The sequence below is a fragment of the Methylovorus mays genome, assembly GCF_020531915.1.
GTDB lineage: Bacteria > Pseudomonadota > Gammaproteobacteria > Burkholderiales > Methylophilaceae > Methylovorus > Methylovorus mays.
The window spans coordinates 57,672-288,357 of the sequence record NZ_JAJAVG010000004.1 but is presented as its reverse complement, the minus strand read 5'-3'; the positions used below and the strand labels follow the sequence as shown (position 1 = coordinate 288,357).

General features: G+C 53.5%; 229 protein-coding genes, 5 tRNA genes and 1 other RNA gene (2 of these 235 only partly in view). 69 read left to right on the top strand and 166 right to left on the bottom strand.

The features are described from left to right. From LG203_RS03700 to LG203_RS03630, 15 genes are all read right to left on the bottom strand, one after another. Nucleotides 1-405, bottom strand: the 5' portion of a protein-coding gene (locus tag LG203_RS03700) for an MBL fold metallo-hydrolase (RefSeq protein ID WP_230344537.1). It extends 360 nt beyond the left edge of the window; the window shows 405 of its 765 coding nt (coding positions 1-405); it begins with the start codon at nt 403-405; its stop codon lies off the left edge, out of view. After that, on the bottom strand, nt 396-1,172 hold the full coding sequence (locus LG203_RS03695; RefSeq protein ID WP_230344536.1) for a TatD family hydrolase: 777 nt from the start codon (nt 1,170-1,172) through the stop codon (nt 396-398). The genes LG203_RS03700 and LG203_RS03695 overlap by 10 nt, the downstream gene beginning before the upstream one ends. Nucleotides 1,173-1,305: 133 nt before the next feature. Then, nucleotides 1,306-1,686, bottom strand: coding sequence for a PilZ domain-containing protein (locus LG203_RS03690; RefSeq protein ID WP_230344535.1), 381 nt, complete (start codon nt 1,684-1,686; stop codon nt 1,306-1,308). After that, complete coding sequence (gene holB / locus LG203_RS03685; RefSeq protein ID WP_230344534.1) at nt 1,683-2,702, bottom strand: DNA polymerase III subunit delta'; 1,020 nt, start codon at nt 2,700-2,702, stop codon at nt 1,683-1,685. Before holB ends, LG203_RS03690 begins: the two co-directional genes overlap by 4 nt. Beyond that, nucleotides 2,699-3,304 carry a dTMP kinase gene (gene tmk / locus LG203_RS03680; protein ID WP_230344533.1) on the bottom strand — a complete coding sequence of 202 codons (606 nt, stop codon included), beginning with the start codon at nt 3,302-3,304 and terminating at the stop codon, nt 2,699-2,701. The genes holB and tmk overlap by 4 nt, the downstream gene beginning before the upstream one ends. Then, on the bottom strand, nt 3,294-4,298 hold the full coding sequence (gene mltG / locus LG203_RS03675) for an endolytic transglycosylase MltG (RefSeq protein ID WP_230344532.1): 1,005 nt from the start codon (nt 4,296-4,298) through the stop codon (nt 3,294-3,296). The genes tmk and mltG overlap by 11 nt, the downstream gene beginning before the upstream one ends. Then, nucleotides 4,285-5,118, bottom strand: a complete 834-nt coding sequence (gene pabC, locus LG203_RS03670) for an aminodeoxychorismate lyase (RefSeq protein WP_230344531.1) — start codon at nt 5,116-5,118, stop codon at nt 4,285-4,287. Before pabC ends, mltG begins: the two co-directional genes overlap by 14 nt. Before the next feature lie 321 nt (nt 5,119-5,439). Beyond that, nucleotides 5,440-6,672 carry a beta-ketoacyl-ACP synthase II gene (gene fabF, locus LG203_RS03665; protein WP_230345025.1) on the bottom strand — a complete coding sequence of 411 codons (1,233 nt, stop codon included), beginning with the start codon at nt 6,670-6,672 and terminating at the stop codon, nt 5,440-5,442. A gap of 50 nt (nt 6,673-6,722) precedes the next feature. Continuing rightward, complete coding sequence (acpP, locus tag LG203_RS03660; RefSeq protein ID WP_013442241.1) at nt 6,723-6,959, bottom strand: acyl carrier protein; 237 nt, start codon at nt 6,957-6,959, stop codon at nt 6,723-6,725. 102 nt (nt 6,960-7,061) lie between these two features. Then, complete coding sequence (fabG, locus tag LG203_RS03655) at nt 7,062-7,802, bottom strand: 3-oxoacyl-ACP reductase FabG (RefSeq protein WP_230344530.1); 741 nt, start codon at nt 7,800-7,802, stop codon at nt 7,062-7,064. A gap of 18 nt (nt 7,803-7,820) precedes the next feature. Then, nucleotides 7,821-8,750: an ACP S-malonyltransferase gene (gene fabD / locus LG203_RS03650; protein ID WP_230344529.1), complete on the bottom strand. Its 930-nt coding sequence runs from the start codon at nt 8,748-8,750 to the stop codon at nt 7,821-7,823. A 22-nt stretch (nt 8,751-8,772) separates the two neighbouring features. Then, nucleotides 8,773-9,726, bottom strand: coding sequence for a beta-ketoacyl-ACP synthase III (locus LG203_RS03645; RefSeq protein ID WP_230344528.1), 954 nt, complete (start codon nt 9,724-9,726; stop codon nt 8,773-8,775). Continuing rightward, on the bottom strand, nt 9,723-10,781 hold the full coding sequence (plsX, locus tag LG203_RS03640; protein ID WP_230344527.1) for a phosphate acyltransferase PlsX: 1,059 nt from the start codon (nt 10,779-10,781) through the stop codon (nt 9,723-9,725). The genes LG203_RS03645 and plsX overlap by 4 nt, the downstream gene beginning before the upstream one ends. A gap of 73 nt (nt 10,782-10,854) precedes the next feature. After that, nucleotides 10,855-11,034, bottom strand: a complete 180-nt coding sequence (gene rpmF / locus LG203_RS03635) for a 50S ribosomal protein L32 (RefSeq protein ID WP_015830096.1) — start codon at nt 11,032-11,034, stop codon at nt 10,855-10,857. A 20-nt stretch (nt 11,035-11,054) separates the two neighbouring features. After that, complete coding sequence (locus LG203_RS03630) at nt 11,055-11,558, bottom strand: YceD family protein (RefSeq protein ID WP_230344526.1); 504 nt, start codon at nt 11,556-11,558, stop codon at nt 11,055-11,057. A 55-nt stretch (nt 11,559-11,613) separates the two neighbouring features. Here LG203_RS03630 and LG203_RS03625 point away from each other — a divergent pair, with 55 nt between their 5' ends. The 5 genes from LG203_RS03625 (at nt 11,614) to LG203_RS03605 (ending at nt 17,793) form a co-directional block, all read left to right on the top strand. Further along, complete coding sequence (locus LG203_RS03625) at nt 11,614-13,032, top strand: acetyl-CoA carboxylase biotin carboxylase subunit (RefSeq protein ID WP_230344525.1); 1,419 nt, start codon at nt 11,614-11,616, stop codon at nt 13,030-13,032. 38 nt (nt 13,033-13,070) lie between these two features. Next, the gene (gene oadA / locus LG203_RS03620; protein WP_230344524.1) at nt 13,071-14,921 is read left to right on the top strand and encodes a sodium-extruding oxaloacetate decarboxylase subunit alpha; all 1,851 of its coding nucleotides are present in this window, start codon (nt 13,071-13,073) and stop codon (nt 14,919-14,921) included. A 67-nt stretch (nt 14,922-14,988) separates the two neighbouring features. Beyond that, a complete protein-coding gene (locus LG203_RS03615; RefSeq protein ID WP_230344523.1) occupies nt 14,989-15,570 on the top strand; it encodes a Maf family nucleotide pyrophosphatase in 582 nt (193 codons plus the stop codon). 26 nt (nt 15,571-15,596) lie between these two features. Next, nucleotides 15,597-17,033 carry a DUF4139 domain-containing protein gene (locus LG203_RS03610; protein ID WP_230344522.1) on the top strand — a complete coding sequence of 479 codons (1,437 nt, stop codon included), beginning with the start codon at nt 15,597-15,599 and terminating at the stop codon, nt 17,031-17,033. Between the two features lie 4 nt (nt 17,034-17,037). After that, a complete protein-coding gene (locus LG203_RS03605) occupies nt 17,038-17,793 on the top strand; it encodes an SAM-dependent methyltransferase (RefSeq protein ID WP_230344521.1) in 756 nt (251 codons plus the stop codon). Here LG203_RS03605 and rnhB read toward each other — a convergent pair. From rnhB to rpsB, 15 genes are all read right to left on the bottom strand, one after another. Further along, the gene (rnhB, locus tag LG203_RS03600; protein WP_230344520.1) at nt 17,790-18,356 is read right to left on the bottom strand and encodes a ribonuclease HII; all 567 of its coding nucleotides are present in this window, start codon (nt 18,354-18,356) and stop codon (nt 17,790-17,792) included. The genes LG203_RS03605 and rnhB overlap by 4 nt on opposite strands. Then, nucleotides 18,353-19,489, bottom strand: coding sequence for a lipid-A-disaccharide synthase (gene lpxB, locus LG203_RS03595; protein WP_230344519.1), 1,137 nt, complete (start codon nt 19,487-19,489; stop codon nt 18,353-18,355). The genes rnhB and lpxB overlap by 4 nt, the downstream gene beginning before the upstream one ends. Before the next feature lie 14 nt (nt 19,490-19,503). After that, the gene (lpxA, locus tag LG203_RS03590; protein ID WP_230344518.1) at nt 19,504-20,289 is read right to left on the bottom strand and encodes an acyl-ACP--UDP-N-acetylglucosamine O-acyltransferase; all 786 of its coding nucleotides are present in this window, start codon (nt 20,287-20,289) and stop codon (nt 19,504-19,506) included. A gap of 6 nt (nt 20,290-20,295) precedes the next feature. Further along, the gene (fabZ, locus tag LG203_RS03585; RefSeq protein ID WP_013442255.1) at nt 20,296-20,757 is read right to left on the bottom strand and encodes a 3-hydroxyacyl-ACP dehydratase FabZ; all 462 of its coding nucleotides are present in this window, start codon (nt 20,755-20,757) and stop codon (nt 20,296-20,298) included. Nucleotides 20,758-20,766: 9 nt separating this feature from the next. Continuing rightward, the gene (gene lpxD, locus LG203_RS03580; protein ID WP_230344517.1) at nt 20,767-21,822 is read right to left on the bottom strand and encodes a UDP-3-O-(3-hydroxymyristoyl)glucosamine N-acyltransferase; all 1,056 of its coding nucleotides are present in this window, start codon (nt 21,820-21,822) and stop codon (nt 20,767-20,769) included. 30 nt (nt 21,823-21,852) lie between these two features. Then, on the bottom strand, nt 21,853-22,356 hold the full coding sequence (locus LG203_RS03575) for an OmpH family outer membrane protein (RefSeq protein WP_015830106.1): 504 nt from the start codon (nt 22,354-22,356) through the stop codon (nt 21,853-21,855). 39 nt (nt 22,357-22,395) lie between these two features. Then, complete coding sequence (bamA, locus tag LG203_RS03570) at nt 22,396-24,744, bottom strand: outer membrane protein assembly factor BamA (RefSeq protein WP_230344516.1); 2,349 nt, start codon at nt 24,742-24,744, stop codon at nt 22,396-22,398. 5 nt (nt 24,745-24,749) lie between these two features. Further along, nucleotides 24,750-26,102, bottom strand: coding sequence for an RIP metalloprotease RseP (gene rseP, locus LG203_RS03565; RefSeq protein WP_230344515.1), 1,353 nt, complete (start codon nt 26,100-26,102; stop codon nt 24,750-24,752). Further along, entirely contained in the window at nt 26,099-27,292 is a 1,194-nt protein-coding gene (gene ispC, locus LG203_RS03560; RefSeq protein WP_230344514.1) for a 1-deoxy-D-xylulose-5-phosphate reductoisomerase, read from the bottom strand. The genes rseP and ispC overlap by 4 nt, the downstream gene beginning before the upstream one ends. Nucleotides 27,293-27,307: 15 nt before the next feature. Beyond that, nucleotides 27,308-28,144, bottom strand: coding sequence for a phosphatidate cytidylyltransferase (locus LG203_RS03555; RefSeq protein WP_230344513.1), 837 nt, complete (start codon nt 28,142-28,144; stop codon nt 27,308-27,310). A gap of 3 nt (nt 28,145-28,147) precedes the next feature. Continuing rightward, nucleotides 28,148-28,897 (bottom strand): isoprenyl transferase, encoded by a 750-nt coding sequence (locus LG203_RS03550; protein WP_230344512.1) that lies wholly within the window; start codon nt 28,895-28,897, stop codon nt 28,148-28,150. Nucleotides 28,898-28,936: 39 nt separating this feature from the next. After that, nucleotides 28,937-29,494, bottom strand: a complete 558-nt coding sequence (gene frr / locus LG203_RS03545) for a ribosome recycling factor (protein WP_013442263.1) — start codon at nt 29,492-29,494, stop codon at nt 28,937-28,939. Between the two features lie 27 nt (nt 29,495-29,521). Continuing rightward, on the bottom strand, nt 29,522-30,238 hold the full coding sequence (pyrH, locus tag LG203_RS03540) for a UMP kinase (RefSeq protein WP_013442264.1): 717 nt from the start codon (nt 30,236-30,238) through the stop codon (nt 29,522-29,524). A 127-nt stretch (nt 30,239-30,365) separates the two neighbouring features. After that, nucleotides 30,366-31,241 (bottom strand): translation elongation factor Ts, encoded by an 876-nt coding sequence (tsf, locus tag LG203_RS03535; protein ID WP_230344511.1) that lies wholly within the window; start codon nt 31,239-31,241, stop codon nt 30,366-30,368. Between the two features lie 87 nt (nt 31,242-31,328). Beyond that, entirely contained in the window at nt 31,329-32,078 is a 750-nt protein-coding gene (gene rpsB / locus LG203_RS03530; RefSeq protein WP_015830110.1) for a 30S ribosomal protein S2, read from the bottom strand. A 184-nt stretch (nt 32,079-32,262) separates the two neighbouring features. Here rpsB and map point away from each other — a divergent pair, with 184 nt between their 5' ends. From map to dinB, 3 genes are read left to right on the top strand one after another with little or no spacing between them, the layout of a single operon-like run. Further along, nucleotides 32,263-33,102, top strand: a complete 840-nt coding sequence (gene map / locus LG203_RS03525) for a type I methionyl aminopeptidase (RefSeq protein ID WP_268867344.1) — start codon at nt 32,263-32,265, stop codon at nt 33,100-33,102. A gap of 5 nt (nt 33,103-33,107) precedes the next feature. After that, entirely contained in the window at nt 33,108-35,696 is a 2,589-nt protein-coding gene (locus LG203_RS03520) for a [protein-PII] uridylyltransferase (protein ID WP_230344510.1), read from the top strand. 17 nt (nt 35,697-35,713) lie between these two features. Further along, nucleotides 35,714-36,889 carry a DNA polymerase IV gene (dinB, locus tag LG203_RS03515; RefSeq protein WP_328486430.1) on the top strand — a complete coding sequence of 392 codons (1,176 nt, stop codon included), beginning with the start codon at nt 35,714-35,716 and terminating at the stop codon, nt 36,887-36,889. Nucleotides 36,890-36,913: 24 nt separating this feature from the next. Here the strand turns inward: dinB and LG203_RS03510 are convergent, their stop codons facing one another. From LG203_RS03510 to LG203_RS03490, 5 genes are all read right to left on the bottom strand, one after another. After that, nucleotides 36,914-37,702 (bottom strand): SDR family NAD(P)-dependent oxidoreductase, encoded by a 789-nt coding sequence (locus tag LG203_RS03510; protein ID WP_230344509.1) that lies wholly within the window; start codon nt 37,700-37,702, stop codon nt 36,914-36,916. Nucleotides 37,703-37,879: 177 nt separating this feature from the next. Beyond that, nucleotides 37,880-38,155: a cupin domain-containing protein gene (locus LG203_RS03505; RefSeq protein ID WP_013442271.1), complete on the bottom strand. Its 276-nt coding sequence runs from the start codon at nt 38,153-38,155 to the stop codon at nt 37,880-37,882. 62 nt (nt 38,156-38,217) lie between these two features. Beyond that, nucleotides 38,218-38,307 (bottom strand) — tRNA-Ser (locus tag LG203_RS03500). Nucleotides 38,308-38,376: 69 nt separating this feature from the next. After that, nucleotides 38,377-38,910, bottom strand: coding sequence for a peptide deformylase (gene def / locus LG203_RS03495; protein WP_230344508.1), 534 nt, complete (start codon nt 38,908-38,910; stop codon nt 38,377-38,379). Next, on the bottom strand, nt 38,900-39,646 hold the full coding sequence (locus LG203_RS03490; RefSeq protein ID WP_230344507.1) for an S-methyl-5'-thioinosine phosphorylase: 747 nt from the start codon (nt 39,644-39,646) through the stop codon (nt 38,900-38,902). Before LG203_RS03490 ends, def begins: the two co-directional genes overlap by 11 nt. Before the next feature lie 130 nt (nt 39,647-39,776). Here LG203_RS03490 and hpnC point away from each other — a divergent pair, with 130 nt between their 5' ends. The 5 genes from hpnC to LG203_RS03465 are packed head-to-tail and all read left to right on the top strand — an operon-like array spanning nt 39,777 to nt 44,027. After that, entirely contained in the window at nt 39,777-40,628 is an 852-nt protein-coding gene (gene hpnC / locus LG203_RS03485; RefSeq protein ID WP_013442274.1) for a squalene synthase HpnC, read from the top strand. A 16-nt stretch (nt 40,629-40,644) separates the two neighbouring features. Then, entirely contained in the window at nt 40,645-41,481 is an 837-nt protein-coding gene (gene hpnD / locus LG203_RS03480; RefSeq protein WP_230344506.1) for a presqualene diphosphate synthase HpnD, read from the top strand. 46 nt (nt 41,482-41,527) lie between these two features. Continuing rightward, nucleotides 41,528-42,877, top strand: coding sequence for a hydroxysqualene dehydroxylase HpnE (gene hpnE, locus LG203_RS03475; RefSeq protein WP_230344505.1), 1,350 nt, complete (start codon nt 41,528-41,530; stop codon nt 42,875-42,877). Beyond that, a complete protein-coding gene (locus LG203_RS03470; protein ID WP_015830119.1) occupies nt 42,874-43,269 on the top strand; it encodes a phage holin family protein in 396 nt (131 codons plus the stop codon). Before hpnE ends, LG203_RS03470 begins: the two co-directional genes overlap by 4 nt. A gap of 11 nt (nt 43,270-43,280) precedes the next feature. Further along, complete coding sequence (locus LG203_RS03465; RefSeq protein ID WP_230344504.1) at nt 43,281-44,027, top strand: YciK family oxidoreductase; 747 nt, start codon at nt 43,281-43,283, stop codon at nt 44,025-44,027. A gap of 18 nt (nt 44,028-44,045) precedes the next feature. Here LG203_RS03465 and LG203_RS03460 read toward each other — a convergent pair whose 3' ends face one another. Then, a complete protein-coding gene (locus tag LG203_RS03460; RefSeq protein ID WP_230344503.1) occupies nt 44,046-44,288 on the bottom strand; it encodes a hypothetical protein in 243 nt (80 codons plus the stop codon). Between the two features lie 185 nt (nt 44,289-44,473). Between LG203_RS03460 and LG203_RS03455 the strand changes: the two genes are divergently transcribed. Beyond that, entirely contained in the window at nt 44,474-45,103 is a 630-nt protein-coding gene (locus LG203_RS03455) for a DUF2238 domain-containing protein (RefSeq protein WP_230344502.1), read from the top strand. A gap of 28 nt (nt 45,104-45,131) precedes the next feature. On the opposite strand, the gene LG203_RS03450 is transcribed toward LG203_RS03455, so the two are convergent. The 11 genes from LG203_RS03450 to ppc all read right to left on the bottom strand — a co-directional run bounded on the left by LG203_RS03450 (nt 45,132) and on the right by ppc (nt 56,309). Continuing rightward, nucleotides 45,132-45,776, bottom strand: coding sequence for an HAD family hydrolase (locus tag LG203_RS03450; protein ID WP_230344501.1), 645 nt, complete (start codon nt 45,774-45,776; stop codon nt 45,132-45,134). A gap of 21 nt (nt 45,777-45,797) precedes the next feature. Continuing rightward, entirely contained in the window at nt 45,798-47,156 is a 1,359-nt protein-coding gene (gene radA, locus LG203_RS03445; RefSeq protein WP_230344500.1) for a DNA repair protein RadA, read from the bottom strand. Beyond that, entirely contained in the window at nt 47,149-48,219 is a 1,071-nt protein-coding gene (gene alr / locus LG203_RS03440; protein WP_230344499.1) for an alanine racemase, read from the bottom strand. The genes radA and alr overlap by 8 nt, the downstream gene beginning before the upstream one ends. 12 nt (nt 48,220-48,231) lie before the next feature. Continuing rightward, entirely contained in the window at nt 48,232-49,614 is a 1,383-nt protein-coding gene (dnaB, locus tag LG203_RS03435) for a replicative DNA helicase (RefSeq protein WP_013442284.1), read from the bottom strand. 51 nt (nt 49,615-49,665) lie between these two features. After that, complete coding sequence (locus tag LG203_RS03430) at nt 49,666-50,823, bottom strand: cystathionine beta-lyase (RefSeq protein WP_230344498.1); 1,158 nt, start codon at nt 50,821-50,823, stop codon at nt 49,666-49,668. Nucleotides 50,824-50,982: 159 nt separating this feature from the next. Continuing rightward, entirely contained in the window at nt 50,983-52,035 is a 1,053-nt protein-coding gene (locus tag LG203_RS03425) for a hypothetical protein (protein ID WP_230344497.1), read from the bottom strand. Next, nucleotides 51,992-52,441, bottom strand: coding sequence for a 50S ribosomal protein L9 (gene rplI, locus LG203_RS03420; protein ID WP_230337132.1), 450 nt, complete (start codon nt 52,439-52,441; stop codon nt 51,992-51,994). Before rplI ends, LG203_RS03425 begins: the two co-directional genes overlap by 44 nt. 11 nt (nt 52,442-52,452) lie before the next feature. Next, nucleotides 52,453-52,680 (bottom strand): 30S ribosomal protein S18, encoded by a 228-nt coding sequence (gene rpsR, locus LG203_RS03415; RefSeq protein ID WP_013442287.1) that lies wholly within the window; start codon nt 52,678-52,680, stop codon nt 52,453-52,455. 19 nt (nt 52,681-52,699) lie between these two features. After that, nucleotides 52,700-53,011, bottom strand: coding sequence for a primosomal replication protein N (gene priB, locus LG203_RS03410; protein ID WP_230344496.1), 312 nt, complete (start codon nt 53,009-53,011; stop codon nt 52,700-52,702). Next, nucleotides 53,012-53,389, bottom strand: coding sequence for a 30S ribosomal protein S6 (gene rpsF / locus LG203_RS03405; RefSeq protein ID WP_013442289.1), 378 nt, complete (start codon nt 53,387-53,389; stop codon nt 53,012-53,014). It abuts the gene before it with no gap. 139 nt (nt 53,390-53,528) lie between these two features. After that, nucleotides 53,529-56,309, bottom strand: coding sequence for a phosphoenolpyruvate carboxylase (ppc, locus tag LG203_RS03400; protein WP_230344495.1), 2,781 nt, complete (start codon nt 56,307-56,309; stop codon nt 53,529-53,531). A gap of 162 nt (nt 56,310-56,471) precedes the next feature. On the opposite strand from ppc, the gene LG203_RS03395 reads away from it, so the two are divergent. Next, the gene (locus tag LG203_RS03395) at nt 56,472-57,728 is read left to right on the top strand and encodes a putative Na+/H+ antiporter (protein ID WP_230344494.1); all 1,257 of its coding nucleotides are present in this window, start codon (nt 56,472-56,474) and stop codon (nt 57,726-57,728) included. Between the two features lie 141 nt (nt 57,729-57,869). Then, nucleotides 57,870-59,351, top strand: a complete 1,482-nt coding sequence (gene glgA / locus LG203_RS03390) for a glycogen synthase GlgA (RefSeq protein ID WP_230344493.1) — start codon at nt 57,870-57,872, stop codon at nt 59,349-59,351. Nucleotides 59,352-59,595: 244 nt separating this feature from the next. On the opposite strand, the gene orn is transcribed toward glgA, so the two are convergent. Then, entirely contained in the window at nt 59,596-60,144 is a 549-nt protein-coding gene (gene orn / locus LG203_RS03385) for an oligoribonuclease (protein ID WP_015830130.1), read from the bottom strand. A gap of 108 nt (nt 60,145-60,252) precedes the next feature. Here orn and LG203_RS03380 point away from each other — a divergent pair, with 108 nt between their 5' ends. From LG203_RS03380 to queD, 5 genes are all read left to right on the top strand, one after another. Then, the gene (locus LG203_RS03380; protein ID WP_230344492.1) at nt 60,253-61,497 is read left to right on the top strand and encodes a M48 family metallopeptidase; all 1,245 of its coding nucleotides are present in this window, start codon (nt 60,253-60,255) and stop codon (nt 61,495-61,497) included. A gap of 16 nt (nt 61,498-61,513) precedes the next feature. Then, on the top strand, nt 61,514-61,822 hold the full coding sequence (locus tag LG203_RS03375) for a cytochrome c (RefSeq protein ID WP_230344491.1): 309 nt from the start codon (nt 61,514-61,516) through the stop codon (nt 61,820-61,822). 48 nt (nt 61,823-61,870) lie between these two features. Next, a complete protein-coding gene (rsgA, locus tag LG203_RS03370) occupies nt 61,871-62,749 on the top strand; it encodes a ribosome small subunit-dependent GTPase A (RefSeq protein WP_230344490.1) in 879 nt (292 codons plus the stop codon). Between the two features lie 136 nt (nt 62,750-62,885). Further along, a complete protein-coding gene (locus LG203_RS03365) occupies nt 62,886-63,803 on the top strand; it encodes a histone deacetylase family protein (protein WP_230344489.1) in 918 nt (305 codons plus the stop codon). A 95-nt stretch (nt 63,804-63,898) separates the two neighbouring features. Then, a complete protein-coding gene (queD, locus tag LG203_RS03360) occupies nt 63,899-64,339 on the top strand; it encodes a 6-carboxytetrahydropterin synthase QueD (protein WP_230344488.1) in 441 nt (146 codons plus the stop codon). Between the two features lie 45 nt (nt 64,340-64,384). On the opposite strand, the gene rfbD is transcribed toward queD, so the two are convergent. The 7 genes from rfbD to LG203_RS03325 are packed head-to-tail and all read right to left on the bottom strand — an operon-like array spanning nt 64,385 to nt 69,712. Next, on the bottom strand, nt 64,385-65,290 hold the full coding sequence (gene rfbD / locus LG203_RS03355; RefSeq protein ID WP_230344487.1) for a dTDP-4-dehydrorhamnose reductase: 906 nt from the start codon (nt 65,288-65,290) through the stop codon (nt 64,385-64,387). Between the two features lie 21 nt (nt 65,291-65,311). Continuing rightward, nucleotides 65,312-65,857 carry a dTDP-4-dehydrorhamnose 3,5-epimerase gene (gene rfbC / locus LG203_RS03350; protein WP_230344486.1) on the bottom strand — a complete coding sequence of 182 codons (546 nt, stop codon included), beginning with the start codon at nt 65,855-65,857 and terminating at the stop codon, nt 65,312-65,314. After that, a complete protein-coding gene (gene rfbA, locus LG203_RS03345) occupies nt 65,857-66,735 on the bottom strand; it encodes a glucose-1-phosphate thymidylyltransferase RfbA (protein ID WP_230344485.1) in 879 nt (292 codons plus the stop codon). The genes rfbC and rfbA overlap by 1 nt, the downstream gene beginning before the upstream one ends. Continuing rightward, the gene (gene rfbB / locus LG203_RS03340; RefSeq protein WP_230344484.1) at nt 66,732-67,808 is read right to left on the bottom strand and encodes a dTDP-glucose 4,6-dehydratase; all 1,077 of its coding nucleotides are present in this window, start codon (nt 67,806-67,808) and stop codon (nt 66,732-66,734) included. Before rfbB ends, rfbA begins: the two co-directional genes overlap by 4 nt. 16 nt (nt 67,809-67,824) lie before the next feature. Next, nucleotides 67,825-68,529: a DNA polymerase III subunit epsilon gene (gene dnaQ, locus LG203_RS03335; RefSeq protein ID WP_230344483.1), complete on the bottom strand. Its 705-nt coding sequence runs from the start codon at nt 68,527-68,529 to the stop codon at nt 67,825-67,827. Then, entirely contained in the window at nt 68,526-68,990 is a 465-nt protein-coding gene (gene rnhA, locus LG203_RS03330) for a ribonuclease HI (protein ID WP_230345023.1), read from the bottom strand. The genes dnaQ and rnhA overlap by 4 nt, the downstream gene beginning before the upstream one ends. Before the next feature lie 2 nt (nt 68,991-68,992). Next, nucleotides 68,993-69,712 (bottom strand): class I SAM-dependent methyltransferase, encoded by a 720-nt coding sequence (locus LG203_RS03325; protein WP_230344482.1) that lies wholly within the window; start codon nt 69,710-69,712, stop codon nt 68,993-68,995. Between the two features lie 28 nt (nt 69,713-69,740). On the opposite strand from LG203_RS03325, the gene gloB reads away from it, so the two are divergent. The 6 genes from gloB to LG203_RS03295 all read left to right on the top strand — a co-directional run bounded on the left by gloB (nt 69,741) and on the right by LG203_RS03295 (nt 76,717). Continuing rightward, nucleotides 69,741-70,493, top strand: a complete 753-nt coding sequence (gloB, locus tag LG203_RS03320; RefSeq protein WP_230344481.1) for a hydroxyacylglutathione hydrolase — start codon at nt 69,741-69,743, stop codon at nt 70,491-70,493. A gap of 72 nt (nt 70,494-70,565) precedes the next feature. Then, nucleotides 70,566-72,275: a lytic transglycosylase gene (locus tag LG203_RS03315; protein ID WP_407665347.1), complete on the top strand. Its 1,710-nt coding sequence runs from the start codon at nt 70,566-70,568 to the stop codon at nt 72,273-72,275. A 61-nt stretch (nt 72,276-72,336) separates the two neighbouring features. Next, on the top strand, nt 72,337-73,962 hold the full coding sequence (locus LG203_RS03310; RefSeq protein WP_407665363.1) for a peptide-binding protein: 1,626 nt from the start codon (nt 72,337-72,339) through the stop codon (nt 73,960-73,962). A gap of 9 nt (nt 73,963-73,971) precedes the next feature. Continuing rightward, complete coding sequence (locus tag LG203_RS03305) at nt 73,972-74,988, top strand: ABC transporter permease (RefSeq protein WP_230344478.1); 1,017 nt, start codon at nt 73,972-73,974, stop codon at nt 74,986-74,988. Between the two features lie 2 nt (nt 74,989-74,990). After that, nucleotides 74,991-75,827, top strand: coding sequence for an ABC transporter permease (locus LG203_RS03300; protein WP_230344477.1), 837 nt, complete (start codon nt 74,991-74,993; stop codon nt 75,825-75,827). Nucleotides 75,828-75,931: 104 nt separating this feature from the next. Then, nucleotides 75,932-76,717, top strand: coding sequence for an enoyl-ACP reductase FabI (locus LG203_RS03295; RefSeq protein WP_013442312.1), 786 nt, complete (start codon nt 75,932-75,934; stop codon nt 76,715-76,717). Between the two features lie 166 nt (nt 76,718-76,883). On the opposite strand, the gene LG203_RS03290 is transcribed toward LG203_RS03295, so the two are convergent. The 15 genes from LG203_RS03290 to LG203_RS03220 form a co-directional block, all read right to left on the bottom strand. Next, nucleotides 76,884-78,782, bottom strand: coding sequence for a SurA N-terminal domain-containing protein (locus LG203_RS03290; protein ID WP_230344476.1), 1,899 nt, complete (start codon nt 78,780-78,782; stop codon nt 76,884-76,886). A 209-nt stretch (nt 78,783-78,991) separates the two neighbouring features. Continuing rightward, nucleotides 78,992-79,068, bottom strand: a tRNA-Asp gene (locus tag LG203_RS03285). Nucleotides 79,069-79,124: 56 nt separating this feature from the next. Beyond that, nucleotides 79,125-79,200: transfer RNA gene (locus LG203_RS03280), tRNA-Val, on the bottom strand. Between the two features lie 25 nt (nt 79,201-79,225). Next, the gene (locus LG203_RS03275; protein WP_013442314.1) at nt 79,226-79,498 is read right to left on the bottom strand and encodes an HU family DNA-binding protein; all 273 of its coding nucleotides are present in this window, start codon (nt 79,496-79,498) and stop codon (nt 79,226-79,228) included. Nucleotides 79,499-79,601: 103 nt separating this feature from the next. Further along, nucleotides 79,602-82,037, bottom strand: a complete 2,436-nt coding sequence (gene lon, locus LG203_RS03270) for an endopeptidase La (RefSeq protein ID WP_230344475.1) — start codon at nt 82,035-82,037, stop codon at nt 79,602-79,604. A gap of 169 nt (nt 82,038-82,206) precedes the next feature. Further along, the gene (clpX, locus tag LG203_RS03265; RefSeq protein WP_015830147.1) at nt 82,207-83,478 is read right to left on the bottom strand and encodes an ATP-dependent Clp protease ATP-binding subunit ClpX; all 1,272 of its coding nucleotides are present in this window, start codon (nt 83,476-83,478) and stop codon (nt 82,207-82,209) included. Nucleotides 83,479-83,512: 34 nt separating this feature from the next. Further along, a complete protein-coding gene (gene clpP / locus LG203_RS03260) occupies nt 83,513-84,139 on the bottom strand; it encodes an ATP-dependent Clp endopeptidase proteolytic subunit ClpP (RefSeq protein ID WP_013442317.1) in 627 nt (208 codons plus the stop codon). After that, the gene (gene tig / locus LG203_RS03255; protein WP_230344474.1) at nt 84,139-85,440 is read right to left on the bottom strand and encodes a trigger factor; all 1,302 of its coding nucleotides are present in this window, start codon (nt 85,438-85,440) and stop codon (nt 84,139-84,141) included. Before tig ends, clpP begins: the two co-directional genes overlap by 1 nt. Nucleotides 85,441-85,471: 31 nt before the next feature. Continuing rightward, a tRNA-Leu gene (locus LG203_RS03250) sits at nt 85,472-85,556 on the bottom strand. Nucleotides 85,557-85,689: 133 nt separating this feature from the next. Next, nucleotides 85,690-86,706 (bottom strand): tyrosine-type recombinase/integrase, encoded by a 1,017-nt coding sequence (locus LG203_RS03245; protein ID WP_230344473.1) that lies wholly within the window; start codon nt 86,704-86,706, stop codon nt 85,690-85,692. Nucleotides 86,707-86,963: 257 nt separating this feature from the next. Next, the gene (locus LG203_RS03240) at nt 86,964-87,677 is read right to left on the bottom strand and encodes a hypothetical protein (protein WP_230344472.1); all 714 of its coding nucleotides are present in this window, start codon (nt 87,675-87,677) and stop codon (nt 86,964-86,966) included. 116 nt (nt 87,678-87,793) lie between these two features. Beyond that, a complete protein-coding gene (locus LG203_RS03235; protein WP_230344471.1) occupies nt 87,794-89,080 on the bottom strand; it encodes a hypothetical protein in 1,287 nt (428 codons plus the stop codon). A 376-nt stretch (nt 89,081-89,456) separates the two neighbouring features. Continuing rightward, entirely contained in the window at nt 89,457-90,041 is a 585-nt protein-coding gene (locus LG203_RS03230) for a recombinase family protein (protein ID WP_230344470.1), read from the bottom strand. Nucleotides 90,042-90,218: 177 nt separating this feature from the next. After that, nucleotides 90,219-90,590, bottom strand: a complete 372-nt coding sequence (locus tag LG203_RS03225) for a hypothetical protein (RefSeq protein WP_230344469.1) — start codon at nt 90,588-90,590, stop codon at nt 90,219-90,221. Between the two features lie 103 nt (nt 90,591-90,693). Then, nucleotides 90,694-91,236, bottom strand: a complete 543-nt coding sequence (locus LG203_RS03220) for a hypothetical protein (protein WP_230344468.1) — start codon at nt 91,234-91,236, stop codon at nt 90,694-90,696. 322 nt (nt 91,237-91,558) lie between these two features. Here LG203_RS03220 and LG203_RS03215 point away from each other — a divergent pair, with 322 nt between their 5' ends. Then, nucleotides 91,559-92,782: an IS256 family transposase gene (locus LG203_RS03215; RefSeq protein ID WP_230344467.1), complete on the top strand. Its 1,224-nt coding sequence runs from the start codon at nt 91,559-91,561 to the stop codon at nt 92,780-92,782. Nucleotides 92,783-92,811: 29 nt separating this feature from the next. On the opposite strand, the gene umuC is transcribed toward LG203_RS03215, so the two are convergent. Together umuC and LG203_RS03205 are read right to left on the bottom strand one after the other, a co-directional pair. Then, a complete protein-coding gene (umuC, locus tag LG203_RS03210) occupies nt 92,812-94,104 on the bottom strand; it encodes a translesion error-prone DNA polymerase V subunit UmuC (protein ID WP_230344466.1) in 1,293 nt (430 codons plus the stop codon). Beyond that, nucleotides 94,082-94,543: a LexA family protein gene (locus LG203_RS03205; RefSeq protein ID WP_230344465.1), complete on the bottom strand. Its 462-nt coding sequence runs from the start codon at nt 94,541-94,543 to the stop codon at nt 94,082-94,084. The genes umuC and LG203_RS03205 overlap by 23 nt, the downstream gene beginning before the upstream one ends. Before the next feature lie 583 nt (nt 94,544-95,126). Between LG203_RS03205 and LG203_RS03200 the strand changes: the two genes are divergently transcribed. The 5 genes from LG203_RS03200 to LG203_RS03180 all read left to right on the top strand — a co-directional run bounded on the left by LG203_RS03200 (nt 95,127) and on the right by LG203_RS03180 (nt 102,700). After that, nucleotides 95,127-95,375, top strand: coding sequence for a hypothetical protein (locus tag LG203_RS03200; RefSeq protein WP_230344464.1), 249 nt, complete (start codon nt 95,127-95,129; stop codon nt 95,373-95,375). Between the two features lie 122 nt (nt 95,376-95,497). Next, complete coding sequence (locus LG203_RS03195; protein WP_230344463.1) at nt 95,498-96,889, top strand: TolC family protein; 1,392 nt, start codon at nt 95,498-95,500, stop codon at nt 96,887-96,889. A 25-nt stretch (nt 96,890-96,914) separates the two neighbouring features. Then, nucleotides 96,915-97,973, top strand: coding sequence for an efflux RND transporter periplasmic adaptor subunit (locus LG203_RS03190; protein ID WP_230344462.1), 1,059 nt, complete (start codon nt 96,915-96,917; stop codon nt 97,971-97,973). Between the two features lie 82 nt (nt 97,974-98,055). Further along, on the top strand, nt 98,056-101,175 hold the full coding sequence (locus LG203_RS03185) for an efflux RND transporter permease subunit (protein ID WP_230344461.1): 3,120 nt from the start codon (nt 98,056-98,058) through the stop codon (nt 101,173-101,175). Nucleotides 101,176-101,203: 28 nt separating this feature from the next. Beyond that, a complete protein-coding gene (locus tag LG203_RS03180; protein ID WP_230344460.1) occupies nt 101,204-102,700 on the top strand; it encodes a diguanylate cyclase domain-containing protein in 1,497 nt (498 codons plus the stop codon). Between the two features lie 3 nt (nt 102,701-102,703). Here LG203_RS03180 and LG203_RS03175 read toward each other — a convergent pair whose 3' ends face one another. From LG203_RS03175 to LG203_RS03155, 5 genes are read right to left on the bottom strand one after another with little or no spacing between them, the layout of a single operon-like run. Further along, nucleotides 102,704-103,099, bottom strand: coding sequence for a 4a-hydroxytetrahydrobiopterin dehydratase (locus LG203_RS03175; RefSeq protein WP_013442330.1), 396 nt, complete (start codon nt 103,097-103,099; stop codon nt 102,704-102,706). A gap of 51 nt (nt 103,100-103,150) precedes the next feature. Continuing rightward, nucleotides 103,151-103,777 (bottom strand): amino acid kinase family protein, encoded by a 627-nt coding sequence (locus tag LG203_RS03170; RefSeq protein WP_230344459.1) that lies wholly within the window; start codon nt 103,775-103,777, stop codon nt 103,151-103,153. Between the two features lies 1 nt (nt 103,778). Further along, nucleotides 103,779-105,149: an aminodeoxychorismate synthase component I gene (gene pabB, locus LG203_RS03165; RefSeq protein ID WP_230344458.1), complete on the bottom strand. Its 1,371-nt coding sequence runs from the start codon at nt 105,147-105,149 to the stop codon at nt 103,779-103,781. Further along, entirely contained in the window at nt 105,142-106,200 is a 1,059-nt protein-coding gene (locus tag LG203_RS03160; RefSeq protein ID WP_230344457.1) for a hydantoinase/oxoprolinase family protein, read from the bottom strand. Before LG203_RS03160 ends, pabB begins: the two co-directional genes overlap by 8 nt. Then, on the bottom strand, nt 106,193-107,272 hold the full coding sequence (locus LG203_RS03155) for an ATP-grasp domain-containing protein (protein ID WP_230344456.1): 1,080 nt from the start codon (nt 107,270-107,272) through the stop codon (nt 106,193-106,195). The genes LG203_RS03160 and LG203_RS03155 overlap by 8 nt, the downstream gene beginning before the upstream one ends. Here LG203_RS03155 and LG203_RS03150 point away from each other — a divergent pair. Next, nucleotides 107,243-107,899, top strand: a complete 657-nt coding sequence (locus LG203_RS03150) for a HisA/HisF-related TIM barrel protein (protein WP_230344455.1) — start codon at nt 107,243-107,245, stop codon at nt 107,897-107,899. The genes LG203_RS03155 and LG203_RS03150 overlap by 30 nt on opposite strands. Before the next feature lie 70 nt (nt 107,900-107,969). Here LG203_RS03150 and fae (LG203_RS03145) read toward each other — a convergent pair whose 3' ends face one another. The 5 genes from fae (LG203_RS03145) to tal all read right to left on the bottom strand — a co-directional run bounded on the left by fae (LG203_RS03145) (nt 107,970) and on the right by tal (nt 111,870). Continuing rightward, nucleotides 107,970-108,551 (bottom strand): formaldehyde-activating enzyme, encoded by a 582-nt coding sequence (gene fae / locus LG203_RS03145; RefSeq protein ID WP_268867325.1) that lies wholly within the window; start codon nt 108,549-108,551, stop codon nt 107,970-107,972. Between the two features lie 100 nt (nt 108,552-108,651). Continuing rightward, nucleotides 108,652-109,188: a formaldehyde-activating enzyme gene (fae, locus tag LG203_RS03140; RefSeq protein WP_015830180.1), complete on the bottom strand. Its 537-nt coding sequence runs from the start codon at nt 109,186-109,188 to the stop codon at nt 108,652-108,654. Nucleotides 109,189-109,447: 259 nt separating this feature from the next. Further along, on the bottom strand, nt 109,448-109,984 hold the full coding sequence (gene hxlB / locus LG203_RS03135; protein ID WP_013442338.1) for a 6-phospho-3-hexuloisomerase: 537 nt from the start codon (nt 109,982-109,984) through the stop codon (nt 109,448-109,450). Between the two features lie 121 nt (nt 109,985-110,105). Continuing rightward, nucleotides 110,106-110,735, bottom strand: coding sequence for a 3-hexulose-6-phosphate synthase (hxlA, locus tag LG203_RS03130; RefSeq protein WP_013442339.1), 630 nt, complete (start codon nt 110,733-110,735; stop codon nt 110,106-110,108). Between the two features lie 181 nt (nt 110,736-110,916). Beyond that, a complete protein-coding gene (tal, locus tag LG203_RS03125) occupies nt 110,917-111,870 on the bottom strand; it encodes a transaldolase (RefSeq protein ID WP_015830182.1) in 954 nt (317 codons plus the stop codon). Between the two features lie 28 nt (nt 111,871-111,898). Here tal and LG203_RS03120 point away from each other — a divergent pair, with 28 nt between their 5' ends. Continuing rightward, the gene (locus LG203_RS03120; protein ID WP_230344454.1) at nt 111,899-112,078 is read left to right on the top strand and encodes a hypothetical protein; all 180 of its coding nucleotides are present in this window, start codon (nt 111,899-111,901) and stop codon (nt 112,076-112,078) included. 144 nt (nt 112,079-112,222) lie between these two features. Here the strand turns inward: LG203_RS03120 and LG203_RS03115 are convergent, their stop codons facing one another. The 6 genes from LG203_RS03115 to LG203_RS03090 form a co-directional block, all read right to left on the bottom strand. Further along, entirely contained in the window at nt 112,223-113,065 is an 843-nt protein-coding gene (locus LG203_RS03115) for a triphosphoribosyl-dephospho-CoA synthase (RefSeq protein WP_230344453.1), read from the bottom strand. After that, the gene (locus LG203_RS03110) at nt 113,065-113,985 is read right to left on the bottom strand and encodes an ATP-grasp domain-containing protein (protein WP_230344452.1); all 921 of its coding nucleotides are present in this window, start codon (nt 113,983-113,985) and stop codon (nt 113,065-113,067) included. The genes LG203_RS03115 and LG203_RS03110 overlap by 1 nt, the downstream gene beginning before the upstream one ends. A 21-nt stretch (nt 113,986-114,006) precedes the next feature. After that, on the bottom strand, nt 114,007-114,990 hold the full coding sequence (gene mch, locus LG203_RS03105; protein WP_230344451.1) for a methenyltetrahydromethanopterin cyclohydrolase: 984 nt from the start codon (nt 114,988-114,990) through the stop codon (nt 114,007-114,009). After that, nucleotides 114,953-116,119 carry an ATP-grasp domain-containing protein gene (locus LG203_RS03100; protein ID WP_230344450.1) on the bottom strand — a complete coding sequence of 389 codons (1,167 nt, stop codon included), beginning with the start codon at nt 116,117-116,119 and terminating at the stop codon, nt 114,953-114,955. Before LG203_RS03100 ends, mch begins: the two co-directional genes overlap by 38 nt. Before the next feature lie 27 nt (nt 116,120-116,146). Beyond that, nucleotides 116,147-117,058, bottom strand: coding sequence for an NAD(P)-dependent methylenetetrahydromethanopterin dehydrogenase (locus tag LG203_RS03095; protein ID WP_230344449.1), 912 nt, complete (start codon nt 117,056-117,058; stop codon nt 116,147-116,149). A 115-nt stretch (nt 117,059-117,173) separates the two neighbouring features. Continuing rightward, a complete protein-coding gene (locus LG203_RS03090; RefSeq protein ID WP_230344448.1) occupies nt 117,174-118,184 on the bottom strand; it encodes a beta-ribofuranosylaminobenzene 5'-phosphate synthase family protein in 1,011 nt (336 codons plus the stop codon). Nucleotides 118,185-118,535: 351 nt separating this feature from the next. On the opposite strand from LG203_RS03090, the gene LG203_RS03085 reads away from it, so the two are divergent. Genes LG203_RS03085 through LG203_RS03070 form a run of 4 tightly spaced genes read left to right on the top strand, consistent with a single transcriptional unit; the run spans nt 118,536 to nt 123,248 of the window. Beyond that, complete coding sequence (locus tag LG203_RS03085; RefSeq protein ID WP_230344447.1) at nt 118,536-119,834, top strand: formylmethanofuran dehydrogenase subunit B; 1,299 nt, start codon at nt 118,536-118,538, stop codon at nt 119,832-119,834. Between the two features lie 26 nt (nt 119,835-119,860). After that, the gene (locus LG203_RS03080) at nt 119,861-121,540 is read left to right on the top strand and encodes a formylmethanofuran dehydrogenase subunit A (protein ID WP_013442348.1); all 1,680 of its coding nucleotides are present in this window, start codon (nt 119,861-119,863) and stop codon (nt 121,538-121,540) included. Beyond that, a complete protein-coding gene (fhcD, locus tag LG203_RS03075) occupies nt 121,537-122,445 on the top strand; it encodes a formylmethanofuran--tetrahydromethanopterin N-formyltransferase (RefSeq protein WP_230344446.1) in 909 nt (302 codons plus the stop codon). The genes LG203_RS03080 and fhcD overlap by 4 nt, the downstream gene beginning before the upstream one ends. Next, nucleotides 122,442-123,248, top strand: coding sequence for a formylmethanofuran dehydrogenase subunit C (locus tag LG203_RS03070; protein ID WP_230344445.1), 807 nt, complete (start codon nt 122,442-122,444; stop codon nt 123,246-123,248). The genes fhcD and LG203_RS03070 overlap by 4 nt, the downstream gene beginning before the upstream one ends. Here the strand turns inward: LG203_RS03070 and LG203_RS03065 are convergent. After that, a complete protein-coding gene (locus LG203_RS03065; RefSeq protein ID WP_230344444.1) occupies nt 123,241-123,396 on the bottom strand; it encodes a hypothetical protein in 156 nt (51 codons plus the stop codon). The genes LG203_RS03070 and LG203_RS03065 overlap by 8 nt on opposite strands. Between LG203_RS03065 and LG203_RS03060 the strand changes: the two genes are divergently transcribed. Then, nucleotides 123,395-124,063, top strand: a complete 669-nt coding sequence (locus LG203_RS03060) for an OmpA family protein (RefSeq protein WP_230344443.1) — start codon at nt 123,395-123,397, stop codon at nt 124,061-124,063. The two genes, LG203_RS03065 and LG203_RS03060, sit on opposite strands and share 2 nt — an antisense overlap. A 60-nt stretch (nt 124,064-124,123) precedes the next feature. Here the strand turns inward: LG203_RS03060 and LG203_RS03055 are convergent, their stop codons facing one another. Next, complete coding sequence (locus tag LG203_RS03055) at nt 124,124-124,690, bottom strand: IMPACT family protein (protein WP_230344442.1); 567 nt, start codon at nt 124,688-124,690, stop codon at nt 124,124-124,126. A 103-nt stretch (nt 124,691-124,793) separates the two neighbouring features. Here LG203_RS03055 and LG203_RS03050 point away from each other — a divergent pair, with 103 nt between their 5' ends. Next, nucleotides 124,794-125,414 (top strand): DUF4124 domain-containing protein, encoded by a 621-nt coding sequence (locus LG203_RS03050; RefSeq protein WP_230344441.1) that lies wholly within the window; start codon nt 124,794-124,796, stop codon nt 125,412-125,414. Between the two features lie 10 nt (nt 125,415-125,424). On the opposite strand, the gene LG203_RS03045 is transcribed toward LG203_RS03050, so the two are convergent. The 3 genes from LG203_RS03045 to LG203_RS03035 are packed head-to-tail and all read right to left on the bottom strand — an operon-like array spanning nt 125,425 to nt 128,382. After that, on the bottom strand, nt 125,425-126,921 hold the full coding sequence (locus tag LG203_RS03045; RefSeq protein ID WP_230344440.1) for a helicase HerA-like domain-containing protein: 1,497 nt from the start codon (nt 126,919-126,921) through the stop codon (nt 125,425-125,427). An 11-nt stretch (nt 126,922-126,932) separates the two neighbouring features. After that, the gene (locus tag LG203_RS03040; RefSeq protein ID WP_230344439.1) at nt 126,933-127,433 is read right to left on the bottom strand and encodes a DUF302 domain-containing protein; all 501 of its coding nucleotides are present in this window, start codon (nt 127,431-127,433) and stop codon (nt 126,933-126,935) included. Nucleotides 127,434-127,446: 13 nt separating this feature from the next. Then, entirely contained in the window at nt 127,447-128,382 is a 936-nt protein-coding gene (locus LG203_RS03035; protein ID WP_230344438.1) for a CysB family HTH-type transcriptional regulator, read from the bottom strand. A 146-nt stretch (nt 128,383-128,528) separates the two neighbouring features. On the opposite strand from LG203_RS03035, the gene LG203_RS03030 reads away from it, so the two are divergent. The 8 genes from LG203_RS03030 (at nt 128,529) to recQ (ending at nt 137,154) form a co-directional block, all read left to right on the top strand. After that, a complete protein-coding gene (locus LG203_RS03030; RefSeq protein ID WP_230344437.1) occupies nt 128,529-129,323 on the top strand; it encodes a sulfite exporter TauE/SafE family protein in 795 nt (264 codons plus the stop codon). Nucleotides 129,324-129,339: 16 nt separating this feature from the next. Beyond that, the gene (locus LG203_RS03025) at nt 129,340-131,010 is read left to right on the top strand and encodes a nitrite/sulfite reductase (RefSeq protein WP_230344436.1); all 1,671 of its coding nucleotides are present in this window, start codon (nt 129,340-129,342) and stop codon (nt 131,008-131,010) included. Then, a complete protein-coding gene (locus tag LG203_RS03020) occupies nt 131,003-131,623 on the top strand; it encodes a DUF934 domain-containing protein (RefSeq protein WP_230344435.1) in 621 nt (206 codons plus the stop codon). Before LG203_RS03025 ends, LG203_RS03020 begins: the two co-directional genes overlap by 8 nt. Further along, nucleotides 131,620-132,390, top strand: a complete 771-nt coding sequence (locus tag LG203_RS03015; protein WP_230344434.1) for a phosphoadenylyl-sulfate reductase — start codon at nt 131,620-131,622, stop codon at nt 132,388-132,390. The genes LG203_RS03020 and LG203_RS03015 overlap by 4 nt, the downstream gene beginning before the upstream one ends. A gap of 17 nt (nt 132,391-132,407) precedes the next feature. Beyond that, nucleotides 132,408-133,343: a sulfate adenylyltransferase subunit CysD gene (gene cysD, locus LG203_RS03010; protein WP_230344433.1), complete on the top strand. Its 936-nt coding sequence runs from the start codon at nt 132,408-132,410 to the stop codon at nt 133,341-133,343. A gap of 72 nt (nt 133,344-133,415) precedes the next feature. Then, on the top strand, nt 133,416-134,714 hold the full coding sequence (cysN, locus tag LG203_RS03005) for a sulfate adenylyltransferase subunit CysN (protein WP_328486403.1): 1,299 nt from the start codon (nt 133,416-133,418) through the stop codon (nt 134,712-134,714). A 111-nt stretch (nt 134,715-134,825) separates the two neighbouring features. After that, complete coding sequence (gene fdxA, locus LG203_RS03000) at nt 134,826-135,149, top strand: ferredoxin FdxA (protein WP_230344431.1); 324 nt, start codon at nt 134,826-134,828, stop codon at nt 135,147-135,149. 175 nt (nt 135,150-135,324) lie between these two features. Continuing rightward, nucleotides 135,325-137,154 (top strand): DNA helicase RecQ, encoded by a 1,830-nt coding sequence (gene recQ, locus LG203_RS02995; RefSeq protein ID WP_230344430.1) that lies wholly within the window; start codon nt 135,325-135,327, stop codon nt 137,152-137,154. Nucleotides 137,155-137,247: 93 nt separating this feature from the next. Here recQ and LG203_RS02990 read toward each other — a convergent pair whose 3' ends face one another. From LG203_RS02990 to gyrA, 12 genes are all read right to left on the bottom strand, one after another. Then, nucleotides 137,248-138,456 (bottom strand): multidrug effflux MFS transporter, encoded by a 1,209-nt coding sequence (locus LG203_RS02990; protein ID WP_230344429.1) that lies wholly within the window; start codon nt 138,454-138,456, stop codon nt 137,248-137,250. Between the two features lie 121 nt (nt 138,457-138,577). Beyond that, nucleotides 138,578-139,765 carry a pyrroloquinoline quinone biosynthesis protein PqqE gene (pqqE, locus tag LG203_RS02985; RefSeq protein WP_015830203.1) on the bottom strand — a complete coding sequence of 396 codons (1,188 nt, stop codon included), beginning with the start codon at nt 139,763-139,765 and terminating at the stop codon, nt 138,578-138,580. 48 nt (nt 139,766-139,813) lie between these two features. Beyond that, nucleotides 139,814-140,098 carry a pyrroloquinoline quinone biosynthesis peptide chaperone PqqD gene (gene pqqD / locus LG203_RS02980; protein WP_230344428.1) on the bottom strand — a complete coding sequence of 95 codons (285 nt, stop codon included), beginning with the start codon at nt 140,096-140,098 and terminating at the stop codon, nt 139,814-139,816. Then, entirely contained in the window at nt 140,073-140,804 is a 732-nt protein-coding gene (gene pqqC, locus LG203_RS02975) for a pyrroloquinoline-quinone synthase PqqC (RefSeq protein ID WP_013442369.1), read from the bottom strand. Before pqqC ends, pqqD begins: the two co-directional genes overlap by 26 nt. A gap of 40 nt (nt 140,805-140,844) precedes the next feature. Continuing rightward, nucleotides 140,845-141,762, bottom strand: coding sequence for a pyrroloquinoline quinone biosynthesis protein PqqB (gene pqqB, locus LG203_RS02970; protein ID WP_230344427.1), 918 nt, complete (start codon nt 141,760-141,762; stop codon nt 140,845-140,847). Between the two features lie 162 nt (nt 141,763-141,924). Further along, nucleotides 141,925-141,996 carry a pyrroloquinoline quinone precursor peptide PqqA gene (gene pqqA / locus LG203_RS02965; RefSeq protein ID WP_013440845.1) on the bottom strand — a complete coding sequence of 24 codons (72 nt, stop codon included), beginning with the start codon at nt 141,994-141,996 and terminating at the stop codon, nt 141,925-141,927. A 187-nt stretch (nt 141,997-142,183) separates the two neighbouring features. Further along, nucleotides 142,184-143,203 (bottom strand): 3-deoxy-7-phosphoheptulonate synthase, encoded by a 1,020-nt coding sequence (aroF, locus tag LG203_RS02960; RefSeq protein ID WP_230344426.1) that lies wholly within the window; start codon nt 143,201-143,203, stop codon nt 142,184-142,186. A gap of 32 nt (nt 143,204-143,235) precedes the next feature. Then, complete coding sequence (gene hisC, locus LG203_RS02955) at nt 143,236-144,330, bottom strand: histidinol-phosphate transaminase (RefSeq protein ID WP_230345021.1); 1,095 nt, start codon at nt 144,328-144,330, stop codon at nt 143,236-143,238. A gap of 85 nt (nt 144,331-144,415) precedes the next feature. Next, nucleotides 144,416-145,582, bottom strand: coding sequence for a GGDEF domain-containing protein (locus LG203_RS02950; RefSeq protein ID WP_230344425.1), 1,167 nt, complete (start codon nt 145,580-145,582; stop codon nt 144,416-144,418). Between the two features lie 32 nt (nt 145,583-145,614). Beyond that, nucleotides 145,615-146,691: a prephenate dehydratase gene (gene pheA / locus LG203_RS02945; protein ID WP_230344424.1), complete on the bottom strand. Its 1,077-nt coding sequence runs from the start codon at nt 146,689-146,691 to the stop codon at nt 145,615-145,617. 9 nt (nt 146,692-146,700) lie between these two features. Next, on the bottom strand, nt 146,701-147,783 hold the full coding sequence (gene serC, locus LG203_RS02940) for a 3-phosphoserine/phosphohydroxythreonine transaminase (protein WP_230344423.1): 1,083 nt from the start codon (nt 147,781-147,783) through the stop codon (nt 146,701-146,703). A 21-nt stretch (nt 147,784-147,804) separates the two neighbouring features. Further along, nucleotides 147,805-150,351, bottom strand: coding sequence for a DNA gyrase subunit A (gene gyrA, locus LG203_RS02935; RefSeq protein WP_230344422.1), 2,547 nt, complete (start codon nt 150,349-150,351; stop codon nt 147,805-147,807). A gap of 199 nt (nt 150,352-150,550) precedes the next feature. On the opposite strand from gyrA, the gene LG203_RS02930 reads away from it, so the two are divergent. Beyond that, on the top strand, nt 150,551-151,153 hold the full coding sequence (locus LG203_RS02930; protein WP_013442378.1) for a peroxiredoxin: 603 nt from the start codon (nt 150,551-150,553) through the stop codon (nt 151,151-151,153). A gap of 103 nt (nt 151,154-151,256) precedes the next feature. Here the strand turns inward: LG203_RS02930 and LG203_RS02925 are convergent, their stop codons facing one another. The 27 genes from LG203_RS02925 to LG203_RS02795 all read right to left on the bottom strand — a co-directional run bounded on the left by LG203_RS02925 (nt 151,257) and on the right by LG203_RS02795 (nt 175,814). Continuing rightward, nucleotides 151,257-151,478 (bottom strand): hypothetical protein, encoded by a 222-nt coding sequence (locus tag LG203_RS02925; RefSeq protein ID WP_013442379.1) that lies wholly within the window; start codon nt 151,476-151,478, stop codon nt 151,257-151,259. Nucleotides 151,479-151,519: 41 nt separating this feature from the next. Further along, nucleotides 151,520-151,804 (bottom strand): sll1863 family stress response protein, encoded by a 285-nt coding sequence (locus tag LG203_RS02920; protein WP_015830211.1) that lies wholly within the window; start codon nt 151,802-151,804, stop codon nt 151,520-151,522. 109 nt (nt 151,805-151,913) lie between these two features. Then, nucleotides 151,914-153,083, bottom strand: coding sequence for an O-succinylhomoserine sulfhydrylase (locus LG203_RS02915; RefSeq protein WP_230344421.1), 1,170 nt, complete (start codon nt 153,081-153,083; stop codon nt 151,914-151,916). Between the two features lie 211 nt (nt 153,084-153,294). After that, nucleotides 153,295-154,833, bottom strand: coding sequence for an amidophosphoribosyltransferase (gene purF, locus LG203_RS02910; RefSeq protein ID WP_230344420.1), 1,539 nt, complete (start codon nt 154,831-154,833; stop codon nt 153,295-153,297). A gap of 70 nt (nt 154,834-154,903) precedes the next feature. Beyond that, nucleotides 154,904-155,395 carry a CvpA family protein gene (locus LG203_RS02905; RefSeq protein ID WP_230344419.1) on the bottom strand — a complete coding sequence of 164 codons (492 nt, stop codon included), beginning with the start codon at nt 155,393-155,395 and terminating at the stop codon, nt 154,904-154,906. A gap of 13 nt (nt 155,396-155,408) precedes the next feature. Continuing rightward, nucleotides 155,409-156,146, bottom strand: coding sequence for an SPOR domain-containing protein (locus tag LG203_RS02900; RefSeq protein ID WP_230344418.1), 738 nt, complete (start codon nt 156,144-156,146; stop codon nt 155,409-155,411). A gap of 12 nt (nt 156,147-156,158) precedes the next feature. Continuing rightward, complete coding sequence (folC, locus tag LG203_RS02895) at nt 156,159-157,451, bottom strand: bifunctional tetrahydrofolate synthase/dihydrofolate synthase (RefSeq protein ID WP_230345020.1); 1,293 nt, start codon at nt 157,449-157,451, stop codon at nt 156,159-156,161. A 13-nt stretch (nt 157,452-157,464) separates the two neighbouring features. Continuing rightward, complete coding sequence (accD, locus tag LG203_RS02890) at nt 157,465-158,331, bottom strand: acetyl-CoA carboxylase, carboxyltransferase subunit beta (protein ID WP_013442386.1); 867 nt, start codon at nt 158,329-158,331, stop codon at nt 157,465-157,467. 12 nt (nt 158,332-158,343) lie between these two features. Further along, complete coding sequence (trpA, locus tag LG203_RS02885; protein ID WP_230344417.1) at nt 158,344-159,144, bottom strand: tryptophan synthase subunit alpha; 801 nt, start codon at nt 159,142-159,144, stop codon at nt 158,344-158,346. A 26-nt stretch (nt 159,145-159,170) separates the two neighbouring features. After that, the gene (gene trpB / locus LG203_RS02880; protein ID WP_230344416.1) at nt 159,171-160,373 is read right to left on the bottom strand and encodes a tryptophan synthase subunit beta; all 1,203 of its coding nucleotides are present in this window, start codon (nt 160,371-160,373) and stop codon (nt 159,171-159,173) included. Then, nucleotides 160,360-160,983, bottom strand: coding sequence for a phosphoribosylanthranilate isomerase (locus LG203_RS02875; RefSeq protein ID WP_230345019.1), 624 nt, complete (start codon nt 160,981-160,983; stop codon nt 160,360-160,362). The genes trpB and LG203_RS02875 overlap by 14 nt, the downstream gene beginning before the upstream one ends. A gap of 95 nt (nt 160,984-161,078) precedes the next feature. Further along, nucleotides 161,079-161,864, bottom strand: coding sequence for a tRNA pseudouridine(38-40) synthase TruA (gene truA / locus LG203_RS02870; RefSeq protein ID WP_230344415.1), 786 nt, complete (start codon nt 161,862-161,864; stop codon nt 161,079-161,081). A gap of 108 nt (nt 161,865-161,972) precedes the next feature. Further along, nucleotides 161,973-165,152, bottom strand: a complete 3,180-nt coding sequence (locus tag LG203_RS02865) for a FimV/HubP family polar landmark protein (protein ID WP_230344414.1) — start codon at nt 165,150-165,152, stop codon at nt 161,973-161,975. A 143-nt stretch (nt 165,153-165,295) separates the two neighbouring features. Beyond that, nucleotides 165,296-166,408: an aspartate-semialdehyde dehydrogenase gene (asd, locus tag LG203_RS02860; protein ID WP_230344413.1), complete on the bottom strand. Its 1,113-nt coding sequence runs from the start codon at nt 166,406-166,408 to the stop codon at nt 165,296-165,298. Nucleotides 166,409-166,468: 60 nt separating this feature from the next. Beyond that, entirely contained in the window at nt 166,469-167,524 is a 1,056-nt protein-coding gene (gene leuB, locus LG203_RS02855; RefSeq protein WP_230344412.1) for a 3-isopropylmalate dehydrogenase, read from the bottom strand. 34 nt (nt 167,525-167,558) lie between these two features. Then, nucleotides 167,559-168,197, bottom strand: a complete 639-nt coding sequence (leuD, locus tag LG203_RS02850; protein WP_230344411.1) for a 3-isopropylmalate dehydratase small subunit — start codon at nt 168,195-168,197, stop codon at nt 167,559-167,561. Then, on the bottom strand, nt 168,197-168,319 hold the full coding sequence (locus tag LG203_RS02845) for an entericidin A/B family lipoprotein (RefSeq protein ID WP_013442395.1): 123 nt from the start codon (nt 168,317-168,319) through the stop codon (nt 168,197-168,199). The genes leuD and LG203_RS02845 overlap by 1 nt, the downstream gene beginning before the upstream one ends. Before the next feature lie 94 nt (nt 168,320-168,413). After that, nucleotides 168,414-169,814 carry a 3-isopropylmalate dehydratase large subunit gene (gene leuC, locus LG203_RS02840; RefSeq protein ID WP_230344410.1) on the bottom strand — a complete coding sequence of 467 codons (1,401 nt, stop codon included), beginning with the start codon at nt 169,812-169,814 and terminating at the stop codon, nt 168,414-168,416. A 78-nt stretch (nt 169,815-169,892) separates the two neighbouring features. Next, nucleotides 169,893-170,387: a YajQ family cyclic di-GMP-binding protein gene (locus LG203_RS02835; protein WP_230344409.1), complete on the bottom strand. Its 495-nt coding sequence runs from the start codon at nt 170,385-170,387 to the stop codon at nt 169,893-169,895. A gap of 18 nt (nt 170,388-170,405) precedes the next feature. Next, on the bottom strand, nt 170,406-170,900 hold the full coding sequence (locus LG203_RS02830) for a DinB family protein (protein WP_230344408.1): 495 nt from the start codon (nt 170,898-170,900) through the stop codon (nt 170,406-170,408). Between the two features lie 3 nt (nt 170,901-170,903). After that, nucleotides 170,904-171,215, bottom strand: coding sequence for a pyrimidine/purine nucleoside phosphorylase (ppnP, locus tag LG203_RS02825; RefSeq protein ID WP_013442399.1), 312 nt, complete (start codon nt 171,213-171,215; stop codon nt 170,904-170,906). Nucleotides 171,216-171,228: 13 nt separating this feature from the next. Next, nucleotides 171,229-172,452 (bottom strand): argininosuccinate synthase, encoded by a 1,224-nt coding sequence (locus LG203_RS02820; protein ID WP_230344407.1) that lies wholly within the window; start codon nt 172,450-172,452, stop codon nt 171,229-171,231. Nucleotides 172,453-172,496: 44 nt separating this feature from the next. Next, nucleotides 172,497-172,805 carry a hypothetical protein gene (locus LG203_RS02815; RefSeq protein ID WP_230344406.1) on the bottom strand — a complete coding sequence of 103 codons (309 nt, stop codon included), beginning with the start codon at nt 172,803-172,805 and terminating at the stop codon, nt 172,497-172,499. Between the two features lie 12 nt (nt 172,806-172,817). After that, nucleotides 172,818-173,735 carry an ornithine carbamoyltransferase gene (gene argF / locus LG203_RS02810; protein WP_013442402.1) on the bottom strand — a complete coding sequence of 306 codons (918 nt, stop codon included), beginning with the start codon at nt 173,733-173,735 and terminating at the stop codon, nt 172,818-172,820. A 19-nt stretch (nt 173,736-173,754) separates the two neighbouring features. After that, nucleotides 173,755-174,936: an aspartate aminotransferase family protein gene (locus LG203_RS02805; RefSeq protein WP_230344405.1), complete on the bottom strand. Its 1,182-nt coding sequence runs from the start codon at nt 174,934-174,936 to the stop codon at nt 173,755-173,757. 66 nt (nt 174,937-175,002) lie between these two features. Next, nucleotides 175,003-175,494, bottom strand: a complete 492-nt coding sequence (locus LG203_RS02800; RefSeq protein WP_230344404.1) for a urate hydroxylase PuuD — start codon at nt 175,492-175,494, stop codon at nt 175,003-175,005. Between the two features lie 2 nt (nt 175,495-175,496). Then, the gene (locus LG203_RS02795) at nt 175,497-175,814 is read right to left on the bottom strand and encodes a hypothetical protein (RefSeq protein ID WP_230344403.1); all 318 of its coding nucleotides are present in this window, start codon (nt 175,812-175,814) and stop codon (nt 175,497-175,499) included. 41 nt (nt 175,815-175,855) lie between these two features. Between LG203_RS02795 and LG203_RS02790 the strand changes: the two genes are divergently transcribed. From LG203_RS02790 to LG203_RS02780, 3 genes are all read left to right on the top strand, one after another. After that, complete coding sequence (locus LG203_RS02790) at nt 175,856-176,959, top strand: aromatic ring-hydroxylating oxygenase subunit alpha (RefSeq protein WP_230344402.1); 1,104 nt, start codon at nt 175,856-175,858, stop codon at nt 176,957-176,959. Further along, entirely contained in the window at nt 176,956-177,837 is an 882-nt protein-coding gene (locus LG203_RS02785) for a DMT family transporter (protein ID WP_230344401.1), read from the top strand. The genes LG203_RS02790 and LG203_RS02785 overlap by 4 nt, the downstream gene beginning before the upstream one ends. Nucleotides 177,838-178,039: 202 nt before the next feature. Then, entirely contained in the window at nt 178,040-178,591 is a 552-nt protein-coding gene (locus tag LG203_RS02780) for a hypothetical protein (RefSeq protein ID WP_230344400.1), read from the top strand. Between the two features lie 6 nt (nt 178,592-178,597). Here LG203_RS02780 and LG203_RS02775 read toward each other — a convergent pair whose 3' ends face one another. The 5 genes from LG203_RS02775 to LG203_RS02755 all read right to left on the bottom strand — a co-directional run bounded on the left by LG203_RS02775 (nt 178,598) and on the right by LG203_RS02755 (nt 182,555). After that, nucleotides 178,598-179,239: a response regulator gene (locus tag LG203_RS02775; protein ID WP_230344399.1), complete on the bottom strand. Its 642-nt coding sequence runs from the start codon at nt 179,237-179,239 to the stop codon at nt 178,598-178,600. Continuing rightward, nucleotides 179,236-180,954, bottom strand: a complete 1,719-nt coding sequence (locus tag LG203_RS02770) for a PAS domain S-box protein (protein WP_230344398.1) — start codon at nt 180,952-180,954, stop codon at nt 179,236-179,238. Before LG203_RS02770 ends, LG203_RS02775 begins: the two co-directional genes overlap by 4 nt. 399 nt (nt 180,955-181,353) lie before the next feature. Then, entirely contained in the window at nt 181,354-181,617 is a 264-nt protein-coding gene (locus LG203_RS02765) for a hypothetical protein (RefSeq protein ID WP_230344397.1), read from the bottom strand. 366 nt (nt 181,618-181,983) lie between these two features. Beyond that, nucleotides 181,984-182,280: a hypothetical protein gene (locus LG203_RS02760; protein ID WP_230344396.1), complete on the bottom strand. Its 297-nt coding sequence runs from the start codon at nt 182,278-182,280 to the stop codon at nt 181,984-181,986. Nucleotides 182,281-182,345: 65 nt separating this feature from the next. Further along, a complete protein-coding gene (locus tag LG203_RS02755; RefSeq protein WP_230344395.1) occupies nt 182,346-182,555 on the bottom strand; it encodes a hypothetical protein in 210 nt (69 codons plus the stop codon). 590 nt (nt 182,556-183,145) lie between these two features. Here LG203_RS02755 and LG203_RS14400 point away from each other — a divergent pair. From LG203_RS14400 to LG203_RS02730, 4 genes are all read left to right on the top strand, one after another. After that, nucleotides 183,146-186,181 carry a methyl-accepting chemotaxis protein gene (locus LG203_RS14400; protein ID WP_328486383.1) on the top strand — a complete coding sequence of 1,012 codons (3,036 nt, stop codon included), beginning with the start codon at nt 183,146-183,148 and terminating at the stop codon, nt 186,179-186,181. A 103-nt stretch (nt 186,182-186,284) separates the two neighbouring features. Continuing rightward, nucleotides 186,285-186,686 (top strand): hypothetical protein, encoded by a 402-nt coding sequence (locus LG203_RS02740; RefSeq protein ID WP_230344394.1) that lies wholly within the window; start codon nt 186,285-186,287, stop codon nt 186,684-186,686. Nucleotides 186,687-186,715: 29 nt separating this feature from the next. Further along, entirely contained in the window at nt 186,716-187,225 is a 510-nt protein-coding gene (locus tag LG203_RS02735) for an HPP family protein (protein WP_230344393.1), read from the top strand. 85 nt (nt 187,226-187,310) lie between these two features. Continuing rightward, entirely contained in the window at nt 187,311-188,057 is a 747-nt protein-coding gene (locus LG203_RS02730; RefSeq protein WP_230344392.1) for a TerC family protein, read from the top strand. A gap of 44 nt (nt 188,058-188,101) precedes the next feature. On the opposite strand, the gene glnE is transcribed toward LG203_RS02730, so the two are convergent. Further along, complete coding sequence (gene glnE / locus LG203_RS02725) at nt 188,102-190,837, bottom strand: bifunctional [glutamate--ammonia ligase]-adenylyl-L-tyrosine phosphorylase/[glutamate--ammonia-ligase] adenylyltransferase (RefSeq protein ID WP_230344391.1); 2,736 nt, start codon at nt 190,835-190,837, stop codon at nt 188,102-188,104. 174 nt (nt 190,838-191,011) lie between these two features. On the opposite strand from glnE, the gene acs reads away from it, so the two are divergent. After that, nucleotides 191,012-192,973 carry an acetate--CoA ligase gene (gene acs / locus LG203_RS02720; protein ID WP_230344390.1) on the top strand — a complete coding sequence of 654 codons (1,962 nt, stop codon included), beginning with the start codon at nt 191,012-191,014 and terminating at the stop codon, nt 192,971-192,973. Between the two features lie 139 nt (nt 192,974-193,112). Here acs and LG203_RS02715 read toward each other — a convergent pair whose 3' ends face one another. From LG203_RS02715 to LG203_RS02685, 7 genes are all read right to left on the bottom strand, one after another. Next, a complete protein-coding gene (locus tag LG203_RS02715) occupies nt 193,113-194,324 on the bottom strand; it encodes a PepSY-associated TM helix domain-containing protein (RefSeq protein ID WP_230344389.1) in 1,212 nt (403 codons plus the stop codon). Beyond that, nucleotides 194,324-196,804: a TonB-dependent siderophore receptor gene (locus LG203_RS02710; protein ID WP_230344388.1), complete on the bottom strand. Its 2,481-nt coding sequence runs from the start codon at nt 196,802-196,804 to the stop codon at nt 194,324-194,326. The genes LG203_RS02715 and LG203_RS02710 overlap by 1 nt, the downstream gene beginning before the upstream one ends. Nucleotides 196,805-196,916: 112 nt before the next feature. Beyond that, nucleotides 196,917-197,915: a FecR domain-containing protein gene (locus LG203_RS02705; RefSeq protein ID WP_230344387.1), complete on the bottom strand. Its 999-nt coding sequence runs from the start codon at nt 197,913-197,915 to the stop codon at nt 196,917-196,919. Next, complete coding sequence (locus tag LG203_RS02700) at nt 197,915-198,421, bottom strand: sigma-70 family RNA polymerase sigma factor (RefSeq protein WP_230344386.1); 507 nt, start codon at nt 198,419-198,421, stop codon at nt 197,915-197,917. The genes LG203_RS02705 and LG203_RS02700 overlap by 1 nt, the downstream gene beginning before the upstream one ends. A 118-nt stretch (nt 198,422-198,539) precedes the next feature. Beyond that, on the bottom strand, nt 198,540-199,331 hold the full coding sequence (locus tag LG203_RS02695; protein WP_230344385.1) for a sulfite exporter TauE/SafE family protein: 792 nt from the start codon (nt 199,329-199,331) through the stop codon (nt 198,540-198,542). Between the two features lie 9 nt (nt 199,332-199,340). Next, nucleotides 199,341-199,796: a TIGR01244 family sulfur transferase gene (locus tag LG203_RS02690; protein WP_230344384.1), complete on the bottom strand. Its 456-nt coding sequence runs from the start codon at nt 199,794-199,796 to the stop codon at nt 199,341-199,343. 49 nt (nt 199,797-199,845) lie between these two features. Next, complete coding sequence (locus LG203_RS02685) at nt 199,846-200,160, bottom strand: ArsR/SmtB family transcription factor (RefSeq protein WP_230344383.1); 315 nt, start codon at nt 200,158-200,160, stop codon at nt 199,846-199,848. 104 nt (nt 200,161-200,264) lie between these two features. Here LG203_RS02685 and LG203_RS02680 point away from each other — a divergent pair, with 104 nt between their 5' ends. The 3 genes from LG203_RS02680 (at nt 200,265) to LG203_RS02670 (ending at nt 203,391) form a co-directional block, all read left to right on the top strand. Further along, entirely contained in the window at nt 200,265-200,960 is a 696-nt protein-coding gene (locus LG203_RS02680; protein ID WP_230344382.1) for an MBL fold metallo-hydrolase, read from the top strand. A gap of 52 nt (nt 200,961-201,012) precedes the next feature. Then, the gene (locus LG203_RS02675) at nt 201,013-202,581 is read left to right on the top strand and encodes a peptide chain release factor 3 (RefSeq protein ID WP_230344381.1); all 1,569 of its coding nucleotides are present in this window, start codon (nt 201,013-201,015) and stop codon (nt 202,579-202,581) included. Nucleotides 202,582-202,671: 90 nt separating this feature from the next. Further along, nucleotides 202,672-203,391, top strand: coding sequence for a Crp/Fnr family transcriptional regulator (locus LG203_RS02670; RefSeq protein ID WP_230344380.1), 720 nt, complete (start codon nt 202,672-202,674; stop codon nt 203,389-203,391). 51 nt (nt 203,392-203,442) lie between these two features. On the opposite strand, the gene LG203_RS02665 is transcribed toward LG203_RS02670, so the two are convergent. From LG203_RS02665 to LG203_RS02635, 7 genes are all read right to left on the bottom strand, one after another. Then, nucleotides 203,443-204,120, bottom strand: a complete 678-nt coding sequence (locus LG203_RS02665; RefSeq protein ID WP_230344379.1) for a hypothetical protein — start codon at nt 204,118-204,120, stop codon at nt 203,443-203,445. A gap of 28 nt (nt 204,121-204,148) precedes the next feature. Then, nucleotides 204,149-204,511, bottom strand: coding sequence for a response regulator (locus LG203_RS02660; RefSeq protein WP_230344378.1), 363 nt, complete (start codon nt 204,509-204,511; stop codon nt 204,149-204,151). A 50-nt stretch (nt 204,512-204,561) separates the two neighbouring features. Next, complete coding sequence (locus LG203_RS02655; protein ID WP_230344377.1) at nt 204,562-206,757, bottom strand: ATP-binding protein; 2,196 nt, start codon at nt 206,755-206,757, stop codon at nt 204,562-204,564. Continuing rightward, complete coding sequence (locus tag LG203_RS02650; RefSeq protein ID WP_230344376.1) at nt 206,747-207,460, bottom strand: biliverdin-producing heme oxygenase; 714 nt, start codon at nt 207,458-207,460, stop codon at nt 206,747-206,749. Before LG203_RS02650 ends, LG203_RS02655 begins: the two co-directional genes overlap by 11 nt. 584 nt (nt 207,461-208,044) lie before the next feature. Beyond that, nucleotides 208,045-208,461 (bottom strand): hypothetical protein, encoded by a 417-nt coding sequence (locus LG203_RS02645; RefSeq protein WP_230344375.1) that lies wholly within the window; start codon nt 208,459-208,461, stop codon nt 208,045-208,047. A 255-nt stretch (nt 208,462-208,716) separates the two neighbouring features. Next, on the bottom strand, nt 208,717-208,860 hold the full coding sequence (locus LG203_RS02640) for a DUF3096 domain-containing protein (protein ID WP_230344374.1): 144 nt from the start codon (nt 208,858-208,860) through the stop codon (nt 208,717-208,719). Nucleotides 208,861-208,907: 47 nt separating this feature from the next. Beyond that, nucleotides 208,908-210,245, bottom strand: coding sequence for a PQQ-dependent sugar dehydrogenase (locus tag LG203_RS02635; protein WP_230344373.1), 1,338 nt, complete (start codon nt 210,243-210,245; stop codon nt 208,908-208,910). 611 nt (nt 210,246-210,856) lie between these two features. Here LG203_RS02635 and LG203_RS02630 point away from each other — a divergent pair. Next, on the top strand, nt 210,857-213,358 hold the full coding sequence (locus tag LG203_RS02630) for a bifunctional diguanylate cyclase/phosphodiesterase (protein ID WP_230344372.1): 2,502 nt from the start codon (nt 210,857-210,859) through the stop codon (nt 213,356-213,358). Nucleotides 213,359-213,377: 19 nt separating this feature from the next. Here the strand turns inward: LG203_RS02630 and LG203_RS02625 are convergent, their stop codons facing one another. From LG203_RS02625 to LG203_RS02605, 5 genes are all read right to left on the bottom strand, one after another. Beyond that, nucleotides 213,378-214,793: an aminotransferase-like domain-containing protein gene (locus LG203_RS02625; protein ID WP_230344371.1), complete on the bottom strand. Its 1,416-nt coding sequence runs from the start codon at nt 214,791-214,793 to the stop codon at nt 213,378-213,380. A 93-nt stretch (nt 214,794-214,886) separates the two neighbouring features. Then, nucleotides 214,887-215,159: a hypothetical protein gene (locus tag LG203_RS02620; protein WP_230344370.1), complete on the bottom strand. Its 273-nt coding sequence runs from the start codon at nt 215,157-215,159 to the stop codon at nt 214,887-214,889. Further along, nucleotides 215,146-217,449, bottom strand: coding sequence for an FdhF/YdeP family oxidoreductase (locus tag LG203_RS02615; protein ID WP_230344369.1), 2,304 nt, complete (start codon nt 217,447-217,449; stop codon nt 215,146-215,148). Before LG203_RS02615 ends, LG203_RS02620 begins: the two co-directional genes overlap by 14 nt. Before the next feature lie 179 nt (nt 217,450-217,628). After that, nucleotides 217,629-218,642 carry a serine/threonine protein kinase gene (locus LG203_RS02610; protein WP_230344368.1) on the bottom strand — a complete coding sequence of 338 codons (1,014 nt, stop codon included), beginning with the start codon at nt 218,640-218,642 and terminating at the stop codon, nt 217,629-217,631. Between the two features lie 150 nt (nt 218,643-218,792). Further along, on the bottom strand, nt 218,793-219,323 hold the full coding sequence (locus LG203_RS02605; protein ID WP_230344367.1) for a glutathione peroxidase: 531 nt from the start codon (nt 219,321-219,323) through the stop codon (nt 218,793-218,795). 501 nt (nt 219,324-219,824) lie between these two features. Between LG203_RS02605 and LG203_RS02600 the strand changes: the two genes are divergently transcribed. Beyond that, a complete protein-coding gene (locus LG203_RS02600; RefSeq protein WP_230344366.1) occupies nt 219,825-220,280 on the top strand; it encodes a hypothetical protein in 456 nt (151 codons plus the stop codon). A gap of 114 nt (nt 220,281-220,394) precedes the next feature. On the opposite strand, the gene LG203_RS02595 is transcribed toward LG203_RS02600, so the two are convergent. Beyond that, nucleotides 220,395-221,840, bottom strand: a complete 1,446-nt coding sequence (locus LG203_RS02595) for an LPD38 domain-containing protein (protein ID WP_230344365.1) — start codon at nt 221,838-221,840, stop codon at nt 220,395-220,397. 58 nt (nt 221,841-221,898) lie between these two features. Next, nucleotides 221,899-223,014, bottom strand: a complete 1,116-nt coding sequence (locus LG203_RS02590) for a N4-gp56 family major capsid protein (protein WP_230344364.1) — start codon at nt 223,012-223,014, stop codon at nt 221,899-221,901. Between the two features lie 192 nt (nt 223,015-223,206). On the opposite strand from LG203_RS02590, the gene LG203_RS02585 reads away from it, so the two are divergent. Beyond that, nucleotides 223,207-224,235: an acyltransferase family protein gene (locus LG203_RS02585; protein ID WP_230344363.1), complete on the top strand. Its 1,029-nt coding sequence runs from the start codon at nt 223,207-223,209 to the stop codon at nt 224,233-224,235. Nucleotides 224,236-224,254: 19 nt separating this feature from the next. Here the strand turns inward: LG203_RS02585 and LG203_RS02580 are convergent, their stop codons facing one another. Genes LG203_RS02580 through LG203_RS02560 form a run of 5 tightly spaced genes read right to left on the bottom strand, consistent with a single transcriptional unit; the run spans nt 224,255 to nt 226,303 of the window. Next, nucleotides 224,255-225,016: a hypothetical protein gene (locus LG203_RS02580; RefSeq protein WP_230344362.1), complete on the bottom strand. Its 762-nt coding sequence runs from the start codon at nt 225,014-225,016 to the stop codon at nt 224,255-224,257. Continuing rightward, nucleotides 224,970-225,380 (bottom strand): hypothetical protein, encoded by a 411-nt coding sequence (locus LG203_RS02575; RefSeq protein ID WP_230344361.1) that lies wholly within the window; start codon nt 225,378-225,380, stop codon nt 224,970-224,972. The genes LG203_RS02580 and LG203_RS02575 overlap by 47 nt, the downstream gene beginning before the upstream one ends. 34 nt (nt 225,381-225,414) lie before the next feature. Then, nucleotides 225,415-225,732 (bottom strand): hypothetical protein, encoded by a 318-nt coding sequence (locus LG203_RS02570; RefSeq protein WP_230344360.1) that lies wholly within the window; start codon nt 225,730-225,732, stop codon nt 225,415-225,417. Further along, on the bottom strand, nt 225,729-225,938 hold the full coding sequence (locus tag LG203_RS02565; protein WP_230344359.1) for a hypothetical protein: 210 nt from the start codon (nt 225,936-225,938) through the stop codon (nt 225,729-225,731). The genes LG203_RS02570 and LG203_RS02565 overlap by 4 nt, the downstream gene beginning before the upstream one ends. Further along, entirely contained in the window at nt 225,935-226,303 is a 369-nt protein-coding gene (locus LG203_RS02560; RefSeq protein WP_230344358.1) for a hypothetical protein, read from the bottom strand. Before LG203_RS02560 ends, LG203_RS02565 begins: the two co-directional genes overlap by 4 nt. A 152-nt stretch (nt 226,304-226,455) precedes the next feature. Here LG203_RS02560 and LG203_RS02555 point away from each other — a divergent pair, with 152 nt between their 5' ends. The 3 genes from LG203_RS02555 (at nt 226,456) to LG203_RS02545 (ending at nt 228,495) form a co-directional block, all read left to right on the top strand. Beyond that, nucleotides 226,456-226,782 carry a hypothetical protein gene (locus LG203_RS02555; RefSeq protein ID WP_230344357.1) on the top strand — a complete coding sequence of 109 codons (327 nt, stop codon included), beginning with the start codon at nt 226,456-226,458 and terminating at the stop codon, nt 226,780-226,782. Then, a complete protein-coding gene (locus LG203_RS02550) occupies nt 226,779-227,033 on the top strand; it encodes a hypothetical protein (protein WP_230344356.1) in 255 nt (84 codons plus the stop codon). The genes LG203_RS02555 and LG203_RS02550 overlap by 4 nt, the downstream gene beginning before the upstream one ends. 178 nt (nt 227,034-227,211) lie before the next feature. Further along, entirely contained in the window at nt 227,212-228,495 is a 1,284-nt protein-coding gene (locus LG203_RS02545; RefSeq protein WP_230344355.1) for a site-specific integrase, read from the top strand. A 61-nt stretch (nt 228,496-228,556) separates the two neighbouring features. Here LG203_RS02545 and LG203_RS02540 read toward each other — a convergent pair. Then, nucleotides 228,557-228,647: transfer RNA gene (locus LG203_RS02540), tRNA-Ser, on the bottom strand. Between the two features lie 46 nt (nt 228,648-228,693). After that, nucleotides 228,694-229,965, bottom strand: a complete 1,272-nt coding sequence (locus LG203_RS02535; protein ID WP_407665340.1) for an adenylate/guanylate cyclase domain-containing protein — start codon at nt 229,963-229,965, stop codon at nt 228,694-228,696. Between the two features lie 142 nt (nt 229,966-230,107). Between LG203_RS02535 and ffs the strand changes: the two genes are divergently transcribed. Both ffs and dnaX read left to right on the top strand, forming a co-directional pair. Further along, an RNA gene (gene ffs / locus LG203_RS02530) (signal recognition particle sRNA small type) lies at nt 230,108-230,205 on the top strand. 117 nt (nt 230,206-230,322) lie between these two features. Then, a protein-coding gene (gene dnaX, locus LG203_RS02525) for a DNA polymerase III subunit gamma/tau (RefSeq protein ID WP_230344353.1) crosses the window boundary here: on the top strand, nt 230,323-230,686 show its start. It continues 1,472 nt past the right edge of the window; the window shows 364 of its 1,836 coding nt (coding positions 1-364); it begins with the start codon at nt 230,323-230,325; the stop codon falls past the right edge of the window.

Below are 230,686 nucleotides of genomic sequence, written 5' to 3'. Positions count from 1 at the left end.
TATCTCATTCAGCCCCAGCACGGGTAAATCCCAGAAGTCGCTCGGCTCACGGATGGTATAGCCAAACTTGTCGGCAATATGGGCCAAGGCATCTGCCTTGCCATACAAGGGAATCTGCTGCCGTTGTATCTGGCAGAACGCCCGCAGATCATCAATACCGTGCAGGTGATCAGCATGCGTATGGGTATACAGTACCGCATCCACGCGATTCAGGCCTTCGCGTAGCGCTTGGAAACGCAGGTCCGGCCCTGTATCAATCAGCACCACTTCACCATCCGGAAAGGTAATGGCCGAAGAACAGCGTGTGCGCTTGTTGCGCGTATCACTCGAGCAGCAGGTTGCACACTGGCAGCCCACCACCGGCGTGCCGGCGCTGGAGCCTACGCCCAGCATGGTTAGCTGCATGGACGCGCCTGCCTGAATAATGTGAAAAAATTGCGGGTGGTGGCTTCGGATAACGCCTCCAGCGAGATGCCTCGCAGACGTGCCACCTCCTCTGCCACATGCTTTACATAGGCAGGTTGATTGGTTTTGCCACGAAACGGGATAGGCGCGAGGTAAGGGGAATCGGTCTCTACCAGCACACGATCAAGCGGAATCTGCCGCGCAACTTCTTTCAGCGCGCCAGCATTCTTGAACGTCACGATGCCGGAGAAGGAAATGTAAAAGCCCAGTGCCATGGCCTGCTCTGCCACTTCCAGGCTTTCCGTAAAGCAATGCATGACGCCGCCAATCCGCTCAGCGCCTTCTTCCCGCATGATGCGTATGGTGTCTTCAGCCGCAGACCGCGTATGAATGATCAACGGCCTGTCCGCTGCAATGGCCGCACGGATATGAGTACGGAAGCGTTCACGCTGCCAATCAAGATCGCCGGTGAGGCGAAAGTAATCCAGTCCGGTCTCGCCAATGGCAATCACCTTGGGATGTTGCGCCAGCCTGACAAGATCATCTGCCGTGAAAAACGGCTCGTCTTCATAGTCCGGGTGCACCCCCACCGAGGCGAAGATATTGTCATGGGCTTCGGCGACCGCCAGCACCGCGGGAAAATCTTTCAAGGTAACGGAAACGCACAGGGCATGGCCAACCGCATTTTCAGCCATGGCCGCACGCAATGCAGGCATATTGCTGGCAAGGTCAGGAAAATTGATATGGCAGTGGGAATCGACAAGCATGGAGAGTATTCACAATAACGGCAGCAAACCGGGTTAACGACAATATGTAGTAAAACAGTAACTTGAATAGCGACAACTTAACATCGAACGCATGGGAAGCAGCATTCGATACCCATTGGGATCTGGGGTATCGCTACATGGTGTAAGTCGGCCGCGGGGACTTCATGGCGCCACCCAGCAAGCCTTCGATCTTGTTCTTGACCTCGACCCCGCCATCTTTTTCACTGAAGCGGACACCAATACCCTGCGGGCGGCTGCCTTGCGTCACCGGCGTAATCCACACAACATGGCCCACGACTTTCAGCTTGACAGGATCATCCAGCAGGCTGAGCAGCATGAAAACTTCATCGCCTATGCGATAAGGTTTATTGGTAGGAATGAACAACCCGCCACCCTTGATGAACGGCATATACGAAGCGTAGAGCGCTGCCTTTTCCTTGATGGCCAGTGACAATACTCCCGGCTTGGCTGGGGGGCTTATCAAGGGTTCATTGGGAAGCGCGCTAGTACTCATGTTCTGGTTTTGACGGAAAATAACTGCACATACTGCAACATCAGGCTTTCCAGTTGCAGTTCGTTGTTCAATGGATGCGTCGCACTGCGGTAAGCATCGTCAAGTTTACGCTGTAATTCAAGCATTTGAGCCAAGTCTACGCTTTTGGCCAAGGCTTGCAAAGCGGCATTGTGCAAGAGGTGGTATCGGGCCTGCACGGCAAACCGGCAGGCAAGCAAGTCATAAAGCCACTTTTGCAGCACACGCATGGCTTCCGCCATCCCGAGGGCATTGAGCATGGTCGCCAGCGAATGAGCATCGGCACCAGCCCCGCGAGCCAGTTGCCCTAGTATCAGCTCCAGCGGCTTGCTTTCCGCCTGGTCGCGTGCGGCCATGGGGGAACCACCGGCATAGGCCAGCCTGAGCTCCGCCTGCTCCACGCCCTGCTCGCTGAGCCAGGCTAATGCCCCTTGCATGTCCGGCACCGGCATATCCACTTTGCGGCAACGGCTGGTGATGGTCGGTAACAAGCGTTGCGGCTGATGGGCCACCAACAGGAAAATCACGCCGGGTGGCGGCTCTTCCAGCATTTTAAGTAGGGCATTGGCAGAAGCCACATTCAGGCCCTCCGCCGGACATATCAGCGCGATGCGCACACCATCGTTATGATGGCTGGATAACTCGAGGAATCCACCCAGCTCGCGCACCTGAGCAACAGATATCTGTGTTTTTTTGGCGGTGGTCTTGGCAGGTGCTGGCGCATCCTCATCGGTTTGATCCTGCTCAGGCGCCAGCAGGCGAAAATCAGGGTGACTGCCTTGGGCAAACCAACCGCAACTGGCACAAACGCCACAGGCATGCCCATCCGCTTTTGGCTGTTGACACAACAAGGCCTTGCTCAGCGCTTGCGCGAACTGAAGTTTGCCTATGCCTGCAGGACCTCTCAGCAGCATGGCATGTGGCAAGGTTTTCTTCTGGGCGATCAAGCCTGCCCATACAGCGTGCTGCCAAGGAAAAATCATGGACTCCTGGCTCATAGTTCACGCAGTGCAGCACTGACAGCCAGTTTTACCTGATCCAGCGGCTGATTGGAATCAATAATGCGGAAACGCGCAGGAAACTGCTGCGCACGCGCCAGATAGGCAGTACGAATGCGCCGAAAAAAATCAGCAGATTCGCGTTCAAACTTATCCGGCGTACGAGCAGCAGCCAGCCTTTGCACACTGACCTCTACCGGCACATCAAACAGCAAGGTCAAGTCAGGCTGTAGCCCTTGTTGCACCCATTGCTCAAGCTGGGCAATGCGTTCGGCGGCCAGCCCTCTGCCACCATGCTGATAAGCAAACGAGGCATCGGTAAAGCGATCGGACAAGACATAAGCGCCGCGTTCCAGCGCTGGTAGAATCACCGTGGATAGATGCTCCTGACGCGCTGCAAACATGAGCAGACTTTCGGTTTCGGCCGCCATGGGGGTATGTAGCAGCACTTCACGAAGCTGCTCGCCAAGAACTGTACCGCCCGGCTCGCGAGTGGACACCACCTCCACGCCACGCGCCTGCAATTGCGCCAGGATATCCGGAATGTGTGTGCTCTTTCCCGCACCATCCATGCCTTCGAGTGTGATGAATTTACCGCGCACGATTAGGCCTCAATTGATACTGCACGACTGCACGGTTGTGTTCCGCCAAGGTGGAGGAAAAGGCATGGCTGCCATCCCCCTTGCCGACGAAATACAACGCGCGCGTTTTCATGGGGTGTAACGCGGCTTCAATCGCGCCCAGCCCAGGCATGGCAATAGGCGTTGGTGGCAGACCTGCACGTGTATAGGTGTTGTATGGGGTATCCATGAGCAGGTCTTTTTTGCGCAGATTGCCGTCAAACCGTTCTCCTACCCCATAAATCACGGTCGGGTCGGTTTGCAATCGCATGCCAAGGCGCAGGCGGTTGAGAAACACGCCCGCGATCTGCGGCCGCTCACTGGCGCGTCCGGTTTCTTTTTCAATAATGGAAGCCATGATCAAGGCCTGATATGGGCTTGCGTAAGGCAAACCAGCATCTCGTCCAACCCAGGCTGCTGCAAGCTTTTGCTGCATGGTAGTGTAAGCACGCTTCAGGATATCCTTATCACTTGATTGCGGCGTGAAGTAATAGGTATCCGGAAAGAATAAACCTTCAGCCATTTCTTCGGTGGCTCCGACCTCGGCCAATATCTGCTGGTCGGTAAATGCCATGGTCATGTGGCGTACTGACTCATGCGTATTCAGCGCGGCCCGCATTTGCTGAAAGGTCCATCCCTCAATAAAGGTGATGCTGGCCTGTGTGGTATTGCCATTCGTCAGGGTAACCAGCAATTGATAAGGCGTGGTACCCGCCGCGATCTGATAATTTCCTGCCTTAATCTCGCTGGCCTTGCCAAACAGGCGCACCAATACTTCAAAACTCCAAGGCTCCGGCAACACACCCTGCTGAACCAGCTGCTGGCCAACGCTGCGTAAGCTGCTGCCAGCCTTTAACGACACATCCTCTGTCGTCGTGCGCGCCTCCAGCGGGGTCGTACTGTAGAAGTACAGCCATGCGCCTGCCACCAGCAACACCAGACTTGCCAGTAGCAGTAAATTCCTAATCAATTTCATGTTGTTCCTGCAATAAATTGCGTAACTGCTCCGCCAGCGGCTGAGACTGCCAGGTTTTTCCATTAAAGCTGGCCACTTGCCATGCTCCAAACAGGCTGTTGCAAAGAATAACCTCGTCCGCCTGCATGAGTTGATCCAGCGATATATCTGATATATCTGCTTGCAGACCAAGGGCCGGCGCCAGCTTCAAAATGCGATCGCGCGTAACGCCTTCCACACCACAGTTCTTTAAATCTGGCGTCAGCAAGCGGGCATCAAATCGAAGCAGAATGTTGGACATGGTGCCTTCAATCACAGATCCCTGTTGATCGAGCAATAGTCCATCAAAGATATCCGGATCCTGCCATTCCATGCGCGCCAGTACATTTTCCAGCCGATTGAGATGCTTGATGCCAGCCAGTCTTGGCTGGTGGGCCAAGCGCAAGTTGCATAGCGTCAAATGAACTCCGGTTTGTCCATACTGCGACGGGTAATCGGGCATGGCTGTTCGCATGACGATGCGGGTGGATTGCACCTCGGGGCTGATGGCATAGCCTCGCCCCCCTGCCCCACGCGTGATGATGATTTTCGCAACACCCGTTCCCTGATCTGCATAAAGTTGCTGAATATCCTCCAGCAACGCAGCAGCGGACGGGCAAGCCAGGCTTAATCGGCAGCAGTCCCCATTCAGCTTGGCGTAATGCAAAGGCCATACCTGGGGCTTGCCCTGAATAACGGGCAAGGTCCGAAATACGCCATCGCCATAAGCCAGACCGCGCTCTGCAGGCGATATCAATGCGTCGGGCCGACCATTTACCAATGCCGGCAAGGGATACGTCATCGGGCGCTCATGTGCTCGTTAAAAACACCGTTATCCTAAAGCATGTTGACGTCATTACAAAGGAGTCTTGCATCCACAAAAGCTGTGGATAGATTTGTGGAAGATTGCTGGATAATGCCGCTAAGTCCTGCTAGGCATTGGATTTTTTGATTTTGCCTCAAAAAGAGCACAAAATAATTTTGTGATAAAAATCAATAACTTGAAAAAATAAAGCGATCTCAAGTATTGCGTTGTGTCATCGACCTGTCAAATGCAACAAAACTGTGCATAACCATCAAGGCCATGCACAGTTTTGAGCATAATACAAGACTGATCGTGAGATCAGATTTTGGCAAACACCAGGGAGCCGTTGGTACCACCGAAGCCGAAGTTGTTTTTCAGCGCAACATCAATCTTCAGATCACGCGCCTCATTGGCGCAATAATCGAGATCACATTCAGGATCCTGATTGAATATATTGATGGTGGGAGGCGATACCTGATGATGGATGGAAAGAACCGTAAATACCGACTCCAGACCGCCCGCCCCGCCCAGCAAGTGACCTGTCATCGACTTGGTGGAGTTCACCACCAGACTCTTTGCATGGTCACCAAATGCGGCTTTGATCGCATTGGTTTCGTTGGTATCACCCAGCGGAGTAGAGGTACCGTGTGCGTTAATGAATTGCACCTGATCCGGGTTTACGCCAGCATTATTCAATGCATTACGCATGGAACGACGCGGACCATCCATATTTGGCGCAGTCATATGATACGCATCGGCACTCATTCCGTAGCCTACCAACTCCGCATAGATCTTGGCGCCGCGTTTCTTGGCAGATTCGTACTCTTCCAGCACCATGACGCCAGCGCCTTCGCCGATGACGAAGCCATCACGATCACGATCCCATGGACGGCTAGCCGTCGCAGGGTCGTCATTGCGCGTAGACAATGCGCGGGCAGCGGCAAAACCACCTACGCCCAGTTGCGTAATGGCCGCTTCTGCACCACCTGCAATCATGACATCTGCATCACCGTATTCGATCATGCGGGCAGCATCACCGATAGAGTGCGTGCCTGTGGTACAGGCCGTCACAATCGCCACATTCGGGCCCTTAAAGCCGTACATGATGGACAGATTGCCGGAAATCATGTTGATAATGGTGCCGGGAATAAAGAACGGCGAAATTTTTCTTGGACCGGATGCGTGGAACGTCTCATCCGTCTCTTCAATAAGCTGCAAGCCGCCGATACCGGAACCAATCGAAACGCCGATACGTTCGGCATTTTCTTCAGTCACTTCAATACCCGAATCACGCACTGCCTCAATACCCGCTGCCATGCCGTACTGGATAAAGGTATCCATACGGCGAGCTTCCTTGGCAGGCAAGTACTGGGAGACATCGAATCCTTTGACCTCGCCTGCAATTTGCGAGGCGAAGGGGCTAGGATCGAACTTGGTGATTCTGGTGATGCCGGATTTCCCGGCCAGTAGATCAGACCAGGACGCCTGAACACCGACACCAACCGGTGATACGACGCCCAGGCCAGTCACGACAACTCTGCGCTTCTGCAGATTGTGCTTGGACAAAAGCAACTCCAGAAATTAAGAATGGATGGGGGAAATTACTTGAGGTTGGCGCTGACGTAGTCAATCGCTTGCTGAACGGTTGTGATCTTCTCTGCTTCTTCATCAGGAATTTCACAATCAAATTCTTCTTCAAGTGCCATCACGAGTTCAACGGTGTCGAGCGAATCAGCACCCAGGTCATCTACAAAGGAAGACTCATTCTTTACATCAGCTTCATTTGCACCCAATTGCTCAGAAACGATCTTTTTAACGCGTTGTTCGATGTCAGACATCTAAATACCCCTTTCAAGTTTATGTTGCTTACAAAAGCTCGGGCTATTCTAGCAAAAGTCCCGAGGAATTCAAAAAACTGCTTGATACAAAAAACCTGGCGATCACGCCATGTACATGCCACCATTCACGTGCAAGGTTTCGCCCGTAATATAAGCCGCTGATGGAGAAGCTAAAAACACAACCGCCGCCGCAATATCATCCACATGGCCCAGCTTGCCCAAGGGAATCTTGGCCAGCAAATCATCCCGCACTTTTTCGGGGAGTTCACGTGTCATGTCGGTATCGATGAAGCCCGGAGCAACACAATTGACGGTAACGCCACGACTACCGAGCTCGGCGGCCAGTGATTTGGTAAAGCCACTGACGCCAGCTTTGGCGGCAGCATAGTTCACTTGACCGGCATTGCCAGTGTGTCCCACGATAGATGAAATACTGATGATGCGACCTTGACGAGCCTTCATCATCGGGCGCATCACCGCTTGCGAGAGACGATATACGGAAGAAAGATTGGTGGAGATAACAGCATCCCAGTCATCTTCCTTCATACGCATCAATAAGGTATCGCGAGTAATGCCAGCATTATTCACAAGAATGCCAATGTCGCCATAAGACTTGGCAATCTGGTCAATCACCGCATCGATTTGTTCGGTGTTATTCACATCCAGCGCCAACCCCTGCCCTTTAATGCCTGCTGCTTGCAGCGCTTGGGTGATTTGCTCAGCACCAGCTTCACTGGTAGCGGTTCCAATAACAACGGCCCCATTGCGGCCCAAGGCCTGGGCAATGGCAGCACCGATACCACGGCTAGCGCCAGTGACTAGCGCGATTTGATCCTGAAGCATCTGCGACTCCTGAATAAATTATGATTTAAATTGAGATTGAGCTTCGTCAATCGCGGTCTGGCTGATCAGTGCAACACATGCCAACTCGGGAACAATACGCTTGGCCAAGCCAGCAAGAACTTTGCCTGGTCCACACTCGGCACTCTGTCCGATGCCCTGTTGGCTGATCTTCTGGACGGTTTCCACCCAGCGAACCGGGCTATATAACTGACGAACCAAGGCATCCTTGATTTTGGCCACATCGTCATGCGACTCAACATCCGCATTGTGGATGACGGGAATACGGGATGGGCTAATGGCGACATCTTGCAGGTAATTCTTCAGCTCAGCAGCTGCTGGCTGCATCAAAGCGCAATGGGATGGCACGCTGACCGGCAGAAGAATCGCGCGTTTGGCGCCCTTGGCTTTGGCTGACTCCATGGCGCGCTCTACAGCCGCACGGTGACCAGCGATCACAACCTGACCTGGAGAATTGAGATTAACCGCTTCAACGACCTGGTCTTGGGCCGCTTCGGAACAAGCCGCACGCACATCCTCATCACTCAAGCCCAGAACTGCGGCCATCGCACCCACGCCTTCTGCAACCGCTTTTTGCATCATCTCGGCGCGATAACGTACTAATGGCAATGCCGCATCAAAACTGAGTGCATCGGCAGCAACCAAGGCCGTATATTCGCCAAGACTATGGCCAGCCATGATGGCAGGCGCTTGACCATGCTGAACCTGCCAGGCACGCCATGTGGCCACCCCGGCCGTCAGCATCAACGGCTGAGTGTGCGCCGTCTGATTGAGCAAGTCATTTGGCTCAGCCGCCATTTTCCAGAAGTCTTCCCCCAGAATATCGGAAGCCTCTACAAAGGTATCGCGTATTACGGCCAGACCATCAAAGCCTTGCATCATGCCGACGGATTGGGAACCTTGACCAGGGAAGAAAAATGCAAATGTCATATCTATCTCTGTGAGTTATTTTTTAGAACTTCATCAATACCGAACCCCAGGTGAATCCACCACCAAAGGCTTCCATCAGAAGGGTTTCGCCACGCTTGATTCGCCCATCCCGCACTGCCACGTCAAGTGCCAGGGGAATGGAAGCGGCAGAAGTATTGCCATGGCGATCAACGGTAACAACAACCTTTTCCATGCCCATACCGAGCTTTTTGGCAGTGGACTGGAGAATACGGATATTTGCCTGGTGCGGCACCAGCCAGTCAACATCAGCCTTTTGCAGCCCGTTGGCTTCCAATGTTTCATCCACGATGGCATCCAAGGTATTGACCGCCATTTTGAAAACCGCATTACCTTCCATGTGGATGGTCTTGCTGCCTTCTTTTTGAGAAACACCCGTCGGCACATTCAGCAATCGAGCATGTTGGCCATCAGCATGCAGATGGGTAGACAGGATACCCATCTCGTCAGAAGCCTGGAGAATAACGGCGCCTGCGCCGTCACCCCATAAAATGCAATTGCTGCGATCAGTCCAGTCGGTAATGCGCGACATGGTTTCTGCACCAATCACCAACGCTGTTTTCGCGGCCCCCGACTTGATAAAGTTATCTGCTGTCGCTAGGGCATAAACAAATCCGCTACAAACGGCTTGAATATCAAATGCCGGGCAAGGCCCGAGCCCAAGACGAGCCTGCACCAGACAGGCCGTGCTCGGGAACACACGATCCGGTGTCGTGGTTGCCACAATCAGCAGATCGATTTCTTCATGGGTAATACCGGCAGCTTCGATGGCACGCAATGCGGCTTGGTAAGCCAGGTCACTGGTAAACTGGTCTTCAGCAGCAATGTGGCGCTGGCGTATGCCAGTGCGCGTCACGATCCACTCATCACTGGTGTCGACCATGCGCTCAAGTTCTGCATTAGTCAGTATGCGCTCGGGCAGATAACTGCCAGTTCCGGCGATACGGGAATATGTCATGCTAATTCTTTCGTAGTCTCAGCGGCTAGCTGTGACGCTGATGCTGGCTTGATATGTTCTATTTCCAGCTGTTCTGTAATGCGCTTCAATACGCCACTACGGGATTCTTCACTTGCCACATTGATGGCGTGCAGAAAGGCAAACGTGTCCGCACCACCGTGGCTCTTCACCACAATGCCGCGCAGGCCCAGGAAACTGGCGCCATTATAGCGACGATGGTCCAGCCGTTTGCGGAATGCCTTCAGGACAGGCATGGCCGCCAAGGCCATGATTTTGGTCAGCCAGTTGCGCTTGAATTCCTGTCCAAGAAAACTACCCATCATCTGGGCCAGGCCTTCCGAGGTTTTCAGAGCGACATTGCCGACAAAGCCATCACACACCACCAAGTCTGTCGTTCCCTTGTAGATGTCGTTGCCTTCAATATTGCCATAAAAATTCAGATGGCTCGCCCGCAGCAACTCCCCAGCCTGCTTGACCACTTCATTGCCCTTGATATCCTCGGAGCCGATATTAAGCAGGCCCACCGTGGGTCTTTCCTTGTGCTCGACACAGGACACCAGCATGGCACCCATAATGGCAAACTGCAGCAGATGCTCTGGCGTGCAGTCAGCGTTGGCGCCAAGATCCAGCATATAAGTGAGGCCCTTGCGACTCGGCAAGGTTGCGGCAATAGCAGGCCTGTCGATGCCTGGCAAGGTTTTCAGCACAAAACGGGCAGTCGCCATGAGGGCTCCCGTATTGCCAGCGCTTACGCAGGCGTGGGCTTCTCCACTCTTGACCAGATTGATGGCAACACGCATTGAAGAATCTTTTTTATTCTTCAGCGCGCTTTGGGGGGACTCGTCCATGGTGACGACCTCGCTTGCATGATGAATGCGCAAGCGGGGGCCGACCTTTGCATGATGCGCAGCCAGCTCAGCCTCGATAACCTCGGCCAATCCAACCAGAACGATATTGATTTCAGCATCCTGCTTCAACGCTTGCAGCGCAGCAGGAACGGTGACATGAGGGCCGTGGTCGCCGCCCATGGCATCCACAGCAACTGTGATATCCATGTACTAATTGGCTTTTATATAAAAACAAAGCGCCGATTCTTTAACAGAACCGGCGCATCTGTTTGAAACTAACTTACTCGCCCTTGGCAGGCAGAACCTTACGACCACGGTAGTAACCGCTAGGGCTTACGTGGTGACGCAGGTGAGTTTCACCCGTCGTTGGCTCAACAGCCAATGGAGGGTTAGTCAAAAAATCGTGCGAACGGTGCATACCGCGCTTCGATGGGGACTTCTTGTTTTGTTGAACTGCCATGATCTACTCCTGTTAACTAATTAATCCCGGTGTTTTCCGGACTTCAAACCCTGTAACACCGCAAATGGATTAGGTTTTCCCAGCTCAAGACGACTGCCCTTTACGGCACAATCTTCCTCTTCGTGCTTGGGTGCCAGCGGCATCGCCAGCAACACCTCATCCTCTATCAATTCCGACACTTGCATATGCGTTTCAGCAACCAGGTAATCCCTGTCATCGAGATCCTCTTCTTCTGACGGAATAGCATGCTCATCAGGCACCAGGTCATACAATGTCGAAATATCGATGCTGTATGACATGGCTTCCAGACAACGCTGACATGTTAAACCCAGATCCCCGGACACCTTCAATTGCAGTGTTGGTTTGCCGTCGTTAACATTCCCCAGCAAGCGCCAATTCAGCGCGCCATCGGCCGATGCACAGGCATCCTGGAGGCGCGGAAATTGCGAAACCGAAATTGTACCATGAATTTCAAGCGCTTTTCGCGCAAACTCAATGCTATTGATGATGTTCTGTGCAGCCATAGGGGCGCATGATATAATTTGCATGTTTCTGTGTCAAAAAATCAGGTCTCAAAGCGTGATCAAAAAAATACTTATAGCTAATCGCGGTGAAATTGCAGTCCGCATCGTTCGCGCATGTTCAGAAATGGGAATCAAGTCAGTCGCCATCTACTCTGATGCCGACCGCCACGCATTACATGTCAAGAAAGCCGACGAAGCCTATAACATTGGCTCAGACCCGGTGGTAGGTTATTTGAACGCACACAACATCGTTAATCTGGCCGTTGCTTCAGGCTGCGACGCCTTGCATCCGGGTTATGGCTTTTTGTCCGAAAATCCTGAACTAGCCGAAATCTGTGCCCGCCGCGGCATCAAATTCATTGGCCCTGATGCAAAGGTCATTCGCCAGATGGGCGACAAGATTCAGGCCCGCAATGCCATGATCAAGGCAGGCATACCCTGTGTGCCAGGCAGTAATGGCAATCTGGCCGACCTTGAAGAAGCTCGGGCCCTCGCACGCAAAATTGGTTACCCCATTATGCTGAAAGCCACCAACGGTGGCGGTGGCCGTGGCATTCGTCGCTGTAATGACGAAAAAGAATTACTGAGCAACTATGACCGCGTTATTTCGGAAGCCAGCAAAGCGTTTGGCAAGCCCGAAGTATTCCTTGAAAAATGCGTGGTCAATCCAAAGCATATTGAAGTCCAGATCATGGCGGACAGCCATGGCAATGTGATTCATCTGTTTGAGCGCGACTGCTCCATTCAGCGCCGCAACCAGAAACTGATTGAAATTGCCCCTTCGCCGCAATTAAGCAATGCGCAACGCGAATACATCGGCAAATTGGCAGTCAAGGCTGCCAAAGCGGTCGGCTACAAGAATGCTGGCACTGTGGAGTTTTTGCTCGATTCGGATAACAGCTTTTATTTCATGGAAATGAATACCCGCCTGCAGGTAGAGCACACGGTAACCGAAACCATCACAGGTATTGATATCGTGCAGGAACAGATTCGCATTGCCGATGGTCTTAAACTTCAATACAAGCAAGAGGATGTGCACTACCGCGGGTTTGCCATGGAGTTTCGCATCAATGCTGAAGATCCGAAGAAAGACTTTTTGCCCAGTTTTGGCAAAATCACGCGTTACTATGCCCCTGGCGGTCCAGGCGTCCGCATGGATGCCGCGATGTACAGTGGTTACGTGATTCCGCCTTATTACGACTCCATGTGTGCCAAGTTAACGGTGTGGGCGCTCAACTGGGAAAGTGTGATTGAGCGTGGTCGCCGTTCGCTGAATGACATGGTAGTTTACGGCGTAAAGACCACGATCCCCTACTATCAGGAAATTCTTAATCATCCTGATTTTCGCAGTGGCAAATTCGATACCAGCTTCGTTGAATCGCATCCGGAGCTGATCAATTACGAAACCAAACTACCACGCGAATTGATCGCCGCCGCCATCTCAGCCGCCATTGCAGCGCACGAAGGCATCTAATAGAACCCGTATTAATAGTGAAGCGATAAGTTAAGAATATGGCAAAAGTATATGTTTCTGATGTAGTTTTACGCGATGGCCACCAGTCATTAATCGCAACGCGCATGCGCACCGAGGACATGCTGCCCATCTGCCCACAGCTTGATGCCATTGGCTTCTGGTCACTGGAAGCTTGGGGTGGCGCAACGTTTGATGCTTGTGTGCGTTATCTGAAGGAGGATCCTTGGGAGCGCCTGAAGAGCTTGCGCAAGGCTTTGCCCTCGACGCCAATCCAAATGTTGTTGCGCGGTCAGAATTTACTTGGCTACCGCCATTACTCGGACGACGTGGTACGTGCGTTCGTGCAAAAGTCCGCAGATAACGGCGTTGATGTCTTCCGTATTTTTGATGCGATGAATGATTTGCGCAATCTGCGCACCTCTATCGAAGCCGTCAAAAAGGTAGGCAAGCACGCCGAAGGCACCATCAGCTATACCACCAGCCCGGTGCATGGCATCCCTTATTTTGTCGAGTTGGCAAAAGAACTGGCCTCCTTTGGTTGCGACACCATTGCCATCAAGGATATGGCCAGCCTGCTGACGCCTGAAATCACTGGTGAGTTGGTCAAGGAATTGCGCGCAGCAACCAATTTGCCGATTCACCTGCACGCCCACGCGACTTCCGGCCTGGCAAGCATGTCCATCCTGCGGGCTGTTGATAACGGCGTATCGATTGTAGATGGCGCCATTTCTTCTTTTGCCGAAGGCGCCAGCCTGCCCACTACCGAAAGTATCGTCGCTGCACTGCAAGGTACCGAGTATGACACGGGCCTTGATCTGGGCAAGCTGCAGGAAATTGCTGCTTACTTCCGTGAAGTTCGCAAAAAGTACTGGCAGTTCGAAAGCGCGTTCACCGGTGTTGATACCCGTGTGCTGGTCAATCAGGTACCGGGCGGCATGATTTCCAATCTGTCGAATCAACTGAAAGAGCAAGGCGCCCTCGACCGCATGGACGAAGTATTGGCAGAAATTCCACGTGTGCGTGAGGATTTGGGCTTCCCTCCACTGGTCACGCCAACCTCCCAAATCGTGGGTACCCAGGCCGTACTGAATGTCATGACCGGTGCGCGTTACAAATCCATCACCAACGAGGTGAAAAACTACTTGCTGGGGCAATATGGTAAAGCACCAAGTACGGTCAATTCCGATGTGAAGCACTTGGCTGTAGGTGATGCTGCTGTCCTTACCTGTCGCCCAGCTGATCTGCTGGATGCAGAAATGGATAAATTGCGCGCCGAATCCGAAGGTTTGGCAAAAACAGAGGAAGATGTGCTGACGTATGCCATGTTCCCTGATCTGGCCAAGACCTTCCTTCAGGAACGTAATGCAGGGACGCTAAAACCAGAGGCACTATTGACCAAAGAAGCTGCCTCAACCTCAGCAGCCCGCTATGCTCCTCATGAATTCAACGTCACCCTGCACGGAGAAACTTTCCACATCAAGCTGACGGGTAGCGGTCATGCGGGTGAAGATCAGCGCCCATTCTATGTATCCGTAGATGGCGTGGCGGAAGAAGTTGTCGTAGAAACACTCAGTGAAATTGAAGTCAGCGATGGCAACACAAATGGCAACGGCCGTAAAAAAGCCTCCAGCGCGGCAAGCAACACGACTGGCCGTCCTCGCCCATCCCATGTGGGGTGTGTAACAACCGCCATGCCGGGTACTATCGTTGAAGTGAAGGTCAAGGCTGGTGACCAGGTAAATGCTGGGGATGCCGTCCTGGTCATTGAGGCAATGAAAATGGAAAATGAAATCCAGGCGCCTAAATCCGGGATTGTTGTTGCCGTTCATGTTGTCAAAGGTGACAGCGTGACGCCCGATGAGTCCTTGCTGGAAATCCAGCCCGCTTAACCACAGCGTCATCCATAACAAGCCGGCAGCTTAAATATCTGTCGGCTTTTTTATTGGTAAAAAGCTTATGTCTGCCGAATTGATTCTCGCATCTTCCTCCCCGTTTCGCCGCGAATTGCTGGCGCGACTGGATATTTCATTCAGCTCTTGCTCGCCGGATATTGACGAATCCCCAAAATCGAATGAACAGCCGGAACAAACAGCTTTACGCCTGTGCCAGGAAAAAGCCCGTAAAGTCGCCGAGCAATACCCGCATGCGCTGATTATTGGATGTGATCAGGTAGCGACACTGGATGGACTGCAAATTGGCAAGCCCGGTACCCACGAAAATGCGGTAGCGCAATTGCAACGCATGCGCGGACGCGAGGTGACCTTTCACAGCGCGCTGTGTTTATACAACGCCGTCACCGGCGCCATGCAGGCTGATGTGGTCCCTTACGTGGTCGAATTCAGAATGCTAAGTGATGCCCAAATTGAAAACTATCTGCATAAAGAGCAGCCATACAACTGTGCGGGCAGTGCAAAATCAGAGGGACTTGGTATTGCGCTCATTGCACGCATGGAGGGCACAGATCCGAATGCCCTGATCGGGTTACCATTGATCCGCCTCATTACCATGCTGGAAAACGAAGGCTTATCCATTATCTAAACGGGCACATCCCTAAGGAGATTTTCATGCAAAACCGTATTCTCGCTCTATGCCTGGGCAGTCTGTTCGCCAGCCAAGTACTGGCCGCTGATACAGAAGAAATTCTGAGTACATTGCAGGATCAAACCCAGGTAGCTGTCACCATTTACAATGATGACCTTGCCCTCATCAAAGACCAGCGAAAAACCAGACTGCCTACGGGCAACAGTGTATTGACCTTGCGCGATGTCAGCGCGCAGTTGCGTCCAGAGACCGCCCTTTTACGCAGCCTGAGCACGCCCAACACACTGAACGTAGTTGAGCAAAATTTCGACTTTGACTTGCTGACGCCAGAAAAACTACTGGAAAAATATGTTGGAAAAACAGTTCAGCTGGTTCGCACAAACCCTGCCACGGGTGTCGAGACCAGCGAGCAAGCACAAGTGCTCTCCGCGAATAACGGCGCTGTGCTCAAAATTGGCAACCGCATTGAAACCGGCATTGCCGGACGAATTGTCTACCCCGATGTGCCTGCCAACCTGCGTGACCGCCCCACCCTGCTTACGCATCTCAGCAACAAGCAGACTGGGGACCAAACCGTGGAACTCAGTTACCTGACAGGTGGCTTATCCTGGAAAGCCGACTATGTCGCTGAACTGAATGCTACGGAGGACAAGCTGGATCTGTCAGCCTGGATCACGCTTAACAATACCAGCGGCGCTACGTATCGCAATGCCAAATTGCAACTGGTAGCAGGCGATGTGCATCGCGCGCCACAAGCCAGACCAATACTCATGAAGATGGCGCGATCGGAAATGGCGTTGGATGCCGCCGCCCCAGTCAGTGAAGAATCCCTGTTGGAGTACCACCTCTATAGTTTGGATCGCCCCACTACTCTGGCTGAAAATCAATCCAAACAAGTTGCCCTTCTCAGCGCTAGCCAGGTACCGGTTCGCAAAGAACTGTTGCTCAAAGGCGCGGATTATTACTACGGTGCCAGCGTGGATGAAATCGGCCAGAAACTCAAAGTTGGTGTCTTTATCGAATTTGATAACAAGGAAGCAGACCGCTTGGGCATGCCTTTGCCTAAGGGCACGCTACGTGTGTACAAAAAAGATCGCCAGGGTAACGCTCAGTTTGTTGGTGAAGACAATATTGACCATACAGCACGTAATGAAACTGTCAGGCTGAAGCTAGGCGAAGCCTTCGACATTAATGCAGATAAGAAACAAACGGACTTCAAGCAATTGCCCATCCCCGGCAAAGGGAGCAGAGCCACAGAAAGCGCTTACGAAATTGTGCTGCGCAATGCGAAAAAAGAAGCTGTTACGGTTGTCGTACAGGAGCCGATACCGGGCGACTGGAAAATTGTGAAAGAAAGCCAGCCAGGCAATAAGCTCAATAGCCATTTATATGCATGGAAGGTACAAATACCAGCAGAAGGCCAAGCGACATTAACCTATCGAACCCAGGTGAAATACTGATCTCATGAGCATAACGTCATCTGCCGCAATTACGTCATCCCCTTTCGGCACGCTTTATCTGCTGCCTGTCACGCTGGGAGATGATCGACTGGATAATGCGCTGCCAGCTGAGGTATTGAAACTCGCAAGAACGCTGGGCACATTTGTGGTTGAGAATGAAAAAACCGCGCGACGTTTTTTGTCCTTGATAAAAACGGATAAGCCAGTGCGCGAATTGACGCTATTAACCCTAAATGAGCACACCGAAGAAAAAGCCTTGCCGGATCTATTAAAACCTCTATTGCAAGGTCAGCATGTAGGCATCATGTCAGAAGCAGGATGTCCGGGTATTGCGGATCCGGGGGCACGCCTAGTTGAGCTTGCCCACCGCAAAGGTATTCGGGTTACGCCGCTGGTAGGCCCTTCGTCAATATTAATGAGCCTGATGGCATCAGGACTCGATGGTCAGCGGTTTAGTTTTCATGGGTATTTGCCTAGCGACAAGGCCGCGCGTATTCAACGCTTGAAAGAACTGGAGCGAGAGTCGCAGAAATGGCAGCAGACCCAGCTATTCATCGAAACGCCATACCGTAACCAACATATGCTGGAAGATATTCTGGCACATTGCCATGGCTCAACAAGACTATGCGTAGCCACCAATATAAGCCTGAGTAGTGAACGTATTGCTACCAAAACCGTGGCTGAATGGAAACGGCAAGACTTGCCCGACATCCACCGCCAGCCTACGGTATTCTTATTGCTGGCGGCCGTTACACGCTAAAGGAGTTTTCTGACGGGCGCATAACTGCGCCGGTGCACAGGCGACACACCATGCTCAATCAGCATGGCCATATGCAGTGCTGTGGGATAGCCTTTGTGCTTGGCAAATCCATAATGAGGATATTGTTGATCAAGCGCGTACAGTTCTTTGTCGCGTGCGGTTTTTGCCAGAATGGAAGCCGCAGAAATCGCCTCAACCTTGCTATCACCATCGACAATCGCTTCTACCATCATCGAAACCTGGGGACAATGCAGTCCATCCACCAGTAACTTATGTGGCTGAATGACGAGTTGCTCGACCGCCCGTCGCATTGCCAACAAGCTGGCCTGGAGAATGTTGATGCTATCGATCTCTTCCACCGTGCTGCTGGCAATTGCCCAGGCAAGCGCATGCTGCTTGATTTCCAGTGTCAGCGCATCCCGCTTTTTCTCCGACAGTTTTTTGGAGTCAGCCAAACCAGCAATAGGCCTGGCAGGATTCAGAATCACGGCAGCGGCATAAACGGCCCCAGCAAGAGGCCCTCGCCCGGCTTCATCCACTCCACAAACAATCAGCTCATTCATGGCAAGCAAGCCAAGATGGCACGTGCCGCTTTTTCCTCGGTATTTTGCCGCAGCAGTTGATGAATACGCGTGAATTCAGCTTTTATTTCTTCCATCTGGGTTTTGTCGTTGACCATCTTAAGTGTGGCTTCAGACAGTTTTTCCGGCGTCGCATTATGTTGCAATAACTCCGGAACCAGAAAGCGGCCTGCCAGCACATTTGGCAGCCCCACATACGGTAGATAAAGCATGCGCTTCAATATTTGCCAGCTCAGCCAAGGCATGCGATAGGTAATGACCATGGGGCGCTTGAGCAAAGCGGCCTCCAGTGTCGCCGTGCCTGACGCCACAACGACAGCATCCGCTGCCTCCATGGCCATATGGGCATGCCCAAACAATATCTTGATAGGCAGTTCCTCCGCCTTTTCATCGTAAATGGCCTGCTCAAAAATCATGCGGGTTTCACGGGTGATCAGCGGGACAACAAACTGGATGTCCGGCTGTTGCTCCAGCATCTTTCGGGCAGTCTGCACATACAAAGAGGCCAGCTGGCGCACTTCACTCTGACGGCTACCGGGCAACATGGCAATCACGACCTGTCCCGCCTTGAGCTTGAGATTCAGGCGTGCCTGCTTCTGATCAGGCTCCAGGGGCAAGATATCGGCCAGAGGATGGCCGACATAACTGACAGGGACACCCGCCTGTTTATACAAGTCTGGCTCAAAGGGAAACAGCGCCAACATATGGGAGACTGCGCGTTTGATCTTTGACATCTTGCCACGGCGCCAGGCCCAAATGGATGGACTGACATAGTGAACGGTAGGGATTCCACGGCGCTTGAGCTTACGCTCCAGACCAAAGTTGAAATCCGGTGCATCAATGCCAATAAAAAGCGCAGGGCGAGCATCAAGAAGATCATTGGCAAGCTGCCGGCGAAGTTTCAATAAACCAGGCAGATGGCGCAAGACCTCCAGATATCCACGGATGGATAAGCGCTCCATGGGGAATAGGCTACGCGCCCCTTCCGCCTGCATTTTGGGGCCTGCAATGCCGACAAACTGCAAATCTGGCCTATGTTTTTTCAAGGCCCGAATTAAATGACTGCCAAGAAGATCGCCGGAGGACTCTCCGGCCACAATGCCGATGATGGGCATGCTACAGGTCTTTCTTAACGGACAATGCCGCGAGTAGATATATTCAAAAAGTCCAGCAAAATGCCAAGCTCATGACACTCGGCGAGCTGCAGGGCAAGCTGTTCTTTAGCTTCCTCCAAGGTTAAACCCTGACGATAAAGCGTCTTGTAAGCGCGCTTGATACGCGTAATGCTATCGGCACTAAAACCGCGTCGCTTGAGGCCTTCGGCATTAATGCCATGCGGTTTGGCATCGTACCCTGCAGCTGTGACATAGGGAGGGATGTCCTTGAATACAACCGTACCAACCGCTGTCATGACATGCGAACCGATTTTGCAGAATTGATGCACCAGGGTAAAGCCCCCCAGAATGGCGTGGTCATACATATCGACATGCCCAGCCAGCGAGGAGTTGTTAGCCAGAATCGTGTGATTGCCTACCTGACAATCATGCGCAATATGTACATAGGCCATGATCCAGTTATCGTTGCCAATACGGGTAACGCCTTTATCCTGAACGGTCCCGCGATTCAGGGTACAGAATTCACGAATAGTATTGTTATCGCCGATTTCAAGCCGAGTGGGTTCGTCTCGGTACTTTTTATCTTGTGGCGCCTCACCTAGCGAGGAAAAATGAAACAAATGATTGTTGCGACCGATGGTAGTTGGCCCGGCAATCACCACGTTGTTACCAACGCGGGTGTCCGCACCAATCTGTACATCGGCCCCTATGCTGGTATAAGCGCCAACCTCGACACTGCTATCAAGCTCAGCATGTGGATGAATAATGGCAGTAGGATGAATTTTTACCTGGGACGTCATGATGACCTACTCAATCGCCTTCAGTATGCACATCATTTCGGCTTCTGCCACCACAACATCATCGACCAGCGCCTGACCTTTGTATTTCCAGATGCCCCGCAGAATGCGGTCTATGCTTACTTTCAGGATAAGCTGGTCACCGGGCGATACCGGCTTTTTGAAACGCGCACTATCAATGCCGGCAAAGTAATAAACAGACTCATCATTCGGTTTGGTATCCATCGTCTTGAAAGACAAAATGGCAGCTGCCTGCGCCATGGCTTCAACGATCAAAACGCCGGGCATGACAGGATGATAAGGAAAATGCCCGGGGAAAAATGGCTCGTTCATGCTGACGTTTTTGACGGCGACGATTTCCTTGCCCAGTTCCAGTGATAATACCTTGTCGACCAGCAAGAACGGGTAACGGTGCGGCAGGTGCTCTAATATTTCATGGATATCCATGCTGGTAACAGCCTGATCATTCATGGCATTTCCTCAATTTCTATTTGTTATGTCCAGCTGCGCCCTGATCTGCGCCAACTCATTTTCCAACTGCTTTACCCGCTCGGACATATCGCCCAGACGACGTATGTTTGCCGCCGTCTTGAGCCAATCGCCATGTGTCTGGAACGGCATCAGCGCTGTGTAAGTATCCGTCTTCAGCAATGATCGTGTAATCATGCTACCCGGCGAAATGGTCACTCCATCTGCAATCTCAAGATGCCCCAGTATCATGGCGGCACCCCCTATGCGGCATTGCTTGCCGACAATTGCGCTACCGGCAATGCCCACACATCCTGCAATCACAGTATGGGCGCCTATCCGGCAGTTATGTCCTATCTGAATCAGATTATCAAGCTTCACCCCCTGCTCAATAATCGTATCGTCCAGCGCGCCCCGGTCAATCGAGGTATTAGCACCAATCTCAACGTCATCCGCGATGATGACCCTACCAACCTGCGGGATTTTAACCCAGCGCCCATGGTCATTGGCATAACCAAAACCATCAGCACCAATGACCACGCCTGCCGCCATAACGCAACGCTCACCAATTTGGCAGTCTGCATAGATTGTCACATGGGCCTGCAGTACAGTCTGACTGCCGATATGCACGTTTCGACCGACAACACAACCCGCCCCGATGACGACGCCTTCGCCCAGCTCAACCCCCGAGGCTATCACGGCATAATCCATGATAGTGCACGAAGCAGGTACGATAGCATCCGATGCCACACTGGCGTTCGAACTGATCCCGGGAACATACTCCACACGCGGGTTCAGCAAATCTGAAACGCGTGCAAAATAGGCATAGGGGTTATCGGTAACTATGCGCGGCAGCGTCGTTAATTCACGATGCTGTTCACTGATGATAATCGCACTCGCAGCCGTTTCGGCCAGCTGAGTGCGATACTTGGAATCAGTTATAAAGCTGATATGCCCAGTCAGGGCATTGGCCAGTGAGGCGACACGGCTAATGATAATGTCACCATCACCGACCAGCTCGCCCCCCAGCCTGGATACGATCTCCGCTAAGGAGTATTGCGCTTTCATCAGGCTAGAGTCGCTTTCAAATGCCAGAGTTTACTTCTTGCCCAGAGCTTTCAGTACCTTGTCGGTAATATCGATTTTCTTGCTGGCATAAGCTACGCCACCATAAACAACCAGATCATAACCTTCAGCCTCGGATACCGAGGTCACAGCTTTGTTGATACGGTCTTGCAAGGCGCCCAACTCTTCATTCTTGCGCATATTCACATCTTCACGCAATTCGCGTTGTTTACGCTGAAATTCGATTTTGAGATTGGATGCATCACGTTCCTTGTTGCGGCGATCCGTCTCTGACAAGGTCAGGCTGTCTTTGTCCAGCGATGTTTCAATATCCTTGATCTGCTTTTGGAGACGATCCAGCTCCTGGGTACGCGGGCTGAACTCCTTCTCAAGTTTTTTACCGCTTTCAGCCGTTTGTGGAGCTTCCTGCAAAATTTTGTCCACTTGCACATAACCCACCTTGAGCTCCGCTGCCGACACATTCAGTGTAAAAGCAGCAAACGCTGTCAAGACCAGGCTTTTCAATAATTTACTCAATTCATTCTCCAATATTTAACACTTAATCATACAAACAGCTTAGAACTGCGAACCCATCTGGAATTGCAGAATCTGTGTCTTGTCATCGTTATACAAGGTCTTGCCATCCGTCTGGACGGTATCATTACGCGCATTCAGCGCTTTTGCCAGCACCAGCTTGATAGGCCCGAATGGCGAATACCAGCTCACGCCAATACCTGCTGAATAGCGTAAATCGCCAAGATCCATACGCTCATCAGATGTGTAAACATTACCTGCATCAATAAAGGTACTTAGCCGCAATTGCTTCGAATCTTTCATGCCAGGAATAGGGAAATACAACTCGGCATTACCCAGCAGGCGCTTGGTACCGCCAATAGCATACCCGCGTTCATTTACTGTGTCATACAGACGCGGGCCAATGGAACTGGTCTGATAGCCACGCACCGAGTTTACACCACCAACATAGAAGTTCTTGAAGAATGGGAAGTCCTTGTCGCCATAAGTATCACCATAGCCCGCTTCACCGTTCAGCATAAACGTAATATTGGGCGTGATGTCCTTGTACCATGAATGTTTGTACTCGACCTTGTAATACTGAAGGTCCAGCCCAGGCAAACCAATTTCAGAACTCAATCGCTGGTAAACGCCCTTGTTGGGGAACAAGACATTATCGCGAGTATCATGCGCCCAGCCCAAGTTAAGCAATACGCTAGTGTTGTCACAACCATTGGCATTGGCGTCGCCACAATAGCGGCGATATTGAATCGGGCTGCTAGAGGTTAAATCTACCTGGGTAAAGTCGAAGGTGAGACCCGCACTGACCGAGTCGCGTTCATTCAATGGCATGCCAAAACTCACACCTGTACCGTAAGAGGATGTCTTGTAGCTACCAGTACTCAGGTAGGAAGTATCAATATCACGGCGATAGGCACTGAAGGTACGGCTTATACCATCAGGCGTAAAGTAAGGGTCGGTATAGCTCAGCGAGTAAATGGTATTAACCTTACCGGTATTCACCTGAGCAGACACCCGATTACCCGTACCCAGGAAGTTGTTCTGGTTCACTGTAACCCCGAATACCACACCTTCAGCGCTGGACAAGCCGGCGCCGAACATCACGCTGCCAGTGGATTTTTCCGTGACATTGATGTTCAGGTCCACCTGGTCATTCGTTCCCGGTACAGCAGGCGTTTCCACGTTAACATCCGAGAAGAACTGCAAACGCTCCAGACGTTGCTTGGAACGATTAATCTTGTCAGCGCCATACCATGCGGATTCCATCTGGCGCATTTCGCGACGTAACACCTCATCGCGGGTACGTGTGTTTCCGGTGAGGTTGATACGGCGCACATATACGCGGCGGCCTGGATCGATGAAAAAGGTAAAGGCAACGGTATGCTTGTCTTTATCAACGTCGGGAACAGCATTCACGTTAGCGAATGCATAACCGTCATTACCAAGACGATCACCAATGGCCTTGCTGGATTCTGTAATTTTCTGACGATTGAAGTATTCACCTGTTTGCAGGCTGATAAGCTTGCGGGCTTCTTCTTCCGCCAGCAGCATTTCACCAGCCAGCTTGATATCGGTAACGGTGTATTTCTCACCTTCACTGATATTAATGGTGATGTAAATGTCACGCTTGTCTGGAGTAATCGAGACCTGGGTAGACTCAATATTGAATTCCAGAAAACCTTGATTCATGTAAAAAGACCGCAAGGTCTCAAGATCAGCGGTCAATTTTTGTTTGGAGTACTGATCATTTTTGTTCCACCAGGTCATCCAACCCGGCGTGGTCAATGAAATGGTTTCCAGCAGGGTTTTGCTATCAAAAGCCTGATTACCAACAATATTGATGCTGCGAATCTTGGAGATGGCACCTTCTTCAATATTGAACTGTACAGCTACGCGGTTTCGTTCCAGAGGAGTAACAACGGCTTTGACGGTGGCGCCGTATTTGCCTTGGGAGAGGTACTGACGTTTGATTTCCTGCTCGGCGCGATCCAGCATGGATCGGTCAAAAATCAAGCCTTCAGCCAGACCAATCTGTTTCAGACCTTCTTTCATTTTGTCACTGGGGAAGGATTTATTGCCGCTGAAATTCAGTTGAGCGATGGCTGCTCGCTCCTGAACGACAACGACCAACACATCCTGATCTGCCTCGATCCGCACATCCTTGAAGAATCCGGTGCCATAAAGCGCTTTAATCGCCTGGGTCGCCTTGTCATCATCCATGGTCTCACCGACCTTGACGGGCAAGTAGTTGAATACCGTACCAGCCTCGGTACGCTGTATCCCGTCCACCCGGATATCCTTCACTACAAATGGCTCCAATGCCATTGCTGATGTTGCATACATACCAAATACCAAAAACGGTATATGCTTAAGCTTGATGCTTAAATTCATTCAGATCAGCCTGTTATCAATCGATTTATATCGTTATAAAAAGCGCATGCCATCAACAACCCAAGCAGCGCCAGTCCAATACGTTGACCAATTTCCATGACACGCTCGGAAACCGGGCTGCCCTTGAAAACCTCAACAATATAATACAACAAATGCCCCCCATCCAACACAGGGATAGGAAGCAGATTTAGCACGCCAAGACTAATGCTGACGAGCGCCAGAAAGCCTAAAAAAGCTTTCCAGCCAATTTGTGCACTCTGCCCGGCGTAACTGGCAATTGTCACCGGCCCACTCATGCCGCGCCAAGATACATCACCAGTCAGCATGCCTCCCAGCATTTGAAGGCTAAAAATCGAAGTTTCCCATGTCTTGGTAACCGCTTTGCCAGCCGCCACGCCTGGTGAGTAGCTCACGGTCGTCATGATTTTATCCAGCTCGTTTTGGTTTGCCTTGTACGCCGCCCCAATCCGGCCTATTTCCTTGCCATTCTCTCGAACACTATCAGGAATAACCTGCAAGTCCACAGATTGACCATCACGCACAATGGTAACGCTCAATGGCTTTTGTGGATGCTGTCGTATGGTATCCACCACCTGATCCCAGGCAGTAATGGCAAGCCCATCAATTACACGGATGTTATCTCCTGGCTGCAAACCAGACTTTTGTGCCGCCCCGCCCGCAATCACTTCTCCCACTATGGGTGGCATACTGGGGCGATAAGGCACAAGGCCCAATTTTGGCAGGAAGTCACCTTCAAAATCATCTTTATCCAACACAGATAACTTCAAATTGTGATGCAGGGAAACATCGTTCAGTCGTCCTTCCACTGAGACCGGGGCGTTAGAGAGTGCCTGGCGCATCAGTATCCAGCGCACGTCTTGCCAACTGGCGACAGGCTCGCCCGCGATGTCGGTAATCAGCTCGCCTGACTGCATTTGGGCAATCGCTGCTGGTGTTTGCGCAGGAACATCCCCCAATAATGGCTTGATGCCCATCACGCCATGCATGAACAGCACCCAATAAAGCAGGATGGCCAGTAACAAGTTGGCGACGGGCCCCGCGAGCACGATAAGCATCCGTTTCCATACAGATTGCCGATTGAAAGCGCGATGCAACTCATGCTCAGCCACTGGAGCTTCGCGCTCATCCAGCATTTTCACGTAGCCGCCCAAGGGGAAAGCCGCCAGTACAAATTCGGTATTGTCCTTGCCGATATGCCTGGTCAGCAATGGCGTTCCAAAGCCCAGTGAAAATCGCAAGACCTTGACGCCACACCAGCGCGCGACCTGAAAATGCCCATACTCATGAATCGTAATCAGGATGCCAAGCGTAACGATAAACGCGATAACGGTGATCATGCTGATTGCACCATCCACTCCTCTGCCAGCTGGCGGGCTACCTGGTCAGCGGCAATCAGGCTAGGAATGTCAGTAACGGGTTGAATGGTGGACTGTGAGAGCACGCGCTCGATAAGAGCGGGGATATCCATGAACCCTATGCGAGACTGCAGAAACGCCTCGACAGCCACTTCGTTAGCCGCATTAAGAATCGCCGGCGCTGTTCCACCGCACTTCAGAACATCAAAAGCGAGGCGCAAGCATGGGAAACGGCCAGTATCCGGGCGTTCAAAATTCAATGTGGCGATCTTGAACAAGTCGAGCGAGCCCACTCCGCTATCAATGCGCTCAGGGTAAGCCAGTGCATAGGCGATGGGCGTGCGCATGTCAGGATTACCCAATTGCGCCAGCACTGAGCCATCGACATACTCCACCATGGAATGAATGACGCTTTGCGGATGGACCACTACCTCAATCTGCTCGGGCGTTGCATCAAAAAGCCATTTTGCCTCAATGACTTCCAAACCTTTGTTCATCAAGGTGGCGGAATCAATGGTGATCTTTGGTCCCATAACCCAATTGGGGTGATTGAGCGCCTGCTGCGAAGTCACTTGCAGCAATTGCTCCCGACTGGCGTTGCGGAATGGACCTCCGGATGCCGTCAGCAATATTTTGCGTACACCGCCGCTGTGAAGGTCAGGATGTTTTTTGGAAGGCATAACCTGAAAGATGGCGTTATGCTCGCTATCGATAGGCAGCAAGGTCGCACCACTCTCCTCCACCGCCTGCATGAACAAGCTGCCCGCCATCACCAGCGTTTCCTTGTTGGCCAGCATGATGCGCTTGCCGGCACGGGCAGCCGCCATGGCGGGTCTGAGACCGGCCGCGCCCACGATGGCGGCCATGACTGCATCCACCTCAGGAGCAGAAGCGACTTGCTCCAGGGCATCCATGCCAAACAGGACTTCCGTTTCAATACCCGCCTGGAGGAGCATCTGCCGCAGGCGATCTGCCGCGGCCTCCTGCAACAGCACGGCATATCGCGGATGATATTGCTTGCATAGATCAAACAAGGCCTCGGCACGACCGTTAGCCGTTAATGCATATGCGCAGTATTTATCAGGGTGCCGGGCAATCACATCCAGCGTATTGAGCCCGATGGTGCCAGTAGCACCGAGGATGGTAATGTTTTGTGGTGATGACTGTAACAAATTTCGCCCCCAGGGCTATTGGGAAACACTTGCCCACAAAGGATAGGCGTAGTGGTAATACAACGGGAAATAAATAAAGAACGCTGCCAGCGGCAAGCTTGAGGTCAAGCCATCGATGCGATCAAGCACGCCACCATGCCCAGGTAACAAGCGACCACTGTCCTTTACTTCGGCATGTCGCTTCACTAGCGACTCCAGAAGATCACCCATGATACTCAGCACAGTAATGCCCCAAAGTCCCAGGATAATCCAGGGGGTGATTCCCAATGCGCTGCAAAGTATGAGCCCATATATGCTGACGGCCAGCCAAGCGCCCAGCACACCCTCCCAGGTTTTTCCTGGGCTGATTTGCGGTGCAAGCTTATGGCGGCCAAAACGCTTGCCAGCAAAATAAGCTGCACTATCGGCAATCCATACCGCAACCATCAAGGCAAGCAAAAGCCCCGGCTTGATGCGGTGCAAACTGACAAAAGCGAGCCAGGTCGGGATAAGGATTACCCACCCGATAACGGCCATCCCCATCTGGTTTCGAATGCGGAAACGTCCGGATAGCCAGATGGGGACAAAAAAGGTCCAAAAAATGGCAGAAGCCAGCAAGCCCCAGAACAGAAGATGCTGTTGAATGAACACATACGATGTGTCAGTGACAGCAACCGCGAGCAGGCCAATGACAAATGTCACCGCCGGATATAACTGCCCACCGCCCAGCCGATTCATGCTCGTCCACTCCCATGCACCGATGGTAATAATGACGAGCATCAGCAATGCCCAGTACACCTCGGGAAGATAGAACAGCGCAGCCAAGAAAAGTGGTATGAGTACCAGGGAGGTAAGAATGCGCGCTTTTAACATGGTTTATTGCTGCAACTGTTCGCTGGTACGGCCAAAACGACGCTCTCGCTGACGATAAGATGCAATGGAAAGTTCGAAAGCAGCCGAGTCAAAATCAGGCCATAAGGTATCAGTAAAATAAAGCTCGCTGTATGCCAGCTGCCACAGGAGGAAGTTGCTGATACGCTGCTCTCCGCCCGTGCGAATGAATAAATCAGGCTCTGGGGCATAATGCATGGAAAGATAAGGCGCCAGATGCTCTTCATTGTAATTGCCAGCAAGCTCAGGGCGCTCAGCGTGCAAGCGGTTTACCGCCTGCAGGATATCCCAACGTCCACCATAATTAGCGGCAATGGTCAGGGTCAGCCCCGTATTATCACGTGTCAGCGCTTCCGCACGTGCGATTTGATCCCGCAAGGATTCATCAAAACGCGAATGGTCGCCTATCATCACCAGGCGAATATTATTTTTATGAAGCTTGGAAACCTCTTGCTGCAAGGCTTCCATAAAGAGCCCCATCAGGAAGGAGACTTCCTCCTGCGGTCGACGCCAGTTTTCACTGCTAAAGGCAAACAGCGTCAGATATTCAACACCAATACTTGCACATTGCTTGACGATATCGCGAACAACCTCCACGCCACGCTTGTGACCAGCCACCCGCGGCAGGAAGCGTTTTTTGGCCCAACGACCGTTACCATCCATGATGACGGCAATATGGCGTGGCACCTCCGCGGTGTCGGGAATGGATTGCGTGGAGCTGAAAAAAAGCGCCAATCAAGACTCCGTTTCTAAGGACAAATCAAACACGGCAGACTACACCGCCATGAGGTCGGCTTCTTTGACTTGCAGAAGCTTGTCGACCTCAGCCACAAAACGGTCGGTCAGCTTTTGCACTTCATCTTGCATGCGACGCTCATCATCTTCACTGATTTCTTTGTCTTTAGTTAGCTTCTTGAGCTGATCATTGGCATCACGGCGCACATTGCGGATAGCCACCTTGGCATTTTCACCCTCGGTACGCACGACCTTGATCAGGTCGCGACGACGCTCTTCCGTCAACATGGGCATGGGCACACGAATCACGTCACCATTGGTTGCGGGGTTAAGGCCCAGATCACCATCACGGATGGCTTTCTCGATCTTGGCCACCATGTTCTTTTCGTAAGGCTGCACGTTGATAGTACGCGCATCGCCCAGAGTAACGTTCGCTACCTGATTCACTGCGACCATGGAGCCATAGTATTCCACCATGACATGATCCAGCAGGCCGGTGTGTGCACGGCCCGTACGCACTTTACCGAGGTCACTCTTAAGCGACTCCAGGGATTTCTGCATCTTTTGTTCTGCGTTTTTCTTTACTTCGTTGAGCATCACTCTCTCCTAAACCTGGCGCATGCCTTAAGGCAATACGCGCGTACCTTCATCTTCGCCCATGACTACACGCTTCAGGGCGCCTTGCTTGAATATACTGAATACGGAAATAGGTAATTTCTGATCGCGACACAGCGTCAGTGCCGTCGCATCCATGACCTTGAGGTTCTTGATGATGGCTTCATCAAAAGTCAGTGTTTTGTAACGCATGGCATCGGGATTGGTCTTGGGATCATCGGTATAAACCCCATCGACCTTGGTGGCTTTCAGCACGATCTCAGCATTCATCTCCATACCGCGTAACGCTGCTGCAGTATCTGTTGTGAAAAAAGGATTACCAGTACCGGCACCAAAGATCACCACGCGCCCTTCTTCCAGATAACGAATCGCCTTGCCGCGAATATAAGGCTCGGCAACCTGCTCGATATTGAGGGCGGACTGCACGCGGCTCACCAGCCCAATGTGACGCATGGCATCCTGCAAAGCCAATGCATTCATGACTGTTGCCATCATGCCCATATAGTCGGCCGTCGCCCTATCCATGCCTTCAGCCGCAGGCGCAACTCCACGAAAGATATTGCCGCCGCCAATCACCACGGCCACCTGCACGCCCATATCCACCACTTCCTTGATTTCATTCACAATCCGTGAAATGGTCGCACGATTAATCCCGTAACTGTCATCACCCATGAGGGCTTCACCAGATAATTTAAGCAGGATGCGTTTAAAGGCGGGGGATGTCATGGGGCTCCTATCTGAGTTGTGCAAAACGACAATGCGTTATTAAATCACATTATCGTTTTGCAGCGAGTACATCATTACAGCCGCAGGGGTGAAGCCCCCGCGGTTTTACTACCAGGGAAACTGCAGCCTAGATCTTGGCTGCAGCAGCGACTTCAGCAGCGAAGTCGGTAACAACCTTCTCAATGCCCTCACCCACGACGTACATGGTGAAAGAGGCAACGGAGGCGTTTTTGGATTTGAGCAATTGTTCGATGGACTGCTTGTCATCCTTGACGAAAGGTTGGCTCAGCAGCGTCACTTCCTTCAGGAACTTCTGCACGGTACCTTCTGCAATCTTTTCCAGCATGGCGTCTGGCTTACCAGCTTCTTTAGCCTTCTCGATAGCCACACGACGCTCAGCTTCGATCAGGGCTGCATCCACGCCGCTCACATCCAGCGACTTGGGCTTGGCAGCAGCAATGTGCATGGCAATATCCTTGCCCAGAGCTTCGTCACCACCCACCAGATCAACCACGACACCGATCTTGCTGCCGTGAACATAGCTGTACAGCTTACCTTGTGCATCTGCACGCAGGAAGCGACGTGGGGTGATGTTTTCACCAATCTTACCAACCAGCACAGTGCGGTTTTCTTCAACGGTAGCGGAACCCATCTTCAGGCCTGCAACATCAGCGATATCGGCTGGCTTGTTGCTGGCAATCACAGCTGCCAGTTCGTTAACGAAGTTCACAAAATCCTGGTTCTTGGCACAGAAGTCAGTTTCAGAGTTCACTTCTACCATGGCGCCAGTCTTGCCATCAGCGCTGATGCTGATGCCAACGGTACCTTCAGCAGCAACACGGCCAGCAGCCTTGCTTGCCTTGTTACCGAAACGTACACGCAAAATTTCTTCTGCACGGGTCATGTCGCCTTCGGCTTCTGTCAGTGCTTTTTTGCAATCCATCATGGGCGCATCAGTGCGCTCACGCAATTCCTTTACCATGCCTGCGGTAATTTCAGCCATTATTTGCTCCTTCAATGATGATTTCGGCCAGACTAGGCCATATAACAGGTATAAAAAAGGGGGCTTTCGCCCCCTTTTATCAGGGTCTTACTCTGCCGCGGTTTCTTCAACCTCGACGAATTCTTCTTCGCTAGCAGACTTCACGATTTCCGTGATGGCTTGGCTGCGGCCTTCCAGTACTGCATCCGCAATACCGCGGGCATACAGACGAATCGCACGGCTGGAGTCATCGTTACCAGGAATAACATAAGCAACGCCATCTGGAGAGTTGTTGGTATCAACAACACCGATAACAGGAATGCCCAGCTTGGCAGCTTCAGTAACAGCGCCGCTTTCATGACCTACGTCCACGATGAAAATCGCGTCTGGCAGGCCACCCATTTCCTTGATGCCACCGATAGAGCGTTGCAGCTTTTCAACTTCACGCTTGTAGCCCAGGGCTTCTTTCTTGCCGAATTTGTCCAGGCTGCCATCTTGCAGCATGGTTTCGTAGTCGTTCAGGCGCTTGATGGATTGCTTGACGGTCTTGAAGTTGGTCAGCATGCCACCCAGCCAGCGGTGGTTAACGTAAGCGCAGTTAGCGCGTTCAGCTTCTTCCTTCATGATGTCGCGTGCTTGACGCTTGGTGCCAACAAACAGGATACGGCCCTTGTTAGCAGCCAGTTGACGCACATACTTCAGTGCATCCTCGAACAATGGCAGGGTTTTTTCCAGGTTGACGATGTGAATCTTGTTGCGGTCACCGAAGATGAACGGTGCCATCTTGGGGTTCCAGTAGCGGGTTTGATGGCCGAAGTGAACTCCGGCTTCCAGCATTTGACGCATAGTTACGGACATAAAAGTCTCCAGTAAGGGTTAATTGCTTCCACACGCCCAACCAACATCCGTATAAACGGACACCCTGTACGGGGCGTGTGTGCAGATTTCGCATGCGGGTAAAACATTCAGCGCATGCTGGTTAAGGCCGCCAACAGCCAATTAAGCTGCTAAACGGGTGCAATATGTTAACATAAGCGACTGTCTGAACTCAAGGAAAAACAAGCTTCGGCTTTATGTAGTGAATATGGCAATTACCATCAAGAATGAACTCGATATCGAGAAAATGCGCATCGCAGGCCGCCTTGCCTCCGAAGTGCTTGATTTTATCACGCCACATGTCCAGGCTGGTGTAACCACCGAGTATCTCGACAAACTGTGCCATGACTACATGGTAAATGAACAAAAAACCATCCCAGCGCCCCTCAATTATGCGCCGCACGGCCACACGCCCTACCCCAAATCGATCTGCACTTCCATCAACCACCAGATCTGCCATGGCGTGCCAGGGCCCAAGGTGTTGAAAAATGGCGATATCGTGAATCTGGACATTACCGTGATCAAGGATGGCTACCATGGCGATACCAGCCGCATGTTCATGGTGGGTGAGCCCTCCATTCAGGCCAAGCGTCTGTGCGACATTACCTATGAGTGCATGTGGCTGGGCATACAACAGGTAAAGCCGGGCGCGACGCTGGGCGATATCGGCCATGCCATTCAGGTCTATGCAGAAAAAAGCGGTTACAGCGTCGTACGCGAGTTCTGCGGCCATGGCATAGGTAAAAAATTCCATGAAGACCCGCAAGTGCTGCATTACGGAAAACCCGGTGCAGGTGTAAAACTGCAAAAGGGGATGATCTTCACCATTGAGCCCATGATCAATGCCGGAAAGCGCGACATCAAGCAACTGGGCGATGGCTGGACGATCGTGACGAAAGACCACAGCCTTTCGGCGCAATGGGAACACACCGTGCTGGTCACAGACACCGGGTATGAAGTTCTCACCGTTTCTGATGGCTCGCCCGCCATTCCCAGCTTTATCTAGCAAGCATGTCGCAAGCATTGCCGGATACTCATCACGCCAGCCTGGCGAAAGACTGGCGCCAACAACTGCATGCGCGCCAACATGCCTTGCAAGAGGCTTTTGAGCAGTCCGGCAATACCACTGCCCTGTTAAAAGGGCACTCCAAATTCGTAGACCAGCTTCTGCAAGCACTTTGGCTGGACGCAGGCCTCAACCAGGATGTATGCCTGATCGCCGTCGGCGGTTATGGGCGCGGCGAGCTTTTTCCACATTCCGATGTCGATCTGCTGATTCTGCTGCCCGACAATTATGACAAGGCACTGGATCACCAGATTGAAGCGCTGGTAGGCACCTTCTGGGATATTGGCCTGGCTGTAGGCCACAGCGTACGAACCCTCAGCGAATGTGCCGACGAAGCATCAAAAGATGTGACGGTACAGACCAATCTTCTGGAATCGCGCTGGCTAGCCGGGCACAAGCAGCTTTATGCCCAATTTCAGGCCGCATTCGCAGCCAACATGAATACGCAGGCGTTTTTTGAAGCCAAGATGCTGGAGCAACGCCAGCGCCATGCCAAGTTCAACCATACGCCGTATAACCTTGAACCGAATATCAAGGAAAGTCCGGGCGGATTACGCGATTTGCAAACCATCCTATGGATTACGCGCAGCCTGGGCTTGGGTAGCGCCTGGAGCACCCTGGTCAAGCATGGCCTGATCAGCCCGCAGGAGGCACGCCAGATCCGTCGCCATGAGCAATATTTGCAGATGCTGCGCATCCGCTTGCATTATCTTGCCAGGCGCCGCGAAGACCGCTTGATCTTTGACTTCCAGAATGATCTGGCCAAGCAGCTCAATCACGTCACCAGCCGCAGCAAACGCGCCAGTGAGCAGTTGATGCACAACTACTACCGCAGCGCCAAATTCATTCATTTGATGAATGAGATCCTGCTGCAACTGCTACGCGAAAAAATCTACCCGAATGCCGCTCCTGCGGTGCTGATCAACGACCATTTCGAAGCCAGAAACAACTTGCTGGATGCGCGTTACAGCGCCCTTTTGCAAAAAAATCCGACCACCATTCTGGAAAGCTTTTTACTGCTGGAGCAGCATCCTGAATTAACGGGCATGAGCCCCACGCTGCTTCGCACGCTGTATCGGGTTAAAAAGCTGGTAAATCGCGACTTCCGCCAAAACCCGCTCAACAAACAGCTGTTCCTGGATATCCTGAAACAGCCAGACGGTGTCACCCATGCCCTGCGCCGCATGAATCGCTACGGCATTCTGGGCAACTACATTCCCGCCTTCGGCCGCATCGTCGGGCAAATGCAGCATGACCTGTTCCATGTGTACACGGTGGATGAGCATATCCTGAATGTGCTGCGCAATCTGCGCCGCTTTGCACTGCCCGAGCTGGCGCATGAGTTTCCGCTGTGCAGCCAGCTCTTCATGCAGTTTGACAAGCCCTACCTGCTTTATCTGGGTGCCTTGTTTCATGACATTGCCAAAGGCCGCGGCGGCGACCACTCAACACTAGGCGCCGTCGATGCCAAACGTTTCTGCAAGGCGCATGGACTCAATCGCGAAGACAGCGAGCTAGTGGCATGGCTGGTTGAGGCGCATCTCATCATGTCCAGCACCGCCCAAAAAGCTGATCTCAGCGATCCCTTGGTCATCGAAAATTTCGCACGCCAGATGGGCAGCGAGCGTCGCTTGACCGCGCTCTACCTGCTCACCGTGGCCGATATCCGCGGCACCAGCCCGGCGGTATGGAACGCCTGGAAAGCCAAGCTGCTGGAAAACCTGTTTACCGCCGCCCAGCGCCTGATGCGTGACGCCAGCGCCAATGCAGACTGCAATATCGAGATCAAGCTGCGCCAGCAGCAAGCAGAAGAAACGCTCAGCTATTACGGCATCAAAAAGCCCAGTTACCAACCATTATGGGAACAACTCGGCCCCAGCTACTTTCTCAAGCACACCAGCCAGGAGATTGCATGGCACAGCCGCTTGCTGTTGCCCCATCTCAATACCGAAAAACCGATCGTCCGTGCCCGTCTGAGCCCAGCAGGCGATGGCATTCAAACCATGATTTACATGCGTGACCGTGACGACCTGTTTGCCCGCATTTGCAGTTTTTTCGATCGCATGAGTTACAACATTCAGGAAGCCCGTATCCACACCAGTCGCCATGGTTATGCCCTGGATAGCTTTCTGGTGGCCGACCAGAGCAGCAAGTCGGTGGTGTACCGTGACCTGCTCAACTTTATCGAATACGAACTGACGCAAAAGCTCATGCCCGAACAACCGCTGGAAACACCGCTGCAGGGCCGCCTCAACCGGCAGGTCAAGCACATGCCGATAAGCGCCACCATCCAGCTGCAGCGCGAAGGCCAATCCAACTATCACCTGCTGGATATTGTGGCGGGCGACAGGCCAGGCTTGCTGTCCCAGCTGGCGCATACCTTCCTCGCCCATGGCATCCACCTGCACACCGCCAAGATCAACACATTGGGTAATCGGGCGGAAGACACGTTCCTTATTTCAGGCAAGTCTGGCCAGGCGTTGACGGATAGCGCCCTGCAAAACCTCAAAGAAGATCTCAGTCGTCAGCTGTAACAGGGCACTTCTGCTCCGTGTCTATCGCCACAAGCCCTTCTCCTCTCAGCCCTCCCAGACGCATTGCCCATCTGGATATGGATATGTTTTTTGCCGGGGTGGAGTTGTTGCATTACCCCCAATTAAAGGGACTCCCGGTCGTTGTCGGTGGCCGTTCGATTGATATGCCACGGCAACTTGCTGATGGTCGCTGGCAATTCGCACGCCTGGGAGATTATGCCGGTCGCGGCGTGGTGACCACGTCCACTTACGAAGCCCGCGCGCTCGGCGTTTTTTCTGCCATGGGATTAATGAAGGCGGCCGCCAAGGCGCCAGACGCGATTATCCTGCCTGCCAATTTTGACGCGTATCGCCATTATTCCAGGCTATTCAAACAAGCCGTGCGGGATATTGCGCCGCATGTGGAAGACCGAGGCATAGACGAGATTTATATCGACCTCACTGACCATACCGAGCCCAGTCAGGCGCTTGCCCAGCGTTTGAAAGATGCTGTCTACAGCGCCACGGGGCTCACTTGCTCCATCTGCATCGCCCCCAACAAACTACTGGCCAAGATAGGCTCGGATCTCGACAAACCGGACGGCCTGACCCTGCTGGACGAAAGCTCGCTGCAATCGCGCATCTGGCCACTCTCCGTCAGCAAAATCAATGGCATAGGACCAAAAGCGGTCGCAAAACTTGCTACGATAGATATTCATACCATTGCCGAACTGGCTCAAGCCGAGGTGGGGCTTCTGCAATCGACGTTTGGCCGCAGCTATGCCGCTTGGCTGCTGAATGTGTCGAATGGGCAAGACAATCGCCCGGTCACCACCTACTCCGAACCCAAATCAATAAGCCGGGAAACGACTTTCGAGCGCGATTTGCATGTCAGGCACGACCGTGCCCGCCTTGGGGAAATATTCACCAGCCTGTGCGAGCGCGTCGCCCAGGATTTGAAAGCCAAGCGCTATATGGCAGGCACGGTAGGCATCAAATTACGCTATCAGGATTTCACCAGCGTCACGCGAGACCTGACGCTCCCCTCCCCGATCAGCGATGCCGCAGCCATACGCAAAGCGGCCGGGGAATGCCTCAAACGGGCACCACTGACCAAGAAGATACGCCTGCTAGGCGTAAAACTCAGCCAGCTGATGCCGATGGAAGACAGCGAAAATCCGACACAGAAACAAGCGCCGCTCCCTTTTGAGTAACAAAAGACTGGGGTATTTTGAACCCTAGAATGCCGTCCTCACCAGGCCGCCTTCTGCGCGAATATTGGAGCCATTGATCACCGCAGCACGCGGGCTGCATACAAAGGCCACCACATTGCCGATCTCAGCGGGGTTAATCAGGCGTGAAATCAATGAGGTCGGGCGATTCTCTGCCATGAACTTCTTTTCGGCTTCCGCCAGGGATAAGCCTGGGTATACATCCAGTATGAATTTCTCCACGCTTTCGGTACGAGTAGGCCCTGGCAATACCGCATTCACGGTCACCGCCGTATTTTTGGTGAGCTCCGCCAGAGAACGGGAGATACCCAGCTGCATGGTTTTCGTGGCACTGTAATGCGCCATTTCAGGGGCAGGCGAAACGCCCGACTCACTGGAGATAAACACGATGCGCCCTTCATTGCGCTGCAGCATGCCAGCCAGATAATGCCGGGCAAGGCGCACGCCGCTCATGATATTCACCTCGAACAGACGCTGCCAGTCGGCATCGCTTTCTTCAAAAAATCCCACGGCCTCATAAATTCCCAGGTTGTTTACCAGAATATCCACGGAGGGGAATTGCTCAATCGTCGCTTCACAGCCCGCCTGGGTACCATTGTCACTGACCAACGCGTGCAGTTTTGCTGCAGGATGCGAACGGTGAATCTCGGCGATCGCCTTCTCCACCACCGCCGCGCTACGGCCGTTAATGATGACGCTGGCACCTTCCGCCGCCAGACTGCGGGCAATTTCCAGACCAATGCCACCAGACGATGCCGTTACCAGTGCAAGTTTGTTATCCAGTTCGAGTTGCATGAGCGTTACTCCCTTGATGTAAAGATGCCATTGTGACCTGAAGTGAAGCGCAGGATTGCATGTTTTGAAGGGAAGGATTGTCAGCTCAAGCTGGACAATAGAGTAAAAAATGGAGGAAATAGGCAAGAAAAAAACCCGCTTGCGCGGGTTTTTGTATGACAGGCAAAACAGCCGGAATTAACCGTGCTTGTAGTGCTTGCGCAGTGGCTTAACCACTTCCCAGTTAGTGTCCAGGCCAGCTGGGAATACAACCAGGTCACCAGGAACGATACGGACTGGCTCGCCACCCTTAGGAGTAACGATGATTTCGCCTTCCAGTACGTAAGCGGTTTCCTTGATGCCGAAATCCAGTGGGAACTTGGAAACTTCCTTTTCCCAGATAGACCAGCTGGAAACGCCCAGTTGCTTCAGTTTTTCTTCGCTTGGGTTGTGCTCAACAATGATTTGGCTCATGTCTAAATCCTTAATTAAATAAATGGCATCGGTATGAATTTAACACCGCTGACGGGTATCCTTGGCGGAAGAGGTGAGATTCGAACTCACGGTGGGCGTGAACCCACGACAGTTTTCAAGACTGTTGCATTAAACCGCTCTGCCACTCTTCCGGAAACGCTTGCTTCACGCTGCGCATGACCAACCGCGCTGCAAACAATCGCGAAATTATAGCAGCGTATTCAGTCATCCGCCAGATCAGCATTCGGAAACAACACATCCTGGAAGCCGAAATTCGCCAGATCGCGTATGCGCATGGGGTAAAGGATGCCATCCAGATGGTCGCACTCATGCTGTACCACGCGGGCATGAAAACCGCTCACCAGACGGTCTATCGGGTTGCCATACTGGTCAAACCCGGTGTAATGCAGTCGCACATAACGCGGCACAATACCGCGCATGCCAGGCACGGAAAGGCAGCCTTCCCAGCCATCTTCCTGATCATCATTCACTGGCTGCAAGGTTGGGTTGATCAAAACGGTATATGGCACTTGCTCGGCATCCGGATAACGAGGATTTATACCCACACCAAAGATCACCACCCGCAGGCTGACCCCTATCTGAGGCGCAGCAATGCCTGCCCCGTTCATGTGGGCCATGGTGTCTTCCATATCCTTAATCAAGGCGTGCAACTCGGGAGTATCAAACGCCGTCACCGGCGCAGCCTTTTGCAGAAGTAGCGGATCACCCATCCGCAATACAGGCCTAATCGGCATGATTCATCACCACCTGTTCTATCAAGTTACGTACTCGCTCCATGGTTTGGTCCAGCACGGCGCCTATCTCTTCGTAACGAATGCCATGTGCACTGCTACCCCGTCCAGCGGCATGGTTAACCACCGGACAAATGGCGGCGTAGCTGATCTCCAGCTCACGCGCCAGCACGGCTTCCGGCATGCCTGTCATTCCGACCATAGTGGCGCCATCGCGTTCCAGTTTGTTGATTTCGGCAGCCGTTTCCAGCCGCGGCCCCTGCATGGCAGCATAAACGCCACCATCAATCAGCGGTTCGCCAGACTGGCGCGAGGCCTGCAGGCAAAGGCTACGCAGACGTGGACAATAAGGCTCGGTGAAGTCGATGTGGATCACCGGCTTGTCTACATCATCGTAATAGGTGTTTTTGCGACCATGAGTGTAATCAATAATCTGATCCGGCAAGGCGATGGCGCCCGGCCCCAGATCGGCATGAATACCGCCAACTGTGGCAACGGCGACGATGTCACGCACACCCTCAGAATGCAGCGCCCACAGATTGGCCCGGTAATTGACGCCATGCGGCGGTATGGTATGCCCGCTGCCATGGCGCGCCAGGAACACTACCGATTTTCCGCCCAGTTCACCAAAGGTTAATGGCCCCGAGGGCTCCCCATAGGGCGTGCGTATAAGCTGCCGCCTTGTGATCTTGAGGTTGGCCAACTGTGTAAGTCCGGTACCGCCTATGATTCCCAGCATTAAAAAATTCCTAGCGTTCGGTTGTCAAAAAGTATCCGCGATTGTAACGCAAAGCGGGCATGGTAAATTCTGCAGATGCGCCACACCACAGGCTTTAAGCATGGCATTTTGTGGCATACTTCACCCAGCCATGAATACATTCCAAGCCGTTACTGCCGAAAGCCTGGCCCACGCCAGTGCGCATTATGAAAATTTCCCTGTCGCATCCGTGCTGCTGCCCATGCGGCTTAGACGCCCTATCGGCGTGATTTATTCGTTTGCGCGGCAAGCCGATGACTTTGCGGATGAAGGGGATCATACCCCCGAGCAACGTCTGGCGCTGCTGGATGGATTCAAGCAGGAGCTGGACTTGATAGCACAGGGCAACACGCCCAACACCGCATTCTTTGTCACGCTGGCCGATACCATCAAACGCCATGCCCTGCCCCTGCAGCCTTTTTATGATCTGCTGGATGCCTTCAGTCAGGATGTAGTGAAAAGCCGCTACGAAAACTTTGGCGAAGTCATGGATTACTGCAGACGCTCTGCCAACCCGGTGGGGCGCTTGCTGTTACATCTTTACCAGGCGGCCACACCACGCAATATCGGGCTTTCCGATGCCATTTGCTCATCCTTGCAACTGATTAACTTCTTGCAGGATGTCGAGATCGACTACAAGAAAGACCGGATTTACTTCCCCCTCGACGAAATGCGCAAATATCGCATTGAGGAAAAGCAGATTGCCAATGCGGATAGCAGCGGCACCTGGGGGTTGTTCATGGAGTTCCAGATCAACCGCGCCCGTCGGCTGCTACAATCGGGGGCGCCGCTAGGCAAGGCACTATCTGGCCGCACTGGCCTGGAAATGCGCACCATCATTGCCGGCGGCGAGCGCATCCTGCAAAAGCTGCATAAATCACGCGGTGACATGTTCACCCAGCGGCCTGTGCTCAAGCCCCACGACTGGGCGCTGATGCTGTACAAGGCCGTACGCGCCAAATAATTACCCGGAGCATCCCTTGTCCCCACAAGAATATTGCGAAAACAAAGCCGCTGCCAGCGGCTCCAGTTTTTACGCCAGCTTTCGCTTCCTGCCCAAGCCGCAGCGCGATGCCATTACCGCGCTGTATGCCTTCTGCCGGGAAGTCGATGACATTGCTGACGAGTGTACCGATATTGGCATTGCCCGCACCAAGCTTGCCTGGTGGCGCGAGGAGATTCATGGCCTGTATGCGGGCAATCCGCAACATCCCGTCAGCAAGGCATTACAAGGGCCGATTAGTACCTACCGGCTGCAAGAGCAACACTTTATTGAGATCATCGCGGGCATGGAGATGGATTGCGAGCAGAATCGCTATGCCAATTTTGCCGCGCTTGAGCTCTACTGCTACCGCGTTGCCAGCGTGGTTGGCCTGTTGTCTGCCGCCATTTTTGGCTACCGCAACCCAGCTACCGAGCAATATGCGCTGGATCTTGGCATGGCATTTCAGCTGACCAATATCATTCGCGATGTGGGGGAAGACGCGCGACGCGACCGCATTTACCTGCCACAGGACGAACTGGCCCAATTCGGCGTCACCGAAATCGATATCCTGCATGGGCATGAAACTCCGCAAGTGCGGGAGTTGCTGGATTTCCAGATTGCCCGTGCCGAGCGTTATTACGACAAAGCCCTGGGCGAGCTGCCACAGGAAGACCGCAAAACCCAGCGCACCGGCCTCATGATGTCAGCCATTTACCGCACGCTGCTGCGCGAAATAAAAGCCGACGGTGCTGAAAAAGTGCTGAATTCACGTACTTCGCTCGGTGGTTTGCGCAAAATATGGCTGGCGTTCACCACCTGGCTGCGCAACTAGAGCATCAGCGCCATGCACTTCCCTCCTCTGCACACCCTATAACACCGTGTCGACCTCATCCTCCTCTCTGGCAAATGCGCATGTCGGCATCATCGGCGCAGGCTGTGCCGGCTTGGCCGCTGGCGCCAGCCTGACCAGACAGGGCATCAAGGTCACCGTCCTGGAATCTGCCCCCCAGGCCGGAGGCCGCGCACGCAGCCTGAACTGGAAAGGTGCCCGACTGGATAATGGGCAACATATCCTGCTGGGCGCCTATCAACAAACCCTGGCGCTGCTGTCGCAAGCGGGTGTGGATGAAGCACAGGCGCTGATGCGCTTGCCGCTGGATTTGCGGCTGGCAGAAGGATTTGAACTGCAGGCGGCAGATGCCTGGCCAGCACCACTGCATTTACTGCTGGGTTTATTGCGCGCCAAAGGATTGACTTGGAGCGAACGCTTCTCCGCCATCCGTTTCATGACTTGGCTGCAGCTGCGCAGATTCAAACTGGCACGCGACATTTCCGTGCTGACATTGCTTCATGAGCGCCAGCAGACATCGACATTGATCCGTTGTCTGTGGGAGCCCCTATGCCTCGGCGCCCTCAACACGCCGATTGATCAGGCAAGCGCACAAGTATTCGTCAACGTTCTGCGCGACAGCTTTGCCCGCGACAAGCACGATAGCCACCTGCTACTCCCGAGGCAGGATTTATCCACGCTGCTGATTGCACCTCTGATGGAGGATATCAAGCAACATGCAGGGGAAGTGCAGTTGCGCAACGGGGTGCACAAGATAGAGGCCGAAGGGGATGGTTACCGACTCCATACCGAAGATCAGAATAGCGCGCTTTATACGCATGTCGTGCTGGCCTGCCAGCCCTTCCGGGCGACACCACTGCTGGCTGCCCTATCTGGCACCGAGGCGTTGCAACAGTCACTGGCGAGCCTGCAATATCAGCCCATCTATACGGTTTACTTCCAGTTTGATACCAGCGTAGCGCTGGACTTTCCCATGCTGGGCCTTAATGCTGGCATCAGCCAGTGGGTGTTTGATCGTGGACAACTGGATGGGCAACAGGGTCTGATTGCCGTTGTCATCAGTGCCGAGGGTGCGCATCAATCCTTGCGGCAGGATGCCTTGGCCGAGATTGTGCTGGCCGAACTGCGCGACCACTACCCGGCACTCCGGGCTCCCATCTACTGGTACAAGGTGATCGCTGAAAAACGCGCCACGTTCAGTTGCACTGTCGGTTTGGTTCGCCCCCGCCATCATGCCGGTTTGCCCCACCTTTACCTGGCGGGCGATTATGTGGCTGGAGACTATCCAGCCACCATTGAAGGCGCCATTCGCAGCGGCGTACAATGCGCCCAGCACATAAAACTATCTCTCACTTCTGACAAAGAAAGCCACCGATGAACGCAGATCTCTCGAACTTCCTCCTCCATTGGGCCATCATGAGCCTGTCGCTGTGGGTGGCCAGCTACCTGTTCAGCGGCATCAAGTTCAGCGGCGTGCCATCACTGCTGGTGTCTGCATTGGTGTTGGGCTTTGCCAATGCCGTTATCCGCCCTATCCTGTTTTTCCTGACCTTGCCAATCACGCTGGTGACGCTGGGCTTCTTTGTTCTGGTCATCAACGCCTTGATGATCATGCTGGTAGCCAAGCTGGTGAAAGGCTTTCAGCTTTCCGGCTTCTGGACGGCATTTTTTGCCAGTATTTTCATTGCCATCTTTACCCTGATCATTGAATGGATGCTGCCCAGCCAGGGCGCCATCATCATTCAAAACGCCAACACCATCTCTATCTAGATTGAAGTCGCATGCATAACTACCAAGCCCCTGCTCACCTGTTAACTGACCGCGTCATTCTTGTCACTGGTGCAGGCCAGGGCATAGGGCGGGAGGCCGCCCTGGCCTTCGCCCGTCACGGAGCCACTGTCATTCTATGTGGCCGCACGCTAAAAAAGCTGGAGGCGGTTTACGACGCCATCGAAGCGGCGGGATATCCGCAGGCGGTGATTTTTCCTCTGGACTTGAGCAAAACCGATGAGCCATCCTTTGCGGCAATGGCGGAAGGCATTTATCAGCAACTGGGTCATCTGGACGGCATTCTGCATAATGCGGCGCATTACGATAACCTGAGTCCGCTGGAGATTCAGACCATGGAACAGTTTGAAAGCATGTTCAAGGTGAATGTGATTGCGCCGTTTGCCTTGACCAAAGCATGTTTGCCATTGCTGAAACGTGGTGCAGACACCTCGGTTATTTTCACCTCGTCCACTGCCGGACATCAGGCTGGCGCGTACTGGGGCAGCCATGGCATCAGCAAGCAAGCGGTTGAGCATATGGTCAAAACCTGGGCACTTGAGTTGGAAAATACACCGAATGTGCGTTTGAATGCCGTGATACCCGGCCCAGTGCAATCCCCTCAACGAAAGAAAAGCCATCCAGGCGAAGTCCATGACTCCTTACGGTCAGCCGAAAGCCTGATGTCGGCATATCTCTATTTGATGGGGAAAGACAGCGCTGGCGTCAGCGGCCAGATTGTTGAGGCGCAGACTGCGTAAAGCGCCTTGCATTGAAGGTCAAACCCTGGGAGCAGGATAATCGCTGGCGCGGATGGGGGGCGGCAAGCGCATGATCTTGTCGATCACCAGCCGCGCCATCGCCCAGGCTTTATCTTCCAGCATCATCTCTTTTTCCAGATCAGTGAATGGCAGATAGCGATTGCCGTGCGTCAGTGAAAACCGTTTGGACTCCTCGACATTCAGATAAGCCAACATCACATCCTGCACACGTTCGTCACGACTCTTGTAAAGCGATGGCATTGCGCTCCCATTAAGTGATTTAAACGAAAAGGCCAGCTTGAGAAAAGCCGCTTGTGAGCGGCTTTATATGCAATATACCGTAAGCGGTCAGTGCTGGGTAGCCCATGCTCAACCGAGCTGCGCCGGGCATTGCTTCACCTCACATGGCTGGCTATGATGCAACACCTATCTTACTAAGCGTCATCATGCTTTCCACTAAACTTCCGCTTGCCGTTGCCTTTATCGTGCTGCTAAGCCTCCTGGTTTCCGGCATTACCCCATATGATCGCCTCACGTGGCTGATGGAAACACTCCCCGTCATGATCGCCCTGCCCTTGCTGATCAAGACGTATCGACAATTCCGTCTGACGGACATGCTGTATGTGTTGATAGGACTGCATGCGCTGGTACTCATCGTCGGCGGCACTTATACCTATGCCCGTGTGCCTATCGGCTTTGACGTGCAGAATTGGTTCGAACTTGATCGCAACCCCTACGACAAACTGGGGCACCTGATGCAAGGCTTCGTGCCGGCATTGATCGCCCGCGAGATATTGCTGCGCATGCGCTATCTCACCAGCCGTCGCATGACCGCCTTTTTGTGCGTGGCGATTGCGCTCGCCATCAGCGCGGTTTATGAGCTGATTGAATGGGGCGCCGCCGTTGCCATGGGGCAAGGCGCCGATGAGTTTCTGGGCACGCAGGGCGATGTGTGGGACACGCAATCCGATATGTTGTGCGCCATGATAGGCGCCATCGTGGCACTACTGGGCTTGTCCAGATACCATGACCGGCAGATGCAGTCGCTGGAAACCCATCGCCGCGCCGAGCCTTGACAGACTGATTGAGTGAGTTGAAACCAGCCTATTGCTTGATAATGGCTTCTGCCAGCGCCTGAGGCCGGTCAAAGCTTAGCCAATGTGCCTGCATATCCCCCGACGCCGGGTCCAGATAGCCCCAGGTGACCATGGCAAAAGCCAGTTGATTGGCCTCTGCCGCCATGCCATCCTCCAGGCGATCACCGATATACATGGTCTCGGTTTTACTCATGCCATGGGCCGCAACAATATTGCCCACCATGGCCGCTTTGTTCGGCACCGCTGGATGAAAATAGTCGAGCGCATACACTTCCTGGAAATACGCCCCCCAGCCCAGATGCTCGAGAATGCGGCGGGTTGGATAAATACGCTTATTGGTACCAATGTAAAGATGGTGATCTCGGGCAAGTAACGCCAGCATGGGTTCAATACCTGGGAATACCGTGGTCAGCTTGTAGCCTTCACTGTCGTAATGCTGTTTGAAAGCCTGGGCCAGCGCAGCGAGTGTCTCCGCGTCATCGTGTCCGGCAATCAAGGAAAGGCATTGCATCAAGGGGGGGCCAATGAGCTCCGGCGTCAATGGTCGGGCTGGCGTGATGCCGTGTTGGCGAAAAGCCTCCGCAAAACTGCCAAGTATGCTGCTCGACGAATCGATCAATGTACCGTCAAGATCAAAAATTATATTTTTCATAGCCTTATATTTGATACTTAATTATATTTCTTTTATCTTTTGCAAGGCTTGGTCGAGGCGATCCACAGCGATGACAGTCAAATCTGAAATGGCTTGCTTGGGTGCGTTTGCTTTGGGGACAATGGCATGGGTAAACCCCAGTTTGGCAGCTTCCTTCAACCGCTCCTGTCCCCGCTGTACGGGACGAACCTCGCCCGCCAGACCAACCTCACCAAATACAATCAGTTTGTTATGCAGTGGTTTGTTTTTTAAGGAAGATACTATAGCGAGCAATACAGCCAAATCGACTGCAGGCTCGCTGATCCGTACACCGCCCACCGCATTGATAAACACATCCTGATCAAAGCATGCGACACCCGCATGGCGATGCAGCACAGCTAGCAGCATGGCAAGCCGATTCTGCTCAAGGCCCACGCAAAGGCGCTTGGGGTTGGGTGCATGCGCCTCATCGACCAGCGCCTGTATCTCGACCAGCAGCGGCCGTGAGCCTTCCTGGGTAACGGTAATGCAAGAGCCCGCCACTTGCTCGGCATGGTGTGAGAGAAACAGCGCCGATGGATTGCTTACCTCGCGCAAGCCCTTCTCTGTCATGGCGAATACGCCCAGTTCATTGACCGCACCAAAACGGTTTTTGAACGCACGAATCAAGCGAAAACTGGAATTGGGGTCGCCCTCGAAGTACAACACGGTATCCACAATATGCTCCAGCACACGCGGCCCGGCGAGCGAGCCTTCCTTGGTGACATGCCCCACCAGGATCACTGTGATACCAAGCTGCTTGGCAGCACGCGTCAATTGGGCGGAGCATTCCCGCACTTGCGCTACCGAGCCCGGGGCTGATTGCAGCGCCTCGGAGTATATGGTCTGGATGGAGTCGATGACGGCAATATCCGGCTTGTGCGTCTGCAGGGTCGCCAGAATTTTTTCCAGCTGAATTTCGGCCAGGAGATCAATCGGGCCAGCATCCAGCCCCAGTCGGCGGGCACGCATGGCAATCTGCTGCGCGGATTCTTCACCGCTGACATAGATGGCTTTGCGCAGATGGCCAACGTGACACAGGGTTTGCAACAGCAAGGTGGATTTGCCTATGCCAGGGTCACCCCCGATCAGCACCACCCCGCCTGCGACCAGTCCCCCGCCCAGCACGCGATCAAACTCGCCGATGCCAGAAGGCTGGCGCGGCACTTCCGCTGCCTCCACTTCAGCGAGCTTTTGCAAGCCAGCGGTCTGCGCCAATGCTGCATAGCGGTTGGCCGTCGGCACTTCAGCAATACTTTCCACCAGGGTGTTCCATGCCATGCAGCTCGGGCACTGGCCCTGCCATTTGGGAGAGGATGCCCCACACTCGGTGCAGGTATAAACAGTTTTTGCCTTAGCCATGCACAACCTTGAAATTGACCCGCGAAGTCACCGCACAAAGGAGTTCGTAACCTACCGTGCCGCAAGCTTCCGCTACGGCGTCGACGGGAATGACGGCCCCCCAAAGCTCAACAGGGCTACCAATATCTGCGGCTTGAATATCCGTGATATCGACAAACAGCATATCCATGGAAACCCGCCCCAGGGTCTTGCTCACCTGCCCCGCCACGGCAATGGGAGTGCCGCCAGGCGCATGGCGTGGATAACCATCGGCATAGCCGCAGGCTACAACCCCAACCCGGGTTTCGCGCTCTGCGACAAACGTAGCGCCATACCCTAGACTCTCTCCCGGCGGCAGTGTCTGCACGGCAATCAACTCCGATTGCAGATGCATCACCGCCTGCAGTCCATAGTTTGCCGCCGCAACCGATTGCACTGGGGTCGCGCCATAGAGCATGATGCCAGGGCGCACCCAGTCTGCGTGGCTCTCCGGATGCCGCAAGATGGCCGCCGAGTTGGCGAGGGATTTCGGATAATCCAGCCCCTGGGCTCCTGTTTCGAATCGCTGCAAGGCTGTGGCAATGCCGAGGACTTCATCGGCCGTGGCGAAATGCGTCATCAGGGTAATGCTGCCGACCTGCTGGCAGGCCGCCAAGCGAGCAACCGCATTGGCAAACGCTTGCGGCATGAAACCCAGCCGATTCATGCCGGTATTCATTTTGACAAACACGGACAAGGGGGCCGACAAGCTTGCCTGCTCCAGCATGGCAATCTGGTGATCGGCGTGCACGACGATGGACACACCCGCGTCGGCAGCGGCATTCAACTCCGTAGACTCAAATACACCCTCAAGCAGCAGCAAAGTTTGTCGATAACCAGCCGCGCGCAACTCCAGCGCCTCCTGCAAGCGCAAAACGGCAAAACCATCCGCCTCGACCAGCCCGCGCGCCACATTAAGCAGGCCATGGCCATAGCCATTGGCTTTGACGACCGCCATGGTGCGCGCATGCGGGGCATAGTCACGAACGCGGCGCAGGTTGTGCTGCAAGGCAGCAAGATGAATAGTGGCGGTAATGGGACGCATGGAGAAAGGAAATTAATATTCGTCCTGGAAGGAACTGCCAGAGACGTGATTCTCGAATCGCGTGAATTGGCCCATGAAGGTAAGACGCACGCGGCCGATCGGGCCATTACGCTGCTTGGCGATAATGATTTCCGCCGTGCCCTTGTCCTGCGAATCCGGGTTGTAGACTTCGTCACGGTAGATAAACAGAATCAAGTCGGCATCCTGCTCAATCGCGCCTGATTCACGCAAGTCGGACATGACGGGGCGCTTGTCCGTGCGCTGCTCCAGGCCGCGGTTAAGCTGGGACAATGCCACTACTGGCACATCAAGTTCCTTCGCCAAAGCCTTGAGCGAGCGGGATATTTCCGATATTTCCGTGGCGCGGTTTTCACTCTGCCGACCGGCTGCACCCGTCATCAGCTGCAAATAGTCGACCACGATCAAGCCCAGCTTGCCGGTCTGGCGATGCAGACGGCGCGCACGCGCCCGCACTTCGAAGGAGCTCAAGCCCGCACCTTCATCAATAAATACCGGAGCGTCATTCAGCTTGCCGAGCGCCGTCGTCAGGCGTACCCAGTCTTCGTCCTCCAGATTACCGTTACGCATGCGGTGCTGGTCCAGGCGCCCTACCGAACCAATCATACGGGCGGCCAATTGGGTTGCCGCCATTTCCATCGAAAATACGGCAACTGGCAGTTTGGTTTCCAGCGCCACATTCTCGGCAATATTCAGGGAGAAGGCTGTTTTACCCATGGATGGGCGGCCTGCGACAATAATCAGGTCGCCAGGCTGGAAGCCGGATGTACGTTCGTCCAGATCGCTGAACCCGGTAGGCACCCCGGTGACGCCGCCCTGATTCTCTCGCTGGTAGAGGTAATCAATACGGTCTGCCACCTTGGGCAGAATGGTCTTCATGTCCAGAAAGCCTTGCGAGGTTTTACGTCCACCTTCTGCGATCTGGAATATTTTGGCTTCGGCTTCATCCAGCAGTTGCTGGGCATCGCGCCCCTGCGGGTTGTAAGCACTCTCGGCAATGCCGGACCCCACTTCCACCAGCTTGCGCATGACGGCACGTTCGTGCACGATTTCAGCATACCGGCGGATATTGGCTGCGGTGGGCGTGTTTTGCGCCAACGCCCCCAGATAGGCAATACCACCTACGCCAGAGAGCTCTGCGGAGTTTTCCAGCGACTCGGCGACGGTCACGATATCGGCGGGTTTATTCCGTTCGATGAGGCGCGCGATGTGCTCAAAAATGAGCCTATGGTCGTGGCGATAAAAGTCGGCAGGGCCTAGCAGGTCTGCAATGCGGTCAATCGCCTCGTTTTCAAGCAGCAAGCCGCCAAGCACAGACTGCTCGGCTTCAACCGAATGCGGGGGTAATTTCAGGGATTCAAGGATATCGTCAGCCATGCCGCATTATAACAAGCACGGCCCGGCCAACGAGTGAAAATCATGCTTATGTTACAGATTGATCGTCTGCGCCAATGCCTGCTCAACGTCTGCAATGAGGTCATCCACGTCCTCAAGCCCGACATAAAAGCGCACCAGGCCACCACTTTGCGGATACCGGTCACGCACATCATAAGGAATGGCCAGACTGACCGCCCCACCCCAGCTATATCCGATATGAAACAGCGCCAGGGCTTCGACAAAACGATCAATGTTTGCCTGCGGAACTTCGGGCTCGAACAAGACAGAAAACAGACTGGCAGCAGCAGTGAAATCACGCTGCCATACTGCATGCCCAGGACAACCGGGCAAGGCCGGATGCAAGACACGCGTAATACCCGGTTGCGATGACAGCCATTCGGCCAGCTTTCGGGCCGCGATATCCTGCGCCAGATAGCGCAAGCGGTAGTGCGGCAGACTGCGCAACACCAGCTGACAATCCTCCGGGCTCACGCCCAGACCCAGCTGCATATGGGTTTTCAGCAGTTGCTCATGCAACGCATCGTCATCAGTAGAGACGCTACCCATCATGACATCACTACCCCCGGACTGATATTTGGTCAGCGCCTGCATAGCTATATCGGCGCCCAGCGCAAACACATTGTGGGCTATGCCGGCAGACCACGTGGCATCTGCTGCTACCAGAACGTGACGTGCGTGAGCAAGCTCAGACAGTTGCCTGAGATCTGCTACTTCCATGGTCACCGATCCTGGCGTTTCCACCCAGAGCAGACGCGTGTTGTCAGTAAAAGGCACAGTCTCCGGTTGCAAGGGATCATAAAAATCGACCTCAATGCCAAAACGTCCCGCCAGCATCCGTGCAAGGTCAGCGCCCGGCTGATAGGCATTGCGTGGCAACAGCACGCGCTCGCCGCTTTTGAGCAGCGCCAGAAAAATCAGGCTGATAGAAGCCAAACCGGAAGGCAGCAATAATGCATGCTTCACGCCATCAATCAGCGCAAGTTTATTTTCCAGCCGCCGCGTAGTAGGAGTGCCGAGCAAGCCATAGCTGTATTGAGTTTTGCTGCGCCAATCGCGTTCGCGCATGCTTTTGACATCAGGGAATACTACCGTGGACGCCCTGTCCATGCTGCCAACGAGGCTGGAGAAAGAACCATGGCCTTCATCAGGCTGAACAAGCGAAGTCCATGCGGAAATGTGATGCGCCATGCCTTAACCCTGCAGAAACAATGTACGCGCTAGTATGGCCCGGCTGTTCCACTGTCAGCAACCGAAAATCTGACCGTTACATAAATTAAAGCCCACCTGCTTCACGCATGGTGGGCTTGGCTTCACCGCCCTGCGATATGGCAAGAGTGGTGAAAGCAATTAGAACAGAACATTAAGCGAAGCACTTATGGTGTTGGTTTCATAAGAAGAAAGGCCAATCCTGACTAGCTCACTAAGGCGCAGTTCCTGAAAGCTGCTGTCCGTGTATACATAGGCAATCTGCGCCCACATGGAATCACACAACTTGCGTCCCAGCCTGAAACCCAATGTAGTTTTACTGTCAAACTGCAAGGTATTCGCACTGTCATAACTCCTGACAGCAAGGTTGGCACCCAAAGAATACAGACCTAGTTCCTTGTAAGCTGCAATACCAAAGACTGTAGAGTTGGCTTGGTCGCCATCCACCAAAGTCCGCGCTGCCTGCAATTGGGTAACCAGACCATTCTCCGTGATAAACGTACCAGTACCACCCAAGGCATAAACAGCAGGCAAACCACGTACGCCATGGTCGGCCGTTTTAGGCGTGGCCTCGCCCCATATAGCAAGGCGCACGGCTGTATCTTTGCCCCAGGTGTGACGCGCACCAAACGTAGGACTGCTGAACCCATCGGCGATTTGCACGATCCGGCTGCCATGCTGGTCAAAATCGTCATAGTCCACGCTGACAGCAAGCTCGGTGCCGTCAGCCAGCCCAAACCGTAATGTCTGGCTGGCGAATACGCCATGAGCTTCGCCAGAACCCTTAAATAGACCAGTACCAATAATACTCATATAAGGATCAAAGTTGATTTTGCTATAGCCAACGCTGGTAGCAGAAAGCAACTGCTTGTCTTTCAGGACAAATGCCGGTGACAAGGGACTGTCATCCGCATGGAGATTTGAGCTTAACAGAGCGCATGTTAAGCATATGCCTTTGATTACCTTTTTACTCATGACGTTCCCCTTTGATTTTTCAGGCTTCTGCTTCTCAAGCCTACCATGACTATTTTTTGTTTTGAATTGAACAGTCCGGGCGCAATAAACAATGAATAAGCGCAGCCCGGCGGAAAGCATACACAAAAAAGGCCACCCGCAGGCAGCCTCTTTTTGTTCAGCACTTAGCGGAGAATTAAGCTTCGCCAGCCACTGATACGGTGATATCGACAACAACATCGTGGTGCAGCGCGATGCTGACAGAGTGATCGCCAATGGTCTTCAGCGGACCGTTAGGCATACGCACTTCAGCCTTGGCCACTTGCACGCCCTTGGCAGTCAGCGCTTCAGCGATGTCGCCATTGGTAACGGAACCGAACAGACGGCCATCCACACCAGCCTTCTGGCTCACAGCCAATACGTACTCAACCAGAGCTTCAGCACGCTTCTGGGCAGCCACCAGCAGTTCAGCCTGTTGCTTTTCCAGTTCAGCACGGCGAGCAGCGAATTCAGCCTTGTTGGCTTCAGTAGCGCGCTTTGCCTTGCCTTGAGGAATCAGGAAGTTACGGCCATAGCCGTCTTTTACCTTAACGATGTCACCGAGGTTACCCAGGTTAACGACTTTTTCCAACAGAATAACTTGCATGACGTATCCCCTTAGTGCTTATCGGTGTATGGCAGCAGCGCCAGGAAACGGGCGCGCTTGACGGCGGTGGTCAGCTGACGCTGATAACGGGCCTTGGTGCCGGTAATGCGTGCAGGGATGATCTTGCCGTTTTCGTTGATGAAATCTTTCAGCAGATCTACATCCTTGTAGTCTACTTCTTTAATGCCCTCTGCCGAGAAACGGCAGTAGCGGCGGCGTTTGAACATATCACGTGCCATGATGAACCTCTTTCTAAATTCAGATTATCTCTAATGTAGTAATGTGCAATACCAGCTGTGTGCTTTTCATGCTGCGCTTGGCGAGGAATCCGGCCACACGGGCCTTGGTTCCTTCTTTGAGGTGCTTGTGCTGCTCTGCGATGGAGCCCATCGCAATCACGGGCACTGCACACTCGACTCTGCGCTGCATGCCTGCCTCGGTTTTTTCCGAGATATGCTGCAGGGTAAAACTCAACAACGGTATTCCTGCTGGCGTGTAACGAAGCTCTGCAATCTGCACCACTTCGCCCGCGATGACTAACTGATTAGCCTCCAGCGTGGTAGAACTCAATTAAGCAGCAGCTTCCTCAGCAGGAGCGGCTTCATCCTTGCCCAGCAATGACTTGGATTTCTCTTCCTTCATCATGGGGGATGGAGCAACAACGGCTTCCTTGGTCGCAATGGTCAGATGACGCAGAACGGCGTCATTGAACTTGAATGCATGCTCAAGCTCTTCCAGCACGGTTTGATTGCATTCGATATTCATCAGCACGTAGTGTGCCTTGTGAATTTTCTGGATAGGGTAAGCCAGTTGACGACGGCCCCAGTCTTCCAGACGGTGGATAGCGCCGCCGTTGGAAGTTACCAGAGTACGGTAACGCTCGATCATGGCTGGCACTTGTTCGCTCTGGTCCGGATGGACGATGAACACTACTTCATAATGTCGCATAAACACTCCTTTTGGGTTAGCAGCCTCCCGTTTGCGACAACGGTAAGGCAAGGTGGAAAGCCCGCGATTATAGCGGGTATCCACCCCCAAGACAATGTTTTTGCGGCTTTATTACTCGGAGTGAGCTATCAACACGGCATTATCCGGTATTGCGCAGCCCGGCAGCAATGCCATTAATGGTGAGATGTATTGCCAGCTTGACCCTGTCATTGGTCGCGCCCTGACGGTATTGCCGGATCAGCTCAACCTGCAGGTGATTGAGCGGATCGAGGTACGGCAGGCGATTCTGAATGGAATTGGCCAGCGCCGGATTGCTGCTCAGGCGTTCCGTGCTGTTCAGCAGCAGATTGAGCGCCTCTGTCGTCAGCTGATATTCATGCTCAATAGCGGCAAAGATGCCTTCACGCAGCTTCTTGTCCGGCACCAGCATGGAGTAACGCTGCGCGACGGCTAGATCGGTCTTGGCTAGCACCATGTCCACATTCGAGATCAGGCTGCGGAACAGCGGCCATTGCTCCAGCATGTCATGCAGGGTTTTGAGCCGCGCCGGCTGCAGTTTATCCTCAATGAACAAATACTCATGAATGGCACTGCCTACGCCAAACCAGCCTGGCAGCAGCAAGCGGCATTGCCCCCAGGAAAATCCCCATGGAATGGCGCGCAAATCTTCAATGCGTTGCGTGGCCTTGCGCGAGGCAGGACGGCTACCGATATTGAGCTCGGCGATTTCGGAAATAGGCGTGGCATTGAAAAAATACTCGGCAAACCCGGCTGTTTCATATACCAGGGTACGGTATGCGGTCATGGCCGTGGCTGACAAGCCTTCCATGATGATTTCGAAGGAGCGCCGTTTTTTGGCCAGCAAGGGATCCGGCGGGAACAACGAACCATCAATGGTGGCCGCCACCAGCGTTTCCAGATGCTGGCGCCCGACTCGCGGCTCCGAGTATTTGTTGGCGATGATTTCGCCCTGCTCTGTCAGGCGTATCTGACCATCCACCGTGCCCTGAGGTTGCGCCATGATGGCCTGGTAGGTCGGGCCACCACCACGACCGACGGTACCGCCACGGCCGTGAAACAGCCGCAAGCGGATATTGGCCTGCCGGAATAATTCCACCAGCGAGATTTCAGCTTTATATAGTTCCCAGTTGGAGGTGATGAAGCCCCCATCCTTGTTACTGTCCGAATAACCCAGCATGATTTCCTGCTCATTGCCCTGATGCCGCAGCAAATGGCGAATACCAAGCAGGCTCAACCATTGCCCCATGATCATGGGTGCGTGGCGCAAGTCGGCAATGGTTTCAAACAGCGGGACGATATTGAGGTCCATCTGCACTTTGGCCGAGCCCCAGACGCCGCGCAACATGCCGGTTTCCTTCTGCAGCAAGGCTACTTCCAGCAGGTCAGACAAGGTCTCGGTATGGGAAATGATGTACTGCCGTATGGCGCGCTTGCCGTATCCGGCGCGAATGGCGCGCGCTTTTTGCAACACCTCCATTTCGGACTGCACCAGTTCGGAATACTGCTGAAACGGTGAAAACAGCAAGCGCGGCTGCTTGAGTTCTTCCAGCAGCACTTCCACTTTCTCATCTTCATCCAGCGTGGCGTAGTTGAAGTCCTGCCCGGCCTTGAGAAAAAGCTCCTTGATCACCAACTCGTGCACATCGGAGCTTTGGCGCAAATCCACCGTAGCCAGATGAAACCCGAAGGTTTCGATGGCCTTGATCAGCTTGCCCAGCCGCGGATAAATCAGCGCCTCGCCCTGCTGGCTTTGCAGCGAATCCGCGATCACATTCATGTCGGCCAGCAAGGCCTCAGCGCTGGTATAGGGGATGGCGCTGATCTCGCGTCGCACATCGCCCCGCTCGTTCACCAGCAATTTTGCCGTTTGTGCCAGACGTGCGTGTATGCCATTGAGCGCCAGGCGATAGGTTTCATCCTGCCGGTGCAGGGACTGTTCCCCGGATGCCTCTGCCAGCTTGACCAAGGCAGGTGTCACACCCACCAGGCGGGTGGACAGGGAAAGCTCCGAGCGCAAGGCCTCCACCTGTTCCAAATAATATGAAAAGGCGGTGGCGGACTGCTGAATAATCGCCTGCTCCAGCGTGGCGCCATTGACGAAAGGATTGCCATCACGATCGCCACCTATCCAGCTCCCCATCTGCAAAAACGATGGCAACTTGTATTCCGGGCTCAACTTGTCGGCAAACACATGGCGCAGATCATTCTCAAAATCCTGCATCAGCTCGGGAATCACCTGCAGGAACGTCATGCGGTAATAGCTCAGCGCGTTTTCGATTTCATTGGCCACCGTGAGCTTGCTGAAACGCAGGATCCGGGTCTGCCACAAGGTCGTAATCGCGCCAACGATCATGCGTTCGTTACGCTCCGCCTCGCGGATGGACACCACATTGCTCTTTTCAACCAGCAACATGGAAAGCGCCCGCTCGGTATCCAGAATGCTTTTACGCTGCACCTCGGTGGGATGCGCAGTCAGCACTGGCGAAATCAGTGCATTCGCAAAAAAGTCGCCAATCTCCGAAGCTGCCAGATCGCTGGCTGCCAGTTTCTGCAGCGAATGCGTCAGCATGCCCGGTACGGCTTGATCCTCCACCAGACGACTTTGCTGATGGGCATGCAGATCTTCGGCAATATTGACCAGATGCTTGAAATAACTGAAAGCCCGTATCACGGGGATCGCCTGTTCCACCGTCAATGTCTTGAGCAGCTTTTCCAGACTCTTGGCCGCCTTGGCATTGCCATGCCGGTGAAAATTGACGGCGGCTGTTCGTATCGCCTCAATCCGGTCGAACGTCTCTTCGCCCTCTTTGCTTTTAATCACTTCCCCCAGCACTCGGCCGAGATAACGTATGTTTTCACGCAGCAGTTTTTCGTTATGGCTATAAATCCGGCTTGTCATTCCATGCTCCCCAATAACCATCAACACTTTATTCACGACTCCTATGGCTTATCCTGATGAAGCAATAAACGATCCAAATTAGTCATTGCGAACAGTCTCGTCTAAATGCAACAGAATTCCCTCTATAATAAAACCACGCCCACTTGCAACGGAGATTCCCGTTTGAGCCCGACTTCCATTCAAATCACCGCCGCCATCATTTTTGGCATTGCCCTGCTTCACACCTTTAGCGCCAAATTCTTCGAGAGCCTGGCCCATCGCACCCCGCGCCATGCCGGGCTACTGCATTTATTGGGCGAAGTAGAGGTCGTATTCGGCTTCTGGGCTTTTATATTGATTGGGCTGATGGCAGTCATGGCAGGTGGTGATCACGCCATTGAGTATGCCGAATCCCGGCATTACACCGAGCCACTGTTTGTCTTTGTGGTCATGGTGGTGGCAGCATCCAAACCTATCTTGCAATCCGTGCAGCAAATCATCGCAGTGATTGCGCGGCTATTGCCGATCAATACTGCCGTGGCCCAGGCCTGGCTTTGCCTGGCCGTTGTGCCACTGGTGGGCTCTTTCATCACCGAGCCTGCCGCCATGACGTTGGCCGCATTGATGCTGGCACCACAGATTTTTCGCCATGGCATTCCCGAGTGGTTGAAATATGCAGCGCTTGGCGTGCTGTTCGTCAACATTTCCATCGGCGGCACGCTCACTTCATTTGCAGCACCGCCTGTGCTGATGGTCGCCGCCACCTGGCAATGGGATAGCGCCTTCATGATGACGCACTTTGGCTGGAAAGCGGCAATAGCCGTGCTATTCAACGCCACCATGATCACCATCATACTGCGCAAGCATCTCAGTCAAGCGCCTGCCGGAAAAGCCAGCTCAGGCAAGAAAACGCCGTTGCTGGTATCCAGCATCCACTTTCTGTTTCTGGCCGGCGTGGTCATGTTTGCGCATCATCCGGTCATCTTCATGGGCCTATTCCTGCTGTTTCTGGGCTTTACCCAAGCCTACGAGCGTCATCAGAACCGGCTGATCCTGAAAGAAGGCCTGCTGGTCGGCTTCTTCCTGGCGGGCCTGGTCGTGCTGGGCGGCATGCAGCAATGGTGGTTGCAACCTATCGTGGCAAACCTTGAACCGGTCGCACTGTTCTTTGGTGCGGTTGCACTGACTGCTGTCACTGATAATGCCGCCCTCACTTATCTGGGCTCCCTGATTATGGGTATCTCAGAAGAGTCGAAATATATGCTGGTCGCCGGAGCCGTCGCAGGTGGCGGCCTCACCGTGATTGCCAATGCTCCTAATCCGGCCGGGGTTGCCCTGTTGAAAAATGGTTTCCAGGATGCCTCCATAGGAGCAGGGCAATTGTTACTCGGCGCCTTGCCACCCACGCTGGTGGCGATTGTATGTTTTTTCATGCTCTAAACAAGTGCAAAGCTGCCATGATCGGTGCGTTTTTTAGCCGCTTCAGCCCCAGCTTGCCGTACAGGGGACGGGCCAGTATCATGATTTGCCACTCCCCTGCTCGCCAGGAAATTCGCTCATGGCATTCCTGTATTTATTACGATGAAAGTCGCTCGCTTGCGTATTCTTTTTGTTAGCTCAGAAGCCCACCCCTTGATCAAAACTGGCGGCCTGGCCGATGTCAGTGGCTCGCTACCTGCCGCATTGCGAGATCAAGGTGAAGATGTCAGATTACTGATTCCCGGCTATCCCTCTGTCATGAAAAAACTGCAAGACCAGGCAAAGGCGCTGGAACTGCAAGACCTGCCCTACGTTGGCCGTGCCAGCCTGGTGCAGGGAAAAATGCCCGATACCGGCGTCGAGGTGCTGGCCATTGACTGCCCCAGCCTGTATCAGCGCGCAGGCAATCCCTACCTGGATACCACGGGCCGCGACTGGGAAGATAATCCAGTACGTTTCGGCGTCCTCTCCATGATTGCAGCCCGACTCGGCTGTAGCGACAGTCCGTTGCAAGACTGGATTCCCGATATCGTGCAATGCAACGACTGGCAAACTGGCCTGACCCCGGCTTACATGCAATTTCATACCAGAGCCCGGCCCAGCGTAAGCCGAGCACGCTGCGTATTCGGCATTCACAACCTAGCCTTCCAAGGCTGCTTTGCAGAGGAATGGGTAGCCCGCCTGGGCTTGCCGCCCGACAGTTACCAGATGCAGGGGCTGGAATATTATGGGCAGATGTCCTTTCTCAAAGCGGGTGTGTTTTACGCTGACGGGCTGGTCACGGTAAGCCCGACATATGCCCGGGAAATCCAGACAGCAGAATTCGGTTTTGGCATGCAGGGCTTGCTGGCAGAACGTGGACACGAGATACGCGGAATTCTGAATGGCATTGATGTGGACGAGTGGAACCCTGCCACCGACCTTCATCTTGCTCACGTCTATGATGAAAACACGCTAACAACGAAACAGGCGGTCAAGTTGGCATTGCAACAGCAGCAAGGCTTGCAACCAGCAGCGCAGCGGCCATTGCTGGGGGTGGTCAGCCGCCTCACCCATCAAAAAGGGCTCGACATGCTGCTGCCGATTGCCGATGCGCTGATTACCGAGCAGCAATGCCAGCTGGTGCTGCTGGGCGGCGGAGAGGCTGCACTGGAGCAAGGTTTTCGCGCGCTTGCGCAGCGTCATCCTGGCTCGGTCAGCGTGAGCATTGGTTATAACGAAGCCCTGTCGCATCAGATCATGGCTGGTGCGGATATCTTCGTCATGCCATCGCGCTTTGAACCATGCGGCCTGAACCAGATGTATGGCATGCGCTACGGGACACCACCGGTGGTGAATCGTACCGGGGGGCTGGCCGACTCCATCATCGACACCACTCCAGCCAGCCTGCAAGCGCAAACCGCCACAGGATTCATCATGGAATCTGCCGATACCACTGAGCTCTATAACACTCTCAGACGCGCAATCAACTACTTCCATGATCAAATAAACTGGAAAAAAATTCAGCAAAATGGCATGCATCGGGATTTAGGATGGGAGCAAAGTGCGAAAGAATATATTGATGTTTATCAAAGCATTGCCTGATACTCATCACGCATTGCATTAAAATGAAAAAGCCTGATGAAGACCATCAGGCTTTTTCATTTGGCTGTCATATTTTCAATCTATAGTGACGTCGAGCTTCAGTTTCACAAGCCCACTCAGCGATGTCTTAACCTATGGCATACAACATGCTTAGCCTTGAGTGAGCTTCTTCCAAAGCTTGACTTCTCCTCACTTAAAGGGTGCCTGCGGGCACCCTATTTTTTTATGCCGGATACGCTATTTATTAATCCAGCTTCAGGAAATGTTCGCGATAGTACTTCAGCTCTTCAATCGACTCATAGATATCTGCAAGCGCTTCATGCTTGCTGGCCTTCTTGAAACCACCGTGGATACTCGGTTTCCAGCGACGTGCCAATTCCTTGAACACGCTCACATCCAGATTGCGATAATGGAAATACGATTCCAGCTCAGGCATGTAGCGCGCCATGAATCGTCTATCCTGGCAGATGGAGTTGCCACACATGGGCGACTTGCCTGCAGGCACATACTGTTTCAAAAACTCTATCATCTGCTGCGAGGCAGACACTTCGTCCAGCGTCGATGCCTTGACCTTGTCAATCAGTCCTGATTTTCCGTGGGTGCCCTTGTTCCAGGCGTCCATGCCATCTAGCACGGCATCGGATTGGTGCACCACCAGCACGGGCGATTCCCCAAGTATATTCAAATCGGCGTCCGTAACGACGGCCGCCAGCTCGAGAATGCGGTCGCTATCAGGCAGCAGGCCGCTCATTTCCATATCCAGCCAGATGAGGTTATTTTGATCTTGTGACATAATGATTTCCATTAAAATAGGCTAATGCAGCGCGCTTTGGTGAACCTTCGCCGTAACGATGCTTCATACGGCAGTACCTTATAAGTTTAACTGAAAAACCACGACACTATGGCCTCGACTCTCACCCTAATCTTCTCCGCCCTGTTGATTCTGACCACCGCCATCAAGCTCTGGTTAGGCCGTCGACATATACGTCACATCATTGCGCACCGCATTGCCGTACCTGCTGCCTTCAGCCAAACCATCAGCATTGAAGCTCACCAGAAGGCCGCCGACTATTCCGCGGCCAAAACCCGGCTGATGCTGAGCGAGAGCGTGGCGCAGGCCATCTTGCTGGCGGCGTTAACCTTGGGCGGGGGCCTGGAGCTGATAGACAGCCTGTGGCGTGATGCATTGGCCAATCATGAGATTTTGCGTGGCGCTGCCGTCATTTTGTCTGCCATGATCGTCAGCAGCCTGGTGGAGTTACCATTTGATTACTACAAGGCCTTCGTCGTCGATCAGCGCTTTGGCTTCAACAAAATGACCCCTGCCATGTTTTTTACCGATATGGTCAAGCATGCGTTCGTGGGCCTGCTGCTCGGCGCCCCCCTGCTGTTTGCGGCGCTCTGGCTGATGCAGGGCGCCGGTGATTACTGGTGGCTCTACCTCTGGATCGTCTGGAGTGTATTCAACCTGCTGATGCTGGCGGTGTACCCGACCTTTATTGCCCCACTGTTCAACAAGTTTACGCCGCTGGCTGATGCTTCACTGAAGTCGCGCATTGAAACTCTGTTGAGCAAATGTGGCTTCAAATCGCAAGGCCTGTTCGTGATGGATGGCTCCACACGCAGCAGCCATGGCAATGCTTATTTCACAGGCTTTGGCTCCAGCAAGCGCGTAGTGTTTTTTGACACTCTGCTCGACCGGCTGGATGAAGACGAGATTGAAGCGGTGTTGGCGCACGAGCTTGGCCACTTCAAGCATCACCATGTGATCAAGCGTATTGTGCTCATGTTCTTCGTCACCTTTGTCGGTCTGGCCCTGCTGGGATGGCTCAAGCAACAGGCGTGGTTTTACACGGGCCTGGGGGTAAGCGAGACCAGCGATTACATGGCCTTGCTGCTATTCTTGCTGGTAAGCCCGGTGTTCCTGTTCCTGCTGCGTCCGCTGATGGCAAGCTACTCGCGCAAAAACGAATTTGAAGCAGACGATTACGCGGCCAAGCATGCCAATGCGCGTCATCTGATTGAAGCACTGGTCAAGCTGTACCGCGATAATGCTTCCACGCTGACGCCTGATCCATTGCACTCGGCATTTTATGACTCACATCCACCGGCCAGCATCCGTATTGCCAAGCTGGCGGTCAAATAGCATTGGAGAGCTCGTCATGCGTACATTGTTTCTGCTTTTGCTACTTAGCCTGACAATGAACGCGCATGCCGAGCCTTTTGCCGAGGGCGATGCCGCCATCGGCAAAACCATGGTCGAGAAAAACTGCATACAGTGCCATGCCAGCAAATACGGTGGTGATGGTTCCGCCATCTACACGCGTGAACATCGCCTGGTGAAAACCTCCCGTGGTTTATTGGCGCAGATCCGCAATTGCAACACCATGCTCGGCATGAAATGGTTTGAGGATGAAGAGCTGCATGTCGCCCGATACCTCAACCAGACCTATTACAAATTCGATCAATAAGCCCCGTTACAGGTATCATGCCTGATCACCACTGACAGAAATGTGCCTTTGAAAAATCAGGAACTGCAACATGGCCTTGTGATTGCTGCCTATGGCAAGCGCTATGGCGTTGAGTTAGACGATGGTCGCGAAATCAGCTGCGTCACCCGCGGCAAAAAAACCGACCTGGCCTGCGGTGATCGCGTCAATATCAAGCTCACCGACACGGCCGAGGGCGTGATTGAAAGCAACGATCCTCGTACCAGCCTGCTCTATCGCAGCAATGCCTTCCGCAGCAAGCTGCTGGCGGCCAATGTTACCCAGATTATTATCGTGCTGGCTACCACGCCCAGCTTTTACGAAGAGTTACTCAACCGTTGCCTGCTGGCAGCGGAAGCCGCGGGCATTGAAGTGGTGATTGTGCTCAACAAATGCGACCTGGGTGACAAGCAGGAGGCCATGGCAAAACTGCAGCGCTATGAGGCCTTGGGTTATCGCGTACTGCATATGTCCGCCCATCAGGACATCAACCCCTTGCGACCTCTATTGCAGGGACACACCAGCGTACTGGTCGGGCAATCCGGCATGGGGAAATCCACGATCGTCAACGCCCTGCTACCAGGCCAGCAGGTACGCACGCAGGAGGTCTCGCAAGTGCTGGATAGCGGCAAACACACCACCACCGCCGCCCATCTTTATCACCTGGATGCCGATAGCCATCTGATCGACTCCCCTGGCCTGCAGGAATTTGGCCTGCATCATCTTGATATCGAAGCCCTGGAGCGCGCGTTCATCGAATTCCGCCCCTATCTCGGCAAGTGCCGTTTCAATAATTGCCGCCACTTGCAGGAGCCAGACTGTGCGCTGAGAGAGGCGGCAGAGCGCCATGAAATTCATCCCGAACGCCTGCAATATTACCAATCCATGGCCCAGGAGCTGTTGCGCTAGCTGACTCAGGTTTTTCTGGCACACCGTTGAGATGGACAGGCAATAGATTTCAGGCTGAGGAATGGATGGGAACAGCCAATCCCCTTCAACTGTCCCAGCCGATAATATCCTCCTCATTCAGACTGGAGTCGTCCCCATGACCACAGCCATGATCAGCCATCCGGACAGCCTGTTGCATGTGATGGATGGCAAACACCCGGAATCGCCTGCCCGCATCACGGCGATCCATGAAGCGCTCGCGGCCAGCGGTCTTATCAAGCAATTGAGCTTATATGAGGCCCCTGCCGCCACCGATACGCAACTGGCACGCGTCCACAGCCCGGATTACATTGCCCGCATACGCCAGCTTTCACCTCCAGCCGGGCTGGTGCGGCTGGATGCCGACACGGCCATGGGACCGATGACCCTCTCAGCCTGCCTGCACGCCAGTGGAGCTGCGATACTTGGGGTAGACTTGGTCATGTCAGGCAAGGCGCAGCGCGCCTTCTGCTGCACACGGCCTCCTGGGCATCATGCCGGGCGTAGCCACGCTGCGGGCTTTTGCATCTTCAACCATGTGGCGGTCGCCACGGCGCATGCCCTGGGTCAGCACAAGCTTGACCGAGTGGCTATTCTGGATTTCGATGTCCACCATGGCGATGGCACCGAAGATATTTTCCGCGACAATTCGCATGTCATGCTGTGCTCTACCTTTCAGCACCCCTTTTATCCGCATCGCGGTGCCGATACGCGCAGCGCCAACATGATCAATGTCCCGCTGCCTGCCGGCACCAACGGCCCCGCCTTCCGCGAAGTCATGGAAAGGGAAATTGCCCCGGCGCTTGCCCGTTTCAAACCACAATTAATCATGATCTCCGCCGGATTTGATGCGCATCGGGATGATCCGCTGGCGGGATTGAAACTGGAAGCCGAGGATTACAGCTGGGTAACGGCCTTTGCCAGAAAGATAGCGGATCAGCATGCGCAAGGGCGCATCGTCTCGGTGCTGGAAGGTGGCTACGCCCTGCCTGCACTGGCAGAGAGCGCCGTCGCGCATGTGCGAGGCCTGCTCTGAATAGGGGCAAGCTATTCTGGCAAGCGCCCTGTTTTCCATAGAAATTCGCGCCGGTGTGAAGACAGCCACGAGGCGACACCTGCTATAATCGCGGCATGCAAATCACTACCCGCCTTGAATTTGATGCCGGTCACCGCATCCCTTGCCACAAAAGCCAATGCCGCAACCTGCACGGCCATCGTTACGCCATGGAAATTACCTTGTCAGGCGACATCATCCAGCAGGATGGCAGCTCGGATAACGGCATGGTGATGGACTTTTCCGACGTAAAAGCGATTGCCCGCGAGAGCGTGGTTGACGTGTGGGATCATGCCTTCCTGGTTTACAAAGGCGATGTGGATGTGCTGAATTTCCTCAACAGTCTGCCCAATCATAAAACGGTAGTGATGGAGAGCGTGCCCACCGCTGAAAACATGGCGGCAGAAGCGTTTCGTATCTTGAACAGCCGCTATCAGGATGTCTATGGCAATCACCTGAAGCTGGAGCGCGTACGCTTGTATGAAACCCCCAACAGCTGGGCGGATGCGCTCGCCTGAGCTTTCACCGGTAGTTTTCAGTTTTCACACAGACGTACCCGAGTTTTACCCCAACAGTGTGGGTGTTTCCATCACCTGCAGCAGTGCCTGACGCCAATCCGGCAACCGAACACACCAATCCTGCTCCAGCAAATCGCCATTCAACCGGGAATTGGCAGGCCGGGCTGCCGGGGTCGGATATTCGGCCGTCGTAATCGCCCTTACCGCATCGGAAGACACGCGCAATGGCGGCCAGCCACGCTCGGCCTGCAAGCCTTCGTACGCTTGCAGGATGGCGACGGCAAAGCCATGCCAGCTCGTGTATCCGCTGTTGGTAAGGTGATAAATGCCGCTACGATCCGCTTGCCAGGCTTTCAGTAAGGCAAGCGTTGCAGTGGCAATATCATGACTGCTGGTCGGTGCGCCGAATTGATCTGCTACGATGCCCAGGCTGTCCCGCTCGCGGGCAAGCCGCAGGATGGTATGCAGGAAATTCTTGCCATAAGCGCCGTATACCCAGCTGGTACGCAGGATCAGATGCTGCGGACCGGCCTGTTGCACGGCCTGCTCCCCTGCCAGCTTGCTTGCGCCATACACACCGAGTGGGTTGGTGATGTCGGTTTCGCGATAAGGCTGGCTGGCGCGCCCATCAAACACGTAATCAGTTGAGTAATGCACCATGCGTGCACCCAGCTCTGCCGCCTCTTCCGCCAGGATGCGCGGCGCTTCAGCATTAATGGCATACGCTAGTTCGGGCTCGGTTTCGGCCTTGTCCACCGCGGTATAGGCTGCCGGATTCACAATCACATCGGGCCGCAATGTGCGCACAATGTTGCGGATGGCGGCCTCATCAGACAAATCCAGCGCAGCACGATCGAGCGCCGTGACCGTGCCCCAGGTAGCCAGCATGGGTAACAATGCATGACCAACCTGACCATGCACACCGGTGAGTAAGATACGGGGAGAAATCAATGGGAGCTATTCAGGGGAAAGTTAATCGAAACAAGGCGCTAACAGGAAATCCAGTCCACGGCTGTCTTTGGCAGAAAGCGCTGGTGGCGCCGTCAGTTGCCAATCAATGTTCAGTGTAGGGTCATCCCAGCGTATGCAGCACTCATGCTCGGGGGCATAAAAATCCGTCGTTTTGTACAAAAATTCGGCAAACTCTGACAACACGACAAATCCGTGGGCAAAGCCTTCTGGCACCCACATCTGCCGGCGGTTTTCTGCCGAGAGGATGGCGCTGGTCCAACGCCCAAAGCTGGGGGAGCTTTTGCGCATATCCACAGCCACATCCAGTACTTCGCCCGCCACTACCCGCACCAGCTTGCCCTGGGGCTGACGAATCTGGTAATGCAGCCCGCGTAAAACGCCCTTGGCCGAGGCCGAGTGATTATCCTGGACAAAAGTGCGTTTGAGGCCCGTCAAGGCTTCAAATGTATTCTGGTTATAGCTCTCAAAAAAGAACCCCCGGGCATCGCCAAACACGTTGGGTTCAAAAATCAGCACATCTGGTAAATCCGTTGCAACGACTTGCATCAAAATACCCTTTCTTTCAGCATGCGGGTCAGATACTGGCCGTACCCATTCTTGCTGTACAAAGCCGCAATCTCTTCCACCTTGGCGGCATCGATATACCCCATGCGGTAGGCAATTTCTTCGGGGCAGGCCACTTTCAGGCCTTGCCGCTTTTCGATAGTTTCAATAAACAACGAGGCTTCCAGCAAGGACTCGTGCGTGCCGGTGTCGAGCCAGGCATGACCACGCCCCATCACTTCCACCTTGAGCTGGCCAGCAGCCAGGTAATGGCTGTTGATGTCGGTAATTTCCAGCTCACCACGTGGCGAAGGCTTGAGCGAGGCAGCAATATCACTTACCTGGTTATCGTAGAAATAAAGCCCGGTCACCGCATAGCGGGATTTAGGCGTCACCGGCTTTTCTTCCAGGCTGACCGCCTGGCCTTGATCATTAAATTCCACTACACCGTAGCGCTCCGGGTCATTCACTGGATAAGCGAATACCGTTGCGCCACTGGTGCGATGGGCTGCGGCATGCAAGTCACTACCCAGATCATGCCCGTAGAAAATATTGTCCCCCAGGACCAGCGTGCTGGGAGAATTGCCCAAGAACTCACGACCAATCAGAAAGGCTTGAGCAAGGCCATCTGGCGATGCCTGGACGGCATACTGAATATTCACGCCCCACTGGCTACCATCACCCAGCAACTGCTCAAAACGCGGCGTATCCTGCGGCGTGGAAATCAGCAGGATATCGCGGATGCCAGATAACATCAGTGTCGACAGCGGGTAGTACACCATGGGCTTGTCATAGACCGGCAGCAGCTGTTTGGAGACGGCCTGGGTCACCGGGTAAAGCCGCGTGCCGGAACCTCCGGCGAGGATAATGCCTTTTCTCATGCTGCGCTCTCCGCATAATGCTGATCCAGCCAGCGGCGATATTCGCCAGAGTTAACGTTCTCAACCCAATCCTGATGCTCCAGATACCAGGCCACGGTTTTGCGGATGCCGGTTTCAAAACTTTCCTGCGGTTTCCAGCCCAGCTCGCTATATAGCTTGCTGGCATCAATGGCATAACGGCGGTCATGCCCGGGCCTGTCCTTGACGAAGGTAATCTGTTCGCGATAACTACGTCCGTCCTCACGTGGCTGGAGATTGTCGAGGATGTCACACAGCAATTGCACCACATCCAGATTCGCTTTTTCGTTCCAGCCACCAACGTTGTAGGTTTCGCCCACCCGTCCGGCTTCCAGCACGCGGCGGATGGCACTGCAATGATCTTTCACATAAAGCCAGTCGCGAATCTGCTGACCATCTCCATAGATAGGCAATGGCTTGCCAGCCAGGGCATTCAGCAGGCACAGCGGGATGAGTTTTTCAGGAAAATGATACGGGCCGTAATTGTTGGAACAGTTGGTGGTCAAGGTAGGCAGACCGTAAGTGTGCTGATATGCCCGCACCAGATGGTCGGAGGCCGCCTTGGATGCCGAGTAAGGGCTATTCGGCGCATATGGCGTAGTCTCGGTGAAGGCCGGATCATGCGCCGCCAGCGTGCCATAAACTTCATCAGTCGATACATGCAGAAAGCGAAACGCAGACTGCTCCGTAGTATTCAGACCGCTCCAGTAATGGCGAGCCTCCTCCAGTAGATGAAAAGTACCGACGACATTGGTCTGGATAAAGTCCTCCGGCCCATGAATGGAGCGGTCAACATGGCTTTCCGCAGCAAAATTGAGAATGGCGCGAGGCTTGTGCTCGGCCAGCAACTTTGCCACCAATGCCCGGTCTCCAATATCGCCATGGACAAAGACATGATCTGGATGCTGCTGCACGGCCTCCAGATTTTGCAGGTTTCCCGCATAGGTGAGTTTGTCCAGATTGACCACGCGCCCCAGACCAGCCGCCAGCCAGTCCAGTACAAAATTGGCGCCAATAAATCCAGCACCTCCGGTCACTATAATCGTGTTGTTCAAGGTTGTTGTCTCTCGATTATTCAGTTTGTTGCAGTTCTTGCCAGATACAAGCCCCGCCCTTGGCAAGGCTTTGCAGGTATTGCTGATGAGCGGCAACTTCGGTCTCATCCGCCAGCAACACTTTTTGCGAGATGGTCTGTATGTGAAGGGCATCATTATCATCGTTATGTGCTGGCGTATCCAGCATGTCGATGATCAGACTCTCCTGCCCCCGCGTCATTGCCAGATAGACATCGGCCAGCAATTCCGCGTCCAGCAAGGCACCGTGCAAGGTGCGCTTGGAGTTATCAATACCAAAATGGCGGCACAAGGCATCCAGATTGTTACGCTGCCCTGGACGCATTTCCTTGGCCATCTTCAGCGTGTCGATAATGCCACTGGCGACCGACTCAATGCCGGGTTTCTCGATGCGGCCCAACTCCGCATTCAGGAAGCCCACATCAAACGGAGCATTGTGAATAATCAGCTCGGAATCCTGCACAAAATCCAGAAACTCGCCAACGACATCGGCAAAACGCGGCTTGTCCTGTAAAAACTCCAGGGTTATGCCGTGGACTTCCTGCGCCCCTGCGTCAATCTCGCGATCGGGATTGAGGTAGACATGGTAATGCTGGCTGGTAATGCGGCGATTGATGACCTCTACCGCCGCAATTTCAATAATGCGATGGCCTTGTGCGGGATAAAGCCCGGTGGTTTCCGTATCCAGAAATATTTGTCTCATGCGCGCTCCTTCGCCTCCAACGCCTGCAACACCCCCTGATTGGCCAAGGCATCGGCGCGCTCATTGCCCACGTTGCCAGCATGACCTTTCACCCATAGCCACTCAATATTATGCGGCTGTACGGTTTGATCCAGCTCGCGCCAGAGATCTTCGTTCTTGACGGGCTTCTTGTCGCTGGTGCGCCAGTTCCGGGCCTTCCAGCCTTTCATCCACTCCGTGATGCCCTTTTGAACGTACACAGAATCCGTATAGATTTTGACCTGACAGGGACGCTTCAATGCCTGCAATGCACGAATCACGGCTGTCAGTTCCATGCGATTATTGGTGGTGAGCAGCTCTCCGCCACACATTTCTTTCTCATGACCGCCCATCGCCAGCCATGCTCCCCAACCGCCAGGGCCGGGATTACCTTTGCATGCGCCATCCGCGTAGATGACGACGCAAGCTTCTTCAACTGCCATATTCATTTATCTCGATTTCGTTTGATTTTCTGGCTGGGCGATGCAACCAGCCGGGGCTTGAGTCTGGCGGCATTCCAGTTGGGACGAATCACTCGCATGCCCAGTACGCGTTTACGGGCTACAACAAAATAGACACCACCGCGCATTGGCCACCAACGCCCCCCTGCACGATCCAGAAAACGGCTCCGTTCCAGCCAACGTGCACTGACCCATGGCGGCGCATAGCAAGTCATGCCGGTGCTGATTATCTCAAAACCCAGCAACGCTAGCCAATCCTTAATGCGCAGCAAAGGTAAAAAGTTGCCATGCCAGGGATATCCCTGGCGTTTTCCCAGCATGCGCTTTATGCCCCAACTGCTGAGCGGATTAAAGCCACTGATCATCAGATGTCCTTCAGCAACCAGCACCCGCTCAGCCTCACGCAGGGTCTGATGTGGATCTTCACTGAAATCCAGAGTGTGGGGCATGAGCAACAGATCGATGGTATTGGCAGAAAAAGGAAGCTGGGTGGAGTCGCTGATCACTTCGCCGTGTTGAATATCCGTATGAAACATGAAGGGCATGCGGCATTGTTGCAGTAAATTGGCTTGCGGCAAGCCGACTTGCAAGGCGTTGAAGCCGAACACATCTGCCACGGCCTGGTCGAACAAACATTGCTCGCGCTCCAGCAAATAGGCGCCAATAGGCTTTGCCAGCCATGACTGCTGATCGTCTATTGACATTTATTCCTCAACATCGAAGTATCGCACTATGTATGACATCATCCCTATCCCGGCTTTTTCAGACAATTACATCTGGATGCTGCATGCCCATGGCCAGGCAGCGGTGGTTGATCCAGGCGATGCCGAACCGGTTCTGCGGCAATTGGACACCTCCGGGCTCCAGCTGCATACCATCCTTATCACCCACCATCATAACGACCATATTGGCGGTGTAGAAACGCTGCAAAGCAAAACGGGGGCCCGTGTGTATGCGCCAGCGCGTGAGAGTTATCCGTTTCCGCATCAGCCAGTGCAGCAAGGCGATCAGATCACCCTCGCGTTTTTACCCCTGACACTTGACGTTCTCGACGTGCCGGGCCACACCCTTGGACATGTGGCCTATTATGGCGCAAAGCTTCTGTTCTGTGGCGATACCCTGTTCAGCGCGGGCTGTGGACGTCTGTTTGAAGGCACGCCAGCCCAGATGCTGGATTCGCTAAACAAGCTGGCTGATCTGCCAGCGGAAACCGCTGTCTATTGCACACACGAATACACCGAACACAATCTGAAATTTGCCCGACAGCTCGATCCGTCCAACACAGCGCTACTGGCAAGACAGGCGCAAGTAACCCAACTACGACGGCAAGGCCTGCCCAGCCTGCCCAGCACGCTCGCCATCGAACGCGACAGCAATCCTTTTCTCCGCTGCGAAAGCGCAGCCATCCGACATGCATCCGGCATACATGAACCGAACCCGTTAGCTGTTTTTACTGCTATCAGGGAAATGAGAAATCATTTTTAATCATTAACATAATCGAACATGTTAAAGCTGAACTTTGCCTTGACTTGAGAGGCGCCCATTGGCTACTATTGCATGAATTTCAGCTATTTAAGACATCGCCTCATGACTATGCAACGCATACTGAAGCTGGTTATCCTGGCATTTCCGTTTTCCTTCCCTGTTTACGCCGATCGCAATCTTGCTGGTGATGACATCATCGTTCTCAGCGAACCCATCCGCGACAGCAGCATTGACACTTCATTACAGTTTTCCTCGCGTCTGCAGAATGACCCGGTATTAAATTATGTACCTGAGCTGGCAAGCGCCCAGCCTGGGCACTCCGCCGCCGAGCTGGCGCAAGTTTCCACCGACAATCTGTGGCAACGCATCCGCAATGGCTATGGCATGCCGGAAGTGGACTCGCCCTACACCGCGACCCATGAGGCTTGGTATGCCGCCCGCCCCGACTACGTCAGACGCATGGTGGAACGCAGTCAGCGCTATCTGTATCACGTCGTGGTGGAAGTGGAAAAACGCGGCATGCCCACCGAGATCGCCTTGCTGCCCATGGTCGAGAGCGCTTTCAACCCACAAGCATATTCCAAGAGCCATGCTTCCGGCATTTGGCAATTCATTCCATCGACTGGCAAGAATTTTGGCCTGAAGCAGGATTGGTGGGTCGATAGCCGTCGCGATGTGACCGCAGCGACCGATGCCGCCCTGACCTATCTGCAAAAGCTGCACCTGATGTTTGGTACGTGGGATCTGGCTCTGGCAGCCTACAATGCCGGCGAAGGTACCGTCAGTCGAGCGATTGCGCGCAACCGACAGCAAGGGCTGCCCACCGATTACAACAGCCTGCCCCTTCCTCCCGAAACCCGAAACTACGTTCCCAAGTTGCAAGCGGTCAAAAACATCATGACCAACCCTGAACTCTACGGCTTGAATATCCAGAGCATTCCCAATCGGCCGTATTTCACCAAGGTCACAGCGCCCCAGCAAATTGATGTTCATTTGGCCGCCAAGCTTGCCGAAATATCCTTTGAAGAATTTTCATCACTCAACCCCGAATACAACCGCCCGGTAATGACTGCCAGCGGAAACGCTCATGAAATCCTGTTGCCAATAGGGGCTGCAGAGACCTTCAAGACCAATCTGGAGGCTTACGACAAGCCGCTGGTCAGCTGGCAGACCTATCATGCCAAGCGCGGGGAACGCATGGCCAGCATAGCCCGCAAATTTGGCATTCCGCTGGCGGAACTGCGCAACGTGAATGATCTGCCATCGCGCGACAACCTGATCATGGCAAGACCGTTGCTGGTACCGATGGACAACGGCGCCAAAGCCGATGCCAACATTGTGCTGGCGGAACATGTGAATGTCGCCGAACCCGCCATGGCGCAAGTTGAAACCACACCCATACTTCGCCACAAGGTGACGGGCAAAGACACGCTGCAAAGCATTGCAAAACGCTACAAACTATCCACACAACAGCTAATGGCACAAAATCAGTTAAAGTCATCTAAACTGAAAGCCGGGCAACTGCTGAATGTCGCTTCTGGATCCGCCAGAGTTTCCAAAGCGGTGGTGGCCAGTAGCACGCCTCGCAAGGCTGAAATCAGTAAAAGCAAGCTGGTGGCTAGCAAAAAACAGCACTACATCGTAAAGCGTGGCGACACCCTTGAAAGCATCGCCAGAAAATTTGATGTTGCTCGTGATGAGCTGCAGCGCTGGAACAAGATAAGCGGTTCACGTATCGTGCCCGGTGCGATACTTACAGTTGCCAAGCCTGATCAAGCCTGATCGCTTTGCTAGCCCCTCGTTGATGGAAAGGCCGCTTTTGCTTAAATACCTGTCCTTGCGCATGGGCATCATGTTATCGCTTGGCCTGCTGCTGACCGCGTGCAGCAAAGCTCCCAGCGGCAATGCTGCCGACTTTGACCAATCCTATCCGCCCTCTTCCGGCGGCACGCTGATTGATGCAACAGCGGGCGAACCCAGTGGTCTCATTCCAATGATTGCGGGGGAAGCCGCGGCTTCGGCGGTCGCCAGCAATATCTTCAACAGCCTCCTTAAATACGACAAAAACCTCGAGCTGCAAGGCGAGCTGGCACAAAGCTGGAGTGTGTCGCCTGATCAGAAAACCATTACGTTCAAGCTCAAGCCTGGTCTCAAGTGGGCCGATGGCAAACCACTGACCAGTGCAGATGTCCTGTTCACCTGGAAACTGGTGACCGATGACAATACACGCACGCCCTATGGCTCTGACTACAAGCTGGTCATTCGCGCCGAAACCCCGGACCCAGCGACATTCAAAGTGAGCTATGCCAACCCCTATGCGCCTGCGCTGGATTCCTGGGCTGGCTTGCAGATATTGCCGGAACATCTGCTCAAAGGACAGGACATCAATACCACCTCTTTCCGCTTCAAGCCTGTGGGCAGTCATTACTACAAACTGGAAGAATGGAAGCCAGGAGAGCGTATCTCGCTGGTTCGCAACCCCAACTCCACCCAGGGGCCTCCGCGCATAGATCGCCTGGTATCGCGCTTTATTCCTGACCCTGCTGCGCAGTTTCTCGAATTGCTGGCAGACAATATCGACTCGATGACGTTAAACCCGATTCAGTATTCACGCATTGTGCCTTCGCGTGAGGATCTGCAGAAAAAGCTCGCCCTCTACAAAGAGCTGGGTAATAACTACACCTACCTGGGCTTCAATCTCAAGCACAAGCCTTTTGATGACATTCGTGTCCGGCAAGCCATCAATTACGCCATCGACAAGCAAGAACTGATTGATGGCGTATTACTGGGCTTGGGCGAGCCGGTTTCCTCGCCTTACAAACCTGGCACACGCTGGACCAACCCTGACCTCTCACCCTATCCTTACGACCCTAACAAGGCGATTTCGCTCATGCAGGCTGCCGGCTACACCGGGCGTGACAATGAGGGCTATTTGCTACGTGATGGCAAACGCCTGAGATTTGACATTCTGACCAATCAGAACAAGCAACGCGAAATGAGTGCGGTGCTGGTGCAGCGGCGCCTGAAAGAAATCGGCATAGACGCCAATATCCGCGTCATGGAATGGGCAAGTTTCATTGGTCGTTTCATCAAGACTGGAGACTTTGATGTGGTATTGCTGGGCTGGGGACTTTCTCTGGATCCTGACCAATACAACATCTGGCACTCTTCGCAGCAGGCACCTGGGCAATTCAATTTTATCGGTTATAACAATCCTCGCGTGGACAAACTGTTGGAGCAAGGCAGGCTGGAGCTTAATCCAGACAAGCGCATGAAAATCTACCATGAGTTTGCCAGCATCCTGCTCGCCGATAGCCCCATCGTCTACCTGTATGCAGGTTATGGCTTGCCCGCCATCCACAAGCGCGTCAAAGGTATAGACAATCCGGCGCCGCCTGCTGGCATTGGTTACAACTCCTATGACTGGTACATACCTCCGCCGTTGCGGCGCAATGAAATCAGCCAATAAGGTGCATGCATGATCCGCTATCTCTTGAAACGCTTGTTCTGGATGGTGCCGCTACTGGTCGGTATCAGCCTGATTTCCTTTCTGATCATGCATCTGGCGCCAGGCGACATCACCAACTCGGAAGCCAGCTTCAACCCCAAGGCCAGTGAAGAGTCTCGGCAGAAGCTGCGCGAGCTATACAATCTGGATAAACCCATCATCGTGCAATACGGGCTCTGGCTGAAACGCATGGTCAAGCTGGATTTTGGCACCTCCTTCGCCTCCCACCAGAAGCCGGTATTCTGGGAAACGAAGGATGCCGAAGGCAATGTGATCAAGGGCATGATTCAGGAAGCCCTGCCGATCACCCTGTTGATCAATGTCTTGAGCCTAGGCCTGATTATTTTTGCCGCGGTGCCTTTAGGGGTAGTTTCGGCCATTACCCAGAATCGACCGCCAGATCGCGCCATTACCCTGTTCGTGTTTATCGGTTTTGCCATTCCCGGTTTCTGGCTGGCGTTGATGTTGATGTACTGGACGGGCGTGGTGCATGACTGGCTGCCTATTTCCGGCATTCATAGCCTTAATCACGACAAGATGAGTGCCTGGGGCCAATTATGGGACACCCTGACCCACCTGGCCCTGCCTGTCTTCATTTCTGGCCTGAGCGGCCTGGCAGGTATTTCCCTGTTTATACGTAATGGCATGCTGGATGTGCTGCATCAGGATTACATCACCACCGCGCGTGCCAAGGGTCTTTCCGAAAACACGGTGGTGTATCGCCATGCGCTACGCAACGCCATGCTGCCATTGATTACCATTCTTGGCTTGGCGATTCCCGGGCTGATAGGTGGATCAGTCATTGCCGAATCCATTTTCGCCATCCCCGGAATGGGCAAGCTGTTTTACGATGCGGTGCTCATGCGTGACTTTCCAGTCATCATGGGCATCCTGACCATAGGGTCGGCTTTAACTCTATTGGGCAATCTGATCGCGGATATCGCCTACGCCTGGGCAGATCCTCGCGTGCGACGGGGAGTCATGTAATCATGCCTAACAAATGGCGCCAAGCATTGCGCAACCCACTGGCTTTAAGTGGCTTCATCATTATATTCGGCATTCTTTTGCTCGCGATCCTGGCACCTCTCATCGCGCCATATGACCCCAATGCCATCGACGTCAAGGCCATCCTTCTTCCTCCTTCCCTGCAGCACCCTATGGGAACCGACGGTCTCGGCCGCGACGTATTCTCGCGCATGCTGTTTGGTGCGCGCATTTCCCTGCTGGTGGGCATCGTGGCTGTCGGCATTGCCACCAGTATCGGTATCGTACTAGGCGCCATCTCGGGGTATTACCGTGGCTGGGTCGACGTTGTCATCATGCGCCTGGTCGATGTGATGCTGTCGATTCCTACGTTTTTCCTCATTCTGGCCGTCATTGCCTTTTTGACCCCATCCATCTGGAACATCATGATCGTCATCGGGCTTACCTCCTGGATGGGCGTCACCCGTCTGGTACGCGCCGAATTTCTCAGTTTGCGGGGCCGTGAATTCGTGATGGCATCGGAAACCCTGGGCGCACGCGACTTCCGCATGATATTCATTCATATGCTGCCCAATAGCCTGACGCCCATCATGGTAAGCTTCGTGTTGGGCGTTGCCAGTGCAGTACTCGTTGAATCCGGGCTCAGCTTTCTCGGGCTTGGTGTTCAGGCACCGCAAGCGTCATGGGGCAATATCCTGACCGACGGCAAGGAGTACATTCAGTTTGCTTGGTGGCTCTCGCTGTTTCCTGGCGTTGCCATCCTGCTCACCGTGTTAGGGTATAATCTGCTCGGCGAAGGCCTGCGCGACGTGCTGGACCCTCGCACAACCAATACTCGATAAAAAATCTGATCCGCATGGTGACGGCTTATCCCCGGGATACCCGACACCGTTTGGCATGAAGCCTGCTGCGATCAGTCAATTCAGTTTATTTCTAAGGATGACACATGGGATTTCTAGCCGGAAAACGTGCCTTGATCGTTGGCTTACTCAGCAATCGCTCCATTGCCTATGGCATTGCTGAAGCGATGAAACGGGAAGGCGCTGAACTTGCCTTCACTTACCAGACCGAAAAATTCGAAGAGCGCGTTGGCAAACTGGCCGCAGACTTTGATTCAAAAATCGTGCTGCCCTGTGATGTAGCAGATGATGCTCAGATTGACGCCCTGTTCCCGGCCCTGGCCAAACACTGGGATGGCGTGGATATCATCGTCCACTCCGTTGCATTTGTGCCAAAAGTCGCACTGGATGGCGACTACCTGGAATCGGTCACCCGCGAATACTTCCGCATTGCGCACGACATCAGCTCATACAGCTTCGCCGCACTGGCCAAGGCCGCCATGCCCATGATGGAAGGGCGCAATGCCAGCCTGCTGACCATCAGCTACCTCGGCGCTGAGCGCACCCTGCCCAACTACAACGTCATGGGCGTAGCCAAAGCCAGCCTGGAAGCCAATGTCCGCTACATGGCACAGAGCCTGGGACCCAAAGGTATTCGCGTTAACGCGGTCTCTGCGGGCCCAATCAAAACGTTGGCAGCTTCCGGCATTGCCGGTTTTGACAAAATGATGGGCTTTAACGAGAAGCACGCCCCCCTGCGCCGCAATGTCACCATTGAAGAAGTTGGCAATGCATCCGCATTCCTGTGTAGCGATCTTGCTTCCGGCATCACTGGCGAAATCACTTACGTGGATGGCGGCATGAATATTACAGCCGCCGGCACCATGGACTAAGTCCTTGAACGCTTGATAGTGCAAGAGCTGCAATAAAAACGCCCGGATTCCCGGGCGTTTTTTTCATTTATGTATGGGTGATTCCCACTCAACCAAAAATATATAGCCAACAAAAAAGGCGGGTTACACCGCCTTTTTTGTTATGCCTGATACGACAACACGATCACTATTGGTCGCCAGTTCCGCTACTCAGCAACAAACGGCTATTTACCGTAATCTTGCTCTTCTCTTTCAGGGATTTCACATAAGCAGCAACATACTCAGAAGCCAGAGCCGCTTGCAACTCACGTGCGGATGCCTTATCGGCATCATCATTTGCTGGAGGAGTATTCACACCATTTACCTTGATCAGCAGGTAGCCCTTGTTGCTATCGGCCACACCAGCATAGGCAGGTAGCTTGCTCACATCAATCTTGAACGCATTGTTCATGGCTACATCCGTCAGACCTTGCGCATTGCTACGGTCAATCGTGACAGACGGAATCCAGTCTAACTGGGGTGATTTACCCTGACGCAGATCTGCCAGCGCGGCTTCACCCTTTTTAATCGCCAGCTTCGCAGCCTGTTCCGCCTTCAATACACCCTCAATACCCGACTTCACTTCTTCATAAGAACGGGGAGCAGCTGGCTTGTAATCGACGACACGGGCCGAAATCAGGTTATTGGGAGAAACTTCAACCGCCTCAGTATTACGCTTGTCTTTCAAGACTTCTTCAGCGAATACCATGTTCATCAGCTTGTCGCTCTTGAAGTACTTGGCGCCATCTGCATGACTGATCCAGTCGGTATGCTGCACTTGCAAACCAAACGCGTCAGCGACTGGCTTCAGGCTAGTCGACTGCTCATATACCATGTTGTTGAAACTTTCTGCTTGCTCGGCAAACAACGTGATTGCCTTCTGATAAAGCAACTCAGCCTTGATTTGTGGCTTGGCAGCATCGAAGCCTTGCGATTGACCAGTAATTTCAGTCAACTTGATGATGTGATAACCGAACTCGGATTCCACCAGATTGCTGACTTCGCCAGGTTTCATGGAGAAAACTGCGTCTTCGAACGGCTTCACCATCATTCCACGACCAAAGCTTCCCAAATCCCCACCCTTTTCCGCAGAACCTGGATCTTTGGAATACTTCTTGGCAAGCTCGCCAAACTGGTCAGGATGTTGACGTACTTGCGCTAACACGTCCTCAGCCTGTTTTTTCGCCTGCTGCTTGGCTTCAGGGGTCGCACTCACGCCGAAACTGATCAGGATGTGGCTGGCACGACGCTGTTCGTTACCCTGAAATTTGGCAGCGTTTTCGTCGTAGTATTTTTTGACTTCCTCATCCGACACTTGCACTTTAGGGATAAGGTTATTGGATGAAAACAGGACAAACTCCAGCTTGACCTGCTCCGGCACCTTGAACTTGTCTTTGTGCTGATCATAGTAGGCTTTGATCTGGGCTTCATCGACCTTCACTTGGTCAAGAAAATCAGCCGTCTTTATTTCAGCAATCGTCACCTCACGTTGCTGGTGCTCCGTAGCCAGCGTTTGCTTACTAATTGGTTCTGGCAGGTAAGCCAGAGCAGCCAAGCCCTCTCTCGCTTGCTGCACAAGCAGATCGGTACGCATGGTGGATTCGAATTGAGAAGGTGTCAGCCTGTTGCTGGTCAGCAAGCGGTCATAGGTTTCCTGTGAAAACTTGCCGTTTTCCTGAAATTCGGGAAGCGTAATAATGTGGTCACTCAGAGCAGCGTCGCCAATAGCAAAATGACTCTTGGTCACTGCATTGTTCAAGAGACGGTTGATAATCAAGCGATCAAGAATGGATTGCTTGACGTCTGGCTGTTCCAGTACGGAGGGATCGGTTTTGCCTTCCGCTTGCAATTGATTACGCAAACGCTGCATGGAGTTATTGTATTCCTGAACGGAAATCGACTCGCCATCCACCTTGGCAATCGACACACTGGAACCGGCATCTCTCAGATAAGTATCAATACCGACAATGGCAAACGGGATGGTAACTGCAGCTAGGATAAGTTTTGCAAGCCAACTTTTAGAACGCTCACGAATTGCTTCCAACATAACGATACGCCTTATTCTTCAATGACCTTAAACAGCTGCAAGACATGAGTCTGTCAGCCAATAACTTAATCGGAGAATATACCATACTCGGCATAGCAATGGCGGGTGTTGCCAGCATAGAAAGAGGAGATTATGGGGAGTAATTAAGAATATGCAGAATGCAAAAACAGAGAAGCCCGCGTTTTTAAAAACGCGGGCTCTGGATTCTCTGGCGGAGTGGACGGGGCTCGAACCCGCGACCCCCGGCGTGACAGGCCGGTATTCTAACCAACTGAACTACCACTCCTAAAACTTGCGCAGGAGCATGCCTGTGAGCTTGCTATCGCGAATGCTGATGATTATTGGTGGGTGCTGACGGGGTCGAACCGCCGACATTCGCCTTGTAAGGGCGACGCTCTACCAACTGAGCTAAGCACCCATTTTGCGCTCATCAGCAAAGAACGCTAGTTTACAGCATCCTTCAGGGCTTTGCCAGCTCTAAATTTGGGGGAATTGGCAGCCTTGATCTTGATGGTGGTACCAGTACGAGGGTTGCGGCCATTACGCGCCGCGCGTTTGCCTACATAGAAACTACCGAAGCCGATGAGGGTCACAATGTCCCCTTTTTTCAATGCCTTGGTAACAGCAGCAGTAGTTGCATCCAACGAACGACCTGCCGCAGCTTTGGAGATGCCTGCAGCCTTGGCGATTTCATCAATCAGTTCAGACTTGTTCACGTATAACCCCTTTCGACGATTATTGAATACAGGACCGAATCCCCCTGTGAAATGCTTTATAGCAAGCCGTAAAAGCTTGTGTCAAGCTTTTACGGCATTTGCCTTAGTGGGTAGTGATTGCAGAAACGTCCTTGGCAGGCAACTCGCCCTTGGTATCAGGCAACGCCTCAGGCTCTTCCTTGGGGTGAGGGACACGTTCAAGTGCTAGTTCAAGCACTTGCTCAATCCACTTTACCGGGTGAATTTCAAGACAACTCTTGATGTTCTCGGGTATTTCCACCAGATCCTTCACATTCTGATCAGGGATCAATACCGTTTTGATTCCACCACGGTGCGCCGCTAGCAGCTTTTCCTTCAGACCACCAATCGGCAGTACCTCACCTCGCAAGGTAATTTCACCCGTCATGGCAACATCAGCCCGTACGGGGATGCCTGCCAGGATGGAAACCAGCGCCGTGGTAATGGCAATGCCTGCGCTTGGACCATCCTTAGGGGTTGCCCCCTCAGGCAAGTGAATATGGATGTCATTCTTCTCGTAGAAATCTTCCGATATTCCCAATTGCTTGGCGCGGCTACGCACCACGCTCATGGCAGCCTGAATCGACTCCTGCATGACTTCGCCGAGCTTGCCGGTGGTAGTCACTTTGCCCTTACCTGGCAGCAATACAGACTCAATCGTCAGCAATTCGCCACCAACTTCCGTCCAAGCCAGACCCGTTACCTGCCCTACCTGATTTTCCTTGGCCGCAACACCGTAGTCGTACCGCTGAACCCCGAGATATTTGTCGAGGTTTTTAGTGCTGACCACAACCTTGCGAGGCGTTTTGAGCTTGCGCGACTTGGCGGTCAGCAATTCCTTCACTACCTTGCGGCAGATTTTGGAGATTTCCCTATCCAGACTACGGACACCCGCTTCACGGGTGTAATAGCGCACGACATCGCGAATCACAGCCTCAGGAACACTGATCTCACTGTCTTGCAAACCGTGTGTCTTGATCTGCTTTGGCAGCAAATAACGCATGGCGATATTTACTTTTTCATCTTCGGTATAGCCAGCCAGACGAATGACTTCCATACGGTCCAGCAACGGTGCAGGAATATTGAGCGAATTGGCCGTGGCGACAAACATCACATCTGACAGGTCATATTCGACCTCGACATAGTGATCGACGAAAGTATGGTTCTGCTCAGGGTCCAGCACCTCCAGCAAGGCCGAGGATGGGTCTCCACGGAAATCCTGGCCCATCTTGTCCACTTCATCCAGCAGGAACAAAGGATTCTTGACGCCGACCTTCGCCATGCTCTGCAAAACCTTGCCTGGCATCGAACCGATATAAGTACGGCGATGACCACGAATCTCGGATTCATCACGCACACCACCCAAAGCCATGCGCACAAACTTGCGGTTTACTGCCTTGGCAATGCTTTGCCCCAGCGAAGTCTTACCTACACCAGGAGGCCCTACCAAGCAAAGAATAGGCGCCTTGAGTTTATCCACGCGCTGCTGCACGGCGAGATACTCAACAATCCGCTCTTTAACCTTATCCAAACCATAATGATCTGCATCCAGAATATCTTCTGCGGTGCCAAGATTCTGACTGATCTTGGTTTTCTTCTTCCATGGCAGATTCACCAGGGTTTCGATGTAATTACGAACCACAGTCGCCTCTGCCGACATAGGCGACATCATCTTGAGCTTCTTCAGCTCAGCGTTGGCTTTAGCAGTGGCTTCCTTGGTCATTTTGGCCGCTTTGATGCGGACCTCAAGCTCATCCAGTTCAACGCTCTCATCCTGCTCGCCCAGCTCTTTCTGAATAGCCTTCACCTGCTCATTCAGGTAGTACTCCCGCTGGCTCTTTTCCATCTGGCGTTTCACGCGGCCACGAATACGCTTCTCGACCTGCAGAATGTCAATTTCAGACTCAAGAAGGCTCAGCAAATGTTCAAGACGTGCGGATACGCTGAACATTTCGAGAATGCGCTGCTTTTCTTCAAGCTTGAGGGTGAGATGGGCCGTAATGGTATCTGCCAGACGACCGGCGTCGTCAATGGTTGCCAGTGAAGTCAGAATCTCAGGAGGAATCTTCTTGTTCAGTTTTACGTACTGATCAAATTGGGTAAACACAGTCCGCATCAAAGCCTGGGTTTCGCTGTCATCTTCGGCGTCATTTTCAATGCGCACGGCCTTGGCTGCAAAGCAATCCTGCGTTTCCACAAACTCGGTTACGCGTGCACGATCAACCCCCTCAACCAGCACCTTGACGGTGCCGTCGGGCAGCTTGAGCATCTGCAAAACCGTAGCAATGGTGCCCACTTCGTAAAGATCAGCCGCATCCGGCTCATCCTTATTGGGGGACTTCTGGGCAACCAGCAAAATTTCTTTGTTGTTTTCGGAGGCAAGTTCAAGCGCTCTGACAGACTTGGCCCGACCGACGAACAGCGGGATAACCAGATGAGGATAGACCACCACATCGCGCAGCGGCAGAAGCGGCATCAAACCGGAATCAGCGGAGAAAACTGGCAATTCTTGATCAGTCATTGAGGAAACCTTCAGTGTTGGCCGCGCACAGCAACATACCGTGCGCGTATGTTAGTCAATTGGGGGCGAACACCGGCGCTTCAAGAGCCAGTACGAAAAAAGCATGATGCGAAAGAACGTGAGGTGCGGGAGCAGACAATCGCCTGGCTCCCGCCACCATACCGGCCAGTTAGCTGGCGGATTCTGCAGTCCGAGCTTCCTCGGAGTAAATCATGATGGGAGGATTATTGCCTCGAACGACACCCTCATCGACAACCACTTTGGTGAGGTTGGAAATGGAAGGCAGGTCAAACATGATCTCAAGCAAAGCGTGCTCCATGATGGAGCGCAGGCCACGCGCGCCTGTTTTGCGTTCCAATGCTTTCTTGGAGATCAGGCGCAGAGCAGATTCACGGAACTCGAGTTCCACGCCTTCCATCTTGAACAGCTTGGCATATTGCTTGGTCAGCGCATTCTTGGGCTCAACCAGAATCTTCATCAAGGCGTCTTCGTCCAGCGATTCCAGAGTGGCAATAGCGGGCAAACGGCCAACAAACTCAGGAATCAGACCAAACTTGATCAGATCTTCCGGCTCAACTTCACGCAATACTTCGCCGACTTCGCGCAGATCATCCTTGCTCTTCACTTCAGCGCCGAAACCAATGCCACCCTTTTCCGAGCGACGGCGAATGATCTTGTCCAGACCATCAAATGCGCCACCGCAAATGAACAGGATGTTGGTGGTATCCAGCTGCACAAATTCTTGATTAGGATGCTTGCGACCACCTTGTGGAGGAACTGAAGCAACCGTACCTTCGATCAGCTTGAGCAGGGCTTGTTGCACGCCCTCGCCCGATACATCCCGGGTGATGGAAGGATTGTCGGATTTACGGGAAATCTTGTCGATTTCATCGATATATACGATACCGCGCTGGGCTTTTTCGATGTCGTAGTCGCATTTTTGCAAAAGTTTTTGCATGATGTTTTCAACATCTTCGCCCACATAGCCCGCTTCGGTCAGCGTGGTCGCATCGGCCATGACAAACGGCACATCCAGAAGACGTGCGAGAGTCTGAGCCAGCAAGGTTTTACCCGAGCCTGTTGGGCCAATGACCAGAATGTTACTCTTGGCAATCTCAACCTCATCCTTGTCTTTCGTCGCAGACTGGTCCAGACGCTTGTAGTGGTTGTATACCGCTACTGCCAGGTTTTTCTTGGCCTGGGTTTGACCGATAACGTACTGGTCAAGGATATTGCAGATTTCTTTGGGAGTGGGCAGGTCGCCATTTGGCTTCAGGCTGCTGTCGCCCTGCACTTCTTCACGAATGATGTCATTGCAAAGATCCACGCACTCATCGCAAATGAATACGGATGGACCTGCAATCAGCTTTCTGACTTCGTGCTGGCTTTTACCGCAGAACGAGCAATATAGTAACTTTTCGCCTTCGGCTTCTTTAGTCATGAAACTATCCTAATCTGAAACGCACGACACCATCTTAAGCGGCATCAGTACGACTTGCAATCACCTTGTCGACCAAGCCGTAATTGACCGACTGCTGCGCACTCATGAAATTATCACGATCCGTATCGCGTTCAATCACATCCACTGGCTGACCAGTGTGACTGGCCAGAATCAGGTTGAGCTTTTCACGCAAATAGAGAATCTCTTTGGCGTGAATTTCAATATCGGAAGCCTGACCCTGGAACCCGCCTAATGGTTGGTGAATCATCACGCGCGAGTTAGGCAGGCAAAACCGCTTGTCCTTGGCACCTGCTGTTAACAGCAAAGCCCCCATGCTGGCCGCCTGACCAATACACAAAGTGCTTACATCCGGCTTGATGAACTGCATGGTGTCATAGATTGCCATGCCAGCGGTCACGGAACCGCCAGGGGAATTGATATAGAGCGAGATGTCCTTGTCAGGATTTTCCGCTTCCAGAAACAGCAATTGCGCGACTACCAGGTTGGCAGTCATGTCATTTACCGGACCTACCAGAAAAATCACACGCTCGCGCAACAAGCGGGAGTAGATGTCGTATGCACGCTCACCACGCCCACTTTGCTCGATGACCATGGGGATATACCCCAGGCCTTGCGGTTCCCACTGACTTTGCATGCTCATTAAGCATTCCCCATCAAATCGTCAAATTTAACTTTCTTGTCGCTCACCTTGGCGGACTGCAACACCCAGTTAACCACGTTTTCTTCGGTTGCCAGGGAAGCAGGCTCATCCAGACGCTTAGGATCGTCGTAGTACCAACGAACGACATCTTCAGGACGCTCAAAGCTCTGTGCAAACTGATCCACCATGGCACGCACCTGCTCGGCATTGGCCTGCAATGAATTCTTGTTCACCAACTCAGACAGAATGAGACGCAGGCTTGCGTTGCGCTTGGCTTGCTCCTCAAACATCGCTGGATCAAGAGTAACCGTGCTTACATCCACACCACGTTGTTGCAGATTATTTTGGGTAGCCTGCATGACGCGATTTGTTTCAGCCTCAATAATCGCCTTCGGCAACTCAAGGGCAACATTCTCAACCAAGGCCTGGAACACTTGCTCCTTCACCTTGGCACGCACGCGCTTGGCGACTTCCTGCTCCAGGCTTTGCTTGATTTCAGCTTTCATTTTTTCAACGTCGCCATCTTCCACTCCAAGACCGCGGGCGAAGTCAGCATCCAGTTCAGGCAGCTTGGCTTGTTCAACCGTATTGAACGTCACTTCATAAGTGACCGTCTTGCCAGCCAATTGTTCCGGCTTGTGCTCTGCCGGATAGGCAATATCAAACGTTTTCTGGCTGCCAACCTTGTTCCCGATCAGATTGTCATCGAACTCAGCCACACGACCGCCCTCACCCAGAATCAGATCAAGACCTTGCTCGGAAGTACGCTCAACCTCGTTGCCATCAATCAATGCACGCAGGGCAATATTCACCTTGTCACCCTTTTTGGATGCGCGTTTTACTGGCTCGTAAGTGGCGCGCTGCTTCAGCAGGACATCGGTCGTTTTCTTGACATCAGCCTCGCCGACCTCAAGAACCGGGCGCTCAATCTTGACCTTACTCAGATCGCCAATTTCAAATTCGGGAAACACTTCAAAGGTAGCCACGTACTCAAAATGATCGCCACCTTCGGATTGCTTTGGCTCGATATTAGGGTAGCCAGCAACACGCAGCTTGTTCTCTTGCACGGCTTCAGTAAAGGTACGCTCAACAGCACCTGAGAACACTTCGTCGCGCACCTGAGCACCATATTGCTGATAAACCAGCTTCATGGGGACTTTGCCCGGACGGAACCCTGGCAGCTTGGCAGTTCTAGCCAAACGATTGATCCGCTGAGTCACTTCTTCCTCGATAGGCTTCAGTGGCACCGAAACGGTAATGCGGCGCTCGAGATTGCTGATGGTTTCAACGGTTGCTGCCATGCTGTATTCCTTAAAAGCTAAAGAAGTTGTCTGGTGCGAAAGGAGAGACTCGAACTCTCACGCCTTGCGGCGCTGGAACCTAAATCCAGTGCGTCTACCAATTCCGCCACTTTCGCATGTGTCAAAATGTATGCTTAAATCGTTACAAAACATACACTTATTAGGTAATCTTGGGCTTAACCCCCACCTGTACATCCATGTTACCTGTGTCAAATTTGTGCAGGTGAAAACACAAAATAGACACACTTACTACTTACGATTACCACTGCGTCTCTTATCAAATACTGAGGCTGTCTTAGCGTTTTCCTCGGAGGACAACTTGGCATAGATCAAGGTGGTATTGATGTCCTTGTGCCTCATGTACTCTTGGACTCGCTTCAAGTCCACTCCACTTTGAACCAAGCGACTAGCGCAAGTGTGTCTCATTGTGTGTAGGACTAGCTCGTGGTCATCGGCGTACCCTAGGTGTCGCTTGGCTGTCTGAAAGCGGCTTAATGCTCCCCATCTAGACACCCCCTCGAACGGCGGGACTCCGATTTTATAACGCCGTAGGAATATCTGCAAAGCATATTCTGACAGCGGCTGGTACTCCTCTTCCCCGCTTTTGGTGATTCCCAGGTACAACCTCCGCTCGTTGATATGAACGTCTGTGTCCTTTAGCCTGAGGATTTCAGATACACGGCATCCTGTCTCTAACAATACTTCGATCAGGTCTACCATATCGTGGTCCCCTTGCTTACGAAACCATTCAAGGAAGGGTAACTCTTCATCGTCCTTAAGCCAGCGCATTCTCCCACGCCCGACCTTCAGCAGAGGAACCTTGGGTATCTTCTCAATCACTTCCCAGTCATCCCTAGCCGTTTTCAGGATAGTCGATATGACCGCCATAGAACGATTAATGGTGCCATCGGTATACTCGTCTTCACGCATTTCACCTATCACCTCCCACAAGCGGGCACGGGTAATCTCAGAGAGCTTAGTGCTGCCCTTGAGATACTTCTTGAATCGGTTGTAATTGTGAATGACGCTAAACCAAGAGCGTTGCTTCTCCCACCGCTGGGCCATGACCTTATCGAATGCTGCATCCAGGGTCATATTCCCGCTCTGGTTACGATCAATCCACCGACCCTCCCATAGCTCGGTAGAGATTTTGTCATGTAGCTTCTGTGCCAGAACCTTATCAGCCGTCTTTGATGATTGCCTGAGCTTAGAGCCATCGGGTTTCATCAGGTGAATCTGCCAGATTCCGTTACGTAAGACTAGCATGTGTACCTCCTTCTACTTGCTGTTGAAAAACCTCCTTCTCTCTTGTTGATTGAGTGAAATACAACCTTGTAACTTGCTACCTTCGATTGTATTCAATTTCAAACCCACCAGCGCTACTAGACATCAAAAAAAGGAGGCCCCTCAAGGATTGCTCCGAGAGAGGCCTTAAGATGGCTATGCGCCCTTAGCAGATGCCTTGGCTACCTGATAAGAGGTGTACCCTTGCACTCCTGCCGCGCCGATCTGAAGCCCTGTACCTATAAGGGAGGGGCGCTTGATAGTACAGCAAGTTTCGATCTGATTTGACCAAGCCTGTGGCTTACCAGAAGCTCGGCCACCCTGTGGAGTTGTTCGCCCAAATGCACCAGCACTCTGCCACGGCTGCGAGGGTACTTGTGAAACTCCAGGGTAGTCACCTTGCCATTGGCATCTTGCCGCTCCCATCGCTTGTGAGAACCGCTGGCCAGCCTATGGATGATCTTGGCCCCTTGTACCCACCTGAAGTGCTGCTTGCGCTCAGACTGTGGATCATCGAGAAAGATCAACTCAACAGCAATCCATGCTGCCAACGGCTTTGTAGGGTCAATCCCCGCATCGCGTAGCCTCGCCCATGCTGCCCTTGCTCTCTCCTGTGGGGGGAGCCCACTCAGCCTGAATGCTTCAACATGGCGTCCTGCTGACTTGTACAACCCCTCTATGCCCTTGATTGCGCGATCCACTACTGGATCATCAAGATTGGCCTTGAGCCACCCCATGGCGACTTTACGATAGGGGTCGATCTCCTTGGCGGTATAGCTCTTCTTGATATAGCTTCCATGCCGGGAATAGTGCTCCTGATGCTTGCGGCAATACAAGCGATTCAGGCCACTGTCAGTTCCTGCACTAGCTGAATTTGAGCAGCCCATAATCCTGCAGTAGGCATACATGTGGTTGGGAGTAGATACCTTGTCGAGTAATCTCTGGTTCTTCATCTTGTGTTTAGGCTCCTTATGGGCCCCTCTTAAGGAGAAGCTAAAGCATTCCCTTTACTGTTAGTAATCCATGAATAGAGGGTATTAGATATAGGGTGGTACCTATGATGTAGTACCTACTCAAGCTCAACCATCCCATCTATCCCAGTAACCTCCTTGAAGGACTCAAGCATTATCCCTTTAACTTCCTCAGCCTTCTCCTTAGGCACAATCAAGGCGTCATGCACAGGGAGGGCTACTATTCCATGATCAATACAGTCCAGCAGTGCTTTGACCAGTATTTGGCTTTCCATGAACATGATCCTGAATCCAACGCCAGTCCCAAAAAGGTGAGCTATGGGCTGATGTACCTCAGCAACCTTCTCCATGAGGGTTTGGAATGTTGCCTTTTTATCAAAACCATCCCTTGTTCCCTTAGGAAATCTTGTGGGTACCTTGCCCGAGTAGAGCAGGGCATTGAATACCATCTTGACCGACTTACGGTTCTTTGGCGTTGAGTACCACGGTATGGCATAGGCATCATCAGATGGAGGTGTAGCACCTGCCAGTGAGTACGCAATCATGGGGCCAGCCTGAGAGAAATCTAAGGTAACTATTGGGCTACCGTTGATGAAGAGGTTTCCTTTCCGTTGCTGCTTGCTCATCCCCTGCCAGAAGCCACCAAAGAGCCTTCCACCTTGCTCAAATGACCCGTTATTGAATATCCGTCTGAGAAGCCGGTCTGATACATCGATGACGCTATCATCAAAAAGATCGCAGTGCAGATCAGCATCTGCCAGCCATTGGTTGATCCTGAGCATGTGGTCCCGATACTCAACTGTGGTACGGTCATCCTGATAATCCACCCACTCCCCCTTGTCCCAGTGAGCCCCCTTGGACTGCTTGAGTATGATAGTCTCTTGATGGATGTCTACAGACAGATCGCCCAGTTCAATCTCTGCAGCTTTGATACGCGAAAGTAATCGCGGACCTGGGAGTATTGTTGTTTGCTTGCCCTCACCAAAGTGTCCTCTGCGCCCCTTTTCCAAATGCACAAACCCCATCTCCGGGCTTGCCATGCATTGCAAAACATCAGGAAGGGTCTTGCTGAAGGAGTATGCGTGATAACGCTTGATCCGGCCTTGGGTACGCTTGGATAGCGAAATGTGGATCATCCTTTCAGGGGCTGACAGATGGATGTGTACAAGATCGCACACCAGGCTTGTTACAAGCGCTTCAAAGGATTGCTGATCAGCAGCTTTTCTTTTCCTCTTCCGCAGCCCCAAGTGAGACTCGTATTCCATTAGTTGACTGAGTACATCCCTTACCAGTGACTTGGCACTATCTGTACTGGGTAGTCTGTAGGGATTGAAGAGGCGATCCTTGGGTATGTTGTGTTGTTGTGTATCTAGTGAACTGCTCATAAAAACGCTTCGTTATTGTTGTACATAGCCACCCCTAATACCGCCAGACAAATACACGCTCAGGGACGCATTCGTCCTAACATCCTGGGACGGGCCGGATGACTCAGTCCATCCCGTTTGTCGCAAGCTTTTGCGCCAAGTCGGAAGGGTCAATCGAAACGTAGCGTTGTAACATGTTGGCCGTGGCATGACCAGAGATTGCTCGGAGTCCCAGTAAAGATTCAGGGCTAGTATTTCCCCTCGCCTTGCAGCAGTCTCTAACGCAAAAAGTACTACAGGTTGAATCCAAGAGTTACGGCACTGACCCACGCCCTTACAGAGCTAGGAATAATGCGTTATAGCTCGATTGCAGAAGCCTTGAGCCAGCGCCTAAAGGTCAGATCGCCCCATCCCGGATACTGATCACACTTGCCCTGCTGATTCCATAATCCCTTGCGACTGCCGACACTGAGTCATTCCTAGAGAGTCGCTCCAAGATTTCCATGCGCTGGTCTGCGTTGGTCTTAGAAGGCCTACCCTTGGTTTTCCCCTCAGCCCAAGCCCTTGCCTGTCCGGCCTTGGTACGTTCAACAATGAGAGTACGCTCCATCTCTGCAACCGCCGATAACATGGTCAGCATTAGCTTTCCAGCGGGTGAGGTCAGATCGGTATTGCCAAGTTGGAGTACCACCACCCTAGCCCCCATATCTTGCAGGTGCCTCACAGTCTGGAGTACATCAACAGAGTCGCGCCCCAAGCGATCAATCTTAGAGACTACCAAGGTCTCCGCTTTGCGTATCTTATGGAGCATCTTGGCGAACTGAGGACGCTCAAGAGCCGGAGTCTTGCCGCTAACTCCTTCGTCAGCAAACCAGTATTCAGGCTCAATGGGGTACCCTGCACTGCGTATCTCAAGTAACTGATTGTCTGCTGTCTGTTCATCGGTACTGACGCGCCCGTATGCAAATACTGTGGAGGTCATTGATTGGCCTTGAAGTGTTAGAAAGTGATGTTAGTATATCAATACCTGTTGGAAATTGAAATACATACTTTCTAACATAGCACGATTGACGATTGGGAGGGGTGTTGGAAACCGGTCACTTACTGACGCTCTGTAGATAAAGGCACTCAAACGCAAAGCTTGGAATTAGCTAACAGATTAGCCAAAACAACCCAGATGCCGAAGTTTGGAAATAATTAGGTCACCATATCCGCTTAAGATAGTCCCCGCTACGACATACCCAAATCCCCATTTTCCGTACCAAAGATCGGTATCAATATAAACATTAACTCCGCCAGAACTCATAGGGATTGATCGAATGGTACCCTTAGAATCTTTGAAACTTACATAGGCCCCAACTACTATCATGACCGTACCGGCTCGCTGTGTTAACTGAAGCGCCCCTCCCGACAGGTCTGCAAAAATCGCGTATAGCACCAACAGAGTAGCAACTATTAATGGCAAGGTTATGTGGCAAAACAGAGACCATGCTGACTCTTCAACGACTACCCCTTCAATTTTCTCTTCCATTTCATTCCTTTCATCAGTCTTGCTCTTAATATCGGGCCCCAAAGGGAAATCAGCATGGCCTGAAGGACGACGAACAACGAGTGGTTAGATTCATCCTTAGGGGCTACTTCATAGAGTTATAGGAAAAGGTGAATATCTCACCGGCAATCACTAGGATCATAAACGCTATCACCATCCAGTACTTCGCAATTACCTCTTTTAGGCCACGCTTAAGTTCATTCCCGCCCCGCTTCTTAGCCTCACTGTAAGCTACGATTCCTTGCCTGATAGTTAACAATCCGATAGCAGCAAGCCAAAAATAATATCCAGCCTCATACGATTGCAGAGGAGCATTGCCTACTCCCTCATTCAAATAGGTTTCGGTAGCAAACAGGAATGAAAGGGCAATTCCAAATCCACTCACTGCCCACAGCAGGGCGTAGGTTATATTCTTAGTTTTAAGCGCCATGAGGTAACACAAATTGGCATACCATGTGAACTCGCCTGAGAAAGGGCCGAGCCAACCAATCAATAGCGCGTTGTAACCATACATGACCGAGGCCCCCTCTTTAATCCCTCCTACCGTGTATGCTGGTAGAAACAAGGATGTAAGGAATAGCAAATTACAAATCAGAACAAGAAGGGATGTTTCCGAATAACGCTGCATCGTTGACGCCTTGATTATTGTTATATATTTCAGTCATTATGCCTGAACTGACGCTGGTTCGAATCCCGCCCCTGCCGCCACTACAATACCTGTATCGGTTCGACCCCGGCTCCGGGCACCGACCACAAGTGAACATGATGCCTACCCTCATAGATCAACCCTGAGATTGCAAGGGGGCCACGGGGGGATGCATAGGCGCGATCACTACCGTGTAGTGGTTTCACATTTTTTCTGAAATATTTCCCTAATGAAATGTTCAAACTGACGTAAAGGACTGAGCGTAAACAGTCATTTGGAAATGACCCTACCCTAGGAGATTCAGATGGCTGATATTATCAAAGCAGTTCACAAGGATGGCTCTAAGGATGTTGTGGATAGCGCTCTGTCTACATATAAGACCGAAGGCGTTATTGAAGAAGCTGGACTCATTAAGCAACTAGCTCGCGCACTGATTGAGCGAGTGCTTGAGAGTGAGATGACGGAGAACAACATACCCGTAAAAAACTCTACCCTGTCTACATCCGTCTCTCATGGGAATGGCTTTACCCAAAACTCTCAAAGAATGATTAAAGGTCAACCCTCGCATGACCTAGAAATCCCCCTCGACTCGCAGCTTATAACTCCTTCCAAAAGCAACACAACCAACTACGATGACCAGATCATCGCCTTATACGCACGTGGGATGACCGTCAGACAAATTCAAAGTTATCTTGAAGATACGCATGGGTTTGAAGTCTCCACATCCACAATCTCCACAGTAACCGATCGGGTAAATGATGATCTGAAGGCATGGCAACACAGACCGCTGGATGAGGTCTATCCGGTTGTCTACCTGGACTGCTTACATGTAAAAGTTCGAGACACTGGTGCAGTAAGGCCTAAAGCGGTCTACTTAGCAATAGGCATCAACATGGAAGGGGAAAAGGAGGTTTTGGGTATCTGGATTTCTCAAAACGAAGGTGCCAAATTCTGGCTACAAGTCGTTACTGAGTTGAAGAACAGAGGGGTGCAAGATATTTTCATTGCTTGCGTGGATGGCTTGAAGGGATTCCCCGAAGCAATTGAAGCAGTTTTTCCACAGACTTCCGTCCAGTTATGTATTGTACACATGGTGCGCTACAGCATGAATTACGTGCATTGGAAGCTTCGCAGAGAAGTCGCAGCAGACTTAAAACGCATATACCAATCAGCAACGATTGCTGAGGCTGAGGAGTGGTTGACTGCATTTGAGAAAAAATGGGACGCGTTCTACCCTCCTATCGCGCAATCTTGGAGGCGGAACTGGTACAGAATTACACCCTTTTTTGATTATCCTCCCGAGATTAGGCGCGTCATCTATACAACCAATGCTATCGAATCGGTGAATATGAGCTTAAGGAGAATCATCAAGCACCGTGGCTCCTTCCCCAACGATGAATCGTTAATCAAACTGTTCTATCTCGCTTTGAATAACATCAGTCAAAACTGGAACTTACCCTTGCGCGATTGGAAAAGTGCCTTGAATCGATTCAGCATCCAGTTTGAAACCCGAATGCCTCATTTTTGACCTTCAATGATGAGGTACTTAGCAATGAGTCATTTAATGAGTCTGAGCTGCCCCCAATCCCCCGTATAGTTCGGACTCTTAAAGCCTCTGCGCATTACCCAGGCGTTCTCTACCCCCTCTGAGGCCACCTTAAGCATCCCCTTGGAATACTTTGTATTGATTCGATCCAAGGTTTCCATCAAAGCTTGAGCTTTAGGCGTTGCTTCAGAGTAGCCTAGAAGCTCTTGCTGCTGCCCTCCTTTGGGTACCAGCTCCATCAGCATCACCCCTGCCTTCTGATAGTAGATACCGGGGCGGTAGATACGCTTCAGTAACCATAGGGCCGCCTTGTTAATCTGCAAGGTGTTATCCGTAGGACAGGGCAGCGCCACGGTACAGCTAGGCCCATAGTACTCAGCCTTATCAAAGGGGCTGTTCTGAATGAAGATGTACACCGCATTAGCGTAGAGGCCCTTGCTCCTGAGTCGCTGGCTAGCGTTGCTCGCATGGTAGCTTATGGCCTCTTCAAGGTCTTTGAGCTGGTGGACTCGTGCACCGAATGACCGGGAAGACATGACCTGCTTAGCCTCTGGTACCATCTCCTCCATCTCAATCAGCACCTCCCCATTAAGCTCTCTCACGGTGCGCTCAAGGACCACCCCGAACTTATCTCGGACACGCTTAGGGTCTGCCCTTTTCAATCGGAGGACATTCTCTACCCCTACCGTTGCTAGGCTGGCCTGTAAGCGTCGCCCTACGCCCCATACAGTGTCTACCGGAAGTTGCCCTAGGATAGCCTCAAGCTCACGCTCTGAGAGCGCTGTAAGGTCACACACACCCTCCCATTGCATCTGCTTCTTAGCGCAATGATTGGCGAGCTTGGCTAGGGTCTTGGAGTGACCGAACCCCACGCAGATGGGTAACCCTGTCCAGTCTTTCACCGTCCGCTTTATCTCTTGGCCGTAGTCGGTCAGGTTACGAGTAATGCCCGTCATCTCAAGGAATGACTCATCAATTGAGTACACCTCCTGCCGGGGGGAGATCTGCCTTAAGGTGGTCATGAAGCGATTGCTCATGTTTGCGTACAGTTCATAGTTGGATGAGAACGGGACCACACCCAACCGGAGGGCTTCCTCTTCAATCTCGAACCACGGACGGCACATCCAGAGCTTCAGCAATGCCTTGGCTTCTTTGGATTGGGCAACCACGCACCCATCATTATTCGAGAGTACAACCACAGGCTTTCCCTCTAGGTCTGGCCTGAAGACTTTCTCGCATGAGGCATAGAAGCTATTGGCATCTGCAAGGGCGAATACGCGCTTAAGCTGCTGCGCTGATGACATAGGTCACCACTCCCCAAATAATCAGTTCCTGGCCTTCTGTGAGCGTAATAGGGGCATAGGCGGGATTGTCTGATAGGAGCTTCACCACGGTCCCACGCTTATAGAGCCTCTTAACCATCAACTCCCCCTCCACCATGGCTACGACGATGCTAGAGGACTTGGCCTTAATGGAGCGGTCTACCACCAGCGTAGAGCCTTCAAAGATGCCCGCGCCAATCATGGAGTCACCGCTGACAGTGAAGAAGAAGGTAGCCGGAGGATTGCGCACCAGCCGTTTGTTAAGGTCCAGCTCCGCTTGCTCATAGTCTTGAGCTGGAGAAGGAAAGCGGGACTGCCCCGCCCTCACTTTGCCGCTATAGATGGGCCTAGGCAACGCTAGAGGATTGAGGCTGGGTACCTCTAGGATTTTGGGGAGAGCTGGCTGGTGGAAAGTATTCATGATGGCTAGCTAATTTGTACGTTCGTACACTATAGGTCATACAGCCGTGAGTAGTCCACAAGGAGATGCAATGAATAAGGTTTGAGTTGAAACGATGAAAACTAGGGTACAGCCGAGGGTGTAAATCGAGGGGCTTTAGGTGTTGCTTAAGGGACTGGAATGAAGTAAAAAGAGAGGTGGAAGTTAAACAAAGAACACAGAAAAGACACGTAAGTGATTGAATCCTTGCGACTCTGGAAGACCAGCTTCACCTAAATCCAGTGCGTCTACCAATTCCGCCACTTTCGCAATGATTTTGGCCGATTGCAGCATCCGGCGATTTTACTTGCCGGAGGGTGCTTTGGAGCACCTGCAATCAAAATTTCAGCGTTTAACCCCGCATAGGGAATAAACGCTTTTTCAAAAAGAATGCCATTGTAGCTCACTCCTGCCTCGCAGAAAACTACATCATGAAGTATCAGCGAGGCCCGGATTGACAGGCTGCGGCACAAATAGCATGATGCAGAGGCGTTCTTACAGTTCTGCCATTCAAATTTGGACTTGTTCGCACATCATTTACAGATACAGGGATTCAAACAACACCATGCATAGCATCATCAATCAAGACGAAATCAACATGTTGCGCTCGGAGCTCGAGCTGCTGATGCGCGAGCGTCACGCATTGCTCAAGGTCACCGGTGTCGCAGCAGGGCTGATCGCGGAACTTGACAGCCACGACCTGCCGCAAAATACGGTGGAAGCCGCTGAGTTGCTGGCAACCAGCATTAACAGCCTGAATGAAGAAACCTTGCAGGACGCGCTCGCGTCAGTTCACGCCGCCATCGTCGAATAACGACGGAATACCCCACGCGCAAATTGCCCAGTTCTGCCTTGCCATGTAATATCCTGCGAGGTGGAGAGGGCAATGCATTGATTAAAATAAAAACAAGTAAAGCCGCAGTTTACGCAGTTGTATTGGCCGGATTATGGCTGATCCCGGGATGCGGCTTTCAAATCTACAACGCAAAACCGCTGGATGCGCCTTCGGGTGCTCAGCGCTATTTTGCCCATAATCCTGACAGCCCTGAATTCAGACAATATCTGCTCGACAGTGGGTACCCTGCGGCACAGATTCCCGTCTCCACATGGGGGATGCGCGAACTTACCCTTAGCGCACTCTTTTATCACCCTGATCTGGATCTTGCCCGGGCGCAATGGCGCGCAGCGCGCAGCGCGGAGTTAACCGCGGCCCAGCGCCCAGTGCCTGGGCTCAATCTTGATAGCGAAAACCATAGTGACCATGCCGGAGGAGTTTCGCCCTGGACCTATGGCCTGAGCATAGACATCCCCATTGAGACTGGTGGCAAGCGTCAGGCGCGTATTGATCGCGCCGAAAGCCTTTCAGTTGCAGCCCGCATTGATATTGCACAAACCGCCTGGCAAGTGCGCAGCCGTGTGCATCAAGGCTGGCTCGACTTCCGTTACCACACTCAGCTGCTGGCACTCTTGCAGCAAGAACTGAAGCTGCGCGACGAAACCACCGCCATGCTGGAAAAGCGACTGCAATCTGGCATGGCATCCTCCATCGAGGTTGCCAATTTTCGCGTATTACGCCAGAAAACCCAGCAAGCCATAGAAACCGAAAAAGGCCGCCTTGCTGAACTACAAGCCGTGCTGGCCAGCAACAGTGCCCTCCCCCTTGCGACATTCAAACAACTGCCGTTGGCGCTGACAGCCTTTGGGGAAGAGCCATTTCTTCCACAAGCAACCCTGGACAGCGTTCGTGATGCGGCCATGCTTAACCGGCTTGATCTGCGAGCCGCTCTGGCGCGCTATGATGCCGCAGAGGCCAAGCTAAGACTGGAAATTGCGCGTCAATATCCTGATCTCACACTGACGCCAGGCTATAGCTATGACCAGGGGGACAAGATTTGGTCGCTGGGCATTTCTGCCCTGATGACCATGATCAACAAAAACCGCGGCTTGATTGCTGAAGCCACGGCACTACGCGATGTAGAAGGCGCACAATTCCAAGTATTGCAGGCCCGTATTATTGCCGAGCTGGAGCGCGCCGAAGCGGCCTATGCTGCAGCATTACAGGAGCTTGCTCGTGCACGCGAGTTTGTAGCGACATCGCAAGGTCTTACCAGGCAGATACAACGACAATTTGCCGATGGTTATGCTGACCGGCTCAGTTTGAGAACAACGGAGCTGGAAGCCTTGCTCGCCAGCCAGCATTTGCTCGATGTGCAATACAAGCTTAACCAGGCGCTGGCAGCGCTAGAGCAGGTCGCACAACGCCCGCTACTGGATGAAAACGGCATGCCCGAAAATCTTAACCTGCTGCTCACGCAGCCCAATTCCTGATGCAGGCTGAATACTGGAGTTATGCATGAATCGTAAAATAATCACCATCATCAGCCTGCAAGCCATTCTCATCATTACCATGTTCTGGGTGATCGTGTTTTATGGCAAGGACGAATACGAGGCTTACACCCGTGAGCAGGAAGAGGAAATCGAGAACCCCAGCCGCGTCACCACTGAGCATGGAGCGACCATCGTCACTCTGACTGCCGAAGCGCGTCAGCAAAGCGACATTCGACTGGGCAAGGCACGGCCTGTTCAGCAATCCGCCCGTTTGCCAGCGCTGGGTACCGTGCTGGCGATTGACGGACTGATTGAGCTGCGCACGCGCTACATGGCGGCACGCGCAGACGCCCTGCAAACCCAGGCGTCTCTGCAAAATACCCGGCAGGAATATGAACGGCTGCAACACCTCAATCAAGACGATCAGAATGTTTCGATACGCGCCGTCATGGCCGCAGAGGCTCTGTACAAGACCGATCAGGCAAAACTGCAGGCAGCCAATACGGCAGCGCGCAGTGCGGAAGATGCTCTCCGCCAGCAATGGGGAGGCACTCTCGCGACAGAGGCGACAAAAGACCGCAGCGCCATGCTTGATGCCTTGTTAAATTACCGTGAAGTGCTCATCCGCATCACCCTGCCTTTTGATGCACCTGAGCCCTCAGCCGGAAGCCATCTTAGCCTCACGCCTACAGGCAGCAACGGGCAAGCCGTGGAGGCCAGCCTTGTCTCCATTGCCCCGGTTAGCGATGCCGGGCTGGCAGGCAGAACCTATTTTTACCGGGCAAGTGCTTCAGCGTTGCGATCTGGCATGCGCGTGAGCGCCAGCCTGGCGACCAGCAAAGCCCAAAACGGCATGCTGGTGCCTGCCAGTGCCGTGGTTTGGTATGGTGGCAAGCCTTGGGTATACATACAAACAGCATCAGATAAATTTAAACGGTTGTCGATTGAAGGCGCCGCTGAGGCCGAAAATGGCTGGTTTGTCGCCGGGGTATTGCAGCCGGACAGCGTGATTGTAGTCAGCGGGGTGCAGCTTTTATTATCGGAAGAGTTGCGCTATCAGATCAAAAACGAGAACGAGGACTAAGCATCTTGAACCTCGTCCCTGTTAAATCTGGTTCATCGGGCTCGCCTTTAGCGGCCCCCATCGTCATGAAGGGGATGCTGCCATGATGTCCGCGCTTGTTCGCTTCTCCATCCGCTTCCATGGTGTCATTATTGGCCTTGCCAGCCTGATGGTGATTTATGGCCTTTACAGCCTGTCGCGTAGCAATCTGGATGTATTTCCCGAGTTTTCACCTACTCAGCTCGTCATCCAGACCGAGTCGCCTGGCATGTCGGCCAAACTGGTGGAGTATCTCGTCACCCAGCCGCTGGAAAACACCATCGCGGGGACGGTGGGCGTCGACAAGATTCGTTCACAATCCATCCCCGGACTTTCGGTCGTTACCGTGCTTTTCAAACCCGGCACGGATGTGTATCGCAATCGCCAGGTGGTCGCCGAACGACTAAGCACACTTGCCAGTCAGCTTCCGCATGGCATCGTGCCAAATATCACGCCGCTCACCTCCTCCGCCAGCACCGTGCTGGGCATAGGCATCACTTCAGACAAACGTACGCTGACCGAGCTTCGCACCTTGGTGGACTGGACCATACGCCCCCACCTGATGGCGGTACCTGGCGTGGCCGATGTCAATGTATTCGGCGGCAAGGTGCGGCAATTGCAGATTCAGGTAGATCCGCAACAACTCATCCGCTACAACATCGGCCTGCAACAAGTGATGGAGGCGGCGAGCAAAGCCACAGGCGTGCGCGGAGCAGGCTACATAGAAAACAAAAACCAGCGCATTATCATCAATAGCGAGGGGCAGTCTTATACTCCGGAGCAGTTGGCCCAGGTTACCCTGCTGCATCGTAGTGGGCAGACCATACGCCTTGGTGACATTGGCAAGGTGGTGGAGGGAGACGCCCCCTCCATCAGTGCTGCGCAAATCAATGGGCAGACCGGCATTTACCTCTCTGTGCAAGGGCAGCTGGGCGCTAATACCTACGCTATCAGTCGGGGGCTGGAAAAAGCCATCGCCCAGCTCGAGCCCAGCATGAATCATGAACAAGTCAAGCTGCATCCCGCCCTGTTCCGGCCAGCCAACTTTATTGAAACTGCCATCCATGGCGTGCAAAGCGATATCCTGATTGGCTCACTGCTAGTGATTACGGTGCTGTTCCTGTTCCTGTTCAATGCGCGCACAGCCTTTATTTCCGCCACGGCCATTCCTCTATCTCTGCTGACCGCCGTCGTGGTGCTGCAATTTTTTGATATCGGGCTCAACATCATGGTCTTGGGCGGCCTGGCTATTGCACTGGGCGAAGTGGTGGACGATGCCATCATCGACACCGAGAATATTTTCCGCCGTCTGCGTGAAAACCGTTTGTTGCCTCAGCCTCGCGCCATTCACCGGGTGGTATTCCGGGCATCCATGGAAGTACGCAGCTCCGTGGTCTATGCCACGTTTATCGTCGCCCTGGTCTTCATGCCGTTGCTCACGCTCAGCGGCGTCGCTGGCAAACTGTTTGCCCCCCTGGGCCTGGCTTACATCAGTGCCATTCTGGCTTCACTGGCCGTCGCGCTCACCCTGACGCCAGCACTGTGCTACTTGCTGTTGGGCAAAGCCAAGCTGGATACCGAAGACTCGCCTATGATCCGCTTTATCAAGCGGCATTACGTTCGGTGGCTTTATCGCATTGAGGCGCATTTCAAACTGGTGCTGCTCATTACGTTAACAACGATTGCGCTGGGCCTGGGCATTCTGCCTTTGTTCAAAAGCCAGTTCATTCCCAATCTGCATGAAGGCCACTACATCATGCACATGACGGCCGTACCTGGCACTTCCGAGCAGGAATCGTTGCGCATAGGCAAAAAGGTCGCCGAAACCATCAGTAGCATCAAAGGCGTACGCTCCGTGGCACAGTGGGTCGGGCGCGCGCCAAATGCCGCTGACACCTTTGGCACGCACTATAGCGAATTTGAAATTGAAATCGGTACCGTATCGGGCGAAGAACAAAATCGCATTCTGGAAGACATTCGCGAAAAGATTTCGGGCTACGACGACGATGGCCCAGCACCGCCCGGCTTTATTGGTGTCAATTTTGCCATCAATACCTTCCTGACCGAGCGCATTGAAGAGACGATTTCAGGCTATGCGGCCGCGCAGGTAATCAATGTTTATGGACGCGACCTCGACGCGCTGGACCGCGATGCCCAAGCCATCGCCAGCGTGGTATCTCAGATATCCGGGGCGACGGATGTGCTGGTGCAGGCGCCGCCGAGCACTCCGCAGCTCAGCATACGGCTACGCCCACAAAGCCTGCTGCAATGGGGCTTATCGCCCACGGATGTGCTGGACACCATACGCCTTGCTTATGAAAGCTTGCCCATCTCGCAGGTATATCAGGCAAACCGTGTAGTCGGGGTCAGCATCGTGCTTGCACCTGAAAGCCGTCAGCAGGTTCAGCAAATCGGCAACCTCCCGCTTATCAATAACGAAGGCCGCCTGCTCTACTTGCGCGATATCGCCGACATCACCCAGGAAAACGGGCGCTCCAAGATATTGCATGCAGACGCCAAACGCATCCAGACCGTGACCGCCAACGTGACCGGCCGCGACATTGAAAGCTTCAGCGAAGAAGTCAAAACCCGCATACGTGATGAAGTCGAACTATCTCCGGGCAACTATCTGGCGTTCTCCGGCGAAGCCGAAGCACAATCGCAATCCCGCGAAGACCTTATGGTGCATTCCCTGCTGGCCGTGGTCGGTATTTTCCTGATGCTATATATCGCCTTTGGCCAGCTTCGCAACTTGCTGCTCACCTTTGCCAACCTGCCTTTCGCCCTGATTGGGGGCGTAGTTGCCGTGATTCTGACGGGCGGATGGATTTCACTGGGCTCGCTGGTCGGCTTTGTTACCCTGTTTGGCATTACCCTGCGCAATGCCATCATGCTGGTATCACACTACCAGCATCTGGTCGATAAAGAGAACATGGTGTGGGGGCTGGAGACGGCCATACGGGGCGCATCAGAACGTCTGCCCTCCATCCTGATGACCGCGCTGGTAACTGCATTGGGGCTATTGCCTCTGGCAGCTGGCAGCGGTCAGCCGGGGCGTGAAATTGAAGGGCCCATGGCCACCATTATTGTGGGCGGACTGATCACCTCCACCCTGCTGAACCTGCTCATCTTGCCCACCATCATGCTGCATTTTGGACGATTCAAAAAAGCCAGCATGGCATAGGAGCAAATATTGCTTTATAAAACGACGTATGGAATTTCTCCCTAAAAAAAATCAGGCACGTTTTCGTGCAGTCAGCATCGCCATTTCAGCCTTTTTCTTGCTGGATCTGACCTTGCTGGGGACCACCTTTCTCCTCTCTGACCAGGTCAAGGAGAATGCCATCGTCATCAACCTTGCAGGACGCCAACGCATGCTGTCCCAGCGTATGGTCAAATGCCTGCTACAGCTTGAGCGGGCACCTTATGATGAAGCTTCCAGGCAAGCCAGCCTGAAAGAGCTGGAGCTCACCCACCATTTATTTGATACCACACTGCGCAGTTTTATCGATGGTGGCACCACGATTGGCTCGGAAGGACACTCGCAAAAGGTCAGACAAGTCACCCAGCCTAATGCGCGCCTGCTACTCAGCCAGGCCGAGGCCTTATGGGCGCCCTACCGATTGGCGATAGAGCAACTGCTGACCGATCCGAATGTGGATAATGGCAAGCTGGCCAGCACGGTTACACTCGCCCTGCAGCAAAATGCCGAATTGCTGAACCTCATGAATCAGCTCACAGGCAGCCTGGAAGCCAATGCCGTTAATAAGACCAAAGAAGTTCACCTATTGCAGACCCTCATGCTCAGCATGGCGCTACTCAGCTTTTTATTGGTGATGCTATTGATGAAGAGTGAACTGAAGCGCGCCAACAAACAGCGGGAAACCCTGGACAAGATTATCGACACCATCAATGCCGGCATCCTGATTCTGGATGAGCATGACAAAGTGCATGCCGCCAACCAGCCCGCAGCACAACTCTTTGGCTATGACGACAAGCAGGCCATGCTGGGACTGCGCAAGACGCATCTGCTATTCGAGTGGGACAAGCAATTGCTGGGCAGGCGGCAGGATAGCGGCACTTTTTATGCGGCTATGCAGGAGTCTGACTTCCCCCTTGAGGAGAGTCCGCTGAAAGTCGTGACGATCTCGGATATCAGCCAGCAACGCTCGGTTGAGGCATCGTTAAACAAGCTGGCCTACTACGACGCGCTCACTGGCCTGCCCAACCGGCTGCTGTTTGAAGACCGTTTGCATCAAGGCATTTTTGCCTGCAAACGCCAAGGCAGCAAACTGGCAGTATTGTTTGTTGATCTCGATAAATTCAAGGAGGTCAACGATAGTTTCGGCCATCACATTGGTGACCTGCTGCTAAAGGAAATTGCCACGCGCCTGCGCAGTCAGCTGCGAGAGGAAGATACGGTATCGCGACTCGGCGGGGACGAGTTCGTGATTTTGCTGAACTCCATCAACAGTATTGAAGACAGCGAGAAGATCGTGCGCAACCTGTTGGCTGCCTTGCGAGCCCCGTTTGCCACAGAATCCGTCACGCTCTATCAGGAAGCCAGCATCGGCATCTGCATTTATCCTGACCATGCGCAGGATGAAGCCACCATCGTCAACAAGGCCGACCAGGCAATGTATCTCGCCAAGCGCGACAGTCAGCGGCACTATGCTTTCTTCTCAGAAATCGACGCCGCTGACGCCTGAGATTTAATCGTACTTGATGTACTTGAAGCGTGGGTCGTCGTTCGGCGTGCCTTCCAGCGCGCCGCCCTCTTTGCCCGGCTGCCACTGAATCACGGATTCGATTTTGGCGGCCAGCGTCCAGTCCTTGTCGGTAATGCCTTTGGCACTGTGGGTGCAAAGTTTGACGATGACAAAAGCATAGGACACCGTCAAATCAGGGTGATGCCAGGCGGCCTCCGCCAAATGGCCGACGGTATTCACTACCATCAGGGTCGCTTTCCAGCCGCTGGTCTTGTATTTGCGACGAATCCAGCCATCCTCATAAAACCAGTGCGGAAACTCGGCCGCAATTTTTGCCTGGATTTCAGATTCGCTGTACACGCGATCCTGGGTATTAGGTGTATCCACGAGATCACTCATGATTGAATCTCCTTGTCGATGAAAAATGCGGCCACGGCACCGCGTGCGGATTTAATTCCAGGCGCAGCGCACAGCCACGGCGCCCTGCTGCAATTGCTGCAAGGAATCGCCCTGTTGCAACACATGGGAATCCTGCTTGTGAACGACCCAAGTCTTGAATGACTGGCCAACAACATAATCACCCAGATGCGTATCTACCAGGCCATCCTTCACCAGACGCTCCAGTGAGACTTCACTGGCCTCAGGCCGATCGGATTTGACCAGCACCAGATGTTCGGCGCCGAGTCGACTGGCAAGCCAGGCGGCCAGACTGTCTGAAGTGACATCCCAATTGGTAGGGATTGTCTCGTCTGCGCACACCATGCGCGACGGCAGCCAAACGAGGGCGCGATGCTGCCAGCCGCGCTCGGCTATCTCCAGTTCACTGCTGGCAGTCACCAACGCCGGGTTAAGGCCGGTGAGCAAGATGCCATATTGATCCATGGCCATCACCGCCATCTGATGGGCGACGGCGTCGGAAATTCCGGTTTTGGTCTGGGCACTGCGCACGGCATCGGCAAACACTCCGCCCCCGGGCACGATAATGAACTTGCCATCGCTGTGCTGCGCAATCATCTCCAGCCATTGCGGCAGCTCGGGAGACCCCAGCAGGCTGCCGCCCAGTTTAATCACCCACATATCACCCTGCTTTCTGAAAATGTGCGACCAGTTGCAACATGGAAGACGCCTTGTCCCAGGTTTCGCGGTACTCCTTTTCCATCACGGAATCGGCGACGATGCCGCCCCCTGCCCAGAAGCGCAAGCAGTTTTCAGAGTAAACCGCCGTACGAATGGCGATATTAGTATCCATATTGCCATCAAAGCCGATGTAACCAATGGCCCCGCAATAAACGCCGCGGCGATGCGGCTCCAGCTCTTCGATAATTTCCATGGCGCGCAACTTGGGGGCCCCGGTAATGGAACCGCCGGGAAAACTCCCGCGTAACAGGTCAACCGCTGTGGTGCTTGGCGAAAGCTCGCCACTGACCGTGCTCACCAGATGATGCACATTGGAAAAGCTTTCCAGCGCAAACAGCTTGTCTGCCCGTACAGAGCCCACGGCGCAGCTCTTGCCGATATCGTTGCGCAAGAGATCAACAATCATCAGATTCTCGGCACGGTCCTTGAGGCTGTGCTGCAAATCATCAGCATTGCTCTTATCCTGCTCCGGATCTTCAGCCCTGGGCCGGGTACCCTTGATGGGGCGCGTTTCCACATGCCCATCTTTCACCTGCAAAAAGCGCTCAGGCGAGCCAGACAGAATCTGCACCTGCGGAAAATTCAAATACGCCATGAAAGGGGCAGGACTATGGGTACGCAGGTAGCGATAAGCCTCCCAGGCATCGCCCTTTGCTTCCACCGAAAAGCGCTGCGCAAGGTTCACCTGGTAACAATCACCTTCGTGGATATAGCGTTTGATACGGTCAAACGCCTGGGCATAAGCCGCTTCATCCAGATTGGATTGCAGTGCGCTGCTGACCTCAAAGGCCTCCGCATGTTCAGCCAATGGTACTTCGAATAGTCGGCAGAGTTCACTCCAGGTCTGTTCGGTAGAGGGGTGGCGCTGATGCGAAACCAGCCATGCCGCCTGCTCGCGGTGATCCACGACCAAAGCCCAGTCATAAATCCCCAACTGCATTTGCGGGATATGCTCGGCATCCTGCGCGAGCTCTGGCAAAGTCTCCAGAGTGCGCCCCAGATCATAGCCAAAATAACCAATGGCACCGCCTTCGAAAGGCAATGGGCCCGGAGGCGTGGCGGAGGCAGCCAATATCTGATTGATCAGGGCAAAGGCATCGTCGCGGTGATCATGGCTACCCGCATCGTCAGAAATCGTCGTCACGCCATCAGTCGTCGTTATGCGGATATAAGGCCTTGCCGTCAGGATGTCGTAGCGTCCATAAGCGCTGCCTGGTTTGCCGCTATCCAGAAACACGGCCCATGGCTCATGCGCGATCCGCGCAAATAAGGCCGCACTATCGGATAAATAAGGAATCGCGTGCTTAAGCATGTTGAACCGCCAGGTAAGCCACGGCATAGGCTGGCAGACAAATCGCCGCCCACCGCTGCACGTCCTCATCAGCCGCTTGTATCAAGGTCTGCACTTCAATGTATTTCCTGTGTAATTGTGCCGCCAGTTCGGCGACCAAAAAACGTCCGGCACCCGCGCCCACCATCGCACCAAATGCGGTTTGTGGATGCAGGGAGGCACTACGCAAGAGGGCTTCCCGCAAGGTATCCAGCTGTGCATGCTTGAAGGCATGCGCCAGCAACAACCAGGCCTCGGCTTCAGCATCGCCCAGATCGTGGCCTATCATGCGTGCCAGCCTGCGGGCACTGTCTGCCGGGGTTTTACCTGCACCATCTGCCGTGGCCGCCATATCGTGGGCCTCATCCAGATCCCCTGTAAGACGGTAAACATCGGCGGTGGTTGCAAAATGTTCGGCGGCAAGCGCGTAATACTCGCCGCCGAAGCTGATACGAGGCGTCACGGCCATGAGCGGCGTGCGCACAACGCCCGTGTAGACAAGCTCACCCGCCCGCATGCGGGCGGCATCGCTGTAGCCTCGGGGCGCTGGTTTTGACGAAACAAGAGAGACAATATCGGCCGTCGTGCTGCCGATATCAACAAACACGCCATGCTCAACCTGGCGTGCCACAAAATCCGCACTGGCCAGCCAGTTGGCAGAGGCGACGTCATTGGCGTAAAAAGAAACATCGGCCAAGGCAATAAATCCCTGGCGACCCGCGTAAAAGCTGAGCTTGCCTATCAATTGCTGACTTAAGACATCGGCGATTTGCATGACACCGCTGAGCCGGTCAGGAAAAATATCGGCCAGCTCGCCGGTCATAGTGACGACATGCTGTTGCGGATAAGCCGGCAGCTGGTCCAGCACCTGGTGCACCGCAGCGGACAATCTGTCCAGGCCTTGCCATATGGGGCATGCCACCTGAACAACTCGCAAGGCAACGCCATCCGCATTTAGCAAGGCTGCCTTGAGATGGGCACCACCCACATCCCACCCCAGCGTAAGGGGACGATCTGCCATCAGATTAGACATGAGTAGAGACTTCCACGAGATGACGGTTGATCGGAGGTAAACTAAAGTCAGGATTATAGAACAAGTCCATGATCAGGCGCGCCGGATTAAGGCCTGTGGCGGCTTGCAGCCCCACGTACGAGGTCGTCAATCGCGGGTTTACTTCCAGTATGTGCAAAACCCCAGTGGCGGTCACGATCATGTCCACGCCCACATATCCCGCCAGGTCTGGCATGGCCTGGGCAACCCGTTGAGCCAGCTCAGCAAAGGCTTGCCAATGGGCAACCATGCCATTCAGCATGCTGCCAGCATAGGCAAAGCCTGCGTAAGCGCCCTGCTGTTGCAAGCTGATCTCTTGGCGATTGCAGCTCAACAACCAGGCTCGCCCATGCAGACAAAGCATGGACAGACTTGCGGCCTCCCCTTGCACATAAGCTTGAACGGTGTGGGTGGCATGGTCTTTTATCCAGTCGGCATAAGATACCCAATCCTCAAAATAATAGGTATCGTCAGCGCCAGCCCCATCGTCCGGCTTTGTCACCAGCGGAATAAAGCGCTCAGCCGTCAGCGTTTCTTTGTTCAGCGTGGTCACTACAGTCAACCCAGCATCGCTCAGGAGACGCAGGGTGGCTGATTTGCTTGAGGCGATTTGAATCGCACTGCTGGGGTTGCCTAATAGCTGTTTGCCGAGCTTTTCCGCCATCAGGGTCAAGCGAAGCAATATGCCTTCCGTTTCCGGCGCGATCAACCAGACGGCATCCGCATCGCGCATGGCTCGTTCCCATAATGTCCAGGGGTCATCATCCACCCACAGCACATTGATAGCGGCATGTTGCAGAGGAACGCGTCTGTCACAGGTCAATACAATCTGCAGGTCAGCCAGAGCAAGCAAATCCCGCAACAAGGCATCGCGCATCATCATGCCCTCCTTTGCCAGCGACGGCGGCAAAGGCGCACGGTATAATCCGCCGCCAGTGATATATTCACATACCAGTATCTTCAAACAGCGCGCCTCACCACCATGAACATCATCCCCGTTATTGATCTTCTTGAGCACCACGTCGTGCACGCAAAGCGTGGCGAGCGACAACATTACCGCCCCATTGAGTCCGGCCTGTGCAACAGCAGCAAGCCGCTTGCCATTACCCAGGCACTGCTTGAATTATATCCGTTTGATACGCTCTACATCGCCGATTTGAACGCGATTCAAGGCAAGCCTGCGCATATAGATGAGATCGCACTTATCCGCCAGCATTATCCTCAATTGCACATCTGGCTGGATGCTGGCTTCAACAACACTCGCGATCTTCTGCCCTGGTCCGGATTGGGCGTTACGCCTGTCATCGGCAGTGAAAGTTTGCCGGATATTAACGCCTATCAAGAATTGATAAACGGAGGTGTTGCCCATCATGTGTTGTCACTGGATTTTCGAGGAGATCAATACCAAGGCCCGGAGGCATTGCTAAATACTCCCCAGGTATGGCCGGAGCACCTGATTGGCATGACGCTTGCCCATGTTGGCAGCAATGCGGGGCCAGACCATGCACGATTGCAACAGCTTGCCAGCATGAGACATGGCAAACTCTATAGCGCTGGCGGGGTAAGAGACATTGGCGATTTACAGCGACTGCAGCAAGATGGCATCACAGGCGCTCTGGTGGCAAGCGCCCTGCACTCGGGGCAAATCAGCAGCCAGGATATTGCTCGCATCAGCCAATAGTCAAACGTTAGGGGTTCTACACTTGCCAGATGTGGCCCAACCATCCCGAACAGGATGATTCAGCTAAGCGTTATTTGGCCTGAAATGGATGTCTGGATGCCTGATAGTTTTTCAGCAGATAATCCACGCTGGGCTCGCGCTTGATGGCCCCTTCAAGAGCCAGCTTGGTGGCACGGTAATTCCATTCCTGGATTTTCCGGTCATCGTCTGCCTTGGCATCGATGAAGACTCCCACGCAAATAAAGATATTGTCCGCTTCATTTTCAGGAATAGTCCCTTCCGCGACGCAGTCCATCACGGCCATTGCCACCCCACGTTGGGCCGGACCAAACATCTGAACTGCCTGCTTGCCGTTCTTGATCGTCACCTTGTTGTACATCACGGTAGCTGGCTGAGTGCGAACATTGGGCGCAACCACTGCCAGCAAGCCATTGATACCTCGGCGCTGCGTCGTCAACGTACGGGTGAAGGCGCGTTCAGCGGCACTGCCTCGGGGCCCGATAATCAGCTCGATATGGGACACGTTTTTGAGATCCATGTCTTCAATGACGAGTGCCTCCCCTACCAGCACCCGATCAATCACGTGGGCAGAAGGTGCCTTACTCTTGGGTTTCGCTGAAAACAATGTAAATAGACGATCCAGTATGGACATGATTAATCCTCTGTTTTTACTGGCAAAGAGAAGGCACAGAAGCTACAAGAGCAACTGTGCCTTAATGAAAAACGCCCCATTGTGTGGGGCGCTTTTGGACTTACTTAGCTTGGAAAGGATGGGCAGAAGCTTTGTAGTTCTTCAGCACATCAGCTACCTTAGGCTCGCGAGCGACAGCGCTCTTGATAGCTTGCTTGGTAGCTTGGTAGTTCCACTCTTGGATACGCTCATCGATATCAGCCTTGTGATCGATGAATACGCCAACGCAGATGAACACATCATCAGCTTCGTCTTGAGGAATGGTGCCGTCAGCAACGCAGTCCATCACGGCCATGGAAACACCGCGTTGAGCTGGGCCAAACATTTGAACAGCTTGCTTGCCGTTCTTGATGGTCACTTTATTGAACATCACGGTAGCTGGCTTGGTCATCATGTTAGGAGCCACAACAGCCAGCAAACCATTTACACCTTCTTTTTGGTCGGTCAGGGTACGGCAGAAAGCGTCTTCTGCAGCGCTACCACGTGGCCCGATGATCAAGTCGATGTGGGCAACATTCAAGAGGTCGAGTCCGCTACCGTCAGGACGGTTGTCAATCACAAGAGCTTCACCCACTAGAACACGATCAATAACAGCCATTTCATTCTCCAAATAAAAGTTTCCGCAGAAACAAAAATAGCATCGCTTGGTTAGCGGTGCCATACCTAGCCTACCGTCTGTTTAACGTCAAGCCATCAAAATTTTGCGCTAATTATACACAAAAGCGCGACCGGATGCAGGCTAATTGAAGGCTTCCAGCAGATAAATGCCGCAATAAAAAACCGCAGTTGCCATTGTTAACGGCACACTGCGGTTTTTCTTTATCTTCGCATGAAAAATACATGCTGGAGGCTAACGATTACTCCAGGTTAGCGTGGATAGCGCGCATACCCTCTTCGGTCAGCCCCTTGGCATGAATCAGCTCGGAGATAACGCCTTCCAGGAAAATCAGAGTGGACAGCTCGAACTGGGAGCCCATAGGCATACCCTTGGTCAATGGGAAGCTATCATCCTGACCAATCTGGATAACCAGATCAGCAGCATCGGCCATAGGCGATGTTTTCTTCATGGAGATAACAACCAGCTTGGCACCCAGCGACTTGGCTTTCTTGACGAAAGGCAACAGAGTTTCAGTGCCACCAGAGCCCGAAACCAGAATCAGAAGATCCCCAGACTTGATGGCAGGGGTAACAACCTCACCCACCATGCTGACATTGTAGCCTGCGTGCACAAGGCGCATCGCGAAGAAACGCGAAACCAGCAAAGAGCGACCAGCGCCACCGATAAATGTACGGCCAGCAGCTTCAACCAGCTTCAAGAGTTCAGCACCCTTGGTCTTGTCGGTCACATTGAGAATGCCGGACAGCTTGTCCAGAATAAATTGTTGATGATCCATTTGAATGTCCTTAATGACGGTAAGCGTTAATGTTCAAAAAAAATCCCGACACATTGCTGAGTCGGGATTTTTCATCACTGCATTAAATTCCTAGATGGGTTTAATCCCTGGAATTTGATGCTTAGTGAGCCAGCGAAGTGATCTCAGCAGCAGAAGCAGCAGGATCAGCAGCACCGTAGATAGCAGCGCCAGCAACGATGATGGTAGCACCAGCGTCTTTAACTTGCTTAACGGTAGCAGCCTTAACACCACCAGCAACAGAGATCTTAACACCCAGGTTCAGACCAGCTACCAAAGCCAGGTCAGCGAATGGGGTTTGACCAGCAGCTTGTTGGTCCAGACCAGTGTGTACGCCGATGATGTGCGCGCCCAGCTTAGCAGCTTCTTGAGTGCGAGCAGCTTTGTCAGCAACGTTGATCAGGTCGATTTGAGCTTCTTTGCCGTACTTGTTAGCAGCGTCAATTACACCCTTGATGGTGCCCAGGTCAGCAGTACCCAGAACGGTGCAGATGTCAGCGCCAGCCTTGTAGAAAGGCTCAGCTTCGTAGAAGCCAGCGTCCATGGTCTTCAGGTCAACCAGGATCTTGTTGTTTGGGAACTTAGCGCGCAGAGTTTCCAGCAGCTTGATACCGTTGTGCTTGATGCATGGGGTACCGATTTCCAGGATGTCCACGTGTGGAGCAACAGTGGTAGCCAGAGCTACGGTTGCGTCAAAATCCAGTGAGTCTAATGCCATTTGAGTTAATGCCACGATGTACTTCCTCCAGTTGGTTTAAAAAATTAAGTGCTTAATTTTTAGAAAAACTATCTTAAGTTGGAATCAAAGTTGATGTCAACGTTAAGCTAGGTAAATCCAATAGCACTTATGTACTACTTGAATAAAGTGAATAGCGCTAATAAATTGATTATTAGCGCTATTCAAGTCAGCAATATTACAGCTTTTCAGCCAGTGCTTTTTCCAGCTTGTTTTGGTCTACCACGAAACCACGGATACCTTCAGCCAGCTTTTCAGTGGCCATTGGATCTTCGTTCAGAGCGAAACGGAACTCTTCTTCGGTCATCTTGGCTGGTGGGGTGGACTTGGCGCCGTTGTCGCTCAGAACGCGAGTCAAGGTACCTTCAGTCGCTGCCAGATCTTGCAGCAGGTTAGGCGAAACGGTCAAACGGTCGCAACCAGCCAGCGCAATCAGCTCGCCAGTGTTACGGAACGAAGCACCCATCACAACGGTTTTGTAACCGTGTTCTTTGTAGTAAGCGTAGATCGCACGTACGGACACAACACCTGGGTCAGTTTCCTGAGTGTACTCAGTGCCTGGGTTCTTGGCTTTGTACCAGTCAAGGATACGACCAACGAATGGAGAAATCAGGAATACGCCAGCTTCAGCGCAGGCACGGGCTTGACCGAAACCGAACAGCAGGGTCAGGTTACAGTTGATGCCTTCTTTTTCCAGGATTTCACCAGCCTTGATGCCTTCCCAGGTAGATGCCAGCTTGATCAGAACGCGATCCTTGCCTACACCAGCTTCTTCATACAGCTTCATCAGCTTACGGCCCTTGGCCACCATCTTGTCGATGTTGAAGGACAGGCGTGCATCCACTTCGGTGGAGATACGGCCAGGAACAACCTTGGAAATTTCAATACCGATCAGCACAGCCAGCTTGTCGGCTGCGTTTTCAATTTGTGCTTCCTTGCTGCCACCTTGTGCTTTTGCGTAAGCAATTGCATCGTCAATCAGGTGGGCGTATTGAGGCAAAGTACTTGCCTTGAGCAGCAGGGATGGGTTGGTCGTGGCATCAACAGGCTTAACACTCTTGATCGCTTCAACGTCGCCGGTGTCGGCAACGATAGTGGTCATCTCTTTCAACTGCTCTAACAAATTAGCCATACTGCTCCTCCTTTAAATGAATTCAATAATGCAAACCAAACAATACAACTTAACAATTCGCGTCCTGTACGCCAGCTGCGCTGGCCTTTATCAGGAACATCAGAAAAATATAATGCCACCGGCAGATGGTTGCCGCGGCATTGAGTTCAGTGGCTATTCAGGTGCAGAAACGACGGGGTTTGTCGTGTCCGTCGGTATTCGAGAGTGAATACAGGGCTTGTAGCCCATGGCACGGACATGCCTGACACAGCATGAGCGAGGGAAACAAGCATCCAGCCGACCCATGCGTTAATGCCCAAGTATAACCGAATTCTGCCAATTACTACATATAAGTTCTGCTCCCCGGCCCGGCTCAGGACTTGAACAATGCAGCCGCCAGCACGGTGGCCACGGTAAGATCGGCCGTGGTGCCCGGATTGAGTTTTGCCGCCTTCAACTCATGATCAAAGGTCATGAGAGAACGCTGGTAGGTTTTGGGATTATCACTCGTCATCAGGTTTTGCTCATGCACCAGCGCTTGCTGCATGACGCGCTCGGCTGCTGCTGCCCCATATTTTCTTGCTATATGACTGTCAGGATAACGGGCGAGAAAGCCAAGGTAAGCAGCGCTTACCGCCCAGGCTTCCCGTTGCCATTGGGCCATGGCCGCATGGTAGCGGGCAAGCCCGAACTGTAAAACTTCCTGATATCCATTGGCATATTGGCGCGCCACCAGATCGTAAGATTGCGCCTGCTCCATGGCCTGTAGCAATGTCACGTCTGGCGCCTCGTGCACATCATGCTGGTCGCTGCTCCCCAGCCCTGCTGGCGAAGCCTGCAAGATGGCCGCATAGGCAAACCTGGCATCGTCCACTGTCAACCGATGCAAGGTCTGATTTAAAACCTGCTTGTTCAAGGGCAAGTCGTTCTCTAGCGAAGCCTGAACCAGAGGTGCAGCAAGGAGAATAATGCCAAGATTGGTGTTGCAGTTAACGGCAGACCAGGTAGCTTGAATCGCCTGCTGTATGCGCTTCCCCACGGTCAACCCTGGCTCACACAAGGGCTGGGCGGAGGCCTCCGCACTGGCAATGAAGTCCTGCACGACCATGCCATGCCCATCCGCAAAAATATGCACATTGCCCGGTTTCAACGCGCTTAACTCGGCCAGACACGCCTCTTTATACAGGCCTGCCAACTCACTCGCTGAGATGGCCATTAGGAACTTGCCAAGCTTAATTGAGGCTCTGTTGCCAGTTTTTCCAGCAGATCATCCACCAACGCTTCGGCCACATTCAATTCAACCACCCCTTGCAAACCCTTCCAGGCCGGGATGCTGTTCACTTCCAGCACAAAGAGCTTGCCATGACGATCACGGATAATATCGACCCCACAGTAATCAATATCGACTGCACGGGCTGCAGCCTCGGCAAGCTCAGCGATTTCGCCGGTATGCGGCAACACTTCACATCGCCCGCCCTGGGCAACATTGTTTACCCAGCTGGCACCGTGGCGCACCATGGCGCCGATGGCTTTGCCATTAATGACAAAAACGCGATGGTCATGCCAGCGCCCTTCCCCGCTATCAATATAGCGCTGCAAATAATAAAGACCGTCGACATGCTCATCCATGGGCACCGGGAGCGATGATCCAGGCACCAGTTTGCGTACCCCCATGCCCTGCGAGCCAAACAGAGGCTTGATCACCAGATGATGGCCTGCTGCAAGCTCACGGTTGATGATGTCATGGGCTTGTGCCCTCGACTCGCACACCCAGGTCGCCGGGGTGGCCACCTGATACCGATGCAGCAGAAAGCTGGTCATGGCTTTATCTACCGTCCGCTCGACGGCACGGCCATCGTTATAGACGCGTACACCCAGCATTTGCAGAGCGTGCAATACATCCAGCCGTACGATGACCTGTTGCAGCGTACCCCCAGGCACGCCACGCACAAATGCGCAATCGGGCAAGCGATCAAAACCTGGAATCACCACACCAGCATGGCCTTGGGTGATATCCAGTCGGCAATCCTTCAAGGAAACAAACACGGCCTCCAGACCACGCGCAGCAAACGCTTCACGCAAGCGTTTGCCATGCCAGCCCGGATCATCGGTAAATACCGGGATGCGCGGATTCAAAAGTAACACCCGTCAATACGATTAAGCAGGATAGCCGAAGGACTGATCGAGCAAGGCTTGATCCAGCTTTCCACCAACAAAACTCTTGCCGGAATCGACAGCCGTTACCGTGACAGCCGCCGGGCTGAACAGCATAGGATCGATCTTGTAGAAGTCCATGTTCACGCTCTTGAACACTTCGGCAAACGGACGACCGTAATCGCGTGAAGAACTGCTTGGCAGATCTTGCGCCAGCTTGGCGGCCGCTTCATCGCTGCCCTTTACGAAGATGTGCGCATGACCGCCAAACAAGATGGCGTCATTGGTGCGGCCCATGCCGATGAGGAAATCAGGGGCGGGTGGCGGCACTGGTGCACTCGCCATGCCATCCACGACGTGATCCAGCGGGAAATGCAGCGTATGAATCTTGTGCATGGCGACTTCCAGCACGCGGGCAACAATTTGCACGGTACCAGCCAGGCTGCGGGTAGGTGTCAGGATAAACGTCAGCTTGTCTGCAGCAACCCCGGTATCGCGGGCGACCTTTTCAATGACTTCGGTTGGTGGAGCCTTGTCGCTTTCCAATACCAGACATGCGGAGTCAAACTTGTCCTGGTAGCCAAGCTCCTTGTAAAGCTCTTCACGGCCAGCCAATGCACGGCCAGGGCCTGAACCCAAAGAGAAGAATTTCTCATGGGAGAGGCTCCAACCTGCGTATTGGCTCCCCAGACAGGACAGGATGGGGTTGTTGGAATGCACGGACAACATCCAGGGCCAATGGGCAAACGTGGCTGAGTTATGCAGGCTGACATGGCCCAGGCCGCCCATACAGATTTCGGCAATCAGGCGACCAGCTTCCAGACCACCTGGCGATTTGATGCCAGCATCGACAATGGTTGCGCCTGTCGCATGCTTCTCAACGCCGACACGCAGAGCATCGGCGTTATCCAGAATGTATTGCACCAAAGGCGCGGTGAGTTTGTTAACGCTAGGCCAACGCCTGACATCCAAAGCTGCTTGACTCATGTGATTCTCCTGATGGTTCGATATTATTTATTGCTTCATTCAATGCTTGCGCGCGCTGGCGCGCCAAGTGTTCTACTTCCCGGTCATTCCCTGCTGTTGCCACGATGGTACAGAGCGGCATGTGCTGCTGAATGCGCGTGCCCGCAGGCGGCCGGTCAACCACCCACGAAGGCCATGCAAAGCCCGCCGGCACCTCAACGTCAATGGGGGAATAACATACCAGATTCGCCCTCACCTGTCCCACCCCAGATGGCGCCGCGGCTGGAATATTCACTTGCGGCTCCCCCAGACATGTCGCCACATGCGCTCGCAACCACTGCGCCTGATGCTCATAAAGCGCCAGGCTCGCACTCAAGCGTGGGTTTATTTCCAGCACAAAAATCGCATCCTCCACCATGATCGCATCCAGGCTATTGAGCCCTCGCAAACCATAATGCCTGGTCAATCGACTGGCCGCCTGTACAAGCGCATCTTGTACGCCAGACGCCAATATCAGGGGCCCTACCAGCCCGGCATAGCGGTATGGCAGGTTGCCATGCGGACACACCAGCTGCCGCTGAAAGCCGACAATATGCACATTGCCCCCGTGCGCCAGAAAAAGCAGCGAGACTGGCTGACCTGCGACCTTCCGCTGAAAATAGACATCAGCCTCAGGCTCGGGCATGTCCGCAAACAAAGGCGTGACATGCATGCCACCGGCGTGCCCTGCGCGTTTGCATAACCATCTACCTGGTGACTCATCCATGAGTGAATCAAGCGCAAACCGGGTATCAGGTACGGGAATATCGAGGGCAAGACAGCTGGCGTAAAAATCCTGGGGGGACTTGCAGCGCAAAATGGTAGACACCTTATTCCCGAGTATGGATATATGCTGGGAAAGAAGGTCGAGCAAGGATGGATTGGTTTCAAAGCCACTGCCATACAGCAGATACTGAACCTGATGCAAAGACAGCGCTGGGATCAAGGTATGGCGTATCGCATCCTCGGTAAACCCACCATCGCGATATGGCAACACCAGCAAGGCCGCACTGGCTGCGTGCGTTTCCTCATCACCAAAAACATCGGCAGCGAGTACGTGATACCCCGCTGCCGATGCTGCTGCGACATAAGGGCGGGCACTCGCCGCCACTATGGCAATCTGGTGTTTCAGAGCTACCTATACGAGATCTTTACGCGCCAGTTCAAAGGCGGTAATGAAATCGATGTACACATGGCTCTGGCCTTCCAGCATTTTCTTGAACAGACGTTGCTGGGTTTGGTACTTGATGTTACCGATCGCCAGGGCACCGATACCGTAGATTTGCGTGCCTTCAATCAGCACACCGTCGGCCATGACGCCCACGCCTTCAGCACCGGTAGGTGGTACGGCGTTCACGTCCGCTACGACCTTCAGTGTCTTGGAAGTCTTCATCTGATCAATGGTAAGTACGCGCACGCCAGCGGCAGCACAGCACAGGGCAACATCGCTGGTAGCCAGAATCTTGGTCTTCAGCTCATCGGTGCTGCCATCCACACACTGGATATTGGTACCGTAACGCTTGTTATAGGCTTCGGCCTTTTCCACCACATCGGACAACGCGCGGTGGGCTACCATTTCAACGGTTGCACCATACTTGGATGCAATCACGGCGGTACAACCACCCACTGGGCCGGTTGCGCCGAAAATGCTGACCTTGCGGCCTTGCAGCGTACCGCCGTAATACTTGGTCAACAGCTGCTCAACGCGTGCCATCATGGCAGCGGAGGTCGTGAATGCGCCGGAAGGATCAGCAAATACGGAAATTTCGAATGGTGGCACCATGGACTTCTTGGCTGTTTCCAGCATATCCATGGCCAGGTCAACATCACGGCCACCAATCAACATGCCGGTGCGCCATACGCCACGAGGGCCGCGCGAAAAAATGGCATCCTGCACGAGGCCGGTCACTTCACTCAGTTGTACATTGGTATATTGCGCGATGGCATCGTAACCAGCGTCATACGCCATATTGACGTCAAACGGGCTGGCATTTTTAGCTGGTGTAATAAAATGTAATACGTACGGCTTTTCCACTTTGGTCCCTTCCATGTCGCTTGCCCTCGCAAAGGTGGTTCTGTTTTTAAATTTCAGGCTGTTACCAGCCCGCTCACTGCTTAACTACTTGAAACTGCACTACTCGCATAAAAAGTCTTTAATTCTTTTTTTAAGCCTGAAGTTCCTGAATTACGCTTATTTCAGCACCGGCGTTGCCGCCCTTGCACAGCAGGAATTCGATGCCTTGCTCATCAGTATATCGGGATTGTAACGCTTCCAGCATACGCTTCGCATCTTCAACATCGGCAAAAACTGCAAAACCTGTAGGCCCCCATGAGCTTTGTCCCAGGCATGACACTCCCTGTGCCGTCAGAAAATCCAGTATTTGTGCCACTCTGGGGCTGGCATAGCGACCACCCTGGGCTGGCGCAAAATGATCCCCTGTACGCTCCTGCAGCTCACGTATAGCGCGGCCAAAGGCAGGCAAATCATGCTCGGCCAGCGCTGGTAACGCCTGCATCAGCACATAGCGGCATAGCTCTGCGGCACTCTGCGCCGGGAATTGAGGCAACTCGCGGAATGCTTCGATTTCCTGGGTGCCATGCACACCGGTACGTCCATGATCAAATATCAACAGAATGCGCCATTGCTCAGGAAAGTCCGCATGGGCAATCACCGGCGGCACATCGGTCTCACTGCTGCGACCACCATCCACGATGACGCCGCCTGTGGCAAATGTACCAAGGCCGATCCCCGAACGGGCACCACGGGCCGTAAGCACGGCGATATCGCGCAAACTGAGATTAAGGCCATAAAGTCGGCTAATGGCAATACCTACCGCCAGAGACATCTGGGTGCCGGACCCCAGTCCGGCATGTTCGGGAATAGCTTCAGAAAGCACGATGCGCACACCGGCCTGTAGATTGAGGACATCGGCGATGCGTTGTGCGGTTTTCAATGCACGCTTGGCACCGGGCCCCTCTGCCGTGATGGCGGCGGCGGGATAAGCAGCCAGGCTGGTGCAGGGTTTATCCAGCGAGACGCCCAAACTGCCAAAGCGACGCCCCAGGTCTCCATTCAGATCAAAAAAACCCATGTGTAACCTGGCACAGGTTTTTACATGCACACTGGCAATGCCAGAGGGCGTGTTGACTGAGGGATGGGTATAACCGCTAGACATCGTTAATCGCTTGTTGGGGGCTGCAAAAGCGGCTTATTGTAGCCCAGCATGACGGTTTTTTATATCCCGAAAAAGACAATCTCCACCACCCGGCAAGACCAGGTCAGCGCGTAGATGAGAATTAATCCTGATCAGCCAGCCAAAGCACGCGCAATGCCAAGCAAACTCAATCTTGACGCTGGCTTTTGTTAAGCTGCATAATCCTTGCAGTTAGCAGGATCAAGGCCGCTCAAGGCCGTGATTCAGCCGAGATTCAATAGATGCGCAGCCGTTACTCCCGAGCGCACACTAAAAATAACAGGGAATCATCATTAGGGCACTCCGGTACCCGCTTACACGATAAGGTTTCGCATGGAGCATCTCTCTCAAGCAATCGATCTATCCAGCCCCGGTACCATTGAAGCCGTCACCTGTCCCGCCTGCGGTCTGCTGTGCGACGATCTCAGCGTGGAACGCCGAGCAGATGGTGCACTGAAAGTCATCAAAAACCCATGTGCCAAGGGCGTCAAGTTCTTCCAGTACACCCCAAAAACAACACAGCCTCGCATTGCGGGCAAGCCGAGCGATCTGCAAGCAGCGATTGCCAAAGCCACCGAAATCCTGGGCGGAGCCAAGCATCCCCTGCTGAGCGGTTTGGGTACCGACATTCAGGGCATGCGTGCTGTCATGAATCTGGCCGAGAAATCAGGCGCGACCATAGACCACATGAATGGCAAAAGCTCCATGCGCAATCTGCTGGTGATGCAAAACTCGGGCTGGCAGATCACCACGCTCACGGAAGTGAAAAACCGTGTAGACCTGCTGCTGGTCGTCGGCACGGATATCGTCAGCTACTTCTCACGCTTTTTTGAGCGCAACATCTGGAATCCGGAAACCATGTTTGGGCAGGACACCTCCAGCCGCGAAGTGGTCTACCTGGGTGGCCGCGACCTGGATACCAGCCATGGCGTATCACCCAAAGGCGTACAGCCCACTGTACTGCCCTGCGATGTAGCCCAACTACCCGAAGTATTGGGCGTACTGCGCGCGATTCTGCTGGGCAAGAAAGTCATCGCGACAGAAGTCGCCGGTATACAGGTGAGTGACCTTGCCAAGCTGGCCGAGCGCTTGCAGGCGGCCAAATACAGCGTGGTCGCCTGGACCGCCAGCGCCCTCGACTTCCCACATGCCGAACTGGCTATCCAGAACATCGTCGGCATTGTCGACAAACTGAACGCCACGACCCGCTCCTCCGGTCTTCCACTGAGTGGCAGCGAAGGCGACGTAGGCGCATATAACACCAGCTCCTGGATCAGCGGCTACCCATTCCGCATGTCCTATCGCAACGACTACCCGGATTACGAACCGCATCACTATGCAACCGACCGCCTGCTGGCTGAAGGTCAGGTAGATGCCATGGTATGGATCAGTAGTTTCAATCCAGCGCGGCTACCTCCGTCCAGCAAGATTCCGAATATCGTGATTGGCCACCCCAATCTGGAGCTTGAGAGCGAACCGGACATCTTTATTCCGGTAGCGGTACCTGGCATTGAAACTAAAGGCATTCAATTCCGCAGCGACAGCTCGGTGGCACTGCCACTCAAACAATTGCGTGCGACCGACCTGCCCACCCTGGGCGACGTTCTCTCTGCTATCGAAGCCGGCCTTTAGGCCGCATCTGACTTAAGGAATACGCTATGTTGATTAAACTTACCGGAGGCACGGTCTACGACCCCGCACATCAGATTGATGGCAAGGTCATGGACATTTATGTGCGTGACGGCCGCATTGTGGAACGCCCAAGAGATGGCGAACCCGTGAGTCAGGAATACGATTTGCGTGGCAAGGTGGTCATGGCAGGCGCCATTGACATGCATACGCACATCGGCGGCGGCAAGGTGAACATCGCCCGCACGATGTTGCCTGAAGATCACCGCATTGATCCCACCGTGCATACCGAATTCTGCCGCTCAGGCTGTGGCCATGCGGCACCTTCCACACTGACCACCGGCTATCGTTATGCCGAAATGGGCTACACCGCCGGTTTCGAACCGGCCTTGCTGCCCGTCAATGCGCGTCAATCCCACCTTGAAATGTGCGACACGCCGATTATCGACAAGGGCGGCTACGCCATGATAGGCAGCGATGACTTCTTCCTGCGCATGCTGGCGGCCAAACAGGACCAGAATGCCATCAACGATTACGTGGCGTGGATCATGCACGCCAGCCAGGCGATTGGCATCAAGGTCGTGAATCCCGGTGGCATCAGCGCGTTCAAGTTCAATCAGCGTGCGCTGGATCTGGATGAGCAACATGCCCACTATCAGATTTCCCCGCGTGAAGTGCTGAAGGCACTGAGCCGCGCCGTGCATGAGCTGGGTGTGCCTCACCCACTGCATGTGCATGGCAACAACCTGGGCGTACCGGGCAATGTGGAAACCACACTGAAGACCATGGGCGCGGTGGAAGGCTTCCCGGTTCACCTCACGCACATCCAGTTCCACAGCTACGGCACCGAAGGCGATCGCAAGTTTTCGTCCGGCGCGGCAGCCATTGCCGAAGCATTGAACAAGCACAAGAACGTCTCCGCGGACGTCGGCCAGATTCTGTTTGGCCAGACCGTCACCGCCTCTGGCGACAATATGCGCCAGTTTGCCAATGCCAGCCATGCCAGCCCCAAGAAGTCGGTGATCATGGATATCGAATGCGATGCGGGCTGCGGTGTGGTGCCCTTCAAGTACAAGGATCAGAATTTCGTGAATGCCCTGCAATGGGCGATCGGCCTGGAAATCTTCCTGCTGACCGAAGACCCATGGCGCATTTTCCTGACGACCGACCACCCGAATGGCGCGCCATTCACCAGCTACCCACACCTGATCAAGCTGCTGATGGACAAGAGCTTCCGCAATGACATGTTCACCAAGCTGAACCTGGATGCGCAGGCCATGAGCACCTTGAACAGCATCGAGCGCGAATACAGCCTGTATGAAATCGCCATCATGACCCGTGCCGGCGCTGCGCGTCTGGTCGGCCTGCATGATCGCGGCCATCTGGGCGTGGGTGCCGGTGCCGACATTACCGTCTACACCGACAACCCTGACCGCGAAGCCATGTTTGCCAAGCCAGACTATGTGTTCAAGGATGGCGAACTGGTGGTGCGCAATGGTGAAGTGGTTAAGGTTACCTGGGGCAGCACGCACACGGTCAAGCCGGAATTTGATCGCGCCGGTATCGAAAAAGACCTGAAAAAGTATTTCGACACTTACCACACCATGAATATGGAACACTTCAAAGTGTCGGCCGATGAAATCAGCGAGGGCGGCCATAGCCGTGTCATCGTTCAGGAATGCAAGGGCAGACGGGAGAAAACTGCATGATTATCAATGGAGTATCGATAGACGATACCTTTGCCGAAGCCTTCGGCATGCGCGGAACTCGCGTCATCATTACCGCCCAGAATCTGAAATGGGCATACAACGCCGCGCAAGCCATGACCGGTTTTGCCACCTCGGTGATTGCCTGTGGCGTGGAAGCCGGCATTGAGCGCGAGCTTGCACCCGAGGAAACGCCAGATGGCCGCCCAGGTGTCTCCATCCTGATGTTTGCCATGGGGAGCGCCGTGCTGATGAAACAGCTGGAAACCCGCATGGGGCAATGTGTACTGACCTGCCCCACTGCCGCTGCATTCTCCGGCCTGGAAGGCGGTGACCGCATCAATCTCGGCAAAAACCTGCGCTTTTTTGGCGATGGCTTCCAGACCTCCAAGGTCTTTGGCGGCAAGCGCTACTGGCGTGTGCCGGTGATGGATGGTGAATTCATGACCGAAGAAACCACCGGCATGGTGCGTGCCGTGGGCGGTGGCAACTTCCTGATCCTGGCAGAATCGCAACCACAGGCCCTGGCCGCCTGCGAAGCGGCGATTGAAGCCATGAAAAAAATCCCGAACGTCATCATGCCCTTCCCCGGTGGCGTGGTGCGCTCTGGCTCCAAGGTGGGCTCCAAATACAAGAGCCTGATTGCCTCCACCAACGACGCCTTCTGCCCTACCCTCAAAGGCATTACCAAGACCGAGCTTTCACCGGAAATCGAGTCGGTGATGGAAATCGTGATTGACGGCCTGACCGCCGACGACATCAACAAGGCTATGAAGGTGGGGATCGCCGCTGCCTGTGAGCTGGGTGCCGCCAATGGCATCAAGCGTATCTCTGCCGGCAATTACGGCGGCAAGCTGGGGCCATTCCTCTTCAAACTACGCGAAATCATGAGCGGAGACTACGCATGAGCGCTCTTACCTTTACCCTGAAAACGGCCCCGCAGCAGCGCGTGGACCTGAGCGCGCTGACGCCAGATGCGCTCGCGGACAAATCGTTGGCAGACATCGCCGCGATCGAACTACCCAGCGGCCATGACAAACCACGCGTTGACACCCTGTTTGATATTTCCGGGGACGATGCCAGCGATATCGTCATTAAAAATGCCACCGATCGCCTGGACTACATTGGGCATGGCATGCGTAGCGGTCGCATTACCGTGCACGGCAATGTCGGCTCCTATCTGGCATTCAAGCTGCGGAAAGGCGAAATCGTGCTGCATGGCAATGCGGGCGACTTTGCTGCCAGCGGCATGGCGGGTGGTTTGTTGCATGTGCATGGCAATGTCGGTGACTTCCTGGCCTCGGCCATTATCGGCGAGCGCCGTGGCATGAAAGGTGGCACCGTCATCATTACCGGCAATGCCGGTGAGCGCGCAGGCGACCAGATGCGTCGCGGCCTGGTGCTGATCGAAGGCAATGTTGGCAGCTACTGCGCCTCGCGCATGATCGCGGGCACCATTGGCGTCATGGGCACCACTGGCGAATATCTGGCCTATGGCATGCGCCGCGGCACGGTGCTGCTGAACAATGCACCCAAGCTGCATGCCACCATTCAGGATTGTGGTTCGCATACCCTGCCCTTCCTGAGCCTGATGTTCAAATCCTTCCGTGACCTGCCCACCAAGTTCGCCGCCGTTAATCGCAATCGTGTGCAACGTTACGCGGGCGATATTGCCAATGACGGCAAAGGTGAGATCCTCGTCTTCAAATAACACTGACAAACCCAAAAACCCGGCACAGTTTGCTGATGTCGGGTTTTTTATTGCCGGATCCCGCTTTTAATTTATCCCGTCCGGCAGAACTTCGCTCAAGCTCATCTGCCCAATACATATCCTTAACCCCGAGAAAGAATACCACCATGAAATCTCCCCTGATTACCTCCTCTCTATTGCTGGCATTGATGATGTCCGGCTGTGCCAACATGACCGAAACCCAGAAAGGCACAGCAAAAGGCGCAGGCATAGGGGCCGGAGTCGGGGCGGTGGTGGGTGCATTGGCAGGCGGTAGCAAAGGAGCAGCCATTGGTGCAGCCGTAGGCGCAGGCGCAGGTGCGATTGGCGGTAACGTCTGGTCGCGCCGCATGGAAGAGCAGAAACAACAGATGGAGCAAGCCACAGCTGGGACGGGCGTGCAAGTCAGCCAGACCGCGGATAATCGCCTGAAGCTGGATATCCCAAGCGACATTTCATTTGATAGCGGCAAGTCGGATATCAAGCCCAACTTCCGTCCGGTGCTGGATAGTTTTGCCCAGAGCCTGGTCGCCAACCCTGCCACCAAGGTGACGATTGTCGGCCATACCGACAATACAGGCACAGATGCGGTGAATAATCCCTTATCTCTCAACCGCGCTAACCATGCACGCGATTACCTGGTCACGCGCGGCGTTGCCTCCAGCCGATTCACCACTGAAGGCCGTGGCTCGCATGAGCCTTTGGTAGAAAACAACAGCGATGCCAATCGTGCCAAGAATCGCCGTGTCGAGATCTTTGTGGCTGAGCCAGAAGCCTCCGCCGCAACTCCACAATAACTTTGCAATCGCGCATTGCCAGGCGATGAACTCTCCTGGCAATGTCTTATCGCAGCAAACTCACGGCGTGCCGTAACGCCCGATCAGCCACTCTTCTTCCGACAATGGCAGCGAAATCTCAAGCTGCACATATTCACCAAATTGCTTGTCCCGCACCTCGCCATGCCGTTGCTGTAACTCCCGCACAAACTGATCCAGCTTGTTGTAGTTGAGTTGCAGACGATACTGTCGCATTTCAACATAGGGCCCGGTACGGGCGGCTTCCAGCGCCATCTTGGCGGTACCGCCATAAGCACGGGCCAAACCACCAGTCCCTAGATTGATACCGCCGTAATAACGAATCACGCCCACGCAGACGTTGATGAGATCGCGCCCTTCGAGGAACTGCAGAATGGGCTTGCCCGCTGTGCCCGAAGGCTCCCCGGCATCGCTGAAGCGCTGCACAATGCCTTGCTCGGTTTTCAGGCGAAAGGCATAGGCCAGATGGGAGGCACCCTGATGCTGCGATGCCAGCTTGCGCAATGCCGCCGCAACCGCGCGCTCGTTTTCGCAATAATCGACAGCCGCAATGAAGCGCGATTTATTTATGGTCTGCTCGGCGTGGGCCGATGTTAAAATTCTTTGCAAATCAAAATGCCTGATCTAAAAATGAAGTGGCAGTGGCTACCCGACGGCGAATTATCGCACTCTGCGGCGGTCATAACAAAACCAAATGGGAAGAAACGTGTTTATGAAAAATGCCGCATGCTTGTTCAGCCTGGCTCTGCTGGCGATAGCAACGCCAGCCATGGCGCAGGTATATAAATGCGAAAGCAGTCAGGGCGTGGTGTACTCGGATACACCCTGCGCTTCCAAATCCGGTCAAACCAAGCTGGATATTCAGGCTGACCCGACACCCACGCAAGAAGGTGCTACCAGTACCGACAAGAATCGCTATGTCCAGCAACTGGATGATGCGGTAAAAGCGGCTCTGGCCGCTAACGATATCGCCAAGGCTGAACGGCTCGCGATTACAGCAGAGCAACGTGAACTGATCCGGCAAGCCAAATTGCGCAACAATGATAGCGGCAAGGCCCAGGTGGCGGACAAAAGCACATCCAGCGAATGTATCGCCGCCCGCAAAAGCCTGCAGGCGGCTTATGAAGCAAGCGATAGCGCTGCAGGTGATCCGGAAGCGCTGGACAAGAAAATCAGTGCTGTGCAAGCCGCATGTGGCACGTCCGATGTCGAACCTACTTACAGCCAGCGGACTCGCAATTTATACAGACCCGGCTTTGGCTTTCCTTACACGCAGGGTAATACCCAGCCTGGGGGCGCAACAGTCAGCCCCATGGGCGGTCGCGCCAACTAACCCCACCGACTTACTTGCGTTTATTGCCCAGCAAGGAGCCCAGCACACCACGGATGATCTGCCGGCCCAGCTCGGCACCTATGGTACGGGCGGCGGTTTTGGTCACGGTTTCCAAAATACCGTCGGGCTGCCGGCCTGAAGGTTTTTTACTGGTAGCTGGTGCATCTCCACCAAACAGATCCCCCCAGTCAAACCCGCCACGCTCGGCTTCCTTCGGCGTTTCTTCGGAAGCGGCGGCCCTTCCCTTCAAGACTTCATATGCGGATAGCCGGTCCACGCTTTTTTCATAATGCCCATACAAGAGCGAGGCCTTGATAATGGCGTCGCGCTCCGCATCCGTCGCTGGCCCAATACGGCTGCCTGGCGGACAAATAAACGCGCGCTCTACCGGAGTGGGACTGCCTTTTTCATCCAATAATGAAACCAGCGCCTCCCCCACTCCCAGCTCGGTAATCACCCGGGAAACATCCACCCCTGGATTGGCACGAAACGTCTCAGCCGCCGCCTTGACGGCTTTTTGATCGCGCGGCGTAAACGCGCGCAGTGCATGCTGCACCCGGTTACCTAGCTGCCCCAGCACCACATCCGGGATATCCAGCGGGTTCTGGCTGACAAAATACACCCCCACGCCTTTGGAGCGGATCAGTCGCACGACCTGCTCAATCTTGTACATCAGCGCACTGGGGGCTTCATTAAACAGCAAATGCGCTTCATCAAAGAAAAACACCAGTTTGGGCTTGTCCAGATCACCAACTTCCGGCAACTTTTCAAACAGCTCGGACAGCAGCCACAGCAGCAAAGTGGCATAGACACGCGGTGAGTTGTAGAGCGTATCGGCGGCCAGAATATTGATCACACCGCGCCCTTGGGCATCGGTCTGCATGAAATCGTCGAGATTGAGCGCAGGCTCCCCGAACAGTTGATCAGCGCCTTCATGCTCAAGCTGCAGTAGCGCACGCTGAATGGCACCCACACTGGCAGTGGAGATATTGCCGTATTGCGCGGTGTATTCCGCAGCATGCTCCGAGGTGTGCTGGATCATGGCACGCAAGTCTTTCAGATCCAGCAACAGCCAGCCCTGGTCATCGGCAATCTTGAAGATGGCCGTCAATACGCCACTTTGCACCTCGTTAAGGTTCATCATGCGCGATAACAACAAAGGCCCCATCTCCGCCACCGTGGTACGTATCGGGTGGCCCTTGGCACCAAATACATCCCAGAAGGTTACCGGGCATGCCGCCAGAGCAAAGTTTTCCAACTCCAGCTGCTCGACACGCGCCTGCACTTTTGGATTGTTACCGCCTGCATAGGCCATCCCAGAGAGATCACCCTTCACATCCGCCATGAATACGGGCACACCTTGCCGCGAAAAACCTTCCGCAAGACTCTGCAACGTGACGGTTTTCCCCGTGCCCGTTGCACCGGCAATCAAGCCATGGCGGTTGGCCATGCGTGGCAGCAGGTAAATAAACTCTTCGCTTTTCGCTATCAGCATCGATGTGCTCATGAATTCCTCGTTCAAATATCACCCTTGCGGGCTTTATCAATGATGTTGATCAGGGTGGCTTCCAGCTCGCGTGCGGCATGTTGAGCGCGCGGAGTTGGATTCTTGATGTTTTTCAGGTCAAAGGTAGGCCGGTCCAAGCCCAGGAACAGGTGACCGGCTTTTTCATATAAGGCAATACGGCAAGGGGCAAAGACGACAAACTCCGGGTGATCCAGCATGATCTCAGCACCCAGGCCAAGATTGCAGAAGGCGCGGACTTCCAGCACGCCATGCGGGTCCTGTCCACGCTTTTTCATGTGCTCACCAATCGGAAAATTGGCGGGGTTAACGAAATTCTCGCCTTCAGAGACCACCTTGAGACTGGTCACCACATCGTCATAGCTGACACCGGGCTCAACGGGGACTTCATAAATCGCATTATCAGGGTCGACGGGCGGCATGGGGTTGGCAGCCGAGGCCAGCGAAACATGGCCCAGCGAAGCCAGCAGCGCCGCCTTAACAATCCAGCACATCCCGTGCCCAGCACTAAGTCGCGTGATTAGCAGATTGAATGGCCGCATTGACGGTTTTTTTGTCCAGATGCGGCGCCAGCAATTGAATAAAGCCATAAATATAGCCTCGCAAGAAAGTATCGCGTCTAAAACCAAGGTAGGTAGTGCTGACGGGAAACAAATGGCTGGCGTCCAGCATCGCGAGCCCGCTATCCCTATCCTTGTCGTATGCCATGCTCGCCATCAAGCCGATCCCCATGCCAAGTCCGACGTAGGTCTTGATGACGTCCGCATCAATCGCTGTCAGCACAACATTGGGAGCCAGATGTTCTTTTTCAAAGATTTGACTTACCAGTGAACCACCGGTCACACCAAAGTCGTACGTAATCAAGGGATACTGAGCAATTTTCTTGAGTGTGAGCGGCGCATCGGCAAGCAGCGGATGTCCGTGAGGCACAACCACACAACGGTTCCAGTCATAGCAAGGCAAGGCCACCAGTTTTTCCTGCTTGCTGATAGCCTCTGTGGCAAACCCTATATCCGCATCCCCACTGGCCACCTGCTCGGCCACTTGTGATGGATTGCCCTGATGAATGGTGAGCTTGACGTCCGGATATTGTTCGGTAAACGCCTTGACGGCAACAGGCAAACGATAGCGTGCCTGGGTATGTGTTGTGGCAATGACCAGGGTGCCAGCCTGTTTCTGGGTGAAATCCTCGCCTACGCGTTTGATATTGTTCATCTCACGCATGACGCGATCGGCCAAGTCCAGTATAATCTTGCCCGGTTCAGTCACGCCGACCAGGCGCTTGCCATTCCGCAGGAATATCTGCAGTTGGAGCTCTTCTTCCAGCAGTTGAATTTGCTTGCTGACACCTGGCTGTGAAGTATGCAAGGTTTCTGCCGCCTGGGATATGTTCATCCCCTGTTTGGCAACCTCATGTACATAGCGCAATTGATGAAGCTTCATGACGTATTCCGCCCCAGCCTTATAACCAAATCAGATATTCATAGAATAACATATTATGAATAGGCACTCGATTTACTGCTAAAATAAAAAGCTTTTCCGAAAAAGCTGATTTTTAAAAAACCCTTATAAAATAACGAATTGAGATTATGGATTTTGGTTACATCGCATCAGGTTTTGCCGTAGGCTTGCTCGTCGGCATCACGGGCGTAGGCGGCGGCTCCCTGATGACACCACTGCTGGTATTTCTGTTTGGATTCAAACCCGCAGTCGCTGTTGGAACGGATTTGCTATTTGCTGCGATTACCAAAACCGGTGGTGTATGGGTGCATCATGGCACGCATAAATCGGTCGACTGGAAAGTAGTAAGTTGGCTATCGATGGGTAGCCTGCCTTTCGCGGTTGGCACCATTTATGTCATCAAGCATCTAATGTCGATAGGCAAGGAAACCACCGGCCTGATCACTTATTCGCTGGGGATTGCGTTGATCCTTACTGCCTGTGCGCTGCTGATAAGAAGCATTTTGATGCGCCAGCATACACGTGAGATTGAAGATGTCGTGGTCAGCACTGGCCGGTTCCAGCAAATGCAGATTCCGGCGACCATCCTGACTGGCGCCATTCTAGGGGTACTGGTAACGCTGTCATCGGTAGGCGCTGGCGCCTTGGGAACCATCGCCATCTTGTTCCTGTTCCCCAAGATGAGCACGCTCAAGGTCGTGGGTACCGATCTGGCGCATGCCATTCCGCTGACCGCCGTTGCTGGCATTGGCCACTGGACCTTGGGGCATGTAGATTTTACCCTGCTGGGCAGCCTGTTGATTGGCTCGCTGCCGGGTATATGGATAGGCAGCCACATCAGCGCTCGCATTCCGGAAAAAGTACTACGCCCAGTATTGGCAACCCTGTTGCTGATTATCGGTTTAAAATTTGTTTTAGCATAAAGGCAAGCCGTTTCACATGTATAAATACGACGAAATTGACCAAGCCATCGTAGACGAACGTGTCGCGCAGTATCGCGACCAGACGCGCCGCTACTTAGCCGGTGAACTCACTGATGAAGAGTTTCGTCCGCTACGCCTGCAGAATGGCCTCTACATACAGCGTCACGCACCCATGCTGCGCATTGCCGTGCCTTACGGCATGCTGTCCTCACGCCAACTGCACAAGCTGGCCGATATTGCAGCACGCTACGACCGTGGCTATGGCCACTTCAGCACGCGCCAGAATTTGCAACTGAACTGGCCCAAGCTGGAAGACGTGCCGGATATTCTGGCCGAGCTGGCGACAGTACAGATGCATGCGATTCAAACGTCCGGCAATTGCATCCGCAACATCACCACTGATCAGTTCGCTGGCATTGCGCCCGATGAAATCATCGATCCGCGTGCCGTGGCTGAAATCATGCGCCAATGGAGCACATTCCACCCCGAATTTGCCCTCTTGCCACGCAAGTTCAAGATTGCGGTATCCGGCACCAAGCAGGATCGCGCCATCGTACAGGCGCACGATATCGGGCTGGAGTTCTATCGCGACAGTGACAACAAGATGGCGATCAAGGTATGGGTCGGTGGCGGCCTGGGCCGTACGCCTATTCTGGGCTCGGTGATCCGTGAGCATCTGGAATGGCAACATGTGTTGACCTATTGCGAAGCCATCATCCGCGTCTACAACCTGCATGGCCGTCGTGACAACGCCTACAAGGCGCGGATCAAGATTCTGGTGAAGGCTCTGGGCATTGATGAGTTCCGCAAGCAGGTAGAAGCGGAATGGGCCTACCTGAAAGACAGCCCCAACACCATTACCGAGGCCGAACTGCAGCGTGTTGCACAGTATTTCACCAAGATGCCATACGACACACTGCCCGCACATGATGCTTCGTTTGATAGCGCAATTGCCAGCAACCCGGCTTTTGCTGCCTGGGTAAAGCGCAGCGTGCATGCACATCAGCAGCCAGGCTACCGTGCGGTCACCCTCTCGCTGAAACCGCATGGCCGCGCGCCCGGTGATGCCACCTCAGAGCAGATGCATGTGGTGGCCGATCTGGCCGAGAAATACAGTTTTGGTGAATTGCGTGTATCGCATGAGCAAAACCTGATTCTGGCCGACGTCAGGCTGTCCGACTTGTTCAGCATCTGGGAGCAAGCCCGCGCTGCAGGCCTTGCCACGCCTAACATCGGGCTGCTGACCGATATCATTTGCTGCCCAGGCGGCGATTTTTGCTCCCTGGCCAATGCCAAGAGCATTCCGATTGCAGAAGCCATTCAGCAGCAGTTTGATAACCTGGATTATCTGCACGATATCGGCGATATCGAGCTCAATATCTCGGGATGCATGAACGCATGCGGTCACCATCATATCGGCCACATCGGTATTCTGGGGGTAGATAAGGATGGCTCCGAATGGTACCAGGTCACCATTGGTGGCAAGCAAGGCAATGACGCCAGCATTGGCACCGTCATTGGACCATCGTTTGCAGCCGAAGAAATGCCTGGCGTCGTGCAGCGCCTGATTGATGTCTATCTGCAAGAGCGTACAGAAGAAGAACGCTTTATCGATACCGTGCGCCGTATCGGCGTGGCACCGTTCAAAGCCCATGTTTATGCCAAGAAGGAGGCCGCTCATGTCTAATCTCATCCTCGGCACCTCCATCGTTGAAGACGAATGGAATCTGGTCAGACTGCCCGTGTTGGGCGAGGAAACCGTGCGCAAGCAGGCAGGCAAAGTCGTGCTGTTCAAGCTGACCGGCGAAAAAACCTACAGCGAAGAGCAGATTGCCGCCACTGTCATTCCCGCCACTGGCAAGATTCTGGCCCCCCTCTCCTTGTGGATCGCCCGCCGGGGCGAGCTGGAATCGCGCCTGGCCGCGGGTGAGCTGGCCATCTGGCTGGATACGCACGAAGTGCTGGCAGACCTTGTCAGCGCCTTTGACGATATCAACCAGCTGCCATTGATTGCCGTGCATGTAGAGCGTTTTGCCGATGGCCGCATTTTCTCCATTGGCAATCTGCTGCGTACCCGTCATGGCTACCAAAACACCCTGCGCGCGTTTGGCGATGTGCTGCGCGACCAGCTGTTCTTCCTCAAGCGCTGCGGTTTTGACAGCTACCTGATTCGCGCTGATCGTTCGGCAGAAGATGCCTTGGCCAGCCTGAAAGACTTCAGCCAGCCTTATCAGGGCGCCGTGGACGACAAGCAGCCAGTATGGCGTCGCGTTAGTCGGCAGCCGGCTTCACAGCCATGAGCGGGGGTGAATTTTCCGTGCTGCGCGTCGCGGCCAGCAACCCCGCCACTCGCCCTGCATTGACCGATGAGCGGACTGCCACGGTAGCTGCCAAGCGTGCCGCACTGCTTAGCCAATTGCAGCAGATGGTGGCTGAGTTTGGTGATCAGCACGAAGTCACGTTTGCCAACAGCATGGGCGCCGAAGACATGGTGTTAACCGACATCATTCTGCGCGAGCATTTGCCTATCGAGATTTTCTCGCTGGATACCGGCCGCCTGCCCGTTGAAACCTATGACCTGATCGCGGAAGTGGAAAGCACTTACGCCACCAAGCTCAGGATCCTGTTTCCACGTTTTGAAACCGTAGAGCGTTACGTGCAGACCAATGGCATGAATGCCTTTTACGAATCCATTGAATTGCGCAAGGCCTGCTGCCACATGCGCAAGGTAGAGCCGCTGGGCCGCGCGCTGCAAGGCAAAAAAGCATGGATTACCGGCATGCGTGCGCAGCAATCCGCCACCCGCACCGATCTGCCACTGCGCGAATTTGATGCAGGCAACAAGCTGGAAAAATTCAACCCGCTGACCGACTGGACCGAAAAAGAAGTGTGGGCCTATATCCGCCTGCATGAGGTACCTTATAACAAGCTGCATGACCAGTTCTACCCCAGCATCGGCTGCGCACCCTGCACGCGCTCGGTTGCCCTGGGTGAAGATGTCCGCGCTGGCCGCTGGTGGTGGGAAGACCCAACCTCCAAGGAATGCGGCCTGCACGTCAAGAAATAATTCTTACTGAAACTACTATGTCAAACTTGAACAAGAAAACCCTGAGTCATCTGGACTGGCTGGAATCCGAAGCCATTCACATCCTGCGCGAAGTTGCCGGGCAATGCTCCAATCCGGTGCTGCTGTTCTCCGGCGGCAAGGATTCATTGTGCATCTTGCGCCTGGCCGAGAAAGCCTTCCGCCCGGGCCGCTTCCCCTTCCCGCTCATGCATATTGATACTGGCCACAATTACCAGGAAGTCATCAACTTCCGTGACCAGCGCGCTGCCGAACTGGGCGAACGCCTGATCGTGCGCTCGGTGGAAGACTCCATGAAACGTGGCACTGTCGTGCTGAAGTCGGAGGATGAATCACGTAACAAGCATCAATCGGTGACGTTGCTGGAAGCCATTGAAGAGTTCGGGTTCGATTGCTGCATTGGCGGCGCCCGGCGTGACGAGGAAAAAGCCCGTGCCAAAGAGCGCATCATGAGTTTCCGCGATGAATTCGGCCAATGGGATCCCAAGAACCAGCGTCCCGAATTGTGGAATCTGTACAACGCCCGCAGCCACAAGGGTGAAAACATTCGCGCCTTCCCCATTTCAAACTGGACGGAAATGGATGTCTGGCAATACATCGAACGCGAGCAACTGCAGCTGCCCAGTATCTACTTTGCCCACCAGCGTGACGTTGTCATGCGCAACGGCTCCATTTTCCCGGTCAATGTGCCATTGACCACGGGCGAAGTCATCAACCAGCCCAAGGCTGGCGAAGAAGTGATCAGCATGCAGGTGCGTTTCAGAACCGTGGGCGACATCACCTGCACGGCTCCTGTGATCAGTGATGCTGACGACGTTTCCAAGATTGTGCTGGAAACCGCCACCACCACCATCACCGAGCGCGGCGCCACCCGCCTGGATGACCAGACATCGGATGCCTCGATGGAGCAGCGCAAAAAGGAAGGTTACTTCTAGGCCGGCGGCAATAGCCTGCGCTATTCCCAAGAGACTGTCCCGATATGGGCTGGTTAGCGGATCACTGAATTAATGACGGTAGACATCATGACAACACCACAACATAACGACTCCTTGCTGCGCTTCATGACTTGCGGCAGTGTAGATGACGGCAAAAGCACCCTGATTGGTCGCCTGCTGTTCGACACCAAAACCATTCTGGCCGACACGCTCACCCAGATGGAAAAAACCTCGAAGAAACGCGGCATGGGTGCGGTTGACCTGTCGCTGCTGACGGATGGCCTGCAAGCCGAGCGCGAGCAAGGCATTACCATAGACGTGGCCTACCGCTACTTCAGCACCGGCACCCGCAAATACATTATTGCCGATGCTCCCGGTCATGAACAGTACACCCGCAATATGGTGACTGCCGCTTCTACGGCCAATCTGGCCATCATCCTGATTGATGCCCGCAAAGGCGTGCTGACGCAAACCCGTCGCCACTCTTACCTGGCGCATCTGGTGGGCATTCCGCACATCGTGGTCGCGGTGAACAAGATGGATCTGGTGGATTATGATCAGGCCGTGTTTGAACGTATCCGCGCTGATTACCTGGCATTTGCCGAGCAGATCGGTCTGCAACGCGCCGGGCACGACATCACCTTCATCCCACTATCTGCGCTCAATGGTGACATGATTGTGGACCGTGGCGAAGGCCTGGACTGGTATACCGGCCCAACACTGATCGACTTGCTCGAATCCGTGCCTGCCGCGCATTCAGAGCAATCAGAAGACTTCCGCTTCCCTGTGCAGTTTGTCTGCCGCCCGCATGCTTCCGACGATCCGGAATTGCATGACTTCCGTGGCTTCATGGGCAAGGTGGAGTCCGGTGAAATCGCCGTGGGCGATGCCGTCACCGCCCTGCCCTCCGGGCAGACCTCGACGGTGAAAGCCATCCAGCTGGGTATCGAGCAGCTGCCAACCGCCATTACCGAGCAATCCGTGACCTTGCTGCTGGAAGATGAAATCGATATTTCCCGCGGTGACATGATCGTAAAGACAGGCGCCGCACCTGAGCCCGTCAAGCAGATCGACGCCTTTGTCTGCTGGCTGTCGGAAACCCCGCTCTCGGCTGCCCGCACCTATATCATTCGCCACACTACGCGCGAATCCAAAGCCAAGGTCGGCGAGATCGCCTACAAGGTAGACGTGAATACCCTGGAAGAGCTGCCCACCCAAGGGCTGGCCATGAACGATATCGCCCGCATTAGCTTCCGCCTGGCGCAGCCGCTGATGGTGGATGCCTATAGCCGCAATCGCGCTACCGGGGCTTTTATCGTGATTGATGAGTCGACCAATAACACGGTCGGCGCTGGCATGATCACCGGCTAGCTTATCGATTCACTGGAATTGCCTTATCAGCATTATCAATAAAAATAACGTTTTATATCGACTATAATGGCGTCTGTCTAAAAGCGCCGGGATTTTGAGAGGATTGTTTGAATGGCTTATGTTGTCACTGAAAATTGTATTCAATGCAAATACACCGATTGCGTGGATGTTTGCCCGGTCGATTGCTTTGTAGAGGGCCCCAACTTTCTGGCAATCAACCCTGACGAATGCATTGATTGCACCCTGTGTGTTGCCGAGTGCCCTGCTGAAGCGATTTACGCAGAAGATGATGTCCCTGCTGACCAGCAGGAATTCATTGCCCTGAATGCACGCCTGTCCGCTATCTGGCCCACCATTACTGGCCGCAAGGATCCACTGCCTGACGCTGACACCAATAACGGCAAAGCTGGCAAGCGCGATCTGCTGGTCGAATAGTTTTAGCCCGGATGTTTAAGGCCTTGCCCGTCATGGCCAAAAAAAGCCAAGCCCCTGTTGGGGCTTTTGCTTTTGGCACTCGGCCGTGGGCAACCGTCACCACTCATGTGATGCATAAGCCCTCACCGCTTACCCGCTCGCGCATGACGCCCGCCACATCATAGATAGCGCCCACATGAGCCATCGCAACGCCCAAGAGGTGCTGGAAAGCATATTCGGTTACAACCAGTTCCGAGGCCCCCAGCAAGACGTCGTTGAACATCTGGCGCAAGGTGGCGATGCGCTGGTGTTGATGCCCACGGGTGGTGGGAAATCACTGTGTTATCAGATTCCCGCGCTGTTGCGTCCTGGCCTGGCGATTGTCGTCTCGCCACTGATCGCGCTCATGCAGAATCAGGTCGAGGCATTGCAGCAGCTTGGCGTGGAAGCTGCGTTCCTCAACTCCAGCCTGCAGGCAGATGCCGCCTATCAACTGCAGCAACGCATCCTTTCCGGTGACATCAAGATTCTGTATGTGGCGCCGGAACGCCTGATGCTGAGCAGCTTTCTTTCATTGCTGGACGAAGTGCAGGCGCACATCGGCCTTGCGCTGTTTGCCATTGATGAAGCGCACTGCGTCTCGCAATGGGGGCATGATTTCCGTCCGGAATACCGCCAGCTCACGATATTGCATGAGCGATTCCCCGATGTGCCACGGGTAGCCCTCACCGCCACAGCGGACGCCCCTACCCGCGCCGAAATCATCGAGCGGCTTAACCTTGAGCATGCCCGCCAGTTCATCTCCAGCTTTGACCGCCCGAATATTCGCTACCGCATTGTGCTGAAAAACAATGCGCGCCAGCAGCTGGAGCAATTCCTTGAAACCGAGCACCCCAACGACGCTGGCATCGTATATTGCCTGTCGCGGCGCAAGGTAGATGAAACCGCCGCCTGGCTGCAAAGCCGCGGTTGGAATGCCCTGCCTTACCATGCTGGCCTTGATGCCGCGACGCGAGAAAAGCATCAACGCCAGTTCCTGCGCGAAGAAGGCATCATCATGGTGGCGACCATCGCCTTTGGCATGGGCATAGACAAACCCAATGTGCGCTTCGTGGCGCATCTGGACCTGCCGAAAAGCATGGAAAGCTATTACCAGGAAACCGGCCGCGCCGGGCGCGATGGCCTGCAAGCCAATGCCTGGATGGCCTATGGACTGGGCGATGTAGTCTCGATGCGGCAAATGCTGGACTCGGGCGATGCGCCAGAAGAACGCAAACGCGTGGAGCGACAGAAACTGGATGCCCTGCTCGGCTTTTGCGAGGCCACCGGCTGCCGCCATCAGGGCATATTGCGCTACTTTGGCGAAGCCCACCCTGGCGATTGCGCCCAGTGCGACAACTGCCTGACACCGCCGGAGACCTGGAATGCCACCGAAGCCGCCCGCATGGCGCTCTCCTGCGTGTATCGCACCGGGCAGCGCTTTGGCACGGGGCATCTGATTGATATCCTGATCGGCAAAGTGACGCCGCAAGTGGAGAGATTCAACCATCAGCAAGTCAGCACCTTTGGCATAGGCAAGCAATACAGCGTGGCGCAATGGAGCAGCGTATTCCGGCAACTGGCAGCCAGCGGTTTGCTTGAGGTCGATATTGCGGCCTATGGGGGGTTGCGCCTGACCGAGGCAGCGCGCCCTGTATTGCGCGGTGAATGTGAAGTCTGGCAACGTCAGGACCCGACCCCTGCAGGCAACCGCATGAGTAAGGCCGAGCGCAGCTCCCGTGCCAAGGAAGCCTTTGCAGGCGCGCAAGATGATCCCTTATGGCAAGCGCTGCGTGCCAAACGCATGGAACTCGCCAAGGAGCAAGGTGTGCCGCCTTATGTCATCTTCCATGACAGCACCTTGCTGGAAATTCTCAACCGCAAACCGCAGAGCCTGACCGAGCTGGGCCAGATAGGCGGCGTGGGGCAAGCCAAGCTGGCACGCTACGGCGACGATTTCCTGAAAGTATTGGAAGACCACGCCTGAGTATCAGGACCGCCTATCCTCCGCCGTTATTGGCATGTCGATCGTTAGCTACATTCGTGTAAACGCCAGATACCTCTTGGCGAGAACTGTTGACTACTTCGCCTGACTGACAGGATCGCCTGGTGGAGACCACACCAGGCTGGCGCGCGTGACCAGAAACCCCAGTAGCAAATACCCCGCCATACCCAAGGCCAATCCGGCGGGATGATGCCAGAGCAAGGGGATCAGCAAACCGGCAGAGACGGTTGCCAGCAACATCTGCATGAATGCCTGGCCAGACGATGCGGTGCCGCGCAATTTTGGCATGCGGTCCAATGCGGCAATCGACAGGTTGGGCAACACCAACGCAGAGCCTATGTTATAGAGCACAATGGGGGCGATATTCCATAAAGGCTGCGGTGGCAGCAACCAGCACACCAGCATATTCAATATGGCGGCCATCGCCATCCAGCCATATCCCAGGTGAATGATGTGGTGCGCACTATAGCGACCGGCACTGTGGCGAGCCAGGTAGGAGCCGAGCATCATGCCGCAAACAGTCGGGATGAACATCCAGCCAAACTGCTGCGGCCCAAGACCAAGGTGCTCGACCAGAAAGACCGGTGCCGCCAGCACATACACAAAAAACCCCGCAAAATTGGCGCCCACGGCGACGACCAGTTTCAGATATTCCCTATCGCCAAATACCTGGGCATAGCCCTGCCAAACGGCCTGCGCCGAAAGTGGACGGCGCTTTTCGGGCGGCATGGTTTCCGGTAGCCAACGCTGCACACACAGCATGGCGAGCACTGCATACAAAGCCAGAAACACAAAAATAGCCTGCCAGTGTATCCCCAGCAGCCAGCCACCCATGATGGGCGCTATCGCGGGTGCCAGGCCAAACATCATCTGCAGTTGCGCCATCACCCGCTGCGCCATCACGCCTTCAAACAGATCGCGCACCATGGCCCGCGCCACCACATTGCCCGCGCCTGCGGATAGCCCCTGAATCACCCGAAAGAACCACAGGGTTTCTACATTGCTGGCAAATGCGCAGCCGATGGACGCCAGCGTAAAGATGCCCAACCCGATATAAATCGTCCGCAAGCGACCAATCGCATCTGAAATCGCGCCATGCCAGAGTGTCATCAAGGCATATGGCAACAGATAGGCGGTGAGACTTTGCTGGATGGCCAGATTGTCGGTATGAAAATCCTGCGCCAGCGTATGAAATGCTGGCAGGTAGGTATCAATGGTGAATGGCGCCAGCGCAGCCAGGCCAGCCAGCAGGAATGACAAGGTAAGAGCGGAGGCTTTATGCATGTGGGTAATTATATGAGGTGTGTGACATCCATGGAGCACAAAAAAGCGCGCTGGGGAGCAACGCGCTTTTCTGACTGACTATGCTGACACAGGCGATTACCAATTGCTGATCGCCCTGGTGTTATGGCAAGGCATGAAACTCCTTGACCAGTTCGGGGGCTTCGCCAGCGGCAATACGCCGCGAGTTTTTGTCATTGCGGAAGACAATGGGCTGCGCCTGCAATTGCGGGTTCTTGGCATCCTCAATCGCTTTTTCAATCAGATGGTGATTGGGCGACAGCGTACATACCGGGTCAGCGCTCTCTGCATCGCCTGACAACAGGAAGGCCTGGCATCGACAGCCACCCAGATCCTTTTCTTTTTCCGGGCAACTGCGACATGGCTCTTTCATCCAGTCATCGCCACGGTATTTATTGAATGCCGGCGACTCTTTCCACGCCCACTCCAAGCCATGTTCACGCACATTGGGGAATGCCATGCCCGGCAATACGCGGGCAGAATGGCAAGGCAGCACATCGCCATTGGCGGTCACAATCATGAATACCTCGCCCCAGCCGTTCATGCATTTCTTGGGACGATCCGAGAAGTAATCCGGCACCACGAAGAAAATCTTCATCTTGTTGCCGACCTTTTGACGGAACTCATTGGTGATCATCTCGGCATGATCAATCTGTTCCTTGGTCGGCATCAGCTGGCTACGGTTGATCAGCGACCAGCCGTAGTACTGCGTATTGGCGAGCTCGACATAATCCGCGCCCAGAGCCTCGGCCATCTCCAGAATTTCCTTGATATGGCCGATGTTGTAGCGATGGATCACCACATTCAGCACCATGGGGTAGCCATGGCCCTTGATCATGGCCGCTACCTTTTTCTTCAGCTCAAAGGTTTTGGTGTTGGTAATGAAGTTGTTGATCTCTTCAGTAATGTCATGCATGGAGAGCTGGATATGATCCAGCCCGCCTTCTTTGAATTCCTGTATGCGTTTTTCCGTGAGGCCTACACCGGAGGTGATCAGGTTGCTGTAATAGCCCAGCTGGCGCGCTTCGCGCACGATGTCTTCAATATCATCACGCAACAGCGGCTCGCCGCCGGAGATACCCAGCTGCAGCGCCCCCATTTTGCGCGCATCGCGCAGGGCCTGTATCCACTGTTCGGTGGTCAGCTCATTCTGGGTGTGCTTGTCGTAATCGGTCGGGTTATAGCAAAACGCGCAATGCAGCGGGCAGCGATAAGTGACTTCGGCCAGCAGCCACAGGGGCTGGGTGTTGGTTTTGGAGGCGGCGACGCCGTTATTGCCTGTAGTAGTCATGATGACGCTCCTTGCAACCTTAGTTTTGCAACCTTAAGTTTTTAAACATTAGTTGCGTTTTTCCAGCCAGGCTTTTTCAAGCGCCAGCTGGAGCATGGCGAGAATGTCAGCCTCAATATCCGTGGCATCCGGGAAAGCCTGTTGCAGCTCGGTGACAATATCCGCAACGGTTTTATTGCCATCCACCCGTTTGATCACTTCACCGGCGCCGCCATTAAGCTTGATCATGCCTTCGGGGAACAACAGCACATAGCATTGCTGCGCCTCTTCCCACTGAAAGCGGTAGTGGCGGGCCAGACTGTAAATATCAGCGGGGTTGACGGAGGTAGTCACGATCTTCAACCTTAATATCGGTAGAGGCCAGCATGATGGCGTCAGCAATGACCCACAGCACGTCCAGCTTGAATTGGAGAATATCCAGCGCCTTTTCCTGCATTTCACGGCTCTGGCTGAAGTAGTCCAGCGTCACCGCCAAACCCTGCTCCACATCGCGGCGGGCTTCGGTCAGACGCTTCTTGAAATAAATCAGGCCTTCTTCCTTTACCCAGGGATACATGCTGGGCCAGGAACTGATGCGTTGCTGGTGAATGTGCGGCGCAAACAGCTCGGTCAGTGACGAACACACCGACTCCTGCCATGGACGCTGACGGGCAAAATTGATATAGGCATCCACGGCAAAACGGACGCCAGGACTGACCAATCGCAGCGAAGTCACATCCTCACGCGTCAGGCCAACGGCCTCGCCCAGCTTGATCCAGGCTTCAATACCGCCTTCGGCAGTGCCATCACCATCATGGTCGATAATGCGCTGTATCCAGCCTTTGCGGATTTCCTTGTCCGGGCAGTTGGACATGATGGCCGCGTCTTTTTGCGGAATACCGATCTGGTAATAAAAGCGGTTAGCCACCCAGCATTGCAGCTGCTCGCGGGTGAGCTTGCCCTCATACATCATCACGTGGAAGGGATGATAGATATGGTAACCCTTGCCCTTCTCACGCAGCTTTTCCTCAAACTCTTCACGACTCCATGGTGCACTCATGATGATCTCCGTCTATCTTGGTATTTTTATAATCTGGGTTTTATAAAACGATATCCATACCGTCATAGGCAACTTCAATGCCATGACGTTCCAGCTCGGCCCGCTCGGCGGAGTCCTCCCGCAGAATCGGGTTGGTATTGTTGATGTGAATCAGCACCTTGCGGGCTTTCTTGTAGGGAGACAAGGCTTCCATCATGCCACCCTCGCCTGACTGTGGCAGGTGGCCGATGCTGCGGGCTGTCTTGGTCATTAGGCCCATGTCGATCATTTCGGTATTGGTCCAGAATGTGCCATCCACCATGATGCAGTCTGCCTGCTCCAGCAAGGGTGGCAGGTGTGGCTCAATCTCGCCCAAGCCCGGGGAATACCAGCACTTCTTGCCAGTATTGGTGTCTTCGATCAGCACGCCTATGGTGTCACCTGGGTGTGGATCATTACGATGCGGCGAATACGGTGGCGCCGCGCTTTTGAGGGCAACGGCCGTAAAGCGCAGGTTGGCAGCGCCGGGGATTTCAAAGGTCGTTTGTCCATCCACCGCAATTGGATGATGATTGACGCCGCAATAATGCCCCAGGATATTCAACAAGGGATTACCCGTGGTCAGATCCTGATACACCATGTCGGTACACCAGATTTCACGCTTCACCTGGCCCTCGCGCAACATCAGCAGACCAGTGGTGTGATCGATCTGGGCGTCGATCAGCACAATGCCCACAATACCGCTGTCGCGAATCGCGCGGGCGGGCTGTAAAGGCGGGAATTCCTGGATTTGCTGCAGAATATCGGGAGAGGTATTGAACAATACCCAGTTGATGCCATCGCCACTCACGCAGATGGAAGATTGGGTACGACGTTTGGCCTTGATCGTGCCTTTGCGCAAGCCATCACAATTGGGACAGTTGCAGTTCCACTGCGGAAAGCCGCCGCCAGCGCCAGCGCCTAGTACATGAATTTGCATGCTTGTTCTTCTCTCTCAAAACTGGATGCGGGGTCTTTGTTTTAATTTCCAGATCCCCGTTGGATGATGCCTGAATACTCTCACAAAACAGCACTCAGGCATCATTCAGTACAAGTCGGGCCGGAATCCCGGCCCGTCTTGCGTAACCTGCAAGCAATCGAATTAGCGATTGCAAACGTACATGGTTACTTCAAAGCCGAAACGCATTTCAGTAGCTTCTGGTTTGGTCCACATGTTGATTCTCCTTAATTATGGGTTTGAAACACTGGCATCAACCGCATGTTGCTTGGCTTGCGTTGATGTGTAGTCATTGTGCATCTCCCTTACTCAAGGCAACAGGGCAAAAACAACCAAAGCATGCTCATGATAATCATGAAGTCTGGTACCGAAAATGCGCGCAACGCGACTATTCATGCGGTATTCAGGCGATGCTGCGTCCCAGGATTCCGGCAATGCCCCGCAACTCGCCCATCAGCGTTTGCAACTCTTGCGGGTTCAGCGCCTGATCAGCATCGCACCAGGCATCGCAGGGGCTGGGGTGCATTTCGACCAGCAAGCCATCGGCCCCGGCCGCCACGGCCGCCCGCGACAAGGCGGGCACCATCCAGGCTTTGCCGCCGGCATGTGATGGGTCCACAATCACCGGCAAATGGGTTTCCTTTTTAAGCACGGGAATCGCTGTCACATCCAGCACATTGCGGTAGGCCGTTTCAAAGGTGCGTATGCCGCGCTCGCAGAAAATAATATTGTGATTGCCACCGGCGGCAATATATTCAGCGGCCATCAACCATTCGCTGATGGTGGCCGACATGCCACGCTTGAGGATGACCGGCACGTTAATGCGCCCCACCTCTTTCAGTAGATCAAAATTCTGCATATTGCGCGTACCGATCTGTATCACATCCACGCCATAGTCCATGAACATAGGCAATTGCCGCACATCCATAAGCTCGGTCACGATAGGCAGATTCTCGGCATCTGCCGCCTGTCGGAACATCTCCAGCCCTTCCACCCCCGTGCCTTGAAAGGTATAAGGACTGGTACGGGGTTTGAATGCGCCGCCGCGCATCAATCGCACGCCGGCCGCTTTCACTGCGCTGGCAGATGCCGCCATCTGTTCAGGCGTTTCCACCGAGCAAGGGCCCGCAATAACTTGCACTTGCGAGCCACCTAGCGGAATCCCACGGATATGGATGACGGTGTCCTCAGGATGCCACTCCCGCGCCACGATTTTATAAGGCTTGAGAATATGCAGTGCCTGCTCAACGCCAGCCATGGTCTCAAACATGACCTGATCCAGCTTGCGCTCATCACCAATCGCGCCAATCACGGTACGCTCGGTGCCGCGGGATACATTCACCCCCAGCCCCTGCTCTTCAATGCGTGCCACAATGGCGGCCACATCGCGATCACTCGCCTCCCGGTGCATGACAATAATCATCGTGCTTTCCTCATGACGTCACTCTTTGGCGATCAGCCACGGCAGATGGACTCCAGTACTTGCAAGAAGCGGGCATTCTCGTCAAACAGACCGATACTGACGCGCAGGTAATCCGGCATTTCGTACGCCGCGATCGGACGTACGATCACCCCTTGCTGCAATAGCTGCTGATAGACCTTGCCAGCCTCGGCAATCTTGAAGCTGACAAAGTTGCCATGCGATGGAATGTACTCTAGGCCCAGGGCATGCAGCCCCTGAGTGATTTGCGCCATGCCGGCCTGATTGAGGGCAAAGCTGCGCAGGACAAACTCCTCATCATCCAGCGCCGCCACAGCAGCAGCCTGAGCAATACTGTTCACATTAAATGGCTGGCGCACGCGATTCATCATGTCAGCCACATCCGGCGAGGCCATGCCAAAACCGATGCGCAACCCGGCCAGGCCATAGGCCTTGGAAAAGGTACGCGAAATAATCAGGTTCTCAAACTTGCCCAACCAGTTGATGGCTTCCGATTTGTGATCAAGCGCAAGGTACTCATCATATGCCTCATCCAGCACCACCAATACCTCGCGTGGCAAACTGGCGATAAAGTCATGCAGCGCCTGCTTGCCCAGTAACGTACCTGTGGGGTTATTCGGATTGGCAATGAACACCATGCGGGTACGAGGTGTCACAGCTGCCCGCATCGCAGTAAGATCGTGACCAAAATTCACTGCAGGAACCGTAACGCCTTTTGCTCCTACTGCCTGGGTCACCAGAGCATAGACCGCGAAGGCATGCTGTGAATACACAGCCTCTGTTCCGGCATGCAGAAAAGCCCGCGCAGCCAATTCCAGAATGTCGTTGGAACCATTACCGAAGACCAGTTGGTCAGGCTTGACCGCAAATTTGCTACAAACAGCATCGCGCAACGCGAAACTGTTGCCATCTGGATAGCGGGCAATATCATGCAAGGCTTCCTCTATGGCCATGCGGGCCTTGGAACCTACACCTAAAGGATTTTCATTGGAGGCAAGCTTGATGATGTTTTCAGGCTGCAAACCCATTTCCCGTGCCAGATCACTGATCGGTTTTCCTGGCTGGTAAGGGGCAATGGAGCGGATATAAGCGGGTGCGAGATCGCACATTCTAGTCACGATAAACCTCTTGCTGTTAGGTCAAAAAAATAAAAAGCGGCCAGGCCGCTACTTGCATGCCGTTAGCGGGCCAGTCTTAATCCATGGCAGCTACCGCAATGCCATCCTTGCTCATGCGTTTGACATGATACATGGCCTGGTCAGCACGGCGCACCACATCAATCGCCGTGGCATGTGGGTACGGGAACATGCAGATACCGATACTGGCAGACACTGAATTGCTATTGAATGCATTGATGGAGGTGAGCGGTATGCGCAACTGCTGCAACAACTTATGGGCAAAAGCCTCCGCCTCCTCCTGGGTCTGGATATCCTTGGCGAGCACGAAAAATTCGTCCCCACCTAGTCTTGCCAAGGTATCGGCCTCGCGCATGACATTCTTGAAGCGCGCCGACACCTCTTTCAACACCATATCGCCTACGGCATGTCCATAGGTGTCGTTGATCGGCTTGAATTTATCCAGGTCTATGAATAATCCGGCGCATACCTGGCTGTTACGCGAAGCGTAGTGGATGGCCTGCTCGATGCGATCGTGTAGCAGCTCACGATTGGGCAGGCCCGTCAGCCGGTCGTGCAGGGCGCGCTCCTGCTGCAGATAACGTTCGTTATCCAACTCTTTTTCGCGCAGGAAAAGTTGACGACTTTGCTTTTCATTCATGTAGCTGGCAAAGGCACCAATGATATTCGCCGAGATGATGAAAAAATCATAACTGGTCATATCCAGGTTTGGCATGTCACGCAAGCCCCAGAACAGCAGATTGAAAATCAGCAGCAGCAGGACAGAAACACCCGTGGCATACACAAAACGCAAGCCGGAAAAGGTATGGCACCAGAAGGTGATGATAATGAGGCCGGCATAGTAAAAATTGATGGCATCTGGCGGCAGATAACTCATCTTGGCAAACAACCCGATGCCCGCAAACAAGCCGGTGATGCCAATTAACTGCTGGTGATAACGGGTGAATTTTTTGGTGAAGCTGATGGCAAACACGGCAAACCCGATCATGAGCACCATGGTGCGCACATACCAGACCTTGATCACGGCCTCTGGCGTGACAAACAGCACATCCAGAAAGCCATACAAGCCGTACATGACCGCGCCAAGCAGCAAGCCCATGCGCGCCTGGCCTTTGACCGAGGGCATCAGGTAATGCAGATAGAGCGTTTCAAGCCGTTTGTTGATGAAACTAAGGGACCACGGGTGCAGGCTTGCAGATCGCAAAATGTCTCGACTGATAAGCATAGGCCTCGAATCGTGTTTAGTTGATGATTACATCATATAACTGCAACGGGATAAGAACCTAATACCTTGAGCATGGATGCCCGCTTTTTAAGCTCTTCCAAGGCTTGTGACACTGAAGCATCGAGATGGTGCCCTTCAACATCGACAAAAAACACATACTCCCACATGCCGATTTTCGAAGGGCGGGATTCAAATTTGGTCATGCTGACCTGATACTCGGCAAGAGGGGCCAGCAAGGAAACCACCGCACCTGGAACGTTTTTGGCGGCAATCACGAGTGAGGTCTTGTCCTGACCAGACGGGGCGACATCGTGATTGGCAAGAATAAGAAACCGCGTGGTATTGCGTGGATCATCTTCGATGCTGGCGGCAAGCACTTGTAAATCAAACAGCTCGGCAGCACGCTTGCTGGCAATCGCCGCGACACCTTGGCCTGCGGATGCATGTTTGGCGAGACGTGCAGCCTCGGCATTGCTGACAACGGCCTGGCGCTCAGCATGCGGCAAATACCGGTTCAGCCACTCATGGCATTGTCCCAGCGATTGCGCGTGGGAATAAACGATCTTGATATCATTGAGGTCAGCCGCCGTTGACAGCAGATTGTGATGCACAGGCAGCTCAATCTCACCACAAATATGCAGACTGGTCGCCATCAGTAGATCCAGTGTGCGGCCAACCGCGCCTTCGGTCGAGTTTTCTACCGGCACGACCCCATAATCTGCTGCCCCAGACTCCACCATGCGGAAGACTTCATCAATCGAAACACACTCCATGGGCGATGTCAGGCCACCAAACTGCTTGTTGGCTGCCTCTTCACTGAAGGTGCCTACCGGCCCCAGAAAAGCGACGGTGAGCTCTTTTTCCAGCGCACGGCAATTGGACATGACACCCCGAAAAATGGCAGTCACGGCTTCAGCAGATAACGGTCCCTGATTGGCATCCAGCAAACGGCGCAACACCTGCGCTTCACGTTCTGGGCGATAGATGGGACCGCCATTTTTCAGGGTACCGATTTCACGTGCCAGACGCGCACGGGCATTGACCAGCTCCAACAACTGGAGATCAATGGCATCAATCTGGTCACGACATTGTTTGAGTTGGTCGCTCATGAATATTTCCTAGCCTTGCGCACGCTCAAATTCCTGCATAAAACTTACCAACGCCTGCACGCCTTCGATAGGCATGGCGTTGTATATCGATGCTCGCATGCCACCGACGAGCTTATGGCCTTTCAGCTGCAACAAGCCGCGCTGCTGTGCCTGCTTGAGAAACTCCGCATCCAGGGCTGTATTGCGCAGAGTGAATGGCACGTTCATGCGCGAGCGGTTGTCAGGCGCAATGGGTGAAACATACAGGCTGGATTCGGCAATGTAATCGTACAGCATGGCAGCCTTGCGGATATTCCGCTCTTCCATGGCAGTCAGGCCGCCATTGGCTTTCAGCCATTTGAACACCAGACCCGCTATGTAGATGCCATAGGTAGGAGGCGTGTTGTACATGGAGTCATTATCGGCGTGAATCTTGTAGTCCAACATCGTGGGCGTGCCTGGCAAGGTCTCGCCAATCAGATCTTCGCGGACGATCACAATGGTCAATCCGGCAGGCCCGATGTTTTTTTGTGCACCGGCATAGATCAGGCCATAGCGGCTGACATCAATCGGGCGGGAAAGAATATGAGACGACATATCGCAGACCAAGGGCACATGTCCGGTATCAGGCGTCCAGAATATCTCAACCCCACCAATGGTTTCATTGGAGGTGTAATGCACATAAGCTGCATCAGGATTCAGCTTCCATACACTCTGCTCGGGCGCATACGTGTAATGGCGGTCAGCCGAAGAGGCTGCCACATTGACCTCGCAATACTTGCGCGCTTCGGCAATGGCTTTTTGCGACCAGATGCCAGTGTCAATGTAGTCTGCCGCTTTCTTGTTCTTCAGCAGATTGAGCGGGATCATGGAAAACTGCGCATGTGCCCCGCCCTGCAAAAACAGTACCTTGTAATTGGCAGGAATGGCGAGCAATTCACGTAAATCCGCTTCCGCTTCCGCCGCGATGGACATGAATTCCTTGCCGCGGTGCGACATTTCCATGACGGACATGCCGGAGCCGTGCCAGTCCAGCATTTCAGCTGCGGCCTGCTGCAGCACCTCCTTGGGCAATACCGCAGGCCCTGCCGAAAAATTATAGATCTGCGTCATTCCCCGCCCCCAGTTTTTTAGTTATTCATCGGCATCATCAGTCTCGACCACTTTTTCGAGGCCAGACAGTTTTTCATTTTCACCCAGATTGATCAGGGTGACGCCTTGGGTAGCCCGGCCCAATTCACGGATTTCCTTGACGCGGGTCCGAATCAGCACACCACCGGTGGTGATCAGCATGATTTCATCTTCATCATTCACCAGACGCGCAGCCACGACACTGCCATTGCGCTCGCTGGTAGCAATGGCCTTCACGCCCTGCGTGCCGCGACCGGAGTGACGGAAGTCGGACAGCACGGTACGTTTGCCATAACCGTTTTCAGTAGCGACCAGTACGGTTTGCTTGTCATCCTCGGCAATCAGCAACGAGATCACGCGCTGCTTGGCCATCAACTTCATGCCGCGCACACCGCGCGTGTTGCGGCCCATGGCACGTACATCTTCTTCATCGAACCATACCGCTTTGCCGCCATTGGATACCAGCACGATATCGTTGGCACCATTGGTCACCTCAGCGCCAATCAGGTAATCACCATCATCCAGATTAATCGCAATAATGCCGGCGCGACGTGGGTTGGAGAACTCAACCAGCGCGGTCTTTTTCACTGTACCTTGGGCAGTTGCCATGAAAATGAAGTGATTTTCGTCGAACTCTTTCACTGGCAGGATGGCATTGATCTTCTCGCCATCTTCCAGCGGGAACAGATTGACGATAGGCTTGCCACGGCTGATACGGCTGCCTTGCGGCACTTCGTAAACCTTGAGCCAGTAGACGCGACCACGGCTGGAGAAGCACAGAATGTAATCGTGCGTATTGGCCACGAACATCTTGTCGATGAAATCATCTTCTTTAGTAGCGGTCGCCTGCTTGCCACGACCACCGCGGCGCTGGGCACGATACTCATCCAGCGGTTGCGACTTCACATAGCCGGTATGCGACAGTGTCACCACCACATCTTGCGGGGTGATCAGATCTTCCAGCGATAAATCCTGTGCGTTGTGCACAATCTCACTGCGGCGCTCATCGCCGAATTGCTGGCGGATAGCTGCCAGCTCATCCACGATCATTTGCGTCACACGCTCGGGCTTGGCCAGAATATCGAGCAAGTCAGCGATGACATCCATCACTTCCTTGTATTCATTGACAATCTTGTCTTGCTCCAGACCAGTCAGGCGTTGCAGACGCATCTGCAGGATTTCCTGGGCTTGAACATCCGACAAACGATAGCCATTCGGTGTCATGCCAAAGTCGACTGACAAGCCATCAGGACGCGAGGCTTCCATGGCAGCACGCTTCAGCATTTCTTCCACCACAGGCGAAACCCAGGTGCGTGCCATCAGGGATTTCTTGGCTTCTGGGGGCGTAGGCGCTGCCTTGATCAAGGCAATCATTTCGTCTACGTTGGCCAGTGCGACGGCCAGACCTTCCAGCACATGACCGCGCTCGCGGGCCTTGCGCAATTCGTACACGGTACGGCGGGTAATGACTTCGCGACGGTGACGCAAGAAGGCTTCCAGCATCTGCTTCAGATTCAGCAGGCGTGGCTGACCATCCAGTAATGCCACCATATTCATGCCGAAGGTATCTTGCAGCTGGGTCTGCTTGTACAGATTGTTCAGGATGACTTCAGGAACCTCACCGCGCTTGAGCTCGATTACCACGCGCATGCCGGACTTGTCGGATTCGTCACGCAGATCGGAAATGCCTTCAATCTTCTTGTCGTTGACCAGCTCGGCAATTTTTTCGATCAGGGTCTTCTTATTGACCTGGTATGGCAGTTCATCAATGATCAGCGCCTGACGGTTGCCTTTTTCCATGTCTTCGACATGGGTACGGCCGCGCATGACCACGCGGCCACGGCCGGTACGGTAGCCTTCCTTGACACCCAGCGTGCCGTAGATAATGCCTGCGGTCGGGAAATCCGGTGCGGGAATGATATCTATCAGCTCATCCACCGTGGTTTCAGGATTTTTCAGCAAGACCAGACAGGCATCGACCACTTCATTCAGGTTGTGCGGCGGGATATTGGTTGCCATACCCACGGCAATACCGGAGCTGCCATTGATCAGCAGATTCGGGATACGGGCCGGCATGATGAGCGGTTCATGCTCCGAGCCATCGTAGTTGGGGCCAAAATCGACAGTTTCCTTGTCGATATCGGCAAGCAGCTCATGCGCAATCTTCGCCATCCGGATTTCGGTGTACCGCATGGCAGCTGCATTATCACCGTCCACCGAACCGAAGTTACCCTGACCATCGACCAGCATGTAGCGCAAGGAGAAATCCTGCGCCATACGCACGATGGTGTCATACACGGCAGTATCCCCGTGTGGGTGGTATTTACCGATGACGTCACCGACGATACGGGCAGACTTTTTATAGGGTCGATTCCAGTCGTTACTCAGCTCGTGCATGGCAAAAAGCACACGGCGATGCACGGGCTTCAGGCCATCACGAACGTCTGGCAGTGCACGTCCGACGATCACGCTCATGGCGTAATCGAGGTAGGAACGGCGCATCTCGTCTTCGAGGCTGATAGGGAGGGTTTCTTTTGCGAACTGATCCATGTGGGCTATCGGCATAAAGTGGCTGTAAAGACCCCGATTTTAACACGATACGCCACACAGGGCATGCCTCTTTAAGCCGCGCACATCACAGCATCCAGCCGTTGCCAGACAAGGCGATGGCGCTATCCAATTCTTCATTTGCGGTGTAGTCTGGCACGCTGTTAGAATTTTTCATTTATTCATCAAAAAGGAGATCAATATGGCCGTACTTGTTGGCAAACCCGCCCCCGATTTTACTGCTGCTGCCGTGCTGGGTGACAATACGATCAAGGAAGACTTCAATCTGGCAAGCTACATCAAAGGCAAGGCCGCTGTCATTTTCTTCTGGCCATTGGACTTCACCTTCGTCTGCCCTTCCGAGCTGATTGCGTTCGATCACCGTCTGGATGAATTCAAGAAACGTGGTATTGAAGTGATCGGTGTTTCCATCGACTCTCACTTCACCCATCTGGCATGGAAAAATACGCCCGTGGAAAAAGGCGGCATCGGCAAAGTCGGCTACCCTATGGTGGCGGATATCAAGCATGAAATCGCCAAGGCTTACGATGTAGAGGCTGACGGTGGCGTTGCTTACCGCGGCACCTTCCTGATCAACAAACAAGGCATTGTGGTAAATCAGGTTGTAAACGACCTGCCTCTGGGCCGTGATATTGATGAGACGCTGCGCATTGCAGACGCCCTGCAATTCTTTGAAGAACATGGCGAAGTCTGCCCTGCCGGCTGGAAAAAAGGCAAGGCAGGCATGGACGCTTCTCCTGAAGGCGTAGCGAAATACCTGGCAGATAACGCCGCTTCGCTCTAAAGCACGGCAACACTATCGGGCAGATACTCTGCCCGCCATAAAAGCAAAAAGGGGCAACGCCCCTTTTTGCTTTTTACATCCTGAAGATACAGAACCCTGCCGCTTATTTGCCGCGACCACCTACCGCAATCACCACGACGCCAGCCACTATCGCCACAATACCCAGCACATTCGGGATGGGGATATTCTTTTCAGTTTCAGCCGTGGCCTTCACAGGACCAATCTGCATTACGGTTTCCTCGGACGAATAACTGATGTTTTTATACACCAGCGCCGCTGCACCCAAGGCAATCAATATCAGACCAACTACGACAGAGGATTTCATCTGGATTCCTTTCTTCTAGTTAAAACGTGGAATGACTTGCCTCAAAACTTCTTGCGGGCTTCTTCAAAGGCTTTGCGTATGTTTTCCCATGCCGCATCGCCACCCTTCTTCAGCTCCTGCCAAGCTTCGCCTGCGGACTCCTTGACCTCGCCAACGCGGATCTTGGCTTCCTCACGCTTTGCCTTCAAGGCCTCAATCTGCTGCTCATATTTGATCCGCAATTCCGCTTCAGCCTTGCGGGCCTTGGCTTCCAGCACATCAATATCGGCTGACCACTCATCCAGTTGCAGCTTCAGCTTTTCCAAATATTCGTCTTTCAAACTCATGCTAATGACTCCCATATTGTTATTGGATACCAACATACTACAGTGTGACTAACGGCAATAAAAAAAGTGCTGGGCCAATCTGGCTATCTTTAAAATACCCAAGCTAATACTAGCGTGTCAGCAACAGCAGATCAGATTTCAAGTCTTCAATGTGCTCCAGACCTACGGCTATGCGCACCAGCCCATCGCCAATGCCTGCAGCAGCCCGTGCCTCCGGGCTCACCCGACTATGCGTTGTCGTTGCCGGATGCGTGATGGTGCTCTTCGCATCCCCCAGATTAGCGGTAATGGAAATAAGGCGAGTAGCATCAATCAAGCCCCAGGCAGCATCCTTGCCACCCTTAAGATCAAAGGAAACAATGGCTCCGCCGCCGCTTTGCTGGCGCATGGCCAGCGCATGCTGCGGATGCGATGGCAAACCTGGGTAATACACCCGGGCAACCGCTGGTTGCTGCTCCAGCCAGGTGGCGAGGGCCAGGGCATTTTGCACGTGGGCGGCCATGCGTACATGCAGCGTCTCCAGGCCTTTCAGAAATACCCAGGCATTGAATGCACTCATGGTCGGCCCGGCAGTACGCAGGAAGCCATATACCGGCTCCAGCACATCACGGCGCCCCAGAACAGCGCCTCCCAGGCAACGCCCCTGCCCGTCTATGTATTTGGTAGCAGAGTGAATCACGATGTCAGCCCCAAGCGCCAAAGGCTTCTGCAAGGCAGGCGTGCAGAAACAATTGTCCACTGCCAGCAAGGCACCAGCCTCATGGGCGATCCCTGCCAAAAGAGGAATGTCGCACACTTCGGTCAGCGGATTGGACGGCGTTTCCACAAAAAACAATTTGGTGTTCGGCTTGACGGCGGCACGCCACTCATCGGGATCCGTCAAGGAAACGAACGTGGTCTCCAGCCCCCAGCGCTTGAGGATATTGCTGAACAGTTGCACCGAGGTACCAAAAATACTGCGCGATGCCACGACATGATCGCCTGCCGAGCATAAGCCCATGACTGTCGCCAGAATAGCTGCCATGCCCGATGAGGTCGCCACGCAGAACTCCGCGCCCTCCAGCGCTGCCAGTTTGTTTTGAAACATGGTGACCGTGGGGTTGGTAAACCGCGAATAGATATTCCCCGGCTCTTGCCCTCCGAAGCGGGCCGCCGCCTGAGCTGCATTTTCAAAAACGAAGCTGGAGGTCAGAAACATCGCCTCGGAATTCTCGCCGAACTCGGTATGCTCGCTACCTGCACGAACCCCCAGGGTTTCCGCATGCCAATCTTGTGTCATTGTTATTTCCTTTCTACGCCAAGAACAAACCAGCACCGAGCATAAAAAAACCCGCAATAGCTGGCGCTAAAACGGGTTTATGCACTCGCTTTAGCTGAATTTATAAGGCGCCCGCAAGCTGAGTTAAATGAATTAATCTCAAATCGGCGCAAGTTCATGATAAGCCTGCAGGCGGTACTGGTCAAGGCCAAGACCGCCCGCGAACTCATGCTTACACAGCTTCCTCGTATTCCTTGATGGTAACGAGGTTCAGGTCCAGCTGAGTGCTGGAATTGGCTGGTTTTTGGTGACCAAGCTTATCGCCACGTGCGCTTTCAACGTTGTTGAGGTAAGTTTCGTCGATATCGCCGGTGACATAATTTCCATCAAAACAGGAACAATCAAACATCTTGATATCCGGATTGCTCAATTGCACCGCCTCAATCAATGCATCCAGATCCTGATAGATCAATGCATCCGCACCAATTTCTTCACAAATCTGCTGATCGGTACGGCCAGTGGCGAGCAATTCATCCCGGGTCGGCATATCAATGCCATATACGTTAGGGAAACGTACGGGAGGCGCTGCAGAGGCAAAATATACTTTGTTGGCACCCGCATCGCGGGCCATCTGCACGATCTGCTTGGAGGTCGTACCACGTACGATGGAGTCATCCACAAGCAAGACATTTTTGCCCTTGAACTCCATCCCGATCGGATTCAGTTTCTGGCGTACGGACTTTTTGCGCAACGCCTGACCAGGCATGATGAAGGTGCGGCCAATATAGCGATTCTTGATGAAGCCTTCACGATAAGTAAGATTCAGGGCATTCGCCAATTGCAGGGCGCTGGGGCGACTGGTGTCCGGAATCGGAATCACCACGTCGATATGCAGATCACCCCACTCCTTGGCGATTTTCTTGGCCAGACTCACCCCCATATGCAAGCGGGTCTGGTAAACAGACACCTTGTCGATCACCGAGTCCGGACGTGCCAGATAAACATATTCAAAAATACAAGGTGACAGCTTGGGCTTTTCAGCGCATTGGCGGGAGAAAAAATTGCCATCCATATCGATAAAAATAGCCTCGCCCGGCTCAACATCGCGTACCAACTTGAAGCCAAGCACATCCAGCGCCACGCTCTCAGAAGCAACGATATACTCAACGCCCTTCTCTGTTTCGGATTTGCCGATGACCAGAGGCCGAATCCCATTGGGATCACGGAAAGCCAGCAGGCCAAAATTGGCCACCATCGCCACGACGGCATACGCGCCCAGGCAGCGCTTGTGGACGCCAGCAACGGCTTCAAAAATCATGTCGCTATTCAGCACCGCACTATGGGCCGTGTGCTCAATTTCATGGGCGAGCACATTAAGCAATACTTCGGAATCGGAACTCGTGTTGATGTGACGCAGATCCTGACGGAACATTTCTTCCTTCAACTGCGTGGAGTTGGTCAGGTTACCGTTGTGACCAAGCACGATACCAAAAGGAGAGTTCACATAGAAAGGCTGGGCTTCGGCGGCTGATGAAGAGCCGGCTGTGGGGTAGCGCACATGGGCGATACCGGCATTGCCCTGCAGGCTGCGCATATGCCGAGTCTGGAAAACGTCCTGCACAAGACCATTATTCTTGTGCATGTAGAACGTATTGCCATCGCAAGTGACAATACCCGCTGCATCCTGCCCGCGGTGTTGCAGAACCAGCAATCCGTCGTAAAGCAACTGATTGACCGGGTTTTTACCGACAACGCCTATGATTCCACACATGGAGTGAGCACCTTAAAAAAACGAGAATTCCGATGAAGCGCGTACGACTGTGTATACCGAAAATGGTTCTTCAGTCGTACTTGACATGCTTAGTAATATCTTGCGGAAGCCATGGCAACACACTGACCACCATCGCTTCCAATGGCGCACTGAACATCGCATTGCGCCACCTTTCATCCTTGGGCACACTGGTCAGGCCGGCCAGAAAAACCAGCACGAGCAATATCAGCACACCGCGTAACAAACCAAATATCGCGCCAAGTGCGCGATCCAGCCAGCCCAGACCGACGGTCTTGAACAACTGCCCCAGCACAATCGCCACAAGGCTACACAATAGCAAGGTGGCTAAAAACAATATGAGGAACGCTGCCAGAAAACGCAAGGCTTCTGACGGAATGGCCTCAGGTAATAAAGGCGCCAGCTCCATGGTGTAAAGCTTGGCGACGAAAAATGCCGCCACCCAGCCAGCCAGCGCCAACACTTCGCGCACGAAACCGCGCATGACGCTCAATAATACCGAAAGCCCCAGTATGCCCAACACGGCATAGTCAAATACTGTCATCAGGGACAACCCCTCACTTGCTGGTAACCACCATGCCAGTCAGGCCAGCACCCTTGATCTTCTCCAATGCCTGCTCGGCTTGCGGGCGTGTGGAGTACAACTGACTGCGCAAGCGGATTTTAGGACCTTTAGGGGTATCCAGCTTTTCTGTATTGGATTTAATACCCAAGCCTGCCAGCTTCTGTTGCAACTGCTTGACGTTGTCCGGGTCTGAGAACACGCCGACTTGCACCAGAAAACCTGCGACTTTTTCAGCGGAATCCTTTTTGGCAGCCTCTACGACTGGTGGCTTGGTTTCCGCAGGCTTGGTTTCCGTAGGTTTGACGGGGTCGGAAGCCTTTGCCACTGGAGCCGAAGGGACTGTTTTAACAGGCGCTGGAGCAGCCGCAGCCTTGGCTGGTGCAGTCTTCGATGGCGCAACAGGCTCAGGACGCGAGTCAATAGGTGGTGACAGCGGAGCGATTTCGCCCGTTGCCTCAGGCTCAGTAACAGGTTGATCCTCTGGAATGGCAGAGTGCTCGGTAGTCGCCGTTGCTTCGGGTTTGACCGGAACAATCTTGGAGTTGAATTCGCTATCCTGGCTAGGAATGGAAATGGCAATTTCTTGCTGTGGCGCCTTGCTGGCACGATCATCAAGCAGCATGGGCAATACCGTCACCATCAGCAACACGAGCGCAACTGCACCAACCAGCCGTCTACGAGCACGCTTCTTGAATTGAATTTCCTGCTCGTTCAAATTATCAGAGGCCATGGGTAAAACATCCTAGTGGTTATCAGGTGACACGGGTAAAAGCTGCATGACATCAGCCACGGTGAAAAATGATCCGAATACGATAATTCTATCATTTTCGCCTGCATCTATACAGGCTTGCCTGTAGGCTTCAGCCACCGTTCGGTATATATGCACAGGAACATCGGGATCAATCTCGGTCACGGCATCTTGCAGTTGAATAGCTTTAGCACCCCGGATCTGGGGAATGTCAGCCAGATACCAGGCATGCACCGTGGCATGCACGGCCGACACCACCCCGGGGATATCCTTATCCGCCAGCATGGCAAAAACCGCCAAGGTTCGACCGGCATTCGCCTGGGCATTCAGATTGGATGCCAGCGCAGCTGCAGCGTGAGGGTTATGCGCCACATCGAGAATGACGCTGGGTGCTGACTGTCGTACATCAAAGCGCCCTGGGAGACTCACATGCTGCAAGCCGGCATGGATTGCCTGCACATGCACAGGCAGTTTGTCATGCAGCGATTGAATCGCGGTCAGCACAGCGGAAGCATTGGAAAGCTGGAAATCCCCTGCCAAGGCTGGCAAAGGCAAATCATGCAATATGAAATCATCCCACTGGTATTGCCAGCGACCAGATTGGACCTGGTAGTGAAAATCACGATGGATACAGAGCAGCTCTGCCTGGATGGTCTCTGCATGTTTCAGGAGAGCTTCTGGTGGCGATGCATCTGCACAAATGGCGGGACGTCCAGGACGATAGACGCCGGCTTTCTCGAAACCGATGCTTTCCCGGTTATCGCCGAGATAATCCATATGATCCAGATCAATACTGGTAACGATGGCAACATCGGCATCAACGACATTCACGGCATCGAGCCGCCCGCCCAGACCAACCTCCAGAATCACGACATCCAGTGCGTGCTGACAAAAACAGCACAAGGCAGCCAGGGTACCGAACTCGAAGTACGTCAATGCGGTATCGCCACGGGCCTTTTCAACGCGAGCAAACGCAGCACAGAGGTCAGCATCCGCAGCCTCACGGCCCATGATACGGACCCGCTCGTTGTACCGCAGAATGTGGGGGGAGGTATAACAGCCTGCGCGATAACCGGCTTGCAGATAGACCTGCTCCAGCATAGCGCAGGTGGACCCTTTGCCATTGGTGCCCGCGACAGTAATAACCACGAAATCAAGAGGCAGATCAAGGCGTTGCCTTACCGCCTGCACACGATCCAAGCCCATGGCGATAGACTTGGGATGTAACGCTTCTATGTATTGCAGCCAGCCCTGCAACGAGTCAGGCGACGTTGAAAGATCAGTCACAATACGAGGAGAATCAGGCAACAGCTGGTAATTTGGTCATGCTACTGATCAGGTTGGCCAGCTTGTCACGCATTTCACGGCGATCAACAATGATATCCACCGCGCCATGTTCCAGCAGGAACTCCGCACGCTGGAAACCCTCAGGCAGGGTTTCGCGAACGGTTTGCTCGATCACACGTGGACCGGCAAAGCCAATCAATGCTTGCGGTTCTGCAACAATCACATCGCCCAGCATGGCAAAACTGGCGGAAACGCCACCCATGGTCGGATCCGTCAACACCGAAATATATGGCAAGCCGGCACGACCAAGCGCGGTTAAGGCGGCGCTGGTTTTCGCCATTTGCATCAGCGAGAACAGGCCTTCTTGCATACGGGCGCCGCCACTGGCGGAAATGCATACAAAAGCGGAGCGACGCTCAATGGCGGCATTGACGCCGCGCACAAAGCGCTCACCGACCACCGACCCCATGGAACCACCCATGAACTTGAATTCAAACGCAGCGGCCACCACCGGCACAGCCTTGATGCTGCCTTGCAACACGATCAGTGAATCGGTTTCTCCCACATCGGCCTGGGAAGACTTGATGCGGTCGGCATAACGCTTGCTGTCCTTGAATTTCAGCGGATCGACCGGCTGCACTTCAGCACCAATTTCGGAACGCCCCTCTTCATCCAGCAGCATGGCCAAACGGGCACGCGCTGAAATCCGGTTGTGATAGCCACACTTGGGACAAACTTCAGCATTCTTTTCGAGATCGGTACGATACAGCACGGATTCACACGAAGGGCATTTGCTCCAGAGACCTTCTGGTACGGTCTTTTTATTAATGCCCGTCGGGCGATTGATCTTGGGGGGAAGTAGTTTTTGTAACCAGCTCATGGCATGTCCTTTTTAAGCAGCGTCTACCGCGATGCGCAATTCTTTCATCAGCGCAGCCACGTTATCAACGAGATTTTGATCATTGGATTGTTCCACAGCCTGCACCATACGGCTGCCCACCACCACAGCATCGCCAATGGCAGCAACCGCCGTTGCGGTAGCAGCATCACGCACACCAAAGCCCACGCCCACTGGCAAATCCGTCAGGGTGCGGATTTCGGCCACCTTCTGCGCCACCTCTTCAATATCGAGGTTTTTAGCGCCAGTCACCCCCTTGAGGGAGACATAGTAAACAAAGCCGCTGGCCTGATTCACAATCACCTCAACGCGAGCAGGCTCGGTTGTTGGCGATAACAGAAAAATGGGGTCAATACCGCGCGCCTGCAACAAGGCTGTGAATTCCTTGCACTCTTCTGGCGGGTAATCCACCGTCAGCACGCCATCCACTCCGGCTGCCTGGGCGCGATCAGAAAACTTTTCCTGCCCCATGGCTTCTACCGGGTTAGCGTAGCCCATCAAAATAATCGGCGTCACGTTATCCTGCTGGCGGAATTCACGCACCATCTCCAGCACGCGGCTTAAGCCCACGTGATGGACCAATGCCCGCTCGCTGGCACGCTGAATAACAGGGCCATCTGCCATCGGGTCTGAAAAAGGCACACCAAGCTCAATCATATCGGCACCGTTCGCCACCATGGTGTGCAACAGCTTTACGGTAAGGTCTGGGTGCGGGTCTCCAGCGGTAATGTAAGGGACGAGTGCTTTTTTTCCCTGCTGCTTGAGCTGATCGAACGTGGTTTTTATGCGAGACATGAATGGGATCTTAATGACTGTATGGATTAGAGAGTGATGCCGGACAGACCAGCCACCGTGTTGATATCTTTATCGCCACGACCGGACAAATTCACCAGGATGACTTGGTCGGGCGACATGGTCGCCGCCATTTTCTCTGCATAGGCCAAGGCATGGCTGGATTCCAGCGCAGGAATAATACCTTCGGTACGGCACAGACTATGGAACGCCGCCATGGCTTCGTCGTCCGTGATGGCGACATATTCAGCACGCTTGCTATCTTTCAGCCATGCGTGCTCGGGACCCACTCCCGGGTAATCCAGGCCGGCCGAGATTGAGTGCGTCTCGATGATTTGACCGTCTTCATCCTGCATCAGGTAGGTGCGGTTGCCATGCAACACGCCGACTGAGCTATTCGCCGTCAATGGCGCCGCATGCTTGCCGGTTGCCAGTCCCAAGCCCGCCGCCTCAACGCCGATCAGGCGCACGTTTTCTTCATTGAGATAGGGGTAGAAAATACCCATGGCATTCGAGCCGCCGCCCACACACGCCACGACAGCATCTGGCTGACGTCCGATCATCTCCTGCATTTGCTGCTTGGCTTCTACGCCAATCACCGCCTGAAAGTCCCGAACCATCATGGGGTAAGGATGCGGGCCAGCCACCGTACCAATGATATAAAAGGTATTGGAGATGTTGGTTACCCAGTCGCGCATGGCTTCATTCAGCGCATCCTTGAGGGTTTTTGAACCACTTTCCACCGGCACGACGGTCGCGCCCAACAGCTTCATGCGATAGACATTGGGAGCCTGGCGCTTCACATCCTCAGAGCCCATGTAAACGACACATTCCAGCCCCATGCGAGCTGCAATGGTGGCCGTGGCAACACCGTGCTGCCCTGCCCCCGTCTCGGCAATCACGCGCGGCTTGCCCATGCGTTTTGCCAGCAAGGCCTGCCCCACGGTGTTATTCACCTTGTGCGCGCCCGTGTGGTTGAGGTCTTCCCGCTTGAGATAAATGCGAGCGCCGCCAACACGTTCAGACCAGCGTTTGGCATAGTAAATAGGACTTGGACGGCCTACAAAGTACTTCAGATCATGTGCAAATTCGGCCAGAAATTCAGGGTCATGGCGAAAGCGCTCATACATGACACGCAATTCTTCCAGGGCTTCCACCAGAGTTTCTGCGACAAAAATCCCGCCGTACGGACCAAAATGGCCTCTGTCGTCAGGCATATCATAAAGCTGCATCTGTAACTCCTCGCATGAATGCGGCAATTTTGCCAGCATCCTTAATTCCTTTTTGGGACTCGACACCACCACTGACATCCACAGCGTAAGGTCGAACCTGCTTTATCGCCTCTGCCACATTATCCGCATTCAGCCCCCCTGCCAGCACAATAGGCATAGGCAGGTTTGGCGGAACAAGTGTCCAGTCAAAGCGCTGCCCCGTGCCGCCAGCAACACCTTCGACATGGGCATCCAGTAGCAGCGCGCAGGCCTGTTGGTAATCGAGGGCGTATTGTAGCAAATTTGTGTCGGGCCTGACGCGTATTGCCTTCATATAAGGCCTGGCATAACGCTGGCACTCTTCAGGGGATTCATCACCATGAAACTGCAAGATGTCCAGGCGTACTTCATTCAGCACCCGTTCAATATAAGCTGGCTCGGCATTAACAAACAAACCGACAACTGTCACAAATGGCGGCAAGCTGCGGATAGCCTCCTTGGCCTGCGCAATATTTACGTGGCGCGGACTCGCTTCCACAAAGACCAGACCAATCGCATCAGCGCCATGCTCTACGGCCGTTATCGCATCTTCGGCGCGGGTGATCCCGCATATTTTGACTCTGGTACGCAACATTGTGCTCTTTGATGAATCCGGAATTAATTGAGATCGCTAGGTTAACTGAAACGTTCTTGCATGTCACATTGCGACAAAGCGAACGAACATCATCATGCAAGTGACAAATGCACGTAGCGACGGGTATCTGGCAATCCCCAGTGTGATTCATAACCAACTCCGCTCAGATACAAGCCATCCGGGGAAAACGTGGGCGGTGCCAGACGACGATCCTTGCTTTGCAGAAGCTCATGAATAAAGACCGGCGGCTGGCTGCCTTTGCCCACATATACCAGAGCACCGACCATATTGCGTACCTGATGATGCAAAAACGCATTACCACTGAATTCAAACAGAATTGCCTGCCCCTCACGACGCACATCTGCCTGCTGCAATGTGCGTATCGGAGATTTGGCCTGACACTCGGCAGCCCGGAAGGCGCTGAAATCATGTTCGCCGGTTAAATGGATTGCGGCTTCCGCCATGGCAGCCACATCCAGAGACTGATGAAACCAGCCAACCTTACCAGCCAAGATGGCTGGCGCGACAGACTGATCAAACAAGAGATATTGATAATAGCGTTGTCTGGCAGAAAATCGCGCATGAAAATCGTCTGCTACTTGCTGCGCCCATAATACGCGTACGCTCGGGGGCAGTCCCGCATTAACACCACGCACCCAGGCATTGAGTGGTCGCTCGGTCATTGTTTCAAAATGCACCACTTGCGCCAAGGCATGAACGCCAGTATCCGTTCGTCCAGCAGCAATCACGCGCACGGGATGACAAGCCATACGGGCAAGCTCTCGCTCCAACGCATCCTGTACGCCACAACCACCAGGCTGGCTCTGCCAACCACAGAAATGGGCGCCGTCGTACTCTAGCCCAAGGGCAACTCTCATTTAAACCTCAACATTCCCAATACCCTTTGCCTGGTTTTCTCATCAGATGATGAAAAAAGCCGGATCAAATAATCCGGCTTTTTCCGACTGCGACATTTCAGAGACCAGCTAGGCACCAAGGCTATTCATAATGGCCTGCGCTCGCGCTCGCTGCTGAGGACCGCCCTCGCTAAGCACTTCATCAAGCAGTTCACGAGCCCCCTCGTTATCTCCCATGTCCATATAGGCTGTCACCAGATCCAGCTTGGTATCAACCTCAGCAGACTCCGCTGCAATGGCTTCAGGCAGGGGCTCTTCGGCATTCGTACCATTCAGATCAAGACTAATATCAGAGAAATCCACTTCAGCGGGAGCAATCGACTCGGAGGAACTGAGATTCAGATCAGGCAGGGCCTCATCCTCTGCAGCCCCCTCAAGACTATCCAGATTGAAATCCAGATCGACATCACTATTGGTCGGCGACTCAAAAACGATTTCCTCTACCGGGTCCTCATTAAACGCATCCGGCAACTCTCCGCCAGAGCCCGATACGTTTTTATCCTGACCGGCCAATGGTGCATCAAAATCCAGACTGATATCCGGGACGAATTCAGTTGGTTTGGCAAATGGAGCGTCATTTACAGAGCTATTAGGGGTTTCTGCTTCAGCAGAAACCGTATCATTCACATCTAATGTAAATTCCTTTTCACCCGCATCCTGCAGTTGCGATTCAGGCTCAAATTCAGTCGAGGATGAAAGATCAAGATCAGGAAAGGCATCCTTACCAGCATCGAATGCCGGCAAATTCGGATCAAGTGCGAATTGTGAAGCACTCTCATCATGATCCGATGTGAATCCATCATCTTCATCAGGCAGGCCAGGCAATGTATTACCAAAATCAGCTATGTCCATCTGTATGGTGCTGGCTGCTGGAGACTCTGGCAAATCAAGCTTGAAATCCAGATCATTGGCATCGGCAGACAGGCTGTCAGACGATATCGATTGTGGATTTACATCCTCATCCGCAGCATAGTTTTCAGGCACATCATCAATGATGGTAGGTGCCATGATTGATGCCGTAGCCAAAGTTGTGTCTGTTTCGCCCCTGTTATCCTCTTTCCCAACATTAAACCCGACGAAATCAAGAGTATTGCCATCATCCAGCGCGACAGAATCCGGTGCTGGCGGCGCGTCATCAAGACCAAAATCCAGATCCGATGCTGAATCCGCCACAGGCTCAGCCGAAGATAAACTCTCCTCACCCAGGTTGTCATCCAGTGAGAAATCCATGGCATTTTCGATATCAGCCTTATCCATTAAAGGCTCTTCATCCAGGCCAAGATCATCATCAAGATCCAAGCCACCCTCAGTCCCCTGGTAAATCGGATTCTGACCATCCAGCTTGCGACCCAGCTCTGCCACCTTGCGCCACTGGGGATCACTTGCCCCTATCGTGGCATATATTTCACCTGCCAATGTTTCAAATGCAGCGGTATCTTTGCGGGCTGCATACATCTCCAACAACTTATGATGCAGTTCATATCGCTTAGGGTCTTTCGCTATCGCATCCCGCAAAATTTCCTCAGCTTGCGCGTCACGTCCGTAAGCCATGTATACCTCGGCTTCGGCAATCGGATCGACATCATGCGTGTCGATCATCCCTCCACCCGTCTGCGAAAAATCAGTGAGGAATGAAGTATCCCCAGAATCAACCTTGCTACTTAAAGTGCTCCCAAACACCGTATTTGCTTTCAGGCCGCTCGATGTAAGGATCGCTTTCTCAAAGGTGTCCAGATTACGTTTGCGCTTGTTACGCAGATATAACCAACCACCCAGCAACAGAAGTAATGCAGCACCCACTCCACCCCACAGCATCAACCTTTCATTTTCAACACCATCAATCAGCTCGGCATCGGGTACAGGGGCTGGCGTTGTCGCAGGCTTGGGCTCGGTAATGGGGGAGGGTTTATCTTCTGGCTTAACAACGCCACCATCAGTTTTGTCGGACGGCGCAGACTGAACGGGAGGTTGCGACGAGGACGAAGTTGCGTTTTGATCAGCAGTCTTATCCTCCGCTTGCAACTGAGAAGCAGCATTATCCTTGAGTGCAGCCATCGCCTGATTTTTGATGGCGAGCAGCTTTTGCATATCCTGGACCTGCTTCTCCAAGGCTATCGTACGTTCATTGGCTTCCTGCAATGCCTTTTCTTTGGCAATAGCCTCCTCTTGCAGCGCATTGAGTTTTTCTTGTGCAGAACGAGAGGCCGCACTATCCGGTGCCTCGCCTTTAGACAGGCGAACAACATCTCGCGAACCGGGCTGTGATTGTGCTGCTTTATCCTGTGCTGCAGAAGTCAGCTTACCGCTAGCAGATTGGCTGCCTTCACCTTCACGGCCAGCCACGGAGGCAGAAACGGATTCTCCAAGACGCTTACGATAGGCATTCCAGTCAGCTGCCTGCAGTTGAATCTCTTGACGGGCCTCAGCCTTGCTAATGCCCTGTACCTCCTGAGGCGGCGGAATACGTAATATCTGCCCTACCTTCAGACGGTTCATATTGTTATCGGCAAATGCACCCTTGTTTGCGCGATATATTCCAACCAGCATCTGATCAAGGCTTACACCTTCAGCATCCGCGTCACGAGCGATAGCGCTTAAGGTATCACCACGGCTTGTAGTGTGAGTCTGGCTGGAACCCTCACTTTCAACCAGCTTCGGTTTATCACTAGCGGCTGCAGGCTTACGGTTATTACGTTTTGATGTGTTAGAGGTTGATGCATTGGAGCCATCCTGGCCAGACTGCACTGCTCCAGAAACTACTGGGGATGCAGTTGCCGGAGTTGGCTGAGATGCGGTAGTTGCGGGAGAAACTGCCTGTGGCAGATTGCTATTAGGATTAGGAGTAGTGTAGCCGGGGGGGTCAAGCAACATCGTATATTCGCGCACCAGCCGTCCAGTAGCCCACTCCACCTGGATAAGCATGTCCACAAAAGGATCGGTAATCGGTTGATTACTGCTCAACCTGAGTACGGCAGTACCGTTCGCTTTCCTACTAACATTAACTTGAATGGCATTCTGAATGGGGGTACGTTCTACACCTTGCACGGCATAGGCTGCTTCGGGTGCAATAGCAGCAGTAAGAGACTCGAGTTCGTCCGGGGTGGCCCCAAGCAGCTCAATTTCAGCACTTAACGGCTCTCCCAGACCAGATGCAACCGTCAACCTTCCCAGTCCAGCAGCATTAGCAGTCCATGGGATTATCGCCAGAAAAACCGCGAGCGAAATCCGTTTTAGTTTAGACTTATGCACTATTCCACCCTTATTGCAGTATTAGATTGTAAGCTAACATCAATCATTTAGAGTTGCAAGCTAACAGCTCACATCACATTTGGATGCTGTTTTTGACTGCCCAAAATTGTCCATCTCGCAGGAGATAACGCCCAACTTAAGCGCTAATGTTCCACCAAGATGCGCAGCATCCGACGTAACGGTTCAGCCGCCCCCCACAAGAGTTGGTCACCTACGGTAAATGCCGACAAATACTCATTGCCCATGCTCATCTTACGCAACCGGCCAACAGGGGTATTCAAAGTGCCGGTGATAGCAGCAGGTGTCAACTGACGTACCGTGATATCGCGCTCATTTGGCACCACTCTTGCCCAGGGATTGGCACCATCTAACAGACCGACGATATCATCCAATGGCACATCCTTTTTGAGCTTGATGGTCAATGCTTGTGAATGGCAGCGCATGGCACCGATACGCACACAGAGGCCATCGATGGGCACTGGGGTTGCCTCCCGTCCTAATATCTTGTTGGTTTCAGCCTGCCCCTTCCACTCTTCCTTGCTTTGACCATTGCCAAGATCCTTGTCGATCCAGGGAATCAGGCTGCCAGCAAGTGGCACGCCAAAATGGTCGGTAGGAAAACGCTCGTCGCGCAGAATACCAGCGACCTCGCGATCGATATCCAGGATTGCTGAAGCGGGATTATTCAGCAGGTCACTGGCCACACGATGTGCCTCGCCCATTTGCTTGAGCAATTCGCGCATATTCTGCGCGCCTGCGCCACTTGCTGCCTGATAGGTCATGGAAGTAGCCCATTCCACCAGGTTTTCGCGGAACAAGCCATTAAGCGCCATCAGCATCAGGGAAACTGTACAGTTACCACCAATCCAGTTCTTGCCACCGCTCATCAAGGCATTCTTAATCACATCAAGATTCACCGGATCGAGCACAATCACGGCATCCTGCTCCATGCGCAGGGTAGATGCCGCGTCTATCCAGTGACCACTCCAGCCGCCAGCACGCAGTTTCGGAAAAATCTCGGTTGTGTAGTCACCCCCCTGACAGGAAACGATTACATCCATGGCCTTTAACTCATCCACGGCACGGGCATCTTTCAACGGCGGTACATCCTTGCCAATGTCCGGGCCCTGGCCTCCAGTTTGGGAGGTGGTAAAAAACACGGGCTCGATATGGTCAAAGTCGCGTTCTTCACGCATACGCTGCATCAGCACGGAACCCACCATGCCACGCCAACCGACAAATCCTACTCTTAACATGTGCATTTCCTTTAGCGAAAAAACGGGCTTATTGACCGCCAATTTCCGCTTTTAATCTGTTTACAAGGCAGCAACCACGGCATCGCCCATGGCAGCACAGCCAACCTTACGACATCCATCCGTGTGGATATCCGCTGTACGGTAGCCTTCAGCCAGCGCTTTTTTAACGGCATTTTCGATGCGTGTGGCATTGGCTTCATCGTTGAAGCTATAGCGCAGCATCATCGCAGCCGACAAAATCGTGGCCAAAGGATTGGCAATATCTTTACCGGCAATATCAGGCGCAGAACCATGGCTTGGTTCATACATTCCTTTGTTATTCTGATCCAGCGAGGCGGATGGCAACATGCCGATGGAGCCGGTCAACATGGAGGCCTCATCAGAGAGAATGTCACCAAAAATATTCCCCGTGACCATCACATCAAACTGCTTGGGCGCACGGATCAACTGCATGGCAGCATTATCGACATACATATGGCTAAGCTCGACCTCAGGGTATTCCTTTGCCACCTCGATCATGACCTGACGCCACAACTCAGTCGTCTCGAGCACATTGGCCTTGTCCACCGAGCACACCTTCTTGTTGCGCTTCATGGCAATACCAAAGGCAACGTGGGCAATACGACGGATTTCGGATTCACTGTAGCGCATGGTATTGATGCCTTCACGCTCGCCGTTTTCCAGCGTGGAGATGCCACGTGGCTGACCAAAGTAAATATCACCCGTCAATTCACGCACGATCATGATATCCAGCCCGGCCACGACTTCAGGCTTCAATGTAGAAGCCGAGGCCAGCTCAGGATACAACAAGGCCGGACGCAGATTGGCAAACAGGTTCAACTCTTTGCGGATACGCAACAGGCCGCGCTCAGGACGCAGATGACGCTCCAGTTTGTCGTATTTCCAGTCACCTACAGCGCCAAGCAATACAGCATCTGAGGACTTTGCCAGCGCCAATGTAGCTTCTGGCAATGGATCACCAGCCGCTTCATAACCCGCGCCTCCGATGGGTGCCTCCTGCATCTCAATGCCAATATTCAAGGCATTCAATACCTTGACCGCTTGCGCCACAATTTCGGGACCGATGCCGTCACCCGGCAAAACTGCTATTTTCATATACCGCGATTTCCTGAAGATTCGTATTGAGAAGTTAATTAAACAGCCAGGGTTGCGCCGCTTTATGCTTGATTTCAAACGTCTTGATATCGTCAACATGCTGCAAGGTCAGGCCAATATCATCCAGACCATTGAGCAGGCAATGCTTGCGGAATGCATCCACCTCAAACGGATAGGATTTGCCATCCGGGGTATTCACCGTCTGCGTGACAAGATCCACCGTGAGTTTGTAACCTTCATCTGCCTCCACCGCCTGAAACAGACTATCCACCACATCCGCATTCAGAATGATGGGCAAGATGCCATTCTTGAAGCAGTTGTTGAAGAAAATATCCGCATAGCTAGGCGCAATAATCGCGCGGAATCCATAATCCAGTAAGGCCCAAGGGGCATGCTCCCGGCTGGAGCCACAACCGAAATTCTCGCGGGTCAGCAGGATACTCGCGCCTTGGTAGCGAGGCTGGTTCAGCACAAAGTCAGGGTTGATCTGACGCTTGCTGTTATCCATGCCTGGCTCGCCATGATCCAGGTAGCGCCACTCATCAAACGCATTGGGACCAAACCCTGAACGTTTGATGGATTTCAGAAATTGCTTGGGAATAATGGCATCGGTATCGACGTTCGCGCGATCCAACGGTGCCACAACTCCATTCAATTGGGTAAATGCCTGCATTACTTGCTCGTTTTCTGGATGGCTTCGCCAGCCTTTTCAATATCTTTCCCCATGCCTTCAACAGTATTACAGGCTGTGAGGCTCAACAGTGCCAACATGACCATGCATGTCATCCATTTCATCTCTGTTCCCCTATGCTCTCAATTACACTCAATGAAAACGCAGGCCAAGCCTGCTGACTCTTAGGCGCATGCATGGCATGCGACAGGCGTTGCTTTACAGCATCGTCCTGACATCAACAAAATGCCCTGCCACGGCAGCAGCGGCCGCCATTTCAGGGCTTACCAGATGCGTACGCCCACCCTGACCCTGCCGACCTTCAAAATTGCGGTTGGAGGTAGAGGCACAACGTTCGCCGGGTTCCAGACGATCCGCATTCATGGCGAGACACATGGAGCACCCTGGCTCGCGCCATTCAAAACCGGCATCCAGGAAAATACGGTCCAGGCCTTCCTGCTCAGCCTGTGCCTTCACCAGGCCAGAGCCCGGCACCACCATGGCAAGCTTCACATTGGAAGCCACACGTTTTCCCTTGGCGACCATGGCAGCAGCCCGCAAATCCTCAATACGGGAGTTGGTGCATGAGCCGATGAATACTTTGTCGATATTGATCGATTCAATAGGGGTATTCGCTTCCAGCCCCATGTATTGCAGGGCGCGCTCAATCCCGCCACGCTTGGTAGGATCAGACTCCTGCTCGGGATCGGGTACGCGACCATTGATGGCAGTGACCATCTCTGGTGAGGTGCCCCAGGTCACTTGCGGCTGAATATCTTCGGCCTTCAGTTCCACCAGCGCATCGAACTGCGCGCCAGCATCGCTATGCAAGGTTTTCCAATAAGCGACGGCGGCATCCCACTGCGCTTCGGTAGGCGCATAAGGGCGGCCCTTGAGGTAGTCGATGGTGATGTCATCCACCGCCACCATGCCCGCCCGGGCACCCGCCTCGATGGCCATATTGCACAAGGTCATGCGGCCTTCCATGCTGAGCGAGCGAATGGCGGAGCCAGCAAATTCAATGGCGTAGCCCGTACCGCCAGCGGTACCAATACGACCGATTACGGCCAGCGCCACGTCTTTGGCGGTTACACCTCGACCAAGCTCGCCTTCGACCAGAATTTGCATGGCCTTGGATTTTTTTTGCACCAGGCATTGCGTTGCCATGACGTGCTCGACTTCAGAAGTGCCGATACCATGGGCCAAGGCGCCGAATGCACCATGGGTGCTGGTATGCGAATCACCACAGACCACGGTCATGCCAGGCAAGGTAGCGCCCTGCTCAGGCCCGATGACGTGCACGATCCCCTGACGCTTGTCATTCATCTTGAATTCTGTCACGCCGAAATCGACACAGTTCTGGTCCAGTGTTTCCACCTGCAAACGTGAGATCGGATCGGCGATGCCATGCGAGCGATCGGTCGTCGGCACATTGTGGTCAGGCACCGCCAGCACGGAATTGATACGCCAGAGCTTGCGGCCAGCAATCTTCAAACCTTCAAAGGCTTGTGGGCTGGTTACTTCATGCACCAGATGACGGTCGATATACAGCAATGCGGTGCCGTTTTCCTCGTGCACCACATGAGAATCGAACAATTTATCGTAAAGCGTTTTTGCCATTTCTTATGCTTTCCATTTGCTAAACCGGGCAACTGCCGACGGTTGGCTATCTTAATTCCTGTATCCGCAAACGCGGCATTAATCCCTGAAGTTGCCGAACTGCAGAGGGAAATCGGTGACCGATTTTTTGACGAAGGCAATCGCATCCTGCAGTACGTCACGCTTGGCACCGGTAACGCGTACCGTATCGCCCTGGATGCTGGCCTGCACTTTCAGGCCGCTATCCTTCAGCAGCTTGACGATTTTCTTCGCCAGCTCGCTATCAATACCCGCCTTGATTTTCAGCACCTGCTTGACCTTGTTGCCCGACACTTTCTGCACATCCTGATGATCCAGACGCTTGGCGCTGTCGGCTTCTTTCTTCTCCATCGCGGGCAGCAAGATATCCTTGATCTGATCCAGCTGAAAATCGGAGTCGCCATGCAAGGTGATCAGATTGTCTTTTTCATTCAGCTCAACCGCTGCGCTGGTACCTTTGAAGTCATAGCGATTGGTGATCTGGCGGCCTGCCACGTCAATGGCATTTTTCAAGGCGACCATATCGACTTCAGAAGAAATATCAAATGTAGGCATGATGTGTGTTCCCGTTGTTTACTGTATTTCCGTCATATCCATAAAAACCAGATCCGTCACGCCCGGATCAACTCCAAACTGCATGAGCAATGTCGTGGCCTGACCGCGATGGTGAGTCTGATGATTGAAAAAGTGCGATACCGGAATCCAGGCGGGGCGGCTGAGCGTCTGCTGATAGATACCGCTATCCCAACGCAACTCTTCCTGCAGCCAGTTATTACTGACGCTTGTCGCCCAAGTCAGAATGGCATTATCCAGCACCAGCCGACGCTCACTCAATGCGGCAAAATCGCCCGGCTTGTCACTGTAGCGCTGGGCGCTCGCCTCAAACCTTGCCAGCCATATATCATCGGCCCACACCAGATGGACCAAGGTGCCATGCAAGGATTTGAAAAACGCCCCTTTATCCAGTTGCCGCTGCTCCTCAGTAAGACTGGCGGCAGCGGCATACAGTTTCCCATTCATCCAGCGGTTATAGCGCGCCATCAAGCGCACATAATCGCGGTCTATCATGGCTTACTCAAAATGGCAGACGTAATCCAGGGTTTCAATCGTTTCAATATCAAAGCTGGAATTGCCAGGTACGGTGAATTTCTCACCGGCTTGATAGGTATTCCAGGCTTCTTCGCCTTTCAGGCGCACCTTGCATACGCCCGCGTTAATTTCCATCAGCTCTGGTGAGCCGGTGTTGAATGTCAGCGTGCTGGGGAAAATCACGCCAACAGTACAACGCGTACCGTTTGGAAACATAACGGTATGACTGACACACTTGCCATCGAAATATACGTTGGCTTTCTTCTTGACGCTTACATTGTCGAACTGGGCCATGAGACTCTCCTGTTTACTTTTTCTTGTTGTGTAAATTGGCAGCAATACGCATGCGCAATGCATTTAGCTTGATGAAACCGCCAGCATCCTTCTGGTCATAAGCGCCCGCGTCATCTTCAAACGTGGCGATGGTGGAATCAAACAGTGAATCCGTCTTGCTGTCACGGCCGACCACAATCACGTTGCCCTTGTAGAGCTTGAGGCGTACCCAGCCATTCACATTCAGCTGGGTGTGATCAATCAGCGTCTGCACAGCAATACGCTCAGGGCTCCACCAATAGCCGTTGTAAATCAGGCTGGCGTAACGCGGCATCAGATCATCCTTCAAGTGCGCCACTTCGCGATCCAGCGTGATGGACTCGATGGCACGGTGCGCCTTGAGCATGATGGTGCCGCCGGGAGTTTCATAACAGCCGCGGGACTTCATACCAACGTAGCGGTTTTCCACCAGGTCGAGACGGCCAATGCCGTGCTTGCCACCAAGTCGATTGAGCTCGGCCAGGACCTCATGCGCCTTGAGACGTTTGCCATTCAGCGCCACAATATCGCCGCGCTCATACTCCACATCCAGATACTCGGCCACATCTGGGGCTTTCTCCGGGCTTACCGTCCAGCGCCACATGTCTTCCTCGGCTTCGGCAGCCGGGTTTTCCAGATGGCGACCTTCGTAGGAGATGTGCAGGAGATTGGCATCCATGGAGTATGGACTACCGCCCTGCTTGTGCTTCATTTCTACCGGGATACCATGCTGCTCGGCATAGGCCAGCAGCTTTTCACGGGATAGCAGATCCCACTCGCGCCATGGAGCGATCACTTTCACACCGGGCTTGAGCGCATATGCGCCCAACTCAAAACGTACCTGATCATTACCCTTACCAGTAGCGCCATGCGAAATGGCATCCGCACCGGTCTCATTGGCAATGTCGATAAGGCGCTTGGCAATCAGGGGACGCGCGATGGAGGTGCCGAGCAGATATTCACCTTCATATACGGTATTGGCGCGGAACATGGGAAATACGAAATCGCGCACAAACTCTTCACGCAGGTCATCAATATAGATTTCCTTGACACCGAATTTCTTGGCTTTTTCGCGTGCTGGTTCCAGCTCTTCGCCCTGGCCCAAGTCAGCGGTAAAGGTCACCACCTCACATTGGTAGGTATCCTGCAGCCATTTAAGAATGACGGAGGTGTCCAATCCGCCCGAGTAGGCCAACACTACTTTTTTCACATCGCTCATTACTTTTTCCTGTTATCTTTTAATTACTTGTATGCAAATCTAAACTAATCAGTGAACAGCTCAAACGCCACCAGAAAGCTGACAAACACCATCAGCGCCATCCCCAGCAAAAACAGCCTATCGGCATAGCGTTCGATACGCTGCAGATGATCTTTGTGTCGAATGGACCAGTAAGACAGCATTGTGCTCGCCATGAAAGCCAGACTGTCCACTGCCAGCAATTTGTCCGCCCAACTGGATATTGCCTTATCTGGTGCGATCTGGATGACCGAGATAACGGTGACGCACACCCCCACCATGGTGGAAGCAACTGGCAGGATATGGCTGGAAAGCTCGACAGGCTTGTTATCCATACCGCGTTACTGTCAGGCCACCTTGCCCAGCAGAAGATATTCCATCAGGGCCTTTTGCACATGCAGGCGATTCTCGGCCTCATCCCAAACCACCGAATGCGGGCCATCAATCACTTCGGCAGCCACCTCTTCACCACGATGTGCCGGCAAGCAATGCATGAACAAGGCATCTGATTTCGCCACACGCATCATGTCGGCATCCACCTGCCAGTCAGCGAAGTCGCGCATACGTTCTTCGTTTTCCGCCTCAAACCCCATGGATGTCCAGACATCGGTGGTGACCAGATCAGCCCCACGCGCAGCTTCCATCGGATCAGTAAACTCCTCGTAATGCTCGTGACCATACAGCCCTGCGCGCTCAGGCTCGACTTCGTAACCTGGTGGCGTAGAGACATGCACATTGAAATCCAGCACCTCAGCGGCTTGCAGCCAGGTATTGCAGACATTGTTGGAGTCACCTATCCACGCCACGGTCTTGCCCTGGATAGGTCCACGATGCTCAATAAAGGTAAAAATATCGGCCAGTATCTGGCATGGGTGATATTCGTTGGTCAGGCCATTGATCACCGGCACGCGCGAGTTAGCCGCAAAGCGCTCGATGATTTCCTGCTCAAAGGTACGGATCATCACAATATCGCTCATGCGCGAAATGACCTGCGCCGCATCTTCCACTGGCTCACCGCGTCCTAACTGGGAGTCACGGGTATTCAGGTAAATCGCTGAACCGCCAAGTTGTTGCATGCCAGCCTCAAACGACAGACGCGTACGGGTACTGGCTTTCTCGAAGATCATGACCAGGGTACGGTCAGTCAGCGGCCAGTATTGCTGATAAGCCTTGAACTGCTGCTTGATCCAGCGCGTACGTTCAAAGATATGATCCAACTCTTCCCGGTTCAAGTCCTTGAATTGTAAAAAGTGTTTGATAGCCATAAAGTTTACTTCTTTTATTTTATTGACCTAAAAAGGCCTTGATCAGACTAGAGAGCTGGCTGACCAGTTGCTGGGCTTCATCCTGATTGATGATCAGTGGCGGCAACAGGCGCACCACCTTGTCCGCCGTGACATTGATCAGCAGACGCTGCTCCAGAGCCTGCTTGACCAGTTCGCCACAAGGACGATCAAGCTCAATACCAATCATCAAACCCGCATTGCGTATGGTGCTTACCCCTTTCACGCCAGCAAACTCTGCGCGGAAAGCATCGCAAATCCAGTTACCTATTTCTTCAGCGTGGGCGCACAACCCATCTTGCTCAATGATGTTGAGCGTTGCCAAACCAGCCGCTGTAGCCAATGGATTACCACCAAAGGTAGAGCCGTGCTTGCCATACGTGAACACCTCGGCTGCAGCACCCCGCGCCACACATGCGCCAATCGGCACACCAGACCCCAAGCCCTTGGCCAGGGTCATGACATCCGGCTGAATATTGGTATGCTGGAATGCAAACCAGGTGCCAGTACGGCCGATGCCACTCTGCACTTCGTCCAGCATAAGCAGCCAGCCATACTCATCACACAGTGCCCGCAAGCCTTCAAGATACGCCTTGCCATCGCGCGGCACGTTAATGCCACCTTCACCCTGCACAGGCTCGACCAAAATCGCCACCACATTGGGGTTATGCTCCGCCACTTGGCGTACGGCATCGAGATCGTCAAACGGCACGCGCACAAACCCACTCACCAGCGGCTCAAAGCCTGCCTGGGTTTTGCGATTGCCGGTTGCAGACAAGGTCGCCAGCGTACGGCCATGAAACGCCTTATCCATGACGATGATTTCTGGGTTTTCAATGCCATTGTTATGGCCATGCAGACGCGCCAGCTTGATGGCGGCTTCGTTGGCCTCGCAACCAGAATTGCAAAAGAAAACACGATCCATACCGGAAATTTCGCAGACTTTATCCGCCAGGGCGGCCTGCTCGGCAATTTGATAAATATTGGAAACATGAATCAGCTTACCGGCCTGCTCGCTAATAGCAGCCACCAGTCGAGGGTGGGCATGCCCCAGCCCATTAACGGCAACACCTGCCAGACCATCCAGGTAACGGTTGCCTTGCGCATCGTATAACCAGACACCCTCACCTTTTACAAAGGTGACAGGTTGTCTGGCATAGGTATTCATCAAATGTTGAGACATCGTTTAACTCTATCTATAAAAAAACAAACGGCGGCCTATGCCGCCGTTTGCAGCAATATAAAAATCCTAAAGCCCGAAAATAGCCCGGTGCGTCAGTCCATTCGTCATGAAAAAAATCATGGGGACAGACAGCATAGTGTTGGTTCGTGACGCCAAAAAGGCAACGCGTCGGGCGCGCGCCTTGGATGCATCATCGGCCGGAACCAATCCCAGAATTTTTTTCTGGTTAGGCCAGATCAACACCCACACATTAAACAGCATGATGGTGCCCAGCCATGCACCCAATCCAATCGCGGCGTAGTCAGCCTGCAATGTAAACGCAGGAACAAACGCCTTGCCCAGCAAGGCAGCGCCTGCAAGCCACGTGACGACAGCCGCCCATCGAAACCAAAGCAGCGCTCTCGGCGCCACATGCTTGCTGATGCCGGCTGCGGTGCCATCGGCAGCGGCGTCTTTTAAGGCAGGCACCTGCACAAAATTAAAGTAGTAAAGCAGACCGACCCAGGTAATGCCTGCCCATACATGTATCCAGCGTGCGAAACCCGGCATCAAATCCATGTTCACACCCCGGCCAATATGAAGTTTTTAAGAAAAACATACAGCACCAGGGTCAGGATCACGCCTGAAACAAGGGTGCCGGAAATCGAATCCAGGGGATTTTTCATTGGCCGTTTCTCTGTAAAAAATCGTTGCACATCAAGAGTGTTGAGGTTAGCGCAAAACAGCCGATTAAGCAACATTCGACGCCTGATCCGAGGCTTTGCACTTGCATGTTTACCATAAAAAATTCCGCCCTCCCCATCTGCACAACAGCTAAAATTCTGCTTGAAAAAATATCCCATTCGGGCAAAATCCCAAGTCCGCCGTTTTATCTGCATTTCGCATTCAATCAGTCACTTCCAACCACTGTTCGCAACCTATGGCTTCCCTTGTCTCCGTCAATTTGCCCCGGCCTGCTGTTTCGCAGCTGCCGATTGCCTGGTATACCGACCCCGAGATTTACAGGCTGGAACAAAAAGTATTATTTGCACATGCGCCTCAATACATCGGGCATGAGCTGATGACGCCACACCCTGGCGACTATCACACCTTGGCGTGGATGCAAGAGGGTCGCGCCTTGGTTCACAATCAGAACGGAATTGAGCTGATCAGCAATGTATGTCGGCACCGACAGGCCATCATGCTGAATGGCCGCGGCAACACGCATCATATTGTCTGCCCCTTGCACCGCTGGACATACAACCTCAAGGGCGAATTGCTGGGTGCCCCACATTTTCCTGACAACCCTTGTTTACATTTAAACAAAACCTCGCTGCAGCATTGGCAAGGCTTGTTATTTGACAGTCCAAGGGATATTGCGCGCGACTTGCGCCAGTTGGGCTGCAAGCAGGATTTCGACTTTACCGGCTACATGCTTGATCGCGTGATGGTGGAAGAATATGCCTTCAACTGGAAAACCTTTATCGAGGTTTATCTGGAGGACTACCATGTCGGCCCCTTCCATCCTGGGCTGGACAAGTTTGTGGACTGTGAACAGCTGAACTGGGAGTTTGGCGACTGGTACAGCGTACAAACCGTAGGCGTAAAGCATTCGCTGCAAAAATCCGGCTCCCCCACCTATCAGCGCTGGCAGGAGCAGGTATTGCAGTATGGCGAACAGTCTGCACCCAAGTATGGCGCCATCTGGATGGTGTATTACCCCTTCCTGATGATCGAGTGGTACCCGAATGTGCTGGTCGTGTCGCACCTTATTCCTCGCGGGGTGGATGCATGTACCAATGTGGTGGAGTTTTACTATCCGGAAGACATTGCCTTGTTTGAACGCGAGTACGTAGAAGCTCAGCAGGCGGCCTACAATGAAACCGCAATTGAGGACAAGGAAATCTGCCAGCGCATGCACGATGGTCGTCGCGCCCTGTTTGCACAAGGCTTGGACGAACACGGCCCTTATCAGCACCCCATGGAAACCGGTCTTGAGCACTTCCACCTCTGGATGCGCAAACAGTTAGACCCCCACCTGTGAATCTTTTCCGCCTGATCAGGCAATGGCGGCTGGGTAGCCTGTGGATGCTGGTGGCCGCATTCTTCTTTGCCATTATGGGCGTCCTGGTCAAGCTTGGGGCTCAAAAATTCAGTAGCGCAGAACTCGTGTTCTACCGCTCATTTTTTGGACTGGTGTTTATATACGGCCTCACCCGCATACGCCATCAATCCCTCGCCACCCCCCTGCTCGGAAAACATATGTGGCGGGCGGTGCTTGGATTTATTTCACTCCTCCTTTTCTTCTACGCAATCAGTGAGTTGCCTCTGGCGACGGCCACTACTCTGAATTACACCTCTCCGCTTTTCATGGCTGCACTTGCTCCGTTTTACCTGGGAGAGAAATTCCGTAAAATCCTGTTCGCTGCCATTGCATTAGGATTTATCGGCGTCACCCTGCTGCTCAAGCCCAGCATTCATGCAGATGAGCTGATTGCGGGGGCGCTTGGCCTGACATCCGGAGCGCTAGCTGGAATTGTCTACATCCATGTGACCCAGCTTGCGCGGGCGGGCGAACCCGACTGGCGCACTGTATTTTATTTCACACTGGTTTGCACACTGGGCGGCGGCTTGTGGATGCTGATACATGACTTTCATCGTGTTGGCGGAGAAGATCTGCTGCTCCTTATTGGGCTAGGTGTTTCCGCTACCATAGCCCAGCTTGCATTGACGCGAGCCTATCGCACAGGCAATCCACTGATTGTTGGCAGCCTGGCCTACAGTACCGTCGTCCTCGCCAGCCTGTTTGGCATCATTATCTGGCGAGAAACCCTATCTTTGGATCGCTGGTTTGCGGTGGCCATCATCGTGCTGAGCGGCGTGATTAGCGTCACATCGCGCAAACCGCAAGGTAAGGGCTAAAAGCGCGTTTACTCAAACTGGACAAGCACTTGAAGAAAGATTAGTCTTCATCCCAATATACCAACCGGGTTTCTCAACGTTGCCATCTGATCGTGAAAGCATGGGTCGCCTTGCAGGCAAACTTGTCTTGCCTGGCCTCGTTTTGCTACTCACAGGCTGCATGGGCGGGCCCTTCGCTCAGCAGATCGCTCAGTCAATCGCGATGCGCAGCCTTGATAAAACGACATCTGACGCATACGACAACTACTTGCTGAAGCAGGATGAAGCAAGCCGTAGCCTACCTCTCAAAGACACCGAACCGGATGAGTACTGGGCAAGTTTTGTGACTTCTGGCTTTTCAACGGTAGAAACCGTTAAAGAACCTTTGCCGGACTATCGGCAGGCCTCCATCAACACCCCATCCGCCTCAGGCCAAGTTATTGCAAATGACACGACGCCTGCTGAGCCCGACAGCAAAATGCAAGCCGCGGTGATGCAAAGCAAACTGGTACGCGTGGAGTTATGGAATCTGCTGATTGGCGATGAAAAGCGCTCTATTCTGGAAAAAGCCCGGCTCATGGGAGCAGAAAGTGTTCCGCCGACGACCGAGTGGCAGCATTGGCAACTGGCGACAGGTGCTCCTGTAGGAGATCACCACCAGCCCATCACCTTCCTGATTCCACCCGATTTCGGACGCATGAAGAGTGGCGATTATGCCGTGGTGGAAGTGGCCGGCGCAGGCGAACTGAATGTCGCCCGCTATGCCAGCCATTAAGTCCATTTAAGGGTCAATCAGGCCCGAGCGCATGGCAATCAGGGCAATTTCAGCCGAGTTATTGGCGTTCAGCTTCTGCTTGATATTGTAGAGATGCGTCCCCACCGTGCGCGGCGAAAGACTAAGGGTCTCGGCAATATCATTCGTGGTTTTCCCTTTGGCCAAGGCAATGAATACTTCAAACTCACGATCTGAAAGTACATCCACAGGATTGGCTTCACCAGACAACTGCTGAATCGCCATTTGCTGGGCGACGGTCGCTTCGAGATAGCGCTTGTTACCGGCTACCGTGCGTATTGCCTTGATGAGCTCTTCAGCTGCACTGCGCTTGGTGAGATACCCCATGGCACCTGCATTCAGCACGCGCTTGGGATGGACAGAGTCCTCATGCGCAGACAACACCAGCACCTTCGCCGAACTATCCTTGGCCATGATGCGCTCAATAGCCTCCAGGCCACCTATGCCCGGCATCGTAATATCCATCACAACGACATCCGGACGGTGCTCCATATAAAGCTTGATGCCCTGTTCGCCATTTTCAGCTTCGGCAATGACTTTGATATCAGAAGCCGACTCCAGCAACATCTTGAATCCCATGCGCACCACGGCATGGTCGTCAACCAGCATGACCTTGATGGGCTCGCTCATGCTTCACCTCGACCAGGAATGGCGACGATGATCTGGGTTCCCTGCTCCATCAACGAGTCCACGCTGAATGTCCCATGCAGCGCCTGCACACGCTCACGCATGCCAAGCAAGCCAAAATGCTTGGATTGATCCACATTACATATATTCATGCCCACACCATTATCCTGTATGGAAAGCTGCAATGCGCCTTCCGTTGTTTTTATCAAGCGTATATTAATCTGGGTTGCCTGCGCATGCCGCAGCGCATTGGTCACCGACTCTTGCACAATACGGAAAAGATTAATATTCAGCGTTTCCCCTAAGTCATCCAGCGAACCTGATAAGTTCAACGTGAAGCGTACATCCGGGTGCTGCCCCTGCCAATTGGTAATCGCATCGCGCAGCGTTTCTGACAAGCCAAGGTTATCCAGTGAGCCGGGCCGTAACTGGCGGATGATGTTGTGCATGCCATCATAAATATGATTAGCCGCCGCCACTATCGTTTGCGCATTGGCAGCAATATCTGGCATGGCCTCCGTGGTTTTGTTGGAAATACCTACCGCAAAGGTCTTGATCGCGGTGACATATTGCCCCAGTTCATCGTGCAACTCGCGTGCCAGACTGCGCCGCTCATCTTCAATATGGTGCTGGATCAACTGCGTCAGCTGACGATTCTCCTCCAGCCGCAAGGCCGCCTCTTCTGCCTGCTTGCGTTCGGTAATATCCCGCATGCTGCATATTTCGCCTATCACCTCGCCAGAGTGGGGATCCACCAGTGGCGCCGCCGTCAGGGAAATATCCCGTAATTTGCCATCCCGCGCCACACGCTGCGTATCGTGGTTTTCCACTTTCTGCATTTGCTTGATGGCAGCAAAATTGGACTCCAGTTCCGCTTCATGCCCTGCAGGGATAAGGATAGCCGCTGACTGTCCGATAATATCCTCAGGCGCATAGCCGAACATGCGCTGCGCAGCCGCATTCCAAAATGAAATATTGCCATCAAGATCATGAATCATGATGGCATCCGCCGTCTGTTTAACGATCAGTGCCAGGCGACGGCTTTCATCGGTGCGTGCCAGCAGCGACTCCCCCATCTGGTTGAAGTTATGGGCAATTTTGGAAAACTCGGGAAGCTTGAATTCAGGCAAGCGCACCGTTAAATCCCCCTGCTCCATCTGGTTGATGGCCTTGAGCATAGGCTCGACTGGTCGCAACCAACGCCCCAGCATCCAGTACACCATGGCATTCAGTACAATAAAAAAGCCCAGATTAATCCAGAAAAGATTACTCAAGCGGCTCCATGCCTCACGAATGGCACCTCCCGGGTTGGACACCACCACCAGCATGCCAAACCGGATACGACGCATCACGACTTCCTGTTCAGGCTCGATCAATTTGACGAACCAACGAGGTGGATTTTCATCCGAGCGATATTTGGAGGGAGGAGACTTGAATAGCAGATTGCCGTGCAAGTCATAGAGAATGATTTCATTGCTACGGACATGCCCCAACGAAAGCAAAAAGCGATGCATGACCTCATGGGTGTAACCCCACTCAGGATTCTGATACGAACTCAGAATCACGGTATCCAGCAACTGCACGGTAACGCGTGTAGCTGCCTCCACACCCTCCTGGGTGGAGGCCTTCATGCCGCGGATGATGACAAACCCGACCACGCCCATAAATACGAGCAGCAACAAGGTAATCAGCAAGTTCAATCGAAATCGTAGACTCATAAATAATCCATGCGGGATGATTGTCTAGCACACCAGCTTCTTAGAAAGAGTCGTAAATCATGCCACATACCGTGAACTTTGGGGAAATCACCCTTGTATGGGACAAGGCTTTGCAGGCAACCTGTTCACATTGCATTAAAACGTACAGTTAACCTTTGGAATGCAAGGCACGTTCCCTGCAAGAGAAATGCGAATGGTAGAGCGTTAGCAAAAACGAGGGATGGAAAAATCAGCAGAGCAGCTAGAAGCGACTTCGTAACAAAATGGTTAGCGGCAGGAAATTTTCAAGACAAGGCGTTTCATCATGACAATTTCTCGCCTGAACTACACATCGCAATGATATGCCTTCATGTGCAATTCAAGCGAGGAAATTCAGCATTATTAAAGGCAATGAATGGATTAGACCGAATTACGTGAACGACGGCCACCTTCAATAACCAAACCCGTGCGCTTGGCTTTGGCAATCAGCATAAGAATGTCAGCCACTTTCACCTTGTTTGCCTTGGCTGCAAAATCTACTGCATCAGCCACTGCGCCAAGACCTTCACTGCTCATACTCAACTCAGGCTTCTCTTTCTTAGGAGCTGAATTTTTAAGCTTATTTAGCTTTTCTTCAAGATCTTTAATCATTTCTTCTTTTGTTCGGCGTTTATAGTTGGCCATTCAATTCTCCTTGATTATTTTGGTAGGGATAGTATTAAAACTGGTTTTTATGTGGATTACTGCGGGAGTAACAAGTTCCAGTCGAAGCAACAATAATGGCCTTTTTTTATTTCTTAATCAAGTGCGAATAATTATTGATGGTTATAGAACCCATTTTTATAATATGCAGCGTTTTTGTCGCCCGCATTTGGCAAGTCAATCAGAAGGGAAGGAACAAAAACCAAAGGGATAGGGCACACACAGAAAACAAATCATCAATAACGACATAAACATATGATTTAAATTTAATTTTTAAAAACCACCTTCCACACCAAACTGGCTTTTACGGTCACTCGACCTAACAAACCTCAACGCTGAGAATACAAATTATTCTCCATAAAGGTGTTTTGACTCTTCTCCCATGATTTGCGCAATTTCATTATGTGTGTCATCAATTGTCTTCATCAATACATCATTTATTTTAAAATATTCATTGATCTGGTTGAGATACAGCCTTAGCTTTGATGAGCTATATCCCTGAGACTCGACACGATCTATGATCTGCATTGCCTCTGAATAATAGAAGGGGAACAACTCTCGCTCGCGTGGATTAAACTTGCATTCATCAATACAGCAGACAAGCTCCGCCAAATGATCAAACAGCCTGAAATTATCGTAGTCCAATTATCGACTCCTGCGAAATATCCGATTGATATCAACTCAATCAAGTCAAATAAGTACCCAAATATCTAATTTTTTCTGGCAAGCTCTTTATGGTCTCCCGAAGCCACTTTGCGTGTCGACAAGAAACATTGCGCTCTCATGACACCCGTGCTGGAGATTTTATCTGCCAGTGATGTGCATATGGCCTCAGATTCAATACCATCAATAATCATGGGTTCTGTTAAATGTGCATTAACACTCCCGACCAGATAAACCAACACAATATAAAGATTCATTACTACCCCCCTTAAGATTGAGCCTCGCATTCAAAGCAACGATAACTAGCCTGCACGACCGTCATTTACTCAAGCACACACAAACTCACGCCTGCTTCTCTACCCAAGAACCATAAAAAGACAACTCGTTACGCTGCGCCCTTCTTGCTACACATCTCATCTAAAAATGCGCTGCCTTTTGAAGAAATCGGAATGGAATAAAGTAAAACAGTGTCATGATCTTGGCACTGTTGATTCAGATAGTAGTAGATTGATCAAGCAGGAGTAATTACCCCTAAGGGCAGCGATTTATGGCCAAAATCAAGCCGGCTCAAGAGCCATTGATCTTTTGATTGGCTTATCAATATGCATGCATATATTTCTGATGAAAACAGAGGCAAATCAGTCAGTCTCGACAACGTCCGATTAGTTATTTGATTGAAACTTGCCTCCAAACCTCAACTTTCGCGCCAAGTCGTCGTAATAAAAGTAATTGTTTCATTTTGATTGCCTGACCACCAACCCACTTGACCAATGGTCATTGATGCAGTGATTCCTCCATATCCACTGCCCGATTAAGCACTGAATTCCATATGTTTTGATGAGGTTTTATGAAATCCGCACTCTCCAACATGAGCATACGTTTAAAAATCGCCTTGATTGTGACGGTAGTTGCGATGATCGGTTTTACCGTCACCATCGCCACCATCATTAACAAATCCATGGATGTGGAAAAGAAAACGGCCCTGAAGCTTGTCGATGAATCCGCATTGGTGGGTCGGGAACAGGCGCAGGAGATACTGGACAGGGCCATGGTGACGGCGAGAGCAAACGCCAGGAGCATGCTGGCAATGAAAGCCACCCATCAGGAAAGCCGCGCAGCAGTAGATAACTTGCTGGCGAATTCTCTCCGACAAAACCCGGATCTGGTCGGCGCATGGACGCTGTGGGAGCCCAACGCCTTTGATGGCAAAGACAAGGAATTCGTAAATACTGTCGGCCACGACGCTACTGGCCGATATATCCCTTACTGGAACAGTGGGAGCGGCGCTGTCATTCTCGAGGCTCTGGTGGATTACAACACACCAGGCGCTGGCGATTACTATCTGCTCGCCAAGACTTCCGGCAAGGAAACACTGCTTGAGCCTTATATGTACAAGATTGCGGGCAAAGATACCCTTATTACCACCATTAGCATCCCTATACATTACAACGGGGCTTTTGTTGGAGATACAGGTTTTGACATTCCACTGTCTGGCATGCAGGCGATCGTCAGCGCCATCAAGCCCTATGACGGCAGTTATGCTGAATTGGTTACTTATGGCGGCAATTACGTCGCCAGCGCCAAACCGGAAGACATAGGCAAACCCATCGCGCAGCATGGCGATACAAAAGCTGTGCTGCAAAAAATTCAGGCAGGCACTGCCTTTAGCCACATGGATAAGGATGCCTCAGGCACATTGGTATACCGTACCTACGCACCGATCAAGGTAGGTGATAGCGTTACCCCCTGGTCGCTGGTGCTGACCGTGCCCATGGATGTGGTGATGGCGCAGATCCACGCCATCCGCAATATCGCGATTGTGGTGGGCATCGTGTCGGTGATTGTGCTGGTCGGCATTCTGTATTTCTTTCTCAACCGCATGGTGATCAGTCCATTGCAGGAGAGCGTCGGCAGCATCAAGCGTTTATCCAAAGGCGACTTGTCGGCAAAAATCACCGTGCGAGGCACCGATGAAATGGCAGCGCTCAATGGCTCCATGGCGCAACTGGGTAACAATATCCAAACGCTGATTTCGCAGATGACAGTGATGAGTGAAGCGCATGATAGAGGTGATACGGATGCGCGAGTCACTGAAAGCAACTTTGAAGGCGCATTCCGGGATCTGGCACATGGCGTCAACACCATGGTGCACGGTCATATTGAGCTCAACAACAAAGCCATGCAGGTAGTGAAGGCCTTTGGCGAAGGCAATTTTGAAGCACCTCTTGAGCGCTTTCCCGGTAAAAAGGCCGAGATCAATCACACCATTGAGCAAGTACGCAGCAATCTGAAGAGCCTGATTGCGGATGCGGACATACTGGCGCAGGCCGCCATTGCGGGGAACCTCTCCACACGCGCCGATGCAAGTCGTCATCAGGGCGACTTCCGCAAGATCGTCGAGGGCGTCAACCACACGCTGGATGCCGTCATAGGTCCGTTGAATGTCGCTGCGCACTACGTGGATGCCATTTCCAAAGGCAACATCCCTGCCAAGATCACCGATGACTACAATGGTGACTTCAACACCATTAAAAACAATCTTAACCAGTGTATAGATGCCATCAATGCCATGGTGGCAGACACCGCCATGCTGGCCGATGCTGGTGCCCAGGGCCTGCTGTCAACCCGTGCAGATGCCAGTCGCCACCAGGGAGATTTCCGCAAGATTGTAGATGGCGTCAACAACACGCTGGATGCCGTGATCGGACCACTGAATGTGGCCGCCGATTGCGTCAAGCACATCTCGCAAGGGCATATCCCGCCTGCCATCACTGAAGAATATCAAGGCGACTTCAATACCATACGCCAGAACCTGAACACCTGTATCAGTGCGATCAACGCGCTGGTGAAGGATGCCGGTATGCTGGCCGATGCCGCCCGCGATGGCCGGGTATATGTCCGTGCCGATGCAACAAACCATCAGGGCGATTTCCGCAAGATCGTGGAGGGCGTGAACGAAACACTGGAGATGATCGCCACGCCTATCGTCACCGTTAAAGAAGCGGCAGAAACCATCAACACCGCCGCCAACGAGATTTCCAAAGGCAATATCGATCTGTCGCAGCGCACCGAGGAGCAAGCCTCTTCACTGGAAGAGACAGCTTCCAGCATGGAACAGCTTGCTTCCACCGTGAAGCAGAACGCGGAAAATGCCAAGCAGGCCAACCAGCTAGCCATGACCGCTACCAGCATTGCCGAGCGCGGCGGTGAGGTCGTTGCGGATGTGGTGAATACCATGGCCGCCATCAACGAAAGCTCGCAGAAGATCGAAGACATCATTTCCGTCATCGATGGCATTGCCTTCCAGACCAACATCCTGGCATTAAATGCAGCCGTCGAAGCCGCCAGGGCTGGTGAACAGGGGCGTGGCTTTGCTGTGGTGGCAGGCGAAGTACGCAATCTGGCGCAACGCTCAGCGGTAGCAGCCAAGGAGATCAAGGAGTTGATCGCAGACTCCGTGGGCAAAACCACCGAAGGTACACGTCAGGTAGAAAACGCGGGCAAGACCATGGAAGAAATCGTCAACTCGGTCAAACGCGTGTCCAATATTGTGGGCGAAATCACCGCCGCTTCCATCGAGCAAAGCTCGGGCATCGATCAGGTCAACAAAGCGGTCACGCAAATGGACGAGGTCACCCAGCAGAATGCAGCATTGGTGGAAGAAGCCGCCGCCGCTGCCGAGTCGCTCATGGAACAAGCCAATAATCTGGTGGAATCCATACGCCAGTTCAAAACCTCTGAGAGCGACACCGGCCGCGCCAGCGCAGCGCCCGCCCGTCTGCCCAGCCCCAAGCCGTTCCGGGCAGAGAGTGGCGGACGATCTGCGGCCCCCTTGCGCGTTGCCGTTAAAGCCCCTGACGAAGGCGACTGGGAAGAGTTTTAACCCTTGCACAAGACCTCCCGCGCGGAGGTCTTGTTATTTGGGGAGGCGCGATGCGCGCCGAATCGGGTATGCTGCTCACATTCCCGATGGAGAAGGCTACATCATGTCACTCAAGCACAGCCTGGATGCACTGCAATCGCTGCTGGCAAGTCAGTTGCCCTGCCCTGTCATCAGTGGCCGCCCCGAGCAGAGCCTCGGGCTTTATCTTTTTCCATGGCACATCCATCAACCGACACAACTACGTGCTATCGGCGCGTCCGAGTCGGCTCACAGGCCGTGCAGCTTGAGTGTGGTGTTATTGCCAAAAGCAGATTCAATAGTGACATCGCTTGATTTGCTGGATCAAGCCATGACAGCTATTCAAGCCCAACCTATTCAGACCTGTGTGGATGGGAAGGTGCATATCATCCTGGATGCCTGGTCCGCAGAAACCATGATGCAATTTTTTACCGCAGCAGGCTTACCGCTGCAATGCGCCCTCGCCTGCGAGTTGCGCCTCAGCTAAGTTTCTATAACAACGCAAAGGGAGACGTCATGCAACACTGGTTCAGCAAACTCAAGGGCGACCATGCCGCCCTGCCACCTCGTGCACCCGGCAAGGCGATTGCGCTTGCCTGGCTGGGCGGTTGCCTCGCCATTGGCGTGATTGCCGCGCTAGCGGAGCACTGGTCACTGGCATTGGTGCTGGGATCGTTTGGTGCGAGTTGCGTGCTGGTGTTTGGCTACCCGGATGTGCCCTTTTCGCAGCCTCGCAACATTATTCTGGGTCATGGCATCAGCACTGCTACCGGCTTGCTCTTTCTCACCCTGTGCGGCCCCCACTGGTGGGCGATGGCGCTGGCAGCAGGCACGGCCATCGCATTGATGATGTTCACGCGAACTGTTCACCCGCCCGCAGGCTCCAATCCGGTAATCGTGTTTCTGCTGCAACCCGGCTGGAGCTTCCTGTTGTTGCCCACGCTGACCGGTGCCTTGATACTGACACTGGTTGCATTGCTCTACAACAATGCAACGCGGCCGGGGAATTACCCCAAATACTGGTAAGCCAGGCTAGCGGGTGGAGCAACGCTTGCGCTCAGCACTGACGACTGATTGATTAACCAAACCACGTAAAAAAACGGAGAACCGCATGTTTGAATGGCTGGCAAGCCCGGAAGCCTGGATCGCCCTGGGCACCCTGACCGCACTGGAGATTGTGCTTGGCATCGACAATATCATCTTCATTTCCATCCTGGTGGGGCGTCTGCCTGTCCACCAACGGGCGCTGGCCCGTCGGCTGGGGCTCAGTCTTGCCATGCTCACGCGGCTTGCCCTGCTGTTTTCGATCTCCTGGGTCATGAGTCTCACGGAACCATGGTTCACGGTATTCTCCCAACCAGTATCCGGGCGCGACATTATTTTGATTGGCGGCGGTTTGTTTCTGCTGGCAAAAGCCACGCATGAGATTCACAACAGTCTGGAAGGCGAGGAAGAGGATAGCAATGGCATAGCCGTCGCCAAAGCTTCGTTTGGCATGAGCCTGGTCCAGATTGCCCTGCTGGATGTGGTGTTCTCGCTGGACTCCGTCATCACCGCCGTCGGCCTGGCCGATCATGTGTCCATCATGGCGATTGCCATCATTCTGGCCGTCGGCGTGATGCTGTTTGCCGCCAAGCCCATCGGTGATTTTGTCGACAATCACCCTACCATCAAGATACTGGCCTTGTCTTTTCTGATACTGGTAGGGATGACGCTGGTTGCTGAAGGGCTGGAGTTCCATGTGCCCAAGGGATATATCTACTTCGCCATGGCCTTCTCGGTGGTGGTGGAGATGATCAATATCCGCATGCGCAAAAAGTCCGATACCGTGCGCAAGCTGAATAAAAGCCAGCCCTGATAGCTAATGGCTCCGCCCTTGCGGGCGGGGCGCATGGCAACCCATTAGGCGTTGAATACCTGCTGCCAGAGGCTGCGCACCGCCTCGGCATCGGCAGCAACCGCAGATAAAGGCACACGTGATTTGGTCTGCTCCTGCAGGCGGCTGGCATGTTGCAGACTGCGATAACGCCGATATGCTTCAGCGGCCGCCGTCGCCAGCGTGGCATCAATCAGACCCAGACTCCCCAGCTTGCCCAGCAGGCTGATATTGCCCAGGTTTTCGGTGAGCTCCGGGTGTTCGGCAGCATGCGCCAGCACCAGATACTGCACCATGAATTCCACATCAATAATGCCGCCCTCACTCTGCTTGAGGTCAAATTCTGTTGCGGGCACGCTATGGCTCTCGCGCATGCGGCGGCGCATATTCAGCACCTCCTCGCGCAGCTTGGCCACGTCGCGTGGCTGGCATATCACCTCTTCGCGTATGCGGCTGAATGCCGCCCCTATCGCCTCATCGCCCGCACTGAAGCGAGCTCGGGTCAATGCCTGATGTTCCCATACCCAGGCTTTATTGCGCTGGTAATCTTCAAACGCCTCCAGTGAGCTGACCAGCAGTCCACTGGCGCCATCCGGCCGCAGCTGCAAGTCGGTTTCGTAGAGCAAGCCCGCCGAGGTCAGGCTGTTGAGCCAGGTATTGATGCGCTGCCCAAAACGGGCATAGGTATCGCGCGCCTCGGGAGCATCATCGTCATACAGAAAAATGATATCCAGATCCGAGGCATAACCCAGCTCGCGCCCGCCCAGCTTGCCATAGCCGATGATGGCAAATTTTGGGATTTCGCGATGCTTGCCACGCAAAGTGGGCCAGATGGTATCCATGGTGGCCTGCAATACCAGATTTGCCAGCGCGCTCAGGTAATCCGACAAGGTTTGCAGGGGCAGCTCACCGGCAATATCCTGCGCGGCAAACCGGAAAACGGCGGCGTGTTTGAAATGACGCATGGTATCCATCTGCCGCTCGACATCGCCTTCCACCTCGGCCAGTCGGCGCTGCAGGTCCTGGCGCATGGCATCAAAATCCGGCTCGGCATACAGGCTGCGCGTATCCAGCAATTCATCCAGCAAAATGGGGTGCTGCGTCAGGTATTGCGCCAGCCAAGGGCTGGCGGCCACCAGCTTGACCAACAAGCTCAGCACCGCCGGGTACTCGGCCAGCAGCGCGAGATAACTGGCGCGACGGCAGATGCTTTCCAGCAGATCCAATGCCCGCGTCAGAGTCACCTGCGGGCGCTCTTCCTGGGCGGAGAGTTGAATCACCGTGGGCATCAGAATATCCAGACGCTGACGGCTCAGCTCGGGCAGATTGCGATAGCGGCTACCCGTGTGCAAGGCATTAAGGCGACGCAGGGTATCTTCCGCATCGTCATAGCCGGCGTCGCGCAAGCGACGCACCGCTTCGCCCTCCTGCACCGCACCCTGCCAGATGTCATTGATCGGCTTCAGGGTTTGCAGATTGTTATCCTGACGCCCCACGGCCACGTCACTGAACACCTCACTGAAATGCACCTCGACCAGGCTGCGATGGGTTTCCAGCGCCTTGCGCAGCAAATCCCAATGCGCAAAATGCATGCTGGTAGCAATGCGCTGCTGCGCTTCGGGCGTGGTCGGCAGCTCCTGTGTCTGCGCGTCTTCCACATATTGCAACCTGTGCTCCAGGTCGCGCAAAAAGACATAGGCTTCGCGCAGCTCGCGCACGGTACGCTCGGGCAGAATCTGCTTATCCTGCAAGCGCTGGAGCACCGCCAGCGTCGGGCGTATCTGCAGGCTGGCATCACGCCCGCCGCGTATCAGCTGAAACACCTGGGCGATAAATTCAATTTCGCGGATACCGCCGCGGCCCAGCTTGATGTTGTCATGCATGTCGCGCCGATTCACATCGCGCTGTATCTGCACCTTGAGATCGCGCATGGAGGCAAATGCACCATAGTCCAGGTATTTACGATAGACAAACGGCCGCAGCAAATTGGCCAGCACTTGCTCTGGCCCGGCGACCACCCGGCCCTTGATCCAGGCATAGCGCTCCCATTCGCGTCCCTGATTCTGGTAATACTCCTCCAGAAAATTCAGGCTACAGGCCAGCGGCCCTTCTGAGCCATAGGGCCGCAAGCGCATGTCTACGCGAAAGACAAAGCCGTCTTCGGTGACGTCATCAATCGCGGCGATCAGCTTCTTGCCCAGGCGCGCAAAGAATTCATTGTTGCTCAGGGACTTTTCACCATTGGTTTCGCCATCCTGCTCAAAGGCAAAAATCAGGTCGATGTCGGACGATACATTCAGCTCATACCCCCCCAGCTTGCCCATGCCCACCACAATCAGCGACTGCTTGTCGCCCCGCTCGCCGATGGGTTCACCGTACTGGGCTTCCAGCCAGGGCGTGAGATGCTGCAAGGCAAAGCGCACCGCCACCTCCGCCAGTGCGCTCATGGTCTGCATCACTTCATCGAGATCGGCAAGATCATTCAGATCCCGCGCAATCACCCGCAACATCACGCGCTGGCGCAGGCCGCGCAAGGCACGCTTGAGACTGGTCTCATCCGTCACCGTGCATTTCGAAAGATAGAGCCGCATATAATCCGCGCGCCATGGCAGCATGATTTCCGCATCCAGCTCCTGCAAGAGCTCAGGGTATCGGGTCAGCAGACGCTGGCAAAACGGGCTGCAGCGCACAGTATGGCGCACCCATTGCGTCGTCTGGCGGCCATCGTGTTCATCAGAGAGAATTTGCGAGAGTGTTTGCATCAAAAATCAGCTTGGCTGGTGGTATTATGTGGAAGATTTTTTTCGTTACCTTTTGTAACAGTTGAAGAATAACCCAAAATCAGGCCGGGCTGGGGTTGGCGACCATCAGGTCTAGCCACCTTCATCACCAGGCCGCTGATAACACAACGATAAGTGCTTGCTGGAGATCTCTGAATGTCATCGATTGAAACCGTTCTGACCGAAACCCGCGTTTTCCCCCCACAGGAGGCCTTCAAGCAGGCAGCCACCATTTCAGGTCTGGAACAATACACCGCGCTTTGCCAGCAGGCCGAGCAGGATTACCCCGGCTTCTGGGCTGCACTCGCGCAAAAGGAGCTGGATTGGCACAAGCCGTTCACCGCCGTGCTGGATGAAGCCGATGCGCCCTTTTATCGCTGGTTCCACGATGGCGAACTCAATGCTTCCTACAATAGCCTGGATCGCCACCTCTCTACCCGTGGCGACAAAGCCGCGCTGATTTTTGAAGCCGACGACGGCACGGTCACCACCGTCACCTATCGCCAGCTACATCAGCGCGTTTGCCGCTTTGCCAATGCCCTGAAAAAACAGGGCGTCGGTAAAGGCGATCGCGTAATCATCTACCTGCCCATGAGCGTGGAAGCAATAGTCGCCATGCAAGCCTGTGCGCGTATTGGTGCGATTCACTCCGTGGTGTTTGGCGGCTTCTCCTCTAAAAGCCTGCATGAGCGCATCACCGATGTGGGTGCCAAGCTGGTGATCACCTCCGATGGCCAGATGCGTGGCGGCCGTGCCATGCCGCTGAAACCCGCCGTGGACGAAGCCTTGAGCTTGGGTGGTTGTGAAGCCGTGACCAGCGTGATTGTCTATAAACGCACCGGCGGCGAGGTTGCCTGGAATGCGCGTGACCTGTGGTGGCATGATCTGGAAAGCGCAGAATCCGACTACTGCGAGCCAACCTGGGTCAATGCCGAGCATCCACTGTTCATTCTCTACACCTCAGGCTCCACCGGCAAACCCAAGGGCGTGCAGCACTCCACTGGCGGCTATCTGCTGGGTGCGGTCATGAGCATGAAATGGGTATTCGACCATAAAGCCACGGATATTTTCTGGTGCACGGCCGATGTGGGCTGGATTACCGGCCACAGCTATGTGGCCTATGGTCCGCTGGCGCTGGGCAGCACGCAAGTCGTCTTTGAGGGCGTGCCAACTTATCCCGATGCAGGCCGTTTCTGGCAGATGATCGAAAAGCACAAGGTCAGCGTATTTTACACGGCGCCCACGGCGATTCGTTCGCTGATCAAGCTGGGCGGCGATTTACCCAATAATTACGATCTTTCCAGCCTGCGCCTGTTGGGCACGGTGGGCGAGCCCATCAACCCTGAGGCCTGGATGTGGTATCACAAAACGGTGGGCCGCGAGCGCTGCCCGATTGTGGATACCTGGTGGCAAACTGAAACCGGCGCGCACATGATTGCCCCGTTGCCCGGTGCCATCAATGCCAAGCCCGGCTCCTGCACCCGTCCCCTGCCCGGCATCATGATGGATATCGTCAATGAAGATGGCAGCCATATTGATGGCACTGGCGGTGGTCTGCTGGTGGTCAAGAAGCCATGGCCATCCATGATACGTACCATCTGGAATGATCCGGAGCGCTTCAAGAAATCATATTTCCCTGAAGAGCTGAAAGGCGTTTACCTGGCAGGGGATTCGGCCCACCGTGACGATGATGGCTATTTCTGGATCATGGGCCGCATTGACGATGTGCTGAATGTTTCCGGTCACCGCCTTGGCACCATGGAAATTGAATCCGCGCTGGTAGCCCATCCGCTGGTGGCAGAGGCTGCCGTGGTCGGCAAGCCGCATGAGATCAAGGGCGAATCCATTGTCGCTTATGTCGTGCTGAAAGGTGCCCGCCCGGAAGGCGATGAGGCGAAACAAATCGTAGCGCAACTGCGTGACTGGGTAGGCAAGGAAATCGGCCCCATCGCCAAGCCGGATGAAATCCGCTTTGGCGACAACCTGCCCAAAACCCGCTCCGGCAAGATCATGCGCCGCCTGCTGCGCTCGCTGGCCAAGGGCGAGGAAATCACTTCCGATATTTCCACACTGGATAATCCGGCCATTCTGGAACAGCTGAAGCAGGCTGTTTCCTGACAAGCCGCCATCACTGGTTGACCTAAGCATCATGCATAAAAAAGCCGCCGCTATCTGCGGCTTTTTTATTGGCTAATGTATTGGCGCAAATGTGGACTATGACGGATGCAGCTTTTTCTCATGTTATTGGGTGCGCATACTATCTGGCAGCGCGTCGCGATTGCTTGCCATGGCGCTTTTTCCACCAGATCAGCACCCCGGTCACAGAGACCAGCACCAGCGCCAGGCCGCAGAAACTCACAAACATGCGGTAAGGCAGCCCAAACACCTGCCCCATATGCAGCGCCCCCAGCCAGTTGCTGACGGTATTTCCGGCCTTGTCGCCCGTAGGCAGCCACCAGCCTTTGATCTCTCCCGTCGCGGCGTCAATCAGAATCGCGGTATTACCACGATCGCTGCGCAGATCGGCATCGCTATGCACAGAATACGCATACAGCCCGCGCTGCCTGTCCAGCCGCAAGCGGTCTTCAAAATCCACCTTGAGCCCACGCTCGGCGCTGAAGCGCTGCATGGCATGGCGCGCCATGGCGTGTGCCTGAGGCCACGGCATGGGCGCATGGGCAAGAGGCTGTGCCAGCGGCGGAATGGAGCGCCATGAAAGATCAAAATCAAACATGGTTTTCATCACCGGCATATACACCTGCTCGCGCAGATTAAACATGACGCTGGACCAGGCAAACATCAGCAATACCATGCACAGCCACAAGCCAAACGCCCGGTGCAGATCAAAGTTGATGCGAGTAGCACCGGCCTGCCACTTGATCAGCCAGGCCGGTTTCCATCGACTCAGATAGGATGCCTTGGCCGCTTGCTGCCGACGCGGCAAGGTGAGATAAAACGCGACAACACTATCCAGCGTCCACAGCACGGCGATGATGCCAAAAATCAATCGACCACTATTGCCCGGCAAGGCCAGCGAGTAATGCAACTTATAGAGAAAGCCCACCAGCGTTTCGCGCTGAAACAGGCTGTCGCCGCGCAGACGCATCCCCAGCATGGCGCCGGTTTGCGGATGCAGGAACATCTCATCTGCCAGCAATAGTGCAGCTTTGCCATCCACAGACGGGCCTGGGGTCAACCGGAACGCAGCGGATTCACCAGCTTCCACATGCAACAGCAACTCATCCACCCGCATGCCAGCAGGCGCCTGCCGCTGGGCAGCCTCGCGCAGTGCATAGGCATTCAGCGGCGCGCGCCCCGCCTGCCATGCCGGATGCAGCAAATGCGGATTCAGCCAGCCATCGACCTCCTCCTCAAACGCAATGATCGCCCCGGTAAACCCGGCCACCACCAGAAAAACCGCCATCGCCAGGCCTACCCAGCGATGCCAGATAACAAGATACGCGCGCATTACCAGCTATAGGTCAGCGTGCCCATCACATTGCGACGGTAGCCCCATTTGCAGCCATCGCCATAGTAGCCGCAGGTCGCCACATATTCCTTGTCGAACAGATTGCTGGCATTGAGGGCAAACTTCCAGCCTTTCCATTGATCGCCCAGGCTGGCAAGGTCGTAACGCAATACTGCATCGACCAGAGTGTACGACGGCAGCTTGTAGCTGTTGTCATCCTCACCATAACGACTTCCGATATAGCGCAACCCACCGCCTACCGTCATTCCGGCAAGAATGGATTCCGGCAGGCGATAGTTGGCCCACAGTGTGGCGGTATGCTTTGGCACATTACCAGGCGCGTTTCCTTGGACACCATCGTTGCTCTTGGTGATTTCCATCAGCGTGTGGGTATAACTCGCCACCAGATCCAGGCCGTTCGCCATTTGGGTCTTGGCCTCGGCTTCAAACCCACGTGACTGTACCTCGCCCCGCTGTATGCTGTAAGTGCCAGTAGCATCCTGCAAGTCAGCCGTGGTCAGGTTTTGTCGGGTTAGGTCAAACAAGGAAAAAGTCAGCATCGTGCTTTTGCCAGCAGGCTGGAAACGCAGACCAATTTCATACTGCTTGCCGGTTTCGGGCTTGAATGGAGTGCTACCACGTGCTGGAGAACTCGTGCCGATGACCGGCAGGAATGACTCGGTATAACTCGCATAAGGCGCCCATCCATTATCCGCGAGATACACGAGGCCCGCACGCCAGGTCGTGGCGCTATCGTCCTGCTCGCTGGAGCTGGATGCATCCAGATGATCCCTGTTGGAAGTGGTTGCCCAGTCGCGACGGGTTCCCAGAGTCACTACCCATTTTTTCGCAATTTTTATCTGATCCTGCAAATACACCCCGGTCTGCCGCAGTTTCTGAGTCACATCATTATTACGTGTAAAGTTAGCCGAGGAATTGCCATAGACCGGCGCGTACAGATCCAGATCAGAGAGGATGGCGAACCCACCCTTTACATCCCCTTTCATTTTCTGTCCATCCAGCCCGATCAGCGCCACGTGCTCAAACTGGTCATGCGCCCATTTCAATTGCACATGGTTATCGAGCGTCAGATTATCAATATCTTCATTGCTGGAGCCACCATACCGGCCCACCGTGCGCTGGTCCGCATTCAAGCCACTCATGTACACAGACGTCGCATCTGTCTTCATGTTCTGATAGCGCAGATTCTGGCGAAACAGGACATGATCGTTGAAAATGTGCTCGAACAGATAGCCTGCGGAATAGCGTTCCTGATCAAACTTGTCGATACCTGGCTCACCGACAAAGCGACTGGTGGATATCTTGCCATAGGCACTGTTATACAAAGTACCGACACGTGGCCATGCCTGATAGCCCTGCCCACGCTCGTTCTTCTGGTAATCGGTCAGCAGGGTCAGTGTTGTGAAGTCACTGGGACGCCAGGTCAGGGCTGGTGCAATAAACACACGATCATCCTTCACATGGTCAATTTGCGTGTCACTGTCACGCACCAATCCGGTCAGGCGATAGCTCCAGGTACCGTCATCCGTCAGCAAGCCACCAAAATCAGCCGCGAGCTGTTTGCGGTCGTAGCTGCCCAGCTGAGCCTGCACTTCGCGTACCGTCTTATCGGTAGGGCGTTTGCTCACCAGGTTAACCAGACCACCTGGCCCGCCCTGCCCATACAGAATGGAAGATGGTCCACGCAAAATTTCCACGCGCTCGAGTCCGTACGGCTCGATCACGGTGCCACCCTGGTTATTGAATGCGTATGCACGCAAGCCGTCCCGGTATTGATCGCGGCCATTGGAGTCAAAGCCTCGAATCATGATGAAATCCGAGCGTGGGTCCGGTCCATTCGCTTCAGACATTACCCCTGCGGTATAACGCAGGGCTTCGCTGACCGACTGCACGCCCTGCATATCCATCTGCTCACGCGTGACAATCGCTATCGATTGCGGTGACTCAATTACTGCAGTATCAGTTTTGGTTGCAGTCAGGCTGCGCTTGGCGACATAGCCTTTGGCTGGCCCCGTGGGACTTTCCTGCTCCGCCGCCGCACTGACATTCACCTCCGGCAGTTGCTCGGCGTTGGATGAAGGTTGGGTTGGTGCTTCCGCCTTGCGCAGCGTATATCCGCCATCGCTAAGCGTCGCGGCCTCCAGCCCGGTATTCGCCAGCAAGGCGGCCAAGCCGGCGTTTACTGTATAGCGACCTTGCAGACCCGCACTTTGCCGCCCCTCGGTGAGCGAACCGTCTACCGAGAGCGCAATTCCGGCCTCGGCAGCAAACTGGCTCAACACACGGCTCAACGATCCGGCAGGAATCTGGTACTGGCGTGCAGCGGAAACCTGCTGCTCAGCAGCGTGACTGTCCGTGATGATCTGCGGGATGGCAAAGCTTAACGGTACCGCCAGCAATGTCAGCTGAACGGCATTGGTGATACGTTTTTTGAAAAAACGCGCATGATGATGTTGCATGAATTCCCCTTTAAGAAAATGTATTCGGCAATGCTTCATCTGTATTGCCAATCGAAATCAGAAAAAGGGAACCTATCTCTGCAAATTATCTGTTTTGCATTCGTAATCTCATCTATGACGCACGAGGCTCGAGTGTCACCCACCAAGGCAAAAGACGATGCACATGTACGGGCAAGGTTTGTTCGAGCAGGTGAAGTGCACGGTCGGTGTCTTGTAAAGGGAATGCGCCGACGATGCGCAGATGGGATAAAGCAGGGTCGTAACCAAGGTGACCACGACGATAACGTTCCAGTCTGGCGACAAACTCCGGGAGTGGCAGGTTATCGGCCACAAGCATGCCATGCGTCCATGAATCCATCGCAGGGTCTGCTTCGCGGGCAGGCTGGATGGATATCCCGTCAAAACTGCTTTGCTCGCCGGCTTGCACGATCAGGCCTGGCTGGCTGGCCTGCGGCAAGCGTATGGCGACAGCGCCTTCAAAAACGGCAACATGGGAGCGCTGGCCGTCGTCGAGCACATTGAACCGGGTGCCCAGTGCCTGCAGCTGACCATGCCGGGTAGAAACAAGGAAGGGGCGGCCAGGCTGCATGGTGTCGAAAGCGGTCTGCACCCAGACCTCACCAGCCACCAGTTGAATATGACGCTGGCTGGTGCTGTATTCAATATTGACCGCACTCGCGGTGTTGAGCCATAAAAGGCTGCCGTCCGCCAATTGCATGCGGCGACGTTCGCCGATGCGGGTGGTATGTTGTGCCATCATAATTCCGGACCATTGTTGCACCGCGGGTTGCCGTGTGATGCCCCAGCCGCCCGCACTTAACAGGCTGAGAGCCAAGATGGATTTGATGACGCGACGGCGACCCTGCCCCATGGAACGCAAGGTCTGGCGCGCGGCATCATCTTCCATGTATTGAAATTTGCGCATGACATTTTCTACCTGCTGCCAGGCCAGACGATGCGCATTGTCCTGTTCCAACCACGCCTGCCAGGCCGCATGCTCCTGTGCATCAAACTCGCCTGCATGCAGCATGGCGAACCATTCTGCGGCTTGCTGCAACGTGGCATACGAGGGATGGTCGGCTATGTGGTGGTTGTCTGCCAGTGTTTCCATCAAATGGCCCTGCCCAGCGTGAGGCAAGCCAACATGGCTTGTGCCATGTATTTTTTCACCATGCGCTCAGAAACATTGAGCTCAATGGCAATATCGGCATACTTCATGCCATCCATCTGCGACAACAGGAACGCCTGCCTGACCTTGATGGGCAGACCGGACAGCATGCGCTCAATCTCAAACAAGGTTTCCAGCACCAGCAGACGCTGCTCCACCGAAGGTACCATGGATGGCGGCAAATTCTGCAAGGCATCCAGATAGGCCTGCTCGACCTCGCGACGACGCCAGTGATTAACCACCAGACCATGTGCCACACGTGTCAAATAGGCGCGCGGTTCACGCATGATGGGTTGTGAAGGCGACGACATGATGCGTACAAAGACATCCTGCGCAAGATCCGCTGCCTGGTGTGTACAGCCCAGCTTCCGGCGCAACCAGCCGGAAAGCCAGCCATGATGATCGCTGTACAACGCGTGAATGGTTTCAGAGACCAAGCCTGACGACATGACAATAAAGTATCAAATGAGAATTATTATCATAATATGGCCTAAGCCTGACAAAGTCAAAAATCGGCTTGCCGCTGGAGATCACTGGCTTTGTTTAAAAGCTTGCCATGCAATCAAATCAAGCGGCACAGGCACGCCATAGCAAGCTTATTGCCGCAAGTGCAGCAAGTAATGAAAAGAGTCTTTGCATCAGCAACTTGGGCATGGTGGGCAGCATACGCACGCCCACCAGCATGCCCGCAATGGCACCCAGCGCAAAAGGCAATGCAACATGCAGATCAAGCAAGCCACTGCCCGCGGAGAATGCCAGGGTAGTCAGCGAAATAAGAGCTAGGGCCGATAGCGTGGTGGCGATGATGGCGGGATAGCTTAAGTTTGAAAAGTACTGCAACGCTGGCAACACCACAAAACCTCCCCCCAGGCCGAGCAAGCCTGACAGAAAGCCGGCCAGGCCACCAGAACCGGCAAGACTATAAACACACGGTGCATTCCACATAAACCTGCCCCCTGCAGGATGCACCAGGCAAGGCTGGGAATTCTGTAACGCACGCTCAGGACCAACAAACCATTTGCGCCAGCCCACCCATGACAACAGCCCTGACGAAACCACCAGCAATATCCGATCAGGAGTAACCTGCGCCAGCCATAAGCCCAAGGGCATGACCATGATGCCAGACATCGCAATCAGCATGGCGGCACGATATCTCACCTGCCCTTGTCGCAAGCCAAGCATGCTCCCTGTACCACTCGCCAAGGCAACTGCCAGCAAAGCGACCGGGGCAGCATGACGCACATCCAGCCCGAACAATAGAATCAGCAGGGGGCCGGCCAGCATACTGCCCCCTGCGCCAGTCAACGCAAGCAGCAGACCAACGACCGTCCCGGTTAGGGCAATAGCCCAGAACTCCATGCCACCGGCCTAACGGCTTTTCAACGCCCGCCACAATCGGCGGATCAGGCATTTACTCTTGAACCATTGACACATGCCGCTCACACAGCTGCCAGCCTCTTGCGTCGGCGCACTCCCCTCCTGGTAAAGCGCCTGAGCGCGCTGATACAAGGTGCTGGCGCGATTGCCACTCCGGCAAAAGCCCAGCATGGGACGAGGAGCGTTGGCAATCAGGCGCTTGTACTCCGCCACCTGCTCGGCACTGATCTGGTTAGGAATCACGGGCAAGGCAACAAAATATAATCCAGCAGCTTCGGCTGCAGCCCGCAGTGCTGGCGTTGTTGGTTGTCCTGCGCCATCTTCTGCATCGGGTCGGTTATTTATCAGGGTTTTATACCCGGCCGCCACTATGGCAGGAATATCTTCCACCGCAACCTGGGTACAGTGACTAAAAGCATCGTCTATCTTTACTGGATTAATTGCCATGCTTGTCTCCTCAAATGAGTAATACGCCGGGCTCGTAAAGGCGGCACCTTTAGGCTTCAGCCCCGCAAAACTGTTGATACAACACCTGCATCACCGCCAGTGCCGGACCAGGCGCAATCTGGTAGTAAATTTTCTTGCCCTCGCGTCTGGTAGTCACCAAGCCCTCTTCCCGCAACACGGTAAGCTGTTGCGAGAGGGTCGGCTGACGGATATCCAGCATCTCTTCCAGTTCACTCACGCACAACTCATGTTGGGTAAGCTGACAAAGCAGCATCAGACGATCTGCATTCGCAAGCACTCGCATCAAGCGGCTCGCAGCCTCGGCGGATTGATGCATGGTTGCAAGGTCAATTGTGACAGACATAGAAGGCGTCTTTCATACGGATGGTTAACTTGATTCAATCATTATATATTTTTATATATTATATGTTAATATATTTTTAACCAACTTCCATCAGGAGACTCGCCATGTTTCGTCAGCTGTTTGAGCCAAGCTCTTCCACCTATACCTACCTGATCACAGATGGCAATGAAGCTTTGCTGATTGATCCCGTCATCACCGAAGTTGATGTCTATCTCGCCCTGCTGAAAGAACATCAGCTGCATCTGGCATGGACACTGGAAACCCATGTGCATGCGGATCACATCACGGCGGGAGGTGAACTGCGACAGCGCATAGGCTCGCGCAGCGCTGTGGCTGCCTTATGTGGTGCCAGTGCGGCGGACAGGCAACTGGCGGACGGTGACACCGTAGAACTCGGGGGGGAACGGATTCAGGTAATTGCCACACCAGGACATACACCGGGAAGCCTGTCTTTTCTGTGGCGCGACCGTCTGTTTACCGGGGATGCACTGCTCATCAACGGCTGCGGACGCACCGACTTTCAGGGCGGCGATGCCGGTACCCAATATGACAGCATTACCCAGCGCCTTTTCAGCTTGCCGGACGAAACGCTGGTCTATCCCGGACATGATTACCAAGGGCGCCGCGTCAGTTGCATCGGGCAGGAGAAAACCATCAATCCGCGGCTGGCAGGCAAATCTCGTGATGCGTTCATCCAGATCATGACATCGCTGGATCTTCCCAAACCGCGCCTGATCGATATCGCAGTGCCAGCCAACCGTCGCTGCGGGGTCGATGAAGAAGTAGCACCGCAAGGCTGAGCAGCAAGACAGGGTATAATGGCGATCTTTCTTCACGCCTTTTGCCCTTGTCATGAGCCAGTCCGAGATTCAACGCCGCCGTACCTTTGCCATTATTTCCCACCCGGATGCGGGTAAAACCACCCTCACAGAAAAACTGCTGTGGTTCGGGGGCGCCATTCAGGTCGCCGGTGAAGTACGTGGGCGCAAGGCGGCACGCCATGCCACTTCCGACTGGATGGAACTGGAAAAGCAACGTGGCATTTCGGTGACATCCTCGGTCATGCAGTTTCCCTATCGTGAACACATGATCAATCTGCTGGATACCCCTGGCCACGATGACTTTTCGGAAGATACCTATCGCACGCTCACCGCCGTCGATTCGGCCGTCATGGTGATCGACTCGGTAAACGGTGTGGAAGCGCAGACCATCAAGCTGCTGAATGTATGCCGCATGCGCGATACGCCCATCCTCACCTTCATCAACAAGCTGGACCGTGAAAGCCGCGCGCCGATTGAGCTATTGGACGAGATCGAGTCCACGCTGGGCATGCAATGCGCGCCCATGACCTGGCCTATCGGCATGGGCAAGAGCTTCCGCGGGGTATATCACCTGTACAACGACAGCATTTCCTTTTTTGATCCGCACGCCGAAAAAGGCACCTCGGAAACCATCCAGGGCCTGGACAACCCGCGTCTGGACGAGCTGATTGGCACACAGGCCGCAGAGCTGCGCGTGGACGTCGAGCTGGTGCGTGGCGCCTCCAGCACCTTTAACAAAGAGGCCTATTTGTCCGGCAAGCAAACCCCGGTGTTTTTTGGCTCGGCCATTAACAACTTCGGTGTGCAATCGCTGCTGGATGCGGTGGTTGAGCTGTCCCCCTCGCCCCTGCCCCGTAATACCGCCAGCCGTGAAGTGGCGCCTGGCGACCCCAAGTTCTCCGGCTTTGTGTTCAAGATACAAGCCAATATGGACCCCAAGCATCGCGACCGTATTGCGTTCCTGCGGGTATGTTCCGGCCGCTTTGAGCGCGGCATGAAAATCAAGCAGGTTGCCAGCGGCAAGATGCTGGCGGTGAATAACGCCATTACCTTCATGGCGCAGGACCGCAACACCACGGATGAAGCCTGGGCCGGCGATATTATCGGCATTCCCAATCACGGCACGGTCAAGCTGGGCGATACCTTCACCGAGGGCGAAGACCTCAAGTTCACTGGCATCCCTTCCTTTGCCCCAGAGTTTTTCCGTCGTGCCCGGCTGAAAAACCCGCTCAAGATGAAGCAATTGCAAAAAGGCCTGCAGCAACTGGCGGAAGAAGGCGCTTCGCAATTGTTCCGTCCGCTGATGAGCAACGATCTGATTCTGGGCGCCGTCGGTACCTTGCAGTTTGATGTGGTCGCCCACCGCCTTGAGCATGAATACGGCGTGGATGTGGTGTTTGAAAGTTACGACTGCTCAACTGCACGCTGGCTGCGCGGATCGGATGCTGACCTCAAGGCGATTGCAGATAAATATGGATTTAACGTGGCGCTGGATGGGGCGGACGAGTATGTTTATCTGGCGCCTAACCGCGTCAACCTGCAGATGGCACAAGAGCGCTATCCGGACATTCAATTTCTGGAAACCCGCGAAATTTTCTGATGTCAGAACGCTAGCTGAGCATTAACGTTTAAGCAGGATCATCGTTCAACTCTCGACTAATAATACGAGAGATCATCAGGGGGTAATGCCATGTGTGCAGACAGATTGCGCGAACTGGATATTTTCAAACCCAACACCGCGCAAGAGTTGGAGTTCATGAATAGCATCCGCTTGCGGAACGTCAAGTTCCCGGCGGGTAAAACCATCGTCAACGAGCGGGCATCTAGCGCCCAGCTCTACACCTTGCTTGAGGGCTGGGCCATTCGGCACAAAACCCTCAAGAATGGCCGCCGCCAGATACTCAACATCATGTTTCCGGGCGATCTGATTGGCCTGCAGCAAAACCTGCTGGATGAAAGCACCAGCAGTGTGGAAACCATCACGGACGTTGAGCTGTGCGAGCTCGATAAAAATAAGCTCTGGCTGCTCTATCAGTCGTTCCCGTCGCTCGCCTATGACATCACCTGGATCTGTGCGCATGAAGAACAGATTGTGGATGACAATCTGCTGAATGTCGGTGCGCGTTCGGCCGTGGAAAAAATTGCCATGCTGATTCTGCATGTGTTCAAGCGTTACCGGGCGCTCTACCCCGAAGCGGGCAAGGTCATTCCATTTCCACTGAACCAGCAGGACGTGGCCGATGCCCTGGGCCTTTCACTGGCACATACAAACAAGTCATTGAAAAAATTGGAAAAACTTGGATTACATAAAATCCAGGAAGGCAAACTTACCATCCTGAATGAAAAAGCGCTGGCGACTGTAGCAGATTATTTCGAATCGCCGATCACGCCCAGACCGCTGATCTGCTGACGAAATAGATATGGGGCCCCTGCCAGCGCCAGATAAATTTCGTTTTTGAGGCTAGGGTTTTTGAGTCAGCCAGGACATCACGATGCTTTGCGGACTGATGTCGAACTGAATACCCGCCTCTTCCGCCAGCAATTGCAGGGCAGCACGATCAATGATAGCAGCCGAAGTATCCGCAGCGCGCTGAGCGTTGACATCGTAAAGCGGCTGCGTGATGACGATCTCCAGGCGCTTAGGATCCTGAAAGTGGATATGCAGGTCTATAGGCTGCTGGGCATGGTCTTCAATGTGACACAGCAGGCCCAGCCAGGCATACAAAAAGGGGGATTCGCGAACGAGGGCGTAATCCACGCCAGAGTCCTCCGGTAGCCGCTCTACCGATATATTGCGCAGGGTCAGAAATCCCGACATGAGCTTGAGGCCCATAGCCACAATGTCTTCCGGCAATGCCTCGTTATCACTCGTGTCATCCCAGACATTCAGGGCGCGAATACCAAATACAGCTTCTTCCAGCTGCAGGTCAATCTTGTTCAAACGCTCCAGTGTCTTGCCTTTATCCAATACATCCTTTTCCAGATTGCGCCGCATGATGGAGTGATTCATGCGCGTGACCGAAATCGGCCCCAGCAGATTATGGCGCAGCACCGAAAATACCTTCAGGAATACATGATGCCGTATGCCAGCCAACTGCCAGTGGGTATTTGACGATGCTAATTTTTGTTCTGTCGTCACTATTCTTCCCTTCGTCTTAAAGTCCGCCTTAAGCGGTTCTGCTCAGGATGCGGTTCAGCATGGCAAGGTCAATCGGTTTTTCCAGGTAATGATCAAACACCTTGATCGCCTCGACAGCTGCCACATCCTTGGCTGAGTGCCCGCTAACGGCAATAAACTGCGTGTTCGGCCCCAGTCCTTTATCCTGCACTTGCTTTAACAAAACAACACCATGCATATCCGGCAAATTCAGATCCATGAATACCAGATCAAATGCTTTTTCTTCCAATTGTTGTATGGCGGACTGGCCGTTCAGCACCCACTTGACGTCGTGCCCCAGCAACTCAAGCAGCTCTTTAAAGGTGGCGCCCGCTTCCAGATAATCCTCCACGATCAGAATGTGTTTTCCCATTTCCCCAACTTCTATTCTAACAGCATGATTATTTTAATGTTTAACACAAATTAACGTGTAATTTTCTGCTGCAAGGCAGATCCGAGGATGGTATGCGGCAAATGCACGATGAAACTCACATAGCCATCATCCGTATGTTCGTAGCGAATATCGCCTTGGTGCGCAGCCACAATCTGATGTGCAATATACAAGCCCAAACCCAAACCAGTCTTGTTCAGTGCATTCAGCTCCTGCCTGCGCTTAAAGGGATCAAACAGAACATTCACTGTTTCCGGTGGAATTTCCGGCCCGGCATTTTTAACGCAAAAACGGATGTTCTCGGGGTGTCGGCTCAGCAATACCTTCACCGGCAGACCTGCCATGCCATGGTGACGGGCATTACTGAGCAAGTTGGATAGCACCTGTGCAATACGGTCGGCATCCACCTGCGCTTCTATGTTGTCCGGGATATCGGCCTCTACCTGAATATCCGGATATGCCGTGACATGCTCAGCCAGCATGTCACGCACCAACAAGGATATATCGGTAGGCTGTATATCCAGCGGCAAACCAAGGCCTGCCTGTAAACGGCTCATGTCCAGCACCTGGTGCACCAACCGTTTCATGCGCATGCTGGAATTCTTGATACGCTCGCCCAGCTTGTTCGAACTCGCCCCATCCTGCATTTCCAGCATTTGCGCCGCCATGGTGATGGAGTTCAGCGGATCCCGCAGATCGTGGCCCAGCATGGCCATGAGCTGGATACGGTGACGCTCGTTACGGGCATTATGCGCATTGCAGGTTTTCAATAAATCCATACGCAATTCCTGGGCCATGGCCACATCCAGCGGACTCCAGGCTTCAGACTGCCCTTGGACGGTCTCTTTCCATTCTGCAAACGAGCCGCGCGGCGTCAACCTTGGCCCCAGGGGGCCTATCTTGTATTGCTTCTCCGGCTTGCCGCCCCAGCGTATGGTATGGATGAGTTCGCGCCGGATAAACAGCAGCCAGCTCTTGTGCACCTTATCAATCGAGATTGCCATGACACCGCAGATATCGCCCATGATCGAACGCAGGTTGGCGGGGGCATCCTCTACTTTGTGGATGGCATACACATCGGGCAGCGACTGGTTCAGCCAGAATAGCCATGCCCGTATGAATGCATCGGGAACCTCACCAGTGACGGCACTTTTGCCATCGTAACTGATCACGGCTGCATCCGAGGGGATCAATCTTGCGATGTCCCCGATCGCACTACGCAGTTGGCTACCAAAATCTTCCGCGGCCATGAGAGCGGGCAACAGGGTCATACGCATTTCGGCAGCCTGTTCCCGGCGGGTATGCGCTTCAATGGCTTGTAGGCGCTGTATTTCTGAAGAGAGGATGGTGCCCAGCATATGGCAACTCATACGCACTTCACGGCCGATGCGATGTGGCTGCATATGATGGCAGGCAATCATGCCCCACAGCTGCCCATCAATCACAATCGAAATGCTCATGGAGGCGGCAACCCCCATGTTCTGCAAATATTCAATATGTATAGGTGAGACGTTACGCAACTGGCAAAAACTCATGTCCAGCGGCGGCATGCCAGGCCTTTGCAGCAAGGGGACTGACGGCAGTTCCACGTCGGCAATCAGCCGTAGGGTATTCAGCAAATAAAGACGCCTGGCCTGCTGTGGTATATCAGCCGCAGGATAGCGTCGACCACGCCAATCCTCCAGGCTCGCATGACGGGACTCGGCGACGACTTCGCCACTGCCATCCTGACGGAAGCGATAGGCCATGACCCGGTCAAACCCCGTCAACTCCCGGTAGTGGTCGGTGACCAGCTGCAAAAGGGGGGCAATATCGGTCTGGTCACGCAGATCATTCAATAACTGCTGAAAATGTGTAGAGAAGAAAGTATGTTTATCTGAGCTGGAAACAACAGGCTCGACTTCCACGACCACCATATCGCCAGCAGCTCTATGCAGCATCAGTTCAAACATGCCATCTGGTGTGTCAACGTGACAAACCCGACTGTTTTGGGGAAGCACCAGATATTCTGATATCAGATTAGCAGCGCCACTCAGCTTGCCCAGGTGATGCGCCTGTAATGGTTCCCCCGGCTTGGGCACATGGCCAAAGAAGTCCGCCGCATTCTGACTGCAATATTGCAACACCCCATCAAGATCAAAGGCGAGCAAAGCGCCATACGATTGAATGGCGCCTGCCAGATGAATGGGCTCCTGATCGCAGTTCTGCAAATTAACGCTAATATGCATGGCTTGCCCGGGGTGCAGGAGGCAGGTGATAGGTCTTCAAACACAGTGCAAAGGCATCGCGCGCGCCTTGTTCGGCGGCTATTTGTACCTCCTCATCAAGGCATTCGTGCTCCAGAACGCTGGTGAATATTTGCCATGGGGCATGTCCATGTGTGGCCGCGAGCCGGAAAAAATGTGGTATCTGCCGTGCCTCACTGAGTTGCTCTATCCGAGGCAACAGTGAGATCGCCCCCCGCATGGAGCCTTCAATCACATATTGCATCCCCCAGCGATAACTGGTGCGCAACCGATCTGCCACCGCTGTCACAGCAGAATGCGAGGAAATATCCATATAGACAGGAGCCGGAAGATCAAGGTCATGGCAAAGCGCTTGAAGCCTCTGCAAATTAGGTGTTGTTACCTGCGCATGCAATGAATCAGGCATGCTATGAATCATTGGCATTATTTGCTCTAGCCAAGCATGAAAAAGGCCGAGATGAGCCAGCACATCCGCATATTCAGCATGGGGGGCCGATATGCGAAGACGAGCATCCAACTCGCGGTGCAACGGCTGCGTGGCAATACGCAGACGTTGCACCAGCTGAGAGACTCCATTCTTACTGCGGGCAGAGACCGTCAAGCATGTAGCCTTTCCTGTTTTTGAATTGTTATTTTTTGGATAATTATAGGGAAAGTAGGAATCGTCCGATATGTCATTTGACATAGTGCATTCGGACTAACGGGGTGGCTGGATTTCAATAAAGAAGCGGGATTCAGGAAAAACGATACCAACTGGCAATCAATAACCTCACTCCCGGTTTCACCAAACTACCCTGCCACTGCATCCCTGAAAAATAGAGCCCTCCTCCTCTTGGGAATTAGCAGACATGCATCACTCATGAAGTACAGTTTTATGGGTGAGCCATTGTACGTAGGGGATAAGAGAACAAGAATTCAGCGCATGACCATGATTTGACTGATAGCCCTTTTTTAGACGGCCCTCTTCCCGAGCTGATACCCTGGCCGGAGGCAACCAGATTCATAATGAAGTCGCCATAAACGCAGGACAAAAAAATGGGCCTGCAGGTGCAGGCCCGAAATATTGTTGGGGGGGTATCCAACAACAGGGAAGAGACTCCATATTAACGTCGCCCTCATTTATTGCTGTGTCCATAGTCACAGCAAAGCCAGAATATGCCAGCCGCATATCACAGTGCCGTTTGATGACCATGGTGAAGGCTGGGACATGCCCCCGCTGACTTGAATAATGCAATGGGATGAACCTGAGGTGTGACGGATGCGCGAGAGTCAAACAGTATCGCTGATGGCTTGCAACTGCTGAAAGCAGGTCATGATGGCATCAATATTTCCCTTGCTGTCACGCAAGCTTTCAAGATAGCCAGGAGCTTCTGCTTGATCATTGAGGATATAGCCCACCTGCCAAAGCGGATGTAAAACATCCCCCGCCTCACCAAGCTTGCCGTAATACAGAATTTCTTTATGAATCCCCTTCTGCAAAGCATCCATCGTATGTTCCGCTTTAACGATGCTTAAAGGGCTGCCAACCAGCAAGTGAATGAAATACTCACCGTCATAAATCATGGTGCCACGTATCTGTTGTTCAATAAAAAAACGTCTGTATGTGCGTATTTCGTTGCCGATATGGGTCAAATCTACATTTTTGGCTTCAACGATATAACAGTAAGCCAACAAAATTTCTTTCATGGGGTATCAGATCACTCAGGAGTTAACTGCTATAACACTGCAGGATTCATACCGGCATGCAGGCATGCAAAAATTCATAACAACCATTTGTTTTTAAACGGTTTTTTACAAACAATATTATTATGAAGACATGATACATCGTCACTTGTGTCAGCATTCCGTCATGTTCATGCTTCCATGCCGCATTAAATGTACGCGCCAATAAAAAAACCAGCGCATCAAATGGATGCACTGGTTTTCTAGGAGATTGCTTTGTTAAAATGGCGTTCCCAACAAACCGATCAACCCGATAATGATCAGATACAAGGCGACAATATAGTTAAGCAGGCGTGGCATGACGAGAATCAGAATGCCTGCTATCAGCGAAACAATCGGGCCAAGGGTAAGGTGAAGATTCATCGCATGCTCCTGTTTGTGTTGAGGATTGGACAGTTAAGAAAGACGGATCAAGGCTGAGCATCCTGAGATGCCGTAACGAACTTGGGGGTCACGCGCCAGATAGTATTGCCGACATCATCCGCTACCAGCAGTGCGCCATGCTGATCCAGCGTTAGCCCCACTGGACGCCCTTGTGCCTCTTCGTTGGTATTCAGGAACCCCGTCAGCACATCTTGCGCAGGTCCAGCAGGTTTGCCATCAGCAAAGGGCACAAAGATCACTTTGTAACCGCTTTTTGGATTGCGATTCCATGAGCCATGCTGGCCGATGAACATGCCTTCTGTATAAGCAGCTGGCAAGGTATTACCCTTGGCCGCTAGCAGACCCAGCGATGCCGTATGTGGGCCCAATGCATAATCTGGGGCAATGGCTTTGCTGACTTTCTCAGCGTCCTGCGGCTGGACACGGGTATCCACATGTTGACCATAGTAGCTGTATGGCCAGCCATAAAAAGCGTTTTCCTTGACGGAGGTCAGGTAATCCGGCACCAGATCGCTGCCGATTTCATCGCGCTCGTTCACCACTGTCCACAATGCGCCGGTTTTTGGCTCCCAGGCCATTCCGTTCGGGTTGCGCAAACCGGAAGCAAACAGGCGATATTGACCATTCTCGGGATTGACTTCGAGAATGGCCGCGCGGTCTTTTTCGATATCCATGCCATTTTCGGCGACATTGCTGTTCGAGCCCACTGTCACATATAACTTGCTGCCATCAGCGCTGGCAATCACATTCTTGGTCCAGTGATGATTGATTCCGGCAGGCAGATCCACCACCTTTTCACCTGCAGCGTCTATATGATCCGCTCCTGGCGTATAAGGAAACTTGACCAATGCATTAGCATTGGCCACATAAAAAACATTACCAACCAGTGCCATGCCAAATGGGGAATGCAAGCCATCGATAAACACCTTGCGGTAATCGGCTACGCCATCGCCATCCGTATCACGCAACAAGGTAATACGGTCCGGACTCTTGACGCCCGCGCCGGCGCGCTGCATGAACCAGCCCGCGATCCAGCCTCGCAGACTGAATTTCTGGTCCTCCTTTTGTGGTGCGTTGCTTTCGGCCACCAAAAGATCGCCATTGGGCAAGGTATACAACCAGCGCGGATGATCCAGGCCACTGGCAAATCGTCGGACTTCCAGTCCATCTGCTGCGACGGGTTTGGCACTGCCATCCCAGCCAACCGCTTTGGCCACATTGACCGTTGGCAGCAAGGTGGATTTGGGAGCAGGCAACACGGGCTTTGCACCCATGCCATCGGTGACAGGAAGATTGGCAGTATCGCCACATCCTGCGAGTAGTACGGTCATCAGACTAATCGGTAACATCTTCAATGCAGACATTCATTATCCTTCACGCTACGAAATAAAACCTGGCAATCAGTATATGCGCGTATGGAGTTAGAGCCTGTCAGCGAGGCTATCAGACCCATGTAGGAATTCGCCTACACGACATGCGGCTGAAGCTCAACGCTCAATAGTTATGCATAGAAAACCGTGCCAAGCTATACCGCTGAGTATGCTATTCCTCTCTCCTGAATATAGCGCTATATTGCATGCAATAAGAAAGTGCGCACGGCAGGATATAGCCAGGAACGATGGCTCCTCGTACACCATGCAAGTGCTCATATAAAAATCACCAGCATTCAGACAAGAACAAACTTGCCGATATATCACTATACAAAGCTGGGTACTCTGAAGAGGGAAGGCGATTCACTTGCATGGGCATACATTCGTCAGACAAGTCACTGCTCTATAAAGTCAGAAAAATCAGACTCTGGGGCGGAAATGGGAAACTCTGGCCATGGCTGGTTTTGCTGGCTTGCCTCAGTGTGACCTATCAGCTTTGGCATCAATCCAGAGAGCAGGAGTCACTCAGACTTGAGTCCGAGTTTGATTTGAAATCCCAACTGGTTGTGAATAAGCTTGAACAATACCTTGCAATTCAAGAGAGTATGTTGCGAGGTGTCCAAAGTTTGTTCAAGGCATCGACCGCCGTTGAAGAGGATGAGTTTCTCGCTTACACAGACAGCCTGAAAAATCTCGACAATCATCAAGGCTTGTTATGTGTTGCTTATGCAAGCATCGCTCGCATGTCAAGCCAGCCCAAACCCGACGGCAAAGCATTACCAGAGCCGACCAGCGCTACTCAGACAACACCCAGCATTCCGGTCATTTATAGCCAGCCCTTCTCTGCCAGCGATGCCTGTATCCGGCAGGATATCAGAATACCAACCAGTCGATTCGCCGCTTTTAAAAAAGCCATGCAGGATGCTGACACCCATCTGACCCCGCCTATCCTGCGGCAAAACCGCGCCTCCAATATTGCCACGCTGGACATTATCTTGCCTGTCTATTCCAACAGGATGCGAGGGCAGTCCATGGCAGAGAGGGAACACAATATCCAAGGATGGGTATTTTCCAGTTTTGATATCGCGACCTTGATGGGGGAAATATTTGAGCAGGAGGTTTCTCAACTTGCCATTCGAATCATCGATATCTCGGACACCCTGGCGACCTTACCTGTATATCAGAGCCCCGAGCTCGACAAACCATGGGTTCCTCGCTATGAATCTTTCCGGCAACTGGAAATACATGGGCGGGTATGGAATGTACATATTGCATCCAAACCAACTTTTGAGGCCGCTCTGGATAGACACCGCTCCAGCCTGATCGCCGGTGCGGGCTTGGCGGTCAGCATACTGCTTTATTTGCTGAGCCGCCTGTTTGCCTATCGCTCACAGGCATTGGCAACCATGCGGGTGATGCATAAGGAACTCACCTTGAGCGAGCAGCGCTGGAAATTTGCACTGGAAGGCTCCGGGGATGGCGTCTGGGATTGGGACATCGAAAAAAATGAGGTAATCCGTTCATCGCGCTGGAAAAACATGCTGGGCCTGGAAGACTGGGAGATGGGCCCGGAACTGGAAGCCTGGAAAGAGCGTATTCATCCGGAAGATGTGTCGCGGGTCTTGAGTGACCTGGAAAAATACATGAATGGGGAAACCTCGCAATACGTCAATGAGCATCGCTTGCTGTGCAAGGATGGCAGCTGGAAATGGATACTGGCCCGCGGCATGGTAGTGGACTGGGCACCTGACGGCAGGCCGTTGCGCATGGTGGGCACGCATACCGATATCAGCAAGCTCAAGGAATCGGAAAACCTGGTCTGGAAACAAGCTAACTTTGACCAGTTGACCGAGCTTCCCAACCGCCGGATGTTTTATGACCGGCTGGCACAGGAAATCAAGAAATCCAATCGACTTGACCTCCCCCTGGCCCTGCTTTTTCTGGACCTGGATCACTTCAAGGAGGTCAATGACACCCTGGGCCATGACAGAGGCGACCAGCTGTTGCAAGAAGCCGCGCGCCGTATCAATCACTGCGTGCGCGATACCGATACCGTGGCCAGGCTGGGGGGAGATGAATTCATCATCATCCTGAGCGAGCTGGATGACCTGAACAGCATTGACCGCATTGCGCATGCCATTTTGTGCAAGCTGAGTGAATCATTCAAATTGGGGGAGGACATTGCCTTTGTATCTGCCAGCATGGGCATCACGCTCTACCCTTCGGATGCCAGCAGCATAGACAATCTGCTCAAAAACGTGGATCAGGCCATGTACTCTGCCAAAGCCAGTGGCAGAAACCGCATCAGCTACTTCACGCCATCCATGCAGCAAGCCGCCCACCAGAAAATGCTGATCACCAATGACCTGCGACTTGCCCTGCATGGCAAGCAGCTTCAGGTGTACTACCAGCCTATCATTCACCTCGCCAGCGGCGCCATCGAAAAAGCCGAAGCGCTGTTGCGCTGGCATCATCCCCAGCGGGGCATGGTCAGCCCGGCCGAGTTCATCCCGATTGCAGAAGAAACCGGCCTGATCATGGAGATCGGCGACTGGGTGTTCGAACAGTCCATGGTGCAGGTCAAGAAATGGCAGCAACAGCGCGGCTCGCATTTCCAGATCAGCGTCAACAAATCGCCCATCCAGTTCAAGAACGAAAGTTCCACACATGATCATTGGCTGGATTACATGAAACAGTTGGGACTGGTCGGACAGAGCCTGGTGGTTGAAATTACCGAGGGGCTTTTGCTGGATACCAGCCAGAATGTGTCCAAAAAGCTGTTGGCGTTTCGCGATGCCGGAATTCAGGTCGCGCTGGATGACTTTGGCACTGGCTATTCTTCATTGGCATACCTGCGACGGTTTGATATTGATTACATCAAGATCGACCAATCCTTTGTGCGCAATATCTCCACGCAGCCAGACGATCTCGCCCTGTGTGAATCCATCATCGCCATGGCGCACAAGCTGGGCTTGAGCGTGATTGCAGAAGGGATAGAAACGGAAGAACAATGCGCCCTGCTGAAAGCCGCTGGCTGCGATTACGGACAAGGCTACTGGTTCTCGCCCGCTGTCCCTGCAGACAAATTTGAAACGCTGGCGTTTTAAGACTGCGTGAGCGTAAGGTTTAAGGCTGTGGCGCCAACAGGCCGCACGCCAGCGCGCCCACTTCCTTCACCGCCAGCTCTATCGCCGGTGTCCATGGGTGACTGAAGTTAAGCCGCATGAAATTACGCAACTCCCCCCGGCGGCTAAACAAGGCTCCAGGCGCAATGGAGATACCCTTCGCGATACATAAGCCATAGAGATCCAGGGCATCCACTCCTACAGGCAATTCCAGCCAGACGACATAACCGCCGCCGGGATGGGAAATGCGGGTGCCGGCCGGGAAATGCGCTTCAATCGCCGCCTTGATCAGCACGTAGTTGGACTTCAACATATGCCGCAAATGACGCAAATGCAGGGCATGACTGCTGCGCTTCATGAATTTGGCAATGGCAATCTGCGGGGCGGATGGAATGGACAGGCTATTCAGGAACATCAGTTTTTCCACTTTCTCGCGATATTGCCCAGGGAGCGTCCAGCCTACTTGATAGCCCGGGGCGAGCGACTTGGAAAACGAAGCGCAATGCAGCACCAGTCCATCCTTGTCATAGGCCTTGATCGGCAATGGCGGGGCATCGCCAAAATACAGCTCCTGATAGACGTCATCCTCAATCAGTGGAATGCGCTTCGCCGCCAGCAGATTGACCAGGGCCTGCTTCTTGGCATCCGGCATGACCGAGCCTTGGGGATTCTGGAAATTGGCGGTCAATAGCACTGCCGCAATCTGCACGTTTTCCATCAAGGCCTGTAAGGCATCAAGCTCCATGCCCTCTTCAGGATGCGTGCGGACTTCAGCCACTTTCATGCCCATACGCTCTACGGCATTAGCCAGTGCGTAATAACCTGGGGCCTCGACAGCAATGGTATCGCCAGCTTTTGCCACGGCCTGCAGACACAGGCTGATCGCCTCTGTAGCGCCATGGGTAATCACGATATCGCGCGGCGAAACATCTATGCCGACATCCAGATAGCGCTTGGCAATCTGTTGTCGCAGGCTTTCATTGCCTGGCGGCAAATCATTCAGCACACCCCAGTCGCCATTATCGGCATTCAGGGCATTTTCATAATTACGGATTTTCTTGACCGGAAACAGCTGGGCGTCCGGAAAAGGCGAGCCCAGGGGAATCGTGCCGGACTCCCGGATGGAGCGCAGTGTGGACAACACCAGCTCTACCTGCGTGAGCTGACGCGCTGGAGCGGGGGCAGCATGGGGTTTACGCGATGGTGGCTGACGCTGGGATACATAATAGCCAGACTGCGGATGGCTGTAGATCACGCCCTCCTGCTCCAGCAGCTCGTAGGCTTTGATGACGGTACTGATGCTGACCTTGTACTTCAGGCTCGCTTCACGCACCGAAAAGACTTTGTCGCCAGGACGCAACACGCTCTCATCGATTAATGCACGGATGCGAGTAGCGACGGTGACGTATAACTTCATGGGTATATCAGGATGGCCGGGGACGGCTTAATATACCCTAGTCCCTGCCCGCCCGGCAGGGATTTTTACTTCATGCAGCCTGCGCTGCCCGGCTCAGGCAGCAAGCTGGTCGAACAAGCCCATGCCATAGGCGGTCAGTTCTGTGGTCCAGCGGCCTGCATCATCGCAATGCACCGTCACCACACCATGCTCGGCAAGACTGGTCAGGTGTCGCTGCAAGGTGCTCATGCGCACGCTCAAGCGCTTGCACAAGGCGGCCATGGGAATGGTCTTGCGGCCGCGTTCCGTCTCAGCCAGCATGTCGCCCAGCAAGGCGCTCAGAAAGTACTCGACTTCCTGGGCCGTTTCTACCCTAAGCGGCTGCACGATGCGGCTCCATCAGCACCGGTACCGATTTGGACGTTGGCGTATGCGAAATATCCGCCACGCTTTCCAATGGCACCAGATTATTGGTCTCTGGGTAATACCCTCCCAGGCAACCACGAGGAATATCGTATTCCACCAGCAAGAAGCGGTCTGCGCGCCGGGTAATGCCATCCTGCCAGACACTGACCAGATCAACATACTCACCAGCTTTCAGGCCATGCTCAGCCAGATCTTCCTTATTGACGAATACGACGCGACGCTCGCCAAAAATACCGCGATAGCGATCATCCAGTCCGTAAATCGTAGTGTTGTACTGGTCATGCGAACGCGTGGTCATCAGGTTGAACACCTTGCTGCCAAACTGCTCGCGTGCCTTGTGGATAGGCAGATCGCGGGGAATGGCGTGCACGCGGAACTCTGCCTTGCCGCTGGCGGTGCGCCAGACGCGGTCGTAAGACGGCACGGGCAGACGGAAGCCGCCTGGCACCTTGATGCGTTCGTTGTACTGGGCAAAGTCAGGCAGCACACGCTCGATATCGTTGCGAATGCGGCTGTAATCCTCAATGTACCAAAGCCAGGGCGTTTTGCTGTTTTTCAGGGTGGCATGGGCAATACCCGCTACGATCGCAGGCTCGGACTTGATATGCGGCGAGGCTGGCTTATTCATGCCATAAGAGATATGCACCATGCTCATGGAGTCTTCTACCGTCACGCCTTGCGCGCCGGAGGCTTGCATGTCGACTTCGGTGCGGCCCAGGCATGGCAGTATCAGTGCATCTTTGCCGTGTATCAGGTTGGTCCGGTTAAGCTTGGTGGATATCTGCACAGTCAGGTCGCAATTACGCAGCCCCTGCCAGGTACGGTCCGTATCCGGTGTCGCAATCGAGAAGTTGCCGCCCAGGCTGATGAAGACCTTGACGTTGCCATCCAGCATGCCACGGATGGCACTCACCACGTCATGCCCATGCTTGCGTGGTGGCTCAAAGTTGTAAACCGTGCCCAGGCTATCCAGGAAGGCACTGGAAGGCTTTTCGTAGATACCAATGGTGCGATTGCCCTGCACATTGCTATGGCCGCGCATCGGGCACAGACCAGCGCCGGGCTTGCCGATATTGCCGCGCAACAGCATCAGATTGGTAATCATCTGAATGGTCGCCACCGAATGCTTGTGCTGGGTAATGCCCATGCCCCAGGTGGCAATCACGCGCTCACCGTTGGCATAGATAGTGGCCACGGATTCAATCTGCTCGCGGCTGACGCCAGACTCAACCAGGATGGGCTCCCAGCTTTCGGCACGAATGTCGGCAGCGAAACTGTCAAAACCGTGAGTATGTTGCTGCAGGAAATCCACATCCATGATGCGTTTTCCGCCAGTAGCAATCGCCTGATCATCCCATTCGATCAGGCATTTGATCATGCCTTTGACAAAGGCCAGGTCACCACCCAGCTTGGGTTGTACATAAATCTCACTGATCTTGGTGCCGCCAAAGGTCACCATTTCAACGATGCTTTGCGGGTCGGCAAATTTTTCGAGGCCACGTTCACGCAATGGGTTGATGGAGACAATCTTGGCGCCACGGCGAGCACACTCGCGCAGCTCGCCCAGCATGCGGGGATGGTTAGTGGCCGGGTTATGACCAAACAGCAGCAAGGTATCGGTATGCTCAAAATCTTCCAGGGTCACACTGCCCTTGCCGATGCCGACCATTTCCGGCAAGCCCACACTGGTGGACTCGTGACACATGTTCGAGCAATCCGGGAAGTTATTGGTACCGAATTCCCGGCCGAACAGCTGATAGAGGAAAGCGGCTTCGTTACTGGCACGGCCAGAGGTGTAAAACACGGCCTGATCGGCATGAGACAGCGTATTCAGCTGGCGGCCTATCATGGCATAGGCTTCATCCCACTCCAGCGGTACGTATTTGTCGGTGGCGCTGTCATAGCGCATGGGATTGGTCAGGCGCCCCTGATCTTCCAGCTTGAAATCGCTCCACTCCATGAGTTCAGCCACCGTGTGCTTGGCAAAGAATTCCGGCGTGACTCGCTTGGCAGTCGCTTCTGCAGCGACTGCCTTGACACCATTTTCACAAAATTCAAAGGTAGAGGTGTGCTCTTTGTCAGGCCATGCGCACCCTGGGCAGTCAAACCCATCAGGCTGATTCTGCGACAGCAAGGTAATGACACCTTTCGCCGGAATGCGCTGATTTACCAGCTGAAAAGCCACATTTTTCAATGCGCCCCAGCCAGCAGCAGGGTGTGGGTAATGGCGAACAACTTTGTTATCTGACATATGCGGGCAAACTTCCTGTTAACTCGATGATTCCGCTGCCAATGAGGCCGGCAGCCGGAGTTGGATATGGTTATCCTATGGGCATCGCGTCAGGATTGGCAGACACAGATAAAGGGAATTTTTACAGTACAGTTGTCAGCACAGATGGGCCATATACAACGCAGGCCAGGGAGAGACCGCTAGAAATTACCGCCGCGCTGAATGGGGATGGGCGGCTCTTGCATCAGCGCAACCTGTTCGCGCAGCTCCAGAATGCGATCCTGCCAGTATTGCTGGGTATTGAACCAGCTGAAAACGCGCGGAAAAGCGGGATCGGTCCAGCGCATGGCCAGCCAGCCCGCGTAGTGGATCAGCCTCAGGGTACGCAAGGCCTCGATCAGATAAACTTCTGCCGGATTGAAATCATAAAAATCTTCGTAGCCATCCAGCAAAGCCTGCAGCTGCCGACGCATATCCTCCTGACTGCCAGACAGCATCATCCATAAATCCTGAATGGCAGGCCCCATGCGGCTGTCATCAAAGTCGACAAAATGCGGCCCGGCATCGGTCCACAACACATTGCCCATATGGCAGTCACCATGCAGACGGATATGCTCCACCCTGCCCGCCCGTTCAAAACATTCGGCCACGCCCTGCAGCGCCAACTGGATCACCGTACGGTAAGGCTGCTCCAGGTCCACAGGGATAAAGCCATGCTCAAGAAGATACTCACTGGGCATCCTGCCAAAACTTTCAATATCCAGCGTGGGGCGGTGTACATAAGGCTGTTGCGCACCCAGCGCATGAATACGCCCGATGAAGCGCCCCATCCATTCCAGCACTTCCGGCTGATCAAGCTCCGGGGAGCGCCCTCCGCGCCGTGCAAACACTGCAAAGCGATAACCGCGGTACTCAAACAGGGTTTTGCCATTGATAGTGATAGGCGGCACGGCAGGGATTTCCGCTTCCGCCAGTGACAGCACAAACGCATGCTCCTCACCGATCTGCTGATTATCCCAACGTTGGGGGCGATAAAACTTGGCCACGACCGGCTGGCCATCTTCAATACCCACCTGGTAAACACGGTTTTCGTAACTGTTCAAGGCCAGCTGACGGCCGTCTGTCTTCAGTCCCTGGCTTTCCAGCGCGTCCAGCACCAGGTCTGGACTAAGGTCGGAAAATGGCTCGGCTGCAGATGTGGAAGAATCGGTCATGTCACCATTTTACATCCCAGGTCAGACTTGCGGGTTTTAGTCTGCAGCAGTGCGACGGTTAACCTGGCATTGCATGCGCTCACAGGGCAAATAAAAAGGGGCTTGAACCAAGCCCCTCTTATGCCATGACTAACGTTGCATGGAGCACCGTTACTTCAGGTAAGGCTTCAGCTTGGTCATGATCTGATTGGCCTCAGGCTCAACATCGCTGCTATAGGCGTATACCTGTTCAGCATTAGGCAAGATCAGGTATTTGTAAAAATTCCACATGGGTGGCTCTTTGGTAATGGCTGCCAATTGCTTGTAGAAGAGATGCGCTTGCGGACCAACAACAGACGTCTTGCCAACCATGGGGAACTGCACCGCATAGGTTTGCTTGCAAAAATCCCCGATTTCCTTGTTACTGCTCAACTCCTGCTTGAAGTCATTGGAAGGAAAACCAATAATCAACAAGCCACGGGGTTTGTAATGCTTGTACATGGCTTCAAGCTTTTCAAACTGGGGAGTAAAGCCACATTTGCTGGCCGTATTCACCACCAGAATGGGCTTATCCTGATAGTCACAAAGATTGATCTTTTCACCCTGCAAGGTATTGAACTGATGGTTGTAAAGCTCGTTACACCCTCCTGCATATGCCATATTGCTCGCCACCCATAAAATAACCGCCACTAGATATTTCATTTTTCTCTCACTGAATTCATAAACCTGCTCAACCATACATGACTGCCCTAATGTTGAGACTGCATATCCCGAGGTTTGTTCTGCTATACCTTGCAGGATTATGGCATAAGCCACGACAAGCCATACACTATGCCTAGCTGGCGATCGAGGTACAAGAGTGCTATGCAGCGGGGAAAACAACGAGATGGAGGCCATCACAGAGACATAGCCTTGACGCCTGAAAAACAAAAAAGCCAGAGAATCTCTGGCTTTTTGCTAGTGATGCTAATTGGATATTAGCGCAAATGCTGTTGGCGGAAGGGGCGGGATTCGAACCCGCCACCGCCATAAGCAATACCAAGGCTTACGAGGGTTTAAAATCCAATTTGGGGCGCAGTTGGGGCAGCAAGACAAAATTTGGGGTAAGTTCAGAGTGATTTTGCTATTGAGGTTGCTTGGTCCACAGCTCATAATTAATGCTGCAACATGGTTGCAATAACGAAAACTTATAAGGGGAATGAAATGCACTACCATCCGATCGGACAGAAATTAGTTGACAAGAGAATAAGCATAACTTCATTGAAGGCATTATTTAATGACTTTGCATCAAGCGTTGTTAGCAGCGGTGCTGACTATTCAGGTAAGACAGCAATAGTTACATATGACCAAGACTCACTTTCGCTTGACATTGATTTCATCGACACAAAATTAAAATGTCTTTTACTTACCCTGGACGATGGTGATCAGGTGAATGGTCACATTGCAGTATATCGGTTGAATTTCGGGCTGAACAATGCGAATGTATTTGTTGGCGAATTAGTCTTCAATCAAGATGGCATGGTGCTTGATAAATTATCTATCATTGAAGAAAAGCCAACAATTTTTATCAATATTTCAAAAGCGGATATATTTTTGCGTTTACTGAATATGGCTCATGACGTAACTGCAGCCATGCCATATGTCACTTTAAAAGAGTAAGCCCTATTCCTGCCATGTAAAAATGCACCACCTCACTTTATTATGGGGTGGTGCATAAATTACCTCTTTTGATGGTCTGGGTGCTGATGATCGCCACCGCCCTGGTCTACGTGGTCAAGCTGCTTCTTTCTCTCTTGCCCCCTTCACTCTTTCATTGAAGCGACGCATGTAATCAGTTATGCGGTCATCGATCGCCTTGATGGCTTCGCGATCAGCACCAGACTCAACCAGCATGCGCCGGCGCTTTTTCAATTTTCCGACGACCTTCTCTGCTAGCTTGGCCTGGGCAACAAGATTGGCCTCTGGATTATCTGAGCGGTACCCTGCCACATCGCCACCAGTCTTGCGCCGGCCGACAATCTCATTTTCATGCTCATGCATCTTGCGCAAGTTCTCATAGAACTGGTTGCCCTGGGCGCTTTGTCCGGATGCATCCCCATAGAATCGCCCGAGTAGCGGCACCTTGTGGGGCGGCAGGTTCTCGCCGGTAGTCAGCGCGTCGGCGGTAGTTCCCAGCTTGATGGCCTCCCGCCCAACGCCGCCAGTCAGCTGGCCGGCAAGATATTCCAGCTGGTCTGCCGTAGGGCTTATGGCACCAGGCTTGAAGTCGGTGCCGCCAGTAATCCAGTTAATGGCCTTGGCAATCTGAACACTTGCCTCCCATGCCTTATCGCGCGATCGAGAGAAGCCAGGTGTTGGATCAAGGCTATTAAAATCCTGCTTGGCTATTGGCCGCCCGGTCCAGTCCTTGTTTTCGGTCAAAGCAACCAGCGGATCCAGCGTGGTCGGCGCCAGTGTCTGCATCGACATGCCGGCATTACCGATTGGGTTGAACATATCCATGAATACCTCAATGAGGTGCGTCGCCCGTTTGCCGGTATCGCGCCCGCCGTCCAGCGCCCACTCGGTGATAATACGACCTACTGCTGGCAGGACGTTGAAGCCGAGAGGTAATGGGAAGGTCAGATACTTGCCATCACCAATTGGTAGAATCACACTCCGATCGCGCACAAATTCAGGTGGCTCATCGTCACCGAATCCAGCGGCAGCAAGCGCAAGCGCCTGAACCACCCCAAGCAATACACCTCCGGCAATGATTCGCTTGCCGGCTGGCCCCTTAAGTGTCTCAGCAATACGCGCGGTACCCTGCACGCTGGCATTGAAGAAGGCATAACCGACAGGCTGAACAGCTCCCAGGGCATCGTATGCAGATGCTGATGCGGTATGCAGCAGGATGCCGCCAGCTTGCGCCAGCGTGCTGCCAGCAACCCACTTGGCGCCGCCATCGACAGTGCTGGTAGAAATTGCGTTGCCAGCGGCATTCACCACGCCAAGATCCAGCGCGATAGCAGGGCTACCATTGGAATCAAGGTCAGCGGAACGCAACACATAGCCGACAGGTACGCAATCAGCTGGCAGAACCAGCATTGCGAACACGTTGTTTAAAAGCAGCTGTGCGGCGGTAATTGCCAGCGTGACCTTTTGAACCAACTTCTCCTGCGCCACAGGAATTGGCATGGGCAGTTTGCCGTTGGTGTACTTGGTTTGAATCTTTGCCATTTTCTTACTCCTTGTAGAAAGTGATCAGTAAGGAGGCCGGCTTTCACCGGCCAGCACCTTAGCTAGGATCGTTAACCGCGGTGTCTGCCGAGATCACACCGAAGTCACGGCTTGTGCCGTCGATGGTGAACGCGGTTTTCTTCACGCCGAAAATAGACGCGGTGGTAATCACGAGCTGATTACCGCGGTCTTCCACTTCTTCGTTCCAGTCGAAACGAAGGCCTGTGCCTGGGGAGCCGAAGGCAACCACGCCAGCTTGGCGGCCGAGGAACAGCGCACGGGCTGCAGCAACGTTGCTACCTGCGCCATAGTCATTGAACTGAATCACTGACTGGTGCTCATGCAGAACCACGTTGTTATACATACCCAGGCCACCCTTGAAGATTGGGTTATTGCGACCTTCTGCGGCTGCGGCAGCCTTCTGGATATCCAGCCATTGAGCGCCAGCGGCAGTGCGCAGGCTGTACTCTTGCCATGGGTGCATGACCAGTACGAAATGGTCTTCGCCATTGACCTTCACAGGCTGGATCTTTGGAATTTTCTGGGTGCCGCCGCCCATGGTCTTGGCGCGAGCAACCAGGCGGTCGATCAGCTTCAAGTCCATGGTGTCAGTGGACGCCAAAGAACCCTTGCTGGTAGCGACATTGCCGTACATCAAATGCAGGCTATCTGGCGCAACAAAAGGATTGCCGGCATAACCGGTGAAGTCGGTGTCTTCAATGAAGTCCGCATTCATGCCACGAGAACCAGACAGGTACATGAACAGGGTTTCATCGAACAGACGGGCCCACCATTCAGACTGGCGGGTGCGAGCGGTCTTGCGCAGGTCATGCACAGTACGCTTGCGGGTCATCTTGCCACCGGTATTCACACCGCCACGCTGTTGGTCAATCAACAGGCTATCGGTGTAAAACTTCAGGTCTTCTTCCTTGCCGCGCAGCGTAGCATCGCCCGAAACAGGCTTCATCTTGAGCTGGGCAACCAGGTCGTAAGAGATTTGATCGCCGGCATCATTTTCCAGATGCGGCAAAGTTTGAAGAGGGGTCTGGGCTTCTTCGCCCTCGCCCATGAATTTGCGGTTGAAATAGCTTTGCTTCGCTACATCCACGGCCAGGAAGGCCGAGAACTTCTTTACCGCCTTTGGATCACCTGCACCAACAATGGTACGTGCCATGAGTCTGCTCCTTGAAAGTTGAAAATTTCAGGACGCACTCATGCGCATCGCATCACGCGACTTTATGGTTGTCGCCACCAGTGCTGTCACTCTAAATGAGTGGCTTGCATTTACATTGATATTTCATAGCCCATTTGGCTTATATCAATAAGAATTTAACGCTATAAAATGATGGGAAGTCACGGGAGGAATATGGATCGATTCATTTTAATGGATGGGCTACGGGGTATAGCGGCGTTGTGCGTTTTCATTGGCCACCTAACACAACATAATGGAAAATTCATATTTCAAAGCAGCCCATTAGCGGTTGATATGTTTTTTTGTTTGAGCGGCTTTGTAATTGCTTGGTCGTATTCAAAAAAGATTACATCAGGCATGTCATTCAAAATGTTTGCTAGCAAGCGCCTAGTTAGACTTTACCCAATGTTTCTTATTGGGTTGTTTTTTGGAGTTGTTGCATACTTTGTAAAAAAAATATCCACTGGTACGGCAATATCAAATTCTGATATGTTTAATTCACTATTGTTGAATAGTTTTTATCTTCCCTTCATATCTAAAAATGAGAGCCTATCACTCAGTGGAATTTTTCCACTGAATCCACCATCGTGGTCATTGTTCTTTGAACTTGCAGCAAACCTGATGTTTTTTTTCTTTATTCGTTATTCGACAAAGGCCTTATTGATTATCGCCGCTATAATTGGCGCATTGCTTACTTGGTATGGTCTCACTATCTACCCAGCGCCAGGGTGGCGTGATATCCATTTGATAGGCGGTTTCTTGAGAGTTGGATTTAGCTTCATAGTCGGCGTATTAATCTTTAGGGGCTATCAACATATCCCAAACTTCAACATCAACCCCTGGCTTATGGCCTGTGTCTTGATGGCGATGCTTCTAATGCCAAGAAGCCAAGCTTGGTTTAGCTTCTACTGGATTAGCATGGTAGTCATAACAATTCCACTAATGGTGGCCATATCCACCAAAATAGCTGTAGATAACACATTTACCAAAACCTCATTTGAATATATCGGCTGGCTTAGCTATCCGCTATATTGCGTCCATGTTCCAATAATTGATCTTTTCAAAACATTTGGAATTAATGACTCTTTGGTTGCCAAGGCATTGGTTTTTACTGGCGCTGTAACAGTTGCACATTTAACTGGTAAATATTTAGATGAGCCTATTAGAGCGGCTTTCGGGAATAAAGCCAAACTTCTGGCTTAATTCCCTTGCCATCACTTATTTATCCGTTGATCGGGTATAAATCATTTGGCAAAGATGCCAGTAAAGTAGAGCCTGGAACCTTGACCGGTGTAATGTTGTGAACATACAGCAGTGACCATTTCAGATAAGGCAACGTGGCATTATTGACAGTCATTTTATCAAGTCTGGCGCTTGGGCAGTCGGTCGAGGCGACAAACATATTATGTGTATTGTTAGATGTATCACATATAAATGCACCATACTTCTGAACTGCTGCAAAAAGAGCCAGCCTTTCATAAGTAGAAAAATCGCTTGTTGGTGACGATGTTCTACGTGTTGTCCAGTCGGCCGCAAGGTCTTGTTGAGGGTCAATTGTCAAAAACCCTCCCATCGGCGCTGCGCCATTGTAATTGCCCGACCAACCACTATCTGCATTTACGGCAGGGTAATGTTTTGCGTGCTCCAATCCTTTATTGGGGAATGCCTGGCTTGTCGTTGTAACATTCACGTTTCCTGGCAAACTGATGAAGTTGACAACAACGCCAGTCCCAGATCCGCTTGAAGTAGTGGAAACAGCCGACACGTCAGATGGAACTGTTTCGATCTGACCGACATCGCTCACAAACCATGACGTTGGCATGCCACTACCATTTATCGCCATGACAGTAATTTTTGGAATCCGCGGGCCTGTAAATCCTACCGGATATATGACGTCACCTACCTCATACCCAGTGCCACCTGTTAGCGTACCTGCCTCATAAAACACCCCCTTCACCTGGATAACGATATGGATATCGGCCAAACATTTTGGGTAGTCCAGGCCAATCAGTAGCTTGGGGGATTGGTGGCTCATCCACCTCGTACACGTAGGTGTCTACCACCTCAATCAGCTTGGTCATGTCGGTGATGACGTGGCTGATCTGGTCAATTTTCTTGCGCAGGGTGTCCACCTTGACCGTCAGGAAAGATTGCATGACGTTTTCACCGCCCTTGCGCGAAAGGCGTTTGATAGTCCGCTCATACTTGGAAATTTTGTTGGTGATGCCCGCTATATCCTTGGTGGCGCCAAGGATGGCCTCTTGCATGTGCTTTTTCATGGCATCAACCAAGTTGTCGGTGTCCGGGTCAATCTGGTCTAACATTTGAAACATCAGCGCGGCCAACATCTGATTGCTGTCGTCTCTTTCTTGCCCTGGCACCTCAGCCGAGCCGGGCAGCTTCGTTGTACTTGTAGCAATCAGCCTCGTAGCCGGCGCCACGAGTATGGCGGCCGCCGCTGAGTGTGCCGCCTTCAACCTCAATGGCCAGCTTGATATCGGGCCTGGCAAAGTCGAAGCGCCATTCTCGTGTTGGGTGAAAAACGTGCTCGGTAACCCAGCCGCATTCCAATTTATAGGCGCGCAGAAACTGCATAAACTTCGCTTCAAGAATTGAAGCCGTTGCCTTGCTCTTATGGCTGGACCATGCCGCTTGAGCTGGGGTCCGCTTTTTTGGTTTTTTCAGGATCACGCTGCTCATTCGTCCCACCCCAGGCGCGCCGGCTCTTCGTCGGGATAGCCGATCTCATCCAGCCCGGTTTGAATTTCAGTCTGTGATTGGTGGCGCTCGGCTTTGTGCGTGAGCGATTTGTTATAGGCTCCGGGCGTACCATTACCGCCACCCTGGGGCCGTCTTGACCAATACTCATGGCCTGGCCCTTTTGCACCTTTGATGGATTTGCTCATGCAGCACCCCCGGTAAACAAGTCCGTTTGAACGGCTCCTGAATGCACAAGCCTGATACCGCCTTGGGCCTGGAATATCTGCGCTTTCCTAAACTTCTTGGCCAGATCATCATTCATTGGGCGGTGCAGCTTTTCGTCATCCGTGTGGCACATGCACCAGTCAATGGTCTCGAAGCCTGAAACATCCCGGGATCCGCTGTAATGGATATTCCCTTTGTAAACGCGGTGATCCTTGCACATAGGCAAGTCGCAGGTCACAAACGGCACGATCTTCTGAATAATCCCGTTCTTAACGAACTCTTCCGGGGTTCCATAGATGTAATCGCAGAAAACCTCAGCTTTCTGATCGCAATAGGCGCACTTCATGCCGCCACCTTTTCAAGCTGGTACCCAAGTTCTTCCAGCCAGCCGTTCTTTTCATACAGCGCAAAAGTCCGTGCCCGGCCCTCGTCAAACATGCGCACAGCCTCGGCGCGCGGCAATACCAATCGGGCCGTGCTGCGGTGCAGGGTGATGCTGTGGCATTGGAAGCAGCAGCTAAATTGATTGAAGATAACGATGCGTATTTTGACCACGATGGATTGGCGAGTGAGCAGCAAGCTAGAGCCAAAGAGCTAGCCGATAAAGTCCGTGCTCTTATTAAACCATCTACTTACCACACATCCCAGCCCGCACAGCCCGACCAATGGAACGCGGCTATTGAGGCAGCGGCAGAGTTGCTTGAGAACATATCTGATGACTATCAGGAGCGCGAATACAGTAAATGGCCTGAAATGCGTACCGACGCGCAATCTGGCATATCCGAATGCGTCGGCAAGATTCTCGCGCTGCGCAAGGGGGCATGATGGGACAAGCTAAACAACGCGGCACATATGAACAGCGCAAGGCTAAAGCTGTGGCGGCAAAGAAACAGCACGAGGCTGAGCAGCAAGAGGAACGGAAGAGCCAGGAGTCCAAGCGCATCACGCGCGTGAGCATCGGAACAATCGGCCATTCAGGAATAGGCAAAGCAACTTTAATGGCCGCCCTTGCTGCTGGCATATTGGGAACTCAGGCCGTCTATGTAAATCGAGTCGAGGATGAGCCTACCCTATGAGTAATGTGCACCCTATTCTGGCCCTTGAGTGGATCCGCGCCGAACGATACTGTGAGTTAAAGGGGGAGCCCATGTTCACAATAAAGGAGCGCATTCGAGACGGCATCTGGGCATCCGGTAAGCATTACAAGAGAACCGGCCCCCGGACATTATGGATTCATTGGGAAAATACAAACGAATGGCTAAACCAGCAACCTCATACGGAGTTATCCCAAGCGGCGTAGAAGTACGCCCTGGGAAGCGCGGCGACACGCTGCGCATCGTGTTTCAATTCCGCGGCGTGCGTTGCCGCGAAAAGCTGGACGTTATGGCCAGCCGTGAAAATATCAAATACGCAAAGAATCTGCTTGGCGAAATCAACAATGCCATAGCGCACAAGAAGTTTGAGTATCGCAACTACTTCCCAAAATCAAAGCGAGCATTGATGTTCGGCTTTGCGATGACCCCAGACATAACGCTGGGCGAGCTTCTGGACGAATATTTATCTATTGCCGAGGCCACCCTATCCCCCTCTACCGTAAGAGGCTACAAAGAGGTTACAGCGGCCCACCTTCGCCCACGTTTCGGTAAGGTACTGGCAAAAGACCTAACGGCCGCCATGCTTCGCGCATGGCTCAAGACATTGAACGTCACTCACAAGCGAGTGAAAAATATTCTTTGCCCTCTATCGAACGTGCTTAAGCAGGCCGTCACAGATGAGCTAATTGACTCCAATCCTCTAGACAAGATCATCTTGGTAAAGGTATTGCCCAAGATTAATAAGAGCGACTACGAGGTAGATCCTTTTGACGCTGAGGAAATTCGAGCGATCCTTGGCGCCTGTACCACGGTTGAAGAAAAATCAATGTGGCAGTTCGCCTTTACCAGCGGCCTACGCACCTCGGAAATGATATCGCTAAGATGGCAGGATATCGACTGGCTGCGTCATGAAATATCCATCAACAAAGTCACAGTCGATGGTTTTGACGGGCCGGTGGAGAAAAAAGAGACAAAGACAAAATCCAGTAAGCGGATGTTGCCTTTGTTGCCAGGTGCTCTTGATGCCATCAACGCGATGAAACCTATCAGCTACATGGCGCAGGATCACATTTTCACACACCCGGTTACGCGCCGGTCATGGCGCGATGACGCACACGTGCGCGAGAGCAGCTGGCGCCGGATCATACGAAATGCAGGGGTAAGGTACAGGAACCCATATCAAACGCGCCACACCTTTGCGACGACCCTGCTGATGGGCGGCGAATCAGAAATGCTTGTAGCCGAGCTGCTTGGCCATACGACAACTGAGATGGTCCGTAGAAATTACGCCCGCTGGATTAAATCCGTGAGCCGCATGCCGCGTGGCGACTACTCAGGATTTGGTACTGAGAAAAACAAAAAATCGGATTTGGGGCAAACTTGGGGCAATGAAGGCAACGTTAATCAACGTAAATCTAAGGCAAGGAAGATTTCCGGCGCCTGATAAACCCAGTAATAATAATGAGTTTAGCGTGGATTAACGTAGATTAGCGTAGCATAGCAAATGGCGGAAGGGGCGGGATTCGAACCCGCGTTAGGCTATTAGCCTAAACACGCTTTCCAGGCGTGCGACTTAAACCACTCATCCACCCTTCCGTAACGTGGAGCCGGATTATATATCAAGTCTTGCGGCTATCCAAACCTAAAATGCTGTTCGCCTGGATTTCAGTAGATAGGCGGCCACCTGCTCGTCGTGTCCTTTTATCAGAATGGTCCCTCGACGCTCCAGCACGTAGTGCTCACGTAATAGTTGGTAAGTTGCCTCTGACACTTGTATGTCACCGGCTATCCCATATTGCTCCATGCGCCGGGCAAGATTGACGGCGTCACCCCACAGGTCGTAGCTGAATTTTGAGTGGCCGATCACGCCTGCCACCACGGGGCCGCTATTGATGCCGATACGCATGGATAACGGCGTACCCAGCTGGGTGGAGATGGCCTGCAACAAGGCCTGCACCTCCAATGCCATATCCGCCACCGCTTCGGCATGATCAGTTCGCTCGATCGGGGCACCGCAGACCAGCATGTAGGCATCCCCTATGGTCTTGATCTTCTCCAGGCCATACTTGGCCGCCAAGCGGTCAAACCCGGAAAACACCTCATTCAGTAAGTCCAGCAGCGCTTCTGGCGACAGATGCAGGGACAGTCGCGTGAAATCCACCAAATCCGCAAAGAGAATGGTCACATGTTCATAGCGGTCAGCTATTTTCACCTCGCCAGCTTTCAAGCGTTCTGCAATAGACACTGGCAGCAGGCTGAGTAACAGCTTCTCCGAACGCGCCTGTTCGTATGACAAAGCCTCCATGAGCCTGGCTTTCTGCGACTGAAAATAGCGCAGAACGGTATACAGAATGCTGGCGACACCTGCCAGATTGATCAGGAAAAATATGCTTTTGGTCGTGGCAGGAATAGGTAGCGCATAGCCCGCGAACAGGCTGTTCAGTTGCCAGGAAACCCCGGCCAGAATGAGAAACAGGGCAAACCATTGCGTAGACTGTGTCGCGCCCAGAATCATCATGGCACCGACGGGCGATAGTAGCGCCCAGATCGCCATGCCACTGGATGCTTCAAACCCGCCAATAATCCATTGCATGAAAAAAGGCATGACCAGCAGCATGACCAGCTGCGTAAAAACAAAATAATCGAAGCGCTGCATACGATAGAACAAGAGCAGACTGGCGTAGGAAAACACAAGGTAGACATAAGGCACCGCCGCCATGAGAGCGTAGCCATCGCCCAGGCCGGAGAGGGTGTAAATCCAGAATACGCAAATCAGGCTTTCTGCCAGCACCAGAAAAAACAGAATAGCCTGGCCTAGCAGGCTGGCTGTCGGGCTTTGCAGCGTGGACCACATTCCCTTGATACGCCCTTGCCATGGTTGCTGAATGCTAAACATGCCAGATTTTTCGCGCACTTAACCCTTGAGATTCTTATTTACTTCATTGATTTATCTCCGCACTATAGCGCATGGACCAGGCATTATCTAGCTGGCTTGCCTCGCTGAGAGCATCTATTTCGATTAGGGAATCCAGGCGTTTTGCGCTAGAATTATCTCCGGCGGGCCTCCCCGCATTGCAAAGTAGCGAACCTGGTCAGGTCCGGAAGGAAGCAGCCACAGTTATTGAAGCAAGTGCCGGGGGCTGGGCTCGCCACCGAACTCCCAGGGTTTGATCATGCAAGTGACATCCTCATGATCAAATTTCCGCTCTTACGCGAATGCGCTTTTTGGACTAAAGTTGTAGTCTCGCTAATCTAAGTAAACGCCTGCCTTATGAGTTATCAAGTTCTTGCCCGGAAATGGCGCCCAAAGCTGTTCGAAGCGCTGGTCGGACAGGAACATGTGGTGCGCGCACTGACCAATGCCCTTGAGCAACAACGGCTGCACCATGCGTATCTTTTTACCGGTACCCGCGGTGTAGGCAAGACCACGCTGGCCCGTATCCTGGCCAAATCCCTGAATTGCGAAACCGGCATTACCGCTCATCCGTGCGGCGTCTGCTCGGCCTGCGTCGACATCGACCGCGGCCGCTTTGTCGACATGCTGGAAGTGGATGCGGCATCCAACACCCAGGTGGACAGCATGCGCGAGCTGCTGGATAACGCCCAATACGCCCCGACCGTAGGGCGCTTCAAGG

Coding starts and splice junctions, on each gene's coding strand:
- LG203_RS02680 (WP_230344382.1), top strand. CDS start 200,265: ATGTTTCGTCAGCTGTTTGAGCCAAGCTCTTCCACCTATACCTACCTG.
- LG203_RS03220 (WP_230344468.1), bottom strand. CDS start 91,236: ATGCAGCGTTATTCGGAAACATCCCTTCTTGTTCTGATTTGTAATTTG.
- fae (WP_015830180.1), bottom strand. CDS start 109,188: ATGGCTGTTATTGATCGTGTTCTAGTGGGTGAAGCTCTTGTGATTGAC.
- LG203_RS03015 (WP_230344434.1), top strand. CDS start 131,620: ATGAGCGGGGGTGAATTTTCCGTGCTGCGCGTCGCGGCCAGCAACCCC.
- LG203_RS03510 (WP_230344509.1), bottom strand. CDS start 37,702: ATGCAACTCGAACTGGATAACAAACTTGCACTGGTAACGGCATCGTCT.
- LG203_RS03120 (WP_230344454.1), top strand. CDS start 111,899: ATGCAAACCAAACAATACAACTTAACAATTCGCGTCCTGTACGCCAGC.
- LG203_RS03505 (WP_013442271.1), bottom strand. CDS start 38,155: ATGAGCCAAATCATTGTTGAGCACAACCCAAGCGAAGAAAAACTGAAG.
- umuC (WP_230344466.1), bottom strand. CDS start 94,104: ATGTCATCAGCGCAGCAGCTTAAGCGCGTATTCGCCCTTGCAGATGCC.
- leuC (WP_230344410.1), bottom strand. CDS start 169,814: ATGGCAAAAACGCTTTACGATAAATTGTTCGATTCTCATGTGGTGCAC.
- lpxB (WP_230344519.1), bottom strand. CDS start 19,489: ATGCCCATCATCGGCATTGTGGCCGGAGAGTCCTCCGGCGATCTTCTT.
- rpsR (WP_013442287.1), bottom strand. CDS start 52,680: ATGGCACGTGATATGTTCAAACGCCGCCGCTACTGCCGTTTCTCGGCA.
- bamA (WP_230344516.1), bottom strand. CDS start 24,744: ATGAATTTAAGCATCAAGCTTAAGCATATACCGTTTTTGGTATTTGGT.
- LG203_RS03040 (WP_230344439.1), bottom strand. CDS start 127,433: ATGTGCTGGATTGTTAAGGCGGCGCTGCTGGCTTCGCTGGGCCATGTT.
- LG203_RS02820 (WP_230344407.1), bottom strand. CDS start 172,452: ATGAGCGATGTGAAAAAAGTAGTGTTGGCCTACTCGGGCGGATTGGAC.
- LG203_RS03450 (WP_230344501.1), bottom strand. CDS start 45,776: ATGAAAAATATAATTTTTGATCTTGACGGTACATTGATCGATTCGTCG.
- LG203_RS03430 (WP_230344498.1), bottom strand. CDS start 50,823: ATGGCGCATCACATTTCCGCATGGACTTCGCTTGTTCAGCCTGATGAA.
- LG203_RS02795 (WP_230344403.1), bottom strand. CDS start 175,814: ATGCAGATAAAACGGCGGACTTGGGATTTTGCCCGAATGGGATATTTT.
- LG203_RS03490 (WP_230344507.1), bottom strand. CDS start 39,646: ATGCTGGGAATCATAGGCGGTACCGGACTTACACAGTTGGCCAACCTC.
- LG203_RS03025 (WP_230344436.1), top strand. CDS start 129,340: ATGTATAAATACGACGAAATTGACCAAGCCATCGTAGACGAACGTGTC.
- fabD (WP_230344529.1), bottom strand. CDS start 8,750: ATGACATTTGCATTTTTCTTCCCTGGTCAAGGTTCCCAATCCGTCGGC.
- LG203_RS03610 (WP_230344522.1), top strand. CDS start 15,597: ATGCAAAACCGTATTCTCGCTCTATGCCTGGGCAGTCTGTTCGCCAGC.
- LG203_RS03375 (WP_230344491.1), top strand. CDS start 61,514: ATGCGTACATTGTTTCTGCTTTTGCTACTTAGCCTGACAATGAACGCG.
- LG203_RS02900 (WP_230344418.1), bottom strand. CDS start 156,146: ATGGCCTCTGATAATTTGAACGAGCAGGAAATTCAATTCAAGAAGCGT.
- LG203_RS02950 (WP_230344425.1), bottom strand. CDS start 145,582: ATGCTTATCAGTCGAGACATTTTGCGATCTGCAAGCCTGCACCCGTGG.
- leuD (WP_230344411.1), bottom strand. CDS start 168,197: ATGCAGGCATTTACCCAATTGAATGGAGTTGTGGCACCGTTGGATCGC.
- glgA (WP_230344493.1), top strand. CDS start 57,870: ATGAAAGTCGCTCGCTTGCGTATTCTTTTTGTTAGCTCAGAAGCCCAC.
- LG203_RS03380 (WP_230344492.1), top strand. CDS start 60,253: ATGGCCTCGACTCTCACCCTAATCTTCTCCGCCCTGTTGATTCTGACC.
- hpnC (WP_013442274.1), top strand. CDS start 39,777: ATGAATACATTCCAAGCCGTTACTGCCGAAAGCCTGGCCCACGCCAGT.
- LG203_RS02920 (WP_015830211.1), bottom strand. CDS start 151,804: ATGAGTTTGAAAGACGAATATTTGGAAAAGCTGAAGCTGCAACTGGAT.
- radA (WP_230344500.1), bottom strand. CDS start 47,156: ATGGCTAAGGCAAAAACTGTTTATACCTGCACCGAGTGTGGGGCATCC.
- LG203_RS03290 (WP_230344476.1), bottom strand. CDS start 78,782: ATGTTGGAAGCAATTCGTGAGCGTTCTAAAAGTTGGCTTGCAAAACTT.
- LG203_RS02660 (WP_230344378.1), bottom strand. CDS start 204,511: ATGGGAAAACACATTCTGATCGTGGAGGATTATCTGGAAGCGGGCGCC.
- clpP (WP_013442317.1), bottom strand. CDS start 84,139: ATGAGCATGCAAAGTCAGTGGGAACCGCAAGGCCTGGGGTATATCCCC.
- LG203_RS02560 (WP_230344358.1), bottom strand. CDS start 226,303: ATGAAGTGCGCCTATTGCGATCAGAAAGCTGAGGTTTTCTGCGATTAC.
- tsf (WP_230344511.1), bottom strand. CDS start 31,241: ATGGCTGAAATTACCGCAGGCATGGTAAAGGAATTGCGTGAGCGCACT.
- LG203_RS02545 (WP_230344355.1), top strand. CDS start 227,212: ATGGCTAAACCAGCAACCTCATACGGAGTTATCCCAAGCGGCGTAGAA.
- clpX (WP_015830147.1), bottom strand. CDS start 83,478: ATGACTAAAGAAGCCGAAGGCGAAAAGTTACTATATTGCTCGTTCTGC.
- LG203_RS02685 (WP_230344383.1), bottom strand. CDS start 200,160: ATGTCTGTCACAATTGACCTTGCAACCATGCATCAATCCGCCGAGGCT.
- LG203_RS02845 (WP_013442395.1), bottom strand. CDS start 168,319: ATGAAATGGATGACATGCATGGTCATGTTGGCACTGTTGAGCCTCACA.
- aroF (WP_230344426.1), bottom strand. CDS start 143,203: ATGATTATTGTCATGCACCGGGAGGCGAGTGATCGCGATGTGGCCGCC.
- LG203_RS03035 (WP_230344438.1), bottom strand. CDS start 128,382: ATGAAGCTTCATCAATTGCGCTATGTACATGAGGTTGCCAAACAGGGG.
- rpmF (WP_015830096.1), bottom strand. CDS start 11,034: ATGGCAGTTCAACAAAACAAGAAGTCCCCATCGAAGCGCGGTATGCAC.
- LG203_RS03460 (WP_230344503.1), bottom strand. CDS start 44,288: ATGCCATCGCTTTACAAGAGTCGTGACGAACGTGTGCAGGATGTGATG.
- LG203_RS03245 (WP_230344473.1), bottom strand. CDS start 86,706: ATGCTAGTCTTACGTAACGGAATCTGGCAGATTCACCTGATGAAACCC.
- fdxA (WP_230344431.1), top strand. CDS start 134,826: ATGGCTTATGTTGTCACTGAAAATTGTATTCAATGCAAATACACCGAT.
- LG203_RS03315 (WP_407665347.1), top strand. CDS start 70,566: ATGAATTTCAGCTATTTAAGACATCGCCTCATGACTATGCAACGCATA.
- ppnP (WP_013442399.1), bottom strand. CDS start 171,215: ATGGCCCAGTTCGACAATGTAAGCGTCAAGAAGAAAGCCAACGTATAT.
- pheA (WP_230344424.1), bottom strand. CDS start 146,691: ATGAGCGACCAACTCAAACAATGTCGTGACCAGATTGATGCCATTGAT.
- LG203_RS02740 (WP_230344394.1), top strand. CDS start 186,285: ATGTCACTCAAGCACAGCCTGGATGCACTGCAATCGCTGCTGGCAAGT.
- LG203_RS03215 (WP_230344467.1), top strand. CDS start 91,559: ATGGCTGATATTATCAAAGCAGTTCACAAGGATGGCTCTAAGGATGTT.
- pqqB (WP_230344427.1), bottom strand. CDS start 141,762: ATGCAAATTCATGTACTAGGCGCTGGCGCTGGCGGCGGCTTTCCGCAG.
- LG203_RS03070 (WP_230344445.1), top strand. CDS start 122,442: ATGAGCGCTCTTACCTTTACCCTGAAAACGGCCCCGCAGCAGCGCGTG.
- rfbC (WP_230344486.1), bottom strand. CDS start 65,857: ATGCAAGTCGTTGCAACGGATTTACCAGATGTGCTGATTTTTGAACCC.
- rnhB (WP_230344520.1), bottom strand. CDS start 18,356: ATGAATGAGCTGATTGTTTGTGGAGTGGATGAAGCCGGGCGAGGGCCT.
- gloB (WP_230344481.1), top strand. CDS start 69,741: ATGTATGACATCATCCCTATCCCGGCTTTTTCAGACAATTACATCTGG.
- LG203_RS02690 (WP_230344384.1), bottom strand. CDS start 199,796: ATGGCAATTAATCCAGTAAAGATAGACGATGCTTTTAGTCACTGTACC.
- LG203_RS03295 (WP_013442312.1), top strand. CDS start 75,932: ATGGGATTTCTAGCCGGAAAACGTGCCTTGATCGTTGGCTTACTCAGC.
- LG203_RS02990 (WP_230344429.1), bottom strand. CDS start 138,456: ATGCATAAAGCCTCCGCTCTTACCTTGTCATTCCTGCTGGCTGGCCTG.
- LG203_RS03605 (WP_230344521.1), top strand. CDS start 17,038: ATGAGCATAACGTCATCTGCCGCAATTACGTCATCCCCTTTCGGCACG.
- rpsB (WP_015830110.1), bottom strand. CDS start 32,078: ATGTCCGTAACTATGCGTCAAATGCTGGAAGCCGGAGTTCACTTCGGC.
- glnE (WP_230344391.1), bottom strand. CDS start 190,837: ATGCAAACACTCTCGCAAATTCTCTCTGATGAACACGATGGCCGCCAG.
- LG203_RS03520 (WP_230344510.1), top strand. CDS start 33,108: ATGTCGCAAGCATTGCCGGATACTCATCACGCCAGCCTGGCGAAAGAC.
- LG203_RS02755 (WP_230344395.1), bottom strand. CDS start 182,555: ATGAATCTTTATATTGTGTTGGTTTATCTGGTCGGGAGTGTTAATGCA.
- LG203_RS02710 (WP_230344388.1), bottom strand. CDS start 196,804: ATGCAACATCATCATGCGCGTTTTTTCAAAAAACGTATCACCAATGCC.
- fabG (WP_230344530.1), bottom strand. CDS start 7,802: ATGCTTCAGGATCAAATCGCGCTAGTCACTGGCGCTAGCCGTGGTATC.
- LG203_RS03065 (WP_230344444.1), bottom strand. CDS start 123,396: ATGGTGGTATTCTTTCTCGGGGTTAAGGATATGTATTGGGCAGATGAG.
- LG203_RS03310 (WP_407665363.1), top strand. CDS start 72,337: ATGGGCATCATGTTATCGCTTGGCCTGCTGCTGACCGCGTGCAGCAAA.
- LG203_RS02735 (WP_230344393.1), top strand. CDS start 186,716: ATGCAACACTGGTTCAGCAAACTCAAGGGCGACCATGCCGCCCTGCCA.
- LG203_RS02730 (WP_230344392.1), top strand. CDS start 187,311: ATGTTTGAATGGCTGGCAAGCCCGGAAGCCTGGATCGCCCTGGGCACC.
- acs (WP_230344390.1), top strand. CDS start 191,012: ATGTCATCGATTGAAACCGTTCTGACCGAAACCCGCGTTTTCCCCCCA.
- LG203_RS02705 (WP_230344387.1), bottom strand. CDS start 197,915: ATGGAAACACTGGCAGACAACCACCACATAGCCGACCATCCCTCGTAT.
- holB (WP_230344534.1), bottom strand. CDS start 2,702: ATGAGCCAGGAGTCCATGATTTTTCCTTGGCAGCACGCTGTATGGGCA.
- hisC (WP_230345021.1), bottom strand. CDS start 144,330: ATGTGCGATCTCGCACCCGCTTATATCCGCTCCATTGCCCCTTACCAG.
- truA (WP_230344415.1), bottom strand. CDS start 161,864: ATGAGAGTTGCCCTTGGGCTAGAGTACGACGGCGCCCATTTCTGTGGT.
- lon (WP_230344475.1), bottom strand. CDS start 82,037: ATGACTGATCAAGAATTGCCAGTTTTCTCCGCTGATTCCGGTTTGATG.
- LG203_RS03645 (WP_230344528.1), bottom strand. CDS start 9,726: ATGACATATTCCCGTATCGCCGGAACTGGCAGTTATCTGCCCGAGCGC.
- argF (WP_013442402.1), bottom strand. CDS start 173,735: ATGGCTATCAAACACTTTTTACAATTCAAGGACTTGAACCGGGAAGAG.
- pabC (WP_230344531.1), bottom strand. CDS start 5,118: ATGACGTATCCCTTGCCGGCATTGGTAAATGGTCGGCCCGACGCATTG.
- LG203_RS03030 (WP_230344437.1), top strand. CDS start 128,529: ATGGATTTTGGTTACATCGCATCAGGTTTTGCCGTAGGCTTGCTCGTC.
- LG203_RS02835 (WP_230344409.1), bottom strand. CDS start 170,387: ATGCCTACATTTGATATTTCTTCTGAAGTCGATATGGTCGCCTTGAAA.
- fhcD (WP_230344446.1), top strand. CDS start 121,537: ATGATTATCAATGGAGTATCGATAGACGATACCTTTGCCGAAGCCTTC.
- LG203_RS03555 (WP_230344513.1), bottom strand. CDS start 28,144: ATGTTAAAAGCGCGCATTCTTACCTCCCTGGTACTCATACCACTTTTC.
- LG203_RS03465 (WP_230344504.1), top strand. CDS start 43,281: ATGCATAACTACCAAGCCCCTGCTCACCTGTTAACTGACCGCGTCATT.
- alr (WP_230344499.1), bottom strand. CDS start 48,219: ATGCGTCCCATTACCGCCACTATTCATCTTGCTGCCTTGCAGCACAAC.
- recQ (WP_230344430.1), top strand. CDS start 135,325: ATGAGCCATCGCAACGCCCAAGAGGTGCTGGAAAGCATATTCGGTTAC.
- hxlB (WP_013442338.1), bottom strand. CDS start 109,984: ATGGATCATCAACAATTTATTCTGGACAAGCTGTCCGGCATTCTCAAT.
- acpP (WP_013442241.1), bottom strand. CDS start 6,959: ATGTCTGACATCGAACAACGCGTTAAAAAGATCGTTTCTGAGCAATTG.
- LG203_RS02575 (WP_230344361.1), bottom strand. CDS start 225,380: ATGTTGGCCGCGCTGATGTTTCAAATGTTAGACCAGATTGACCCGGAC.
- LG203_RS03180 (WP_230344460.1), top strand. CDS start 101,204: ATGGAATTTCTCCCTAAAAAAAATCAGGCACGTTTTCGTGCAGTCAGC.
- LG203_RS02930 (WP_013442378.1), top strand. CDS start 150,551: ATGGCCGTACTTGTTGGCAAACCCGCCCCCGATTTTACTGCTGCTGCC.
- LG203_RS02925 (WP_013442379.1), bottom strand. CDS start 151,478: ATGAAATCCTCTGTCGTAGTTGGTCTGATATTGATTGCCTTGGGTGCA.
- LG203_RS03615 (WP_230344523.1), top strand. CDS start 14,989: ATGTCTGCCGAATTGATTCTCGCATCTTCCTCCCCGTTTCGCCGCGAA.
- cysN (WP_328486403.1), top strand. CDS start 133,416: ATGACGGTAGACATCATGACAACACCACAACATAACGACTCCTTGCTG.
- LG203_RS03365 (WP_230344489.1), top strand. CDS start 62,886: ATGACCACAGCCATGATCAGCCATCCGGACAGCCTGTTGCATGTGATG.
- LG203_RS03155 (WP_230344456.1), bottom strand. CDS start 107,272: ATGTTGTCGCTCGCCACGCTTTGCGTGCACGACGTGGTGCTCAAGAAG.
- LG203_RS02565 (WP_230344359.1), bottom strand. CDS start 225,938: ATGAGCAAATCCATCAAAGGTGCAAAAGGGCCAGGCCATGAGTATTGG.
- LG203_RS03470 (WP_015830119.1), top strand. CDS start 42,874: ATGAACGCAGATCTCTCGAACTTCCTCCTCCATTGGGCCATCATGAGC.
- cysD (WP_230344433.1), top strand. CDS start 132,408: ATGTCAAACTTGAACAAGAAAACCCTGAGTCATCTGGACTGGCTGGAA.
- def (WP_230344508.1), bottom strand. CDS start 38,910: ATGCCGATTAGGCCTGTATTGCGGATGGGTGATCCGCTACTTCTGCAA.
- LG203_RS03175 (WP_013442330.1), bottom strand. CDS start 103,099: ATGAGTGATCTCGTGGATACACCTAATACCCAGGATCGCGTGTACAGC.
- LG203_RS02635 (WP_230344373.1), bottom strand. CDS start 210,245: ATGTCTGCATTGAAGATGTTACCGATTAGTCTGATGACCGTACTACTC.
- LG203_RS02645 (WP_230344375.1), bottom strand. CDS start 208,461: ATGAAAGAAATTTTGTTGGCTTACTGTTATATCGTTGAAGCCAAAAAT.
- LG203_RS02780 (WP_230344400.1), top strand. CDS start 178,040: ATGCGCAGCCTTGATAAAACGACATCTGACGCATACGACAACTACTTG.
- LG203_RS02805 (WP_230344405.1), bottom strand. CDS start 174,936: ATGTCTCAACATTTGATGAATACCTATGCCAGACAACCTGTCACCTTT.
- LG203_RS03200 (WP_230344464.1), top strand. CDS start 95,127: ATGCATAGCATCATCAATCAAGACGAAATCAACATGTTGCGCTCGGAG.
- rseP (WP_230344515.1), bottom strand. CDS start 26,102: ATGATCACCGTTATCGCGTTTATCGTTACGCTTGGCATCCTGATTACG.
- LG203_RS03115 (WP_230344453.1), bottom strand. CDS start 113,065: ATGGCCATCTCAGCGAGTGAGTTGGCAGGCCTGTATAAAGAGGCGTGT.
- LG203_RS02830 (WP_230344408.1), bottom strand. CDS start 170,900: ATGATAGACCGCGATTATGTGCGCTTGATGGCGCGCTATAACCGCTGG.
- orn (WP_015830130.1), bottom strand. CDS start 60,144: ATGTCACAAGATCAAAATAACCTCATCTGGCTGGATATGGAAATGAGC.
- pabB (WP_230344458.1), bottom strand. CDS start 105,149: ATGCTTAAGCACGCGATTCCTTATTTATCCGATAGTGCGGCCTTATTT.
- rfbA (WP_230344485.1), bottom strand. CDS start 66,735: ATGAGAAAAGGCATTATCCTCGCCGGAGGTTCCGGCACGCGGCTTTAC.
- LG203_RS02570 (WP_230344360.1), bottom strand. CDS start 225,732: ATGAGCAGCGTGATCCTGAAAAAACCAAAAAAGCGGACCCCAGCTCAA.
- LG203_RS02615 (WP_230344369.1), bottom strand. CDS start 217,449: ATGTCAGATAACAAAGTTGTTCGCCATTACCCACACCCTGCTGCTGGC.
- serC (WP_230344423.1), bottom strand. CDS start 147,783: ATGACGCAGATCTATAATTTTTCGGCAGGGCCTGCGGTATTGCCCAAG.
- LG203_RS03630 (WP_230344526.1), bottom strand. CDS start 11,558: ATGGCTGCACAGAACATCATCAATAGCATTGAGTTTGCGCGAAAAGCG.
- dnaQ (WP_230344483.1), bottom strand. CDS start 68,529: ATGAGACAAATATTTCTGGATACGGAAACCACCGGGCTTTATCCCGCA.
- pyrH (WP_013442264.1), bottom strand. CDS start 30,238: ATGACATCCCCCGCCTTTAAACGCATCCTGCTTAAATTATCTGGTGAA.
- LG203_RS02655 (WP_230344377.1), bottom strand. CDS start 206,757: ATGCATATTAGCGTTAATTTGCAGAACTGCGATCAGGAGCCCATTCAT.
- rplI (WP_230337132.1), bottom strand. CDS start 52,441: ATGCAAGTTATTCTGTTGGAAAAAGTCGTTAACCTGGGTAACCTCGGT.
- trpB (WP_230344416.1), bottom strand. CDS start 160,373: ATGCAGCTTTATGATATGCCTGACGACAGAGGCCATTTTGGTCCGTAC.
- LG203_RS03095 (WP_230344449.1), bottom strand. CDS start 117,058: ATGGAAGGGACCAAAGTGGAAAAGCCGTACGTATTACATTTTATTACA.
- LG203_RS02605 (WP_230344367.1), bottom strand. CDS start 219,323: ATGAAATATCTAGTGGCGGTTATTTTATGGGTGGCGAGCAATATGGCA.
- LG203_RS02800 (WP_230344404.1), bottom strand. CDS start 175,494: ATGGATTTGATGCCGGGTTTCGCACGCTGGATACATGTATGGGCAGGC.
- frr (WP_013442263.1), bottom strand. CDS start 29,494: ATGCTCAACGAAGTAAAGAAAAACGCAGAACAAAAGATGCAGAAATCC.
- LG203_RS02915 (WP_230344421.1), bottom strand. CDS start 153,083: ATGACACAAGATTGGCATGCGGAAACCCTGGGGGTTCGTGCAGGTAGC.
- gyrA (WP_230344422.1), bottom strand. CDS start 150,351: ATGGATCAGTTCGCAAAAGAAACCCTCCCTATCAGCCTCGAAGACGAG.
- asd (WP_230344413.1), bottom strand. CDS start 166,408: ATGTTAAGAGTAGGATTTGTCGGTTGGCGTGGCATGGTGGGTTCCGTG.
- pqqE (WP_015830203.1), bottom strand. CDS start 139,765: ATGACTACTACAGGCAATAACGGCGTCGCCGCCTCCAAAACCAACACC.
- LG203_RS02765 (WP_230344397.1), bottom strand. CDS start 181,617: ATGGCCAACTATAAACGCCGAACAAAAGAAGAAATGATTAAAGATCTT.
- LG203_RS02695 (WP_230344385.1), bottom strand. CDS start 199,331: ATGGAGTTCTGGGCTATTGCCCTAACCGGGACGGTCGTTGGTCTGCTG.
- LG203_RS02700 (WP_230344386.1), bottom strand. CDS start 198,421: ATGTCGTCAGGCTTGGTCTCTGAAACCATTCACGCGTTGTACAGCGAT.
- LG203_RS03190 (WP_230344462.1), top strand. CDS start 96,915: ATGAATCGTAAAATAATCACCATCATCAGCCTGCAAGCCATTCTCATC.
- LG203_RS03305 (WP_230344478.1), top strand. CDS start 73,972: ATGATCCGCTATCTCTTGAAACGCTTGTTCTGGATGGTGCCGCTACTG.
- LG203_RS02590 (WP_230344364.1), bottom strand. CDS start 223,014: ATGGCACGTACCATTGTTGGTGCAGGTGATCCAAAGGCGGTAAAGAAG.
- LG203_RS03045 (WP_230344440.1), bottom strand. CDS start 126,921: ATGAGCACATCGATGCTGATAGCGAAAAGCGAAGAGTTTATTTACCTG.
- LG203_RS02585 (WP_230344363.1), top strand. CDS start 223,207: ATGGATCGATTCATTTTAATGGATGGGCTACGGGGTATAGCGGCGTTG.
- LG203_RS03235 (WP_230344471.1), bottom strand. CDS start 89,080: ATGAGCAGTTCACTAGATACACAACAACACAACATACCCAAGGATCGC.
- lpxA (WP_230344518.1), bottom strand. CDS start 20,289: ATGACGTCCCAGGTAAAAATTCATCCTACTGCCATTATTCATCCACAT.
- rpsF (WP_013442289.1), bottom strand. CDS start 53,389: ATGCGACATTATGAAGTAGTGTTCATCGTCCATCCGGACCAGAGCGAA.
- LG203_RS02675 (WP_230344381.1), top strand. CDS start 201,013: ATGAGCCAGTCCGAGATTCAACGCCGCCGTACCTTTGCCATTATTTCC.
- LG203_RS14400 (WP_328486383.1), top strand. CDS start 183,146: ATGAAATCCGCACTCTCCAACATGAGCATACGTTTAAAAATCGCCTTG.
- LG203_RS03090 (WP_230344448.1), bottom strand. CDS start 118,184: ATGTCTAGCGGTTATACCCATCCCTCAGTCAACACGCCCTCTGGCATT.
- queD (WP_230344488.1), top strand. CDS start 63,899: ATGCAAATCACTACCCGCCTTGAATTTGATGCCGGTCACCGCATCCCT.
- LG203_RS03225 (WP_230344469.1), bottom strand. CDS start 90,590: ATGGAAGAGAAAATTGAAGGGGTAGTCGTTGAAGAGTCAGCATGGTCT.
- LG203_RS02715 (WP_230344389.1), bottom strand. CDS start 194,324: ATGCGCGCGTATCTTGTTATCTGGCATCGCTGGGTAGGCCTGGCGATG.
- LG203_RS03425 (WP_230344497.1), bottom strand. CDS start 52,035: ATGTTGTTGTCGATATCACCGTATCAGTGGCTGGCGAAGCTTAATTCT.
- tig (WP_230344474.1), bottom strand. CDS start 85,440: ATGGCAGCAACCGTTGAAACCATCAGCAATCTCGAGCGCCGCATTACC.
- LG203_RS02650 (WP_230344376.1), bottom strand. CDS start 207,460: ATGTCAAATGACATATCGGACGATTCCTACTTTCCCTATAATTATCCA.
- LG203_RS02670 (WP_230344380.1), top strand. CDS start 202,672: ATGTGTGCAGACAGATTGCGCGAACTGGATATTTTCAAACCCAACACC.
- LG203_RS03695 (WP_230344536.1), bottom strand. CDS start 1,172: ATGCTTGTCGATTCCCACTGCCATATCAATTTTCCTGACCTTGCCAGC.
- LG203_RS03020 (WP_230344435.1), top strand. CDS start 131,003: ATGTCTAATCTCATCCTCGGCACCTCCATCGTTGAAGACGAATGGAAT.
- leuB (WP_230344412.1), bottom strand. CDS start 167,524: ATGAAAATAGCAGTTTTGCCGGGTGACGGCATCGGTCCCGAAATTGTG.
- LG203_RS02770 (WP_230344398.1), bottom strand. CDS start 180,954: ATGAGTCTACGATTTCGATTGAACTTGCTGATTACCTTGTTGCTGCTC.
- LG203_RS02625 (WP_230344371.1), bottom strand. CDS start 214,793: ATGAAGTTATACGTCACCGTCGCTACTCGCATCCGTGCATTAATCGAT.
- LG203_RS02905 (WP_230344419.1), bottom strand. CDS start 155,395: ATGACAGTATTTGACTATGCCGTGTTGGGCATACTGGGGCTTTCGGTA.
- LG203_RS03455 (WP_230344502.1), top strand. CDS start 44,474: ATGCTTTCCACTAAACTTCCGCTTGCCGTTGCCTTTATCGTGCTGCTA.
- LG203_RS03690 (WP_230344535.1), bottom strand. CDS start 1,686: ATGAGTACTAGCGCGCTTCCCAATGAACCCTTGATAAGCCCCCCAGCC.
- LG203_RS02550 (WP_230344356.1), top strand. CDS start 226,779: ATGATGGGACAAGCTAAACAACGCGGCACATATGAACAGCGCAAGGCT.
- fabZ (WP_013442255.1), bottom strand. CDS start 20,757: ATGAATGATCAGGCTGTTACCAGCATGGATATCCATGAAATATTAGAG.
- purF (WP_230344420.1), bottom strand. CDS start 154,833: ATGTGTGGAATCATAGGCGTTGTCGGTAAAAACCCGGTCAATCAGTTG.
- LG203_RS02600 (WP_230344366.1), top strand. CDS start 219,825: ATGCACTACCATCCGATCGGACAGAAATTAGTTGACAAGAGAATAAGC.
- plsX (WP_230344527.1), bottom strand. CDS start 10,781: ATGGATATCACAGTTGCTGTGGATGCCATGGGCGGCGACCACGGCCCT.
- LG203_RS02610 (WP_230344368.1), bottom strand. CDS start 218,642: ATGACCGATTCTTCCACATCTGCAGCCGAGCCATTTTCCGACCTTAGT.
- ppc (WP_230344495.1), bottom strand. CDS start 56,309: ATGACAAGCCGGATTTATAGCCATAACGAAAAACTGCTGCGTGAAAAC.
- LG203_RS02790 (WP_230344402.1), top strand. CDS start 175,856: ATGGCTTCCCTTGTCTCCGTCAATTTGCCCCGGCCTGCTGTTTCGCAG.
- LG203_RS02595 (WP_230344365.1), bottom strand. CDS start 221,840: ATGGCAAAGATTCAAACCAAGTACACCAACGGCAAACTGCCCATGCCA.
- fae (WP_268867325.1), bottom strand. CDS start 108,551: ATGTCCATACTGGATCGTCTATTTACATTGTTTTCAGCGAAACCCAAG.
- oadA (WP_230344524.1), top strand. CDS start 13,071: ATGGCAAAAGTATATGTTTCTGATGTAGTTTTACGCGATGGCCACCAG.
- LG203_RS02640 (WP_230344374.1), bottom strand. CDS start 208,860: ATGAATCTTCACCTTACCCTTGGCCCGATTGTTTCGCTGATAGCAGGC.
- lpxD (WP_230344517.1), bottom strand. CDS start 21,822: ATGAAAGCGCAATACTCCTTAGCGGAGATCGTATCCAGGCTGGGGGGC.
- LG203_RS03205 (WP_230344465.1), bottom strand. CDS start 94,543: ATGAATACTTTCCACCAGCCAGCTCTCCCCAAAATCCTAGAGGTACCC.
- LG203_RS03170 (WP_230344459.1), bottom strand. CDS start 103,777: ATGTGGGTGATTAAACTGGGCGGCAGCCTGCTGGGGTCTCCCGAGCTG.
- accD (WP_013442386.1), bottom strand. CDS start 158,331: ATGAGCTGGTTACAAAAACTACTTCCCCCCAAGATCAATCGCCCGACG.
- mltG (WP_230344532.1), bottom strand. CDS start 4,298: ATGAAATTGATTAGGAATTTACTGCTACTGGCAAGTCTGGTGTTGCTG.
- tal (WP_015830182.1), bottom strand. CDS start 111,870: ATGGCTAATTTGTTAGAGCAGTTGAAAGAGATGACCACTATCGTTGCC.
- LG203_RS03230 (WP_230344470.1), bottom strand. CDS start 90,041: ATGACCTCCACAGTATTTGCATACGGGCGCGTCAGTACCGATGAACAG.
- trpA (WP_230344417.1), bottom strand. CDS start 159,144: ATGTCTCGCATAAAAACCACGTTCGATCAGCTCAAGCAGCAGGGAAAA.
- dnaB (WP_013442284.1), bottom strand. CDS start 49,614: ATGGCTGACGATATCCTTGAATCCCTGAAATTACCCCCGCATTCGGTT.
- LG203_RS03085 (WP_230344447.1), top strand. CDS start 118,536: ATGGAGCATCTCTCTCAAGCAATCGATCTATCCAGCCCCGGTACCATT.
- LG203_RS03050 (WP_230344441.1), top strand. CDS start 124,794: ATGAAAAATGCCGCATGCTTGTTCAGCCTGGCTCTGCTGGCGATAGCA.
- LG203_RS03160 (WP_230344457.1), bottom strand. CDS start 106,200: ATGTCTAATCTGATGGCAGATCGTCCCCTTACGCTGGGGTGGGATGTG.
- LG203_RS02630 (WP_230344372.1), top strand. CDS start 210,857: ATGTTGCGAGGTGTCCAAAGTTTGTTCAAGGCATCGACCGCCGTTGAA.
- LG203_RS03240 (WP_230344472.1), bottom strand. CDS start 87,677: ATGAAGAACCAGAGATTACTCGACAAGGTATCTACTCCCAACCACATG.
- rnhA (WP_230345023.1), bottom strand. CDS start 68,990: ATGGCAGTTGAAGAAGCTTGCGTCGTCATCTACGCGGATGGCGCATGC.
- LG203_RS03080 (WP_013442348.1), top strand. CDS start 119,861: ATGTTGATTAAACTTACCGGAGGCACGGTCTACGACCCCGCACATCAG.
- LG203_RS02815 (WP_230344406.1), bottom strand. CDS start 172,805: ATGGATAACAAGCCTGTCGAGCTTTCCAGCCATATCCTGCCAGTTGCT.
- LG203_RS02775 (WP_230344399.1), bottom strand. CDS start 179,239: ATGAGCGAGCCCATCAAGGTCATGCTGGTTGACGACCATGCCGTGGTG.
- mch (WP_230344451.1), bottom strand. CDS start 114,990: ATGAGTCAAGCAGCTTTGGATGTCAGGCGTTGGCCTAGCGTTAACAAA.
- LG203_RS03325 (WP_230344482.1), bottom strand. CDS start 69,712: ATGTCAATAGACGATCAGCAGTCATGGCTGGCAAAGCCTATTGGCGCC.
- LG203_RS03060 (WP_230344443.1), top strand. CDS start 123,395: ATGAAATCTCCCCTGATTACCTCCTCTCTATTGCTGGCATTGATGATG.
- LG203_RS03300 (WP_230344477.1), top strand. CDS start 74,991: ATGCCTAACAAATGGCGCCAAGCATTGCGCAACCCACTGGCTTTAAGT.
- pqqC (WP_013442369.1), bottom strand. CDS start 140,804: ATGAGTGCACCATGGAGTCGTGAAGAGTTTGAGGAAAAGCTGCGTGAG.
- LG203_RS03185 (WP_230344461.1), top strand. CDS start 98,056: ATGATGTCCGCGCTTGTTCGCTTCTCCATCCGCTTCCATGGTGTCATT.